Below are 224658 nucleotides of genomic sequence, written 5' to 3'. Positions count from 1 at the left end.
AACCCTGGCGTAGTTCCTCGGCCAGCTCGAGGTGGCCCTGCCGGGGTGGCAGCAGGCCGGCCAAGGTCAGCGCGAGGGTGGATTTTCCCGCCCCATTGGGCCCGGTGATCACCGTGGAGGCGCCACTGGGCACCCGCAGCGTACGTGGTGGGCCCCACTGGGTTAGCAGATCATGGGCTGAAATCAAGGCCGGGGCCTGGGCGCGCTCCGGGCGGGCCGGCTCCAACAGCGGAGCCCCGGGCAGCTCCGCGGCACTGATTTCCTGAATCTGGCCATCGGACAACCGGAGGATGGTGTCCACCACCGGCAGCCAGAGTTCATGGCGGTGTTCGATGACGATGAGGGTGGCACCGGTCTGGGCCACCACCTGTTCCACGGCAGCGACGACCTCCCGCTGCCCCTGGGGATCCAGGTTTGCGGTGGGCTCATCGAGCAGGATCAGGTTGGCCCCCATGGCCATCACCCCGGCCAGTGCCAGGCGTTGTTTCTGTCCACCGGAAAGATGCGCGGTGGGGTGGTTCAAGGGCAGCTCAAGTCCCACCAGCTCCAGGGCACGTTCCACCCGGGGCCAGATCTCCTCCCGCGGCGCCCGCAGGTTCTCACAGCCGAAAGCCACATCATCACCGATCCGGCTGGCGATGACCTGGGAGTCCGGGTCCTGGAGGACCATGCCGACGGTGGGGGTGTCCGCGGCGTCGATAAGCAGGGTGCCCCGGGACTCGCCTTCCTCGGAGTCACCGAGCACCCCGCCGAGAGCGCTGAGCAGGGTGGATTTACCCGAACCCGAATTGCCGGTGAGCAGGACACGCTGGCCCGGCGCGATGTCGAGGTTCACACCCTGCAGTGCCGGGTCGCGGCGTGAGGCGTGCCGCCAGCCGAAGTCGTGGGCGCGCACTGCGGCGCCGCCCAGGAGGTTGCGGGTCATACCTGGTGTCGCAGTTCCCGCCCGACGGCGAAGCGGTCCAGTGCGCCGGTGGCGGCCAGTGAGCGGACCAGGATGAAGCCGAGGATGCCGGCGAGGATCAGTCCGGAGAGTGCGGTGCAGGCCAGGTAGATGAGGTTGAAGCTCAGGGACATGGCGAGGTTTCCGCTGGTGAACAGTTCCAGGATCACCGCGGCCACGCCGGCTCCGACACCTGCCAGCGCGGCCACCGGCAGGGTGAAGCGGCGGTAGAGGAAGGCGGCGAAGATGAGCTCGGCGCCCAGGCCCTGGGCGATGCCGGAGTAGAGGGTGGTGATGCCCCACTGGTTGCCGAGGGTGGCGGAGACGATGGCGGCCAGCAGTTCCACGAAGATGGCGGCTCCGGGTTTCCGGATGACCAGGCCACCGATTACGCCGCCCAGCAGCCACACGCCGGAGGCCAGGCCACCGAAGCCCGGGGTCAGGGCATCGAAGGCGGTGAACCAGGCGTAGCCGATGGAGTTCCATATCCAGAAGATCAGTCCGCAGGCCACGCCGAGCACGGCGGCGATGATGATGTCGATGACCCGCCAGGTGGGTCGTTTCGTTATGGCTGTGTTAGTCATGCTGTTCTCCCTAGCGCCGGCATTATCCGGATCAGGTTCAACGGTCGCCGTGATATGGCATCTCAGCCCGGACTTTCACCGGGCACCCGTGGTTATCAAGTTTTCCCCGTCAAGTGTAGTTCATCAGTGTCACCCCAAGCCATTCGCCCTGCCGACCGCTCCGCCCGGTTCCACACCCCGGTGGCGGCAGTTGGGGCGGAAAATATCCCCGCCCCAGAACCCCACCTGAGCAGCAACTTCAGTGTCGCCGGTCACATTGCATGGTCGTCCTCGATCTCATGGGTGAAGGAAAACTGGCACAGTGGGGTCATAGATCGACCAGCCTGATCTCCCCCCGAACAGCTGGCAAACCCTGGTCTGCCAAGAGGAGAACATCATGCGAATAGTCGTCATCGGAGCTACCGGCAACGCTGGCACCGCAGTACTGCGCGCCCTGAAAAACACCCCCGAGGTCACCTCCATCACCGGGATCGCCCGGCGATTGCCTGACACCACCGCCGAACCCTATGTTGACTGTGAATGGGTCAGCGTGGATGTGGGCGCTGAGGAAGCCGTCACCCACCTGAGCCAGGCGTTGGCGGGGGCGGATGCGGTGATTCACCTGGCCTGGCTGATCCAGCCCAATGACCGTCGGGAGTTACTGCACCAGGTCAATGTCACCGGCACCCGGCATGTCGCCGAAGCTGTCGCCGCCGCCGGGGTGCCTCATCTTGTGGTGGCCTGCTCGGTGGGATCCTATGCACCCGATGAAACCCGGGATGGTCTGCGCGATGAAAGCTGGCCGGCCACCGGCATCACCTCCTCGCATTACAGCAGTGACAAGGCTGATCAGGAGCGGGTGCTCGATGAATTCAGTGCCCAGCATCCCGAGATCATCGTCACCCGCCTGCGCCCCGGCCTGATCTTCCAGGGGGATGCCGGCGCCGAAATCCAGCGCTACTTCCTGGGGCCCAAGGTTCCGGTCCAGTTGCTCAAGGCCGGAAAGTTACCCACCCTGCCGCTGCCGAAGGGTATCCAGGTGCAGGCGGTCCACTCCGATGATGTGGCCCGCGCCTATGCTGCGGCTGTCGTCAAGCGGGCCCCCGGGGCCTTCAATGTCTGTGCCGATGACATCCTCGGCCCGCAGGAACTGGCCGATATCGTGGACCACGGTCACTTCGTCGAACTGCCCCCGGCACTGGTGCGGGGGAGCGTGAAGGCAGCCCACAAGTCTGGTGCGCTCGCCGCGGATGAGGGCTGGATCGACATGGCCATGCAGGTGCCGCTGATGGACAACACCCGGGCACGTACCGAGCTGGGGTGGGAGCCCCGGCACACTGCCGCGGAAGCCCTCAAGGAACTTTTCGAGGGCCTGATCAGCGGCCGGGGTGCACCCTCGGTGCCGCTGCGACCCCGCTCCGCGGAGGTCACCTCCCAGGAGCGTCCCGAGGTGCCGGAGCGCATTGACCGCGAACTCCTCGAGCTCTACCTTTCCGACCATCTCAGCGGTGCCACTGCCGGCACCTCCCGGATGGCCCGGATGGCCGATGATTTCGTGGACACCCCGGTTTTCCCGCAACTTTCCGCCGTGGCGGAGGAACTGCGGTGGGAACGCTCCTTCCTCAAACAACTCATCCACGACCTTGGTCTCAAACAACTGCCCTACCGGCAGGTGGTTGCGGGGGCGGCGGAACGTGTCGGCCGGCTCAAGGGCAATGGCCGTGCGATCAGCCGCTCTCCGATGACCATGCTGCTGGAGACCGAACTGATGCGCAGCGCAGTGGTAGGAAAGAGAGGCGGCTGGCAGGTACTGCGGGAACATGCCGCAGACCTCAACCTGGACCCGGAGGTCTTCGATGAACTCCTGGCCCAGTTGGATCGCCAGCTCAACGCTCTCGATGAGGTCCACGCCTACGCCCGAGCCAGGGCGTTGCGCGCGGACCGCGAGATATACCCCGATTAATTCACCCCGAAAGGAAAAGAACATGACCGACCCGAAGAACAACCAGAACAAGCCCGAAGATCAGGATGAGAACCTGGACAACCCCTCCACCGATGAGGAGAAGGTCCGGGAGCAGGAGGCGGAGTCCTTCCCCGCCTCTGATGCCCCCGGTAACTACTGATAGCCATGTCCCCACTCCCTGAGCCCGAGGCCACCGCCGAGGAGATCTCTCTCCTCGCGCGGCGGCACGGGTTCATCGTGGCTGCTGCGGAATCCCTGACCGGCGGGAAAATCAGCAGCCGTCTCTGTGCCGCCGAATCCTCCTCGGAGTGGTTCGCGGGCGGAGTGGTCTCCTACTTCAGCCGGGTTAAACGCGAGGTGCTCGGAGTTCCGGAGAACACCCCGGTGATCTCTGAGGCTGCCGTGAGTGCCATGGCCACCGGCCTGGCCAACCTCATGAAGGCGGACTCCACCGTCGCAGTTTCCGGGGCCGGTGGTCCCGAGGGGCAGGAAGGCAACCCGCCGGGCACCACCTGGATCGCGGTTCAGGTTCGCGGTCAGATCCACACCGAACTGCACCACTTCCCCGGTGCCCCCGAGGATATTCTCGCCCAGACCGAGTCTCACGCACTCCACCTGTTGCACCAGACCATGGTGGAAAACTCTCATCCCGACAACGCCCCTCATTAAGGAGCCGAAGATGAAAGCACTGACCTGGCAAGGAAAGCGAAAAGTCAGCGTAGAAACCGTCCCCGACCCAGTCCTGCAGGCCGATAACGATGCCATCATCGAGGTCACCTCCACCGCCGTCTGTGGTTCTGACCTGCACCTCTATGAGGTACTCGGCCCCTTCATGGATCCCGGTGACATCATCGGCCATGAACCGATGGGAAGGGTGGTCGAGGCCGGGACTGGCAGCAACCTCAAGGAGGGTGACCGTGTCGTGGTGCCCTTCACCATCTCCTGCGGTTCCTGCTGGATGTGCGCCAAGGGACTCTACTCCCAATGTGAAATCACCCAGGTCAGGGAATACGGCTCCGGAGCCCGGCTCTTCGGCTACTCCCGGCTCTATGGCTCCGTGCCCGGTGCTCAGGCCCAGTACCTGCGGGTCCCCCACGCCGACTTCGGCCCCATCAAGGTCGGTGATGAACTACCCGACCACCGTTATCTCTTCCTCAGCGATGTGCTGCCCACTGCCTGGCAGGCCGTGCAATACGCCGATGTCGGGGAGGGTGACACCCTGGCGGTCTTCGGTCTCGGCCCCATCGGCCAGATGGCCGCACGTATCGGCCGTCATCTCGGGGCCCGGGTCTTCGGTATCGACCCGGTTCCGGAACGTCGCGACATGGCTGCCCGCCACGGCATCGAGGTCTTCGATTACGGGGAGGACACCAATGATGCGATCCGGGACACCACGGCAGGCCGTGGGCCTGATGCGGTGGTCGACGCCGTGGGCATGGAGGCGCACGGCTCCCCCGTCGGCAAGCTCGCCCACCAGGCTGTGGGACTGCTGCCGGATGCGATCGGCCGAAAAATGATGGAGCATGCCGGGGTTGACCGCCTGGCGGCCCTCCACTCCTCCATCGACCTGGTTCGGCGGGGCGGGACCCTCTCCCTCTCCGGGGTCTATGGCGGCGAAGCCAGCCCCATGCCGCTGCTCACCCTCTTCGACAAGCAGATCCAACTGCGCATGGGCCAGGCCAATGTCAAGAAGTGGATTGATGATCTCTTGCCCCTGGTCGAGGATGCGGCAGATCCGCTCGGGGTAGATGATCTGATCACGCACCGACTTCCCCTGGATCAGGCACCCGAGGCCTATGAAAAATTCCAGAAGAAACAGGACGGCTGCATCAAGGTCGTGCTGGATCCCACGGAAAGCTGAGAGGAACCACCATGGACAGGCAGAAAACCACTTCCGATCTGATCGTGGAGAGACTGGGCATCTGGCAGGTGGAAAGGATCTACGGCTACGCCGGTGACGGCAATAATCCCCTGCTGGGCGCGATCCGACGGGCCGACGGGCCGGAATTCATCGCCGCCCGCCATGAGGAATCTGCGGCCTTCATGGCCGTGGGTGAGGCTAAATACGGTGATCGGGTCGGGGTTGTCACTTCCACCCAGGGGCCAGGCGCGGTTCACCTCCTCAACGGCCTCTATGACGCCAAGCTCGACAGTGTCCCGGTGGTGGCGTTGGTGGCCCAGCAGCACCAGTCCGTCCTGGGTTCGGATTATCAGCAGGAGATTGACCTGGGGCATCTCTTCGCCGATGTCTCCTCCCCCTTCCTGCAGACCGTGACCACCCCGGAGCAGCTGCCCATGGTCATTGACCGGGCCTTCCGTTCCGCCCTGGCCAATCGTCAACCTTCGGTGGTGATCCTGCCCCATGATGTGCAGCAGGCACCGGCACCTGATCTGGGACAGTCCCATGGTGAGGTGGTCACCGCACCGCGGTGGACCCAGGGCAGGGTGCTGGCCCGGGAGGAGGATCTGGAGCAGGCGTTGCAGGTGCTCGCTGAGGGACAGAAGATAGCCCTGCTGGTCGGCCAGGGCTGTCGGGGCCAGTGGGAGCAGGTGGCACGACTTGCGGAGCGGTTGGGGGCCGGGATCGCCACCAGTCTGCTGGGCAAACCCCATGTGGATGAATCCCATCCCCTGGTCACCGGCACGATGGGGCATCTGGGCACCACCGCCTCCGCGGCGCTGCTCCAGGGCTGTGACACCCTCCTCATCTTGGGTTCCAATGATCCCTGGACGGAGTTCTACCCGCCGCCGGGGCAGGCCCGTGCCATCCAGGTGGATGTGGATCCGGCGGTCATCGGCAACCGTTACCCGGTGGAGGTTGGTCTGGTCGGGCACAGCAGCGAGGTCATCGGGCAGCTGCTGGAGAGGCTTCCCGAACGGGATGACCCGTGGCGGAGCACGGTGGAAGAGGCGGTGACCACCTGGCGGGAGATTTCCCGACTACGGGCGGAGGTACCCGCCGAGCCACTGAACCCGGAACTTGTGGTGCGGGAACTCAACCGGCGACTGCCCGAAGATGTGCAGTTGGCCATTGATGTGGGCAGTTCCGTCTACCACTATGTGCGGCAGATCGCGGTCCCGCCCGGCGGGAACGCACACCTGTCGAGCACCCTGGCGTCGATGGGCTGTGCCATCCCCTACGCCCTGGCCGCCAAGGAGGTTTCCCCGCAGCGCCCCGTGGTCGCCCTGGCCGGTGATGGGGCGATGGAGATGCTGGGCAATAATGAGCTGATCACCCTGGCCACACGTTGGCGGACCTGGGAGAATCCCCGCTTTGTGCTGGTGGCGCTCCACAACCAGGATCTGGCCGAGGTGTCCTGGGAGCAGCGGGAAACTGAATCGGAACCTCGTTTCGAGGAATCCCAGACGGTGCCCCGCTTCGACTTCGCCGGTTATGCCGAATTACTGGGGCTGCACGGAATGCGGATCCATGATGTCTCCGCCCTGGAACGGGTTCTGGATGAGGCCTTCAGTGTGGAACGCCCCGTGGTTGTGGAGGTGCTCACCGACCCGGATGTGCCGCTGATCCCACCTTTCCCCCATGGTCGGGAACTGCTGGACTCGATGCGCACCGGCCTTGCCGCCGAGGGCGAATCCGGCCACCACGGTCTGGAGCTGCTGGAACGCTATGCCGAGATCGAGGAGGAACGTCGCTAGTCTTCGGGGAGGTCGGCGCTGGTGTAGACGAGTCCGGCCACCCCACCTTCCCGACGCCAGCTGACCTTGAGTTCATCCCGGGCACCGAAGTGCACCAGGTGGCGGGCGATCACCAGCTCCAGCTGTTCCACATGCTCCGGGGCGGCCTCCAGGTACAGCAGCAGCACCGCATCCCCGGCGATCATGCTCACCTCGCCGGGCAGTTCCCCCTCGAAGGAGAGGTGCCCCCGGCCTTCGGCTTCATCCCAGTCCGTCTTGAGGTTGCGGGAGAAATGAGAGGCCAGTTGCCTGCCGTAGCGGGTGGGGCGTTGGGTGGCTACGCGGGCGGTGGAAGCTGAGGTCATGGCAAGCAGGTTACCTTCTCGTTCATCAGGAGTACATTATTCATCTGCTCACCCCGCGCGAGATCACAGATGCGGGTATCTTGTTTCACATTGCCCATTAGGAAGGTCAACAACATGGCAGGTGGACTAGCCGCCCTACTCGATGACATTGCCGCCATCGCCCGGACCGCGGCGGCGACCGTGGACGATGTGGCGGCCGCAGCAGGAAAGACCAGCGCCAAGGCGGCCGGCGTGGTCATTGATGATGCTGCGGTGACCCCGAAGTACGTGGCCGGGGCCTCCCCCGCCCGTGAACTACCGATGATCTGGCGGATCACCAAGGGTTCCTTCCGCAACAAGCTGATCATCATTCTGCCGATCATTCTGCTGCTGAACTGGCTCGCCCCCTGGGCGCTGACTCCGCTGCTGATGCTCGGCGGCACCTACCTCTGTTTCGAGGGTGCGGAGAAGATCTGGCATAAACTGACCGGCCATGGTGACCACGAGACCCCGGCCACCGATAAGGGGCCGGACTCAGAGGACAAGATGGTCAAGGGGGCGATCACCACCGACCTCATCCTCAGCGCCGAGATCATGGTCATCTCGCTCAATGAGGTGGCCGACGCATCCTTCTGGATGCAGCTGATGGTGCTGATCATGGTGGGCATCGGGGTGACCGTGCTGGTCTACGGTGCCGTGGCGATCCTGGTGAAGATGGATGACCTGGGGCTACGGATGGTGGAGCGGGACCCACACGGCCCCCGCGGGAAATTCGGCCATGGCCTGGTCAAGGCGATGCCGAAGGTGCTCACCGTCATCTCGATCATCGGCACCTTCGCCATGCTCTGGGTCGGTGGTCACATCCTCATCGTCGGTCTGGAGGAATTCGGACTGGGCTGGTTCTACCACCTCGCCCACGATGCCGCGGCGGCCGCGGGTGGAGGTTTCCTGGGGTGGACCGCCAACACCTTCATCTCCCTGATCTTCGGTTTCCTCTGGGGCAGCGTGATCTACGGGATTGTCACCGGGGTGCTCAAGGCCACCGGCCGCAGCCACTGAGACTGATCAGAGGAAGAGCACCAGGCTGACCGCCATGACCGCCATGCCGAGGATCAGCCCGTAGATGGCGTGGTGGTGACGGCCGGTGGCAACTGCGGTGGGCAGCAGTTCATCCATGGAGATGAACACCATGATTCCGGCGACCATGCCGAAGGCCACACCGAGGGTGGTGTCCCCCAGGAAGGGCAGCAGGATCAGATAGCCGATCACCGCACCCAGGGGCTCCGCCATGCCGGAGAGGGTGGACCAGTTGAAGGCCTTGAGCCGGGAACCGGTGGCCTCCCGGATCGGTACCGCCACCGCAATACCCTCCGGAATGTTATGGATCGCAATCGCCGCGACGATCGGGATGGCCAGGGTGGGGTCATCCAGGGCAGTGAGGAAGGTGGCGAAACCCTCCGGGAAGTTGTGGATCGCGATCGCCAAAGCGGTCAACGTACCCATCTTCATCAGCTTCTGGCGCCGGGCCTGCAGCTCCGGGGTGTCCTGGGTCATGGACTCATGGGGGTTGATGGCGGTGGGCACCAGGCGGTCAATGGCCGCGATGAGAACGATCCCGGCGAAGAAGGACAGGATGGCCCACCAGTTGCCGTTCTTCACCCCGTGATCCGTGGAAAGATGATCGATCGCCTTGGGCAGGATCTCCACCATCGAGACATAGAGCATCACACCCGCCGAAAAACCCAGGGCGCTGGCCATGAAACGATCATCGGGGTTCTTCTTCAGGATGGCGATCAGCCCGCCGATGCCGGTGGCCAGGCCGGCAAAGACCGTCATGCCGAAGGCGATCAGGATTGCACTCACTCCTCCACCTGCTTCCCCTCAACTTCTTCTTTGTGTAGCTTCACGGTCTGAATCCTATTCCCCTGGACCTGGGTCACCTCCAGTCGGTAGCGGATTCCGGAACTGTCATCATCCTCGGGATCCCTGGTCCAGGCGGCGGGCACCGGGAAGGTGTCCCCGGTCGCCGCCACCCGGCCCAGGCGGGAGAGGATCCAGCCGGCCACCGTCTCATAGGGACCCTCGGGGAGAAAGACACCTGTGGCATCGGCGAAGTCCTCCAGATTGGTGGAGCCATCAAGCTGGCGGGACTCATGGAGCTTCAGCAGAGCCTGTTTCTCATCCCGGTCGAACTCATCCCAGATCTCCCCGACCAGTTCCTCCAGCAGGTCCTCCAGGGTGAGCATGCCATCCGTGCCGCCATATTCGTCCATGACAATGGCGATGTGGTGGCCGTGTGCCCGCATCTGTGTCAGGGCCTGCGGCAGGTGCACCGTGCCGGGCAGGAAAGCGATCTCACGGACCAGTTCACGGACCTCTTTTTCCCCGTGCCCCCGGGCAGCTTCAACCAGGAGGTCCCGGACATGAATGAAGCCGATGATCTCATCGATGCCATCCTCGAACACCGGGTAACGGGAGTAGGAACCCTCCACCACTGCCGCGGTCACCTCGCGGACACTGACGCTGGCAGGGAAGGCGACCATGTCACTGCGATGCCGCATCACCTCAGCCGCCAGCCGGTCAGTGGCCTTGAATACATCAGTCAGCAAACCACGTTCAGATTCCGCAAAACCCTCATGGGAGGTGACGATGTCACGGACCTCTTCGGTGGACATCTGCTCATTGCGGGCAGCCGGGTCGAAACCAAGCAGACGCAGCAACAGGTTCGAGGAGGAGTTGACCACCCACACCACCGGGGTCATGGTCCTGGCGAAGGCCCCCAGGGGTGGGGCGACCAGCAGGCTGAAACGCTCCGCCTTCTGCATGGCGATCCGTTTGGGCACCACCTCACCCAGGACCAGGGAAAGGTAGGAGATCACCAGGGTCATGCCCACCAGGGCAAGGATTCCAGCCAGACTCTCCGGCACACCCCATCCTGTCAGGATGGGGTTCAGCTGCGGGGCGATGGTGGAGGCACCGAAAGCAGAGGAGAAGAAACCGGCGAAGGTCACCCCGATCTGCACCGCCGAGAGGAAATAACCGGAGTCACGGGCCAGGCTGGCAACCTTCCGGGCGGTCTGTCCCCCACCCTCAAGTTTCCGGACCTGTGATTCCCGGAGGCTCACCAAGGCCATCTCAGTGGCGGCGAAAACCCCTCCGATAAGCACGAAAATGAGCACCAGGACCGCGTTTAAGGCAATGCTCATGCCATCAGAGTCTACTCCTCAGGAGGGTCCTTTTCCGGGTTAACAGCAGCGGCGGGTAAGGCACAGCCCTCAGGTCCACACACCGCATCATCCATTGGGGTCAGGAAAGTCAGGCCGGAAAACTCAGGTTCAGTGTCCATGACCGGTACAACCATTCCTGCCGGAGCTTTGTTCCGGGGCAGGTAACCTCGGGAACATGAGCGAACACCACTTCGAAGTGAAGATCCCGGGCGGAAAACTCGTTGTCGCCGACCTCAGCACCGCCGAGGGGGAGATCACCAGGGCAAATATCTCCGGTGATTTCTTCCTCGAACCCGATGAGGCCTTCTTCGCCCTGGGGCCCGCACTGGTGGGGGCGTCGATAAGCGAGAGCACCGAGGAACTGCAGGCGCGTATCGACGCCGCGCTCCGCAGCTTCGAGGATCTCACCCTGCATGGCTTCAGCACCCGGGACATCGCCCTGTGTGTACGCCGCGCGCTTACCGACGCCCGGGACTTCAGCGACCTGGACTGGGAGATCATCCACTCCCCCGTGCTACCCACCCCGGTCAATGTCGCCCTGGATGAACTACTGCTCCAGCAGGTTGCCCAAGGCGAGCGGGGCCCGACGATGCGGATCTGGGAATGGGAGGACCGCGCCGTGGTGATCGGCTCCTACCAGTCCTATGTCAATGAGATCGACGCCGAAGGGGTCGCGGAACATGAGGTCACCGTGGTGCGTCGCATCTCCGGTGGCGGGGCCATGTTCATGGAGGGCGGCAACTGCATCACCTACTCCCTCTACGTCCCGGAATCCCTGGTCCGGGGGCTCAGCTATGAGGATTCCTATGAGTACCTCGACCGGTGGGTGCTGAGCGCGCTGCAGGAACACGGAGTCAAGGCCTGGTATGTGCCGATCAATGACATCACCTCCACCGGGGGGAAGATCGGCGGAGCAGCCCAGAAGAGGCGCAAGGGGGCGGTGCTGCACCATGTGACCATGTCCTATGACATTGATGCCGACATGATGAGTCAGGTGCTGCGGGTGGGCAAGGTCAAACTCGCCGACAAGGGCATACGCAGCGCCAAGAAGCGGGTGGATCCCCTGCGCCGCCAGACCGGCGCCACCCGGGAAGAGATCATCCAGACCATGATCCGGGTGTTCCGAAACCGTTATGGGGCGCAACTCACTGAGCTGCCGGCAGGGGACGTGGAGGCGGCAGCGAAACTGGTGGCCGCAAAATTCGGCAGCGCGGAATGGACGCGCCGGGTGCCCTGAGTCAGTAACAGGGTTCAATCAGGAGGCAGCTGGAGGCCACCCATAAGGTGGGTCCGCTGAGGATGGAACTGGCCACCAGGTCCAGACCGGAGATGCCGATGTACTCCGAACTGAGTGAGGACAGTGGGGTCTGGGAACCGAACAGCATGTCCCCGGTGGAGTAGGCCGCGGCGTTCGGTGCCAGGCTGAGGGAGAGGGCGGCGCTGAGGATCATCAGGGAGATCAGGACTCTCTTTCGCATAATCGAATCTTAACCCATTCTGGGGATATTTTATGGCGCAGATCACAACTAGACTGAAGGTCATGAGCATCCTCGAGATCGCCGCCACCTCCCCCACCCTTCCCATTGAGGACCTCCGCACCCGGGAGCCTGCCAGCGCAACGGAAATCCTGCAGCACGCCGCCAGATTCTTCCCCGCCGAGACCTGGGTGAAGACCCACCCCGGCCAGCACCTCGGCTCTCCGCTAGCTCTCCACAGCTCCCAGGTGGTGCTCGCCGCCTACGGCCCCACCACCATGGTGCGCAGCGCACACGCCAGGCTGCTGCCCGATGTCGGCGGCAGTTTCATCCACCTGGAATACAACACCACCTCGCAGGCGGTGAACCTGGAGATCAGCGGGGCCGCCGGCAATCGGAGGATCATCGGCAGTGATGCACACGGCCTGGGGGTGGACACCCACGGTGAGATCGGACAGGGCACCCCACTGCCCTTCGAGAACGAATTCCGCTCCCTGGTTGAACATCCCACCGCGGCGATGTGGTTCAGCGAGTTCTGCACCTGGGCCTTCGGCTTCCCGCTCCTGGGCACCCCACTGACCCAGACCCCCAGCATCGACCCCGCCACCCTGGCCTTTCATGTGATCACCCCGGTGCCGCAGGGCACCGCCGGAGCACACATCCTGGGGACCCCCGCCCTGCCCCGGCCGACCCTCAGCTGGTGGCAGAAACTACGGAACCGTTTCTAATCCTCACAGGAGCGGCACAAAAAGGTAGCCCCCGTGCTCGGTGACCTTTCCCTGGGCCACCCGCAGCAGGGTGTGCTGCACCGGGATGACCATGATCCCCTCCGGGGCAAGCTGTGCCAGCAGGGATTCCGGCAGGGCCTCAGCCGCCGCAGACACCAGGATCCGGTCGAAGGGAGCCAGCTCAGGCAACCCCAGCACCCCGGGTTCCGCCTGGTTGACATCCACCCAGGGCTGGGCATCACCCAGGGCGAGTCGGGAACTCTCCACCAGCTCGGGGATCAGTTCCACGGCATGGACCTGCCCCTCCGGACCCACCAGCTCACCGAGCAGGGCGCTACTCCAACCGGAACCTGAACCCACATCCAGCACCTTCTGACCGGGCTCGACATCAAGCAGGCGCAGCATGTCCGCCACGGTGCTGGGTTGGGAGTTCGTCTGGCCGTAACCGATCGGTAGGGCGCGATTTTCCGCGGCGAAGCGGCGCTGCCCGGCGGGCAGGAATCTGGTGCGGGGATGACGTTGGAAGGCGGCTTCGACGGCGGTGGACATCCGCTGGCTCCTTGCGGGTTGAGGGGATGTTGATTGGCGACATCACTGATGCTCCCCAGCCTAGCCCGATTCGCGGCTGACTTCCGCTGACCTGGGAATACCTCCCAATTAGGGGCTTGCCCTTGTAAACTCCGGACAACGCTGGAAATGTGGTCTACACCACGTGGTGACCTAAAAGTCGTAGCCGACATAACGGGTCGTCGCACCATCCGGCAACAAGGGAGTTAAACGTGAAATTACCTTGGCTCAAGTCCGCCATCGAACACGAGGGCCCCTTCCTTTCCCTCTACTTCGACACCACCCGAACCGATGAAACCGCCGCCGCGGACATCACCCACCGATGGCAGCAGCTGCGCAACCAGCTCGAATCAGAGGGAGCCCCCAAACAGCTGCTGGATCAGATTCAGGACACCATCCTCCTGCCCTCCAATATCGGGGGCCGCCACGGCCGGGCCATCATCGCCGCCAAGGAGGGAATCGTCCTCGACCGGGTGCTCCCCGCCCCGCCGCTGGCCGATGCCGTGCACTACGGGGAACATCCCCAACTACTGCCCCTGCTGCAGCTGACCCCCTACGTGATCCGCCAACTGTTGATCGAGGTGGACCGCGCCGGTGCCGACCTGCACCTGCGGACCTCCCGTGACCCGGTCGTCGAGAAGACCGCCAGTGTTGATGGCGGCCATGATGAGCTGCACAAGGCCAGCTCCGGTGGCGGTAACCAGCATGGCTGGCGCGCCGATAATTTCGAGGCCCGGGTCGAGGATTCCTGGGAACGCAATGCCGAGGCCGTGGCCGAGCAGGTCAATAAGCTGGTGCTGGAGCACAAACCCGATATGGTGCTGCTCACCGGCGACGTCCGTGCCCAGGGTCTGCTCAAGGCAGAACTTCAGAAGGAGGTGCTCGCCCGGTTGAAGGAGATCTCCGGTGGCACCCGTGGACAGAGCCTGCAGCGCCCCACCTTCCGCGCCGAACTGAGTCGCCTGACCCAGGAGTTCTCCGAGAACCGGCAGCAGGAACGCGCCACCGAGTTCCAGGAGAGCCAGGCCCGTGACGGGGCCTCGGTGGGTGGCGCCACTGCGGTGATTGACTCACTGGCGAGGGGCCAGGTCGATGAGCTGGTCTTCGTCACCGGCCGGGAACCCGACAATATCGAGGAGATTCTGCGCCAGGCGATCCTCACCGATGCCGGGGTCACCGCCCTCGATGACAGTCATATCGATGTCCTCGACGGGGTGGGTGCGCTGCTGCGTTGGAAGGACGGGGCGACCCCCTCCAACGCCATCGGCAGCATGAGTGGGGATCGCGCCCGCATTTCCGCCACGACCTCCTAAGGATGACGGCATGGGTGGTGTGCCCTGGGTACCCTGGGATCCGAGCTATTTCCCGGGACAACCAAGGAGCACACCACCTCATGAATGCCTATGACCCCCATGACCTCATCAGGGTGCACGGTGCGCGGGAGAATAATCTCCACGAGGTCAGCGTGGACATCCCCAAACGGAAGTTGACGGTGCTCACCGGGGTCTCCGGGTCCGGCAAGTCCTCCCTGGCCTTCGGCACCATCGCCGCCGAGTCCCAGCGGTTGATCAACGAAACCTACCCCACCTTCGTGCAGGGATTCATGGCCACCATGGCCAGGCCCGATGTAGATGCCCTCGAGGGCATCACCACCAGCATCATCGTCGATCAGGAACCCATGGGCGCGAATCCCCGTTCCACCGTGGGCACCGCCACCGACGCCACCGCCATGCTGCGGGTCCTCTACTCCCGGATCGCCGAACCCAATGCCGGGGGGCCGGGTGCCTACTCCTTCAACATCCCCTCCGTCACCGGAGCCGGCGCCACCACCGTGGGGCGGAACAAAAACGCCAAGCGGGAAAAAGTCACCTTCAAACGCACCGGCGGGATGTGCCCCAATTGTGAGGGCATGGGCCGGGTCTCCGATATCAAACTCGATGAACTCTACGATGAGCACCTCTCCCTCGCGGAAGGTTCCCTGAAGGTTCCCGGGTACAAGACCGGTGGCTGGAATTTCCGGCTCTACTCCGAATCCGGTCTCTACGACCCGGAGAAGCCGATCCGGGACTTCTCGGAAAGTGAAGTGCACGACTTCCTCTACAAGGAACCCACCCGGCTCAAGATCGCCGGCATCAACCAGACCTATGAGGGACTGGTGCCCCGGATCCAACGTTCCATGCTCAACAAGGACCGCGAGGCGATGCAGAAATCCGTCGGCGAGTTCGTCGACCGGGCTGTCACCTTCATCCCCTGCCCGGACTGTGGTGGCACCCGGCTGGCCCAGCATGCCCTGGATTCCCGGATCAACGGCAAAAATATCGCCGAACTCTGTGCCATGGAGGTCAGGGACCTTGCGGAATGGATCAGGGAGATCGAGGCACCCAATATCTCTCCCCTGCTCAGGGCACTGCGTGAAACCCTGGAGTCCTTCGTCGAGATCGGTCTGGGTTATCTCCGGCTTGACCGCCCCGCCGGTTCGCTCTCCGGTGGTGAGGCACAACGCACCAAGATGATCCGCCATCTGGGTTCCGCCCTCACCGATGTCACCTATGTCTTCGATGAGCCCACCGCCGGGTTGCACCCCCATGACATCGCCCGGATGAATCAGCTGCTGCAGGACCTGCGGGACAAGTCCAACACGGTGCTGGTGGTGGAACATAAGCCGGAGACCATCGCCATCGCCGACCATGTCATCGACCTGGGCCCCGGGGCGGGGCGGAATGGTGGCCGGATCCAATTCGAGGGAAGTCTGTCGGAGCTGCGCCGCTCCGACACCCTGACCGGTCGTCACTTCGATGACCGCGCCGAGCTCAAGGGCAGCATCCGGGAGCCGAAGGGGTTCCTGCAGATCCGCGGCGCCAACAGGAACAACCTTAAAGATGTGGATGTGGATATCCCGCTCGGCGTGCTCACCGCGGTCACCGGGGTGTCCGGTTCCGGCAAGTCCTCCCTGCTGCTTGAGATCCCTCGTAATGACACCACCGTCTTCGTCGACCAGTCCGTGATCAAGGGCTCCCGGCGTTCCAACCCCGCCACCTACACCGGGGCCCTGGAACCCATCCGTAAGGCCTTCGCCAAGGAGAACGGGGTCACCCCGGCACTGTTCTCCCCCAACTCCGAGGGGGCCTGCTCCACATGCAAGGGTGCCGGGGTCATTTACCTGGATCTGGGCATGTTCGCCGGGGTCTCCATCCCCTGCGAGGTCTGTGAGGGGCGCCGCTTTGAGGAGTCGGTGCTCGACTACCACTTCGGGGGCAAGGATATTTCCCAGGTGCTGCAGATGCCGGTCGCCGAGGCCGCGACCTTCTTCGCGGCAACCGGAACCAGGGTTCCGGCGGCGGCGAAGATCCTGCAACGCCTGGTGGATGTGGGTCTGGGTTATATCTCCCTGGGCCAGCCCCTGACCACCCTCTCCGGTGGTGAGCGGCAGCGCCTGAAGCTGGCCAGCCACCTGGCGGAGAAGGCGGAGCTCTTCATCCTCGATGAGCCGACCACCGGGCTGCACCTGGCGGACGTGGAGAATCTGCTCGCCCTGCTGGACCGCCTGGTGGATGCCGGGAAAACCGTCATCCTCATCGAACACCACCTGGGGGTGCTCGCCCATTCCGACCATGTCATCGATCTGGGTCCGGGGGCCGGTTCGGAGGGCGGCGAAATCATCTTCACCGGTTCCCCCACCGAGCTGCTCTCACGCCCCGGGAGCCTGACCGGGAAATACCTGGCTGAATACATTGCCTAGCCGCTTGCTAGAATTCCCAGCTAAATGCACTTTCTAAAGGAGTTGCAGCATGCCTTTCACCCCCTATCCGCTCCCCGCCCGGGGCGCCGGCAGCTCCCGCCGCAACCCGGTGGAGGGCACCAACCAGGCGATCCTCTTCTCCCATCTCCATGACCGTGCCCTCCATGATGATGGGGTGGAAGTGCCCGTCACCCTGCTTCCGGACCACCGGACCCAGGGTTTCAAGGTCAAGTGGGACTATGGGGTGATCGGCACCCTGCCGGCCTCCTTCAAGGAGGAGTATCCCCAGTTGGTTCGGGTCACCGGCAGCCAGCTGACCCCGGAGGTCAGGGCCTTGGTGGAGGTCAGCCCGGAACGTGGTGGCCTGAGTGTGGATGTGCTGTTGCCGGAACCTCAGTGGGTGGTCCCGGTCAATGATCCGCCGATCGGATTATGGACCCTGCTGCCCTCCGGTGCTCCCGCCCCGGTTGATCTGAGCGCCGGTGCCGATGTCCCGGCAGATGAACTCGCCTCCCTCTTCCAGGCACAACTGCTGGTGAAACTAAGCCTGGTCAATGAGCGGGTGGCCGTGGCCTACGGCAACCGGGTCCTCGGGGTGCTGGGAGAAGCAGATTCGGCGGTGCTGCGGGATGCGATCGAACATTTCGCGCAGCTCGGCCTCGACACGGTGGCCCGGGCCTTTCTCAACGGCGATGAGATCACCGTGGAATGTGCCCGCACCGAAGAGCTTGACGACGCCGCGCTGGAACCCGAGATCTCGCCGCTGCCCGCCCTGCAGCTCCCCGCCTTCGAAAAGCCCGGTGGCACCACTACTCAAGGCATTGTCGAAGACCCCGGTGGGGGCTGGTCCCTGCACATTCCCTCCAGCAACTTCGAGGCCATCACCCCGGCGAAGATCGAGGAGCACAAGCAGAAGAAGCGGATCAGCTCCCCGAAGCTACCCCCGGTCTCTGCCACCCAGGTCATCCCGGTGGTGGATATTCCGGAGGAACCCGTCCAGGGCATCGTCCCGGGTGGTCCCGCTCAGCAACGGGTCGAGATGGAACCGCTACCTGTCGCCGAGGAACCGTTGGAAAGCAGCAGCAAGTGGCTCTGGATCATCGGGGTGCTCTTCCTGATCATCTTCCTGCTGCTCTTCTGGGGACTCTTCGGCTGATCAGTTGATCTCCAGTCCCCGCCAACGGTTCAGTGCGGCCAGCACCTCCTGGGGTCGCGGCAAACTGTAGTGACCGGGGTGCCCAGGGTGTGGGGAAAGACCGTCCAATCCCTCCACATCCAGCTTCTGGTACAGCTGTGCCAGAAGCTCCCGGAGGCTGCGCCCATCGGCTTCCCCCGCCAGATACTCCAGGGCCAGGGCGATCGCCTGGGTCTGGCCCGGATCCACCAGCTGGGAAAGCACCCTGAGGTCGATGTCGTTTCGGCCGTATTGGATGGCACCTGCTCCCCTGGCCCGGGCAGGTTTATGTTTATCAGCAGGGTGCAGGCTGGCTGGGAGCGGAACGCGTTGGCGCCGCGTGAAGTCTGCGGGAGGGGCAACTGGGGGTGCACCCGGAAAACGTGCGAGGACATCTCCAGCCTCATCCGTGGCATCCCGGGGCACATAGGAATCCATGGCGATCACGTGATCAGCCACATCAAGGTAGTCCCCCGAACCACCGGCCACCAGCAGGGTGGAGATCCCCAGCTCATCCCGCAGGGCCACCACACGGTCGATGAAGGGGGTGATCGGTTCCTTCCCCGCCGGAATCAGGGCCCGCATTCGCTGATCCCGGATCATGAAGTTCGTGGCTGAGGTGTCCTCGTCAATCAGCAGCAGTGAGGTGCCGACTTCCAGCGCCTCCACCAGGTTCGCCGCCTGGGAGGTGGAGCCGCTGGCGTTGGTGGTGCTGAAGGAGGTGGTGTCCACCCCGCCGGGAAGATCAGCGAGGAAGGGGGAGATGTTGACCCCGCTGATCGAGCGGCCGTCCTCCGCCCGGATCGACACCGCATCCGCCCTGGTGAGCACCCACTCTCTGCCATCCCCGGCGATATGGGGATACACCCCTCGTGCCACCGCCCGCAGCAGGGTGGATTTGCCGTGGTAACCGCCCCCGACGATCAGGCTGATACCAGCCGGAATCCCCATCCCGGCAACTTGACGGCCGGAGGGAAGATCGAAACTATGTCGCAGGGAATCTGGGCCCTGGAAGACCTCCACACCCCGGGTCAGTGGTTCATCACTGTCCCCGGCGCGGCGTGGCAGGATCGACCCATTCCCGATGAAGGCCACGAGGTTGCGTTCTGAGAGCTGGGACTGGAGGTGCAGCTGGTCGAGGTAGAGCTCCACGTGTTGGCGCAGGGCTTTCAGGTCCAGGTTGTGGAGGAGCGCAGCTATCTGGGGGAGCCGTTCGCAGAGCAGGTGTTGCGCGGCCCGCCCTTTGATGCGTCGCCCGGCGGCGGGCAGGTTGAGGCTGAGTCTTAGTTCGAGGGGGTCGTCGATAAGCACTGCGGTGCGGGGCAGTATCTCCTGGCCGAGAGGACCGATGGAGAAGTCCTGGCCCAGTTCCCCTGCCACCCTGCGGGCGATGAAGTCCCCGGCGGCGACTCTTTTTGCCGGGGTGTCCATCAGTTCTGCGGGCAGCTGGTTGGCCAGCAGGAGCCGGATCAGGGAGGCCGGAGCGTAGGGGTCAGCCTGGATGTGGTCCACGCTGAGTTCGCACCCAGGCAGCTGGTGTCGGCCCCGGATCTGGCGGTAGTCACCGTAGCCGCGGCCGTCGATGGAGCGTAGCGTCGCCGCCAGGGAGGTCATGTTAGCCCAGTGCCTCCGCGATCGGGGTGGTGCCATCATAGAAGTTGATCTTCTGGCCCACCGCGGCATTTTCCTTGATCACCTGCACCATCACTGCGGCGACATTATCGCGGGAGGTATCACCCTCCTTCCCTTCTGGGTCCCTGCCGTCGATCCGGCCGGATTCATCGGCCAGGGTGATTTTTCCGCTGCCCGGTTCCAGGGTCAGCTTGCCCGGGCCCAGGATGGTGTAGTCCAGGGTGGTGCTGCGCAGATGCTGGTCCGCCTCATTCTTCGCCCGGACGTAGGGGAAGAAGGAGTGGGATTCCGGTACCCGCTCCGGGTCGATGTCGGAGGTGGAGTAGGAGACCATCACATAGCGCTTCACCCCGGCCTGTTCAGCCGCGGCCATGGAACGCACTGCGGCCTCATGGTCCACCGCATGGGTGCGCTCCGGGTTGCCGCCGCCGGCGCCGGCGGAGAACACCACTGCTGCCGCGTCCCGGAAGGCTTCCGCCATTTCCGCTTCTCCGGCTTGTTCGATATCGAGCAGCACCGGGTTACCACCCACCCGCTTGATCTCGGTGACCTGTTCCGGTTTGCGGATGATGTTGTCCACCTCGAAACCGGCTTCCTTGAACTTGGGGGTGGCCAGTAGTGCGACTTTGCCGTGGCCGCCAAGAATGACTATTCGATCCTTCATGTGTTTTCCTGTCTTTAGTGTGTTCGGGCTTACATTATGTTCAACGGTCGGGTGGCGCAGGTTGTTCCGGGGGTCTTGGATTCACCGGTGGCAGGGGTTGTGGTTGACTTGTGCCTTACACGCTGGGCATGAATGAAGTCGACCCGGTGGGCACCCATGATTTGTCCCCATCCCGAATCCCACCTGGAGGAAGTGTTTCCGATGGTTGAGAATGAGCTCGATTCCACCTCAGGGGTCCCCCTCTACCGGCAGATCAAGGAGATCCTGCGCGCCGAGATCTCCAGTGGCCAGGTGAATGTGACCCGCCCCATGACCGAGGCACAGTTGCTGGAGCGTTTCGGGGTGAGCCGGGCACCGATCCGTCAGGCATTGCGGGAGCTGACCGATGAGGGTTATGTCTACCGCAAGCAGGGGAAGGGGACTTTCCCGATCCCGGGCCACCGTTTTGACCGTTCCCCGAATGTCCCCCAGGGTGGTCTGCAGGCCTTCCTCTCCGACCGCGGGTTGGAGGCCAGCTCGAAGGTGTCCACTCCTTCCCGGGCTCCGGCACCGACCTGGTTGCGGCAGCGTCTGAAACTGAGCGGGCCGGATCCGCTGTTGCATTTCACCCGACTGATCCTGGTGGAGGGTGTTCCGCTCGCGGATGCCGAGATCTTCCTGCGTTGTCCGGAGGACTTCAATCCCACCGCCAAGGAACTGCGGGTCACCGGTTCCGCCTTCGCTCTGCTGGAGAAGACCTACGGGGTGACTCTGGAGCGGGCTGAGCATGAGGCCTGGGCCACTCCTGCCACCACGGCCTATGCGACCCGGCTGAATGTGGAGCCGGGGAGTCCCCTGCTGGCCATTGAGACCGTCTTCTACACCACCGGTGGTGTTCCTTCGGGGTGGCGGATCGCGATGCATAAGCCGGATGAGTTCAAGTACCGCTTTGACACCCTCATCCCGCCGCGCACCTGAGTTTTCCCGGCAAAGATAGTACCTCTAAAACCTTTTTGAGCAGCGCCTTCTCCCCTGGCGGGAGGGGGCGTTTTTCTTCGGGTGGAACGGGGGCAGTTCCGCCGAACCCCACCCCTTGACTTTGGCATAACAACATGCCAATCTAGTTCCAACGAAGTAAGAGAGGTCACACCCCAGCGATAGTGTGCTTCGGCCCGCATGGCGGATGCAGGGCTCCCCGGTTCACTATCCACTTACCGCCAGCCACCGTCCCGGCGGAACATATTCCCCCTCCGGAACCCACCGCGGCAAAAAATTTCCCAACGTGCCCCCCGTGCACCGACGAAAGGTAAGCCATGACAGCAAGTAACCCTGTCGGCGAAAACACCGTCAACACTGTTCTCGGCCCCATCGCAGCCTCCGATCTCGGAGTCACCGCAGTCCATGAGGCCCTGCTCTCCGTACTCCCCGGCGCACAATACGCCCCGGACATCTCCCTGGACCGCCCGGAAATCTTCGAGGCCCTCGCCACCAAGCTCCGCGCCTTCAAGGCGGCCGGTGGCTCCAGCATCGTCGACTCCACCGGTATGTTCCACGGCCGTGACCTCCCCCTCTACGAGGCTCTGGCCAAGGCCACCGGCGTGAACATCATCGCCTCCACCGGTCAGGGTCCGGAGGAGCTGCTCGGCGGCTACTTCCTCACCCCGCAGACCAACCCCCCGACCCCCTGGCCCGCGGAGAAGTTCGCCGATCTCTTCGCCCAGGAAGTCACCGGAGGCATGGTTCATCCCCGCCTTGAGCGCCGTGCCACCGCCGGCCTGATCACCACCACCGGTACCGCTGCGGGTCTGACCGATACCGATGAGTCCCTGTTCCGGGGTGCCGCCAAGGCCGCCGCCGAAACCGGGGCAGCAGTCTCCATCCGTTATGGCGCTGATGCCCTGGCGGAACTGGAGCTGGTGCTCGAAGAGGTCTCCGCGGACCGCGTTCTGGTCGGCGGGCTTGACCGCCGCGATGCCCCCGCCGTGGAGATCGCCCGTCGTGGCGCCTACGTCGGCATTGACCACGTGGGCATCAACGAAGATGAGGACCTGCTTGACGACGCCGCCCGCGCCGACCTGGTGCTCGAGCTCGTCGCCGCCGGACTCACCGAGCGGATCATCCTCTCCGCCAACGCCATCGGCGTGGCCAAGGCCGTCGCCCCGAACGAGGTCCCCTTCGCGCAGGTCATCAGCGAGTTCATCCCGGAACTGAAGCGTCGTGGTCTCTCCGGGGAAGATGCTCAGACCATCCTCGTGGACAACCCGCGCACCCTGCTCACCGTCCGCTGATAACCCACCACACCGAGGAAGAGACACATGTCAAAGATCAATACCGTGCTGGGTACGATTCCGGTCGAGGAACTGGGATTCGTCGCCATCCATGAGCACATCGGCTACGGAATGCCGGGCTCCGAGCTCGACACCAAGTGGTGGAAGAGCCCCGAGGTCCGCTACGAGGAAACCGTGCCGAAGCTGCGTAAGTTCCACGACTATGCCGGTGGGGCCTCCACCTTCGTCGACGCCACCGGCATCTGCAACGGCCGCGACATCCCCTACTACCAGTCCCTCTCCGAGAAGACCGGGGTCCACATCGTGGCCTCCACCGGCTTCGTCGGGGGCGACACCGCCCTGGCACACTTCGCCCGGGCCTCCGTGGAGTACCTCACCGAGGTCTTCATCCACGAGATCACCGTCGGCATCGTCGGCACCAACGCCAAGGCCGGTGTCATCAAGGTCGGTGTCTCCCGGGGTGGTCGGATGACCGAACTGGACAAACGCATCTACCGTGCCGCTGCCCGGGCCGCAGTGCAGACCGGGGTGCCGGTGATGACCCACCTGGCCATCGACGCGGAACCAGCCATCGCCATCTTCCAGGAAGAGGGCCTCGACCTGGACCGCGTGCTCTTCGGCCATGTCGATGACGGTGTGAACCACGCCCAGACCCCCACGGAGCGCATCCTCGAGGTCGGTGGTCGCCTCGGTTTCGACACCTTCGGCTACGAGACCGAACTGCCGGACCCGCCCTTCTGGGCCCGTCCCCGCAAGGACCGCATGGACCACTTTCTGCGCACCATCAACGCCGGCCACCTGGACAAGGTGCTGGCCTCGGCGGACGCGAACTGCTCCCCGCTGGGTTGGCCCGGTGTCAAGGGCCACACCATCAACTACATCTTCGAGGTGCTGATCCCGGACCTCGAGCGCAATGGTATCGATCAGTCCGCCATCGACCAGATCTTCCATGACAACGCCTACTCCTACCTGGCCCAGCAGTCCTGATCCATCAGTACACCTCCCCTCAGAAAGCGATAGAACAATGAAGACTGAAGACATCAAGAACCTGAAGATCGGCGTCATCGGCGGCGGTTACGCTGGCGCCACCGCTGGCCTGGCACTGTCCCAGATCGGCGCAAACGTCAAGGTCTACGAGCAGGCCCCCGCCTCCGGTGAGGTCGGGGCCGGCATCGGCTTGCGCCCCGCATCCGTCAAGCTCTTCAAGAAGCTCGGCATCTTCGAGGCCATCGAGAAGGTCACCTCCCCCTCCGACTTCTTCGAGATCCTGGACGCCAAGGGCAACCGCATCACCCTCGAGGAATGGCCGCACCTCTCCGAGGGCGAGGAGAAGCACAACACCCGCATGATCCACCGTCGTGACTTCATCGACGCCCTGACCAGCCAGCTGCCCGAAGGTGTCCTCCAATACGGCTACCGCGCCGAGGAGATCATCGACAACGGCGACTCCGCCACCGTGAAGTTCAGCAACGGTGAGGAAGAAACCTTCGACATCCTGGTCGGTGCCGACGGCATCAAGTCCAAGGTCCGCACCCTGTGGTCCGATTCCCAGCCGGTCATGCAGCACGCCCACGCCTACCGTGCGGTCATCGACGGTTCCATGGGCGAGGGGCTGCTGGTCGACGACAACCTGCGTCTCTACCTCGAGGCCGAGACCGGCCGGATGATCTATTTCCTGCCCCTGCGCCACCGCGGTGAGAACGGCCAGATCTCCTTCGACATCACCGTCCCCCACGAGGACACCTCCTGGAACCCGAATGTCTCCCGGGAAGAGGTGCTCGAGATGCTCAAGAACTTCGATGAGCGCCTGATCAAGATCGTCGAGAAGCTCGATTGGGAGCAGGTCAACCAGCGCGCCGCAGCCGACCTGGATCCCCAGGACAAGTGGAACTCCGACGCGGTCGTCCTCGTCGGCGACGCGGCCCACGCCATGCTGCACCACCAGGGTCAGGGCGCGAACTCCGCCGTCATCGACTCCGGTGTGCTGGCTGACTGCATCGTCGAGGCAGGTACCGTGGCTGAGGCACTGGCCCTCTACACCGCCAAGCGCAAGGAGCCGGTCCAGGAGCTGCAGCGCATCTCCCGCGAGTCCTGGAACGCCGAGTCCGCCGGCAAGACCGCCTTCCCCGAGAAGGAAAAGATCGACTACTAGTCGCCCAGTCACCTATCTGCCCTGATGGCGTCGTCCGCCGCTGCACCCCCTCGCGGTCAGTGCGGCGGCGCCATCCGTCACATCCGAAGAAAGAAGAACGCGAGAAGATGACCCTCCACCCCGAGATCCAGAAGATCGTCGCCCAGATCCCGCCTGCCTCCACCACCCCGCCGAACCCCGCCGAGATGCGGGCCTTCGAGGCCGGCAACGTCCCCCCGCTGGCGGATCGTACCCCGATCAACTCCGTGGCGGACAGCACTCTGGCGGAGGTACCGGTCCGGATCTACGCCGACACCGAGGCACCGAAGGGCACGATCGTCTACTTCCACGGCGGTGCCTTCTTCTCCGGCAGCCTGGACACCCACGACCACGTCGCCCGCTCCCTGGCCAAGGAGACCGGCTGGCAGATCATCTCCGTGGGCTATTCGCTCTCCCCCGAGGTGGCCTTCCCGGTCGCCCTCCAGGAGTGCTACACCGTGGTCCGCGAGGTCGCTGAATCGCTTGACGAAGCCCCGCTCGCCCTGGCCGGGGACTCCTCCGGCGCGAACTTCGTCGCCGCGGTCACCGCCATGGCCAAGGACGACAACTTCGACCGGATCACCCACCAGATCCTCTACTACCCCTCCGTCGACCTCGACTTCGACCAGGAGCGTTGGCCTTCGCTGAAGGAGAACGCCGAGGGCTACGGCCTGGAGTACAACGGCCTGGCCCCCTTCAACTCCTTCTACCTGGAAAACGGTGCCGACCCCGCTGACCCCCTGGTCTCCCCCATCAAGCGGGAGGACCTCTCAGGCCTGCCCAAGGCACTGATCATCACCGCCGGTTATGACCCCCTGCGTGATGAGGGCGAGGCCTACGCGGCGAAGCTGCGTGAGGGGGGCGTCGATACACAGCTCAAGCGTTATGACGCCGCCAACCATGGCTTCCTCGTCAACTTCTCGTGGATCCCCGAGTTCTACGAGGTCTTCCACGACACCGCACGTTTCCTGAACTAACCTCCCCGCTTTTCCCGCAGACGGCGCGCATCACCTTGCCGATGCGCGCCGTTCTGCATCCCCAAATCCCTTCATGTGACCCGGAAAGAGGCCACCATGAGCACCACATCCCCCACCAAGAAGTCCTTCTGGAGCTATGAGAACAAGCTCGTCACGGTGTTCTTCTTCGCTGTCGGCCTGGTCTTCTTCGACCGTCTGATCATCAACTTCCTCATGCCCTTCATCCAGGCGGATCTGGGCCTGAATAACGCACAGGTGGGCCAGCTCGCCGGTGCCGCCGCTCTGACCTGGTCGATCGCCTCCATCGTGGGTGGCCGGATCTCGGACAAGGTGCCCAGCAAGCGGCTCTACCTCGTCCTGCTCATGGTCGTCTTCTCCGCGGCCTCCTTCCTGCAGGGCTTCGTGGTCACCTTCGTCCACCTGATCATCCTGCGCCTGCTCATGGGCATGTTCGAGGGGCCGACCATCCCGGTCACCCAGTCGGTGCTGGCCATGGAATCCTCCCCGCACCGCCGCGGCTTCAACCTCGGCTTCACCATGAACACCGCCAACGGCCTCTTCGGCGGCGTCCTCGCCCCCATCGTGATCGTCGCCCTGGCCAATATCTTCGACTGGCGCACCGCCTTCTTCTTCACCATTCTCCCCGGCCTGATCATGGCCTTCGTCATCTGGAAAATGATGCGCGAACCCCAGGCCGTGACCCCGGAGGCCCTCGACTACGCCAACCCGGACCACAAGGGCGGAGTCAGGGAGGTGCTGGGCAATCGCAATGTGCTGCTGTCCATCATCATGTTCTCCGGCTTCATGGTCTACCTGATCTCCCTGCAGGTCTTCGGCCCGCTCTACCTCACCAATGTCCGCGGCTGGACCGCCAGCTCCATGAGCCTGATCCTCGCCGCTTTCGGCGTGGGCACCGCCATCTGGGGTTTTGTCGTCCCGCTGATCTCGGACCGCATCGGACGCAAGCCCACCGCGATCCTCTTCGGCCTGCTGTCGACCCTGGCTCCCCTCTCCTTCGTGTTCATTGAGAACCCGGGTCTGTTGGGCGCTGCGGTCTTCGTCTTCGCCGCCGGCATGGGTGTCGGTGGCCTGGCCATGTCCGTCATCCCGGCGGAATCCGTCCGGCCAGCCGTCGCCGGTCTGGCGGTCGGCCTGCCGGTGGGTATCGGCGAGTTCGTCGGCGGTTTCCTCAACCCGGTGATCACCGGTGCCATCGCCGACCAGTACGGCCTGGCCTCGGCGCTGTTCATCTCCTCCGGGGGAGCGCTCGTTGCCACCTTCTTCGCGCTCTTCCTCAGGGAGTCCGCACCGAAGATCCTGGACCGGAAGTCCCCCCTGGCCGCCGAGAACATTCCGGCGGTCTGACCCCGCAGCCTGGCTGCAGAAAAAAGGACCTTCCCCGTTGGGAAGGTCCTTTGTGGTTCCGCATCGACCTCAGTAAATGTGGATCAGATCGCCGACCTGCAGCTGATTGAAGTAGACCTCGGCATCCCCCGGTGCCAGGCGCACACAACCATGGGAATCACCTTCCGGATCGCCCTCATGGAAGGCGTGGCCCACACTGGTGAAGTACACGGCATAGGGCATCGGTGCCATGTCGAAGGCATAGGAGACATCATGGACGACCTTGCGGCTGACGTGGAAGGAAGACCGTGGGGTCTCATAACCCGGACCACCCTGACCGATGGGGACCGCCCCATAGGTGACTTCACCATTTTCCTGCAGCCAGGCACGCTCCCCAGCCAGATCCACGCAGGCCCGGGCAGCGGGCGGGCACTCCCCGTAGTCGAAGGGCCCCGCAACGACCTCCTCGACTACGACCTCCTCCTGCACCGGGGAGGGTGCTGCCAACTCCGTGGGGGCCTTCTCCTCAGCCGGCATCAGGGTGACTGCGGCCATGACCCCGAGCGCGGCCAGGAAGGCCCCACCGGCGATGAGTGGGACACGACGGCGGGTAAGGGGAGAACTCTGGGAGGGCATGCCCCTCACCCTATAAGGTCTCCCCTGCCCTGTCAGGCCAAGTAAAACAGCAGTTCAGGGATCAGCGCTTCAGGTAGCCATGGCAGGTGGTGAAGAAGGGTGAGGGCTCCAACCGGGGATCCTTCTCATAGCCCAGCTCCGCCGCGATGGCGGCAAAGGGCGAGTAGGGAGAATCACTCGCGGTGGCCCCATGCTTTGCGACGGCCCCGCGGACCCTGGCCTCAATGTCCAGGCTCTCCTGCAGGGCCCGCTGTGAGGTTTCGCGATCCAGCTCCATGCCGACCTCCTGCCCGGTGGCATCCCGATAGGGATGTCCCTGGAACATGCGGTTGGGCTTGACCACATCGCGGAGGTGCTCCAGGGAGCTGCGGTAGGCCTCGGGGTCCTCATAGCCGGGGAAACCGTTGGCGGCACCGTGGATCTGCACGGCATCACCGACGAAAACATCATTCTGGCCCTTGATCACATAGGCCACCGAGCCCTCGGTGTGGCCGGGGATATTGTGCACCTCCACCTCGGCGTTGCCCAGGTTCAGGGTCTCCCCGCCACGCAGGATCACATGGGGTTCCATCTCCCCGGAGATCGCCCCGGCCATCATCCTCGTCTGCTCGGCTTCGGCATCCGGGTGGTCAATGTAATCCGCCCGCAGGTTCAGGTAGTTCTCCACATGGGCGCGACGGGACCGCAGGTAGGGCAGATCCTTTTCATGGAGGGCCACCTTCGCCTTCCGTCCCGTTGCCTCCCAGAGGGCATGTGCCCCACCGAGGTGGTCGATGTGGCCGTGGGTCAGCAGGATCCAGCGGACATCCTCGATGCTGCGGCCGAGCTTGGCCAGTTCCGCGATGGTCGCCTCCACGGTGGCGGTGACCCCGGTGTCCACCAGGGCGGGCTCTTCGGCGTCGATGAAGAAGGAGTAGAGGCCGAATCGGCCCCAGGGGGAGAAGATGGTGTGAACATTCACGTCGTGAGTCATGGTTTTCCTCCTCGGTTCAGGATTACCGGACGGGAACCCTTGCTTGGACCACTTTATTATAATAATATGTTGTTTATCACGTTCGGGTGCTCCCCGTCAACGGATCACGTTGCGCCCAACCGTACCTTTAAGGAGCTGGACACCCATGACAGACTTCACCACGATCGAATCCGGTGGAACGCAGATCGCCGTCCGCAAGGACCTGCGGATTCCCATGCGGGATGGCGCGCTGATGGCCGCCGACGCCTACCACCGCCCGGATGAAAAACCCCGCCCCGCACTGATCGCACTGAGCCCCTACGGCAAGGAACTCCAGGCCTACTCCCTGAAGATGCCGGGCCAGTACCGCCCCTCCGTCCTCTGGGACGGCTGCATCGAGGCCGGTGACATCGCCCGCGTCGTGAACGAGGACTATGTCCACGTCATCGGGGATATCCGTGGCACCGGACACTCCGAGGGTGAGCACATCGGCAACTACAACGCCGGCGGAGTCTCCCTCGGCGAGGACGCTTATGACTTCATCCAGTGGGTCGCCGAGCAGCCCTGGTGTGACGGCAATGTCGGCATGATCGGCACCTCCTACTTCGGTTCCATGTCGGTGCTGGCCGCCGCCGAGAACCCCCCGGCCCTGAAGGCCATCTTCGTCAACGGCGGCCACTATGACTTCTACGAGACCACCTATCACGGTGGCGTGATGTGGCTGATGCCGCGCGCCGCCAGGGAAGGCCGGGGCGGCGACTCCGGCTGGGCCTTCACCGACGGGGTGAAGTCCCGCATGCTGGAGAAATACTCCAAGTCCGAGATCGCCGAGCTCGTGGCGGAACGCCTCAAGGACGCCGATGTCGCCGCCTGGCCGAATATGTTCCACACCCTGACCTACCCCAAGAACCATGAGGCCTGGTTCGACATCGTGATGAACGACCTCGACGGTGAGTGGTACGAGGAGCGCAACCCGATCACCCTGGCCGAGAACATCCAGATCCCCACCTACCTGCAGATCGCGCAGGGACGTGGCTGGACCATGGACGGCACCATCGAGCTCTACAACACCGTCCAGGGCCCGAAGAAACTGGATGTCCTGGCCTACCCGCCGATGAATTCCCGCCCCTTCGTCGACGCCCATGATGAGATGTTCCGCTGGTACGAGTACTGGATCAAGGGCATCGACAACGGTGTGATGGATGAGCCGGCCGTCAACATCCACATCGAGGGCTCCCACCAGGAGGCCACCGGCACCGAGTTCCCCCCGAAGCAGGTTGAACACCGCCCCCTCTACCTGCGGCCCCGTCATATCCTGGCCGAGATCCCGGAGCCGCTCGGTGAGGAGTGGGCTGCACCGGAGTCCTTCACCCAGCTGCCGATGACGCTGACCAATGACACCGCCATGATCTCCTGGTCCACCGCCCCCTTCAAGGAGCCGACCGAGATGATGGGCACCGGTGCCGCCCACATCTTCGCCGCCATTGACCAGGATGACACCAACTTCATCCTGCGGCTATGGGATGTCGCCCCGAACGGCAAGCGTCAGCTGATCACCACCGGCTACCTGAAGGCCTCCCAGAATGAACTGGATAAGGAGCGCTCCACCGAGGGCAGCCCGGTGCATCCCCACACCTCGAAGACCCCGGTCACCCCCGGTGAGATCAACGAGTACATCATCCGGATCTACCCCTTCGCCAACTCCTTCCAGCCGGGCCATAAGCTGCTGGCCGAGCTGTCGAATAATGAGCCGATGTCGGATGAGCACAACGCGCTGCTGCCCCCGGATGCCTTCCACCTGCCGATCGGCCGCAAGACCACCACCACGGTCTACCGGGACGCCAAGCACCAGTCCCGTCTGCTGCTGCCCTACACCCTGAAGTAGGCGGCACAGCGGACCACCCCGGTGCTCACGCCGGGAAATTATCCCGCAGGTCCTCACCGGGGCGGGGAATGGGTTGCCCCTGCCCATCCATGTACTCATGCAGCCTGCCGATGAGTTCGGCGAAGACACTGCGGTGCCGGAGCAGGAAACGGTAGACGGAATCCCCGCGGGCCGAGGTGCGGGTGAAGTCCAGCCCGGGGTAGGTGAAGAACACATCCCACAGGGGATTCATGTCCTGGCGCATCGATGCCCGCGCCAGGAGCAACAGGGGGCGATCCCCCCCCGCCGCTCCAGCACATTCGGGTCGCAGCCCCGTGCCAGGAGGCGGGCAACCAGTGGGGCCTCCACCTCCGGGTTCTCCATGCCGGACCCCAGGGTGTAGCCCGCTGCGGCCTGGGCCCGGGCCAACTCCCGGGAATGGGCCTCATCCACCTCCGCCCGGAACTCCGCCAGGCGGATGAGCAGTCAGTCCGGGACCAGCCGGGCATCCCGGGGAAAACTTTCGAAGTCCCTGGCATAGACCTCTGCCGGCAGGGGCGGGTCCCAGGCAGGTTCGTGGTCCCAGTTGAAACGGTCCCTGATGTCGAAATCCGCCCCGGCCTGGCTGCGCCGGTTGTGCATGATGCTGCTGACCCCGAACCAGGCGCCGATCCCCGAGGCAGCCGTTGCCTCCCGTGCCGCCTGAGCCCCGCGCAGCACACCCTCCGGCACCGGCAGCTCCCGAACCTCCACTCCCCCAAAGACCCGAAGCTCCGCCGGGTTCTGATCGGCGACCAACCGGATAAGCAGTTCGAAGCGCTCCCAGCCGCCCTGTTCCTGCAATTCGTCGATGATCTCCTGCCCGAACCAGCCTTCTGCTGCGACCGCGATGGGTCACTGATACGGGTAGCGGCGGGCGCGGGCATCGTGAAGCGCTGTCCTGGCCTCCTCCCGCAGGTGATCCACCTCAACCACACTGAGCCGGCAGGTATCCTCCCCATCACTGAGTTCCACCCCGTGCCCCGACGGAACCCTGGCGAGCATCTCTCTGCCACTCATCCGCTCATGCCAGCTGCCGATCCGGGGCGTGCTCCGCAGCTGCTCCTCCACGAGGAACACCCGCTGGTGGGGAACCTTCTTCACCGAGCGGGTCACCGGCTCACGGACACCGGCACCACATTCATTCAGACCCCGCCAGGGCACATAAAGCACACTGTGGAAAAGCGGCACTGCAACTGTTCGACAGGGGCCGAGAACAGTGGTCTCAGCCCGGGGGGAGCATGACGGAATCTCCTCTGCTTGACGACGGCCCCAGCCTACCGGGCGATACCCCCTGTTCTGCAGGCCCGGCGCAACCCCCACTGCCCGGCGGCCATCACCACCGCATGCGCCCCCACCGCCAGGGGACGAATCCAGGCGAGCCAGCGATGCCGGGTGACGACGCACCAGGTGATGTGCATCCTGGTCCCCTCCGCCACCGTCTCCGCCCGGAAACTTCCCGCCCCACGCAAATCACCGGAGGCGGCGAAACGGGCGCTGCGTGGGGAATGTTTTTCTACCAGGAGCAGATCCAGACACAACTGATAACCCAGGGGGCTCTGAACCACCAGGCCACCCCGACGCCCATCCCCACCCAGACTGGACCGCCGCACCCCCGGCCACCAGCTCGACCAGGAGGAAAGATCCGAGATCACCTCCCAGACGCAGTCAATGTCCGCCGGTACCAGCCAGGTGCTCTCGAAATGGAAGGGCGCGGATTCCCCCTCCCCGGCCGCGGTATGCCGGTGAGGGGAGCGCTGTGGTTCGGGTCGGAGCATCATGGGCCTTCCGGGATGGCGAACCTCAAGGGGGCTGTTTCCACGATCCTAGCGCCCCGGGGTTGCCCGCCCACATCCATTCCGTGGTTGTCGATAAGCGGGAGAGACCCGAACTGGGTCACAATGGAGGGCATGAAGATCACCCGTCACGTCCACGCCTGCGTCGAGATCGAACATGAGGGCTTCCGGATCGTCATCGACCCCGGCGGCTTCGGCGCCCCACATGATCTGGTCACCGCACAGGCGGTGCTGATCACCCACCGCCACCCCGACCACATCGACACCCCCGCCCTGCTCAAGGCGGTGAAGAAAAACCCTGATCTACAGGTCTACGCCCCGGTCGCGGTCGCTGAAGAACTACCTGTGGACATCCGGGTGGTGGCCCACGGCGACACCTTCGAGCTGGGTGGACTGAAGATCGAGGTGCTCGGTGCCAAACACGCCATCAACGTCCGGGTCCTGCCGGTGGAGGAGAATGTCGGCTACCTCATCGACGGTCGGATCCTCCACCCCGGTGATGCCTTCCACCCACGGGCCGACCTGGAACTGGTGCTGCTGCCCGTCAACGGCCCCTGGGTGAAGATGCTCGACATTGAGGAATGGCTGGTCGCCTTCCCACCGAAGCGTTTCATCGGCATCCATGATGGCATCGTCAACTCCCATGGCCTGGGCATCAACGAAAAGATCCTCAACCTGCTGGCCACCAAGGTCGGCGCCGAGTACCTGCCGCTGCGCCCCGGGGAAAGCCTCGATACCTAAGACACCCGCTGCCCCCGCGAAATCCAGACTCAACTCCAGGGCTTTCCGGGCTACCGGGGTGTGATCATCAGCACAGAAGAGCTCAATAAGCTCAACCCCCAGGGAATTAAGCTTCGCCGCCAGGGGCCGGGACTGGGAGGCGGTGAGAGGGTCAGCACTGCCACCACTGATGAAGGTGGCCGGGAAATCACGTTCCCCCGGTATAAGCCCACAACGCCTGCCGCACACCCCACCCCGGAGCCGCTCCGGATCGATGCCGTACCCGGAGGCATGCTCCACCAGATGAGAATGAGCCGCATTAAGCTGATGCAACGCAGTGGGATAACGCCGCCCCGGCGCGATGTCATAGCCCAGGGAAACCACGGTGAAACCGGCTGCTGTCAGCCGCGCATAATAACCGCCGTAGTCCTGCTGGGAACCGGAGAGCCAGGCCTCACCATGGGTCCAGATGATCGTCGGCAATGTCCCGGCGTACCTCAACGAGCGGCATCCCGGTTGAAGAAGAACCGCACCAGCAGCGCGCCGGGCCAGAGGTTGAGGATTATCATGGGCCTGATCTTTCCGTTCCTCGGATCAGAAGAGGCGGATCAGAATGACTCCGATGATGATCACCAGCAGACCGAGCAGCTGGGTGGGCCGGATCTTCACCTTCGCAGAGCCGAGCAGCCCGAAGACGTCGATCATGAGGCTGGCGGCCATCATGCCACTCAGGGTGAGCACCACGGTCAGCCCGGTACCCAGGGTGGGTGCGAGGAAGGCGTTGGCGAATACGAGGGTGGCTCCCAGCACACCGCCACTCCACATCCACCAGGGGTTATTTCCCTGGCTGGGTTTCGCCACGCCCCGCCAGGGGGTGCGGGTCAGCAGCACCAGCACCAGTAGGCAGAGCACGCCGATGCTGAAGGAGGTCAGTGCGGAACCCACGGCTGAGCCGAGGATGGTGCCCAGGTGTCCGTTGACCGCGGTCTGGGTGGCGCCGCAGGCACCCATCACCAGGCCGAAGGTTCGCCAGAGCCATTGTCCGCCGCCGTCGGCCGAGGTGGCGACCTCCCGCTTCCGCCCGATCATCCCGACCACCAGCAGTGCTCCCAGGAGTACTGCGAGGGCGCCTGCCACCCGGGTCGCGCTGAGGTTGAGTTGTGGGGCGTTGAAGAGGCCGAGGGCGTCGATAAGCAGGCCCATGAAGATCTGGCCGGCGACCGGCAGGATCACCGTCTGCACGCTTCCCACCCTGGGGAAGAGCAGGATATTGCCGGTGAGCACCACCACCCCCAGGGCACCGCCGCCGAAGATCCACCAGGGATGTCCGGCAGTGGTGGAAAAATTGGGCAGGGGGTGGCCACTGCTGATCCAGGAGGCCACGAAGAGGCTTAAGGTGCCTACCGCGAAGGAGATCAGGGAGGCGAGCAGGGGTGCGCCGACCGAGAGCCGCAGTCGGGTGTTCACCGAGGTCTGCACGGGCAGCAGGGCACCGGCGAAGATGCCGAAGAGGAATGCCAACACCGCAGGTCTCACCGCCTTCTTAAGTTGAGAACCTCTTCATGTTAGTGCTTCAGAGTTCGCGGACCTGCCCGGCTTCCACCTGCCAGTGCCGGTCGGTGCGCACCGTGGCCAGCATCCGCCGGTCATGGGTGACCAGCAGGAGGGTACCGGTGTAGGACTCCAGGGCTTCTTCGAGTTGCTCGATGGCAGGCAGGTCGAGATGGTTGGTCGGTTCATCGAGAACCAGCAGGTTGGTGCCCCTGGCCTGCAGGACCGCCATGCCGGCGCGGGTGCGTTCCCCGGGGGAGAGTTCCTCGATGGTCCGGTTGACATGATCGGAGTTGAGGCCGAATTTAGCCAGCAGGGTGCGGGTCTCCTCCCCGGTCAGCTCGGAGAGGAGTTCGCTGAAGGTCTGGATCAGTGGCCCCTCTCCGGCGAGGAGGGTGCGGGCCTGGTCGATCTCACCGATCTGCACGCTGGCTCCCAGGCTGGCGTTGCCCGCCACCGGTGTGAGCCTGCCCAGCAGGGCCCGTAGGAGGGTGGATTTTCCGGCTCCATTCGGGCCGGTGATGCTGATCCGCTCCCCCGCGTTGACCTGGAGGGAAACCGGGCCGAGGGTGAAGTTCCCCTGTTGGTAGCGGGCCTGGTTCAGGGTGGCCACCACGGTGCCGGATCGGGGTGCCGCACCGATGTGGAACTGCAGTTGCCATTCCTTCCGGGGTTCAGCCACCTCCTCCAGGCGGGCGATGCGGCTTTCCATCTGGCGGACCTTCTGTGCCTGCTTCTCGCTGGAGTCAGTGGCCGCCCGCTGGCGAAGCTTGTCATTGTCGGGTGCCTTCTTGATGGCGTTGCGCACCCCCTGACTCGACCATTCTCGCTGGGTGCGGGCCCTGCTGACCAGATCCGATTTCTTGGTGGCGAACTCCTCATAGCGGTCCCGCTGCTGGCGGCGCATCGTGGCGCGTTCCTCCAGGTAGGCCTCATAGCCACCGCCGTAGACATGGTTGCTGCCCTGGGCGAGGTCCAGTTCGACCACCTTGGTCACGGCGCGGGCCAGGAATTCGCGGTCATGGCTGACCAACACCACCCCGCCCCGCAGGCTGCGGACGAACTCCTCCAGGCGTTCGAGTCCGTCCATGTCGAGGTCATTGGTGGGCTCATCCAGCAGCACGATGTCGAAGCGGGAGAGCAGCAGGGCCGCCAGGCCGACCCGGGCGGCCTGCCCACCGGACAGGGAGGTCATCAGGATGTCTTCGGCGGCTTCCCCGAGCTCGAAACCGAGTTCGGCAAGCACGGCGGGGAGCCGCTCATCCAGGTCGGCTGCCCCACTGGCCAACCAGCGGTCCAATGCCACTGAGTAGGTGTCGGCGGCTGCGGTGCCCTCATCTTCACCCAGTCGCGCGGCGGCTTCCTCCATGGCCAGGGTGGCATCGGCGCAACCGGTGCGACGCGCGATGTATCCGGCGATGCTTTCCCCGGCGCGGCGTTCATGTTCCTGGGGCAGCCAACCGAGGAAGGCATCGGAGGGTGAGAGGGTGACGCTGCCCGCCTGGGGTGTGTCGACCCCGGCGAGTAGGCGAAGCAGGGTGGATTTACCGGCCCCGTTGGCACCGATGACACCGATGACGTCTCCGGTGGTGACGCTGAAATCGAGGGAGTGGAAGAGGGTGCGGTGGCCATGGCCACCGGCCAGGTTCTGGGCGACCAGAGTTGCAGTCATCCTCATATTCTCGCACTTTCCGGGGGATCAGCGGGCACACCCCCTCCTGTTCTTCTGGTCATGCTGACTGTAAGATCAAAATAGTTCATTGAGTCAAAGTGACTTTAAGGAGGTCTCGGTGGATCAGGAATCCATCCGGGTGGCGGTGTCGACGGTGATCTTCGCCCTGCGGACAGAAGGCACCGAGGGCAAGGAACTGCCCTCCCTGTGGACCCCCTTCGTCCCCCGACTGCACGAACCCCACCTCAACCAGTGGGCCCTGCCCGGTGGTTGGCTACCCGGGGAAGAGCAGCTGGAGGAGGCCGCCGCCCGCACCCTGGGGGAGACCACCGGCCTACACCCCAGTTACCTGGAACAGCTCTACACCTTCGGTCGAGTGGACCGCTCCCCCACCGGCAGGGTCATCTCGGTGGTCTACTGGGCCCTGGTACGTGGCGATGAGGTCGCCGAAGCGGCACCTGGTGAGAATGTCCGCTGGTTCCCCGCCGATGAGCTCCCCGAGCTCGCCTTCGACCACAACGAGATCGTCCGTTACGCCCTCCAACGGCTGCGCACCAAGGTCGAATACGCCCATATCGCCCACTCCTTCCTGGGCGAAACCTTCACCCTGGCGCAGCTGCGTTCCGTCCATGAAGCCGTCCTCGGCCAAAAACTCGATGCCGCGAACTTCCGAAGATCCATGGCCACCTCCACCGAGATCGTGGAAACCGGCGAGGTCCTCGCGGGCACCCCGCACCGACCCCCGAAGCTCTACCGCTACCGCCAGAGCAACCCCCTACCCGACCATTCCTGAGAAAAGGTTAGCCAGCCCATGACCACCCCACCCCTGATCGACGCCTCCGTTGACCGCACCCTGAAACTGATCGCCACCGGCGCAGCCTCCGGTTCCGCCTGTTCCCCCGGGCTGGAGTCCGGCCCCTGGCTCATCGACGCCGCACCCGGCTACGGCCCCGGTGCCTCCAACGCCGACCCCGTGCCGTTCGACACCCCGCGCCAGGGGGAACTCCCCGAGACCTACCGCACCGCCTCCGAGGCAGAGCTGGAGCAGCGGATCCGCGCCGCCAAGGAGAAACTCGGTGAGCGGGTGGTGATCCTCGGCCACTTCTACCAGCGTGATGAGGTCATCCAACACGCTGATTTCGTAGGGGACTCATTCCAGCTGGCCCGGGCCGCCAAGACCCGCCCCGAGGCAGAGGCCATCATCTTCTGCGGGGTGCATTTCATGGCCGAAACCGCGGACCTGCTATCCACCCCGAAGCAGTCCGTCATCCTCCCCAACCTCGCCGCCGGCTGCTCCATGGCAGACATGGCCGACCTGGAATCCGTGGAGGATTGCTGGGAACAGCTGGAAGAGATCTACGGCACCGAGCCCGACGCTGAGGGCCGGGCACCCCTGATCCCGGTGACCTACATGAACTCCTCCGCCGCCCTCAAGGGCTTCGTCGGCCGCCACGGCGGCATCGTCTGCACCTCCTCCAATGCCCCCGCCGTCCTGGAGTGGGCCTTTGAACGAGGCCAGCGGGTGCTTTTCTTCCCTGACCAGCACCTGGGCCGCAACACCGCCAAGGCCATGGGCATCCCCCTGGAACAGATGCCCCTGTGGAACCCGAATAAGCCCCTGGGCGGCAATGACGAAACCGAATTGGAACAGGCGAAGGTCCTGCTCTGGCATGGTTTCTGCTCCGTACACAAACGCTTCACCGTGGAACAGATCCAGAAGGCACGTGCCGACCACCCGGATGTTCATGTGGTGGTGCACCCCGAATCCCCGATGCCGGTGGTGGACGCCGCGGACTCCGCCGGTTCCACCGACTTCATCGTCAAGGCCATTCAGGCCGCCCCGGCCGGCTCCACCTTCGCCATCGGCACCGAGATCAACCTGGTCCAGCGACTGGCCGCGCAGTACCCGGAGCACACCATCTTCTGCCTGGACCCGGTGGTCTGCCCCTGCTCCACCATGTACCGCATCCACCCCGGATACCTGGCCTGGGTCCTCGAATCCCTCCTGGAAGGCAAAGTCCTCAACCAGATCACCGTCTCCGCCGAGGTCGCCGACCCCGCCCGGGTCGCCCTGGAAAGAATGCTCAGCGTCGTCCCGAAGGCGGTCACCAAATGATCCACCAGCGCACCATCGACCACCTGGTCCTCCACGCCCTGGAAGAGGACGCCCCCTGGGGAGACCTGACCTCGGAAACCCTGGTGCCGGCCGACGCCTGGCTCCATGCCGAATTAGTCGCCCGCGAACCCGGTGTCTTCAGCGGTGCGGAAATCTTCGCCGCCGCTTTCCGCCTCGTTGACCCGGACGTCAAGGTCCAGCTCCTGCTTGGCGACGGCCACCCCTTCCAGGCCGGCGAGGTCCTGGCAGAGGTATCCGGCCCGGCGCGCGCCGTGCTACGCGCGGAAAGAATCGGCCTGAACTTCGTGCAGCGCATGTCAGGCATCGCCACCCAGACCGCCCGCTATGTCGCGGCCGTCGCAGACACCCATGCCCGAATCGTGGACACCCGGAAAACCACCCCGGGACTGCGCCTCTTGGAACGACAGGCGGTGCGTGACGGCGGCGGACACAACCACCGCAGCTCCCTCTCCGATGCGGTCATGGTCAAGGACAACCACCTGGCCGCGGTGCTCTCCACGGGACTCAGCATCACCGCAGCCCTGCTCCAGATGCGGGAACGCCTGCCCCACACCACCCACATCGAGGTGGAGGTGGACCGCCTCGACCAGATCCCACCCGTGCTGGCCGCCGGGGTGGACACCATCATGCTCGACAACTTCAGCCCCGCACAGCTGCGCGAAGGTATCACCCTGATCAACGGTGCCGCCCTGGTTGAGGCCAGTGGCGGGGTCAACCTGGACACCGTCGCCGAGATCGCCGCCACCGGAGTGGACATCATCTCCGTCGGAGCCCTGACCCACTCCACCCCAGCCCTGGACCTGGGGCTGGATGTGGCCCCCGGACTCTAGGAGTTTCCCATGATCTACCTGGACCACGCCGCCACCTCCCCGGTACGCCGCGAGACACTCCAGGCTATGTGGCCTTATCTCACCGCACACTTCGGCAACCCCTCCAGCCACCACACCCTCGGCGAGGCGGCTGCCACGGGACTGGCGGACGCCCGCCGACGCATCGCCACCGTGCTGGGTGCCCGCGCCGGGGACCTGGTGTTCACTGCCGGCGGCACCGAGGCCGACAACCTGGCGATCAAGGGCATCTCGCTGGGTGATCCGCGGGGCAGGCACCTGATCACCACCCCCTTAGAGCACCCCGCGGTGCTGGAATCAGTGGAGTACCTGGCCAGGGTGCATGGTTTTGAGGTGGACTATCTTCACCCCGATGCCCAAGGCCTGGTCTCCCACTCTCAGCTTGCGCAGCTGCTGCGGGCAGACACCACCCTGGTGTCGGTGCACTACGCCAATAATGAGATCGGCACCATCCAGCCGATCCGGGAGCTGGCGGCGGTGGCACACCAGGCAGGGGTCCCCTTCCATAGTGATGCCGTGCAGGCCGCCGGGTGGCTGCCCCTTGACGTGAAAGAACTCGGGGTGGATGCACTCAGTATCTCCGGGCATAAATTCGGCACCCCCAAGGGCATCGGCCTGCTCTGGGTGCGGGGCCGGATCCCCCTGGAGCCACTGCTCCACGGTGGTGGTCAGGAACGGGGGCGGCGCAGCGGGACCGAGAATGTCGCCGGTGTGGTGGCGCTGGCCAGCGCCGTGGAACTCGCGGAGGCGGAACGTACCGGGCTGGTCCCCCGGATCGTCCAGCTCCGGGACCATTTCATCGCCCAAGTTCTGGCGAAGGTCCGGGGCGCCCAGCTGAGCGGGCATCCCAGTCTCAGACTGCCGGCCTCCGCATCCTTCGTCATCGAGGGAGTCTCCGGAGAGGGGGTGCTGCTGGAGTTGGAACGCCGCGGAGTGATCTGTTCCTCCGGCTCAGCCTGTGCCGCCGGGTCGGATGATCCCTCCCCGGTGCTGCTGACGATCGGGATTCCCGGGCCACTGGCCCAGAGTGCCCTGCGTTTCACGCTCGGGCCGACAACTACCCTGGCAGAAATCGATCAGGCGGCGGCTGCGGTGGTGGAATCGGTGGGCGTGCTCCGCCAGCTTCAGCCGCGCTGAGGGATCACGCTCCCCGGGGGTCCGGGTCAGAGCTTCTTCACCACGCTGGACTTCAGCTGCATCTGACCGAAGCCCGGCACCTTTGCGTCGATGTCATGGCCGTCGACACCATCCTCAATCAACCGGATGCCGGTGACCTTGGTGCCGATCTTTATCGCCTTGCCACCACCACCCTTGACCTTGAGGCTCTTGACAACGGAGACGCTGTCCCCGTCCCGGAGGACATTTCCGACAGAATCCTTGATGACATTTTCGGCCTCAACGGCTTCACCGGTCTCACCGGGCATCCACTCATGGGCGCACATGGGGCAGGCGAGCAAGGTGCCGGATTCATAGGTGAATTCGCTGTCGCACTCAGGGCAGGGGGGCAATTCAGTAGACATAGCCTCAGGATCCTACTAGGTTTTCCCGCCCAAAAGTTTTCAGGGGGTCCCCCCTGCCGTGCCATGGCGGCAGGTGGGGAGCCTAGGAGGTCAACATCACCTTCAGGGCCTTGGTCTCAGCCGCGCGACTGAATACGTCATAGGCCTCGAGAATGTCATCGAGCTTGAAGGTGTGGGAGACGAAGGGAGTCGCATCCAGCTTCTTCGATGCGACCATCTTCAGCAGGGTATCGGTGGTGTTGGTGTTGACCAGTCCCATGGTCATCTTGATGTTGGAGATCCACAGGGTGTCCAGGGGAAGGTTCACACCGGTGCCGTGCACCCCGACATTGGCGACCACACCAGCCGGGCGGGTGATCGCCAGGCAGTCGCTGAAGGTCTGCGGAATGCCCACCGCCTCGATGGCGACATCCACACCCAGGCCATCAGTCATGGCCAACACCTGTTCCTTCCAGTCCGGATCGGAGTTGACCACACCGTCGGTGGCGCCGAACTTCTTCGCCTCCTCCACCCGGTTGGCGTCCAGATCGATGGCGATGACCCGGGAGGGGCCGTAGAGGCCAGCCGTCAGGATCGCGGCCAGACCCACCGGACCGGCACCGATCACGGCCACCACATCCCCGGGTTTGACCTGGCCATACTGCACACCGATCTCATGGCCGGTGGGCAGGATGTCGGAGAGCAGGACACCCTCCGCATCACTGACCCCCTCCGGGATCTTGTGCACCGAAGTTTCAGCGAAGGGGACCCGGACGTATTCCGCCTGGGTGCCGTCGATGAGATGCCCGAAGATCCAGCCGATGCCGGGGGATCCCTCGTCTGCCCGGCAGTGGGAATAGACACCCTTCCGGCAGTAGTCACAACGGCCACAGGCACTCACGCAGGAGAGGATGACACGATCCCCCACCTTCAGGGTGCTGATTGCATCGCCGACCTCGGTGATGGTGCCCACTCCCTCATGTCCGAGAATGCGCCCCTCGGTGACCGCTGGAACATCACCCTTGAGAATATGGAGGTCGGTACCGCAGATCGTGGTGGTGTCGATCTTGACGATGATGTCGCTGGGCTTCTGGATGACCGGATCCGGTACCTCATCCCAGGACTTTCTACCGGGACCGTGATAAACGAGAGCCTTCATGGTTTTTCTCCTCATTCAAGGGGTCAGCCATTCCGACGAGTGGCCGACGCGGGAAAACTCGATGCTGGAACTATGTGTGGCCCACCCCGCCAGCGGAGAAGCCCACACCCCTGAGGCTACGCTCAGGAAAGGTTCTTTTCCGGTCTTTGACGGGTGAAGATTCAACCCGAAAACCCAGGTAGATAGCACCTTTTTCTGGTTCGCCCCAGCTTCACGACGCCGCGCCGGCACCGCCCGGTCAGCAGGTTTCAGAGTCCCCAGCCCTCCGCAGGTTCCCCAGGCAGCGTATGCCCCCATCTGCTGGTCTGGGTTTCATCCAGGCCCTCCTTCGCGAATGCCTTGCGTTCCGCGGTGCCGATCATCTGATCAAGCGTGGTTGCCATGATCCCGGCATGGCTCTCCAGATCCCAGTCCTCATTGGCACTTGCGGAAATGAACCAGCCGTCAGAGAAAGCGACGACGAACTGCGCCAACTTCGTCGGCAGCTCAGGGTCCGCCGTCAGAACATTGCCGGGGAGGTTATCCCGCCAGAATTCGGCGATGAACTGCAACCTGCTCCGGCGGATCTCCAGGAAAGTTTCCCGCGCCGCAGAACCCTCCAGGCGCCTCTCCAGGGCCATTGACAGGCCGATCCCCCAGGCACTTGAGGGATCAGTCGCCTCTTTTGCCCTGGTGGTCATGATCTCGGTCATCCGGTCCACGGGGCGCTCCCCCTCCCGAACCGTCCAGTCGTACTTGTTGAACCAGGCATCGACATAGCGGTTGATCAGGGCCGCAAAAAGCTTGTCCTTGTCACCGAAATGCCAGTAGATCGATCCGGTGGGCAAACCGGAGCGCTTACTGACCTTGGCGATGGTTGTTCCCTCATAACCCAGCTCCCTGGCCAGTTCCTGCGCCGCCTGCAGGATCTTGTCAACGGATTCTGCGCTGCGCTGGGAGCGTACCCCTTTTTTATCCATGTTCTCCCCCACGGTCTTTCCGACCCGAAATTGATTGTTTCATCTAAAAACCCAGTGTAGTTCCTGTTTTCCGGATCACTCAGCCAGGGGCCGCCCACCCCCTTTCCCGAGTCCTGGATCCCTTCCCAGCTACTTCAAACTGATCGATCTCAGTCCTAAAAAGGGGAGAAAAATCTGTGGACCCAGCACTTCCCAGGTTCCCGCCAGGACCCCGGGTGATTTATATTCAAAACTTTTTCGGGAAAATTCTACCTCCTCAAGGATCTCGAATTAACCCCCCTGAGCTGGACTTTCACCCTTTCCCCAACCCCTCTTCCAGGTAGCCGAAAGTGCCCTTGCCACACCCTTGAGGAAATTAGTTTCAGATCACCCATTGTGCTGGCATGTGACCTGAGTTATATTTCTAAGCAACCTAGAGCAGACATTCTAGATTGCGAGATCTAGTTCAGTATTTCTAGATCAGATGGTCTAGGTGGACACCGTGAACGCCCCCAGATTTTTCACTCTTCAAAGGAGACCCCGTCATGATCAACGCATTCGCCTACATGGGCATCAGCACCCCGAACCACGCCGACTGGAACGACTTCGGTACCCGCATCCTGGGCCTGGAGCGCGGCGCAGATTCCCCGGATGGTGGGGAGCGCTACCGCATGGACGACGCACTCTTCCGTCTGGCTGTCTACCCCGGCGACAAGGATGATGTCGCTTACCTCGGCTGGACCGTCAACTCCGCAGTTGAGGCCGCAGAGATGGAACAGCGCCTGACTTCCCACGGTGTCGAGGTCACCTACGCCAACGCCGTCGAGCGCGAGGACCGCGGTGTCGAAGGCTACTTCTGGTTCACCGACCCCTACGGCTTCCGTCACGAGATCGCCTGGGGCCAGTTCTTCTACCCCTCCACCTTCCATCCCGGCCGTTCCCACGCCGGCTTCCGGACCGGTGACCAGGGCCTGGGCCACGCCGTCCTCATTGTCCCGAACCTCAAGGAAGCCGAGGAGTTCTACCGCGGCGTCATGGGCTTCAAACTCTCCGACTACATCCGTGGCCCGTTCGATGTCCGCTTCTACCACGTCAACGGCCGCCACCACTCCTTCGCGCTGGCTGAAGGACCCTGCATCGGAGTCCACCACCTGATGTTCGAGACAAACTCCATCGACGACGTGGGCATCGCCCACGACCTGGTCACCGAAGCCGACCTCCCGATCACCATGGGTATGGGCCGCCACGTCAATGACCTGGTGACCTCCTTCTACGTGAAGTCCCCCTCTGGCTTCGCCATCGAGTACGGCTCCGGCGGACTCGAGGTCGACGACCTCTGGGTCGCCAAGACCTTCCACAGCTTCTCGATCTGGGGACACAAGCCGCACCCCAACCTCGCCGAGATGGGCCCGGGCATGGTCATCGAAGACCTCTCGAACGTCTCTGTCGAAGCCTAATCCCACCTGAGCCCAGCCAGCCCACCTCGAAAGGAATACCATGACCACCACACTTGACCTGCAGACCTTCGAACTTCCCTCGGTAGATATCGATCCGTTGCTTTTTCGCAGAACCCTGGGCGGCTACCCCACCGGTGTCTCCGTCATCACCGTCGCCGGCAACGGAGGCCCCTCGGGCATGGTGGTGGGAACCTTCACCTCGATCTCCCTCGATCCCCCGATCGTCGGATTCTTCCCGAAACGTGATTCCTCGACCCTGACGGACATCATCCAGGCCGGCCACTTCTGCGTCAATGTCCTCGGCACCGAGCACGAACACCTTTCCCGCAAGTTCTGCGGCCCCCGCGAAGAACGCTTCGAGGGAGTGCCCACGACCCGCGGTGCCACTGGTGCCCCGCGACTGGATGAAGCCCTCCTGTGGATCGACTGCACCCTGGAACGCGTCGTCCCGGTCGGCGACCATGTCCTGGTGACTGGCAGGGTCCATGACCTCAGCGAGAACAACGATCAGATGGACCCCCTGGTATTCCACCGCGGTGGTTACTTCGGTCTGAACCCCCAGTAAAACCACCTCCCCTCACCGATTCTTCAAAAACAGGAGACAGTACCGTGACTACCGCAACTCAGGTCATCACCCCCGTCAAGGACCGCATCGCCGCGGTCGCGCAAGAGCTGCGCGATCTGGCCCCGGCCACCGATGCCGCCGGTAAACTTCCCGACGAAGTCGTCGAACTCCTCCGCAGCACCGGCGTGACCCGCATGGCACTGGCCCGTGAACTCGGCGGTTACGAGTCCGGCCTGGACGAATTCTGCGAAGCAGTCATGGATATCGCAGCCCTCAACCCCTCCGCCGGTTGGGTGGCAGGCGTGGTCGGTGTCCACCCCTGGGAACTCAGCCAGGTGAACCCGAAGCTCCAGCAGGAGATCTGGGGTGAGGACCCGGATGTATGGACTGCCTCCCCCTACATGCCCTCAGGCCGAGCAACCCGAGTGGAGGGTGGATTCCGCTTCAGCGGCCGCTGGTCCTTCTCCTCCGGCACCGACGCCTGCGACTGGGTCACCATCGGCGGCATCATCGTCGACGAGGATGGCAAGCCGGAGCCGGGACCGAACTGGTACCACTTCGTTCTCCCCCGCAACGACTACGAGATCGTCGAAGGATCCTGGAATGTCGTCGGACTCAAGGGCACGGGCAGCAAGGACCTGATCGTCGAAGATGTCTTCGTCCCGGATTACCGTGTGATCAACAATGAAGACCTGGATGCCGGTCGACTGACCGAACAGTATGCGCCGGATAAGCCGATCTACAACCTCGTCTTCGGCACCGTGTTCTCCTACGCCATCGCTTCCGCGACGATCGGCATCTGCGACGGCGCCCTCAACGAGTTCGTTGAGTTCACCCGTGACAAGGTCGGTGGTTTCGGTGGTCGCGCTGCAGCGAACCCCTTCCAGCAGGCCGCCTATGCCGAAGGTGTCGCCGAAATCGAGGCCAGCAAGCTCCAGGTCCTCGATGGTGCACGCCGCATGATGGCCATCGTTGATTCCGGTCGCAAGCTGACCCGCTCCGAGCGTCTCTACTTCCGCACCATTCAGGTGCGCAGCTCCCGCCGAGCACTCAATGCGATCGAGAAGCTGTACACCTACGCCGGTGGCAGTGCCATCCGTCTGGAGCAGCCGATTCAGCGCTACTGGCGCGACGCGCACGCCGCAGCCAACCACATGTGCAACATCGCCGAGTCGATCTACACCAACTACTCGCTCGATGTCTACGGCCTGGAACACGACCAGAAGCTCTTCTACTAGATCAGCACCACCCCCGTGGCACCAGGGGGAGGCTTCCGCCCTCCGCCTGGTGTCACACCGATGAGCCCCACGCATAACACCCCCAAATAAAAAGGACGCATTGTCATGACCACCACCTTCATTCCCACCGAAATCACCCGCGAATCCACCTCCCGCACCGTTCAGACCAAGGACTGGAACATCCACTACCAGGAAGCGGGCACCGGATACCCGGTCATCCTGATTCACGGCAGTGGCCCCGGAGCCGGCGGCTGGAGCAACTTCTCCCCGAACATTGCGCCGCTGGCCGAAAAGTTCCGCGTCCTGGCAATCGACGTCCCGGGCTGGGGCAATTCCTCCGCAGTTCGGGCACAGGATTCCGATTCGGTGGAGGCACTCCGCCAATTCATGGATGAGCTGGGCATCGAGAAGGCGGCCCTGGTCGGCAACTCCATGGGCGGCATGATCAGCATCAACATGGCGATCGCACACCCGGAGCGTGTCTCCCACCTGATCTCCATGGGCGCACCGGGTCTGTCACGACCCCAGATCTTCTCCGCGGGTGGTCTCTCCGAGGGCATGAAGATCCTGGTCGAGGGTTACAAGAACCCGACCAAGGAGGTCATGCGCGAGCTGGCCAACATCATGACCTTCGACCCGGGTTTCGCTTCCGATGAAATGGTCACCCAGCGTGCCGAGGCTGCCGCCGAGCGCGATGACCACCGTGCGAACTTCCTCGAGGGATTCGGCAAGCCGGACGGCTTCCTGCGCTTCTCCGAGGCCAAGGACATCGCCACCATCACGGCACCGAGCCTGCTGATCCACGGCCGCGATGACCGGGTGGTCCACTTCGAACACTCCATGCAGCTGAACACCCTGATCCCAAACTCCCGCCTCTACCTGATCAACCAGTGCGGTCACTGGGCACAGCTGGAGCACAGTGAAGAATTCAACCGCATCGTCACGGACTTCATCGGCAGCTAACCCGACAGAGACTTAAGGGACGTGCTCGGAGAGCAGCTGGGCCACCGACACACAGGTCGGCCCGGCTGCTCATCTGATTCACGCCCAGAACTATCACACCTATATATAAGGAATAGATCCATGACGACTACCGCAACTGATGCCCTGCACGATGTGGCCCAGGACTTCCTGGCTGCCTACGAATCCAGCCAACCGATCCAGCCGCCGCGCGAGACCATACCCAACCTCGACGTCACCGGAGCCTACCGGATCCAGCAACTCCAGGAGCAGGCATTCATCGACCGCGGTGAGCAGGTCGTCGGCCGCAAGATCGGTCTGACCTCGTTGGCTATGCAGCGCCAGCTCGGTGTCGACAGCCCCGACTTCGGATTCTTCACCGATGCCATGATGTACCGGGATACCGATCCCATCCCCACCGCACTGTTCATCGCCCCGAAGGTCGAACCCGAACTCGCGTTCCGCCTCGGCCGTGATCTGCCCGCAGATCCCACGCTAGACGACGTCGCCGCAGCCGTCGATGCTGTCTATCTCGCGGTGGAGATCATCGACTCCCGTGTCGAAGACTGGAACATCGCCCTGGTGGACACCATCGCCGACAACGCCTCCTGCGGTGCGGTGATCCTCTCGGAACCCGTGGGCATCCCCCTTGATCAGCTCGCACAGGTCACCGCAGTGATGACCGTCAACGGGACCGAAACCGGCCGAGGTACTGGCTCAGAGGTCATGGGCCACCCCCTGGAACCCTTGAAGTGGCTGGCCGGCGTGCTGGCCGCCCAGTCCGTTCCACTCAAGGCTGGTGACATCATCCTCACCGGTAGCTTCTGCGGTGCCGCCCCCGTCACGCCGGGTGCGGACGTTGAGGTCGACTACGGCACATTCGGCAAGCTCAACATCACCTTCTTCTGACCCCCTTTTTCCCTTTTCTTCTATGCGATCTAAGGAACAGACATGTCCCAGAAATTGAAGGCGGCGATCGTTGGTCCGGGTAATATCGGCACCGATCTGCTGATCAAACTGCTCAACAACTCCCACCACATCGAACCGATCTACATGGTCGGTGTCGACCCCGCCTCGGACGGGCTGAAACGCGCCGCCGCGTTGGGACTGACCGTCTCCGCCGAAGGCGTGGACTGGCTGGTCGCCCAGGACCCGAAACCAGACCTGGTGTTCGAGGCGACCTCCGCCGCAGCGCATGCCTCCAACGCCCCGAAGTACCGGGCCGCCGGGATCCGCGCGATTGACCTGACCCCGGCAGCGGTGGGCCCTTACCTGTGCCCCGCGGTCAACCTCGATGCCCTCCAGGCGGTCGACAACGTCAACATGATCACCTGTGGTGGGCAGGCGACCACCCCGATCGTGCATGCCGTGTCCTCGGTCGTCGATGTGGAATACGCCGAGGTGATCTCCTCGATCTCCTCGAAATCCGCCGGCCCCGGTACCCGCGCCAACATCGACGAGTTCATCGACACCACCCAACATGCCCTGGTCGAGTTGGGAGGGGCGAAAAAAGGCAAGGTCGTGCTGGTCCTCAACCCGGTGGAACCCCCGATGCTGATGCGCAACACCGTCTACTGTGCCCTGCCCGCCGCCGCCGGGGAACCCGGTGCCCTCCAGGACCGGATCACCGCCGCCATCGAGGAACGCGTGGCAGAGGTCCAGGCCTATGTGCCCGGTTACCAGCTCACCGCACAGCCGCAGTTTGATCAGGCCCGTGAGGACTGGAACGGGTGGGCGAGGGTGACCATCCTGATTCAGGTTCGTGGGGCCGCGGATTACCTGCCGGAGTATGCCGGCAACCTTGACATCATCACCTCCGCGGCGGTGGCCACCGCCGACAAGTACGCCGAGCTCCTCGCACTCAGCGCTTCCTAGCAGCCGTTTTCAGAAGATAAGGGATACGACAATATTATGAGCACCACAATTCGTCTCAATGACTCCACCCTGCGTGATGGTTCCCATGCGGTGCGCCACCAGTACACCACCGACCAGGTCCGTCGGGTGGTCCGCGCCCTCGATGACGCCCACGTCGAGATGATCGAGGTCACCCACGGTGACGGGCTGGGGGGATCGACGTTTAACTACGGGTTCTCCCGCACCGATGAACTCGACCTGATCGAAGCAGCCGTCGATGAGGCCCGCCACGCCAAGATCGCCGCGCTGTTGCTGCCCGGGGTGGGGACGATCGCGGATCTCAAGGAAGCCGCCCTGCGGGGGGTGTCGGTGGTGCGGATCGCGACGCATTGTTCGGAGGCGGATGTTGCCATCCAGCATTTTCAGGCCGCCCGGGAGATGGGGTTGGAGACCGGTGGGTTTTTGATGCTCTCGCATCGCCTGGCCCCGGCCGAGTTGGCGGCCCAGGCCAGGATCATGGTGGATGCGGGGTGTGAGTGTGTGTTCGTGGTCGATTCCGCGGGGCATCTGATCATGGAGCAGGCCGCGGATCGGGTCCGTGCGGTCCTGGATGAGGTTGGTGGGGATGCGGAGGTCGGGTTCCATGGGCATCAGAATTTGAGCTTCGGGGTGGCTAATTCCCTGCTCGCGGTGCGGGAGGGTGCCACCCAGGTTGACGGGACCTTGTATGGGTTGGGTGCGGGTGCGGGTAATGCGCCGTTGGAGGTGTTGGCGACGGTGTTTGATCGGTTGGGGATGGATATCGGTGGGGTGGATGTCACCGGGTTGCAAAACGCTGCGGAGGAGGTGTTGCGTCCGATGGTGGAGCGGTTGCCGATGATGGATCGGGGGTCGATCGTGCAGGGACAGATGGGGGTGTACAACTCTTTCCTGTTCCATGCGGAACGGGCCTCGCAGCGGTATGGGGTACCCGCGCAGGATATCCTGCGCGAGATCGGGCGTCGGGGGTATGTCGGTGGGCAGGAAGACATGCTCATCGACGTCGCCGTCGAACTACAGAATAAGAGCCTCAGCCTCGCAGTGAGCTGAGGAACTCCCTAAGTCTGGGGGCGCAGCTCCAGCAGGCGCCCACCGGCACCATCCTCAAGCACCCAGATGGCCCCGTCGGGGGCTTCCGCCAGGGCGCGGACACGTGCCCCGGCATCCCATTCCGCGTCGATGGCAGCCTCGGGGGCGTCGATACGCAGATGCACCAGGTTCTGCCCGGAGAGCCCACCGACCAGAGCGGTGCCCTGCCAGTCAGGGAAGAGATCACCCTGGTAGATCAGCAGACTACCCGGGGAAATCGAGGGTGCCCAGTACTCGGAGGGCGCCTGGAAACCGTCCTCCTCTGAATGGTCCGGAATAGCGGAACCATCATAGTGAACTCCCATGGAGGCCTCCGGCCAGCCGTAATTACTTCCCTCAACCAGCAGATTCAACTCATCGCCCCCTCGGGGACCCATCTCTGAAACCCAGAGATTTCCCTCCCCATCCGCGGCGATACCCAAGGGGTTACGGTGGCCGATGGTCCACAACTCCGAATCCCAGGGATTGCCCGGCGCCGGCTCCCCATCCAGCGTCAGGCGGAGCGTGGCACCCAGGTTATTGTCCAGCTCCTGAGCGGGGCTCATCTTCTGGCGGTCCCCTGAGGTCAGATGGAGGAAGCCATCATAGACGAGCAGGCGTAGCGCGAAGTGACCCTCCCCGGAGGTCGGGGCCTGTTCCCAGATCACCTCCAGATCGTTGAGGGTGGCGTTTTCGGTGTCCAGGGTGCCGCGCCCCACCACGCCCTGAGCGCCTTCGGGGTGTTCCCTCGCCCAGCTGAGATAGACGGTGCCATCCTCCTCGAAGGTGGGGCCAGGGATGACATCATGCAGGCCACCCTGTCCCTCGTAGTACACCTCGGGAGTGCCGCTGACCTGGCGGACCCGGCCACTTTCCTGGCCACGCAGCTGCAGGGCACCACCGCGTTCACTGATCAGCAAGTAAGGGGTGCCCGGCAGGAAACTCATCGCCCAACCCTCATCGAAACTGCCATGCTCACTGAGGTTGAAATCATCGGCTAAAGCGGAACCCGAGGTTGAGGATCCTGGCGAAGAACCTTCCAGGGATGAACCCGGTGAGGAAGATGAGCTGGAGTCAAAGGGGGTGGCCTGGGCACAGGTGCTCACTCCCAAAGACATGGTCATGACTGTCGCAATGGCGAAGATCCGGCGCATATAGGTGAGTCTAACAGCGAAAAAGGACACCGTGTCCGGGATCACATTTGGTACAGGTGGCTGGGATTGGGTTCCGCTGTCAAGACGCGCCGAAACGCCTCCATAAGTTGGTTTTTCTCTCAGGTTGGGACAGTGCTGGAGGGATAAAATTTGAGACAACCTCTGGTCGGAGGGCTGTCACCCTGGTAGCTCAAGGAGGCCACCATGGAACTTCCCCTCAACCTCGTCTCCCAGATCGCGGCTCTCTTAGGGGCCATCACCCTGCTGCTGGTGGCACCGGTGGAGATGTTCTTTTATGAAAGACCTGCCGCCAGAAAGTTTCTTCGAGTTGAAAGCAAGAACCTGGAGGACGTGCAGATGTGGGCCTTTTTGATCGGATTCCGGAACCTGATCGCTGCTGGCGGTGTTCTCACCGGGCTGCTGTTGATCTGGAGTGGACATGGCCTGAGTGGTTCCATCATCGTGCTCACCGCCTCCTGCTACATGTTGCTCTCCGGGTTGGCGATGGGCCTTTCGGATCTTCTGGGTTTCTGGAAACCCCGGGGCGGTAGCATCCGGGGAATGATCGGCTCCAGCCTCCCACCCCTGATGGTGATCATCGCAGCCTTCTTCTGAGGTGTTTTTCGGATAACACACTATTTGAGCCATACTCCCCCCATAATTTCAGGGCTTTCCCGGCGTAATGATCAGGCAGTTGCTAGAGTCACCTCTCGGTCCTCTGGGACAAATCTAATACGCCATTTAACTCTGAAATGAACCCACCTTGAAAAAGCTTCTCCCCACTTTCACCCTGGCACTGGCAGGCGCCCTGAGCTGCACTCTTCTGGCACCGGTCGCCAATGCCCAGTCCTCCTCCGCCTTCGGATCTTCAGGTTCATCCCTGTCTTCGGGATCCTCGAGTTCCTCCCGGAAACCAAAGGAACCTGCCACCCCCTGGACGGAGGACATCTCTGAGGGGTTGATGGTTAACCTGATCGGTGACATCCTGGGCCCCGGCATTTCCGATCATGTCGGTTTCATGAGCGGTGACCTGGGCACCATGGCCTGGTTGGAGGAGGGGCAGGAATTCGCCATCATCTTCGGTGACTCCTTCCGCGGGGAACGCTTCGGCCAAGGTGAGTGGATCAGCCCGGTCGGTGTGGTCGCGGAGCTGGATGAAAACGGACGGATCAACATCAAGCGGCCCCTCAATGAGGGCGAGCAGGCTGAGCAGCTGGTCAACTACCGCCACAATGACCGCGGTCTGACGTTGCTGCCCTCCGACATCATCAATATTGACGGCACCCTCTACATGCAGGCCATGTGGAATGAGGGCGTGGGCAATGTGCTGCGCACCCAGATCTGGTCATCCAAGGATCAGGGTGAGTCCTGGCAGTCGGTGAGCATCACCCCGGCCAACTACCTGGGAGGCAAGGCCAACCTGATCACCTGGGACATGGGCCCGGACGGTTATGTCTACATGGCGTCCTCATCCTTCAAGCGTGCCGATGATGTCTACCTGACCCGTTTCCTCCCCGAGGACATCGGCAAGCGCAATGCCTGGCAGCACTACAATCTCAATGCCGATGGCAGCGGCACCTGGGGCCGGACCGCCACCCCGATCCTGGACAAGAAGGTCAAGGCCGGGGAGATGTCCCTGCGCTATATCCAGGGACACTGGGTGCTGGCCATGTTCAATGCCGAAACCATGGCGATCGAGGTGCGGATCTCGGAGACCATCGACCGGGACTGGGATGAGATCGAACCCGCCAATGTCATCGTCTCCGGTTATGGCGGCTGGCGGGTCGAGCAGAGCCCCACCAACTTCACCCAGCTCTATGGGGCCTACATCACTCCGACCTCAACCCTGGACAATCTGGATCTGGTGGTTTCCCAGTGGAACACCAGCAATAACAGCCGTTATATGTCCACCCAGTTCAATGTGAAGGGTCTGGACACCTTCTTCGGTATCGAGCTCGACGCCCCGAAGGCACGCACCTTCTCGCTGCAGCAGGAGAAGGAGACCGGTGATCAGAGTGTCATCGAGGTGGAGAAGCAGGAGGTCGACAACGCCACCCGGGAGGAACTGGCTGTCGAGCAGCTCATGGAGGAGTCCACCGAGCTGCTCATCCTCCCACTGGACTAGGCGCTTATCGACGCCGCGTTCAGGCCCACTTGGCCAGCTGTTCCGCCGATACCGCGGACAGCCACTTCTGCCACAGGGGGCCGAAGGTGATGCGGCGGACATCAAGCTGCTTGAGGTCCTCCAACCCGCCCGCCCCATGTCCCTCCACGGGGTGGGCGGTGACGTTCAGCGGCACCGAGACCGCCGCCACCAGGGTCTTTACCTCATCTGCGCTGCTCAGACCCACCGGATAGACGGCCCGGGCCCCCGCCTGCTCCATCAGCTTCACTCTTTCCACGGCTTCGGCGAGCGGGTCAGCAAATACCTCCTTGCCGAGCTTGACGGCATCGGTGCGGCCATTGATCACGAACTCCACCCCGGCCTGATCGGCGGCCTGGCGGGCAGCGGCGATATAGTCCGCATGCTCCTGGCGTTCACGCACCCGCTTGCCTTCGGAGTGCACCACATCCTCGATATTGGCTCCGACAGCACCGGCTTCGATCAGACGGTGGATCAGTTCCGCAGGTTCCAGCCCATAACCGGATTCCACATCAGCACTGACGGGGAGGTCAACCGCATCCACGATCCTCCGGATCTGCTGCAGGTAGTCGCCAAGATCCATGTTTTCGCCATCGGAACTTCCGATGGCATCGGCAACCGGATGGCTACCAATGGTCAGCCCCTTAAAACCTGCGTCAGCGGCGACCCCTGCGCTCCAGGTGTCCCAGACGGTGGGCAGTACCAGCATTTCACCGGAGGCGTGGGCCTGGGCGAATTGGCGGGCGAGTTCAGTTACATCGGACATGTGGATCCTCTCCTGAAATCTAGTGTGACCCCCACCATAGTGCCTAAATCAGCGGCCAGGGATAGTGGCGGCGTGACCTGGGATGGGGCAGAAAAGGCAGGCGCAGGATACGGGAGGCACGTTGCTTCAGGGCGTCGACCTCCTCCGCCGAGAGCAGTGCGGCGATCTGCCCCGGCACTTCCTCCGCCAGGGGCGCCACCGCGGTCAGCAGATTCTCCGGGATTTCCTCGCCAGCGAAATCCCAGATCACGGTGCGCAGTTTGGGGGCCGCATGGAAGCAGAGCCCGTGGTCGATGCCCCAGATGTGGCCCGCGGCGTCGATAAGCACATGGCCGGATTTTCGATCCGTGTTATTGCTGAGCAGGTCGAATACCGCCAGACGGAAGAGCTGATCATGCAGATCAGGGCGGGTCTCCAGGAGAGGGAAATAATGATCGCCCTCATTGTCGATGTACCACTGCAGGGAACCCGGACCGAAGAGAGCATTTTCCCGGGTGATGGTCGGCGGGACAATATGCCAGCCGAGGCTCTCGCTGAGCAGAAAAGCTGCTTCCTCCCGGGTATGCAGACCCGGCGCGAAATCATGCAGGGGCTGCTCCCCCATCAGTGGTTTATAGATCGCCCAGCCATAGTTCTCCCCCAGGGCGGCTGCGAGCACGAGGGCGAGGTTGCTGGATTCCGGGAGCTGGGCGATGATCTCCAGCTCCCCGTGCCGGAGTACTTCAAGTTCAGTGGTGAAGGGCGGATTCATCATTGCCTTCGCAGGGCACCGGCGTTGGAGTTGCGCAGCAGGATCTCGGTGCGGCCGTCACGGTGAAACTCTGCGAGGGAGATGCTGGCGGGGTCAATCTGGATTTTCTGGAAGGCATCGAGTTCAGTGCCCGAAAGCTCCGCCACCGCGCACTTGATGGGGTCGGCATGGCTGAAGCAGGCCACCACCTCCCCGGGGTGTCGGGCAGCGATGCGCCGTAGTGCGCTCACCATGCGTTTCTGCATCTCCACGAAGCTTTCGCCACCGGGGAAACGGAAGGTGGAGGGAGTTTCCTGCACGCTCTTCCACTCCGGCAGCGCGCTCAGTTCCTTAAGTTGCGCCCCGGTCCACTCCCCGAAATCACATTCCACCAGGCCCGAATCGATGAGCGGGTCCAGGTTGAAGAGCAGAGCCGCGGGCGCGGCGGTCTCCCGGGTGCGTTCCATGGGTGAGCTGTAGAGCGCCTTGAGCTCCAGGCCCCGGAGTCGTTGGGCCACCAGTTGTGCCTGCTCCTCCCCCTTTTCGCTCAGGTGTAGGCCGGGTGCGCGGCCGGGCAGCACCTGGCCGGTGGTGGGGGTGACACCATGGCGCACCAGGAGGATCATGGTGGAGTCCGGGGCGGGGCTGAAGTTGAAAGTGTCCATCGTCCCGGAGCCTACCCATGTGCCGCCGGGTGTGTCACGGATTACAGGGGGTGGTCGACGGCAGGGGGATTGCCCTATAGCCTGGGGCTTGTGAGCCAACCTCCCATGATGTCCACGATCGGTGAGCTGAGGGCCGCCGGTCATGTCCACCGTCCCCTGCGTGAGGAAATTCGCGGGAATCTGCTGGCCAAGCTGGCCTCCGGCGAAGATCCCTGGCCCGGCCTGCACGGCCTGGAACACACCGTGATCCCCCAGGTTGAGAGGGCGCTGATCGCCGGCCACGATATCGTGCTGCTCGGTGAACGTGGCCAGGGCAAGACCCGCCTGCTGCGTTCCCTGACCGGGCTGCTCGATGAGTGGACCCCCGCCGTTGCAGGCTCTGATCTGCGGGAACATCCCTTTGAACCCATCACCGAGGCCACCCGCCGCCGCATCGCTGAAGAGGGCGAGGGGCTGCCCATCACCTGGTTGAGCCGGGAGGAACGTTATTCGGAGAAGCTGGCCACCCCGGACACCTCGGTGGCGGACCTCATCGGTGACATTGACCCGATGAAGGTGGCGGAGGGTCGGCATCTGGGCGACCCCGAGACCATCCACTATGGTCTGATCCCGCGTTCCAACCGCGGCATCGTGGCCATCAATGAGCTGCCTGACCTGGCTGAGCGCATCCAGGTCTCCATGCTCAATGTGATGGAGGAAAGGGATGTGCAGATCCGTGGTTATGTGCTACGCCTGCCACTGGATGTGCTGGTCGTGGCCTCCGCCAACCCGGAGGACTACACCAACCGTGGGCGGATCATCACCCCGCTCAAGGATCGTTTTGGCGCGGAGATCCGCACCCACTACCCACTCGCCCTGGAAGATGAGATCGCGGTGATCCGGCAGGAGACCAACCTGGTTGCCGAGGTTCCGGAGGTGCTGGTGGAGATCCTGGCCCGCTACACCCGGGCGCTGCGTGAATCCCCGGCGGTGAACCAGCGGGCCGGTGTCTCCGCCCGTTTCGCCATTGCGGGTGCCGAAACTGTGGCAGCCGCCGCCCGACATCGTGCCACCATCCGCGGTGAGGAGGATGCGGTGGCCCGGTTGGTGGACCTGGAGGCCGCCGTGGATGTACTCGGCGGCAAGGTCGAGTTCGAGTCCGGTGAGGAGGGACGGGAATGGGAGGTGCTGGCCTACCTGCTGCGTACCGCCACCGCAGAAGCTGTGCGTGCCCGGCTACGCGGAGTGGACCTCACCCCACTGATCGGAGCCCTGGACGGATCCACCACCGTCTCCACCGGTGAGCAGGTCACCGCCACCGAATTCCTCGCCGGACTGCCGGAGCTCGGGGAATCCGACCTCTATGAGGAAATCGCCGCCAAGTTCGGTGCCACTGATGTGGGCAGCCGAGCCAGTGCCATCGAGCTCGCCCTGGAGGCCCTTTACCTGGCCCGGAAGATCACCAAGGACTCCGGCCAGGGTGAAACCATCTACGGCTGAGGAGGCCGCCATGTCCAACGCCCACACCGGTGGTCCCCGCCGTTCCCGTTATGGCCGCTACACCGGCGGGCCGGATCCACTCGCTCCCCCGGTCGATGTCTCCACCGCCCTGGATGCCATCGCCGAGGATGTCATGGCCGGTTACTCCCCCGAGCATGCCCTCCGCGAATACCTGCGCCGGGCCGGCTTCGATGATCTGGCCAGGAAGGCCATGGAGAGGCGGCGCGAACTACTGCAGCGTCATAACCTCGGCGGCACCCTCAAGGAAGTGAAAAAGCTTCTCGACGAGGCGGTACTCGCCGAACGCGGCCAGCTCGCCCGGGACATCACCATGGAGGACACCGACCGCGACTTCCGGGAGCTGCAGCTGAACAACCTGCCCACCTCCACTGCCGCAGCCGTCCGCGAATTATCCAACTATGACTGGCAGGCCACCGATGCCCGGGAAAAGTTCTCCCAGATCAAGGACCTGCTCGGCCGTGAGGTGCTTGATCAGCGCTTCGCCGGAATGAAACAGGCCCTGGAAGGGGCCACCGATGAGGACCGTGCAGCGATCAAGGAGATGCTGCAGGACCTGAATACCCTGCTGGCCAAGCACCGCAGTGGTGCGGACACCACTGCTGATTTTGCCGAGTTCATGGCCAGACACGGCCAGCATTTCCCGGAGAATCCCCAGAATGTGGATGAGCTGATCGATGCGATGGCCAAGCGCTCCGCCGCCGCCCAACGCATGCTGAACTCCATGAGTGAGGAGCAGCGCCAGGAACTGATGGAGCTCTCCGCCCAGGCTTTCGGCTCCCCGGAACTCATGGCGGAACTGGCCCAGCTCGACGGCAATCTGCAGTCCCTGCGCCCAGATCTGGGCTGGTCCGGTGCCGAGGATTTCTCCGGCGATCAGGGCCTGGGCCTGGGTGATGGCACCGGTGCGGTGCAGGATCTGGCGGAACTTGATTCCTTGAGTGATCAACTCAGCCAGGCCCACACCGATATCGACCTTGATGCCCTGACCCGCCAGCTCGGTGAGGAGGCGGGAGTCAACGCCAGAACTCTGGCTGAGATCGAACGTGCCATGAAGGAGGGCGGCTTGCTGCGAAATCGTGCGGATGGTTCGCTGCGGTTGTCCCCGCAGGCCATGCGACGTCTGGGGAAAACCCTGCTTCAGGACGCCGCCCAACAGTTGAGTTCCCGCACCGGGGCCCGGGATGCCCGACTTGCCGGGGCTTCCGGGGAACCCACCGGCTCTTCAAGAGCCTGGGAATTCGGGGACACCCAACCCTGGGATGTCACCACCACGGTGAAGAACGCCATCCAACGCACCGCCGCCTCGGGTCGTGTTTCCGATGAGGGAGTGCGGATTGAGGTGCGGGATGTTGAGGTCGTGGAAACCGAGACCCGCACCCAGTCAGCGGTGGTGCTGCTGGTGGACACCTCCTACTCCATGGCTGCCGAAGGCCGGTGGGTACCCATGAAGAAGACTGCCCTGGCACTGCACCACCTGATCTCCACCAGATTCCGGGGTGATCAACTGGCGCTGATCAGCTTCGGGCGGATGGCGGTGAACCTCGATATTGAGGAGCTCACCGCGATGCCACCGGTGCGGGAACAGGGCACCAACCTCCACCACGGCCTGCTGCTGGCGGAGAGATTCTTCGCTAAACACCCCACCATGGAGCCGACCCTGTTGATCGTGACTGATGGTGAGCCCACCGCCCACCTGGAATCCCAGGGTGATGCCTGGTTCAACTGGCCCACCGACCCGGAAACCCTGAACAAGACCGTGACCCAACTTGACCGGGTCACGCGGCGCGGGGCCCGCACCACCTTCTTCCGGCTGGGTGATGATCCCGGACTGGAGAGATTCCTGGGGCAACTCGCCGACCGGGTCGACGGGCGGGTCACCTCCCCGGATCTGGAGGACCTCGGGGCCGCGGTGGTGGGTGAATACCTGCGTTTCCGGGAATCCGGTTATGAGGAGATGGACTGGAGTTAGTCTGCTGCGGACAGTGGCCTGCCCCTGGTGTGGTGGAGCGTTTTCCTGGCAGAATCCTGGTCGAAATCTGCCAGGCGCCATCAGGATTAGTACTGCCCCAGTCAACGCACCGCCAGTGCCAACCACACCCCGGGGCATGTTCAGTGATCGAATCCGGTGCACAACGTAGGTTTTATTCCTATAGTGATACTCATGCGCGCGACCTATCATGAACAATTCGACGATTTCTCCCATGACCTGATCATCATGGGAGATGTGGTCCGCGACATCATGACCGCAGCCTGCGATGCACTGTTGCGGGGATCATTGGACTCCGCCGAAAATGCCCTGACGATAGCTGGAGATCTTCCCGCTATCCGCGCCAGGTCTACCCAACGGGCCGTGGATCTCCTTGCCCTGGGAAGCCCGATGGGCAGGGATCTGCGCCAGGTGGTCTCCTCGATCTACATCGTCGAACACCTCGACCGCATGGCGGCACTGGCCACCCACATCGCGGAATCTGCCCGCCGACGGTATCCGGAGCTGGTCATTCCGGCCGCCCTGAGCGGTTATTTCGAGGAGCTCACCCGCTTGACCCTGGACATGGTGGATAAGGCCCATGACCTTCTGGTCGCCCCGGATGCTGATGCTGCTCTTGCACTGGCGCGTGAGGATGATGCTGTCGATGACCTTGATCGTCATCTGCTGACCATGCTGACCCAACATGATTGGCCGCATACCTCCCGTGAGGCCGTGGACACTGCTCTGCTGGTCCGGTTCTATGAACGTTTCGCCGACCAGTGTGTCAGTGTCGGCACCCGGATTGTGTACCTGACCACGGGACTGCCCCCGGAGGACTACCTGGCGAAAAAGGAGCAGGACGCAGAAGACGCGGATGTTCAGGCCCGTTTCGAGGCATTGGAACGTCAGTTCCGCCGTAACTGACCCCCCTGGTAGATACCCCTCCTCCGAGCAGATGAGGTACCGGATAATCACATGCTCTCACTGTGCAAAGGAGCCTGGAGGGTGCCCGGTATGAGCTGGGCATGCGGGTTCCCGGGGGATTGGGGTGAGCGGATCCTGCAGGTCTACCAGGCAAGGAGTCGATCCGACGGGGTGGGGCGAGTCATTGCTTTCACCGCAATATGGGGACGGGCCCACCGCCGTTGCCCCCTCTCCAAGAATGAGAGACACCCCTATTCGGAGGGGATATTGTGGGAGATACCACCTTTTCCAGGTGGTTTAGTTCACATTTAAACCAACAGGTAATATGATCGGATTTTCCAATAACAATATCCCTGTTCCCGGCTTCCTGCGGAGGAAAACTTTAAAATGTCCACGTCGCTCTATCTCGACCCCCAGCGCGCGGCTCCCGTGTGGCAGGAACCGGCCAGAACAGGTGGCCCGGAGGGCTCCCCGGAATCGGAGGAGTGGATCGCCCAGGCCCGGTGCCGTCAAAATGATCCTGATGCGCTGTTCGTCCAGGGTGCGGAACAACGCAGGGCCGCCACATTGTGCCAGCCCTGCCCGGTACGCACCCAGTGCCTGGTGACCTCGCTGGATAACCGAGAGGAATTCGGGGTCTGGGGTGGGTTGACCGAACGTCAACGCCGTGCCCTGTTGCGAAAAAACCCCCACATCGATGACTGGGCAGACTACCTGGCCACCGGCGGGAAACTGATCGACATCTGACCCCCTGCCCCATGAACCCTGGTGGTCCTGCGTTTCCCGTGAACGTCGCACTCAAATTTCCTCATCTTGAAGAGTCCCTCCCCGGGGAAACTCTCACCGCACACCGTGGTGCAGGGACTTTGGAAACTGCCATCACCTGGAAAGAAACCAGATTGTGTACGACACCGAGACCGACCCCTTTGACTCACACATCGGCCAGGAGCTGCTGCGGCGCCTTCGAGCCCTCGCTCAAGAACACTTCCCCGACACCTGGGAGGAACCCTCCTATATCACCCAAACAGCTGGCGTGATGCTCGCTAATGGGTGGTTGACCCTCGATCACGGCCGCACCGATCATCCTGCCCTGCTGGGATATATCCTCACTCAGAACGGCATCACCCGAGGATGAGCTCCAGCTGGGGAGTACGGGTGTGTGGAGGAAAGCGTCCCGTCTGTGACCGTGGTGATTCCGGTGCGTTTGATCACCACGACACCTCACCTCCTGCTGGGGCCACGATCTGTCAGCACGCTCAGGCGCGGGATCTGTTGTCCATCCGCTGAGTGGGGGCAGCTGAGCTGGCTGATTCAGCGGCGCGGCGCAGTCCGCCAAGACAGGTGAGGATCACCCGGATGGACTCGGAGCGCTTCTCAGAGCCATCCCCCTCACCGAGGGTGGCGACCCGGGCCTCCACCAGGTCACATAACATCAGAAACCGCTCGTATTCCGCACCTTGGGTGGTGCTGGCGTGGGCCTGCTCGACCAGCCCCTGATATCCCGTGCTGGTGAGCATCTCCTCCAGCTCGCCCAGCAGGTGCGTCATATTCTGAATATTCATCCCCATCACTGTAGGTGATACCTTCCGCTATCACTTAATGCATCTCCCATCCATGACACCGCGGGATGCTCAGGTCCTTCTTCATGCTGCGGCCCTGCGCCACAACAGCCATAAAGATGGTGCACGCACCCCGCCGCAACCAATGTCGCAGAAGGCGCGTCAAGGCATCTGGCTCCACCCACAAAAGGTACTGCCAGCAAGATTTTCCCATGGGAATATCTGGGGATGTTCAGCGATGACACGAGAATATTCCATGAACATTCCGACGCGTTTCCACAACAGTTCTGGATTTATACTCCGACCCCATTGATGTGGAAGCACCCTGAACCTAGGCTCTCCCCCAGCACCTCAGCCCGGATGGCGGGAATCACACTCTTAAACCCTGAAAGAGAAGAGAGAAGAGATTGAAGAGGGAATTATGCCCCTGCGGAAAGCCGAATACTGGGAACTGATCCACGCTGAACGCAAACGACTGGAACTACTGCTCACTGATCTGAGCGAAGATGAGTGGAAAGCGGAGTCGCTGTGCCAGGACTGGAGTGTCGAGGAGGTCACCGCCCATCTCACCGCCGCCGCGAACACCGGCACCCGGGCATGGCTGGGCAGCATGATCGGGGCGCGATTCAACACCGACAAACACAATGAGCGCCTGCTCAAGCAATATCTTGGGCCTTCCCCTGACGACACGCTGGAGAACTTCCGCAACTCCATCACCAACACCACCGCGCCGACCAGAGATTATGGTGCCTGGCTCGGGGAGGTCATCGTCCACGGGCAGGATATCTCCCAGGCTCTCGGTACCGAACTGATCCCCGACCCGGTCTCGGCCCATGAGGTGGCGGACTACTTCACCCGGAAGAACTTCACGGTCAACAGTCGCAGCCTGGTCAAAGGGTTGCGGCTGGTGAGCACTGACACACAATTCCGGAGTGGCAGTGGCCCCCAGGTGAAGGGACAACTGCTGGAGCTGGTGATGGTGATGGCCGGGCGACCGGCTTATTGTGCACTGCTCGAAGGCGAGGGAGTCGCCGAGCTACGACGCCGGCTGGCGTGAAGCCCGGCAACCATATTCCCGCCGCGGGCAACGGCAAATTCTTATCGATACCCCCAGCGAACGCCCCCACCGCTTAAAGCTTGGAGCATCAAGGTGGTCACCGGCTGGGAGTGCACGATCGCAGTATTGCGGCCGGGAACTGTTGGCTGCCACCACATCTTCCTTCCGCCGCCAGGTAGAAGTCCAGGGCCTGACCACCAGCTTTGAGAATTACTGACCCTGGACTGGGGTAGGTATCGTGGGTACGATCGCTTTATGGCAGCTCACGCTAGTCAGGCCAAGCACGCGTCCTTGTGGCGGGAGGCTGTCCTGCTGCGGGAGTACCCGCAACTCGATGGTGACCGAGCCGTTGATGTCGTGGTGGTCGGTGGTGGGATCACCGGGTTGACCACCGCCTTATTGCTCGCCCGTCAGGGCCGGTCCGTATGCCTGCTCGAGCACAATCGGATCGGCACCGGAACCACGGGCCACACCACCGGCAAGGTGACCAGCCAGCACCATCTCACCTATGCCCGGATCAGTAAGACCCATGGCAGTGATGGTGCCCGAACCTACGCTATGGCCATGGAAGCGGCCAAGGAGCAGGTCGCCGGTTTTGTCGAGGAAGGGATCGACTGCGATTTTCGGCGTCGAGCAGCCTATATTTACGCCACGAGTGCCGCGGAACGAAAGCTACTCGACGCCGAGACCCGAGCCGCTCGTCAGGCGGGTTTGCCCGCCGTGTTCGACGAGGACGTGCCGCTGCCCTTTCCCACCCTCGGAGGGATGCGTTTTGATAACCAGGCTGAGTTCCACGCGGGACGCTATCTAGCTGGCCTCACCCGCCTGGCAACGGAGGCTGGGGTGGAGATCTTCGAGCACACCCGGGGCACAGACGTCGACGAGGATGACCATGGGTGCGTCGTTCACACCCCGCACGGACGCATACAGGCCAAACATGTCGTGGTGGCCACCTTGATGCCCTTCCTCGATCGCGGTGGATTATTCGCGCGAGCATTCGCCTCCCGCTCTTATGTGCTTACTGCGCGGGTGGACAGTGGTCTTCCCGGGGCTAGTCTGATGTCTGCTGGTTCACCCATGCACTCGATCCGGTCCGTGCCATATGACGGTGGTGAGCTGTTGATGGTAGTGGGGCAGGGCCACCATGCCGGATCGTCCAAGGCCCAACCCGCACGCTATGACCAGCTGGGAGAATTTATCCAGCAGCACTGGAACGTGACATCCTTCGAGCATCGATGGTCAGCCCAGGATTACAGTTCCGACGATGGTGTCCCCTACATCGGACGGGTTAACCTCCGATCGAAGCGGGTCTATGTGGCCACAGGTTTCAAAAAGTGGGGGTTAACCGCTGGCACACTGGCGGGGATGTTGATCACCGATGCAATTAGGGGGCGAGACAACCCCTGGGCCAGCTTATTTTCCACCACCCGAGTCAAACCACTGGCGGAGGCGCCGAAATTCCTGGCAGAGAACGGGCGCGTCGCAGCGCGGATGCTCGGCGACCGAGTGCTCAGTCTGCGGCAACCAGAAATCAGCGATCTCTTGCCCGGTGAGGGTGGGATCGTTAACTCCTGCGGGCAGAAGGTCGCCGGCTACCGGGACGATGATGGCACGCTGTACGCGGTGTCGAGCCGCTGCACCCATCTGGGCTGTCAGGTCGCGTGGAACGCGGCCGAACGTAGCTGGGATTGTCCCTGTCATGCCTCCCGCTTCACCGTTGATGGGGAAATCCTGAACGGACCGGCAACTCGCCCCCTGCCGCCACGTCCCACCCCTTAACCACCGCTCTGAGATAAGAGCTGGTTCCGCACCAATATTCCAAGGTGTTGCTGCAAAGTTGGGTGTCATCTCAAAAGGGAGACTCCCCGTTACTTTGATGGTGTCTGATTTTTCAGCCCAACTTCGGAGAAACAGTTCATGAACCAGGGGTTTGAGGAGCTTCAGCGCCGGGCATTAAATTTGACGCCCACCACATCTTCTCCCGGCTTCTGCCATTCTTCATCAGCGAATACTTCAGCCTTTTCTGTTGACGCGCTCTCATGCTCTCTACCCAGCGGAGCGGACTGCGGGTCGCGGAGAAGCGGGAGATAGGCGACGGCGAAACCAAGGCACAGGGCCCCTAATCCGCCCGCCACCATGTCACTGATCGTGTCATCGTAGGTGACGTAGATGTCAGTGGTGAGGTAGTTGAAACCGACCCATTCGATGCCCTCCCAGAGAACACCCAGCGCCAACCCGAAGGTCGTGGTGAGGATGATGCCGGCGGCAGGAATGGCCTGGGTGTTTAAGGGGTCGGGGACCATGCCGAAACGGGCGAGGAAGAGATAGCTCACCACTGCCAGTCCCCCGGCGGAGCAGAAGTGCACGGCCAGATCCCACCAGCTGATCGTGCCGTAGAGATCGAAGACATTGCTCCAGGCTGCGATCAGCAGACTGAGCGATATGAAGATATCCGGCCAGGGCATCATCCCCAGGAATCGCGCCAGCATGAGGCCGGGGAGGGTGAAGGCGACGATGCCAGCCTCGGTGAGTTCGAAGAATATCAGGGCGAGCAGGAAGCTGATCACCCCGAATCCCCGGAGGATATCCGCCAATATCTCACTCGCCCCTTTCGGCGGACGGAGAAAATTATCGATCATGTGCGTGCACCATTCTCGGGAGGGAGTATCAGAGCATGGACAGGCAGGTGATCTGATGCCCAGCCGCCATGATACTGACGGGAATTAATGGCGGTGCTCTGCACCTTGAAGGCCGGGGACGCCAGGATCCCGTCAATTCGGCGGCCCCCGCGGCGGGGAGCGCGATAATTGGGGAAGGTCCCCCACTCTTCGCTGGCATGAGACTGCGCCACCTGCCAGGTGTCCGCCAAGAGGCCTGTCGAATACAAACCACGTAGTGAGGCACTGTGCAGGCTGTCATTGAAATCACCGCTGAGCACTGACGGAACCCCATGTGTGCTGATGATCTGGTGAATGGCCAGGGCGGAATGCGCCCGTGAGCGTCGGGAAAGATGGTCCAGATGGGTGTTGAGCATCAGAAAGCGGCTTGAAGTGGCACGCTCCCGGAAGCTGGCCCACACGAGAATGCGGGGGAATACACTTCCCCAGGAGACGGAACCCGGAGTGTCCGGTTGTTTCGAAAGAGCCTGCTGAGCCCAGTCAAGAAGCTCCAGACGCCGGGTGTCATAGAAGATGGGGCAGGCCTCATCCCCACCATTTCTGTCTCTCCCCTTCCCCACGGAGCGGTAATTCTCCCCCAGGCTTTCACGTATATATCGGAGTTGATCCGGAAGGACCTCCTGCGCACCCAGCAGCGTCGGTTTCTCCTCCTGCAGTAGCATCCGGAGTCGGGGTGCACGCCGATTCCAACGATCAGCCGGACGGGACAAGAGATGCGGCATGCGGCGGCGGATATTCCAGCTCATCACGTGGATGGCGGGTTCGGACACTGGGCCGATGAGCATCTTCCGGGCATCTGCGGGGAGATTATTACTGTCGATCTCCGAGACCTCCTCCTGCGGGGACTCGCGTTGAAAACGAGGGTACCTCCTGGAGGAAAAATCACTCTGATGTCCCGCCACAGCAGCAGGTGTGGCCCAGGACACAGTATGTCCGTAGCATTGAGGTCATGAAGATCCTCGAGTTCGGAGCGGCGGTCCCTGACCCGCTCGCGCCCTACCTGGAAGTCGACCGTTCCCGCCCGCAACATGAATGCTGGGTGGTCGGGCACATGGTTGCGGGGCTTGATGGCACAGCCGCAATCGATGGTCGGGTGGGGTCGCTGTCAACCAGGCCTGACCAGGAGCTTTTCCGCCGGATGCGTCAGATCGCAGATATCGTGATGGTGGGTGCGGAAACGGTGCGCCGCGAAGGTTATGGGCTGGTGAAACTCTCGACCGAGGCGCAGGAGAAGCGGGTCAGTCTCGGTCAGCCACCCACTCCCCCGGTTGCCGTGGTCAGCCGGAGCCTGGACCTGGATTGGACAGGGAGTCTTTTCGCGGAGGCTCCCGAACATGCCCCGACGCACATCATCACCTGCGCGGCAGCGGACCCGGCACGGTTGGCAGAAGCGAAGAAATTCGCCACGGTCATCATCGCCGGCGAGGAAAGCGTCGAACCGGAGGCGGCGCTTAGCGCCCTGGCGGCTCGCGGTCACCGGGTGGTTCTCTGTGAGGGTGGGCCAAGGTGGTTGGGTGAGCTGGTTGCCGCGGATCGTCTCGATGAACTCTGTCTTTCCGTGGCACCGCTCATGGGTGGTGATCTGCTACCGGTGTCCGTCACCCCTGAAGGTGCGGGGATCGCGCGATTCGGGTTGAAGGGGATCATGGCGGAGGATTCCACCCTCTTCCTCCGCTATGAGGTGGAGGGTTAGTCATGAGCGGCGGTTCCCTGAAGAAGCTGATGACTGCTGTTGATCCCGCCATGATCGTGGTGACCACCATCGCTGAAGGTGAACGGGCCGGCTGTCTGCTCGGGTTCCACTCCCAGTCAGGCATCTCACCGCAGCACTACTGCTTCTGGTTGTCCAAGGCCAACCACACCTACCGGGTGAGTCTGCGTGCCAGATATTTCGCGCTCCACTTCCTCACCTCGCAGGATCTTGCCCTGGCCGAACACTTTGGCACGCAGTCCGGGGAAGACACCGATAAATTCTCCGGTGTCGATCTGGATCCTGGCGAGAAGGGCCTGCCGTTGCTGCGGGCCTGTCCCCACCGCCTGGTGCTTGAGCGTCTCACCCTGCTTGATGATGGAAGCGACCACGTCTGTCTGAGCACCAGGGTGCTTTCCGCGCATGGCAGCGGGATCTTTGAACCCCTGCGATTTTCCGAGACCGTCCATCTGGATCCCGGCCATGCCAGCGAGGAAAGGGCGATCCAGCCATGATATTGCTGCAAAAATACCGCTCTACCGGCGCAGACCTCCCTTTCGGCGATCCCCTCCGGGCACACCCTGGTGTGGCGATGGAAGGTTATTTCTGGCGGATCACTGACCCCGACACCGGGCGGGTCATCATTGCACTCTGCGGCGCCAATCAAGGTCCCCGTCGGTCCTGGGCGACGATCGGGCTCGCCAGTTGGCCCAATGGTTTCCTCCGCACCGAGGCCATGGCAGGAGCCTGGACCGATCCGAAGGGCCTCGGGGTGGAAGGCGGACTTGGCGATTCACCGGGAGTCCCGGCTGCTTTCGAAGGCAATGAGCGCCGTCTCCGCGTCAACCTGGGGGCTGATGCCAAACTCGACCTCGAGTTCCATGATCTGAACCCCTGGCCGCACCGCGCGCTGGGCGGATCCAGTGTGTTCCAGATGGTGCCGGGTCTCAACCAGTACTGGCATCCCTGGTTACTGGGTGGAAAGGCCTCGGGCACCGCAACGGTGGGTGAAGAGACCTGGGATTTCGAGAATGCGCAGGTGTACGGGGAGAAGAACTGGGGACGCGAAGGTTTCCCTGAGTCCTGGTGGTGGGGGCAGGCACAGGGTTTCGCGGAACCCGGGGCCTGCGTCGCTTTTGCCGGCGGTGTGGTGACCAGCGGCCGGATGCGGGTGGAGGTCACCGGGCTCGTCGTCAAGCTTCCCGACGGCCGCGTCCTCCGCCTCGGCAACCCGGTGATCAGCCCGGTGCGAACCTGCACCAGCGATGAGAAGTGGCAGCTGTCGGGGCGCGGCTATGGCTGGCAGGTGGAGATCATCGGCACCGCCCCACTCGATGAGGCATTCGTGCTACCTGTCCCCCTGCCTGGTGAACACCGCAATATCCCGGGCGACCTCGAACATCTCGCCGGCGAGCTGGAGGTGAGCGTGCGTCGTTTTGGCCGACATGTGTGGACTGGACGGACTTCGCTGGCCGCTCTGGAGCATGGCAGTCTAACCAGGGCCGAGAGCGAGCTGCGCCGTCGTGGTCTTGATCCGACACTTCCCTCGGCACCCCCGGTGGGGTTTTGAGTCATGACACCGAGATAGGCCCCCACATCAGGGTCTGTACCTGCCTGGTTTCTGCCAGCTAATCTGAGCACATGCGAACCATTGTGGCCTACACCTCAGGAACTGGTTTCACCAAGACCTATGCCGAGTGGATCGCCGAAGAACTCGGTGCCGAACTCATCAGGACCGAGGAGCTCACACCGGAGCAGATCACAGCTGCTGACGTGATCATCCATGGTGGTGGAATTCGTGCCTCCCGGATTGGAGGCCTTCGAAAGTTCCTGCGCAACTGGCCGGAGCTGGAAAGCAAGCATATTGTCCTGTGGCACACCGGTGCGAACCCCGGCCATCCCGAAACGGTGGAGAAGGTGTGGAAACAGAACCTCACCCCGGAGCAACTGGAGGCCACGACCCGTTTCTATCTTCGGGGTGGTTTTGACTTCAGCAGGCTGCGGGGCACGGACAAACTCATCATGGGTGTCATGCGGGTTGTCCTCAAACGCAGGAAGCATCCGAGCGAAAGTGACAAGGGCATGCTCGCGATGTTCGACGAACCCAGGACTGAGCTTGACCGCACCAATATCACGCCCCTGGTCGAGCACGTCAGAAGTCTGCAGTCCTGAGCACTGTCAAGCTTGACGCTACATAAGGGATCCGTCTCCTTCCGGGACAGGGATGCGGCTCAGGGATCAATAACCTCCCGGGGAACTCCCTCGGGCCATTCCCCGTACCTGGCGTGATAGCGCCTCGAATACTCCCGCACAGCCGTCGGGAGGGTAGCAAAAATATTCTCGGCGCTCACACGTTCAATGAATCCGGTGGGTTCGAGACGCCGGTACAGGTCCTGTTTGACGCGTGCCATGGCAAAACTGACACCCCGCTGTTCCAGGCGGGTGCGCAGTTCCTCCAGCGCATCCACCGCTGTCAGGTCAATCTCGGTGTTCGCCTCCGCGTTGAGGAGGAACCACTTCACCGGCCGCTCCGCATCATCAACCGCCTGAATGGCACGTTCCAGGAAATTCTCCGCATTCGCGAAGAAAAGCGGTGAATCATAGCGGAACACAACCAACCCACGGACGGAGTCCGCCTCCGGGTAATCCTCCAGACTGTGCATGCCAGGCACTCCTGGCGCATAACCGAGGACATCCGCGTGCGGCCGGGTGATGCGGCGGATCAGATCCAGGATCGACAGCACCACGGCAAGACCGATGCCTGCCAGCACACCGAAGATGAGGACGGCAGCGGCAGTAGCTGCCGTGATGGCCAGCTCGCTTCCCCGGAAACGGCCGATGCGGCGGATCTCCGCGATGTCGATAAGCCTGGTGGCGGCGAAGATGACCAGCGCACCCAGCGCCGCATCCGGGAAGGACTCCAGTACAGGGCCGGCGAAGAGAAGCACCATGACCACCGCGAGGATGGTGACGAGGGAGTGCACCTGTGTCCTGGCCCCGGCCGCATCACCAAGCACGGTTCGTGATCCACTGGAGGATACGGGGAAACCCTGGAGGAAACCGTTGGCAAGGTTTGCCGTGCCCAGGGCAAGCAGTTCCTGGTTCGAATCGATGACCTCTCCCCTACCGGACGCGAATGCCCGACCGGTGAGGATATTGTCTGAAAAACCAACGATGGCGATGCCCAGTGCGTAGGGCAACAGCTCCCAGACCTCAAGATCACCCAGATCAGGAACCCGGGGTTCGGGTAGTCCCTGCGGTACCTCCCCGATGACCTCCAGCCCATAACGCTCCAACCCGAAGACTGCGACCACCGCCCCCGCAAGCAGCAGCACCAGCAAAGATGAGGGCGTCTTGGGAACCAGCCAACGAGCAAGATACAGCAGTGCCAGAACAACCAGACCCAACAGCACCGTCGGCAGGTGAGACTGGTTCAGCTGACTGAGGAAGGAAAGCACCTCCCCCCAGGTGTTCTCCCCCTCGATGTCAAGCTTGGTGACCTTGCCCAACTGACTGACGATCATGAGCAGAGCGATGCCGATGAGGTAACCGATCAGGACCGGGCGGGACAACAGGGAGGTGAGAAATCCCAGCCGCGCAAGGAACCCCACTATGCAGACGATGCCAACCGCGATCCCCATGATGGCGGCGACTTCGGCATACCGTTCGGGACCACCCGCGACCCCCACCAGTGCACCGACACCTGCGGCCGTCATCAGCGCCGTCGTCGACTCCGGGCCGATCGAAAGCTTCCGCGAGGTGCCCAGGACGAAGTAGATGAGCATGGGAGCGAGAGTCGCCCAGAGACCAACCACAGCGGGCAAACCAGCAATGACCGCGTAGGCCATCACTTGAGGGACCAGATAGGCGGCGACAGTGACACCTGCGAGGACATCCCCACGCAGCCAGGAGCGCTCATAATGCCGGAGCGCTGCAATCCCGGGGAGAAAACGCTCCCACCACAGCCTGTCGCTGACCATATATAGAAATTACCCCGGCCAATCGGACCGGACCAGCAGTTCCGAAGGTTCAGGGAATGGTAGCCCCCCCCCCGTTGGAGTGCTCAAGGTTTTTGATGAGGCCATGGGAAAGGCCTGAGGGGACACAAGACCAGGGCGAATGCGGCAACGGTGGGACACCATCACCACCAGAAAGATACCCCGGGAGGGCGAGCCGTGGTGGTGATGGGCACGGTGCCCGCTTTCCCATCATCCCTTCTCCAATAACGCGGCTGGGGGGATCCCGACGAATATACCTAATCCGGCGATCACCACAAAGAGCGAGAACTTAATCTATTTTTAGGATACCGTCAGCATTAACACTTCCTAAGAATATCTGCATTTAAGGAGTCCTCCATGGAGCGTTCGGATCATTTTCAGGATATGGAACCGCCCACACCCGCTTGGGTGGTCGACGTCCCCCTCCTCGATAAATTCCTCAAACGTTTTCAGGCTGCCCTGGAAACTCACTGGTCAAATTCGATCCTGAGCTACTCTTTCAAGACCAACTCCCTGCCCTGGCTGGTGTCTTTCATGCGCGATCACGGAGCCTGGGCCGAGGTCGTGTCGGACACAGAGTACGAGCTGGCCCTCGCCCTGGGATACACCCCGGACCGCATCGTCTACAACGGTCCCATTAAGAGCCGTGAGCGCCTGCGCTCCGCACTTCAGGAGGGGTCAATCATCAACCTCGACTCCAAGCGCGAGGTCACCTGGACTGCAGAACTCGCCCGCGAGATGCCCGAGACCAACTTCCCGGTTGGCCTGCGCGTCAACTGGGATCTCGAATCCCGTTGCCCCGGGGAAAGCGTCACGGGAGAGGACGAAGACGGCCGTTTCGGATTCAACGTCGACAACGGTGAGCTCGACCAGGCGATCTCCGAGCTGAGAACCGCGGGCGTCCGGATCGCGGGATTACACATGCACCGCAACTCCCTCACCCAGAGCCTGGGGGTCTACCGGGCCGCGGCATCAGTGGCCGCGGAGATCATCACCTCCCGCAACCTCGATCTGGACTGGGTCGACATCGGCGGCGGTTTCTTCGCAAGCGAAGACGGCAGCCCAACCTTCGACGACTACGTGTCTGTCATCCGGGAAACATTGGATCCGGTGGTGGATGTGGATCGGACCCGTCTGATCGTTGAGCCGGGCGGCTCCCTGGTGGCTGTCCCGATTGAGTTTCATGCCGGTGTCCTCGACGTCAAGGAGGCAGGCTCGAGCACGTTCGTGTTGACCGATGCCAGCCGGACCGACATTGACCCGCTTTTCCGTCGCAAACGCCCCTTTGAGGTGCGTCTCGACACGGATTCCACCACCTCCCATCCGGAGCAGATCATCGGTGGATTCACCTGCATGGAAGATGATCGTCTGACCAAATTGCAGGACGCTCCCACACTGAAGACAGGTGACCGAGTCATCTTCCACAAGGTCGGGGGGTACACGATGTGCTATCAGTCGATGTTCATCGAGTACCTGCCGGCAGTCTACGCCCGGACCGAGGATTCCCTGACGCTGGTCCGTCGCAAGTGGGGTGTAAGTGATTTCCTGCGGGGGAATCTCTGGGTCGAGAACGGTGAACTCATCGATGACACCACCAGTACGGCCCTGGCAGAGCACGAACTGCAGTCCGTTGAACCCTCCGATCTCATTCAGTATTCCAACCTGACATCGGAATACTCCGGCTCAGCCCACGCCATTCGCTGACGGGCATAACCCCGCGGGGGATATTCCAACCCCTTAGAGGATTCCCTGCCAGATCAGCCCGCCTGATGTCCGGGGTGTCACCTTGGGGTGCTGCGGTGCTGACGGGGTCATTGTCATCGACGGGAGTGGCAACCCACCGTTCACGGCAGAGGGTCGGCGGGTTCGTCCTTCGGCCCAGGACCTGCCTCATCAGCCAAACTCGCCTTGGCCAGGACAGTGAGCCCCTGGGTCCTCGGCCTCCAGAACACCGCCCGGACCGCGGTGAGTTCCTTGAGGTGCGGAGATGTCACCTCATCCAGAGCCCGGATGTAGTCCGGGACGATTTCACGTGGTAGCCGCAGTCCCATCGTCAGGTGGGGAGTCCAGCGGGGGCCACGCCCAGCGGGGTTGAGGGCACTGATGTGGCGAGCAGCGATTTCCATTTCATCAGAGGTTTCGAGTAACCAGGCGACAGTCTGTTTGCGTTTCGTACCGAACACGACGGTGCCTACCCTCTGAAAACTGGCAGGAATCACCGGAGGGAGCAGTTCGGTGGCACGTTTCACGACGTCGCCAGCCATACTCGGCGAAAACGTGATGGTGATGTGCGGCGTCTGCTGCTGCGCAGGAAATCCCTGCTGCTCGAGGAGCGCAAATATCTCGCGCACCTGCTGCTCTTCATCTTTCTCAAGATGGAGCAGAATATTATCGGGTGAGGTCATCTGCTGTGGCTCCTCGCTCTGAGCCCGGCGCGATCCCTACTGGTATAACTCGACACCTCAATAACGCTAGACGCTAATGTTGAAGTCCACCATATCCGGCAGGTTAGTGATCTTCCCGACAACTCACTGTTCCGGTGCGGCATCGAGTTGAGGGGCCGCTGCCAGAAAAGGATCAGCCCACTGTCAGGGCTCGAGGTGACCAGCGCGGCTAAGGTTGGGTCATTGATTGTCGGTTACCGGGAAGGACGTTGTGGTGCAGGTTTCGCTGGTTGAACTGGCCCCGGTGCGCGCCAGCGGCACCAAACACGAAGCCCTGGCTGCCGCGGTGTCGGCCGCCACGGAGGCAGAGGGGTTCGGCTACCACCGGATCTGGTACGCCGAGCACAATCACACCCCCGCCTTTGCCTCCCAGGATCCGGCCACGTTGATCGCGCTCGCGGCAGCCCGGACCAACCGGATCCGGGTCGGTTCCGGCGCGGTACTGCTCAACCATTACCGCCCGTTTCACGTTGCCGAACGCTTCCAACAACTGGAGGCGCTGACACCCGGGCGGATCGATCTCGGCCTGGGCAGGGCCACCGCCGGGCCGCTGGTCCACCCCGGACACAGTTCCGTCTCCTTCGCAGACCAGCTCCGCGAGTTGCTCGCCCACCAGCACCGCGGCTTTCCCGGGAACCATCCTTTCGCCACCGTGGACATCACCGCCGGGATCGGTGGGGTGCCCCAGGTCTGGGTGTTGGGTTCCTCCGGGAAAAGTGCCGGCCTGGCCGGTGAGCTCAGACTGGGTTATGTTTTCGCCGGGTTCATCAATCCCACCGCAGCCGTAGACAGTCTACGTGCCTACCGGGAGAGCTTCGCTGGGGCAGGTCAGCACCGCGGGATGTTGGCGTTGAATATTGTGGCGGCCGATGACATGGTAAGCGCGCACCGGTTGACCTGGCCAGCCCGGGCACTCAAACAGTTGCGGCTGACAGGTGATGAGATATTCGTGCCCACCCTGGCGCAGGCGGCAAAACTACTCTCCCCGGTGGCTAAACAACAACCCAGCCACTTCGACGGCAGCACCATCCCGGCCCAGTTATCCGGCACCGTTGAATCGCTCCGGGAGCAGCTGTCCCGGATTGTGGAGTTGACCGGAGCCACCGAGATCATGGTGCAGGACATGCTGGTGGATGGAGCGGAACGTAGCCGGTCGCGGGAATTGATCGCTGCTGCGGTCACAGGGATCTGACAGAAAGTAGGACCATGACCATCTTCACCATCGGGCACTCCACCCGGACACTCGCGGAGTTCACGGAACTGCTTGCCGCGGCAGCGGTTCGAGAGCTGGTGGATGTCCGTAAGCTCCCCGGTTCCCGGAGATACCCCCACTTCAACGATGATGTTCTGGCCCGGGAACTGCCGGAATCCGGAATTTCATACCGTCGGGTGGAGGCCTTGACCGGGCGTAGGCCGGTGAGCCGGACAGTAGATTTCAAGGTCAACGGGTTCTGGGAGAACCGGAGCTTTCACAACTACGCTGATCACGCGCTCTCCGAGGAATTCAAAACAGCTCTTCGCCAGCTTATCGACGCCGCGCAGGGCTCCCCGACCGCAATCATGTGCTCCGAGGCGGTCTGGTGGCGCTGCCACCGGCGCATCATCGTCGATCATCTCCTGGCCGCCGGCCAGGATGTCCGTCACATCATGGGCCCGGGAAATACCACCGCAGCCACACTCACCGCAGGTGCCGTGATCGATGACCAGGGGCAGGTCACCTACCCAGGCGTGTAGAAAGTGGAACCCACCGGGCAAGGGTACCGTCAGCGGACATTTTCAGTGGCAGTCGGATTAGGCGGTGATGCGGAGCTGTTTGAGCACTCAGCTCCAACGCCCCCCTAATGAATCGACTCAGAAGTTAAATTTGAAGTCCGCCATGTTTCGTCGATAGGCGAGGTCACCGGGAAGGTTCTTTCAAGTCGCAGGGAAATATTCTGGGTTAACCCAGGCAGCCATTCCCAGGTCCACCGAACGCAGATCCTCCACACTCGTCGGAAGATACTTATCGGGAACTGGAGCCTGCCAGCGAATCTCTTCCGGGTCTGCCCCCTCGATCTTAGGTACCAGGTTCTCGCCGTAGAACCACAGGTCGCTGAGTACACTCACTTCCTGCATCTCGATATCAGCCACCCGCCAAGACCACCGGGAAGGGTCGTCCTCATAGCAATAACCCAGGTATCCATCCTGGGCTCCCGCCACAACGTGAAGCACGAAGTGGATGAACGAACCATCATCCCAGGCAGCGACAACACTGTAGGTAGGAAGCTTTCGAATGCCGTCTTCGATAAATGAGCTCTCATCTCGACGCCAACCAAGTCCCTGGTCCAGGGCACGCACGAAATTGTCCATATCCAGCCGGGGACCATCTGGATCAGCTGAGGCCCGGGCCCGCTGGAGTCGTTCCTCGATCTGGCGCACCGTGATTGCTGCAGCCTGCTCAGAAATATCTTTCTTAAGATCCCGGACCTGTTCAATCGCCGTGTCTATTTCGGCCAACTCTTTAGCGGAAGCTGAACGACGGCGCACCAGAAGTTCATATAAGGAGCGTTCGACAGCGGTTGCCTCGGATGCGAGCATCGCGAGGATTTCGGAGTCACTCACGCTTTGAGTACGTACTTGAGGGTCTCCACCACCTGGTCGGTTGTCGTGCACCAGGCCTGAGCTTCGGCGTCAACTTCCTTGAGGGCATGGACGATTTCCGCATCATGCAGGGTCACATAGGATTTGCCCAGCGCGGCGCAGTAGCCAGCATCGAAGGCAGCGTTCCACTGCTTGTATTTGTCACCGAAACGCACCACCACCAGGTCACTCTGCTCGATCAGGGTGCGCGTGCGGATCGCGTTGACCTTGGCGGACTGGTGATCACGCCAGAACTGGCTATCGGTCTCGCCCAGATGGTCGCCGGCGGCGTCACTCGCAGGGTGGTCCGTTACTGGAGCGGTGAACACCACATCCAACCCGGCGGCCTCGGCGCCTCGCTGGATTTCATCCCGCCAATCGGTGTGGATTTCGCCGGAAAGATAAACTGAGAAACTCATGGCTCAAAACTCCTGTATCGGGGTGTAGACGAAATCGTTCTGCTTCCTCGTCTAGCCAGCCTAATCCTTTTAAAGATACTTTTTAAGGAATTGAACCAGGATCCGGCATCTGGAGCGGTACAACTGACCGGCACGACCCGTCAATCCAGCCACACCGCCAGGAGCGTTTCCTACGCGAAAGTCAGGACTTTCATCCCGTCATCGTGCCTGACACGGAGGCTGTGTCAAACCGGGTTTACACGTTGAACTCCACCGCGTGCCGACATACCGTCGCCGGCCCCGAGAATGATCTCACCGAGTCGCGCGCCGAAGCTGGCACACAGCACGTGAGCCTGCTCCAGCGGTATCTATTGACACGCCCACCGCTGCAGAGCCCCTCCGTCGGATGGCAGCTCCTCCCCTGCGCGCCACCGTACCGCCAGATTGTCACCACGTGGCGCGAGCTGAAAGAAGTGGCGCTCATGCAGTTCCGGCTTGAAAGGCCACATATCGTACTGCTCGACACCCAGTGCGCGGGACGATACGGACGTCGACCCCGGCCTCCTCCCACACCTCGCGGGACCACCGCAGCCGCGGGCTGCTCGTCTGGCTCGATGGTCTCTGCCGGAACCTGGACGCCGGTGACCTCGGGGGGGAAGTCGTCATGCGTGAACACCAACAACCGACCGTTGCTGACGACGTAGCCGACGACCTTCTGCACCCGCCGGCGCTCTGGACCGACGCTCAGGCGACCTTGAGCGGGGTGATTGCGGCGACCTTGTCACCCAGCGCCCGGCGTTCCAGCCGCAGTTCGTAGTTGGACTGGAGATTCATCCAGAGTTCCTCGGACGTCCCGAAGTACCGCGCCAGACGGATCGCCGTATCGGCAGTGATTCCGCGCTTGCCGTGCACGATCTCGTTGATCCGCCGCGGCGGTACACCGATCGACACTGCAAGCTTGTTCTGCGTGATCCCGAATCCCTCGATGAAGTCCTCCATCAGGATCTCTCCCGGGTGGACCGGCTCGATCAGGTCGACCTCAGTGGTAGTCGACGATTTCGACATCTTCCGCACCTCCATCTCTCCAGACGAAGCAGACACGCCACTGGGAGTTCACCCAGATGCTGCGCTGCCCACGACGGTCGCCGACGAGTTGCTCCAAACGGCTACCCGGCGGAATCCGGAGGTCCTCGACATCCTTCGCCGCATGGATCAGCTCGAGCTTCCGCAAGGCCGCCCGCTGCACCGTCCGATCGATGCGCTTGACGTACTGCTCATGCCAGATGCGCTCGGTGTCCTTGCTGCCGAACGATCTGATCACCGCAACAGCATATAACGGAATCCGTCATTAACGCTAGACGTTAAACTTAAACTCCACCACGTCACCGTCCACCATGACGTATTCCTTACCCTCCTGGCGGACCTTGCCCTTGGCGCGGGCCTCAGCGACGGAGCCGCACTCATCAAGATCCTCGAAGGAGATGATCTCGGCCTTGATGAAACCACGCTCGAAGTCGGTGTGAATCACGCCGGCAGCCTGCGGGGCGGTATCGCCCTTGTGGATGGTCCAGGCGCGGGTTTCCTTGGGACCAGCGGTGAGGTAGGTCTGCAGGCCGAGGGTCTCAAAACCGGCACGGGCCAGGGAGTGCAGTCCCGGTTCGGTCTGGCCGACGGATTCCAGCAGCTCGGCGGCTTCTTCATCCTCGAGTTCAAGCAACTCGGTCTCGGTCTGGGCATCGAGGAAAACGCAGTCCGCGGGAGCGACCAGCGCGCGGAGCTCATCCTTCTTCGCCTCGTCAGTCAGCACCTCTTCATCGGAGTTGAAGACATAGAGGAAGGGCTTGGCGGTCATCAGGTGCAGATCGCGCAGCAGTGCCAGGTCGATCTCGCCGTTCTTGGCCGCGGAGAAGAGGGTGCGGTCATCCTCGAGGATGCTCTGGGCCTTCTTGGTGGCCTCCACGGTCTCCGCCAGGGACTTGTCCTTGCGGGCTTCCTTCTCCAGGCGGGGCAGGGCCTTTTCCACGGTCTGCAGGTCAGCCAGGATCAGCTCAAGGTTGATCACGGCGATATCGGTGGTCGGGTCGACCTGTCCCTCAACGTGGATGACGTTTTCATCGGAGAAGGCGCGGACCACCTGGCAGATGGCATCGGCGTCGCGGATATTCGCGAGGAAGGCATTACCCATGCCCTCACCCTCGGAGGCACCCTTGACGATGCCGGCGATGTCGACGAAGGACACCGTGGCGGGCAGGATGCGCTCTGATCCGTAGATCTCAGCCAGACGCTTGAGTCGCTCATCAGGCAGCTCGACGAGGCCGATATTCGGTTCGATCGTCGCGAAGGGGTAGTTCGCGGCGAGAACGTCGTTCCGGGTCAGGGCATTGAACAGGGTGGACTTGCCCACATTGGGCAGACCGACGATTCCAAGAGTTAGGCTCACGAGACCTGATCCTATCAACATGATCAAATCACCGGTTCGCGGTGGTGCGGCAGTGCCCTGGGTCCGAGGTATCAGGCAATATAGAAGATGTGAGTGAACAGGATGATCAAGCAGCCGACGGCAACCCGGATGTCAGCGGCCCCGGCGGTGTCGACACCGCCGGAGATGCTTCGATGTCGGATGCCCAGCCAGATAAGCCCGCCGAGCCCCTGGAAAGGTCCGTCCCGCCGGATGAGCTGGATGAATCAGGTCAGTTCTCCGACCTGGATTCCGAGGATTCCGGTGGCTACCGGGACCAGATCGACCGCTCCCGGGTTTTCGATGAGGGACTGAAGATCCTCGCCGGCTGGTGCGTACGCCTGCTGGTCGTGGCGGTGGCAGGTTATGCCATCTGGTTCCTGCTCAAGCAGTTCTGGGCAGGTGTCCTGCCGATCGTGCTGGCGTTGCTGCTGTGCACCGTGCTGGCACCCCCGACCGCCTGGCTGCGTCGCCACCGCTGGCCCAGTTCCCTGGCCGCCCTGACCGTGATGCTCGGCACCCTGTCCGCGGTGGTGTGTCTGTTCATGGTGATCGCCCCGGACGTCGCAAGGCAGTCCACCACCCTTTATTACCAGGCTTTTGACGGTATCCAACGGCTCCGCCTCTGGCTGCAGGGACCACCGTTGAACCTGGACTCGGAGGATCTGGATGATGCGGTGAACCAGGCGGCGAGCTGGCTACAGGACCAGGCCGGCGCGATCGCCGGCGGCATCTTCAGTGGTTTCTCCGCCGCCACCTCGGTGATCGTCACCCTCGCCATCGTCATTGTCCTGGTGTTCTTCTTCCTCAAGGACGGCCACCGCTTCCTGCCCTGGTTACGCCGCGCCACCGGCCGTCGGGTGGGCCGCCACGGCACCGAGCTTCTCACCCGCGCCTGGAACACCCTGGGTGGGTTCATCCGCGCCCAGGCCGCGGTCTCGTTTGTCGACGCCGTGCTGATCGGCATCGGACTCACCCTGATCGGTGTGCCCATGGCACTGGCGCTGGCCGTGATCACCTTCATCGCTGGTTTCATCCCCTATATCGGTGCGATCACCGCGGGTGCCCTCTCGGTGCTGATCGCCCTGGTCTCCCTGGGTTTCACCGAGGCGATCCTGGCACTGGCATTGATCCTGGCGGTCCAGCAGATCGAGGGCAATATCCTCTCCCCCATCCTGCAGTCCAAGGCCATGGATCTGCACCCCGTGATCGTGCTGATCTCGGTGACCGTCGGCGGTGGCCTCTTCGGCATCATCGGTGCCTTCCTGGCGGTGCCTGTCGCCGCAATGATCGCGGTGGCGTTGCGCTATGTCCAGGACATGGCGATGCTTCGTTCCGGTGAGCGCAAGACCAGTGACATCAAGTTCGCCACTAATGCCGGTATCTGGACCGGCCGCTACACCGAGGAAGCCGGTAAACGGATGCGCGCAAAGCGGGAGGACCCACCGGTGGTGGTGCCCGATCAGCGGCTGGCTCCGGTCACCGTCACCGGGGAAGACACCACAACCCTGCTGACCCGACTCAATGAGGCAACCAGCACACTCACACGTTTGTTCGGACGCGAGCAGCACAAGTAGCAACACCCATGAGAAACTTGTCCCATGGGCATTGTCTATCTCACTCTGGGTCTGGTGGTCGGGGCCATCATCGGCTGGTTGGCCAGGGGAAACCTCGCCGCACAGGAGCAGTCCGCCGACCCGGTGAAACTGCAGCGTGCCAGCAACGAGCACATCCAACGCAGTCTGGAACGCAGCCTTGACCCCCTCAGTCAGAACGTGGCGGAGCTGAGCGAACAGGTTCGCGAATTGGAGCAGGAGCGCAATAACGCCTACACCTCCCTGGCCACCCAGATCCAGAGCATCACCCGCTCTTCCGCCCGACTCAATGAAAGATCTGAAGACCTGGTCAGCGCACTACGCTCCCCACAGATCCGGGGCCGTTGGGGAGTGGTTCAGCTGGAGCGGGTCGTCGAACTCGGCGGCATGGTCCGCCACTGTGACTTCTCCTCCCCCACCCAGGTCCGGTTGGACGGCCTGCTGCGGCACCCCGACCTGGTGGTCCATCTTGCCGGGCAACGCCAGATCATCGTCGACGCCCAGGCCCCCTTCGATTCCTATCTGGCGGCGATGGATGCCCTGGACCCGGAACAGCAGGCAGCACAGCTGCGTCGGCACGCCCACCGACTGCGTAACCACATCACGAAGCTGGCAGACCTGGAGCAGATTGATGCCGAAGAAAACACCCTTGAGTTCGTGGTGGCTTTCATCCCGGCGGACCCCTTCCTGGATGCCGCGCTCAGCGTGGATCCGGAAATACTGGAGTTCGCCTTCGAACGCAATATTGTCCTGGCAACCCCCAGCACCCTTTTTGCCCTGTTGCGCACGGTGGCCCTGGGCTGGCGACAGGAGGAGATCGGTGACCGCGCCAGGGAGGTCAACCGGCTCGGCACGAAGCTGCACTCCCGGCTGAATTCCCTGACCGACGACTTCAATGAGGTGGGAAGAACTCTGGAGCAGGCGGTTGAGGCCTATAACTCCACCCTCGATGCCCTGGACACCAAGGTGATGCCCACGGCCCGCCAGCTTTCGGAACTGCAGCTCCCGGCCCGCGCCAGAACTCATCTCACCCCGCTGCAACCCGCCCGGCCGCGACCCCGTCACTCCCGGGAAGATCCTGCCGGGGAGAACCCCACCTCCTAGTCCCCGGGGGTTGGGAGTATTCGTCCCTTAGCGGTGAGCGGCTAGAATGACTACCCGTGTCGAATCTGCCCCCCAAAACCAGGAAAACCCGCCGCCGGAACACCCGCCCCGCAGCGGCAAGTTTCACGGGTCTACCCACCTGGTCGGGCGTCGGAATCATCTTCGCCGCACTGGTCACCGGCCTCCTGGTCAGCGTCGCCATGGGAGGACTGGGGGTGACCTACCTGCTCTGTTTCACGGTGGCCGGCATCGCGGTGGCTCTCTTCGTGGAGTTGCGTGGCCTTTTCCTGAGTGTGGCGGTGCTCCCCCTCCTCTTCGGGATACTGACCCCGGTGGCGGCCTGGTTCGTCGCGCAGACGATGGCCACCGCTGCCACCGGTTTCTCCACCACCGCGATCGTCACCGCCATCTACCCGCTGGCTCAATTCTTCCCGGTACTGATTGTCATCACTGTGGGGGCGGCGGTGATTGCCCTGCTGCGACTGTGGTTGCACCAGCGGCGGGAACAGGAACGGGAGGTTGTCGCCCGGGAGGTGCGGCGTCGTGAAGCGGATGCAGACCGCGCCAACCGGGCCACCGCCTACCGGGCCCGGCAGACCAGTACCCGGACCCCACGTCGCTCCCGCACCGAGCGCGGTGAGGACCGGGTCACGGTGGAGGAGCTGCTTCGCCGCAACCAGCCCCGCGAGAACCGCTCCATCCGGGATGACCTCTACGAGAGCTGAGCCCAGCAGAAAACCCCGCCTCCATCTCGGAGGCGGGGTTTTTCAGCTACGCAGGCCGAACTGTATTAGAGCGTCTTGGTGGTGGAGCGCGCGGGGCGCAGCTCACGCGGGAGAGAGAACACAATCTTCTCGCTGGCCGTGGTCACTTCCTCGACCTTGCCGTAACCGCGCTCAGCCAGGAACTCCAGCACACCGCGGACCAGGATCTCCGGAACCGAGGCACCGGAGGAAAGTCCGACGGTCTCGACACCTTCCAGCCACTTCTCATCGATCTGATTGGCGAAGTCCACCAGATGGGAGGCCTTGGCACCGTATTGCAACGCCACCTCCACCATCCGCTTGGAGTTGGAGGAGTTCTGGGAACCGACCACGAGGAAGAGATCAGCATCCGGGGCGATCGCCTTAACCGCAACCTGACGGTTCTGGGTGGCGTAGCAGATGTCATCAGAGGGCGGATCCTGCAGGTGCGGGAAACGCTCCTTCAGCTTCACCACGATCTGCATGGTCTCATCCACGGAGAGGGTGGTCTGGGAAAGCCAGACCAGCTTCTCATTCTGGAGAAATTCGGGGAGCGTGTCCACACCCTCAAGCCCGTCCACCAGGTGGGTGACCTCAGGAGCCTCACCGGAGGTTCCCTCCACCTCCTCATGGCCCTCATGTCCGACCAGCAGAATGTGGTAGCCGTCCCGGTCAAAGCGCTTGGCCTCATTGTGGACCTTGGTCACCAGGGGGCAGGTGGCATCCAGGGTCTGCAGGTTCAGGGCCTTGGCCTGCTCACGGACCTCCGGGCTGATGCCGTGGGCGGAGAACACCAGATGGGAACCCTCCGGCACCTCATCGGTCTCCTCCACGAAGATGGCACCCCGTTCAGCGAGGGAATCCACGACATAACGGTTATGGACGATTTCCTTACGGACGTAGACCGGCGCCCCATAGGTCTCGAGCGCCTTTTCGACAGTTTCAACCGCACGGTCAACTCCGGCGCAATACCCACGAGGGGCCGCCAGGAGGACCTTCTTCTCAGCAGAGCTCATAATGCCAGAGTATCCAAGGTCTGATCAAAAGCCTAGAATGGGCGAGGCACATCTCCAGCAGCGAACATCGAGAGGTGGAACACCCTTGTCCGATTCCCCCAGCACCCCGGATGCCCCGTGGCCGGTCCGCGAGGTAAATTCTAAGGTCAAGGGGTGGATCGAAAGACTCGGCCACCTCTGGGTCGAAGGCCAGCTCACGCAGGTGAACATGAAGCCCAACTGGAAGCTGAGTTACCTCACACTCCGTGACACGGAGGCCGAGGCCAGCGTCCAGATCACCTGCCCCACCCAGCTGATCCGCAACTCCCCCACCCCCCTGCGCGATGGTGACCGCGTCGTCGTCTACGGCAAACCTGCCTTCTACGCAGGGCGTGGTTCCTTCTCCCTCTGGGTCACCGAGATCCGCCCGGTGGGCATCGGTGAACTGCTGGCCCGGATCGAGATGCTGCGTAAATCCCTGGCGGCGGAAGGTCTCTTCGATCCCTCCCGCAAGAAGAAGCTGCCCTACCTGCCGCAGCGCGTCGGTCTGATCACCGGCCGTGGTTCCGCCGCGGAACGCGATGTCATCGAGGTGGCCAAGGACCGCTGGCCGGAGGTGCAGTTCGAGGTCCGCAACACCGCGGTACAGGGCGCCACGGCCGTCCCGCAGATCCTCCAGGCGCTACAGGAGCTGGACGACGACCCACGCGTTGATGTCATCATCATCGCCCGCGGTGGTGGCTCAGTCGAAGATCTGCTGCCTTTCTCGGAGGAGGCGCTGCAGCGTGCCGTCGCCGCCGCACGGACCCCGGTGGTCTCCGCCATCGGTCATGAGCCGGACACCCCGATCCTGGACAATGTGGCGGACCTCCGGGCCGCCACCCCCACCGATGCCGCCAAACGGGTGGTGCCGGATGTGGCGGAGGAACGTGCCCTGATCGCGGAGGCCCGTTCCCGGGCGGCTGCGGCGCTACGCGGTTGGGTGCAACGCGAGCAGCAGGGTCTGGCCTCGGTCCGCTCCCGTCCGGTCATGGCTGATCCGATGACCCCGATCCACCGCCGCCGCGAGGAACTGGGACAGGTACTTGCCATGGTCCGACGCGATATGACCCACCTGCTTTCCCGGGAGCAGGCTCAGGTGGCCGCACTACGTGCCCAGGTGTCCTCCCTGGGGCCGGCTGCCACCCTGTCCCGGGGTTATTCCGTGGTGCAGGTGCTTCCCCGTAATGGTTCGGAGCCGGAGGTGGTGACCACCATCGAGCAGTCCCCGCCCGGCAGCCAGCTGCGGATCCGGGTGGCCGATGGTTCGATCACCGCAGCCGCCATGTCCACCACCCCGGCCAATTGATTCACCTCCACCAACTTCTTCCTTTTTGAAAGCGAGCATCCTCAAGATGACCCAGCCCAATTCCTTCGGTACCGGTCAGGCCGGCGAGAATATCTTCACCCCGGTCGAGCAGTTGAATTATGAACAGGCCCGGGATGAGCTGATCGAGATCGTCAAGATCCTCGAACTCGGCCAGATGGGCCTGGATGAGTCCCTGAAATACTGGGAGCGGGGCGAGTCCCTGGCCCGGCGTTGTGAGGAACACCTGGCCAACGCCTCCAAGCGGGTGGAGGAAGCACTCGGCACGGACAACTCAAACCCGGAATAGGGCGCTTCCCCGGCTGGCCGGGCGGGGGCTGGCTAGCATGGGGCAGTGAACCTTTTCCTTGCCCTGCTGCCCCTGCTCCTGGTGATCGGGGTGCTCCTGGCACGCCAATCCACCTTGCGTTCAGCGCTCCTGGGTCTGGGTTCGGCCGTGTTGATCGGGGTCCTGTGGTTTGGCCTGGGTTGGCGGGAAAGCCTCTCCGCCACCGGACAATGGTGGCCCTTGGTGCTGGAGGTGATGCTGATCGTCGGTGGTGGCATCGCCTTCGCGGAGGCGGGGCGACGCACCGGCGATCAGGCTGAGCTCTCCGGTTGGTTGCGCGCCCGGTTAGGTACCGGCGTGACCCCCGCGCTGGCCGTGGTGCACGGGGTGACGCCACTGGCGGAATCGCTGACCGGTTTCGGAGTGGGTGTGGCCATTGCGGTACCCCTGCTGCTCGGTCTGGGTTATAGCGGACGCCAGGCTGCACCCCTGGGGTTGCTGGGGTTGTGCGCGATTCCCTGGGGAGCCATGGGCCCCGGCACCCTGATCGCCGCCCAGATGGCTGAGGTCGGTTTTGATGACTTCGGCGTGATGTGCGCGGTGTTGAGCCTGCCGGTGTTCATCGGGGCCGGTATCGCCGCGGTGTTCCTCATCGCCGAACCCGGACAGCGTGCCCGGGGCATGGGGCTGGCGATCGCCTCCGGGCTGCTGCTCTGGGTCGGGGTGCTGGGGGCCAACCTGCTCTTCGGCACCGCCACCGCCGGTGCGCTCGGTGCCGCCTTCACCCTCGCGGTGCATCTGCTGCTGCACCGCTTCCGGGGGATGTCGATGCAGGCCCCGGCCCGTGTCTGGCAGGCACTGGCACCCTATGGGGTGTTGCTCGGCGGAGTGTTGTTGCTCAAGGTCCTGCTGCGCCTGAGCTCCCTGGAGGACACCCCCTGGAAATACCTGGGTTCCCCGGCTTTCTGGCTGGCAGTGGCGGTGTTGTTCACCCTGCGTACCACCCGGAATGAGCTGCGCCCCACCCTCAGACATGCCACCCGGACCTGGTCCCATGTGGGGCCTGCCACCGGGCTCTTCATTGTGCTGGGGGTGGTGATGAGTGTTTCCGGGATGTCCGGTCAGATCGCCAACGGACTCGCCGAACTCGGGGGCCTCTACCTGTTCCTGGTTCCGGTGATCGGCGGGGCCGGTGGTTTCCTCACCGGATCCAATAGTGGTGCCAACGCCATGTTTGCCGGGCCACAGGCCCAGGCCGCGAATGTGCTGGGTGTCTCCGCATTGCCGGTGGTCGCAGCCCAGAATGTCTCCGCTTCCCTGCTGACCCTGGCGTCCCCGTCCCGCATCGAACTGGCGGTCCGGCTCTGCCCGGATCAACCGGAACGGCAGCCGGTTTTCCGGCTGGCGCTTCAGGTGTGTGTCGCGCTGATCGTGATCTTGTCCCTGCTGACCGTACTGCTGGCCACCTGAATCGCAGTCGTGAATCCGCTTATTCGCTGGGCAGCGGTTCGGCCTCGATGGCCACATCCAGGAGGGTGCTGAACTCTTCATCAGTGCCGGCACCGGTCAGCAGGATGCGGACCTCATCCAGGTCCACCACCCAGAGGTCACGGACATCACTTTCCTCGGAGGAGTAACGCTGGACCTCCTCGCCGGCGATCTCCCGAGTTTCTTCCAGGGTGCGGGGATCAGGGTCGATGCCGCGGACGGCATCATCAAGTTCTTCCCCGGTCTGCGTCAACTGCAGGTAGCCACCTTCGGTGGTCACCCAGCCGATGGTGACGGCCGGGGTGTCATCGACCATGCTGCGACGGGCTGAGTTGGTGACCCAACCTTCCGGGGTCTCCGGCATCCGCACCGGGAAGTTCATTGTCCGGGCCTCCAGGGAGGCGAAGGTCACCGCATCGACCTCCTGCACGGGGCCCTGCTTCGGGGCTCCCGGGTTCCAGCTGCACATGCCGGTGAAACCGACCATGAGAAACATCACGAGGACAATCACACCGACGGAAAGGACCATGTCCTTGCCGCCCTGGAAAATCTTGGGTTTTTCATCAGCCACGCCAAACAGTATGTCATGCCCCAGCTAGCGGGAAGAATCCCCGCTCTGGGCGGGCCCCGGAACGTGATGCGTCCGACATGTCCCCTCTTTCGGGTGGAGAACACCCCAAAAACGGAAGCAGAAGATGGAAGAATGAAGCAACGTAGGTGCAGACAGGTTGGCTGAGCCCAACCCTTCCCACCCTCTTTATATCGCCTAGGCGAACCCATCTTCTTCAGGAGGCCGTACACACATGAACGCACAACCCACCGAAAGCCTGGACCGTAACCTCGCAATGGAGCTGGTCCGAGTGACCGAGGCCGCAGCCCTGGCTTCCGGACGTTGGGTCGGCCGCGGCATGAAGAACGAGGGCGACGGTGCCGCCGTCGACGCCATGCGTCAGCTGATCAACTCCGTGAACATGCGCGGCGTGGTCGTCATCGGTGAAGGCGAGAAGGACGAGGCCCCGATGCTGTACAACGGTGAAGAGGTCGGCACCGGCAACGGCCCCGAGGTCGATATCGCCGTGGACCCGGTTGATGGCACCACCCTGATGGCGGAGGGTCGCCCCAACGCCATCTCCGTGATCGCCGCCGCCGAGCGTGGCTCCATGTACGACCCCTCCGCCGTCTTCTACATGAAGAAGTTGGCCGTCGGCCCCGAGGCTGCCGGCAAGGTCGACATCGCCGCCCCGGTGGACCACAACATCAACGCCGTGGCCAAGGCCAAGGGTGTCGCCGCCTCGGATGTGACCGTGGTGGTTCTGGACCGTCCCCGTCACAAGGATCTGATCGCCGATATCCGTCGCGCCGGTGCCAAGGTCCGTCTGATCTCCGATGGAGACGTCGCCGGTGCCATCGCCGCCGCGCAGGACTCCAACTCCATCGACATCATGCTGGGCACCGGTGGCACCCCGGAGGGCATCATCACCGCCTGCGCCATGAAGGCCATGGGCGGCGAGATCCAGGGCATCCTGGCACCGCGTGATGAGGCGGAAGCCCGCCAGGCGGTGGAGGCAGGTCACGAACTCAACCGCGTGCTGCACACCAATGACCTGGTCAGGTCCGACAACTGCTTCTTCGCCGCCACCGGCGTCACCAACGGTGACATGCTCCGTGGTGTGAGCTACCGCGCCAACGGTGCGACCACCCGCTCCTTGGTCATGCGTTCGAAGTCCGGCACCGTCCGCCACGTCGAGTCCGTTCACAAGCTGGCCAAGCTGCAGGAGTACTCCGTCATCGACTACTCCGCGGCACCGGGCATCTAAGCCACATCCCGGCACCCCTTAAACCAGGCAGGTCCTTGACCTGCCTGGTTTTTTGCTGCCGAACCCCCGGGGGCCTGGGAGGGAGTGGAGGGGGCGTCGATAAGCACATTTTTCTGCGGGATAATCCCTGCGGGACACGTCGATGACGATGAGGTGGTCCCCGGCGACTCTGGAGAAAGGCCGGGCGTACAATCCTGGGTGTCCGGCACACCCCTCAGGCGGGGTTTTCCACCCACCGGGCCAAAATATTAGGCATACTTGCAAGTATGCGGTGCGCGGGGGCTGGAAGCGCCCCGCACCGAGTCATCATCTAACAGACAGAGAGTGATTTCATGACCGAGCAGGAATTCCGCATCGAACACGACACCATGGGCGAGGTCAAGGTTCCCGCCCAGGCACTGTGGCGGGCCCAGACCCAGCGTGCGGTGGAAAACTTCCCGATTTCCGATCGCCCGCTGGAGTCCGCCCAGATCCGTGCCATGGGTCTGCTGAAGGCGGCCTGCGCCACCGTCAACATGGAGCGTGGACTGCTGCCCGAGGAGCAGGGGCAGGCCATCATCGCCGCTGCGAAGGAGATCGCGGAGGGCACCCACGACGCTGAGTTCCCGATCGACGTGTTCCAGACCGGTTCCGGCACTTCCTCCAACATGAACACCAACGAGGTCATCGCCTCCATCGCCAAGCGCAATGGCGTTGAGGTTCACCCCAACGACCACGTCAACATGGGTCAGTCCTCCAATGACACCTTCCCGACCGCCACCCACGTGGCCACCACCGAGGCAGCCGTCAAGGATCTGATCCCGGCACTGAAGCAGCTGCACACCTCCCTGGACAACAAGTCCAAGGAGTGGAAGTCCGTGGTCAAGTCCGGCCGCACCCACCTGATGGATGCTGTCCCGGTCACCCTGGGCCAGGAGTTCTCCGGTTACGCCCGCCAGATCGAGCTGGGCATCCATCGCGTCGAGGCCACCCTGTCCCGCGTCGGTGAGCTGCCGATCGGTGGCACCGCGGTGGGCACCGGCCTGAACACCCCGGCTGACTTTGGTGCGAAGGTCACCGAAGAGCTGAAGAAGCTGACCGGTCTCGAGCAGCTTTCCGAGGCTGGCAACCACTTCGAGGCACAGGCCAACCGCGATGCCCTGGTCGAGATCTCCGGCGCACTGCGCACCATCGCAGTCTCCTTCTACAAGATCGCCAACGACATCCGCCTGATGGGCTCCGGCCCGCTGACCGGCCTGGGCGAGCTGCGTCTTCCGGATCTGCAGCCGGGTTCCTCCATCATGCCGGGCAAGGTCAACCCGGTGCTGTGTGAGACCGCCACCCAGGTCTCCGCCCAGGTCATCGGCAATGACGCCGCCGTCGCCTTCGGTGGTTCCCAGGGCCAGTTCGAGCTCAACGTGTTCATCCCCGTGATGGCCCGCAACGTACTCGAGTCCATCAAGCTGCTGGCCAACACCTCCCGCGTCTTCGCTGAGCGTCTGGTCGACGGGCTGGAGGCCAACGAAGAGCACATGAAGCTGCAGGCTGAGTCCTCCCCCTCCATCGTGACCCCGCTGAACTCCGCGATCGGCTACGAGAACGCCGCCAAAGTCGCCAAGACCGCGCTGGCTGAGGGCAAGACCATCCGTCAGACCGTGATCGACCTCGGCTTCGTCGATGGCGAGAAGCTGACCGAGGAAGAGCTGGACAAGCGTCTGGACGTCCTCGCGATGGCCAACACGGACCGCGACAAGTAAAAAACCGCGCCTCTTAAACCCGGTCTCCCTACGAGGGAGGCCGGGTTTTTCTCTGCTTATCGACGGGCCGCGGTTAAAGATCCCCGCTCTCATCACTTAACCCCAGCTGGTGGGTCAGGTGTGGGTTCGGCATGATCTTCAGCTCCCGGGCCTGCTGATCTATCTCGGAGATGGTCTCCAGTCCCCCGGCATAGGTGAGATGGAGCGAAGGTGAGATGGGATGAGCCCGCTCCAGGGCGAAACGGGCGGCGACCATGGCCAGACGATGCAGTCCCTCCAGCAGATCCGTGCCGGTGGACACCTCGCGGGCCAACAGCAGGTGTCGGTTGGGGACCGCGAAGATCACCCCGTTGGACTGGTCCAGGCCGGGGGCCCGCTGCCGGAGGAAATCCTCCAGATAGATCGCGGCACTGCCCAGATAGAAGCTGTCCGACTCGAAGGACCAGAAGTGTGCACCCGGCGCGTTCTCGGTGCCGGGGTGATGCACCACCTCCACTGCCGCGTGCTGTAGTTCACTGCGCAGATTGGCTCCGGCGGCGCGTTGCAGGCTGGGGATGTCGTCGAAGTCTTCGGCCCGGCCCAGGGCGACGGTCTGGATGGTGTGTTCGGTGTCCAGCACCAGGGTGATCGCGATGTCCCGGGCGAAGGGGGCGATGGTGGCGGAGTCGATGATGTCTTTTTCCGACTCGCTCAGTCCGGCGGTGGCGGTGAGTTTGAGTCGCAGGCCGGCGTAGATCTCCGGGTCCCGCATGGTGTCGGTGCCGTCTTCGGTCATGATGGCCTGGACAAAGGCTTCAGCGTGCCGGGAGACTGAGTAGGGGTTTTCATTTCCGGCCAGCGCCCGCACCAGGTTCTCGAAGTTGACCCTGATCCGCCCCTTGGTTGGGTGGGTGATCACTCCGGAGGTGCCTTCGAAGTGGATGGCGGCGCCATGCCCGGCGAAGTGCTGTCGCAGTTCCTTGCGCAGTTCCAATCCCTTTTCCGGGCTGAGTCCGGGCACCAGTGTCTTCGCTGCTGGCTCCGGGGGCGTCGGATTCGGCTTCCTGGCGCGGAACTTCCTGAAGAACATCTCTGCCTCCCTGTCGTACCTCCCGGGAAATGATGGTCCCGGGGTTGAGGTGGGCGGCGTGCGCCCTCTCTGGTGACGTTAGCACCGCTGGGTGCCCATCGACACTGAAGTACCCCAAAATCTATGAGCCACTTCACAAACTATCAGGACCCAGACTTATTGCACGCTGTGTAAAATTGCACCGAGTGCAAAACGTAGGTAGAGTGTCGCAGGTGAACGAGACCGAAGAACTTCCACTCCGTGAGGCCAAGCGCCGGGCGACCCGCGCCGCCATCGAAGAACACGCCACCACCATGGTGGCTGAGCGCGGCTTCGACCATGTCACCGTGGAGGATATCTGCGCTCAGGTCGGGATCTCCAAAAGAACCTTCTTCAACTATGTTGATTCCAAGGAAACCGCCGTCTTCGGCGATCCGCCCCGCCTCCCCACCGCGGAGGAAAAAGCGAGTTTCCTCGGTAGCCGACAGCCCCACCTCTTGAATGCGGTCCTGGAACTCTGCTCCGCAACGGCGCTTTCCACTCAACTCCTGGAAAGCCCCCGGGCAACAGAGATCCTGCGTCGCCGTAAAGAGATCCGGCACCGCAACCCGGAGCTGATTCTCCAGCGCCACTCCAGTTTCCATGAGATCCACCTGGCGCTCAAGGCTCTGCTGCAGGAGTACTACGAGATCCACCCGGATGCCCTGATCACCGGTTCCAGCCTGGAACAGGAGGCCAACACCCTGGTCTCGATCGCCTCATCTTCCCTGCAACTGGGCTACATGAGCTGGCTCAACGGCAATGACAACTCCCCCATCGCCCTCAACCTGGCTTGCACCCAGGCCCTGAGTGACATCACCACCCTGATCGAAGGACAACCCAAAGAATGAGCACAACCTCTGTTCCCGCCGCTGGCGAGGTGGAACGTGACCCGAAGTCCAAACGGACACTGCACCTGATCATCGCCGCCCTGATGCTCACCATGCTGATGAGCTCCCTGGGCCAGATGATCTTCTCCACCGCACTGCCGACCATCGTCGGTGAGCTCGGTGGTGTCAACCACATGTCCTGGGTCATCACCGCCTTCCTGCTCGGCATGACCATCGCCCTGCCGATCTTCGGCAAGCTCGGCGACCAGATCGGCCGCAAAGAGCTCTTCATCGCTGCCATCATCATGTTCATCGTGGGTTCCGTACTCGGTGCCCTCGCCCCGAACATGGGTATGCTGATCGCCGCCCGCGCCATCCAGGGTGTGGCCGGCGGTGCCATCCAGATCACCTCACAGGCCATCACCGCTGAGGTGACCACCCCGCGGGAGCGCGGCAAATACATGGGCATCATGGGCTCCGTCTTCGGTGTCTCCTCGGTGGCTGGCCCCGTCCTGGGAGGTTGGTTCACCGATGGCCCCGGTTGGCGCTGGGGTCTGTGGTTCAACGTCCCGCTGGGCCTGATCGCCATCATCGCCATCGCCCTGCTGCTGAAGCTGCCGCAGCGGGAACGCAAGTTCCAGGCTGACTGGATGGGCACCATGACCATGGCACTGTCCACCGCCTCCCTCGTGCTCTTTGTCACCTGGGGTGGCAATGAGTACGAATGGGGCGACCCGTTGATCCTCGGTCTGATTGCCGCTTTCGTGGTCTTCGCGGTGCTCTTCGTCCTGATCGAACTCAAGGCCAAGGACCCGATCATCCCGATGACCCTGTTCAAGAACCGCAACTTCGTGCTCACCACCCTGGTGGGCCTGGGCATCGGCGTGTTCATGTTCGGCGCGCTGGCCTACCTGCCGACCTACCTGCAGATGGTTTATGGGATGAGCCCGACCGCTGCCGGCCTGATGATGATCCCGATGATGATCGGCCTGATGGGCACCTCCATCGCGGTCGGTAACCTGATCTCCCGCTCCGGCAAGTACAAGTGGTACCCGATGGTGGGCATGGTCATCACCGGCATCGGCCTGATCCTGCTGAGCCTGCAGACCACCGAAACCTCCCTGGTCACCGTCGGACTCTACTTCTTCATCTTCGGTTTCGGCCTGGGCTGTGCCATGCAGGTCATCGTCCTCATCGTGCAGACCTCCTTCCCGCTGTCCATGGTCGGCACCGCAACCGGTGCCAACAACTTCTTCCGGCAGGTGGGTGGCACCCTCGGCTCCGCCCTCGTCGGTGGCATGTTCATCAGTAACCTGAGCAGCAAGTTGCCGGAGAACCTGGAGCCCGCACTGGCCTCCATGGGTCCCGATGCCGCCCCCTATGTGGAGCAGTTCTCCTCCGCCGAAGGTTCCAACAGCCTCACCCCGGCACTGATCGAGACTCTCCCGGAGGTGCTGCAGAACGCCATCCAGGTCGCCTACAACGACTCGCTGACCCCGGTGTTCCTGCTGCTGTGCCCGCTGGCCTTCATCGCCGCCGCTCTGCTGCTGGGCATCAAGGAAGGCAAGCTGAGCGACAAGATCGAATCCCTCAGCTCACCTGAGCCGGAAGTGGCCAAGTAAGTATCCCGCCTCTGGCATTCCAAAAGCTCCGGCCCCACACCGATATCGGTGTGGGGCCGGAGCTTTTCTCTGATGGTGTTGTTTCTGGCTAGACCTCGACATCTGGCTTGGGCAGGAGCTTCTCCCAGATGGCGGTGTCCCGCCACTGTCCCTTCAGCTCGCCGTAGGGCATCTTCGCCAGGTGGCGCAAGGTGCCCACCTTCTCGAAGCCACGGGACTCGTGCAGTTTCACCGAGCCCTCATTCTCCGGGAAGATCCAGGAGTGGATGCCCCACTTACCCAGCTGCTGGCACTCCTCGATCAGACGGTCCAGGAGAGCTCCGGCGATACCACGGCCGGAGGCACCCTTACGGATATAGATGGAATCCTCGACCACACCGTAGAACACCTCCCGGTGGGAAATAGGCGCAGCCGAGACCCAGCCGAGCACCTTCTCCTCATCATCAGCCTCGACAGCGACGAATACCGTTCCCTCGATCTTGCGACCATTGAACTCATCCCAGGTCGGGGCATGACGTTCATAGGTCGCGTGTCCGGTTTCCAGTCCCTGCACATAGATTTCCTGCACCTGAAGATAATCTTCGGGGCGGATCGGGCGGATCTTGAAAGTTGCTTCTGCCATGAGTTCCATTGTCCCTTCGATACCGCAGTCTCGCCATTGCTGGGGGGAAAATGTGATCAGCGCGATTCCAGCAGATCGGTCACCAGCTCCGCAATCGCGGAACGTTCTGAACGCTGCAGTGTGATGTGCGCGAAGAGTTCATGACCCTTCAGCGTCTCAATGACCGCCTGGACCCCATCGTGGCGCCCCACCCGGAGGTTATCGCGCTGGGCGACATCATGGGTGAGCACCACCCGGCTGCCTCGCCCCAACCGGGAAAGCACGGTCAGCAGCACATTCCGTTCCAGGGACTGAGCCTCATCGACGATGACGAAGGAGTCGTGCAGGCTGCGGCCACGGATATGGGTCAACGGGAGAACCTCGATCAGATCCCGGGCCTGGATCTCCTCCATGACGTTATCGGAGACCAACCCATCCAGGGTGTCGAAGACCGCCTGCGCCCAGGGGTTCATCTTCTCCAGCTCATTACCGGGCAGGTAACCCAGGTTCTGGCCACCGACCGCATAGAGGGGGCGGAAAACCACGATCCGCTTATGCTCCTGACGCTCCAACACCGCCTCCAGACCGGCACACAGTGCCAGGGCGGATTTGCCGGTACCTGCCCGACCACCGATGGAGACAATGCCCACCGACTCATCCAGCAGCAGATCCAGGGCGATGCGCTGCTCCGCGGAACGACCCTGCAGACCGAAGGCCTGCTGATCACCGCGCACCAGCTGCAGCGTGCCCCGGGCGCTCACCCGTGCCAGGGCGGACTGGGTGCCGGTGAGCAGGGTGACCCCACAGTGCACCGGCAGGTCCTCCACCGCCTCCCCCTCCGGTGTCCGGATGTCATCAATCTCAACCTCCCCATCCTTGAAGAGGGTGTCCACGGTGACAGAGTCGGTGTGTGCGGTGACCATGCCGCTATAACCGGTCAGGACCACATCCTCAGCGTGGTATTCATCGGCGGCCAGCCCCACGGCACCGGCCTTGACACGCAACGGGATGTCCTTGGTCACCAGAACCACATCATTGCCCTCAGCCTGCAGGTTCAGGGCACAGGTCAGGATGCGGACATCTCCCTCAGTGCCGCGGAAAGCAGCTGGCAGCAGGGACTGGTCCTGATGGTTGAGCTCGACCCGCAGATAGCCGCCCTCCGGTGAGACCGGGACGGGGATGTCGAGCCGTTTGTGGGTGGCACGTAGTTCCTCAAGCAGGCGCAGCGCCTGTCGGGCGAACCAGCCGAGCTCCGGGTGATGGCGCTTGCCCTCCAGCTCAGTCACCACCACCAGCGGCAGCACCACATTGTGCTCCGCAAACTTGCGCAACGACCAGGGGTCGGAGAGCAGGACTGAGGTGTCGACGACATAGGTGCGGATCGTGGTGTCCGGGGAGGTGTACTCTCCACGATGATCGAGCGCAGCGGTATCGGTGCTTCGGTTGAACATTCGGTTCAGCTCCCTCCGCGGTCTGTCGGGTACCCGACAGACCGCGGCATGCAACGGCTGGAATCGGAGCCACGCCTGCCCGGGGCCGGTACCGACGCCCGGCGGACGCCACCGGGTGGGTAGCTCCAGGATTCAGGGAGATACTGCACTTTCATGGGGTCCACCCGATTGCCCACAGGCTAGCCACCACAGATGTAGCTGAGGTTAACCCTGGATGAATGCCCTTTAATTACTCTGGATATCGGCGACGAACTCACCGGAACCATCATCGGCCCAGGAGATGGTGCCGTTATTGAACTCCTGTGTCCAACCGTTGCCCTCGGCATTCGCCTCCTCGGGGGCAACGGGCACCCCCACATCGGAGTCCAGGCCACCCTCATCAATCCAGGTTTCGGCGATCATGCCGACCAGCGACTGGGCCCCACCTTCCACGGAATTAACCACATAACCCTCCTCGAAGCTCACCAGGGTCTGGCCCTCGGCCCCCTCCTCAACCTCGGTGGGCGCACCGAACCCAGCCTGCTCCGCCACGGGGAGCACCGCGGCGGGCACCTCGAGGGGCTCACCATCGGCGGACTCCACCTCCGTGGTCTCCCCCGGGGAGCCCTCTTCCCCTGGCTCGGTGGTCTCATCCGGGGAATCAGCCCCACCGGTGGCCTCGTCGATGGCGGAACCGGCCGCATCGGTGGCGGAGGAGAGAGCGTCACCGGCGGTCCCAGTGGCCTCCTCCGCATCCGAACAGGCCACCACGCTGAGGGAAAGGGTAAGTGCGGCCGCTCCAGCGAGGATGCGCCGACGCAGGGTTTTTCTTTCCAGAGACATTAGGGATGTCCTTCCATCAGGGGGTGTTGGAAAAGCTTTTCCCCATTGTCATGAGGAAAGACCCTTCCCGCCATGAGAAGACCTCATCGTTAAAGTTCCGGAATGAATCTGCAACCCATCTGTCACCTACCGCGTTTACGCCGGGAGCCCCCGAATCCTTTCCCGCCCCGGTTTCCGCCCCTCCCATCCGAGCTCTTCTTGGCGGGCTTTTCCGCAGTTCGGCGGGCCTGTTTGGTCAGGGTTTTTTCCCGTGCGCTGCGTTTGGGGGCAACCTGCCGGGAAGAGTTCACCGTCCTTCCCTTGGCGATCCCCACGAAATCCTGGATCGCATCAGAATCCGCATCCTGGTGCCACACCAGGGCGATCCTGGTCGCCGGCACAGACTCATCCTTCAGCTGGCGGGGCACCACCAGTTTCCGGCTCAGTACCTTCAGCAGGGGCTTGGGGGCGATGACCACACCGACATTGGCGGCCACGATCTGCAGTGCCTCACGCACCGCAGCCACATCCACCTCCCCATGATCGGGGATGCGGTAGTTCATGATCTGGCCCGCCAGGTCCGCCAGCTTCACCTCGCCCTCGATCAGGGTCAGTTCACTGTCCTTGGGCAGGGCGACACCTTTATCCTCCTGGTAGAGCTCCACCACATGGAATTTCTCCGCATCCAGCTGCTGGCTCGGCAGGCGCACCAGGGCGAGCTGGGCGCGGCCGTCGATAAGCGCGGCCAGGGAGTCCTCGGACTCAAAGGCCTCCAGACGGCCGTGGCGGGTGCGGTCCCGGAAGCGATCGAACCATTTTCCGGGTTCGGTGCCGGTGACGAAACTTAAGGTCAGCATGCTCTGAATGCTACCGTTGAGGGCGTGAACGAAGAATCTGCCCGCATCCCGTCCGGAACTGCGATGAAGCCGCAGACCGCGGCGAAGAAACTCGGCATCTACCTGCCGGCCACCCCAGAGGAGTTCCGCGATAACGCCGTAACCCACTCTGAGCTCAAGCAGCTCATCGAAAACCCGCCGGAATGGCTGGTCGAGCTGCGCCTCAATGGACCCCACCCCCGCCCCGTCGTGGCCCAGAAGCTCGGCATCACCATTGCCGCCCTCAAGCGCAATGAGATGGACCAGCCCCTGACCACCGCCGACATCAAGGAACTGCTGGAGAACCAGCCGGAGTGGCTGCGTGCCGCCCGCACCGCACTGGCCGAAGGTCGCGCCGAGCAGTCCGAGGAACAATCCGCAGAAACAGAGGAGACCACGGAGTAACCTCCCGCTCTCTTCTCACTTCCCCCGGGTTTCCACCAGGAACCGGGGGATTTTCCATTCCGGTACCCTGAGACATGGGTGGTCAAGACCCCCGGGGAGTCCCTGGCGCGATGATTGTGACCATTTCGAGTCCATTAGCCCGAACTAATCCCTGATGCTGCCTGGACATTGGAAAATCCTCACCGCATTTTCCCATCCGCGCAGTTCAACACCCTTAATTAAAGCTCTCTTCACAGTCAGGAAAGACAAAGGTTTACTCCAATCAGTCGGGGCGTACAAGAACCCCCTAGAAGTATTTAGGGGGTACCCTAGTGTTATCTTTCATGAAGCGGGTCTTAACTGTGTGACAGCTCTCAAATGCAGGGAGCTTCGTTAAAAAGTGCACCAAGGAGCAGACCCGTGAACAAATCGCAGACCCGATCGGCCCGGCCGGTCAACAACACAGACACCTGGCAATCGCCGAAGCATAAGCGCACGGTGTACCTGGTCCTGGCCATCGTCGGCCTCTCCATCCTCTTCGATGGTTATGACCTTGTCATCTATGGCGCTGTGCTTCCGACCCTGATCGCAGATTCCTCCCAGATCGGTGAGCTCAGCCCGGCCATCGCCGGCACCCTGGGCTCCTACGCCATGATCGGCGTGATGATCGGTGCCCTTTCCGCTGGAGCGGTCGGTGACCGCCTGGGTCGCCGCAAGGTGATGATCACCGCGATCGTCTGGTTCTCCCTCGGCATGGCGTTGACCTCCATGGCCAGTTCCATCGCGATGTTCGGTTTCCTCCGCTTCCTCACCGGACTGGGCGTCGGCATGATCGTCGCCACCGGTGGCGCCGTGGTCGCCGAGTTCGCTCCGCGTAACCGCCGTAACCTTTTCAACGCGATCGTCTACTCCGGTGTTCCCGCCGGTGGTGTCATGGCTTCCATCCTCGCCATCCTGCTCGAGGACGTCATCAGCTGGCGCGGTCTCTTCCTGATCGGCGCTTCCCCGCTGCTCTTCCTGCTGCCCCTGGCACTCTTCGCCCTGCCGGAGTCCCCGCGCTGGCTGGTCTCCCGTGGCCGTACCGAAAAGGCCGCTGAGCTCGTCAAGAAGCACGATCTGCCGGCCAAGCAGTTCTTGGCCATCGAGACCGTCGCACCCCAGTCCGAGGACAAGATCGCGGTCGACGAGAAGCAGAAGGCACTGCAGCGCACCGGTTTCGCTGCCCTCTTCTCCCGTGCTTACCTGCCGGGCACCGTCCTGATCGGTGCCATGAGCTTCATCGGTCTGCTCTCCACCTACGGCCTGAACACCTGGCTGCCGCAGATCATGCAGTCCAACGGCACCAGCTCCGAGAACTCCCTGTACTCCCTGCTCGCCCTCAACGGCGGCGCCGTCCTCGGTGGCCTCTTCGCCTCCTGGTTGGCTGACCGCATCGGTGCCAAGAAGATCATCACCAGCACCTTCCTGATCGCCGCAGTCTGCCTCTTCATCCTGCCGATCCAGCTGCCGATCGTCCTGGTCTACCTGCTCATCGGTTTCGCCGGCATCGGCGTCCTGGGCACCCAGGTTCTGACCTACGGCCTGGCCTCCAACTACTACGGCACCTCCGCCCGTGCGGCTGGCGTCTCCTGGGTCGCCGGCTTCGGTCGACTCGGTGGTATCTTCGGCCCGCTGATCGGTGGTCTGATCATCTCCGCCGGCTTCGGCCCGGCCACCGCCTTCTACCTCTTCGCCGGTGTCGCCGTGATCGGCTCCATCTGCACCGCCCTCATCCCCCGCTCCCCGGCTGCCGCCGAGGTCAGCATCGAAGAGGTCCCGGCCCTGGCCAACGGCCCCATCGAACCCGCCATGAACCGCCCCTCCCCGGAGGCTGCACCCCGCTAAACCTGTTCCGGCACTTTGGCCCCCGGTCCCACACCCCTGGTGTGGGGCCGGGGGTTTGCCCTTTGGCTTATCGACGCCCCTGGCATGGCGAAGGGCCCCGTCACCTTGAAGGTGACGGGGCCCTTTAGTGCGTGGGGATCAGGGGGAAGCTTAGAGCAGCTTCCACTCCTCCATGCCCTCGTAGAGCGGGAACTGCGCAGCAACCTTGGTTGCCCGGGCAAAGAGCGCCTCGGTGTCAGCGGACTGGCCCTGGGTCAGAGCGGTGGCGATGATATCAGCGACCTCGGTGAAGGCTGCGGTATCCAGGCCACGGGAGGCCAGTGCGGAGGTGCCGATGCGTAGGCCGGAACCGATCATCGGCGGACGCGGGTCGAAGGGGATGGCATTGCGGTTGACGGTGATGCCGACCTCATGGAGGAGGTCCTCACCCTGCTGGCCGTCGAGTGCGGAGTTGCGGAGGTCGACCATGACCAGGTGAACATCGGTGCCACCGGTCAGGACGGTGATGCCGGCATCGGCGACGTCCTTGGCGGTCAGGCGCTCCGCGAGGATGCGGGCGCCCTCGAGGGTGCGCTCCTGGCGCAGCTTGAACTCCTCGGTGGCGGCGATCTTGAAGGCGATGGCCTTGGCGGCAACCGCATGCATCAGGGGACCACCCTGCTGGCCCGGGAAGACGGAGGAGTTCAGCTTCTTGGCGTACTCCTGCTTGGCGAGGATCAGGCCGGAACGCGGGCCACCCAGGGTCTTGTGGACGGTGGAGGACACGACATCAGCATGCGGTACCGGGCTGGGGTGCAGACCGGCGGCGACCAGGCCGGCGAAGTGGGCCATGTCGACCCACAGCTTTGCGCCAACCTCATCAGCGATGGAACGGAATGCCTCAAAATCCTGGTGACGCGGGTAGGCGGACCAGCCGGCGATCAGAACCTGCGGCTTCGCGGCGATGGCCTGTTCCCGAACCTTGTCCATGTCCAGACGCATGGTGTCCTTGTCGACACCGTAGGCGCTGACCTCATAGAGCTTGCCGGAGAAGTTCAGCTTCATGCCGTGGGTCAGGTGACCACCATGATCCAGGGAGAGGCCCATGATCTTGTCACCCGGGTTGGCCAGGGTCATCAGGACCGCAGCGTTGGCCTGGGCACCGGAGTGCGGTTGAACGTTGGAGAATTCGGCACCGAAGAGGGACTTCGCGCGATCCCGGGCCAGGTTCTCGACGATGTCGACGTTCTCGCAACCACCGTAGTAACGGCGGCCCGGGTAACCCTCGGCGTACTTGTTGGTCAGGACCGATCCCTGTGCCTGCAGTACGGCACGGGGAACAAAGTTCTCGGAGGCGATCATCTCGAGGGTGTCGCGCTGGCGGGCGAGCTCACCCAGGATGGCGCCGTACACGTCCGGATCAAGCTGATCCAGGGGAAGGTTGTGTAGGCCGTCATTGTGCTGTGCGTCTGTCATGTCAGATGCTGTGCCTTTCGCATTTGGTGGACCACGTCCGGTGGGGGTCCCCGGGCAGAGGCTTCCGGCGGGGACGACATACAGAGAGATAGTTTAGCGGCGCACAGTACACTCCTCTGTATTTCAGAGCTTTTTAGCTCCTCCACCACCCCCGAATACCAGCAACCCGATCGGCATGGTCTTTGGGTGAGCCACCCCCCGAATCATCAGGAGGAAAGCCTGAGGGTGCACAATGGAATCCATGGCGCGTCCCCAAGACAGCAGTCCCTATCTCGACTTCGACCGCACCTCCTGGCATGAACTCCGTAAATCCATGCCCCAGGTGCTCACCGAGGCCGAGCTCTTCGAGCTTCGCGCCTTGGGCGACAACATCAACCTGGATGAGGTCGCCGAGGTTTATCTCCCCCTGAGCCGACTCATCCACCTCCAGGTGCGGGCCCGGCAGCGCCTGACCCAGGCCACCGAAACCTTCCTCGGTGGGCCCACCGGACCAGTCCCCTTCATCATCGGGGTCGCCGGATCCGTCGCGGTGGGCAAATCCACCACCTCCCGACTGCTCCAGGTGCTGCTGCAACGCTGGGACTCCCACCCCAGGGTGGACCTGGTCACCACGGATGGTTTCCTCTACCCTGCCGCCGAACTGCGCGAACGCCGTCTCATGCAGCGCAAGGGATTCCCCGAATCCTATGACCAGCGCGCCCTGCTGCGCTTTGTCACCGATGTGAAATCCGGAAAGGCCGAGGTCGGGGCCCCCGTCTACTCCCACATCCGCTATGACCGCACCGAGGAGGTGCAGGTCATCCGCCAACCCGACATCCTCATCGTCGAGGGGTTGAATGTGCTGCAGACCGGCCCCACCCTCATGGTCAGCGATCTCTTCGACTTCAGTGTCTACGTGGATGCCCGCACCGAGGTCATCGAACACTGGTACATCGAAAGATTCCTGCACCTGCGGCGTACCGCATTCAAGGAACCCGGTGCCCACTTCTCCCATTTCGCCGACCTCAGTGAGGTCCGGGCCCGGACGGAGGCCCGCGAGATCTGGCAGTCCATCAACCTGCCCAACCTGGTGGAGAATATTCTGCCCACCAGGGTGCGTGCTTCCCTGGTCCTGACCAAGGGTGCCGATCATCTGGTGCAGCGCGTGCGGATGCGCAAGATCTGAGCCCTCCCCCGGGCATCAAGGGGGGCGTCGTGAAGCAGGGCGGGGGGCGCTATTTACCGAAACGGCGGGAGCGCTGGGAGAATTCCCGCAGCGCGCGGAGGAAATCAATGCGCCGGAAAGCCGGCCAGTAGGTGTCGGTGAACCAGATCTCCGAGTAGGCGGACTGCCAGAGCAGGAAACCCGAGAGACGCTGCTCCCCTGAGGTTCGGATCACCAGATCCGGGTCCGGCTGCCCTGAGGTGTAGAGATGCCTGGAGAGGGAGTCAATGCTCACCTTCTCTTTCAGCTCCGCGATGCTGGTGTCGGCCGCAGCCTCATCATCGATGAGGGCATGCACGGCGTCGACAATCTCCTGCCGGCCGCCATAGCCCACCGCAATATTGACCGCGATATTTGAGGTCTCATCGGTTCCCGCAGCCGCCTCCCGCAGCCGTTTGGCCACCTCATCAGGCAGCAGATCCAGATGGCCGACCAGCCGCACTCTACAGTCATTGGGGCCGTGGGCCAGCTCCGCCACGACATCGATGATGATGTCATAGAGCAACTCCAGCTCGGAGCTTTCCCGGGACAGGTTCTCGGTGGAGAGCAGGTAAACCGTGACCAGCTCCACCCCGGCCTCCCGGGCCCAGCCGACGACCTCGCCGATCTTCCTGGCCCCCACACGGTGGCCATGGCTGATATCGGCGAAACCGGCTTCCCGCGCCCAGCGGCGGTTCCCATCACACATGATCGCAATGTGCTTCGGCTGCGCACAACCCTTTAGCTCACGGCGCAGGCGAGCTTCATATAACGGGTAGAGCAGACGCGGAAGGAGATTCACAGGTCACAGTCTAGCGCCCCCCTAAAAGCCGGGGGAAGCAAGTCCCCTTCTGTCGCAGCGCCGATTCAGACCTGGGCAGCTGCTTCACGACGGGCGCGTACCGCCGAGGCCAGCTCGCCGAGCAGGTCAACGGTGGTGTCGATGTCGATGCACTTGTCGGTGACGGACTGGCCGTAGACCAGACCCTCCCCGCCGTTGATCTTCAGCTTCGCCGGATCCAGCTTCTGGGCGCCGCCGACCAGGAAGGACTCGATCATGACACCTGCGATACCCGCATCACCGGCAGTGATCTGCTCAGCGATCTCCCGGACAACACCGGCCTGGCGGACATGATCCTTATCGGAGTTGGCGTGGGAGGCGTCGATCATCAGCCGTGATCCCTCACCTGCGGCCGCCTTCGCAGCCGCCACGGACTCCGCATCATGGTTCGGGCCGCTGGTACCACCACGGAGGATGATGTGGCAGTTCTCATTGCCGGCGGTCTCGACCACGGAGGGGTTGCCCTCATCGGAGGTGCCGAAGAAGAAGTGCGGGCTCTGCGCCGCCTGCACCGCATCCACCGCAACCTGGACATTGCCGTCGGTGCCGTTCTTGAAGCCGATGGGCATGGACATGCCGGAGGCCAGCTGACGGTGGACCTGGGACTCGGTGGTGCGGGCGCCGATGGCACCCCAGGCAACGGTGTCCGCGTAGTACTGCGGGCTATTGGGCTCGAGGAACTCGCAACCGACCGGCAGGTCCAGGTTGACCACGTCGGTGAGCACCTTGCGCGCCAGCTCCAGGCCGTGAGCGACATCGTAGGTCTCGTTCAAATGCGGGTCATTGATCAGACCCTTCCATCCGACGGTGGTGCGCGGCTTCTCAAAGTAGACACGCATGACGACCTTCAGGTCACTGTCGAGACGCTTGGCCAGCGGGGCCAGACGGTTGGCATAGTCCAGGGCGGCCGCCGGGTCATGGATGGAGCAGGGGCCGACCACGACGACGAGGCGATCATCCTCACCGGCGAAGATATCGGCGATGTCCTGGCGGTCACGCTCAACCTTGGTGGCCTGATCCTCACTCAGCGGCATCTCGGCCAGCAGCTGGGCCGGGCTGGGCAGGGCATGGAAGGCACGTACCCGCTTATTGGAGGTGGATGCAGCGTTCTGGAGGGAAACCGGGGAACTCATGTCGCAGATGAGCCTTTCTGGGAAATACTTCTTGGGAAGTAACTGTTGGTGGAAGCAGTCTGGGATCGGATATCGCGGGGTTGTTGCAATCCTGGGGGAAACAAAAAAGCAGCCCTCCCACCGTTTCGGTGGAGTGCTGCTTGAGGCTCCGGGGGTGTTCGCTTTAGCGCTGCTATCTATGGGCGCGCAGGCGAGATGGTGAGGCATGCTCCCGGAGCCTCACCAAAATAAAATCGCCATACGAACATGACATGCATGATAACAGGAAAAAATGATTCTGGCTAGAGCCAGGACTTCTTGCGACGGTCCAGTACCCCCGCCTCAGCCATCGCCTGATCCACGGCCGCCTCATCAAAGACATCCAGACCATGCTCCTGAGCAAAGAGCAGGCGGCGGTTATAACGACTGAAACGGCGATGGAAACGCCAGCCCAGGAAGAGGATCGCAGCCATACTGGCGACGATGACCAGCCAACCGATCGGGGATGCCTTACCGAACTCCGGACCCAGCGGTCCGCCCTGCTGCTGTTGCGCGAGAACCACCGTGGTGGCCGCGTAGTTGAGGGTGTTGAGACTCTCGAGAATCACTGCTTGCACTTCCTAAATCATCGGGCTGCGGTGGGATCCACACCGCCGACCAGGTTCGGAGCTTAACCGGGCTCCTCTACTCCGGGCTGATCCCGGCGAAGAGGTCATCCTCGGGGAGGGAGGTGGTCACCCTGGTCTTGGCGAGCTCGAATTCCTCCGTCGGCCACAGTTTACGCTGCACCTCCACCGGAGTTCCAAAAAACGCACCCGCCGGGTCAATCTGCGTGGCATGTGCCCGGAGTGCTCCCTCACGGTTCTCGAAGTACTGCGCACACTCCACCTGGGTGGTCACCCGGGCCATGATGTCCGCCCGGTTGCGCTCCCAACGCTCCAGCATCGGCGAATAGGGGCTGGTCCTGCCCTCTCGGATCAGCAGATCGTGGAAGAGCTGCATGCGCTGCTTGATGAACCCGTGGGTGTAGTAGAGCTTCAGCGGGGTCCAGGGCTCGCCACGGTCAGGGGCGAAACCCTCCTCCCCTGCCTTTTCCCAGGCGATCATGGATGCCTCATGCACCATGAGGTGATCCGGGTGCGGATAACCACCGTTCTCGTCATAGGTGATGATCACATGCGGCTTGAAGTCACGGATCACCTGGACCATGTCGCGGGCGATGTCACGGGGATCCTGAACCGCGAAGCAGCCTTCCGGCAACGGCGGCAGGGGATCTCCCTGGGGCAGACCGGAGTCCTCATACCCCAACCAGACATGCTCAACGCCCAGGGCATCGGCGGCCTGGGCCATTTCCTCCCGACGCACCGCGGGCAGATTCTCCAGCACCCCGGGCTTCTCCATCGCCGGGTTGAGAATGTCACCACGCTCACCGCCGGTACAGGTCAACACCATGACCTGATTGCCCTCCGCAGAGTAGCGGGCCATGGTGGCCGCCCCCTTCGAAGATTCATCATCAGGGTGTGCGTGAATCGCCAATAGGCGCAGTCCGCTCAAGGTTTCTTGTCCTTCCGTCCACTGGGTCGATCCTCTCCCCACGATCCTAGCCCTCCCGGGAAGTTGGGCGGAAAGGGGTCAGCTAGGATGTGGCAGTAGACCACGGGAAAAACACCCCCTTAACGCGCTTTGAGAAGGACCAGCATGAGCAGCCCGGACATTCATCGCCCCACATCTCGATATGGGACGGACCGGACCCCGGCCAAGCCCTCCGGTATCGGTGGGAAAGTCATCGCAGTGCTGCTCGTGGCTGGCCTGATCGCCGCGGTGATCCTCATCGCCCAGTACATAAACAACCGTCAGTCGGTGGAGGTCACGGCCTCCATGACGAGTTTCGAGCGGGTGGACGACAACACCATGAGGCTCTGGGTCGATATTGTCCGCGAGGATCCCGCCGAACCCGCCTACTGCATCGTCACCGCCATCAACTACGCCATGGCCGAGGTCGGGCGTCGTGAAATCCTGCTGCCCGCCGGCGGGGAGGACATGGAACGCAGGGAGGTTCTCATTCCCACCTGGGATGTCCCGGTCTCGGGCAGCGTCTACGGCTGCTCCACCTCCGTCCCCTCCTTCCTTAATCTATAGGGAAGGGACTACGGAGGGCGCCTGGCCGGGAATCCGGGAAGGATGAGGGCCGATCCCGGCGGCCCCCCTATGAGTGAGATGCCGCTGTGTTAGAATTCCCCTTAAAACACACGTCGATCATAAGACATCCAGGCAATTACCCGCCCCGCCGAGGAAACCGCACCAGCGGTAGCACCGAATCGGGGCGATAGCCTTGTTAACGGTCGGCGTGGCCAATAAACGTGGTGGCAGTGGTCCCTACCTGGGGTCCACGCCGAAACCAGGGAAGGTTTATCGCATGGCAGATGCGCAAAAGCAGTACATCACCCCGGAGACCAAGGCCAAGCTGGAGGCCGAGCTCAACGAGCTGATCGCCCGCCGCCCGATCGTCGCCGCCGAGATCAACGAGCGTCGTGAGGAAGGTGACCTCAAGGAAAACGCCGGCTATGACGCCGCCCGCGAGATGCAGGACCAGGAAGAAGCCCGCATCAAGCAGATCTCCGAGGTGCTGGCGAATGCCACCACCGAGCGCACCAGTGTGGTCGAGGGTGTCGCCGTGGTCGGTTCCGTGGTGCATGTGTACTACAACGGCAACCAGGACGAGAAGGAAACCTTCCTGATCGGTACCCGTGCCGCCGCCTCGGAGAACAAGGACCTCGAGACCTACTCCGAGCAGTCCCCGCTGGGTGCCGCCGTCCTGGGCGCTCAGGAGGGTGAGACCCGCGAGTACGCCGCCCCCAACGGCAAGACCATCAGCGTGACCATCGTCTCCGCGGAGCCCTATGACTCCGCAAAGGCTGCCACTCCCCGATCCGCTAACTAAGGAAAACTAGGAATCATGAAGTCCTCCTTCATCCGCACCTCCGCTGCCGCCGGTATCGTCGCCCTCGCGGGCCTGGCCATCACCGCCTGTAGCCCCTCGCTGGAGAACCCCTCCGACCTGAAGGTCGAGACCGCCACCGAGTTCCAGGCTCAGGCAGCCACCGGCACCACCACTGCCGCCGCTACCGGCACCGCCACCACCGCCGCGGCCACCACCGCAGTTGAGGCTGCCGCGGACGCCCCCTCCTTCATCGACTGTGTCGCCGCCCCGGCACAGACCCCGGAGACCGTGACCCTGAACTGTGCGGACTCCTCCGACCTGCTGGTCGAGATCGAGTGGGACAAGTGGGAGGCCGATGAGGCCACCGGCACCGGCACCCGTGAGACCGTGGATGCCGCCACCGGCGAGACCACCACCGAGGAAGAGATCGACATCGTTCTCACCGCCCCGATCTCCGGTGTCCAGGGACTGGTTTTCTCCGCGATCTCCGTCGACGGTCAGGTCGTCAACCCTTAAGGTTTCCCTCTTGCGGGGTCCCCATGCTCCGCGGGAATGAAACTTCCCACCGCGTTCACCCCCTCCTCGAGAGGGGTGAACGCGGTTTTCTTTTCCCCGCAACTTCCTGCGCCCCCTTGCCGACCACTCGAATCCAAGACCAGGGAGCCGAACCAGGAGCCGAAACATAAAACCCCCGCTGCGCTTTGGCAACGGGGGTTTGAAGGAGCTGGGCTAGCGGTTCTGGAAGTAGCTCAGCAGACGCAGGATCTCAGTGTAGAGCCAGACCAGGGTGACGGCCAGGCCGAGGGCGATACCCCAGGCAGCCTTGGCCGGGGCGCCAGCGCGGATCATACGGTCCGCCACATCGAAGTCCTGGAGGAAGCTCATCGCCGCCAGGCCGATGCAGACCAGGGAGAAGACGATGGCCAGGGGGCCACCATCACGCAGCGGGCTCATCCCGGTAAACAGGGAGAGCAGCAGGTTACCGACGACCAGCACCAAGACACCGACCATGCAGGCGGTGAGGATGCGGGTGAACTTCGGGGTGACCTTGACAGCACCGGTCTTGTAGACGAAGAGCATGCCCAGGAACACACCCAGGGTGCCCATGATCGCCTGAATGATCATCACACCGGCATCGGAGTTACCAATGGACCAGCCGGTGAAGAGGATGGAGATGGCACCGACGAAAAGACCTTCAAAGCCGGCGTAGATAAGGGTGACCGGGGCGGAATCCATCTTCTTGCCGAAGGTGGCCACCAGAACGGTGATCAGACCACCGATGGCACCGACAGCACCGAGCAGGAGAGCCGCGCCCGGGTTGATGATGGAGATGCCGAAGGTGACCACAGCGAAAGCGACGATGACAGCCAAGGTGATGCCGGTCTTGGTGACCACATCATCCACGGTCATGGGGCGTTCATTGGAGACGGCCGGGGCGCCATAACCTGCATAGGGGTCCTGGTAACCCTGCTGCATGGCACCGCGCCGGGCCTTGCCCCCGGAGTTGGTGAGTGAATTCAGTACAGGGTTGCTGCTTCGCACGTCTAACCCCGGTCCTTTCTCATCGAGTGAAGTTCTTACATTCTTCTAACGTTTCAATGGTGCACTAAGTTCCCGTCTTCCGCGACTTTATGAAATCTGCCTATCCTGGTGGCATGTCGGCCTCTGAAACGCGGAACAAGACGCGGGAAAAATCCTTGCCCACCTTCCACAATGATCCCGAGGACTTCCTTCCTGAAGCTCTCGGTGGCCTGATCGCCGCCCATCCGGACGCTGTGTGGAATGAGGCCGGATTCATTTCCCGCCGCTCCCCCACCAACGAAAGGGTGGCGGTGATCTCAGGTGGTGGTTCCGGCCATGAGCCCCTGCACGCCGGTTTCATCGGTGCCGGCATGCTCGACGCCGCCGTCCCAGGCCATATGTTCACCTCCCCCAACGCCATCCAGATCACCGAGGCTACCCGGTATGCCAACGGCGGTGCCGGGGTGGTGCAGGTGGTGAAGAACTACACCGGTGATGTGCTGAACTTCCGGGTATCCCGGCAGGCTCTGACCGGGGAGGTTGAGACCCGGCAGGTGCTTGTCGACGACGACGTGGCCACCGAGGATGAGGATGGCCCGGGCCGACGTGGCACCGGTGCCACCATTCTGGTGGAGAAGATCTGCGGGGCCGCGGCTGCCCGCGGTCACTCCCTCGAGCGGGTCACCGACATGGGTAATTGGGTGGCCCACCATTCCCGCAGCATGGCGGTCGCCTTAGCCCCGGGGCACCTCCCCACCGCGGCACGCCCCACCTTCGATCTCCCTGAGGGTGAGATGGAGATCGGCGTGGGCATCCACGGCGAACGTGGCACAGGGCGCAGTGAAGCGGGCAGTGCCCGGGAGATGGTCGAGGAAATGCTTGACCGCATCCTTCCTTCCCTGGAGCTGAACACCGGGGAGGAGGTGGTCTGCGTGGTCAACGGGCTCGGGGGAACCACCCTGCTGGAACTCAACCTGATCTTCCGGGAGCTGCTCGAGCAATTGGAGGGACGCAAGGTGAAGGTGATGCGCAGCCTGGTCGGTAATTTCGTCACCGCGGTGAATATGAGCGGTGTCAGCATCACCATTTCCCGGACCACCCCGGAACTCACCGAACTTTATGATGATCCCACCGAAGCCCCCGCCTGGCCGAAACTGGGACGACCCCAAAGCCACGCCCCAGCCCGGATCCGTCATGAGGAGACTCTTCCTGAGGGGGAGGAGAACAACTGGCTCAGCGGCTTCCTCAGCCGGGTCCAGGGGGCCATCGACGATCTCTCGGAGCTGGACCGCAAGGCCGGTGACGGTGACTTCGGTGCCAATATGTCGGCCGCCCTGGGTGATCTCGAACTCCCGCTGCGGGGCAGCAACGCAGAGGTCCTTGAGTTCCTCTCCCAACGTTTCCTGATCCGCGCCGGCGGCACCTCCGGCGCCATCCTCGGCACCATCTTCCGGGAACTCGCCGCCGCTGAGGACCTGGCTGAAGGTCTGTCCCAGGCACTGGAGGCCGTCACCGAGCTGGGTGGTGCGCAGGTGGGTGATCGCACGCTTGTCGACGCCCTCTCCCCCGCAGCCGAGCGGGCCGCCGAGGTCGGCGGCGGGGACGTCGAAAAGCTGCTTTCGTCGTGCTTCGAAGCTGCCGCTGAGGGGGCGCGTGGTACCGCGGAGCTGGATGCCAAGCGGGGGCGGGCCGCCTATGTGGGTGAGGCCGCCAAGGGCGTGGTGGATCCCGGTTCCATCGTGATCGCCTGGCTCTTCGGTGGCAGCGGGGAGCTCAGCGAGTTCAACGCATGAAAGAACCCCCGCACCCATGCTGGTGCGGGGGTTGAGGGACTCAGAGGCTAGTTGCCGCCGAGCTTGTCCTTGGCGTCTTCGACGCCCTCCTTGATCTTCGCCTTGGCCTGGTCACCCTTGCCGTCAGCCTCAAGGCGCTCATTGTCAGTCGCCTTACCGGTGGTTTCCTTGGCCTTACCACTTACGTTTTCAGCAGCATTCTTCATCTTGTCGCCGAGTCCCATTATTGTGTTCCTCTCGATTGATTGAATGTACGCCTCCACGCTAACGCCACCGCTGAGGGAATTGTGCTGGCCGACGGTAATCTTCACCCGTTCGTTATAGAGCCGGGAGGGTCAGGTCCCCTTCACATTCAGCACCTGACGCAGCTCATGAAGCACTTCCACCAGCTCAGCGGCATCTGCCATCACCTGGTCAATCGGTTTATAGGCGTCGGGAATCTCATCCACCCAGGCGGCCCCGGGGCGATAAACAATACCACCCATGCGCTTCTCCAGGTCAGCTGCGGTGAACTGCTTCTTGGCCTGGGTACGCGACATGACCCGTCCCGCACCATGCGGTGCGGAGTGCAGAGCCGCCGGGTTTCCCCTACCGCGCACAACATAGGAACGGGTTCCCATGCTGCCGGGAATCAACCCGAGCTTGCCTTCCTCCGCATTGATCGCGCCCTTCCTGGTCAACCACACCTGCTGCTGCCCGATATTCACCTGCTCGGTGTAGTTGTGGTGGGTGTTCACCCGCTCCATCTCCACCTCTTCAACCTCATCCCCCAGGAGTCTGGCAAGTTGAGCGATGAAACGGTCCATCATCTCATCACGGTTGAGTTTGGCGAAGAGCTGGGCCCAGTGCAGCTCCGCCAGATATTGAGAGAACTCAGGGGTGCCCTCACCCAGGTAGGCATGATCCCGATCCCGGAGCTGGATATTGCGCTCCTGGCAGTACTTCTGGGCGATCTTGATGTGCTTCTGGGCGATCTTATTGCCCACTCCCCGGCTTCCGGAGTGCAGGAAACACCAGACCCGCTCCTGTTCATCCAGGCAAAGCTCAATGAAATGGTTGCCACCGCCGAGACTACCGAGCTGCTCCCGCCATTTCGGGGAATGCGAGAGATCAACACTGTCCTGAGCGGCCAACCCCTCAAGTTCAGCCACCCGGGCAGCGGTGTGATCATGGTGAATCCTGCGATTGTAATTGCCCGGGGAGAGTGGGATGGAACGCTCAATCTGATCCCGCAGCTCAATTAGGTCAATGCGACTGAGATCGGCTACCCGGTAGCGGGTCAGTGCCGCGATCATGCCGCAGCCGATGTCCACACCCACGGCGGCCGGGATGACCGCCCCTTGAGTGGGTATCACCGTGCCAACCGCACTGCCCTTACCTGCATGGGCATCAGGCATAAGGGCGATATGTGGGCTTATGAAAGGCAGCTCGGCCAAGGCGAGAGCCTGCTCCCTGGTGGTGTCGTCCAGGATGGACGCCCATGACAGGACATTGGGGGCAATCTGTTCAGGCATGATCATTCCCTTCCAAAGGTGATCCGCTCAAGCAGTGAAATGGGGAGACCTCGGTCATCCTCTAACCCATGCTAGATAAGGTCTGGAAGGAAGGGGCACTCCGACTATTGGGCCCCGTGATATCCCTGATTTATGCCAAGATCCGCCAGTCCCACAAAAGGGGCCGTCTAACCCTGGAGTCGCAGACTTTATCCGGAGTCACGCCCACCGGTATTCCTGCTGCTCACTTGTGCCCCCAGTGGGACTCGAACCCACACTGTGCTGATTTTAAGTCAGCTGCCTCTGCCAATTGGGCTATAGGGGCCTGCACAGAGCTGAGTTTGTCCGCAGCTCTGCCAGATATTCTAACTCCTCGGGGAGTCAGAGTTTTCAGCGGCCTGTACTTTATCCACCAGGCCCGCGATGATGCCGTCGAGAATGTCCTTCTCCGAGATGGTGAAGCATTCCACATTAGTGTTGCGCTCAATCATCTCCACGATGCCACGGACGATGGTGGCGCCACCGCCGAGCACATCGGCGCGGCCCTGATGGATCACCGGATGCTGAGCACGCTGTGTGGCGGGCTCCGCGACGACCTCCCGGGCCAGGACCTTCAAGGCGTCGAAACGCAGCTCAGAGCCGTGGATAGCCGCCGCATCATAAACCTCCAGCCCCTGTGCCAGGGCAGAGAGCGTGGTGAAGGTGCCGGCGCAACCGACAAAGGTTCGGGCATCCGCGATCGGGACTATGACCTCCACGCGGGAGAGCTGCTCGGCGATATAATCCTCGGCGATCTCGATCTCGGTCTCGGTCGGCGGATCCGAACGCATGATGCGCTCAGTGACACGCACGCAGCCGAGCTGTGCCGAATGCGAACCAAGGATGGTGCCGTCGCTCTTACCGACGATGAACTCAGTCGAACCACCGCCCAGGTCAATGACGCAGAAAGGGCCCTCCTCAGGGTCAAGGTCGGCGACCGCACCCCGGAAAGAGAGCATCGCTTCCTCTTCACCACTGATGACCTCGGCAATCGCGCCGAGGCGGATCCGTCCCAGCAGCTCCGCGGTCATGGAGAAGAAATCATCCCGGTTAGAGGCATCACGGGTGGCCGAGGTCGCTACCATGCGAACATCGACGACCTCCTCGAACTCCATGATCTCCACGAAACGGGTGAGGGCCGCGCGGGTCCGCTCCAAAGCGGCAGGGTCGAGCTCACCGGTGGCGTCCACCCCTTTGCCCAGGCGGACGATCTCCATGGTGCGGTGGAGTTCAACGATGTCCTCCCCGGCGATCTCACAGATCAACAGGCGGATGGAGTTGGTGCCGCAGTCGACCGCTGCGACCCGGGTCATCGGGGGACCTCCGCGTTGGAGAAATCGAACTGGTCCAGGTCGATGCCCAGTTCCTCGGTGGTCGGCCAATCCGTGGGAATCGCGGTGCCCCGCAGCTTGCCGTGGTCGGCGGCCATGGCCACCGCTTCCTTGCCCAACTGGAAATGATCCGGCCCCTCAGCCAGGGCGTAGGCGATCAGCACGTGCAGACACTTGACACGGTCCGGCATACCACCACCGGAGAAATCGGTGCCCAGATCCTCGATCTTGTTGCGCTCGGCGAGGTAGTGCTCATGGGCCCGACGGTAGTCGGCCTGCAGCTCCTCATCATTGCTGAGGCGTTCGCTCATCCACTTCATGACGTGGGCGACCTCAAGACGGGAAGCCTCAGAGGTCAGACGCGGATCGGTCAGGTAGTACAAAGTGGGGAAAGGCGTGCCATCAGGCAACTTCGGGGCAGTTTTGACCACGCCGGGTGCGCCATCAGGCGAACGGTAGGAAACCTCCAGCACACCACGGGGCTCGCGACCCAGCTGATCGGCTACGGCTGCGAGATCTGCATCAGAAACACTCATGGGCCCCATTATCTCACGAGTGCCCCAAAGGTGTTACTGGACGGGTGCCTCCGGCACATTCTCCGGCAGAGTTTCAGTCCCCGGCTCGATCGGCATACGGGTGTCGATCTCGTTTTCCGCATCTTCCTCGATGAGCATCTCCGGCTCCGAGATCGAGGTCCACAGGATCTCGTACCAGGTGCGTTCCAGATCTTCCGCATCTGAATCACTGGTGACCGAGGAATCCTGGTCCATCCGCGGATCAATGATGCGATAAGCAGTCTCCCCCTGCGCGATCACCCCGAGCCGTTGACGGGCCTGCTCACGTACATAAGCATCGGAGCGGTAGTCCTCGATCTCGCTCTGCAGACGTTCCTTCTCCAGCTGCTTCATCGCGATCGACTCCGTCAGACGGGCGATCTCGGAACGCTGCTGGAAATAGTTGCGCAGCGGCACCGCGATGATCAGCAGCACCACCAGGGCCACGGAAACGAGAATGCCGATCTCGAAGGCGCCGAGCTTCGCCTTCTGCTTCCTGAGCTTCTGCCGGGGAGCCCCAGCTGCCTTACGGCTCGAAACCGGCACTGACCGTTTTTTCGAGCTCCGTGAATCCTTCGCCATAGATTATCGAGTTTAGCCTGAAAGCACTCCACCCCACCCGAGGACTCTCAGGGTGGGGTGGAATTCACAAGGTGGCTTCAGAGACAATTAAGCCTTGAAACGCGGGAAAGCGGAACGACCAGCGTAAACAGCGCCAGTGCCGAGCTCCTGCTCGATGCGCAGCAGCTGGTTGTACTTGGCCACACGCTCGGAACGGGCCGGGGCACCAGTCTTGATCTGGCCACAGTTCAGAGCGACAGCCAGATCGGCGATGATGGTGTCCTCAGTCTCACCGGAACGGTGGGACATCATGGAGGTGTAGCCTGCGCGGTGAGCCATCTCGACAGCGTCGAAGGTCTCGGTCAGGGTACCGATCTGGTTGACCTTGACCAGGATGGAGTTACCGGCCTTCTTCTCGATGCCCTCAGCCAGACGCTTCGGGTTGGTGACGAAGAGGTCATCGCCGACCAGCTGAACCTTGTCGCCGATGGAGGCGGTCAGGGCGACATAACCCTCCCAGTCATCCTCCTGCAGAGGATCCTCGATGGAGACGATCGGGTACTCGCTGACGAGCTCCTCGTAAACCTTGGACATCTCCTCGGCGGTGTGCTCGCCACCCTCGAAGTGGTACTTGCCGTCCTTGAAGAACTCGGAGGAAGCGACGTCCAGGGCTAGGGCGATGTCTTCGCCCGCCTTGTAGCCGGCCTTCTCGATGGCTTCGAGGATCAGGTCCAGGGCTGCGCGGGTGGAATCGACGGAGGGAGCGAAGCCGCCCTCATCGCCCAGACCGGTGGACAGCCCCTTCTCCTTCAGAACCGCCTTCAGGGAGTGGTAGACCTCGGCACCCTGCTGCAGTGCCTCAGCGAAGGTCTCGGCACCGATCGGGGCGATCATGAACTCCTGGACATCCACCCCGGAGTCAGCGTGCGCACCACCGTTGAGGATGTTCATCATCGGAACCGGCAGGGTGTGGGCGTTCGGGCCACCGATGTAGCGGTAGAGCGGCAGGCCGGCGGAATCGGCGGCAGCCTTGGCCACGGCCATGGAGACACCCAGGATGGCGTTGGCACCCAGGCGGGACTTGTTGTCGGTGCCGTCCAGAGCGATCATGGCCTGGTCGATCAGGCGCTGATCATCAGCCTCGAAGCCGGCGAGATCATCAGAGATCTCCTCGTTGACGTTCTCGACAGCCTTCAGGACACCCTTGCCCAGGTAGCGATCCCCACCGTCACGCAGCTCATGAGCCTCGTGGACACCGGTCGACGCGCCGGAGGGCACGCCAGCGGCGCCGTGGGAGCCGTCGTCCAGGAAGACCTCAGCCTCGACGGTCGGGTTGCCACGGGAATCCATGATCTCGCGAGCAAAAACGTGAATGATGTCAGCCACAGTGTTTCTCCTATGCCACTTCAAAATATTGAGCAGGGTGATGAGTCACGCGGAGATACTCCACTTTTGGGTAGCACCTCACGCAGTCACAGCCATTGTGGCATGAAACAGTCCGGATTGTCGGCCATAATGCCCCCATCCGAATGGATCTTCCTCCGATAACTGCCCCCGAGTGTGAGCTAGAACGCTCAGCTCAGACCGCTGGCTGACGCAGCGCATAGGAATTGGCGGCATCCCGGACATTTATCAGGTATTCATCGCTCATATTGTAGGAACGCACCGCCTCGGCCCACCCCTCCGGAGTGGCCAGGTCACGCCCCTCGCAGAGCAGGTTCGCCGCCGAGAGTGCGGCATCATCAATCTGATTGGGGTCCGTGACCCCGTCACCATTGGCATCTCGGCCGTAGCGGGCGAATGACTCCGGGATGAACTGCATCGGGCCGACGGCACGGTCAAATTCGGTGTCCCCGTCCAGCTCGCCCTTATCGGTGTCCCGGATCTCCGCCACACCCGGAGAACCATCAAGCGGAATGCCGATGATCGGCGGATCAACCATGCCCTGCTCATTGAGCTGACTGCCGCCGAAGATCTTGCCGGAGTAGGTGCCGTGACGCGTCTCGACGTAGCCGATACCAGCCAGGGTGGTCCAGTTCAGGTTGCACTCCGGCCAGGAATCCGCCGCAATCAGCGTGGCATTGCCATAAGCGCGCAGTGCCTGCGCCGGAATGCCAGTGTCCGCTGCGATCGGTTCCGACCAGAAGGCCAATTTGTCCGAGGTACGTCCGGGAGTCTGGACGTCGATAATCGGAACCGCCTCCCCTGCCAGCGGTGGCACATCAGCCGGAATGGGGGCGAGCTGGCGAACCGGACGGGCCCCTTCAACGAAGGAAAGTGCCCACCCGACGAAGGCGATGACCATGATGACGGCGAGAACCGAACCGCAACCGCAGCCCATTGCCTTTCTAAACCCAGAACCCATGGGCACCGATCTTAGCGGCACCCCCGCCAGTACCCGCATCCGGAGAGAAGGCTCTCAGGCTCTCAAAAGGCAGGCGCTAAACACCAGCCCTGAGAGCAAGAAAAGGCTGAGAGACTCTTATTTCCCCCCCACTGGCCCACATCCGACACAGAAGTATCCTAAAGTTTTATCCTGTATTCCAGATCACCATTGATTCTTTAAGGGAGAACATCATGAAGCTTCGTCGCATTGGCATCACCGCTGCCGCATCCGCCATCGCCCTCGGCGCCATTGTTGCCCCGAATGCAGCCGCACAGGATGGCAACGTCCTAGACAACATCCTGGCCAACCTGTCCTGCGAGCAGGTCGACACCGGCATTAAGACGGTCGGGGCCTACGAGTCTGACCACGCCACCGCCACCACCACCCGCAACGAACTGGCCACCAACATCCGCGAACTCAACCAGGACGCGCTGGGCACCCTCCTCGGCGGCGTCCCCTTCGTCGGCCTGTTCCAGGCTCAGATCGCAAACTCCGTCGCCGATAAGGCACTGGGCTGCGATCTGGTCATCCAGGACCCGGCTCTGGGATCCTCCGATTTCGCAGGCATCCTTGACAGCCTGTCCTCCCGCGCACTCTAAATAGAGTCTGCCCGAAGCCCGATCCGCTACTGCGGGTCGGGTTTTTCGCTTATCCCCGCCTGCGGCAACTCCATTTCGCGACGCTTCCCTGCCGCCCAGGCCTCATCCTGCTCTTCCCGGGACACCGGCCCTACGCTCCCGTCGAAGAAATAGGGCGATCGGGAGCGCATCTTGGTCACGAAACTGGCGGCCACATCACTGAAGTTGAAGGCACCGCGGCGGGCGGCTATCTCAGCGTGGAAGAGGACCTGGAGAAGGACATCTCCAAGCTCACGGAGCAGTTCTTCCTCCCCCACCTGGCCGGCCTCCCACTGCCCGATGGCCTCCACGAACTCATCACTCTCCTCCCGGAGGTAGGGAATCAGAGAGCGATGCGTCTGGGAGGACTCCCATTCTCCTCTGGAACAGGCCTGCTCCATCACCGAGACAGCCTCCCCCACCGGGTCCGCCAGGCTGGGGGCACGAAAACATAGTTCCCCCCTCTCCAAACGGGCCTGAACCTCCGCAGAGCGTGGGTTGGTGCTGACCAGCACATCCTGGCCCTCCCCCTCACGCACCAGATCCCCGAGGTGCCAGCGCACCGGAATTGGGACCTCCTCGGTGTAGCTGAGCAGGCCGGAAAGCGCGGCAAGGGCATCGACCGGGATCATCGTTGGCCAGCGGGCGTCGAGAAGCAGAACAGTCATGTCCTACATCTTAGAGCGCTTAGGCCCGATAATTTCATGGGTGAGCACCCATCGTTTATTATTGCAACGGTGAATAGCACATCCTCCTCCACCAAGGTCTCGATGTGGACCCTGGTCGCCCTGATCCTGGGTTCGACCATCGGCGCCGGAATTTTCGCGCTCCCCCAGAACATGGGTTCCGTCTCCGCGCCCGGCGCCATGCTGATCGGCTGGGTCATCGCCGGCATCGGCATGCTTTCCGTGGCCTTCGTCTTCCAGATACTCGCCCAAAGAAAACCGCACCTGGATTCAGGTGTCTACTCCTACGTCCGCGCCGGTCTCGGTGATTACATCGGCTTCACCTCAGCCTGGGGGTACTGGCTCGGCTCAGTGATCGCCCAGGTCGGTTACGCCACCCTCTTCTTCTCCACCCTCGGCTACTACATCCCCTTCTTCTCCGCCGAGAACCGGCTGGTGTCAGCAGTCGCGGTTTCCCTGTTGACCTGGCTGATTTTTGCCGTGCTGGCCCGGGGCGTGAAGCAGGCGGCCTTCCTGACCACGATTACGACCATCGCTAAGCTCCTGCCGCTCCTGGCCTTTATTGTGCTGGTGGCTTTCCTGGGCTTTTCCTGGGATAAATTCACCTTCGACTTCTGGGGTTCTTCTGGTTCCGTCGGATCTGTTTTTGAGCAGCTCAAGGGCACCATGCTCTTCACCGTCTGGGTGTTCATCGGAATTGAGGGTGCCAGCGTCTACTCCAAGCAGGCCCGCACCCGTCGTGATGTCGGTCGGGCCACCGTGATTGGTTTTCTGACGGTGCTGGTGCTCCTGGTGACCATCGCAACCCTGTCTTATGGTGTGCTCACCCAGTCAGAATTGGCTGCGCTGGGAGATAACTCCATGGCTGCAGTACTGGAAGCAGTGGTTGGCCCCTGGGGTGGCGCGCTGATCTCGCTGGGACTGTGTCTCTCCGTGTTGGGCGCCTACGTTTCCTGGCAGATGCTGTGTGCTGAGCCGATCGCCCTGATGGCTTTTGATGGGCTGCTGCCACGCAAGGTCGGTGCTGTGAATGCAGCTGGCGCCCCCTGGATGGCACAGCTGATCTCCACCATCGTCATCCAGGCCACGGTCATCCTCTTCTTCCTCAATGAAACGGCCTACACCTCCATGGTGCAGCTGGCCACCGTGCTCTACCTGGTCCCCTACTTCTTCTCCGCCCTCTATCTGGTGCTGCTGGCAGTCCGGGGCCGTGGGGTGAGCCACCCGCATGCTGGCAAACGTTTTGATGACTCCGGGCCGGAAGTTGCGCCCCGGGACAATCGGAAACACCTGCTTGTGGGCCTGGTGGCCGTGGTGTATTCACTCTGGCTCTTCTACGCTGCGGAACCCCAATACGTGCTCTTCGGAGCGATGGCCGTGGTGCCGGGTCTGATTCCCTATGTGCTGACCCGGGTTCAGGCTAATGAGCGGGTATTCAACGCCTTTGAATGGTGTGTTGTCGTAGTGATCGTGGTTGCTGCGGCTGCTGGCACGTGGGGGCTACTGAGTGGGGCGCTATCGCTCTAGCTCGGTCCGGGGTTCGGGGTGGGTGCTGTTTGAGTTCTTCGGTTTGGTAGCTAGTTGGACCACGCTTGTACGGCCAACACAATTTCTCCCCGGAGTGATTACTCGCATTAGCGTGGTCCAATTAGCTACACCTCCACGAAAACCCCCTCACTCCCCCCAATCCCCCAAAAACCACGATTTTCCGCCCACCCTGTGGATAAGTCCCCAGATCAGCCACTTATCCACAGCACCTGGATCAAGGCCCGGCGCCGGAATTCCGGGTTCGCCACACTGCTGAGATATGTATCGGGGAAATACTATTCAGGTGGATGGATCAGAGTTCATCAACCTTCGGTCAATGAATGTGGCGGAGCATGCTGACTGGGTGAGGAATCATTCTCGGTTCCATCTTCAACTGACTTCAGCCCTGGCGATCAACGCGGCAACCTGGAATGCACTGCCAGCGTGGGAACAAGCCAGGGTGCAGGCCCTGGCAGTCGGAAGAAGTGTTCATCGGGCAGTGGTCGTGGGGCACGCTGCCGCAAGAATCCGGCGGTTACCTCTCCTGCCTTCATCAGGGCCGGTCGAGCTGTGCGCAATCGGAAAAACACTTCCCCCGAGTAAATCCCAGTGGCCCACCAATGTGATCTACCGAAATTGGCATCTCCCACCAAAGAATGTGGTGACCTGGCAGGGGCTGCGCCTGACCACCAAGGAACGCACCCTCTTCGATGTGGTGCGGACCAGCGACCTCGCTCAGGGGCTCACCACCCTGGATGCGGAACTACGCACAAACCGGGAATCAAAATCGAGCCTGGAGCGCAAATTCAGGGCATTTGGCCGCGCCCACGGCACTAGCCGGGTCTGGCGGGCCCTTCAGCATTCTAATCCGCTCGCTGAAAGTCCCCTGGAGTCCAGGGCACGAGCTCAACTCATTGAATCCGGTCTCGCTAATACGCACCAGATGGAGTTACAGGCGCCGGTGGAGACGACCTACAAGACTTACCGCCTAGACATGCTCATCGATGAGTGGCTGGGGATCGAAATTGATGGTTCAGTCAAGTATCAGAATAAGACTGAGCAGGTAATCAGAGCCGAGCGCCTCCGTGAGAAACAGATCCAGAACACCGGTATCAGGCTGCTTCGCTTCTCCGCTGCGGATCTGAACGGTGAATCCTTCATCGCGACAATCAGAAGAACTCTGGCCCAGCCAACCCAGCCAACCCAGCCACCAGATTCCCGGGCAGCCTGAGGGTCACTGGCGCCAGAATCCTCGCCTTATCAGTCCCGGATGGAAACTCTCTGAACTGTTTCGGGCTTCCCGTCTTCCGCAGGAGTCACAGTCTGAACCACCTGCTCGGGTGAGGCTTCTGCTTCGGCTGCCGGATCTGTCTTGATCTTCGTCTTCGGACTCCCCTCCAGCAGCCAGACAACCGAAGATGATGCCCCAGAAAGGTGCATGGCAGCAAGTGTGGCAGAGGACACTCCCCGGCGCACCCTTTCCTCCGTCACTCCCCTGCCAAGCGGATTTCCGCAGTTCAAACCCACCCCCTGGAGTTCGCATTACGTACACCGGTACCCCCGCCGAATAGCTGAACCCCAGGAAAGCAGCCCACTATTCCGAGGCGGACACCACGCTCGACTTCTTCTTCCCCGAAGCACCCACTCCCACATTGATGTCAACCTCATCCAGGTCGAACATCCGGGAGAGGAAGTCCGCCATCCACTGCAGCAGTTCCACATCGCGCAGCTTCGGGTCGGTGATGTTGCGGCCCGACTTCGGGAAGGGCAGCTGGATTGCCTTGGCGGCGGCCCGGTAGTTGGAGCCAGGGAAAAGACGGCGCAAGCGGACCTGCTTGGAGTCCGGCAGATCCACGGGGTGCACCTTGATGCGGGTGCCCTGGACTCCGATATCAGTGATCCCGGCGCGTCGAGCCTGGTGTCTCAACCTCGCCACCGCCAATAGTCGGGAAACTTCCTCGGGGATGGGTCCGTAGCGGTCCTCCATTTCCTCGATGATCAACTGGAGGTCAGTGCTGGAGGCGGAAGCTGCCAGTTTGCGGTAGACCTCCAGGCGTAGTCTTTCGGAGTTGATGTAGGACTCGGGGATGTGGGCGTCGACGGGGAGGTCGATGCGGATTTCCTTCGGCCCCTGGTCGGTGGCGTCCATGACCTGGCCGGTGGCCAGTGCGCGGTAGGTGTCCACGGCTTCGCCGACGAGCCGGATGTAGAGGTCGAAGCCGACGCCGGCGATGTGGCCGGATTGTTCAGCACCGAGAACATTGCCGGCGCCGCGCATTTCGAGGTCCTTCATTGCCACGGCCATGCCGGCACCGAGGTCGTTGTTCTGCGCGATCGTCGCCAAGCGGTCGTAGGAGGACTCGGTCAGGATCGCACCCTTGGGGTAGAGGAAGTAGGCGTAACCGCGTTCCCGGGATCGGCCGACGCGCCCCCGCAGCTGGTGCAGCTGGGACAGGCCCATGTGGTGGGCGTTTTCCACGATGAGGGTGTTCGCGTTGGCGATGTCCAGACCGGTTTCCACGATGGTGGTGCAGACGAGGACATCATATTCGCGGTCCCAGAAACCCTGGACGGTCTGTTCCAACAGTTCCTCGCTCATCTGGCCGTGGGCGACGACGATGCGTGCCTCGGGCACGAGTTCGCGTAGCTCGCGGGCCTTCTTCTCGATGTCGGAGACCTTGTTGTGGACGAAGAAAACCTGGCCGTCGCGAAGCAGTTCTCGGCGGATGGCGGCAGCGACCTGCTTCTCCTCCTGGGTGCCGACATAGGTCAGCACGGGGTGACGGTCCTCCGGCGGGGTGAGGATGGTGGTCATCTCCCGGATGCCGGCCATCGACATCTCCAGGGTGCGGGGGATCGGGGTGGCGGACATGGTGAGCACGTCGACGTGGCTGCGCAGCGCCTTGATGTGTTCCTTGTGCTCCACGCCGAAACGCTGCTCCTCATCCACGACGATCAGGCCGAGGTTCTTCCAGTGCACACCGGTGGCCAGCAGACGGTGGGTTCCCACCACGATGTCGACGGCACCATCGGCCAATCCCTTGAGAACCTCCTTGGAGTCCGCGGCAGAGGTGAAGCGGGAAAGCCCCCGGATGGTGACCGGAAAACCCTCCATACGCTGTTCAAAGGTGGACAGGTGTTGCTGGGCGAGGAGCGTGGTGGGCACCAGCACGGCGACCTGCCTGCCATCCTGCACCGCCTTGAAGGCCGCACGCACCGCCACCTCGGTCTTGCCGTAACCCACATCGCCGACAATGACGCGGTCCATGGGAACTGCTTTCTCCATGTCCTCCTTGACCGCCTCGATGGCGTTCATCTGGTCCTCGGTTTCGACGAAGGGGAAGTTGTCCTCCATCTCCCGCTGCCAGGGGGTGTCCGGGGCGAAGGGGTGCCCCGGTGAGGCCTGGCGTTTAGCGTAGAGCTGCACCAGTTCCCCGGCGATCTCGCGGACCGCGGCCCGGGCCTTCTTCTTGGTGTTCTTCCAGTCCGAGCCACCCATCTTGGACAGGGTCGGTGATTCCCCACCGGAGTACTTGGACAACAGGTCCAGGGATTCCATGGGAACCCAGAGCTGGTCGGCGGGCTGTCCGCGTTTGGCGGGGGCGTATTCCAGGACGATGTATTCGCGCCGGGATTTATCGTCGCCGGTGGTGATGGTTCTTTCTGCCATCTTGAGGAAGCGGCCGATGCCGTGGGTTTCGTGCACCACGAAGTCGCCGGTTTTCAGGGCGAGGGGGTCGACCTTGTTGCGGCGGCGGGCGGGGCGTCGTTTAGCACCGGCGATGTCCCCGACGCGGTTGCCGGTGAGGTCGGTTTCGGTGATCACGACCAGGGGCAGGGCGTCGGCGTCGCGGTGCTTGCGGACCTTGGGGAAAACCAGTCCGGCGTGGCTGAGCGCCCGGTAGAGGGTGACTTCACCGGGGGTGGGTTCCCAGCCGGGGGTTGCCACCTTGGTGGGGATGCCCTTCTCGGCGAAGCGTTCCACCATGCGCTTAATGGCGCCTTCGGCGGGTGCGATGAAGGCGGCGCGGCCCCCGATCCTGGTGTGGGCGAGCAGGAGTGCCATCATTTCCTCGATGGCGGTGGCGTCGCCACGCGGGGTGGGGCCGGGTTCATATTCCAGGGGCAGGGTGTCTGCCTCATCGGCCTGGAACATGCCGGGCGGGGCGAAGGTCCACCACGCGATCTTGTTCTTCTCCGCGGTGACCTGCAGGGATTCATAGGAGCGGTAGGAGGAGGCGGAAAGGTCCAGGCCCTCGGCGGCCACCGGTCCGCTGGCTCCCATCGCGGCGGCCTCCCATCCGGCGGCGAGGAACTCCGCGTCGGTGGCCGCCAGGTCGGTGATGCGGGTGCGGATCTTCTCCGGTGCGACCAACAGCACATGGGTGCCCTGGGGCATCAGCTCAGACAAGGTCACCATGGGGGTGTCGACGAGTGCGGGGATCAGTGCCTCCATCCCCTCCGCCGGAGTCTGCTCGGAGATGCGGGTCAGCAGCTCCACGAGGGTGGGGTTGCCGGGATGGGCCACCAGCAGCTCGGCGGCGCGCTTTGCGACGCCCTCGGTGATGGGTAGTTCGCGTGCCGGATAGATCTCCACCTCCCCGACCGCCACATCGGGCAGGGTGCGCTGGTCGGCGACGGAGAACTGCCGGATCTCGGTGATCTCATCACCCCAGAACTCCACCCGCACGGGATAGTTGTAGGTGGTGGGGAAGATATCGAGGATGCCACCACGGGTGGCGAACTCCCCACGCTTGGCCACCATGTCCACCGGGCTGTAGGCCCGGAACACCAGCTGACGGACCAGCTCCTCAAAGTCATGCTCCGTCTCTTCGCGGAGCACGACAGGTGCCCGGCCGGGGGTGTCCCCAAGGAGCGGCTGGCAGAAGCCACGCGCCGCGGTGACCACCACCTTCAGTTCAGCCAGATGGTGCAGGACGTGGGCGCGCTGGCCGACACTGTCCACACCGGGGCTCATCCGCTCATGGGGCAGGGTCTCCCAGGAGGGGAACCAGGCGACCTTGTCCCCCAGGATCGCCTTGAGCTCGGCGGTCAGATCCTCGGCTTCACGACCGGTGGCGGTGACCAGCAGCACCGGGGCACGCTGTGCCAGGGCGGCGATGGCCCAGGGGCGTGCCTGGTCGATGCCGGTCAGGTGCAGTGACTTCTCACCGACATGGTTGAGCATGCCCCTGATCTTGGGATCGGTGGCCGCAACCTTGGCCAGACCGGCGAGCATGGGTGTTTCGGTGCTGCCCTGGGGGCTCACGCGTTCTCCTCGATATTTTCTGCAGACATGTTTTCAGCTTCGGCACGTTCCGCTTCCGCGAGTTCCGCCAGGACCTCATCGGAGAGGGTCGGCTGGCCCAGCATCCCCGCCAGGCCGTTCCAGCAGAGGTTGACGATATGCGCCGCAACCTCCTCCTTCGGGGGTTGACGCTCATCAAGCCACCACTGGGCGGTGGTGGAGACCATGCCCACCAGGGCCTGGCCGTAGAGCACCGCAACCTCCTCCTGCAGTCCCTGCCGCTGGAAGGAATGGCCCAGTATATGGGAGACCTGCCCGACTGCGGTGTTGAGCAGTGTGGAGTAACTGCGGTCCTTGCCGGGGGTCATATCACGCACCAGGATCTGGAAACCATCGGTCTCTTTCTCCACATAGGTCAGCAGGGCCAGCACGGCACGTTCGATCCGCACCTTGGAGCGACCCTTTTGCAGAGCTTCGGTGATCAGATTCTCAAGGCGGATCATCTCCCGGTCGACCACCACCGCATAGAGCCCCTCCTTGCCACCGAAGTGTTCATAGAGCACCGGTTTGGAGACATTTGCCCGGGCCGCAACCTCCTCAACACTGGTGCCTTCAAAGCCACGTTCGGCGAAGACACTTCTGCCGATCGAAATGAGCTGTTCCCGGCGTTCCTTGCCGGTCATCCGCTGACGAACCATGACTGCCAGCCTATCGCTTCCTCAATTGACTGACACACCAGGTGATCGGGTAAGGTGTGTTCTTGTCGTTCCCCATGGTGTAATGGCAACACTACGGTTTTTGGTACCGTCATTCCAGGTTCGAGTCCTGGTGGGGAAGCACAGCAGAATGAAAAGACCGCACCACCCTCCTTAATTGAGGGTGGTGCGGTCTTTTGTTCCTGAGTAGAAGCCGGCTCTAGCGGGGATCCCGCTCGCAGCCCACACCATCACCGTCACGGTCATGGGCGGAGCGGTAACCCGGGTCATTCTTGCGGATGGGCCCCCCGATCGCATTCCAAACTGCCGCGCAGTTCTGGTAGTACACCTGAGTGGAAGGCTTCGGCGCAGGAGCAGGCGCAGGCGCAGGCGCCGGAGCAGGCGCAGGCGCAGGAGCAGGCGCAGGCGCCGGAGCAGACTTCGGTGCGGGTCCGGGAATGATGCCCGGCAGCGGGTTGGGAATCAGGCGCTGCTGCACCGCCCAGGTGACACCGGCTCCAGCCAGTCCGACCACAGCTGCCAGCACGACCGCGCCACCGATAAGCTCCCCGGCCTCGCCCTCGGAGGAACCTCCGGAAGACAGGGAGCTGAACAGCTGCGTCTCAGAATCTTCTGACTCAGTGGATTCGGATTCGCTGGAGAGCTCCGCACTGAGGGAGGTCTCTGCGGTGTTCTCCGGCTCCAACTCAGTGGTCTGAGCTGCAGCGGGAACAATGGTGGAGAAGGTGACGGAAGCGGCCACACCAAGGGCCAACAAGGTTTTACGCATGAGGAAATATTAATCATTTGCTGATAAATATCCATTTCTCTCACATGGGACCCACCCCCTGGGGTATCAGTGCGCGGTGTGCCCGTAGACCTCCCCCAGGTCGACTTCCTGCCCCGGTTCGAGCATGACGAATTGGCCCATCATCCCCTGATCCTCATGGAAGAGCATGTGGCAGTGGTACATGTAGGCCCAGCCAGGGTCCGGATAGGGGCCGAAACTGACAGCCAGGCGCACGCTCGCCCCAGGCGGCAGAGCGACGGTGTCTTTCGGCCCCTGGGTCCAGATCGGGGCCTGGGTTCCCTCCACTGAAAGCACGTGGAAGAAAGCGTTGTGGATATGGAAGTTGTGGATCCAGTCCGAGTTCTCATTGCTCACGGTCCAGATCTCGGGGCGGTCATGATCAATGATGAGATCCACCCTGGTCATGTCCATGGTTTCACCGTTGATTTCAAAGGTGTTGAGACGAAACTCCCGCTCCACTGCACCTTCCGTATCAAGGTCAATCGCCGGGATCAGGGTGGCCGGAAGGGCCGCCGGAGCTGGTGATGACTCGGCGGGTCCGCGAAGCTGGAGCAGTTCGAAGTGGTCCCCCAGGCCGAAGTCAAGGGAGAACTCATCCTCCGGGACCTCCAGGTTCTCGGGAAATTCCGCTGCTTCCAGCATCACCTCCTCCCCCACGTCCAGATCAACCAGGATCTCGGCGCGTTCACCGGGACTGAGGTAGATATTCTCCACCTCCACCGGTTCCGGCAGGAGCCCGGAGTCGGCGGCGATGACCTGGAAGGGGCGGCCATCGGAGAAACGCAGGTTGAAAAAGCGCATGGTGGAGGCATCGAGAAGGCGAAGCCGCAGCCTGGGGGTGCTGGCGGTGAAGGTGGCGTTGGTGATGCCGTTGACGGTGGGCACCTCTCCCCTGAGTCCGAGGTCCGGATCCTCGATCTCATTGAGACTGCCGTCCTCGTTGAAATTGTGGTCCATCAGGACCACCGGGATGTCATCCACCCCGTAATCCTGGGGGATCTTCAGGGCCGTCGACTCCGGGTCAGTGATGTAGAGCAGTCCGGCCAGTCCCCGGTAGGCGTGCAATCCGGTCAGGCCATGGGGGTGTGGGTGGTACCAGAGGGTGGCGGCGGGTTGATCCACCGTCCAGGTGGGGGTCCAGGTTTCCCCGGGCTCGATGGGCTGGTGTGGGCCGCCATCCATTTCGGCGGGCAGTTTCATGCCGTGCCAGTGGATGGTGGTCATCTCCCCGAGTCCGTTGTGAACCTCCATCTGTACTTCTTCCCCGCGCGGCAGCAGCAGGGTGGGCCCCAGGTGGTTGCCGTTGAAGCCCCAGGCGGGGGTGTCCTCATCCGGAAGGATGCGGGCGTTGATCTCCCCGGCATCGAGCCGGAAGGTACGGCGGCCGTCGATAAGCTCCCCTTCGGCCAGGGGTGGAACGGGAAGTGGGCGGCGCTCCCCGGAGTAGCCCCGCGGGGTGGGTGCGCAGGCCGCCAGCACTGCCCCGGAGAGCAGGACCACGACACCACGGAAGAAGGCTCGACGACTGAACTGGGGGCTCATGCCCCTGAGTTTAAGCCGGGATGAGAGCCGCGTGATAGCGCGCCGTGATCTCCGGGTGGGCACGTAGGCGGGACTTGAGGACATTGATCCCGGTGATGCCGCTGATCTCCTGGCCCGCCATATCTCGCCCCACCCCGGTAGCGGCAGCGGCCAGCTCCGCCGGCAGTTTCACCCTGGGGAAGACCCCATCCAGGCTGCTGGTGAAGAAATAGGGCAGGGAATAACGTTCGGTTCCCGGTTCCGGGGGCAGCACGCGGTGCGGGGTGGCCACCAGATAACCATCCGTCGCGACCTCCAGCAGCTCCCCGATATTGACCACGAAGAGACCGGGGATTGCCGCCACGTCGATCCACTCCCCTGCACGCTCGACCTGAAGGCCTACGGAACCAGGTTCGGGCAGCAGCAGGGTGAGCACCCCGGAGTCCTTGTGAGCTCCCACACCCTGGTCGGAACCGGAACCGTCATGGCCGGGGTAGCGGGCGATTTTCATCAGCGGAAAAGGTTCCTGGGAGACCTGCTCGAAGAAGTCCGCCGACTGTCCCAGAGACTGGGCCCAGGCGGCTAGCAACTGACGGGACACCTGAGTGTTCAACTCCAGCCACTTCTCCACCAGACCGCGTAGTTCCGGGACGGATTCCGGCCAGAGATTCGGGCCCTCCAGCACCTGCCAGGGGCGGTTTTGGAGGTCATCAGCACGGGCGGGAAGCTCCAGGGCGAAGTCGATCTGCTCCCGCCAGTCCACCTTGCCCTGGGTCAGTTCATCGCCGATGTGGGCGTAACCGCGGTAGTGCGGGGAGTGGATATTCGAGATCTCCCGTTTCACTTCATCCGGTTGAGCGAAGAAGCGGCGGGTGGCGGCGAAGAGGTCGGTGGCGAGGCCCTCGGGGATGCCGTGGTCGGCGAGGTAGAAGAATCCCACCTCGTGAGTCACCTGGCGCAAGCGGGCGATCTCGGACTCGCGTCCGGGGCCGTCGATAAGCTTCTGCAGGGAGATGACAGGTAGTGCTGCATCGCTCATGGGGAGCCTCCTTAAACTGGTTCGCCCACATAATTTAGACCAAGTGGTCTAGAATTTCGCTGTATAAATTCATCGAGGAGCAAAGGCGCGAAGTTGGAGACGACGGAGAAATATCCGGATGAGGATCACAATGCGCGCCGATTCATCTGGTCCAATGGGCTGCAGAATATCGGTGATCAGATCGTGGCCGCCAAAACTGTGCTGCCCTGGCTACTGCAGTCGGCCGGCGCCCCGGGTTTCTTCATCGCCCTGCTGGTGCCGATCCGTGAAGCTGGTTCCATGCTCCCCCAGGCGGCCCTGACCCCCTGGGTGACCGGCAATGCGGACCGCCGCGCACTCTGGATGTGGGGTTCGGTGGGTCAGGGGGTGGCAGCAGCCTTGATCGGGGTGGTGGCACTGACCATGGAGGGCTGGCCCCTCGGTCTGGCGGTGATCCTGCTGTTGGCGGTCCTCGCGGTGTTCCGCGCGCTCTGTTCGATCACCTCCAAGGATGTGCAGGGCCGGACCATCCACAAGGGTGGGCGTGGTGAGATCACCGGGCGCGCCACCGCCCTAGGTGGTGCGGTGACCCTGGCGGTGGGACTGGGACTGCTGGTGTTGCCTGGTGCGGTCCCCACCGGTCTGATCGCCGCACTGATCTTCGCCTCCGCTCTGGCCTGGATCATTGCGGCCCTGGTGTTCCGGGGCATCCTCGAACCGGAGCACGACGCAGACAAAGCCGGGGAGCGGGACCGGAACTGGTTGTGGGACTGCATTGAGCTGCTGCGCGGCGACCGTGTTTTCCGGAGTTTCGTCATCGTGCGCTCCCTGATGTTGGTCAGCGCCCTGTCCACCACCTTCATCGTCACCCTCTCCCAGGAAGTGGGTGAGAACCTCAGCGGCCTGGGCGCCTTCCTCATCGCCTCCGGGTTGGCCGCCCTGCTCGGCGGCCGGATCTCCGGGATCTGGTCGGATGTCTCCGCCAAGAAGGTGATGAGCTTCGGTTCCGCGGCCGCCGCCCTGGTGCTGCTGGCACTGGTGGCCGGGGCCCGCTGGCTTCCGGTGGGGGTCAACGCCTGGTTACTGCCTCTGGGATTCTTCGCGGTGAATCTGGCCCACACCGCCATTCGGGTGGCCCGGAAAACCTATGTGGTGGACCTGGCGGAGGGTGATCAACGTACCCGTTATGTCAGTGCCGCGAACTCCCTGATGGGCCTGATCCTGCTCGGGGTGGGAGCTGTCTCCGGGGTGGTCGCCCAGGCCGGATCTTCCGCTGCCCTGCTCTTCCTCGCGGCGGTGGGACTGGTGGGAACCCTGGCCGCGGGCCGGATGAAGGATGTCTCGGTGGGCTGAGACCGCTTATCGACGCCCCTCCTCCCCCACCGTGTCTACACCTGGGGCACCACGCCGCAGGTGGAAGCAAAGCAGCCCACGGAATCCGCCCTGACAGTTATGCTGTATCGGTACCTGTCCGGGGTGGCTTAGTCCCTTGTGCACTTGAGCCCCCAATGTCCCGGCATGCGTCCCCTAGCACCAAAGGAACAACCTGAACGTGAGCACTTCCCCGAATCCCTGCGCCCTTGTCGTACTGGCTGCCGGTGCAGGCACCCGCATGAAATCTGAGACCCAGAAGACCCTGCATGAGATCGGCGGCCGCAGCCTGCTCTCCCACAGCCTGCATGCCGCTGCCGGGGTCTCCCCGGAACATATCGTCGCGGTGATCGGGCATAAGCGCGAGCAGGTCGGCCCGGCGGTCGAGGCCGTCGCCGAGCAGCTGAACCGTGAGGTGCTCACCGCCATCCAGGAGGAGCAGAACGGTACCGGCCATGCCGTGCAGTGTGGTCTGGCACCGCTGCCCGATTTCGAGGGCACCATCATCGTCACCAATGCTGATGTCCCCCTGCTGCGCCCGGAAACCCTGGGCCAGCTGCTGGAGGCGCACACCGCCGTTCCCACCGCGGTGACCGTACTGACCATGCGGCTTGAGGACCCCACCGGCTATGGCCGGATCATCCGCAACGCGGAGGGTGAGGTCACCGCCATCGTGGAGCAGAAGGACGCCACCGAGGAGCAGCGCAACGTGGATGAGGTGAACTCCGGTGTCTTCGCCTTCGATGCCGCAGTGCTTCGCGACGCTCTCGGCAAACTCGACTCCGACAATGCCCAGGGCGAGCTTTACCTGACCGACGTGCTCGGCATCGCCCGTGAGGCCGGCCACCCGGTGCGGGCCTTCCTGGCTGCGGACCCCGCCGAACTGGCCGGGGTGAACAACCGCGTGCAGCTGGCGGAGGCCGGCCGTGAGCTCAACCGCCGCACCGTTGAAACCGCAATGCTCGGCGGGGCCACCATCATCGATCCGGAGAGCACCTGGATCGGCGTGGATGTGCAGGTGGGCAGGGATGTGGTGATTCATCCGGGCACCCAGCTGTGGGGTACCACCAGCATCGCCGATAATGCGGAGATCGGGCCGGACACCACCCTGCGTGACATGACCATCGGCACCGGCGCCACGGTGATCCGCACCCACGGCGAGAGTTCCGTCATCGGCGCCCACGCCAGTGTCGGCCCCTTCACCTACATCCGCCCGAACACCGTTCTCGGTGAGGACGGCAAGTTGGGTGGCTTCGTGGAGGCCAAGAACGCCCAGATCGGGCGGGGCTCCAAGGTGCCCCACCTGACCTATGTCGGTGACGCCACCATCGGCGAGGAATCCAATATCGGGGCTTCCTCCGTCTTCGTGAACTATGATGGTGTTACCAAACATCACACCACGATCGGCAGTCATGTCCGCACCGGCTCAGACACCATGTTCATCGCTCCGGTGACCGTGGGCGATGGCGCATATTCCGGGGCAGGTACAGTAATCAAGGAGGATGTCCCCCCGGGCGCCCTCGCCGTATCCGGTGGTAGCCAGCGCAACCTTGAAGGATGGGTCCAGAAGAAGCGTCCGGGAACCCCCGCCGCCGAGGCCGCTGAACGCGCCCTGGCAGATTTTTCTGAACTCAACCAGGAAGGTTAAGCTGACGATCATGACAGCTCACTGGAAGCAAAACCACAAGAACATGATGTTTTTCTCTGGTCGGGCGCACCCCGAACTGGGAGAGGCTGTGGCACGGGAACTGGGGATCGAAGTAACTCCCACCACCGCCCGGGATTTTGCGAATGGCGAGATCTTCGTCCGTTTTGAGGAGTCTGTCCGTGGCTCCGACTGCTTCGTCCTGCAGTCCCACACTCAGCCGCTGAACAAGTGGCTGATGGAACAGCTGATCATGATCGATGCTCTCAAGCGCGGTTCCGCCAAGCGCATCACCGCGATCCTGCCTTTCTACCCCTATGCCCGCCAGGACAAGAAGCACCGCGGCCGCGAGCCGATCTCCGCTCGCCTGGTCGCTGACCTGCTGCTGACCGCCGGTGCAGACCGCATCGTCTCCGTGGATCTGCACACCGACCAGATCCAGGGCTTCTTCGACGGCCCGGTCGATCACATGCACGCCATGCCGATCCTGACCGACTACATCACCTCGAAGTACGACATGAGCAATATCTGTGTCGTCTCCCCCGATGCCGGTCGCGTCAAGGTCGCCGAGAAGTGGGCCAACACCCTGGGGGATGCCCCGTTGGCCTTCATCCACAAGTCCCGCAGCGTGGACGTGGCCAATGAGGTCACCGCAAACCGCGTCGTCGGTGAGGTCGAGGGTAAGGACTGTGTCCTGCTCGATGACATGATCGACACCGGTGGCACCATCGCCGGCGCCTGCCGCGTGCTCAAGGAGGCCGGTGCCCGTTCCGTGGTCATCGCCTGCACCCATGGCGTCTTCTCCGACCCGGCCCGGGAACGCCTCAGTGCCTGCGGTGCCGAGGAGATCATCACCACCGACACCCTGCCGCAGAACACCGAGGGCTGGAAGAACCTGACCGTCCTCAGCATCGCCCCGCTGCTGGCCCAAACCATCAGTGAGATCTTCGAGAACGGTTCCGTGACCACCCTCTTCGAGGGACAGGCCTAGATTTCCGGCTGGCCCAGAACCACTGATTCAAGACCCCCTGTCATGTGACAGGGGGTCTTAGTCATTCCGCCGGTTTCCCGGGTTGAGCTGTTGGAGCACCGCCACCACCAGCAGGGCTGCGGCAGGCACCCAGAAAACAGGCCCGCCGATGCCGGTGTAGATCGGCAGGAACACAACTGGGGCGGCGGCGGTGCCGAAGAAACGGAAAGCCTGCACCGTGGAGATCAGGGAGGAGCCACCCGGACCTCCGATCACCGCCAGGTTCACCGTCGCCTGGATTCCCTGCCCCGCCATGATGGTCAGCGCCCATGCCAGAATCAGCAGCCACACCCAGGTTGCCAGGGGAAACAGGAAGAGGGCGACCGCGGCCACCAGCGCAGCGGACACCAGGATGGCCCGTGTTCCGTAGCGGTCAGCCAGCCCGCCGATCGGTCGGGCGGTGAGGAATGCTGCGGTGCCACCGCACATGATGACCAGACCACGCCCCACCGGCCCCAGTCCGAATTCATCCCCGACGTAGAGGGCTGCCAGGAAACCCAGCCCCATGACACCGATCCCCACCACGAAGCTGCTGAACATCTGCACCCCCACGGGTCCCCACTGGATCTGACCCGTCACCCGCTGTGGGGAGGAATCCGGGGAAGGCACCACAGGTACCCGGACCAGCAGAATAAAGGCCGAGGTCAGGATGGTGGCCAGGAAAGCCAGCCGCCAGCTCACCAGGGTGGACAACCCTGAGATCAGGGGCGCGGAGAGCATACCCAGGGACTGCATCGCCGCATAGGTTCCCAGGGCCGAACCCAATGACTCCGGTGGGGTGAGCTCCCGCAGCATCATCTGGAACACCGGGGTGGTGAAGGCGTTGGCGATGCCGATGACCGCGAAACAGAGCAGGAAAAAGAACCAGGAAGGCGTGATGAGGAGAGCCAGCGCGAACGGCAGGGTCACCGCGTAGGCCGTCAGAATCACCTTGTGCGGCGGTATCTTCCGGACCAGCCGACCGGAGAAAAGCATCATCGTGGCGAAGGGGAAGAGATAGGCCGAGATCGTCAGTGCGGCCTGCGCCACGGTGATGTCGAAGGTCTCGGCGAACTCCGGGAGCACCACCGCCAGTGCCTGCCCGGTGAAGGGTCCCACGAAACCTCCGACATAGATGGCCCCGATCTGAAGTTTCTTCATGGTCTTCCCTTTCGACGGTCATAGGATACCCATTGGATTGCCCCGCCGAGGGCGTTCCCTCAGATTGCCCAGCCTGAGGGTATGTGTGTCACCCCTGGGAAGTGCTTAAACTCACCCCACAACTCCCCTGGGCTCACGCGTACCATGGGTGGTGACGGCCGGAACATTCCGGCAGGTCAGCAGAGATTTGAAGGCAGCATCCCGGCGTGCTGAGCGGGGATGTGACAACACCCACGGCAACGTGGTGGAAGGAACGTTTTCATGAGCTCATTCACCGGCAAGGTTGCACTGGTCACCGGCGCCGCTTCCGGCCTCGGCGAGGCCATCGCCAAGGATCTGGCCGCCCGCGGGGCCAAGGTCATCGCCACCGACATCAACTTCGAGGGCACCGAACGCGTCGTCGCGGAAATTCAGGAGACCAGTGGCGAGGCAGCCCCCTTCAAGATGGACTCCGCCTCCCGCGAGGACAATAAGGCCGCCGTGAAGTTCGCCGTGGAACGTTTCGGTGCCCTGCACCTGGCGGTCAACAACGCCGGCATCGGCGGCAAGTCCAACAAGGTCGGCGAGATGGACCTCGATGACTGGGACCGTGTCATCGCCATCAACCTCAGCGGTGTGGCCTATGGCAACCGCTACCAGATCGAGCAGTTCCTCAAGCAGGATGATGCCGGCAAGTGTGCGATCGTGAACATGGCATCCATCCACGGGACCGTCGCTGCACCGGGTAACTCCGCCTACACCGCGGCGAAGCACGGCGTGGTCGGCCTGACCAAGAATGCCGCCGCCGAGTACGGCGACAAGGGCATCCGGGTCAACGCCGTCGGACCGGCCTACATCAACACCCCGTTGTTGGAGAACCTGCCCAAGGAACACTACGACGCACTGGCCGCCAAGCATGCCTTCGGCCGTCTGGGTGAGTCCCAGGAGGTGGCCTCCCTGGTGCGCTTCCTGCTCTCCGAGGAAGCATCCTTCATCACCGGTTCCTACCATCTGGTCGACGGTGGTTACACCGCCGTCTAAGGCCCCGAACCAGATAAGGAGGGGTTACGCTCAAGGGCATGACCCCCTCCTCCCCTTTTGACCTGCTGCTTCGCGCGCTTGTCGATGTCGCGGACCCAGAGCGCGCCCCAGGCATGAAGGCCTATATGCGGGATCAATTTTCCTTCCTCGGGGTGAGCACCCCGGATCGACGGAAAGCCAGCCGGGAGCTGCTGCGGGGGCGTCGTCAAGCACCTGACTGGAGATTCATCGCGGCCTGCTGGGCCGCCGAGGAACGGGAGTTCCAATACGTCGCCTGCGATCATCTCTCCCAGGTTCCGGTGACCTGGGAGGATCTGCCACAGCTGAAATTCCTGGTGGAGAACAAATCCTGGTGGGACACCGTTGATGCCCTGGTCAAGACCATCGGGCGGGCCGCCACCGCGGCGGACATGGAGGAGTGGGCCCAGGACCCTAACTTCTGGGTGCGCCGCGTGGCGATCCTGCATCAGCTGGGATTCAAGGCGGACACCGACCCCGCCCTGCTGAGTGAGATCATCCTCCGCAACACCGGATCGAAGGAATTCTTCATCAACAAGGCCATCGGCTGGGCACTCAGGGAGTACGCCCGAAGTAATCCGGAATGGGTGCGTACCTTCCTCCTTGAGCAGGAGGAGAAACTTTCGGCGCTGAGCCGCCGGGAGGCTGCAAAGCACCTCTGAACGGGCCGTCGAAAAGCTCAGTCCGGGGCGAGTGCCGAACGATAGGGAGCCGGGTCGACCTCGACCGTCCGGGCCGGGGAAAACCTCGGGGTATCCCCCTTGTCGATGAGCACGGTGCGGATGCCCTCGAAGAAGTTGGGGTCCTGCCGCAGCAGCTTGCCGACGGCCGCCTCATTGTCCAGCGCCTCACGAGCTGAGCTCGGCTGCGCCCGGTAGAGTTCCACCGCTGCCACGATCGACGCCGGATTGGCCCGCTCCTGTTGGGCAAGCACCAGCTGCTGCAGCTCCGTGTCCGGGGAGGCCGCCAGGCGATCAGCGATCTCCGCCCACTCTCCGCCGCTGAAGCATTCCTCAATCCCAGTTTCAAAACCTGCGATCCGGGAAGGCTGGTCCAGGGTGCCGGAGAACCGCTCCAGGGCTTCCTCGATGGATCCCGTAATGACCGCAGCCTCGAAGTCCGCCAGTTCCGCTGAGGGCACGAAGTGGGTGCCCACCCCGGACCAGAGCATGTCCGCGGCACTCAGGCGTAGCGCGGTGGTGCCGATGAAGGTGGCCAGGCTCGCCGAGGCATAACCCTTGGTGCCCTCCATCCGTTGCATCTCATAGGACATTCCCACATCCGGCACGAAAGCGATGTAGATCTCCGGCATGGAGGCACTGGCCCGCTCCGTGACCACTCGGAAAGAACCGTGGGCAGAGATCCCGAGCCCACCTCCCATGGCGATGCCGTCAATGGTCGCCACATAGGGCTTGGGGAAAGCCGCCACCTGTGCGTGCAGATCATAGGAGGAGGCGAAGAAGTGCTCTGCCTGTTCCGTGTTCCCCGCCGCCATGTGGCTGTAGCCGTAGCGGATGTCCCCGCCGGCGCAGAAGGCCTTGGAGCTGGTGGAACGGATCAGCACCTGTTCCACCGCTGGATCACTCTCCCAGGCGCGCAACACCGGGCCGATCTCATCGACCATCTCTTGATCGATCGCATTGAGTGCCTTCGGCCGATCCAGGGTGATCACACCGGTGCCATTCCGCACTTCCAGGGATAACTTCTCTGTCATGATTTTCTGCTGCAGCTCCGTCACGGGGGACACCTCTCTTGAAAATGTGTTCTGCACCACTCACACTGCCCTTTTCTGACAGGGAAAGAGCGGAGCGTTCCGGCATGTGGAACACGAGAGGACTTTCAGGGGCTTCGCTGGTTAAGTCCCAACCAGACACAAACTGTGAGTGGCGGCACATTCCGGGTGGCCCGACAAGGTGACCCACATACCCCACTCCAATGTCATGGACATGCTTACCCATCACCAACAAACTGGAGAACAACGTGTGTAGTCCCAACGTCCAGCTTCCCAAGGATGGTCTCAATCGGCCGGAAGGCCTTGACACCAACCTGGATGTCAGCGGCATGGTCGATTCGGACGGCGGCCAGATTGATCGGCGAATCTTCTCTGACCAGCAGATCTACCAGCAGGAGATGAGACGCATCTTCGCCCGCAGCTGGCTGTTCATCGCCCACGAATCCCAGTTCGAGAAGCCCGGTGACTTCTTCCAGACCTACATGGGTGAAGACCCGGTTATCGCCACCATGAACAAGCAGAAGGAAGTCCGCGTTCTGCTCAACAACTGCCGCCACCGTGGTGCGCGAGTCTGCCGTGCAGACCTGGGCCGCACCAAGAATTTCACCTGCACCTACCACGGGTGGGCCTATGATCTTGACGGCAAGCTGATCAGTCTTCCAGGTGCGGACAACTACACGGAGGACTTCAAGACCGAGGACTGGAGCCTGATCGCCGTCCCCCGCGTCGAATCCTACAAGGGTCTCATCTTCGCGAACTGGGATGAGAACGCTGAGCCGCTCACCGATGCCCTGGGCGAGATGAAGTGGTACATGGATGCCTTCCTCGACCGCGATCCCGAAGGCACCTACACCGTCGGCGGTGTCACCAAGTGGGTGCTGGAGGGAAATTGGAAACTCGCCGCCGAGCAGTTCGCCACCGACTGGTACCACGTCAACATGTCCCACGCCTCCGCACTGATGGTCATGTCCCCCACCGGCAAGGGCCCGAAGAAGGATATCGCGGAGCGCACCGGTAAGCAGTACACCGATGATCATGGCAATGGTGCCGGCTTCCCGGTTCACATCAAGAACCGTTTCGATGCTCAGCCGGTCCATGAGTACTACGACTATGACTTCCTGCGTGAACGACTCTCCCCGGAGCAGGTCATGGGCCCCATGACCAACGGACACGCCACCATCTTCCCCAACTTCTCCTACCTCCCGGTCAACGGCTCCATCCGAATCTGGCACCCCAAGGGCCCAGACAAGATGGAGGTCTGGGCCTGGACTGTCCTGGATCGCGGTATGCCCGAGGACGTCGCCCGCGCCCAGCGTCTCTACAACCTCCGCACCTTCGGCCCCTCCGGCATCTTCGAGCAGGATGACGGCGAGAACTGGTCCGAGGCGCAGGCAAACGCCGGTGCCTTCATGGTGTCCAACACCCCGTTGAACTACCAGATGGGCATCGGCGCCGAAACCCAGGATCCGGACTTCCCCGGCACCACCTCCGGTCTCTACTCCGATGCCGCCGGACGCAGCCTCTACCGCCGTTGGGCGGAACTGATGAGCACCCCGGCCTGGCACGAAAAGTAATTCCCCCCCCCACCCAGCCCCCGAAAGGACCACCCCCATGTCTGAAGCCACCGCAGTCAAGGTTGCCGACCTCGATGACATCGAACAGGAGGAGGCCATCGTCATCGAATCCGATGTCAGTGGATTCGCTGAGCCGATCGCCCTCTTCCGCACCGAGGATGATGAGGTCTACGCACTCAACGACACCTGCACCCATGAAACCGCATCCCTGGCTGATGGCTGGATCGAGGGAACCGAGGTGGAGTGTCCGATCCACTCCGCAAAATTCTGCCTCAAGACCGGTTCCGTGCTCTGTATGCCGGCCACCGTCGATGCCCCCACCCACAAGGTTGAGCTCCGGGGCGAAGAAATCTGGCTCTACCCGGGCACCCCGGCGCAGGAAGCCGACGCATGAGTTCCTCCACCACCATCCTCGGTGGCGGCATCGGTGGTTTCACCCTGGCCCAGGAACTGAGGAAACTCGGTTACGAAGGTGCCGTGACCATCATTGACGAGCACGGTCTTCCCTATGACCGCCCACCACTGTCCAAGGAGATTCTGAGCGGCACCAAAGCCCCGGAAGAAATCCAGTTCGTACCGGAAAGCTGGTATTCGGAAAATCAGGTGAAGGTGCTGCAGGCCAAGGTTGAACGCATCGATGCAGCAGCCCGTACCTTGCTGCTCGACAACGGTGAAGAACACACCTATGACAACCTGGTGCTGGCCACCGGCGGCCACGCCCGGCGCGGTGACACCCCCGGTTTCAATGATGACTCGGTGATCGTGTTGCGCACCCTGGCGGATGCCCAGCGGTTGAGTGAAAACCTCGTGGCTGGCAGAACCCTGGGCATCATCGGTGCTGGTCTGATCGGTGCTGAGGTGGCCTCGGTGGCCCGGGAACGCGGGGCTGAGGTCATCCTGGTGGATCCTGCCCCGGTGTCCCTGATCCCGGCGGTGGGTGAGGAGATCGCGCAGCGTCTGCACGATCTGCATGATGCCCATGGGGTGCACTTCATCAACGGTCTGACCTCTGCCATCCGCCGTGAGGGAGAGAAATATCTCCTGGAGATTGACGGGCAGGACGAGACTGTCGAGGTGGATGCTGTGCTGCTGTGCATCGGTCTCGTTCCCGAGGAATCGCTGGCAGCTTCCGCCGGTCTGGAACGCGATGGTGGGGTGCTTGTCGACGCCGAACAGCGCACCAGCGCCCCGGGTATCTGGGCGGTGGGTGACTGCGCGCGACGTCGCAACGCGGATGGTTCTCTGGAGCGTCGCCATGAGCACTGGGAATCCGCGATGCAGGAGGCTAAGACCGCCGCGGCTTCCATCACAGGTTCCCCGGCGCCGGTGGGGGGTGCTTCCTGGTTCTGGTCCGACCGTTATGGCGTCCACCTCGAGGGCATCGGTTCAATGACCGCAGTGGGGAGCACCGTCATCCGACCTGATGAGGCCGGCCATCCCGCCGTGGCTTTCCGGGTCACCCCGGAAGGAAAACTCGCCGGTGCCGCCTCCTACAACGATTCCATGGCGGTGCGCGCTGCCCGCAGGATCATCGACCGCGAACTTGATGTCGATCCCGCGAAGCTTGCTGATCCCACCATCCCGCTTAAAAAGCTGACCCGCTGATTCCCCTGAATTGAGTTGCCATGTCTGATTACCTTCGCCGCGAAGATATCACGCTCGGTGAGAGAGTCAATGCCGAGCTCTACTATGAACTGCTGAACTTCTACCACGATGAAGCCGCTCTGCTCGATGACAGCCGCTACGTCGACTGGCTCGAGTGTTTCGATGAGGATCTCTCCTACTGGGCCCCGATCCGCACCAACCGGCTGCGTCGCCAGCAGGCGCTGTCCATCGCCGACCGGGAGGAACTCGCCTACTATGACGAGACCCACGAGTCCCTGGCCTGGCGGATCCGCCGTTTCGATTCCGGCATGGCCTGGGCTGAGGATCCGCCCTCACGTACCCGTCACCTGATCACCAACATCACTGCTCGGCATGGTGAGGATCAGGAGGGCAACCAGGTGCTGGAGGTGCGCTCCAACTTCCTGGTGTGGCGTACCCGTCTCGAGCATGAGCAGGACACCTTCGTGGGCACCCGTACTGATCTCCTGCGGCAGAACGAGGGTGGCTTCAAGGTCTTCGACCGCCGGATCCTCCTGGACTTCAATGTCCTCCCCTCAAAGAACATCTCCACCTTTTTCTAGGAGACATGATGCTCAAGAACACCACCACTCTGATCACCGGTGCCGGCTCTGGGTTGGGTGCTGCACTGGCAGAGCGATTCATCGCGGAAGGTTCCAGGGTCGCGATCGTCGACATCGACCTGGACCGGGCCCGTGAAATCGCCGCCTCCCTCGACTCCGAGCTGGTGCTTCCCCTGGCTGCCGATGTCCGGGACACCCATTCCCTGCACACTGCGGTTGATGCCACCATCTCATCCTTCGGCACCCTGGACACCGTGATCCCCAATGCGGGCATCTGGGATTACAACCGCTCGGTGACCCGCCTGAACGGTGAAGAACTCTCCGACATGTTCGATGAGGTCATGGCCGTCAACACCAAGGGTTATCTGCTGACGGTGGAGGCCACCTGGCGTCACCTGGTGGCTTCCCATGGTTCGATCATCATGACCTTGTCCAATTCCTCTTTCTACGCCGCTGGCGGCGGCCCCATATACACCGCCAGCAAGTTCGCTGACCGAGGACTCATGCTGCAGTTCGCCCATGAACTGGCCCCGAAGGTACGGGTCAACGCGGTTGCTGTGGGTGGCATGAAAACCAATCTCAGCGGCCCTTCCTCCGCTGGTCTCGACTCCCGGAAGATCGCAGATTCCTTCGCCCGGAGAGCAGTGGAGGGCAACCCTTATATCCCCCTGCATGACATTTCCATGGATCCGGCGTCCTTCACCGGCCCTTATGTCATGTTGGCCTCATCATCTGAAGCCGGGAACATCACCGGCACCATCATCAACGCAGACGGCGGGATTTCTGCCCGCGGTTTCGCCACAGCTGCAGGAGGTGACGATCTATGATCGTCCTCGGAGTTGAACATAACGCCAGCGAATTCAATATCAGCCCATGCAGTCAGATCCAGAATCATGCGTGCTATCAGCCCGATCTGACCGCCATGATCTATGAGGATCGGAGCTACACCTACCGCGAGTTCCATGACCGGGTCCGACTCTGGGCCAGCCACCTCGATGAGGTCGGGGTTCAGCCAGGTGACCGGGTGGCTTACCTCGGCATGAACTCGGAGTCCTTCCTCTTCGCCATGTTCGCTTCCTGGTGGATCGGCGCGACCTTCATGCCCTTCAATTTCCGGCTCTCCGCGCCGGAAGTTTCCCAGCTCTTCCTGCAGGGCACGCCGCACACCGTGTTCGTGGAGGGCTCCCACCTGGAGACGGCCAAGACCATCTACGGTATTGAGCGCCACCACGTCATCGTCATCGACGATGATCCTTATGCCCTGCCGAACGGGGACATCCCCATGTACTGGGCGAAGACCTCCAACCTGGAGGGGCGGGACACCGCCGGAGTCCGCAAGCCCCGCCCAGTGGTGATGCGCGATCTCGCTCTGCTGCTCTTCACCTCCGGCACCACCGGACTGCCCAAGGGAGTTCAGCTCACCTTCGGCAACCTGTGGTGGAACTCAATGAACGTGGACACCATGGTGGACACCCGCCCGGGTGACATCACTCTGGCGGCGGCACCCCTCTTCCACGTCGGTGCCCTCAACTCCTTCGTGATCCGCTCCTTCTACCGGGGGAATACCGCGGTTGTCCACCGCAATTTCGATCCCGCCAAGATTTTCACGGACATTGAGCAGTACGGCATCGGTTCCGCCTTCCTGGTTCCGGCGCAGTTGCAGGCCATGTACAACCACGATGATTTCCAGGATGCGAAACTGGAGACCCTGCGTGCCATCATCTGCGCCGGCGCTCCCGTCCCACCTGTGCTGATCCGCCGCTATCTGGAGAAGGGGCTTGTGGTGCAGCAGGCCTGGGGGCTGACCGAAACCTCCCCCTTCGCCACCTACCTCCCGTCCCGGATGACGGAGGAAAAGCTGGGGTCCTGCGGTATCCCGATGCCATACACCCAGATCAAGCTGGTCAACCTGGACACGGGCGAAGACATCCGGGAGCCCAACCAGTCCGGTGAAATGTGGGTCAAGGGACCGAATGTGGCCACTGGCTACTGGAATAATCCGGAAGCCACGCAGACTGCCTACACCGCCGGGTGGTTCCACTCCGGGGACATCGGTTATATCGATGAGGACGGCTACTACTTTGTGGTGGATCGCCTCAAGGACATGATCATCTCCGGTGGGGAGAATGTGTACCCGGCGGAGGTGGAACGCGTCCTCGCCGGCCATGACCATATCCTCAGCAGTGCGGTGGTGGGCACCCCCAATGAGCAGTGGGGGGAATGTGTGGTCGCGGTGGTGCAGCCCTCCCCCGGTGTCACGCTCACCCTGGAAGAGATCCGGGAGCACTGTGATAACCATCTCGCCCGTTACAAGCTGCCGCGCAAGCTGATCCTCACCGAGGAAATTCCGCGGAACACCGCCGGCAAGATCGACAAGATCCGAACCCGGGCACTGGTCCGGGAAACCCTGGAACGCGAGGCCGCTGAAGAAAAGGTGGGATCCTGATGAGCTATACCTACATCTCCAAGACACCGGTACGCCACACCTACCCCTATGGTCGCCATGACCTCGAGGTTCCCTTCGCCCCGGTGGCGGAACTCCGGGAATCCCTGGCTCAGGCCTTCCGTGAGGTGGAGGAATGCCGCCGGGTGGTGGTCGTCATCGGCGAGGGCGATCTGGATGCCATCCGCACCTGTGAGGATGCCGGAATGAGCTATTCCCTCGACGTCCAGCTGCCCGACGGCCGTGAGGTTTCCCTCATGGTTCAAGAACCGGACTGGGTCACCTCCCAGTCCACCGACATCACCGACCTGGAGTTGACATGACCTTTCTCGCTGACTGGGACGAGATGTACGCATCCGTAAGCGATATCAAGGAGACCCTGCAGCTGTACCCCATCAGCGGCTCTGAGGAGGAGGTCCGCCTGGGTATGCCACTGGCGCAGGCCATCTCCCAACCGGCCGGCATGTTCTCCGCCCCAGCATTGTTCGGACTTGCGGATCTTTCCGCCACCTGGCTGGCCATGCAGAACGTACCCAAGGGGGTGTTCCCGCTGGCGGTGGCCTCCTCCATCAATGTGCTGACCAACCGGAATGAAGGCGACGCCATCGCGGTCTCCCGTATCGTCCGCGCCGGACGCTCCATCATCGTCACCGACACCGAGATTTTCTCCTCGGTTGATGATGCCCTGCTGGCGAAGGTGGGATGCACCTACTCGGTGCAGCTGCCGAAGAAATAGCCGCCTCGAACCACTGAAGACCACACCTCCCCCGGTGTGACATTCCAGTAGATGGGATGTCACACCGGGGGAGGTGGCTTTTCAATGTTCTTTCTGTCCCGGCAGTTCCGCTACTTCCCCCGAAAGGTGTCTCAAACCCGCCAAAATTGGTGTCGCGTGCCACACAGCGGAACAAAGTCTGCGCCGACTCACTCGGGTGGATGATACTTATGCCCATCACACCGGCAATCGACCCGTAGAGGAAGAAATACATGTCCGCTGTCATTGAAACTGATGTCCTGATCGCCGGCACCGGCCCCACCGGCCTGGTTCTGGCTAACCTCCTTGGCGCCCGAGGCGTCAACGTCACTCTTGTGGAGAAGCGTGCCGAGCTGATCGACTATCCGCGTGGGGTGGGTCTGGATGATGAGTCCTACCGCACCATTCAGGCGATGGATCTGATCGAGGAGATCAGCCCCTACACCCTCCCCCACCACGTGATGCGTGTGGTCAACGGAAAGGGCGAGGTCATCATGACCAATGACCCGCAGGGCGAGCCGTTCGGCTTCCCCCGCAAGTTCGGCTTCCTCCAGCCACTGGTGGACCGGACCATGTTCGAGGGCCTGGCCCGTTACCCCAACGTCCGGACCATCTTCGGGGCCGAATTGAGCGGCCTGGAGGACACCGGTGAAGGTGTCACCGCCCAGATCAACCACTGCACCGGCGAAGAGGGCGAGAACCCCACCGGTGAGAGCACCACCATCAACGCCCGTTTCCATGTCGGCTGCGAGGGAGGCCGTTCCTTCACCCGCAAGTGGATGGGTGTGGACTTCGAAGGTGTCTCCCCATCCACCCGCTGGGTGGTCATCGATGTCCGCAATGATCCGCTGGGTATCCCCAATGTCTACCTCGGTGCTGACCCCAACCGCCCCTATGTTTCCATCGGCCTGCCGCACGGCGTGCGCCGCTTCGAGTTCCTCCTCTTCGATGATGAGCCGAATGAACGCGTCGAGGACAACGCCTTCGTCACCTCCCTGCTGCATGAGCATCTGCCGGAGGGCATCGAGCTGGACATCATCCGCCGCCGGGTGTTCACCCACCACGGCCGGGTGGCCTCTGACTTCCGCAAGGGCAATGTGATGATCGCCGGTGACGCCGCACACCTGATGCCGGTGTGGATGGGCCAGGGCTTCAACTCCGGTGTCCGTGATGCCACCAACCTGGCCTGGAAACTGGATACCGTGCTCAAGGGTCTGGCCGATGACACCCTGCTGGACACCTACAGCCAGGAGCGCCGGGACCACGCCAAGGCGATGGTCGATCTCTCTCTGGCGATGGGCAACATGATCAAGCCCACCGACAAGAGGATCGCTTTCGGACGCGATGTGATCGCTCGCGCCGCCAACCTTTCCCCGCAGGTCAAGAGCTACTTCTCAGACATGAAGTTCAAGCCTATGCCGCGTTATGGTCGGGGTGTCGTCGTCGATCAGGAAACCCTGGCGGCCGGCACCGCCAAGCGCAAGATCTGCACGGATCGCATTCCGAAGCTGATCCCGCTGCGCAATGCCCTACGCAAGGATTCCGCCGTGGGCACCCAGTTCATTCAGCCGCGGGTCACCTTCGAAGGTGAGGAAAAGCTGCTTGACGACGCCATCGGCACCGGCTTCACGATCCTGTCCTGGGGCATGGATCCGGCCAACCTGCTCAGCGAGGAATCCCGCAGGGACATCAACGCCAAGGGGGTGCAGCTGGTTTGCGCTGTTTCCCCGAACCAGGTCGAATGGGCGCGGGAGCAGTGCGCTGCCACCGGCACCCTTGTGGTTCTCGATGACTCCGGTGCCCTGAAGAAGTGGTTCGACAACGCCAGCGTCGGTTCCGTGGTGATCCGTCCGGACCGTTTCATCGCCGCCGCCTGCCTCAACGGTGATCTGCCCCGTGCCATCAAGGCCGTGAGCCATGCAGCCAGCCTGAAGAACAAGGCTCCGGTCACCCCAGCTGAGAACAAGACCCTCAAGGCCGTCGGCTGACCGACTGCCGCACGCCACTCCCCCGCCGGGATGCTTTTCGGCGGGGGAGTTTCGCTTCCCGGTTGGTGGGCGCCAGCTGTCGACCCCCCTCCATAAGCTCTCCCCTTGGCCGACCACCACTCATCCGGGAAAGCCGGTGATCCCACTATTTCATAGCGGTAGGACGGCACCGGGCATGATATTTTCCGGGCAGACGGATGAGAATTGATTCACGCCACTTCAACGAAAAACACCCCCCTCTCACCTGCAGAAAGTCTGGTTTCCCAGGATACTTTTCCGCAGCGGAGGGCGGGGTGCTTTCAATTTATTTTCGGTGGTTTCCCACCCCCGTCATAGGCCACGGGGGCGCCAGCTGTTCAGATCCGGGTGGACAGCCAGGACTTGATCACCTGGTTGAATTCCTCGGCACGCTCCACCTGGGACCAGTGGCCACACTGGCTGAAGATGTGGGCATCAGCGTGGGGGATGATGTTGAGGATGTCCCAGGTGCGCTGCACCGGGATGACCACATCCTGCACACCGTGGATCAGCAGCACCGGCAGGTCAAGCTTGGCCAGCACATCGAAATCCAAGGGCAGTTCCGTGCGATCCCGGTCCCGGGCTGTCACAACCTCCTTGAGTCGGTCGGAGGCCGTGTCATTCAGGGCGGACTGGTAGCGCAGGCTGACCAGTTCATCGGTGACCAGCGACTTGTCCACCACGAACTTCTCGAGGGTCTCGCGGATGCCTTCCTCGGTCAGAGTGGGGTTGGAGTGACCCTGGAGCGCACCGGTGAGCTTGGCTCCACCGGTTCCCATCGACACCACGCCCAGCAGGCGCTCCGGATAATCGATGGCGAACTGGAAGGCCAACCAACCGCCGAGAGAGTTGCCCACGATCCAGGTCTTCTCGATGCCCAGGGCATCCAGGACACGCACGGCGTGGCGGACCCACTCACGGATGCCGTACTCGGTGCCCTCCGGGACCACGGTCTGTCCGTAGCCGATGGAGTCGATCGCGATGCAGCGGCCAACTTCCGAAAGCTCCGGGAGGTTCAGCCACCAGTTGGCGGCAGCGGTGACACCGGTACCCGAGCCGTGGAGGAACAGGATCGGGGCACCCTCGCCCAGGTCGTGATAGTGGGTGATTTCACCGGGAGCGGTCTCGAGCCACTGGTCCTCGAGGCCGAAGAAGGAATCTGTCTTGTAATCAGGAATCTGCGCGGTAGTCATGTTCTCGACTGTATTTCACCTCATGGCTGCGATGTGATTGTGTTCCACACAACGGCACGGTTTAGACTGGGAAACATTTAACCGTTTCCGTGAAAGGTTGTGGCAGTCGTGACAGCGGTTGATACCCGCAGTTCCGTGGACAAGGCCTTCAGTATTCTCCGTGCCTTCACCACCGAAGACACCGCCGGCGTCGGTGTAAGTGAGCTGGCCCGCCGAGCAAGCCTCTCCAAGTCGACGGCACACCGCCTGCTCAGTGCCCTGGTTCAGAATGGTGCGGTGCAGCGTTCCGGGGAGGTCTACCGCCTGGGGTCTCTCTTCACCGAGTTGAACAAGGAAGAGACCACCCGCCAGGCCGACATGGTCTCGGAGGTTCTCACCCCCTTCCTGGCCGCGCTCTTTGAGCGCACCCGCCACACGGTTCATCTGGGTTATCTCATTGGCACGGATGTCTCCTACGCCAATAAGCTCTTCTCCACCCGGGGAGTCACCACTCCCTCGAGGATCGGGGGCCTGGTACCCGGTTACGCCACCGGTGTGGGCAAGGCGATCATGGCCTATGACGAGAACCTGATTAAGGCGGCCATCAATAAAGGGCTGACCAAGTGGACGCCGAACACCATTGATGATCCCGATGAGTTCCATCGGGTTCTGACGCAGGTGCGTCAGGAGGGCATCGCCTATGACCGGGAGGAGATCTCCCTCGGCCTGAGTTGTGTGGCTGCACCGGTTTTCGGTCGGGGTCCGGTGCCGGTGGCAGCGATGTCACTGTCCAGCTCCACCGCAGACTTCCACCCCGAGGATCACATCCCCACCCTGAAGCGGATCACCGCGGCTGCCTCCAAGGCTTTCGCGATCGCTGCCCGTGATCTGGAGGAGGAATAGAAAAAGCACCGGAGACTGGAAACTCCGGTGCTTTCCACTTCAGAAAGACTGTCAGCTGACCATGTTGAGGGAACGCTGCTGTAGTTCGACGGCGACGTCGATGAGCATGTCTTCCTGCCCACCGACATACCCCCGACGCCCGATCTCGCGCAGGATATCCTGCGCGGGTACCCCATACCGCTGCGAGGCCCGTTCCGCATGGAACAGGAAAGAGTTGTACACCCCCATCTGTCCCTGCACGATCGACCCCCGATCCATCATCGGCAACCGCTCCACCATCGGACGCAACACCTCCTCCGCAGCGTTTTGCAACCCGGTGACATCCACCCCACCGATATCCATCCCCAACCGATCAAACACCGTCGCCAACACCTCCAACGGCGCATTACCCGCACCCGCACCCAACCCATACAAGGTCCCGTCAACCTGGGTGGCACCCTCCCGCACCGCGAGCAGGGAATTAGCCACCCCGAAGCTCAAATTCTGATGCCCATGGAACCCGACCTCCGCATCCCCACCAACCTCATCCAGGACCGCACGGACCCGATCCGCGGCCTGCTCCATGATCAGATGCCCCGCGGAATCGACCACGAACACACACTCACACCCCGCATCCACCATGATCCTGGCCTGGGCCGCCAACTCGGCCGGGGCCAGGCGATGCGAGAGCATCAAAAACCCACCGGTCTCCAACCCCATCTCCCGGGCGGCCTGAAAATGCTGGATGGCAACATCCGCCTCCGAACAATGCGTCGCGATCCGCACCACCGACACCCCCCGCAGGGCGGCTTCCTTGAGATCCGCGATCGTCCCCACCCCGGGCAGCAACAGCGCGGCGATCTTGGCGTGGCGGGCCTCATCGACGGCTGCTTCGATCAGGTCGAGTTCATCGGTGCGGGAGAACCCGTAGTTAAACGTCGATCCCCCCAGCCCGTCACCGTGGGTGACCTCGATCATCTCGACGTGGGCGTCATCGAGGGCGCGGACCACCCGACGGACCTGGTCGGTGGTGTACTGGTGGCGCACCGCATGGGAACCATCACGCAGGGTGGAGTCATTGAGACGAATTGTGGTGCTCATAATATTGTCGTATCCCTTATCTTCTGAAAACGGCTGCTAGGAAGCGCTGAGTGCGAGGAGCTCGGCGTACTTGTCGGCGGTGGCCACCGCCGCGGAGGTGATGATGTCAAGGTTGCCGGCATACTCCGGCAGGTAATCCGCGGCCCCACGAACCTGAATCAGGATGGTCACCCTCGCCCACCCGTTCCAGTCCTCACGGGCCTGATCAAACTGCGGCTGTGCGGTGAGCTGGTAACCGGGCACATAGGCCTGGACCTCTGCCACGCGTTCCTCGATGGCGGCGGTGATCCGGTCCTGGAGGGCACCGGGTTCCCCGGCGGCGGCGGGCAGGGCACAGTAGACGGTGTTGCGCATCAGCATCGGGGGTTCCACCGGGTTGAGGACCAGCACGACCTTGCCTTTTTTCGCCCCTCCCAACTCGACCAGGGCGTGTTGGGTGGTGTCGATGAACTCGTCGATGTTGGCGCGGGTACCGGGGCCGGCGGATTTCGAGGAGATCGAGGAGATCACCTCGGCGTATTCCACATCGACGACCGAGGACACGGCATGCACGATCGGGGTGGTCGCCTGCCCACCACAGGTGATCATGTTGACGTTGTCGACCGCCTGGAGGGCATCGAGGTTGACCGCGGGGCACAGGTAAGGGCCCACCGCTGCCGGGGTCAGGTCAATCGCGCGGATCCCGGCGGCCCGGTACTTCGGGGCGTTGGAGGCATGCGCTGCGGCGGAGGTCGCCTCGAACACCAGGTCTGGTTTCGGGTCCTGGGCGACCAGCCAGTCCACGCCTTCGGCGGAGACGGTCAGTCCCAACGCGGCGGCGCGTTTCAGCCCGTCCGAGGCGGGGTCGACACCGACCATGTAGATCGGTTCGATGTGGTGGGAGTTGTTGAGCAGTTTGATCAGCAGATCGGTGCCGATATTACCCGGACCAACGATCGCCGCCTTCAATTTCTGGGACATATTGAGGGATCCTTTACGCAGTGGAATGGAGTGGAAAAAAGGGCAGGTGGGTTTAGCTGAAGGAGGCGCTGAGGGTGCCGTGGGGGCCGTAGTCGATCTCGACGTGCTGGCCGGCGATGACGGGGGCGGCACCGCAGAAACTACCGGTGAGGATGATGTCCCCGGCATGCAGGCCGACACCTTGTTCCCCGAGGGTGGTGGCCAGCCACTGCAGCGGTGCCAGGGGATGGCCCATGACATCCGCACCGCTGCCCTGACCGGCGAGTTCACCGTCGATCAGCATCCGGGCGGTGACACCCGGCAGGTCCGCGGTGGGCACGTCGATGGGGTTGGGGTCGATGATGACCGCGCCGCAGGAGGCGTTGTCGGCGACGGTGTCCACCAGGGCGATGTTCCAGTCTTCGACACGGGAGTCGATGATCTCGATCGCGAGGTGGGTGCTTCCGATCGCGGCGGCGACCTGTTCGAAGGAGGCGTCCGCGGGCAGGTCGTGGGCGAGGATGAACGCGAGTTCGGGTTCGACCTTCGGGGCGATGAACTGGTCCACCTTGATGTTCGCACCCTGGTGGTAGACGAGGTCATCAGTGAAGAATCCGAAGTCGGGGCTGTCGACACCGAGCTGGCGCTGCATAGCCAACGAGGTCAGACCAATCTTGCGTCCGACAACGGTACGGCCCTGGGTGGTGAAGGCTTCTTCCTGGAGTTGCTGGATCCGGTAGGCACCGGCCAGGTCCAGGCCCGGGATGGTTTCCCTGGGAGGGGTGATCGGTTCACCGGTGGTGTACGCGGCCAGGAAATCCTCGGCCACGGACTGCAGAACAGCACTAGTAACAGTTGTCATGGAGTTTCTCCTTCTGAAGAGACGGGTGTTGGTTACTTCGCGTACATCAGGCCGAAGCCGGCGACGAACTCAGGGATCGGACGGTAGAACTCGTAGTCGACCTGGAAGTTTCCGTTGGCCTTGGCCAGTGCCGAGAACCCGGCAACCCAGGTGCGGACCTCGTGGGAGGAATGGCCGGCATCCTCATCCATCTGATCAGCGGTGTAGGAATCGAAGAGGGTGGTGTCCTGGGCGGCCGCAGTGCAGTCCGCCATGAACTTCCGGTCCCACTCCGGGTTGATGTCGATGATGCCGGTGGCGGTGGTGGCCTTCTGACCGGCGGATACCACCCGTGCCTCGCGGGCGTCGCGGTCAGCCTGGTCGGGGTGGCCGTGGAGCAGGAAGTCCTTCTGCTGCTCAGTGGCGATCTCCCAACGCGGCAGCGGCGGGTCATGGGAGAGGCCACCGGAGGCGATCATGAGGATTCGTTCATCGCGTCCCTGTGCCCACTCCCCCACTAGCTCACCGAGCTGACGGATGCGCTCCATCGGGGCGAAGGGACGGGCGACTCCGTTGACGAAGATCGGGATGACCGGCTTGGTGTCGAGGCCGCCGAGCAGGATCTCCAGAGGCTGAGCACCACCGTGGTCGATGACCATCTCGCGGGAGATGGCGACGTCGACACCGTGGTCGATGACGAACTGACCCAATTCCTCAGCCAGTTCCACCGGGACGTTCAGCGGGCCAGCGGTGGTCTTGTAGTCACCCATGGATTCAGCGGTGTAACCGATGCAGTACTGGGGAAGCAGATCATAGAAGAAACCATTGAAGTGATCAGGGGTGAAGACGATCACCAGGTCCGGGTTGAATTCCGCGACCTTCTTACGCGCTTCATCGAAGGCGACGTTGAGCGCAGCGTCGACCTCCGGCTGGGGGTCGTTGATTCCCAGCAGCGGACTGTGGGACATGGCGATTAGGGAAACGCTCATTGACGGGGCTCCTCTGGTTCGAAATCTCTTTATCAACCCCGGAACACATCCAGTGATCCGGTGCACATGAGGGAGTCTATGGAACACCGGTCACTGAACCCAGCACTGTTCCGTGGACTGGAACGGCAAAAACCCACCCCACAGAGGGGATGGGCTTATCATTGCCACACGTGCCGGAAAGCTCAGGCCCTAGAGGGCCGTCGGATCCATCCAGAAGAGCTCCCAGCCATGTCCTTCCAGGTCATCGAAGGCGGCACCATACATCGGCCCCTGTTCCTCCGGCTCCCGGGTGACCTTGCCCCCAGCCTGACGCACCCGACGGATCAGTTCATTGACATCCTTCCGGCTTCCCACATCAAGCGCGTTGAGCACCTCACGCGGTCCCTGGGCCGGAACGCTCTCCCTATCGTGGAAGGAGTTGAACTTCTCCCGCTCCAGGAGCATGAGCACAATATGCTCAGTGACCTCGAAGGAGACGGTGTTTTCATCGCTGAACTGGAGATTCTGCCGAAAACCCAGGGCCAGGTAAAACTCCCGTTGGGCGAAAAGATCATCGACCGGCAGGTTGACGTAGATGCGGTCGTGTTTGAGTTGGATGGGTTGCGGGACGCTCATGACGGCTCCTCTTTCACTGCCCCTCTCAGAGGCAGTTGACGGTGATTTCACCGAGGCTCTTGAAGCGGGCGGTGTACTTCGACCCGGGATTGAGGAACACCGCGTCCGTCAGCGCCCCAGTGAGCACGATGGTACCCGCGGGCAGGGACTGGCCACGGGTGGCGATCTCATTGACCGCATCAACCACTGCCTGTGCCGGGTCGCCGAGGACGGCGGCACCGGTGGCGGTGGCCTGCACCTCGCCGTCGACAAGCAATTCCACCGGCTCATTGATCAGGTCAAACTCGCCGACCTTGATGTGGGTTTTGCCGAGGATGAACCCTGCGGAGGAGGCATTGTCCGCGATAACATCCGGGAGTGCGAAGTTGAAGTCACGGTAGCGGGAGTCGATGATCTCGAAGGCGGCGGTGATGTGGGAGGTGGCTTCCTTGACATCGTCACGGGTGCAGTTCGGCCCCTTGAGTTCCCGGCCGAGAATGAAAGCGATCTCGGGTTCGATGCGCGGGTGGATGTAGTTGGCGACCTTGACGGGTTCACCATTGCAGCACTGATGGGCGTCGGTGAGCCAGCCGCTCAGCGGCGCATCGACATTCATCTGCTCCTGCTTGGCTTTGCTGGTCAAGCCGAGTTTGAAACCCACGATCTCTTCTCCGGCGGCAATCTTTGCCTCGATCAATGTGCGCTGCACCTCATAGGCGGTCCCCGCATCCAGGCCCGGCCACTCCGTGGTGACCCGACCGCGCTCTTCGCGGCGGTTTTCAGCCTGAAGCAGTGCGTCCACTGCGGATTCAACATCATTGATCGGCATGTGCGCCACCTTTCTCTTTGCCCCGGGAAGTGGGCTATGTCATGTCCTATATTATCGAGGTTAACGCTCCCCACCACAATCGGGGGAATCGACCCACCAGGACGGAGATCTTCTCCCTCATGAATGCCCGAAAATTTCCCCCTCCCCCACCAGAACATCTTGTCGATGATTCCAGCCACCCCCGGATCCTGAGCCCCATCGACATCTACCTCGACACCGAATCCGCCCGTAGCGGTCTGTTCACCATGGCTTTTGTGTTTAGCTTCTCCAAAACCCAGAGCCCCAGGTCACTGCTGCTCTCCCACGGCCAGGAGGAGAAACCTGGCGAGGTGTGGGTGGAGGCGGATGATCCGGAGCATGGTTTCCACGCCACCGGGGTGCACTGGGAGATCAACGGATTACTGCTCCGGATAGAACTGACGGACGGCCACACCTTCCACTGGAATGGGCAGACCTCGGTGACGGTGGAGCTGATGGAGTCCCGCGCCCTCGGGGTCAACACCTGCCTGGAACAGATTTTCGCCGAACCCGATGAGGAGATCAGTGACCTGGTGCGGCGGCAGCGCTCCAGTCATCCCGAGGACAGCAGCAACTTGGAGCAGTAGATTGCGTCGTGTTAGCCTTGATCCCGTCTCGGCGAGGGCACCTTCCGGTGCCGTTATCGACGCGATTGTGTTTCTCATGCTTGTCCTGCGGAACTTCACCCTGGCGTGGAGTCGCGGATATTTTTCAAGCCTGCGAAGACTCGACGAGAACATTGTTTTCGACAGTCGGTCGCAGGCTTTTGTCGTTCCTCACCAGGGGATCAGACTGATGCGGCCGAAGAACTTCATTCATCTTTAAGGATCCTTATATGTCTACACAGTACCCCACCGTCCCGGCCGCTATCCGTACCGAGTTCGGCAAGGGCTTCGCCCGTCGCCTGCGCGTCGCCGGCCAGGTCCCCGGCGTCGTCTACGGCCCGACCACCGAACCGATCCACTTCTCCGTGGATCGCATCGCCCTGACCGCCGTCGTCCGTAACGACGGCGTCAACGCTGTCATCGAGCTGGATGTTGAGGGCGAGAAGCACCTCACCATGATCAAGCACATCGATCAGAACGTCCTGACCTTCGACATCGACCACATCGACCTGCTCGCCATCAAGCGTGGCGAGAAGGTTGAGGTTGAGGTTCCGCTGCTGCTCGAGGGCGAGTCGACCCCGGGCACCCTGGCCGTCCAGGAGACCGACACCATCCGCATTGAGGCTGACGTCCTCAACATTCCGGAAGAGCTCACCTTCTCCGTGGAGGGCCTGGATGTCGGCGAGCGCATCACCGCCGTCGACATCGCCATCGGCGATGCCACCCTGATTGATGAGGCTGATCTGCTGATCGCCACCATCGTCTACCCGGAGGTCGAGGAAGAGGAGACCGCTGAGGGCGAAGAAGAGGCAGCTGCCGATAAGGAGTAATCCTTTTCCGCATAGCGCCACTGCGCTGAGCTGAAAAAGACCCGGGCTGACAGGAACTTTCCTGTCAGCCCGGGGTTCTTTTCTCCCCTGGGGGCGTAGCGATCAGCGGCTGATGATCTCCTGCATGTAGGGGGCGATGACATTCGGGGAGATGCGGCAGTCCAGAACATAGGTGCCTGGCTCCCCGCGCTCCAGCCACTCCCGGAAATCCCGGAGATCGCCCAGTTCCCGCACCACCTTCGTTTCCGCCCCGAGCGCCCCCAGGACAGCAGCGAAGTTGATCTCCGGGATCAGCATCGCAGTTTCTCGCAGGCCTCTGCTGCCGTACTGGTGAATCTCGGCACCATAGGCGGCATCATTGAGGACGATGACCAGGCCGCGGTGGGCGGTGCGGATGAAGGTTTCGGCATCGGCCAATGCCATCACTCCCCCACCGTCACCGGTGACCAGCACCGCCAGCTTCTCCTCACCGGCTGCGGCGGCGACACCCACGGCCGTCGGAAAACCCAGCCCAATGGACTGGAAGGCAGTGCCGAGCAGGACAATATTGTCCGGGCCCGCCAGGTCCAGATAGGTGTTCGGCCAACCGATGAAGTGCCCACCATCGGTGGCGATGAGTTTCTCGGCGGGCAGGATCTGGTTGAGTTCCCGCATCAGGCTGCGCGGATCCAGGCGACCATCCGGGGCCAGTTCATCCCCCGCGGGACGGGCCTGCGGATCAGCCACCAGGTGGAACCGCTCCCCCGCCTCATATCCCCGCGCATGCAGTTGCGCCAGCACCTCCGCGCTCACCGCGGCCGCATCCCCCTGCTGGAAATCATCCACCCTGGGATGGGTGGCTGCCGCGGCCAGATCCACCTGAAACACCCTGGCGCTTTCCCCGAAGGCCTCCCCGAAGGCCATGGTGAACTGGTTGAGACCGGCACCGAGCACCAGCACCACATCAGCACGACGAATCTCTGCAGCGGAGCCTTCCGCCGCAAAACCACCGCAGACACCGAGGTCCCGAAAGTTTCCGGAGGCATTGAAAAGGCCTCGGGCCGGGGCGCTGGTGGCCACATCGGCGTGCAGCAGATCCGCCAGGTCCCGGATGCTTTGCGACGCCCCACGGGCACCGCGGCCCGCCAGGAGGAGGGGATGTTTCGCCCCGGACAGTGCTTTCACCAGCTCGCTGACATCAGGGGTGTCGACCACTTTCCCGGGTGCCGGTTCATAGCTGTAGGCAGCTTCCAGCTGCGGATCAATGGCGGGAGCCGCAGCCAGGTCATAGGGGATCTCCAGCACCACGGGAATTCGGTGTTCCAGGGCATGACGCCAGGCCCGCAGGGTCACCTCCCCGACATCCCCGGGGTGGACGGTGAAGGTGTCCACACCCACGGCGCGGGCGAGCGCCTGCTGGTCGACGTCGAAGTCCCGGGGGCCGGTGCTGGGCTCCGTGCCGACGACGAGGATGAGTGGGGTCCGGGAAAGCGCGGCGTCGGCAAGCGCGGTGAGGGTGTTGGTGAAACCCGCACCATAGGTGGTGGTGGCCACCGCCAGTCGGCGGCTCACCCGATGGTAGGCGTCAGCGGCGGCGACGCTGGCCACCTCATGACGAACGGGGATGATGCCGTGCCCCAGCCGATCCAGGGCATCCACGAACCAGGCGTTGCCATTTCCCATGAGGCCGAAGAAATGATCCACCCGGGGAATGAGGATGCGGGCGATGCCTTCTGAGATTGAGTACACAACGGTCTCCCTTTGATGTGCCCGCGAATCCTGGGGGACGGAGATTTCCACCGGGCCATAGGTGTTAGTGCCCCTTTTCCAGATACCCCCATGGTAGTGCAGTCTGAAACTTCCTCACCCCACCTGCGGCCCCCGGCCGTTCCCGGGCTGTGTCACAATGACTGCCGTGACTGACAACTCCATGTTCCTCATCGTCGGCCTGGGAAACCCCGGTCCGAAATACGCCGACACCCGGCACAACATAGGTTTCGGGGTGGTGGATGAACTAGCCGGCCGTGCCACCCCCATGCCCGCCAGTTTCAGCGTGCACAAGCGCTCCAACGCCGAGATCGCTGAAACCCGACTAGGCCCCGCGAAAGTGGTCCTGGCCAAGCCGCGGACCTTCATGAATCTCTCCGGCGGGCCGGTCAAGGCCCTGGCTGACTTCTTCAAGATCCCCCCGGCGCAGATCATCGTCATCCACGATGACCTGGATCTGGATTTCACGGCGGTGAAGCTGCGTCCCGGCGGTGGGGACCGTGGCCATAACGGGCTGCGCTCCACCACCAAGTCATTGGGAACGAAGGACTACCAGCGGCTCTCGGTCGGGATCGGTCGCCCACCCGGTCGAATGGATCCGGCTGACTTCGTGTTGCGACCCTTCGCCCGCAGTGAGCAGGCTGATCTGCCGATCATCTACGCCGATGCCGCGGATCTGATCGACACCGTGATCGGGTCGGGGCGTCGATAAGCGAAAAAGGGCGGACCACCCTCTCGGTGGTCCGCCCTTTTGGCGCTCAGTGGTGTTGAGCAGAAACTACACGGTCAGCTCATCAGTCTCCTTGCTGTCACGCTGGCGGGAGATCTTGTGGATGTTGTACTCCCACTCCTGCAGCTCGGCCGGCAGATCACCCTTGGAGGGATCCTTCAGGTACTCGCGACGGTCAGCGTCGTAGTCCCACAGCCAATCGGCGTATTTGAACCAGCCGGTGCCCTCAGCAGCACGGAAGGTCTCGTTACGGATCAGGCGGGAAATGCCGTCAACGTGCCAGAGCTCGCCCCAGAAACGGCCGGTGGTCTGGATCCGGGCACAGCGCGGTGCTCGCTCAGCGGAGACATCACGCAGGACCTCGCCCCAGTTCAGCTCGCCCTGGGCAGCAGCCTGGGAAGCGTAGAGCGCCAGGCACTCGGAGTCCTCCATGGCCATGACGGCACCGGAAGCCAGGTACTGCAGCGGGGGGTGGGCAGCATCGCCCATGACGATGATGCGGTCGTTGACCACCCAGTCCTGCAGCGGCTCACGGTCCGCCATCTGCCACCAGGTGTTCAGCCACATGCGGCCCAGCCGGGACTGGATGAACTCATTGGTGTGGTCGAAGGCGTTCTTGAACTCCTCGTTGTTGCCCCAGTCCTCCGGCACCTCGTCACCGCTGACCAGGGAATCGAGGTAGCGCGGGGACTGGAAGACAGCCACCTGGTTGAGCAGCTCGCCGCCACGCAGCGGGTACTGGATGAAGTGGCAACGCGGGCCGATGTAACCGACCACCGCGTTCAGGTCCTTCATGGCCTCGTCCTCGGCCAGCGGGGAGGTACCGCGGTAGGCGACGTAGGCGGAAGGTACCGGCTCATCCTGGGCGATCTTCTTGCGGAATGCGGAGTGGGTGCCATCGAAGGCGACCAGCAGGTCGGCGCGGACGAACTCACGCTTGCCCTTACCGCTGTTGTCCTCACCCTCACGGTGCTCGATCTCGACGGTGACACCCTCATCATCCTTGACCGCATCGTGGACGTGGATGCCGTTGACCAGGGTGGCGCCAGCTTCCTGAGCTGCCTCGACCAGGATGGCCAGCAGATCGGAACGGTGGATGACCAGGTAAGGGGCACCGTAGTGCTCCTTGAATTCCTCACCGAAGTCCATGGTCAGGATGGTTTCGGTGGTGATGGCATCGCGGAACTGCATTTCCTTGGGCAGGTAACCCGCCGCAAAGACCCGTTCCTTCAGTCCCCACTTCTCCAGCATCTTGACGCCGTGAGGGCCGATCTGCAGGCCTGCACCGACCTCCTTGAACTCAGGTGCCCGCTCGTAAAGGGTCACCTCGGCACCACGCTGGGCGAGCGCCAGGGCGCCAGAGGCACCGCCGATGCCGCCGCCGGAGATGATGATCTTCTGGCCCTTCAGGTCCTCAGAATTGGGAAGAGAGGTCAAAGACATTATGTGGATTTCCTTTCCAAGGGATGATCAAAGACAAGCTACGTGAACTGAGAATTACTTGATTGATTCAGTAACAGTGTATCGAGAAGAGGCCTTGTTGCTGATGCTGAGGAGGATGACCAACGCCACCGAGGAGAGCAGCGCCGAACCACCGAAGAGCAGGTAGCTCGACCCGACGCCCAGGCCCCAGCCCAAGAGCAGACCGGCCAGCTGGGGTGCCAGCACAGCTCCCAGACGGCCCACGCCCAGTGCCCAACCCAGGGCGGTACCCCGCAGGTTGTGCGGGTAGAACTGGGCGACGGCCGAGATAATCAGGATCTGGGTGCCGTGGGTGCCCACGCCAGCCAGGATCAGGATCACGTACACCATGGCGACCGAGGGTTCGGTCAACAGCAGGAGCAGGGCAATACCTGCGACACCGGCAGCCACCGCACCAGAACGCAGCGGACCGAACTTATCACCCGCCCATGCGGTGACGATGGAGCCGATGACTGCACCGAGGTTAAGTGCCAGGGTGAAGTTCAGGGCGGCACCGAAGTTATAACCGGCCTCCTGCATCAACTTCGGCAGCCAGGTGCCGAGACCGTACCAGGCCAGCAGGGTGACGAAGGTTGCGACCGCGAACCAGATGGAGATCGTGCGGTAGCGATCACCCAGTAGATCCTTGAAACCAACCTCGCCACCGGTTTCCCCGGCTGCAGCGGCCCGGGCGGCATCTCCCTCCCCCTCACGCGCCGCATAATCGGCCTCGATATCGCGATCATTCGGGATCACCTTCATGGCGAGCGGCAGACCGATGACGATCGGAACCAGAGCCAGCAGGAACATGAAGCGCCAGCCCCACTCATCATGAGAGGGAACGATGAACTGGGCGAGGACGGCTGCGATGGAGCCACCGATCGGCACACCGGACATCATCACGGTGGACCACTTGGACATGGTGTTACGGGGAACAAGGTCTGAAACCATGGCGTTTACCGAGGGAACCAGTCCACCCAGACCGATGCCCGCCAGCAGGCGGAGCGCACCGAAGACCCAGGGGTTGGGTGCGAAGGCGCAGAGCAGAGTAAAGATGGAGAGCACGATCACCGAACCGATGACGGCGGCCTTGCGCCCCACCCGGTCAGAGAGCCTTCCGATCCAGACCGCGCCGATGACCATGCCGACGAAGGCGGTGGAGCCGATGGTGCCGGCGGTGCCGGCAGAAAGATTCCACGTCTCCATGAGGGATGCCTGCACAGTGCCGTAGACGATGAGGTCATAGCCATCGAAGACGACGAAGAACCAACCGAGGAGCACGGCGGCCAGTCGCTTGCCACCGATGCCGAGGATCTGGAAGCGGTTTTCTGATGCACCGATTCCATGAGGAGCGGGCACTGTGACGTTATCACTGCCCGTCCGCTGTGAGTTTGAGGGAGATGCCATATGAACATGATCGGGGTGACAGCGGTTACAATCAAAGTCATTCCACATAGCGGAAGGATTGAATATTTATCATCTAGGATCCACCCACGGCCCACCCCCGAAGGAGTATCTCCAATCGGTGGACCTCGCTCTCCTGCTGATCCTGGCACTGCGGGATGCCGGGACCCTGACGGTCTCCGGCGCTGCTGAAGAGCTCGGCATCAGTCAGTCCACAGCCCACCGTTCCCTCGCCATGCTGGTCTACCGCGGTTTCGCCATCCGGAGCGAATCCCGCACCTACCTGCCCGGTCCGGTACTCTCCGCCACACTGCTGGAACCCGGTGTCGGTGGCGAACTAATCGAAGTGTGCCGAAGGTACATGGAGGCCATCACGAAGGACACCCAGGAGACCTGCCACTTGATGGTGATGTCGGGCAATAAGGTCCATTTCCTACACACCACCGAAAGCCCCCTCCCGGTTCGGGTGGGCAACCGACGCGGCCAAGTGATGCCGGCCGAGCAGAACTCCGGCGGACTGGCCATGCTCGCCGAATTTTCCTCATCTGAGCTGCGGGTTCTCTACTCCAAGCTCAGCGAGGAGGAGTTTCTGGCGTTCCGCAGGCGCCTGCACCGCACCCGCACCCGTGGTTTCGCACTCAACAACGGACTGTTCGAGCATGATGTTTCCGCCGTCGGGACCTGTCTACGCAATGACGTCGGGGATGTCGTGGGCGCTCTGACCGTGGCCACCCCAACCTCCAGGTTCCGTTCCGTGCATGTCAAATGTGCCGAATCCCTCCTGAAGCACACCCGAGACCTGAACCGCCAATTGGAGAGCCTGAACGTGTCCCCCACTAACCTCCAGGGGTAAAAAATCCCACCCCCGCCGAAACCAGGAAGCATATATTCCGCTCTCCGGAATTACTTTGAGTCACTCCATATAAGACCTTATGTTCGGAGTCACAACCTCTCATGCCTGCAGCGTTTCACCTGCAGCACCCGGAAAGGAGACATCCCGTCATGGGTAATGTCGATAAGAGCGACTACTCCAACGAGCACGTTGCATACACTCCGCCGCCGCTGACTCCCGAAGAGGAGAAGGAGCTGGAGAAGATGTACGCCGAGATGGATGCGCTTCACATGAAGCCGCTCTGGAACCAGATCGGTGGCCTCATGCCGAACGCCCCCACCCCGCAGGCAGTGGCCCACAAGTGGGAGTGGGAGAAGATCCACGCACTGGCAGCCCGCTCCGGCGATCTGGTTCCGGTCGGCCGTGGCGGCGAGCGCCGCGCCATCGGTCTGGCCAACCCGGGTCTGGGTGGCCCGACCTACATCGCCCCCACTCTCTGGGCTGCGATTCAGTACCTGGCACCGGGCGAGAACGCCCCGGAGCACCGCCACTCCCAGAACGCCTTCCGCTTCGTCATCGAGGGTGAGGGTGTCTGGACCGTGGTCAACGGTGACGCTGTCCCGATGAAGCGCGGCGATTTTCTGATCACCCCGGGTTGGGCTTTCCACGGCCACCACAACATCGCCACCAAGCCCATGGCTTGGCTGGACGGCCTGGACATCCCCTTCGCCTACCAGATGGACACCGGCTTCTTTGAGTACGGCTCTGAGAAGCTGACCGATGAGTCCACCCCGGAGCACTCCCGCTCCGAGCGGCTCTGGGCACACCCCGGCCTGCGTCCCCTGGCCTTCCCCGGCGCCCACAGCAGCTCCCCCATCGGCCGCTACGCCTGGGAGCACACCGACGCCGCGCTGAACGATCAGCTCTCCCTCGAGGACGCCGGCTTCCCGGGCGTCGTCGCCCCTGGTCACGCCGCAGTCCGCTTCACCAACCCGAGCACCGGCAACGATGTCATGACCACCATCCGGGCTGAATTCCACCGTCTGCGCCCGGGTGCCGAGACCACCCCGATCCACGAAGTCGGCAACCGCGTTTTCCAGGTTTTCGAAGGATCTGCCACCATTAACATCGGTGATGAAACCTTTGAGGTCAAGCACGGCGACGTCGTCAATGTACCGTCGTGGCAGAAGTGGTCCGTTGGCGCCGGTTCTGAGGGCGTCGACCTGTTCTGCTTCTCCGATCACCCGATCTTTGAGGCCCTGGGCCTCAACCGCACCTTTACTCCGGAAGGAATCTAAAACTAATGCGTCTTGCAACCATTCGCTCCGCCGAGGGCACTTTCGCCGCTCGCGTCGAGACCGACACCACCGCCACCCCGATCGAGGGCTATGCCAACGTCGGCGACCTGCTGCAGATTGAGAACTGGCGCGAGATCGCCGAGAAGGCTGCCGGCGAAGCAGTCGAGTTCGGCGAGAAGGATCTCGAGGCTGTTGTCCCGGCCCCGAAGAAGATCGTCTGTGTCGGCCTGAACTACGCCAACCACATCAAGGAGATGGGCCGCGAACTGCCGGAGAACCCCACCCTCTTCGTGAAGTACCCGGACGCCCTGACCGGCCCGTTCGACGATGTTCTGGTCCCGGATTACGCCAACGGCAAGCTGGACTGGGAAGGCGAGCTGGCTGTCATCATCGGCAAGCGTGCCCGCCGCGTCAAGGCTGAGGATGCCCAGAACTACATCGCCGGCTACGCCGTGATGAACGACTACACCATGCGCGACTACCAGTACCGCACCCTGCAGTGGCACCAGGGCAAGTCCTTCGAGAAGACCTCCGGCTTCGGCCCGTGGATGACCACCTCCGACTCTTTCGAGTTCGGCGGCGAGCTGGCCACCTTCCTGGGTGAGCAGAAGGTGCAGACCACCCCGACCAATGACCTGGTCTTCGGCCCGGAGGCACTGGTCGAGTACATCTCCCACATCTACCCGCTGGATGCCGGTGACGTGATCGTCACCGGTACCCCCGGTGGCGTGGGCCATGCCCGCAAGCCCGGCATGTACATCGGCGACGGCGACGTCGTCAAGGTCACCATCGAGGGTCTGGGCCACGTGGCCAACAAGACGGTGTTCGAGTAATGACCGGCTCCTTCCACGATCTCCCGATTGAGGAGCGCCTCTCCCTGACCCGCCGTGGCACCGCCCACTACTCCGGTCAGCTGGCGCTGCTCGACAATGACGAGTTCGCTGAGCCCACCGCGCTGGAGGGTTGGAACCGCACCCATCTGATCGCCCACGTCGGCTACAACGCCGCCGCGGTCTCGAATCTGATGCACTGGGCCACCACCGGCGAGGAGACTCCGATGTATGAGTCCCCGCAGGCCCGTAACGAGGAAATCAAGTACGGTGCCACCCTCAATCCGGGTGCCCTGCGCAACCTCCACGACCACACGGTCGCCCGTCTGGACGTCGCTTGGCGCGACGCCCCGGAGACTGCCTGGACCGCTGAGGTCGTCACCGCCCAGGGACGCACCGTCCCGGCTTCCGAGACACTGTGGATGCGTTCCCGCGAGGTCTGGATCCACGCTGTGGACCTGGGTGTCAAGGCAACCTTCAGTGATATCCCCGAGGTCGTCCTCAGCACCCTGCTGCAGGAGATCCCGACCAAGTGGCGCAACACCGGTGTCGGTGCTGGCCTGGTGCTGGTCAACAGCAACAACGGTGAGCGCATCGAGGTCAACCCGGCTGATGATGAGAACCCGCTGACCGAGATCCACGGCGAACTGCCGGGTCTGGTTCGTTGGGCCGCTGGCCGTGATTCCCGTGGCGTGACCTCCCCGCAGGGTGAGGTCCCGGAGCCGCCGCGTTGGCTCTGAGCTGACCCGGAACTCCCCCCAGAGAAAACAAAGATCCCGTCCCTCCCTTCATCAGGGGAGTGGCGGGATCTTTGCCTGCTGACCCTTTCGCGGCACGCCAGGGCCGGCAGGAGAGCCTCGCCGGGCGAACTTGAGCCTCCCCCGGCACCCCAGCTCCACAGGGCTTCCAGGGGCGATTACCAGCGCCGGGCGAACTTGAGCTCCTTGGGCAGGTTCACATCATCGCGTTCGAAGGCTCCGGATTTGAGCAGGCGGCTGTAGACCACCGGGCAGCTCTTGCACCGTGGATTCTTCCGGCAACAGGTGGACTTGACCTTCATTCCCAGCGGATTGTGGGTCACCTTAGGTCCCCGCTTCGCGGGGCCTTTCTTGGAGCCGTCCTTTTTCTTTCCCATGACCTGAGCTTATGGGATTGGTTTTCCCGGGAACAGACCCTGGGGCACACTTCCCCCGCTTAGGGTTACCACCCCTAAGTAATCTCGGGGATTCCACTGGGATAAACGCAGAAGACCCGGGCCGGAAATGATTCCGGCCCGAGTCTCGGGAAGCTCTCAGAGCTGGCGATTCAGCAGAATTTAGATCTCGGCGGGGGCAACACGCCGCGGGAAGACCCGGGGGCGGGAATCCGCGAGGTGTTCCACAACCCGGATGACCTGGTTGGAGTAGCCGAACTCATTGTCGTACCAGACGTAGAGCACCAGGTGCCTGCCGTTGGCGATGGTCGCCAGTCCATCAACGACACCCGCATGGGTGGACCCGACGAAGTCAGAGGAGACCACGTCCGGGGAATCGATGTAGTCGATCTGCTGGCGCAGGGTGGAGGTCAGGGAAACCTGGCGCAGGAAGCTGTTGACATCCTCACGCTCCGCCTCCTTCTCCAGGGTCAGGTTCAGCACCGCCATGGAGACATCCGGGGTGGGGACGCGGATGGCATTGCCGGTCAGCTTGCCCTCGAACTCCGGCAGGGCCTTGGCGACGGCCTTGGCGGCACCGGTCTCGGTGAGCACCATGTTCAGGCCGGCGGCGCGGCCACGGCGCGGACCCTTGTGGAAGTTGTCGATGAGGTTCTGGTCATTGGTGAAGGAGTGGACGGTCTCGACATGACCGTGCTCGACACCGTAGCGGTCATTGATGACCTTGAGGACCGGGGTGATGCCGTTGGTGGTGCAGGAGGCGGCGGTGACGATCTGATCATCGGCGGTGATGTCGTTGTGGTTGATGCCGTAGACGACGTTCTTCAGATCCCCCTTGCCCGGCGCGGTCAGGACGACGCGGGAGACACCCTTGGCCTTGAGGTGCTGGCCCAGGCCCTCGCGGTCCCGCCAGCGGCCGGTGTTGTCGACGACGATGGCTTCGTCGATGCCGTATGCGGTGTAGTCGACGGTGGCGGGGTCATCGGAGTAGATGACCTGGATCTTGGTGCCGTTGGCCCAGATGATGTTGTTTTCCTCATCGACGGTGATCATGCCGTCGAAGGCGCCGTGGACGGAATCGCGGCGCAGGAGGGAGGCGCGTTTGATCAGATCGCCTTCGCCCTTGCTGCGGACGACGACGGCGCGCAGGCGGATGCCGCCGTAGGTGGCTTCACGGGCGATGAGGATGCGGGCCAGGAGGCGTCCGATGCGGCCGAAACCGTAGAGCACCACATCGGTGTGCTTCTGCTCGGAGTGGTCGCCGATCAGTTCGGCGAGCTCCTGCTCCAGGTAGGTGCGTAGGGCTGCGTCATCGCCGCCGCCCTGCTCTTCGAAGCCGACGGCCAGGCGGCCCACGTCGATGGAGCCGGAGCCCAGTTCCAGTTCCAGCAGCTGCTGCAGAACGGGGAGGGTCAGTGCGGGGTCGAGTTCCCGCTCGGTGATGCGGCGGGCGTAACGGTGAGACTTGAGAATCTCGACTGCGGTTTCCTTGACCAGCAGGCGGCCGAAGATGGTGGTGACCGCGTTGTGTTCGCGGTGCAGGCGACTGATCAGCGGAAGCATCTGCTCCGCGATGGTGATCCGCTTGTTCCAGTCGTTGACATGTGCAGCCATTGGTGTGGGCTCCTCCAGGGACACAAGAAAGTGCTGTTGACAATGATCCAGCCTATCGGAAGCTGCGGTTGCCCCCTGTCTTTGGGTGGTCCCGGGAGTTCACCCCCGAGGCACCCCTGAAGTTCCCGATCGGAAATTATGTCGGCGGCAGGGGCGGGATGTCCCCCACCAGATGGGCGAGGATCTCGGCTGCGGATCCGGGCTGGGAATGTGCTGCCCCGATCCCGGCCAGGCAGTAGGCGAAGTCTTGCTTTCCGCGGAGTGGCTTGAGCAGTGGGTTGAGGTAGGGGTAGATCGCCGGGGTGTCCGGATGAGCTTGGGTGTATGTGTTGAGCACTCCTCGGGCCACCCGGCCGGAGAAAGCCCGGGTGGACACGGTGTCCGGTGTGTGCGCCAGGATTTCCCGGTTGAAGTCACTGGTTCCGGCTTCTTCCGCGAGCAGGAAGGCGGTGCCGCAGGAGACCGCCACCACCCCGGGAAGCGTCAGGGTCTCAGCCACCTGGCCCGGGGTGCTGATTCCCCCGGCGGCGATGAGGGGGATGCCGAGGTTGAGCTTTGCGACGTCGTGAAGCAACCGCGGCAGGGATCGGCTGTCCGGGATATCTGCTACGGCCCAGGTGGAGCGGTGCCCGCCTGCTTCTGGTCCCTGCACCACCAGGGCGTCGGCACCTGCCCGCGCGGCCGCAGCGGCATCCTCCGGATTGGTGATGGTCACCCAAGCCTCAATCCCGGCTTCATGCAGCGTTTCGATCTCCTCCGGCGCGAAGGTACCGAAGGTGGCGCTGAGCACCGCAGGCCGGTGCTCCGCATTCAGTGCCGCGGTAAATTTTTCCTCCCACCCATTGGAGTAGTCCACCTGGGGAAGCTGGGGCTCTCCCAGGTCTGCCGCCCGGTAAACGGGGATCAGCTGCTGTCGGACCTCTTCCACCTCAGTCAGATCCGGCAGGGGTTTCTGCGGGGCGAAGAGGTTGAGGGCGTAGATCCCCTCCATCTGGTCCAGTTCCTCCTGCAGCTGTGTCACGCTCATGGTGCCGGCGGTGAGGAAACCCAGGCCACCGCCCGCCGTGACGGCCTTCGCCAGTGCCGGGGTGGAGGGTCCACCGGCCATTGGAGCAGCGATCACGGGATGTCGGAGGCCAGCGAGAATGCTCATGGGCGAAGGGTATATGGGAAACTAAGCGCCGTGTTCAGTTTCGCAGACCTCATTTCCCGCTTCTTCGGCCGTTCCCCCGACCCCGCCGAGGGTTCCTCCGGCACAGCCCCGGAGCCCGTTTTTGATCCGGAGTGGCTGGTGCTCGGCCTGGGCAACCCCGGTTCGAAATATGCCGCCACCCGCCACAATGTGGGGTACATGGCCATGGATGATCTGCTCGCCGCCGAGGGTGCGGTTCTCAGCCCCCTGAAGGGCACCAAGGCTGAGGTCACCCAGGTGGAGTGGGAGGGGAAGAAGGTACTGCTGGTTCGTTCCACCACCTACATGAACCACTCCGGACAGGCCGTGGCACCGCTCTGCGAGAAATTCGGGATCAGCCCGGATCGGGTGGTGTTGATCCATGATGAGCTTGATCTTCCCGACGGCAAGGTGCGGGTGAAACTGGGTGGTAATGAGAATGGCCACAATGGTCTGAAGTCCACCAGCAGTGAGCTGGGAACCCGGGATTATCTGCGGGTGCGGATCGGCATCTCCCGGCCGCCGAAGGGCACCCCGGTGCCGGATTATGTGCTCGCCCCGGTGGATCCAGGCCCGGGTCTCGACGCCGCGATCGCCACTGCCGCCGATGCCGCCCGCCTGCTGGTGACCCAGGGGTTGCAGCGCGCCCAGAATCTCATCCACGCCCGCTGATTCCGGCTGTTGGATGAGAGTTCCTTCATCCGTCTTTCATTTTCAACTCATAGCCGCTGACCAGGGAGTTCTTTCTTATTCGGGGGATTTTTCAACGCTGGCCAAGCCCGGTTCAGGCTGCTTTAATCCAGGTTGTGGCCACCACCGGCGGCCCCAGATGCACTCCCCCCACTATTTGAGAATCTAGGATCACCACATGGATATCGCAGTAATCATCGCCAGTATCCTGGCCCTGCTTTCCCCGCTGCTCGGCGGTGGCAACGCCATCCCCGTCCTGCCGGCACTTTCCTCCCAGGTCGCAGACTTCGATGACGATTGGGATGATCGTTGGGACGATGACGACGACTGGGACGATCGCTGGGACGACTAATCAGTTGTCTTAAATGTGCAGTGGCCCCGCACCTGGTCTCAGGATGCGGGGCCACTGCCGTTTTTTCAGTTGTGTCACCCTCACCAGGCGACCGGAACAATTACCTGTTCATGATGGTGACGGCTTCTTCCAGGGAGTTGAGCATGCCCTCGAGCTCGCCGGCGCGACGCTCCCCCGGGGCGAAGCCTTCTTCATCGGCGTCGGCGAAGATGGAGAGCTCCACCTGGTTACGGACATCGATCTGGGCGAAGTTGGACACGATCTGACGCCACTGCTCGATGGCGCGGATGGCGTTGGAGGCACCGTAGCCGACAAAACCGACCGGCTTGCGGAACCACTCAGACCCCAGGGAGTCATAGGCATTCTTCATCGGGCCGGGGACACCGTGGTTATATTCCGGGGTGACGAAGACGAAACCGTCGACACCGTCGATGGCCTTCGACCAGGCTTGGACGTTCGGGTCATCGTACTGCTTGTTGGCGGCACCCGGCACCACGCCGGAGGTGAGCAGCGGGACATTGAACTCGAGCAGGTCGATGATCTCGTAGTCGAAGTTCTCGCTGCCGCGGGCCTGAGCACCCTCCAGGACCCACTTGCCCACGGCTTCGCCGAAACGGCCCTCGCGCACACTACCGATGATGATGCCGATTTTCATGTCTGTACTCCTCAAATCAATGAATCAATTTGTTGACCTGTTACATAAATGACAGCGTGGGGTTTCCCGAGGCATGAACGCATGTCTTCCCCGACACTACGCTGGAGGAACAGGTTTTTCAGACCTGATATCAAGGCCCCGCCAACCCCTCCGAAGACAGGTGCCGCCATGGATATCCACCTCGGCCACGTGATCACCCCCTTGAGCGGATCCCGGGAGCTGCTGGATCTGCCCCGCGGCGCCGTCACGGTGGAGCAGGGTCGAATCATGTCTATAACCCCCTGGGACGGGACACCCCACCCCGATGCCACCATCCATGACCACGGTGAATGCCTCATCATTCCGGGTTTTGTCGACACCCATGTCCACTATCCACAGATCGGGGCCATCGCAGCACCAGGCCCGGATCTGGCGGGCTGGCTGAAGCACCACATCTACCCCGCCGAGGCCCGCTTCGCCGATGAGTCCCTGGCCGATGCCACCGCCGAGTTCTTCACCAGTCAGCTGATCGCCAACGGGGTGACCACAGCGGCGGTCTTCGCCACCGTCCATCCGGGCAGCGTCGAAGCCCTGTTCCGTCATGCCCAGAGGCATAACCTGCGGATTCTCAGTGGCAAGACCTGCATGGATCGTAATGCCCCGGAAGAGTTGCTGGACACCCCGGAAAGCGCCCTCGCAGAGTCCGCCCTGCTGCTCGATCGTTGGCACGGTCAGGGCAGGTTGGAGTACGCCATCACCCCACGTTTCGCCCTTTCATCCTCGCCGGAGCAGCTCCGGAACCTGGGGGAGCTGGCTGCCGCACATCCGGAGGTGCTGGTGCAGACCCATCTTGCGGAGAACCGGGAGGAGTGCGAGCAGGTGGCGAAATTATTCCCGGATGCACTGGACTACACCGATGTTTATGAGCAGGCGGGGCTGGTCCACAACCGCAGCATCTTCGCCCATGCCCTTCATCTCTCCGGGCGGGAAGTGGGTGCCCTCCGTAACAGAGGGGCTGCCGTCGCCCACTGCCCCAGCTCGAATTTCTTCCTGGGTTCAGGGGTCTTTGAGCGGAACCGATTCCAGGGCATCCCGATCGGCCTGGGTTCAGATATCGGGGCGGGCACCAGCCTGTGTCCGCTGGCCACCCTGCGTGCCGCCCATAGTGCCGCTCGCCTGCAGGGTGACACCCTGGATGCCGCGGAACTGCTGCACCTGGCCACGCTCGGCGGCGCTGAGGCACTGGGCGTCGATAAGCGGGTCGGCTCACTGGAGGCGGGCAAGGATGCGGATCTGGTGGTTCTGGATCCGGAGAGCTCCCCGATTCTGCGACATCGGGCGGACCAGACCACAAATACCGCGGAACTGCTCTTCGCGGTGATCATGCTGGGCGATGAACGCGCCGTGGCACAGACCTTCATCGCCGATGCCACTCCCCTGCGCTAATTGGCTGCCCACCGCATCTGCGAAGTACTCTGAATAACCATGAGTTCTCCGACTGCCGCCGCCGAGGCATCCCGCCGCCGCACATTCGCCGTCATCGCCCACCCCGACGCCGGTAAGTCCACGTTGACCGAGGCCCTGGCGCTGCACGCCCACATCATCTCCGAAGCCGGTGCCACCCACGGCAAGGCCGGCCGCAAGGCCACCGTCTCCGACTGGATGGACATGGAGAAGGACCGTGGCATCTCCATCGCATCCTCGGCCCTGCAGTTCGAGTACGCCCCCGAGAACCACGAGGGCGAGCCCTACATGATCAACCTGGTGGACACCCCCGGTCACGCCGACTTCTCCGAGGACACCTATCGTGTCCTCACCGCAGTCGATGCCGCGGTCATGCTTATCGACGCCGCGAAGGGCCTGGAACCCCAGACCCTCAAGCTCTTCCGGGTCTGCAAGGCCCGCGGCCTGCCCATCATCACCGTGATCAACAAGTGGGACCGCGTCGGCCGCGAGCCGCTGGAACTGGTCGATGAGATCGTCACCGAAATCGGTCTGCAGCCCACCCCGCTGTACTGGCCGGTCGGTGAGGCCGGCGATTTCCGCGGCCTGGCCAAGGTCGGCGAGGAAGGTGAGACCGAGGAGTATGTCCACTTCACCCGCACCGCCGGCGGTTCCACCATCGCCCCGGAAGAGTTCTACACCCCCGATGAGGCCCTGGAGCGTGAGGGCGATGCCTGGGAAACCGCCGCTGAAGAGGCCGAGCTCTTGGCCGCCGATGGTGCCCTGCACGACCAGGAGCTCTTCGAAAACTGTGAGACCTCCCCGCTGATCTTCGCCTCCGCGATGCTGAACTTCGGTGTCCACCAGATCCTGGACACCCTCTGTGCCCTGGCTCCGTCCCCGCGTGGCCGAGCAGCCGACCCCAAGGCTCTGGCCGTTGCCACCAGCGCCATGGATGAAAAGCGGGAGCCCTCCGATGACTTCTCCGGTGTGGTCTTCAAGGTGCAGGCCGGTATGGACCGCAACCACCGCGACACCCTCGCATTCATGCGTGTGGTCTCCGGCGAGTTTGATCGCGGCATGCAGGTCACCCATGCCCAGTCCGGCCGCAGCTTCTCCACCAAGTACGCCCTGACCGTCTTCGGTCGCACCCGCTCCACCGTGGAAGCCGCCTACCCGGGCGATATCGTGGGCCTGGTCAACGCCGGCTCCCTGGCACCCGGCGACACCATCTTCGATGGCCGTAAGGTCCAGTTCCCGCCGATGCCGCAGTTCGCCCCCGAGCACTTCCGCACCCTGCGTGCGAAGTCCCTGGGCAAGTACAAGCAGTTCCGCAAGGCCCTGGAGCAGTTGGATTCCGAGGGCGTGGTGCAGATCCTGCGCAACGAAGCCCGCGGCGATGCCGCCCCGGTGATGGCAGCTGTCGGCCCGATGCAGTTCGAGGTCATGCAGGCCCGCATGGAGGTCGAGTACAACGTCGAGACCGTCGCTGACCCGATTCCCTACACCGTGGCCCGCCGCACCGACGCTGAAACCGCCCCGAAGCTGGCCCGCCAGCGCGGCGTGGAGATCTTCACCCGCACCGATGGCGAACTGATCGCCCTCTTCGGTGATAAGTGGCGCCTGCAGTTCATCCAGAAGGAGAACCCGGACTTCACCCTGGAAAGCCTGGTCGCCGACTAGAGTCCCCCGACCGAAAATTCAACCGCCAGTCCCTCCAATGCGAGAGGCTGGCGGTTTTATTCTGGGCCGAGAATCTGGCGGGGATTTTCACCTGTACCGAGCACTCATCCCGAGGGATCCGCTCTCCATTTTCGAACATGTATGCGTGTAGGATTTCCCGAACGGGTGCCCCCACTGTTTCATGGCATGAGCTGGGTAGATAGATTCAGGATACCCCCAGGGTGGCGGGCATGTCCGGGCCCTGTCCCAGCTTCGATATCGAACACGCATTCCATGCACGAGCCTGCCCAGGAACACCTATGCACACCACCCCACACCCCTACTACCGCCACACCGACCCCGCCGCCTGTTGGACCACCCACCGCAACCGCCAGGACCTCACCTTCTGGACAAGTGTCACCCCAGACGACGACGCCGATATCGACACCACCACCTCCCACCTCGCCGCCCGCACCTCCTTGAGCACAACCACCACACTGACCTGGCTGTCGATCGTCCAACTCCTGCGCCACTACCCGGTGCTGGCTGCCCACAACCACGACCTCGGCCTGCTCGACCACCCCAGGCTGCGCGCCATCGAACACGCCCTGATCGCCGTGGACGACCCCGACATCATCACCGAGGTCGATAAGCACCTCACCACCTTCCTCACCCCCACCAAAGCCGCGGAAGCCCTCCCGGGGCCGACAACCATCCGCCGGTTCCTTACGCCACCTCCTCGGAAAACTCGACCCCCGGTCGCCGAACACGACACCCACCCAAGAGCCCTGGGCATCCACTTCCGCACCACCGGCACCGCCGAGGACACCACCCTGCATGACGCCCTGCTGGGGCTGCTCCGCGGGACGATGCACAGCCCGAAGGTGGTGTACAACCTCTACGGACCAGACGGTGACACCCCGACCTATCTGGCAGGAGCCGGCTACCTCGATGACCGCCAGGCCCGACGTTGGGCCGAACGGATCACCCACACCCGCACCATGGACACCCCCCGCCCACGCCACCACCCTGGCCTACCGGCCCACCGAGGAAATCATCCGGGCCGTGAAAGGGTCGGGACGGGACCTGTCGGGGGCCGGAGGACTGCGGGATCGATGCCGAGGCCTGCGATGTTGATCATGTGCTCAACCACACCGCAGGGGGTCCCACCACGCCCAGTAACCTGCAGTGTCTGTGTCGTAGGCATCACCTGAGGAAAACCCGTGGGGATCTGAACCTGGTGATGGATCCGCAGGGGGTGTGTAGCTGGGTGTATCCGGATGGTGATGTGGTGGTCACCCACCCGCGGGGGCCCTTGTCTCGGCCGAGCAAACTGTTTGCGCAGTCGTTTATGTAGCGTCGTGCCCAACGGGTCAACAAACGCCGTACCGCCCCGACCCCGGAGGGACACACCCGGGAGGAGGAACCACCCTTCTAGGCAGTCCCCCATCCCGGGCGTTCCACTTTCATTCTCCTTGATCCAGGTCAAGGAACCAGGGGGCAATCGCCCATAAATTAAAGGTCAGAGAGGAAATCGAGAGAAAGGAATCCTCATGAACCATTCTGAAAAGACCGCCCAGCTGGTTAACCTGGTGGCCCGGGTGCACGGCCCCAGGCATCCCCAACTTGCCGAGGTAAAGAGTCTCTTCCACGAGGTTAACCAGCACTATCCGGAGTTGAATGACATCCACACCCCAAGCCTTGAGGAACTCAAGAGCAAACTGGCCCGAATCCGGGAGCTCTCCAATGATTTCCACACCCCGGCTGATGGTTGCGAGGGTTATCAGATGATGGATGCCAGCCTCGCCAAATATGAGGAGGTCGTGCTGTCCAAACTGGGGGGCTAGGCTTGGGACATGGGTTTCTTAGACCGGATCCTTGGCCGTAACCAGGGTCCTCTGCACATTGTCCCGCCTGCGGACCTCCCCGTCACTGAGGTTGAGCTCCTACAGGTCCACACCGCTGAGCAGTTGGTGATCCTCACCACCAGCATCAATGGTGCCCGGGCGATTATCGACGCTGCGCGTAATGCGGTGCCGAAGCAGTTGCGTTGCAAGGAAGCCCGCCCTGTCTCCTTGATTCCCCAGAATCACAGCAGGTCATCGCCCACCTTGGACCCCAAGTTGGGTTGGCTGATTCCGATCTCACCGGGCACTGCAGCGGAACTACTCAAAATCGACCGCCCGGGCGAGTATGAACTGGAGCATCTGAATCTGGCTCTGGTGGTGCAGAAAATGCCGGAGGATCAGGACTGAAGCCGCGCTTTCAGTTCTCGGAGCTCACGACGCATCTCCTGGGTCTGCTCCCACTTCACGCCGACATCACGCATGATTGCGGCGATTGATCTGATGCTTCCCTCCGAATCCTTGAACATGGTGATGGAGAATTCCAGGGCGACCCGGGAACCATCGGCCCGCATACCCGGGACGGAAAGCGGCTCGGAGCCATAGCGGGTCTCCCCGGATTCTATGACGCGCTCCCAGCCGGTCCAGTGGGCACGGCGGTGTTTCTGCGGGATGATGATGTCCAGAGACTGTCCCCTGGCGTCCTCCGCCTTATGGCCGAACATCTTCTCCGCCCCGGAATTCCAGAGCAGGATCCGGCCCTCACGGTCAGCCAGGACGACGGCATCACTGGTTTCCTCGACGATGCGGGCGGCAAGCTCATTGAAACGCTCTGTACTCATCTGGGTTTTCCTCACTTTTAAGCCCATTTAAATCGTGTTAAAGACCTTGCCCATCAAGTCTTACCCCAGAAAAATGAGCACCGACACAAAGTCGACACAAAAATGCCCGCGGGCGTCGATAAGCGCGGGTTTAAAGCAGGGAAAACACGCCGAAGAGGATCAGTGCCACTGCCACCACATAGCTGGCCAACTTGACCATCAGATCTCGGCGGGTGCGCAGCGCCTCGAAGGCACGTCCCATCGGACTATAGGGGTAGGCGCGGACCATCCCGATGAACACCGCCGAAATTGCAGGCAGGCTCAGCGCCAGGCTGGCGTAGATAACCATGCCCGCATAACGGATCCACACGTTGTAATCCCCTGCTGAGAGCACCGCCAGACCCGCGAAGAAGGGGACGGAGGTGAGCGACTGCACGATACCCAGACCCAGACCCATCAACACGGTCTTATAGGAGGGGGTCTGCAGAGGGCCGATGATCTTGGCGATCATCTTCTCATCCCCATCCCCGGAACCTCGCAAGGCCAGCAGCAGGGAGAGCAGACCGGCGCCGATCAGCAGGATGCCGAAGAAGGGGGATTCCAGGGCCTGCTCGACCACATCCCCCAGGCCGTCGAAAAGTGCCATGGTGAGCAGCGCCAGGAGGAAGACACCCAACCAGTCACCGGCGACCAGGAGGGTGGCCACCTTCCGATAGGGCCCGGTGCGGGGAAGCATGATGCCGAGGGCGACGATGACGCCGATCAGGAGCACGTTGAGGGAGTCCAGCAACGCGAATGACACGGCGTGAAACAAGGGGCACCTTCTTGGATTTCGGTATCAGGTGGAACTTAATGCAGGATACGTGGCTCTGGCCCCAGCCCCACAATGCAGGGGTTAAGGGCCCAAAGGGGTGTAGCGCAACCCCCTTTGCCCGGTGAATTTATCAAGACCCCCGATCATGCCCTTTGCCTGCACATTTACTCCGGAATTCACCTTTCAGCCACCCACGATCCAGTCAATCCCACCCCGAAATAAGTAAAAACTTCACCCGTGTTAGTCCACTTAGCCTGCCGGATGCCGTTCGGCTGCCTACATTAGGGGGAAGGCCACCGGCATGTTTACCCGGTGTCGTTTCCACCTGCCCTCTACCCATGGGAGACATAGTGAAGATCGCGATTCTCGGCGGTGACGGATTCTGCGGCTGGCCCGCAGCTCTGCATCTTTCCGATCAGGGACATGATGTCGTCATCCTCGACAATCTTTCCCGACGTCGAATCGATGAGGAACTCGGCACTTCCTCCCTCACCCCGATCCGTGGCATCGAGGAGCGTCTCAGTGCCTGGCGTGAGGTCTCGGGCAAGGAGATCGGTTTCGAGCATCTCGACATCGCCCGTGACTACGAGGGGCTGTTGAGCTTCCTGCAACGCTTCCAGCCTGAGGCGGTGGTTCATTTCGCAGAGCAGCGGGCCGCCCCCTACTCCATGAAATCCGCCGGCCATAAGCGCTACACCGTGGAGAACAACACCAGCGCCACCCATAACCTGCTGGCCGCCATCGTGGAGAGCGAACTCGATATCCACGTGGTGCACCTGGGCACCATGGGTGTCTACGGTTACGGCACCGCAGGCATGAAGATCCCGGAGGGATACCTCAATGTGGAGGTGCCCACCGAGGATGAGGGGGATAATATTTCCCAGCAGATCCTCTATCCCTCCAACCCTGGTTCGATCTATCACATGACCAAGGTGCTCGATCAGCACCTCTTCGCCTTCTACGCCAAGAATGACTCCCTGCGGATCACCGATCTCCACCAGGGAATCATCTGGGGAACCCACACCCCGCAGACCGAGCGGGATGAGCGTCTGATCAACCGCTTCGACTATGACGGTGACTACGGCACCGTGCTCAATCGTTTCCTGATGCAGGCCGCGGTCGGCTATCCACTGACCGTGCACGGCACCGGCGGGCAGACCCGCGCTTTCATCCACTTGCGGGACATGGTCCGCTGCGTCGAGATCGCCCTCGAAAACCCACCGGCCGCCGGGGAGCGGGTCAAGATCTTCAACCAGATGACCGAGACCCACCGCGTCCGTGACCTGGCGAACCTGATCGCCGAAATCTCCGGTGCAAGCGTGGAGATGGTGCCCAACCCGCGCAAGGAATCTGCCGAGAATGATCTCCACGTGGTCAATGAGACCTTCCTCAAGTTGGGGCTGAAGCCCACCACCCTTTCTGAGGGCCTGCTGGTTGAGGTGGAGGAAACCGCCCGCCGCTACGCTGAGCGGGCTGATCTCTCCAAGATCCCGGCGCGTTCCCTGTGGACCGCCGAGCAGATTGCCGGTGAGCCGGAGTCCCTGGCCGTGGAGTCCCTGATCGCCGAGCAGAGTGTTGACGCCCTGCAGCGTTAGATAATCCTGACCCAGCACCTTCTCCCCCTTGGAAGTAGTTTCAGCCACAGATGCGTATCGCCATGTTCACCGAGGTTTTCCTGCCGAAGATCGATGGGGTGGTCACCAGGGTGACCCGGACTCTGGATCAGCTCGCCGAACTCGGACATGAGGTGCTGATCTTCGCACCCGGTGATCCTCCGGAGGTCTATGCCGGTTTCGAGGTGGTCAAGGTTCGTTCCATGTCGTTCTGGCCGGTTTATCCGGAGTTGAAATATGGGTTGCCGACTCCGGCGATCGCGAAGCGGATGGCGGAGTTCAAGCCGGATGTGGTGCATGCGGTCAACCCGGTGTGTTTGGCTGCCTACGGGGTGCTTTCCGCCACGCGGCGGGATCTTCCCCTGGTGGCCAGTTTCCACACCAATATCCCCGAGTATGTCGATGAGCTGCGGATCGGTTGGTTGCGGCGTCCCGCCGAGAGCTGGATCCGGACCTTGCACAATAAGGCGGAGCTGAATCTGTGCACCTCTGATCCGATGGTGGAGAAGGCTGCTTCGGTGGGGATCAATGATGTTGAGCTCTGGCCGAAGGGGGTGGACACCGTCGGTTACACCCCGCAGCGTCGTTCCCGGGAGATTCGGGAGAAGCTGAGTGGTGGTCACCCGGATTCCCCGATCGTGATTTATGTGGGCCGGATGAGCCGGGAGAAGAACCTGAATCTGCTGGCCCGGATCATGCCGGCGCTGCGAGAGAAGGTGCCCGGCGCCCGTTTGGCGATGGTCGGTTCTGGCCCGCATCTTTCTGAGTTGCAGAAGGTGCTGGACCCGGCCTGGGCCACGTTCACCGGCTATATGTCGGGGGCGGACCTGGCGGGGGCTTTCGCCTCGGGGGATGTCTTCATCTTCCCCTCCTTGACCGAGACGCTGGGGTTGGTCGCCCTGGAGTCCATGGCTTCCGGTATTCCGGTGGTGGGTGCCCGCGCGGGGGGTATCCCGGATGTGATCGATGAGGGAAAGACCGGTTTCCTGGTTGATCCTTCGGCACCGGCCGAAGAATGGGCGGCTCCCCTGGCCCGGCTGCTCAGTGATGATCAGCTGGCGGCCCGGATGGGTGCGGCGGCCCGGGCGGAGGCGCAGCGGCACTCCTGGCGTAGTTCCACTGAGGTGCTGGTGGACAAGTATGAGGCGGCGATCGCAAAGCATCAGCGGGGCTGAGTTCGTTCCTTCGACCGGTGTCTGCATTCCTTGCTGAGGGTGGTGCCGGAATCTGGAGCCCGGGGGACCTCCCTGGCGCATTGGGAATTGGTGTCACTTCAAGTTAAACTTGCACGATGTGTGCAAGTTTGCCCGGATCATGCAAAATTCTGGTCCGGCAGCCGGGCACGTCCTTCCACGTCGAGAGAGAATTCAAGGTTTTCTGATGGCAAAACTGCTCTACCGGTTAGGCTCCTCCGCCTACCGTAAAAAATGGATCTTCCTGGCTTTTTGGCTGGTGCTCCTGATCGCGATCACCACCTTCGCCGGGTTGTTCTCCAAACCCACCTCCTCCTCTTTCTCCATCCCCGGACTGGATTCCGTGGTCACCATGGAGAAGATGCAGGAACGTTTCCCCGACGCCGAGGACGCCACCAGCGCCCCTTCGGGTTCCGTCGTGGTCCAGGCCCCGGAGGGCAGGACTCTCACTGACCCGGAGATCATGGCTGAGGTCAACGCCATGCTCGATGAGGTCCGTGCGACCGGGGTGATCCAGGATCCGGAGACCGTGGTCGACCCGGTCACCGCCGCCCAGGGCCTGGCCGCCCAGATGACTCCCGCGTTGGAGGCACAGGGAACCCCGGCGGAGAAGATTGCCGCGGACATCGCCGCCCTCAGCCCGCTGAGCCCGGATGAGGCTACCGGCATCATCTCCTTCACCTTCGATGCGGAGTCCGCCATGGACATCGCCACCGAGGACATGGAAGCCGTCACCGCCATCTTGGATGAATACGATGAGGGTGAACTGACGGTGGTGTACAACGGCAACGCTTTCGGTGCCGCCGCCACTTCCCTGAACATGACCTCCGAGCTCATCGGTCTCCTGGTCGCCGCAGTGGTGCTGATCATCACCTTCGGTTCCTTCATCGCCGCGGGCATGCCGCTGATCTCCGCGATCATCGGTGTCGGCATCGGTATCATGGGTATTCAGCTGGCCACCGCCTTCACTGACTCCGTCAACGACATGACCCCGGCTCTGGCCTCCATGATCGGCTTGGCGGTGGGCATCGACTATGCGCTGTTCATCGTCTCCCGTTTCCGTAATGAGCTGATCCGCCAGTCCGGTTCCAATGACCTGGAACCGAAGGAACTCGCCCAGCGGATCCGGGACATGGATGTGTCCACCCGCGCCCATGCCATGGGTATGGCTGTGGGCACCGCCGGTTCGGCGGTCGTCTTCGCAGGTATGACCGTACTCATCGCCCTGGTCGCGCTCTCGATCATCAACATCCCCTTCCTCACCGTCATGGCCCTGGCCGCAGCGGTCACCGTTGCGGTGGCTGTGCTGGTGGCCCTGACCTTCCTGCCGGCTCTGCTGGGGCTGCTGGGCACCAAGATCTTCGCCGCCCGGGTTCCCGGACCGCGGGTCCCGGACCCGGAGGACGAGAAGCCCACCATGGGTCTGCTCTGGGTCCGACGCATCCGCAAGCGCCCCATCGCCCATCTGGCGGTCGGTGTCATCCTGCTGGGTCTGATCGCCATCCCGGCCGCCAGCATGCGCCTGGCTATGCCCACCGACGGCACCGCCACCCCGGGCACCGCGCCGCGGATCGCCTATGACATGACCGCCGATGCTTTCGGCCCGGGTCGCAACGCCCCGATGATCGCACTGGTTGACACCACCGAGGTCCCGGAGCAGGAACGACCCCTCGTCTTCGGCCAGGCGGTGGAACAGTTCCTGAACACCGATGGTGTGCTGAACGCCCAGGTCGCCCAGACCACCGAGAATTTTGACACCGCCCAGATCCTGATCACCCCGGAGTTCGACGCCATTGATGAGCAGACCTCCGAGACGCTGAGCATCCTGCGGGCCGAGGCCGCCGACTTCGAGGCTGAGACCGGCGCGAACTACGGCATCACCGGTGTCACCCCGATCTACGATGACATCTCCGACCGTCTCGGTGAGGTGCTGGTCCCCTACATCCTCATTGTCCTGGTGCTCGCCTTCCTGGTGCTGCTGCTGGTGTTCCGTTCCATCTGGGTGCCGCTGATCGCCGCCCTGGGCTTCGGGCTCTCCGTGGCCGCCACCTTCGGTGCGACCGTGGCCATCTTCCAGGAGGGGTGGTTCGGCATCATCGATGACCCGCAGCCGCTGCTCTCCTTCCTCCCGATCATGCTCATCGGCCTGGTCTTCGGTCTGGCCATGGACTACCAGATCTTCCTGGTCACCCGTATGCGGGAAGGCTTCACCAAGGGCAAGACCGCCGGCAACGCCACCTCGAATGGTTTCAAGCATGGGGCCCGTGTGGTCACCGCCGCAGCCCTGATCATGATCTCGGTTTTCGCCGCGTTCATGGCCCAGGACATGTCCTTCATCAAGACCATGGGCTTTGCCCTGGCCGTCGCCGTGTTCTTCGACGCCTTCATCGTCCGGATGATGATCATTCCGGCCACCATGTACCTACTCGGCGACAAGGCCTGGTGGCTGCCGAAGTGGCTGGACCGGATCCTGCCCAATGTCGATGTCGAGGGTGAAGGTCTCCATGAGCTCAATGAGGAGCGCACCCGGGAACTGAAGGAACACGCAGGTGTCGGGGCTTCGTAACACCAAGAAGGCCGCCACCCGTTCCGCCCTGGCCCGTTCCGCGGCCGAAATCGCGCTGCGGGAAGGCGCGGAAGGGTTGACGGTTGCGGCGGTCGCCGCTGCAGCCGGGGTTTCCCCACGCACCTTCCACAACTACTTCACCTCCCGTGAGGAAGCCCTGATGAGCTTCATCGGGGAGCAGATCGAGCACCTGCTGGTCCGCCTCAACGCGGTGCCCGCAGAACTGGATCTGCTGGCGGCGGTGGAACACCTGGTGGCGGAGAACCTCCGGACCGGGGACGCGGAGACCGAGTCCTTCGGTTCGCTCTTTCGGCTCAATGAGATCCTGGAGATCCTCTCCCCCGCCCCGGGTAGGCCGGAGCTGAATGCGCTGCTGGATCCGCTGCTGCCACTGATGCGCCCCCGTTTCCCTGAACTGGGGGATTTTGAGGCGAGGGTGGCGATGCAGGTCATCGGCACCACGATCCGCACCGCCCTGGAGTGGTACTACCACCTGCCTGAGCCCCGGGACCCCGAGCAGGGCATCGAGCTGGTGCACCGCGCCTGCCGGATGATCCGACAGGGTTTCTACCCCGGCTAGAGGAAGGCCAGCGCCAGGCTACCCAGCAGGATCAGGGCCACCATCATCATGAAGGCCTTGGCCTGCCAGGTGGCGTAGTTGAAGTCCATGCCCAGACCGTGGCGCTTCTCCACCATCACCCGCGGATCCTCAGAATTGTGGTAGAAGACCCCCCAACGGAAATTCTTCTCATCCTCCTGGGGATCCGGCGCCGAGCCCTCCGGAATTTCCAACTTCCGGAGGGTTTCCTGTACCTTGCTGCTGGCCCCGACCAGGTAGGTCACCAGGAGCAGGGAGCCACCGATCACGCCGAGCGTGCCCAGGATGGTCACCACCCCCAGGTGTTCATTCCATCCGGGCAGTGTCATCGTGAACTGGATACCCAGGAAGAAAAGCAGCAGCACCGCCGCCAACCAGCGCAGTCCCTGCACCGTGGCCGCCAGGTTCACCTGATGTGCCAGGCCGCCCCGGGTCACTCCCTCCGGGTCCTCGACATTCCGGATGGTGGCCACCAGGGTCACCTCGATCAGCAGGAAAAGCAGCGCGATTCCCCCCGCCACCAGGGGCATCATCAGCACGGTGAACAGGGATTTCTCCGACCAGGCATCAGCTTCCAAACCGGAACCGAAATGGGTGGCGAAGCGTTGCGGGATCTCCTCCCACCGGGCCAGCAGATAGACGGAGCCCCCAAGGAAGAGCGCCAGGATCCGCAACCAGCCGGACCAGGCGAGCTTCGCTTCCGTGGCCTCCCAGTAACCCTCCCCATGTCGCCAGACCCGCACCCCGGCGAAAACCGGGACCTCCCCACGCCCGGTGAAAGGCTGATGGGTCCGGGCCCAGGCATCATTACCCCAGGAACCCAGGGCGAGCAGGGCGGCGGCGAACAGCAGCATGTCTGGCCACAGCACCCCGGTCAGGGCGAGCAGGGCGGCCAGCACCCCGAGGCCCACCGCCCGGCCGCGGTGGCCGGGGGCGTCGAAAAGCGGGGTGAGGCTCTGGAACACCGCAATCACCAGGAGCAGAACCGCGGTGCCGGCGGCCAGGATCATCAAGGGATCTCCTTCCCGGGAGTCAGGGGGCTGGAACTCCAAGGCTATCCTGGGAGTGGTTCTTCCCCCTCAAAACGAAGGTCGTCATGCAACTCCCCCACCCCAGCACCCTTTCCGAGGTCATCGCCGATGGTGCGATCGTCCAGGCCGATATCAGCGCCCGGATCGGCCACGTCGACCAGGTGAAACTGGTTCGGGGAACGGAGCAGGAGGTGCAGGTTGCGCTGCTGTGCCAGGGCCGGAACCCCAGCTACCACCAGGGCAGGATCGTAGCCGAGATCAGGGAAGATCGCTGGCAGTGGCGGGAAAGCACGACGGATTTCGACCTCCCCGAACTGCAGGGGGAGCAGGAAGCCTCGGAACATCTGATCGCGGCCGCCCGCACCCTCCACGGGAATGCGCCGGTGCTGCTGGCCCCGGACCGCAACGGGGTGACCTGGGTGGTGGCGTTGCAGGGAGAATTCCGGCAACAGGCCCCACGGGAAGCCCTGATCACCGGCCTGGCCGCACTGCCGGCAGAGATTGACCTTCAGCGTGCGCTGCTCGGTTTCGCCGCGGCCCGCGGACTGGGGGTACGCATCCGGGAGGAGCAGGTCAGCTTCAGCGACGGCACCACCCTGCTGCTTGCCGACGGCCGCGTCACCCGCATCCTCGGTGGTCTCAGCCTCGCCGAAATTCGGGCCGACGCCCACTACCTCTCCATCGAACATCAGCTGCTCCTGGAGGGCACCCTCCCCCAGGCGAACAGCACCTTCAACGATTCAGGGGTGATGCTCCACAGCGCCACCGGAGCCAGCATCCAGACGCAGGCTGATGTCATCGCCACCGTCGAAGGAAACACCTGGACCTGGGCCTGGGCAGATCCCTCCCTCCCCTCACCACGGGCAATGGAACTACATCGCTTCGGGATCGACAACGGCATCCCCGAACTCTTCACCCCTTCCCTGCCCCTGGAGATGGCACGCGAAAGCCAACTCTGGGTGGTGGCCAAACCGGTGCTGCACCGCTGGGTTCACACCACCATCCCCCAGGGCCGGGGATACGCGGTGCTGCTTATCGACGCCCCCGAACTCCGCCTGCCCGACGCCAGCTTCAACGCCGCGCAAGCCACCCTGGCCCATGAACTGCCCACCGGCCTCGACCCGCAGCGGGCCCGCCGCGCCTATGCCCAGGCCCGGGGGCTTTCCCTGCAGGGGGAATGGATCGAAGTGGCGGGGCAGCTGCTCTGAGTCCTAGGTGAGGAGGCTGCGGTACTTCTCCACATCCACCTCGGCGGTGCTGGCCGGGCTGAAGGAAGGGCTGCGGTCCTTGTCCACCAGGACCGCGCGCACCCCCTCCACGAAGTCCGGCTCACGGCGCAGCATCTCACCCAGGATGATCTCCAGGCCCAGCGCCTCCCGCAGGGTCGCGGCGGAACGGCAGGCCCGGAAGAATTCAGCGGTGGCCACCACTGAGGTCGGACTCGACACCGCCATCAACTCACGGACCTTGGAACGGAACTCTGTGTCAGGGTGTGCCTGCAGTGCGGTCTCAATCTCCGCCCAGGAATCCTGGGCGAAGCACTCCTCGATGGCATCCTCATGGGATGACCACTCCGAATCCCGCGGCGGTGTCGTCGCATTCTCCGTCAGGGCGGCAGCAATGCCACGGTCGATCATCGCATCCATGAAATTCTGCAGGTTCTTCGAGAAAATGACATGGGTGGCCACCCCGCTCCAGATCAGGTCCGCCGGGTTGAGCCGGGCTCCGCTGAGACCGATGAAGGCAGCGAGTGCCGGGCTGGCCTTCCCCTTCTCCCCCACCATGCGTTGTGAAGCGTAGGCAACCCCCACATCGGTGAAATAACCGATCGCCATCTCCGGCATCGCGGCGAAAGCCCGTTCGGTGATTATGCGGTGCGAACCATGCAGGGAGATGCCCCAGCCACCACCCATGACCACACCGTCGATGAGGGAGACATAGGGCTTTGGGTAGTTGGCGATGAAATGATTGAGCTCATATTCCGCACGGAAGAACTCATCCACCACCCCCTCATTGCCGGCGAGAATCTCCGAACGGGCGAAACGGACATCACCGCCGGCACAGAAACCACGCTCGCTATTGGAGTAGAGGAGAACCTGAGTGACCGCCTCATCGGTCTCCCAGAACTTCAGCGCCCGGGAGATCTCGGCAATCATCTCCGGGTTCAGGCTGTTGATGGCCCGGGGGCGGTTCAGCTCCAGAACTCCGGTGTTACCGCGGATATAGGAGCGGACCTCTGGATCTACTTCAGTGGCTGGTTTGGCTACATTCTCAGTCATGCCGACAGTGTCTCACAGCACACTTAGCCGTGTTGAGTTTATTCCCCCACATTTTTCATTAGCTGATATACAGAGCTGCTACTTCTTCTTCGTCCGGTTGCGCTTAAGCTCCAGCTTCGCCGCCACATCCGGAACATAACGGAACTCCTCCCGCGGCGGACGTTGATATTCGCGCTCACTCTTCGGACGCTTCGGAATATCCGGCAGGGGGCGGTCGATCTTCTCATAGGGGATCGTCGACAGCAGATGGCTGATCACATTGATCCGCGAACGCTTCTTATCCTCACTCTCCACCGTGTACCAGGGCGCGGAGGGAATATCCGTGTGGATGAACATCTCATCCTTGGCCCGGGAGTAATCCTCCCAGCGGGTGATCGACTGCAGATCCATCGGCGAGAGCTTCCAACGACGCAGCGGATCCTCCAGCCGGGACTGGAAACGGGCGATCTGCTCCTCATCAGAAACAGAGAACCAGTACTTACGCAGCATGATCCCGTCCTCCACCAGCAGCCGCTCGAAGATCGGGGCCTGGTGGAGGAAACGGCGATACTCCTGGGAGGTGCAGAAACCCATGACCCGCTCCACCCCGGCACGGTTGTACCAGGAACGGTCGAAGATCACGATTTCACCGGCGGTGGGAAGGCGTTCGACATAACGCTGGAAATACCACTGCCCCTTCTCCCGGGAGTTGGGGGCGGGGAGCGCCTCAATGCGGGTGGTGCGGGGGTTGAGGTACTGGGTGATCCGTTTGATTGCGGATCCCTTCCCTGCGGCATCCCGGCCCTCCATGACGATGACCACCCTGGCACCGGTTTCCACCACCCACTGCTGCATGTCCACCAGCTCCGCCTGGAGCCGCTTGAGTTCATGCTCATACTCCCGCTTGGACAGCTTGGAAGGTGAGTTTTGTTGCTCGCTCGTGTCCTTTTTTCCCATGCCCTTAAGATTACCCCGTGAATTTCCCCATGGCCCTGCGAAGGGCTGGCGGGGATATCCGGGGGTTAGTCGACCTGGAACTCGGCCATCCGGTCCCACTCGCTCTTGCCCTCGATGAGGGTGTTGATGATCTGCGGGGTTTCCAGCAGGATCTCCGGGAAGAGGTTGGCGGCGTCCTGGAAGTGCTGGGACTTCACATGGGCCTCGGCGGCATCATCCTGGAAGGCCTCGATGAGGATGTACTCATTGGGGTCATCGGTGTTGCGGGACCAGTCGAAGAAGATGCAGCCCTCCTCGGCGCGGGTGGCCTCGGTGAAGGCGGCGACCTTCTCCCGGAAGTTCTCGACATACTCGGGACGGGGACGGAAACGGACGTTAATGAGAATCATGAGCCCGAGGATACGCGGTGTCAGTGGAAAGATCCCGCCGACCCGGCTTAAACTGAGAGCCAGATCACAATATCCCAGGAGGCCTGTCATGCCCACCACCGATGATGATGCCACGCTGCTGCAGCTCCAGGTCTCCGAATGGGTGAATGGGCCTGAACTTAACCTTGAGGAACTCAGGGGCCGGGTGCTGCTCATCGAGACCTTCCAGATGCTCTGCCCGGGATGTGTCACCGCTGGGATCCCCCAGGCACAACGGGTGCACCAGACCTTCGCTGCTGATCAGGTACAGGTCATCGGCCTGCACACCGTCTTTGAACACCATGAGGTGATGGGGCCGGAGGCGCTGAAGGTGTTCCTCGCGGAATTCGGGGTCCGTTTCCCGGTGGCGGTGGATCTCCCGGTTGAGGGTCATGTTGTTCCGGCGACGATGCGCCACTACCGGCTGCAGGGAACTCCCTCCACCCTGCTGGTGGATCGGAAAGGCAGGGTCCGCAACATCCACTTCGGCACGATGGAGGATCTCGCTCTCGGGGCCTGGCTGGGTACCCTGCTCACAGAGTCGGAATAGCCGCCAGAGGTTGATATTCTCAACCTCATGAAGCTGCCCTCTTTCCTCACCGTCGGTGTTCTCGCACTCCTCGCCCTCAGTGGCTGTGCCGCTGCCGACACGAACCCGGAGGCCACCCACTCTGCCCTGGCTGATTTCGAGGGCCAGGATGCCCGCACCCTCATCGAGGAACTTGATGCCACCCCGGTGGCGGAGCGCCGCAGCGACATCATGGCCTCCATCCGTGCCGATGAGCTGCTGATCAGCGATGCCAGCGGTGCAGAGATGGCACTCCCCCTGCCCGCGGATGAGTTCTATGTTTCGGTGGCACCCTACGCCACCCAGACCCATGACTGCTTCTATCACAGCCTGACCACCTGTCTCGGGGAGTTGGACAACCAGGCGGTCCAGGTCAAGGTGGTGGCGGCGGATGGCGGCATCCTGGTGGATCAGGAGATGAGCACCTTCGACAATGGTTTCCTGGGACTGTGGCTGCCCCGGGACATCAACGCCACCCTCAGCATTGAGCATGAGAGGAAGAGCAGCACCCAGGAGATCAGCACCGGTGCGGAGGCCGCCACCTGCCTGACCACTCTGCAGCTGACCTAACCGACCACGTCTTCGCGGTCACCACTGATGTCGAGGGCCTGCTCCAGCAGTGGTTTCAGCTCCTGGATCTGGGGCACCGAGAAACCGCTGTCCTCGCCGGCGATCGCCGCCCACCCATCCAGCATCGCATCCCCGTAGTTGTGGCCGTGCCCGTCGGGCACCGCCTGTGCCATCGGTAGATCCGCCGAGACCTGCAGGAAGGTGATCAACGGCATCCAGGTCATGGCCGGAAGCCGGTCGAAGCCGGGTTGTTCATCCAGCCAGTCCGGCTCCCGCAAGATCAGCTTCGGTGACCACCACACCACCGGGTCGGAGGGGTGCTGAATGTAGAGCACCCTGGTCGGGCCCCAGGCATAGTCGCCATAGGCGTAATTTCTGATCTGTTCCTCATTCTCAGCGAAGCGCACCACCGTTCCACCCCCATATTCCGGCAGGACCTCGCTGCTGCCGGGATCACGGCGGTCCACGAAGGCGCGCCACAGGGAGTTGAAGTTCGGCGGACCAGTCAGCAGGATGCCATCCACCGAGTTGGCGATGTCACGGATCCCGGAGAAGGCTGCCTCCACCCCGGTGGAGCCCAGCGATTCGCCATAGAGATAGAGCTTCGGGCGGGTGTCCGCCGGGAGGGTGTTCCACCAGTCGATGACCGGGGTGATCAGTTCCCGGCCAGCCTGGTTCACCTCATCCCCGCCCGCCAGAAAATGCACCGGGGAAGGCAGGTAGGAGTACTGCACCGCGGCATAGGCGGTGTCCCCGCCGTACATCAGCTCGAAGGCCTGCGCGGCCTGGGGGTTCACCCAACCGGTGCCGGTGGTGAAGTGCATGACGATGGCTTCCCGCTCGGTGGCTCCGGTTCGAAGGAACTCATCGATGATCAATTGGGCACGCTCGGCGTTGGTGGGCGCATTATCCAGCCCGGCGTACACCCTGATCGGTTCCTCCGCGGGTTCACCCGTCAGCTCCGCCAATTCCTCCCGGTGGAGTCCCTGGTTGAGAAAACGCATGCCATAACGTCCGAGCCCCTCCCACTCAGCGAGGGACTCCGGGCTGCCGGAACGTTCCGGCACGGTGGGTGGCACATCCCCTGGTTCTGCGTTTTGATAACCATTGGCCAGCAGTGTTTCCGCACCCCGGACAATGGTGCCGGGGATGACCTGCTCCACCAGGAACACCCCGATGATTGCGGTGAGCAGCCAGGATGCCACCACCCGGTAACTGGGCAACCAGCCCAGCAGCATCCCGCCGCCTTTACGGGTCAGCCAGCGGATCCCCCGGGAGAGGAGGACCAGCAGCAGCCACAGCCCCAATCCGATCGGCAGCACCAGGAGGAACTCCCAGAGGGAATAGGCCTGCGAGCCGGTCAGCTCCGCAATGCCACGTTGCCAGCGCAGCGAGAATAACACCATGCCCAGCAGTGCCAGGAGGGAGAGAACATTCAGCGTGACTTCCCCGATATCGCGCCATTTCGCCGGGACCTGATGCAGCCGAGGTTCCAGATGGGGACGCAGCCTCTCCCGCAGCCAGAGATCCCAGAGGAGGTGGAGAAACACCCCGATCCCGTACCCGAGGGCGGCAGCCATCCCGGAGATCAGGCCCTGATAGAAGAAGGTGCGGGGCAGGAGCGAAGGGGTCAGTCCGAGGGCGAATCCGATGGTGCCGCAGATCAGCCCCCAGGGGTGCAGGTTCCACTGACGCCACCGCTGCCAGGTCATTGATCGAGCTGCTCCGCCAATTCCATCCACTCCATCTCCAGGCCCTCCCGTTCATCCCGGATCTGGTGCAGTTCGGTGTCCAGATCCGCCAAGGTGGCGGTGTCCATCTTCTCCGCCGCAGTCGCCATCCCCGCGTTGAGCTTCGTGATCTTCTGATCCAGCTTGACGATCTTGCGCTCCAGGGCATTGAGCTGCTTCTGCATCTCCCGCTCCTCCTGGGAGCTCAGGCCAGGCTGCTTCCCCGGGGCCACCTCGCTTTTCGCCGCCGTGTTCTCCCCGAGGTTGATCACCCCGGTGTTGGACGCCTCCATCACGGCCCGGCGGCGCAGGTATTCCTCGATGCCGCCGGGCAGGTTGGTCAGCTTGCCATCCCCGAAGAGCGCCCAGGTGGTGTCCGCGACACGTTCAATCAGGTAGCGGTCATGAGAGATGACCACGAGGGTGCCGGGCCAGCCGTCGAGCAGGGATTCCAGCTCCTGGAGGGTGTCGATGTCCAGGTCGTTGGTGGGCTCATCGAGTAGCAGCACATTCGGCTCCGCCATCAGCACGCGGGTCAGCTGCAGTCGGCGGCGCTCACCACCGGAGAGGTCACCGACCGGGGTGCGTTGCCGTTTCGCGGAGAAGCCCAGACGTTCCGCCAGCTGGGAGGCGGACATCTCCTTCTTGCCCAGCTGGACATAACTGGCCACATCCTCCACCGCCTCCAGGAGGCGCAGTTTCGGGTCGAGGTCATCGAGCTCCTGGCGCAGCCAGCCGAGTTTCACGGTCTTGCCTTCGATCCGCTTTCCGGCGCTCAGGGGATGTTCCCCCGCGAGGGTGCGCAGCAGGGTGGTCTTACCGGAACCGTTGACACCGACCAGGCCGATGCGCTCACCCGGGGCCAGGCGCCAGGTGAGGTCCTCCACCAGGACCCGGCCATCCGGGGTGGCGACGGTCGCGTCCTCCAGCTCAATGACGACCTTGCCCTGCCGAGAACGGGAGAAGGCCATGAGCTCAACGCTGTCGCGTGGGGAGGGCACATCCGAGATCAGTGCTTCGGCCGCCTCGATGCGGTAGCGGGGTTTGGAGGTACGGGCCGGGGCGCCCCGGCGCAGCCAGGCCAGTTCCTTACGCGCCAGGTTCTGGCGTCGCTGCTCAATGGCATCCGACTGGCGGGCCCGCTCAGCGCGGGCGAAGGTCCAGTCGTTGTAGCCACCCTCATAGGAGTCGATCTGGCCGTCATGGACCTCCCAGGTCTGGGTGGCCACGGTGTCCAGGAACCAACGGTCGTGGGTGACCACCACCAGGGCGCTGCGCCGCGAGAGCAGGTGCTGGGCCAACCACTGGACACCTTCCACGTCCAGGTGGTTGGTGGGCTCATCAAGGATGATCAGGTCCAGATCCTGGACCAGTGCCACCGCCAGGTTCACGCGTCGACGTTCACCACCGGAAAGCCCACCGACCTTGGTGTCCAGGCCGAGATCGACGATCCCCAGACCACCGAGCACCTCCCGCACCTTGGCGTTGGAGGCCCATTCGAAGGTCTGCAGGCCCAGCGGGGCGAGCACCACCTCAGCGATGGTGTCCTCGGGGTTCAGTTCAGCACGTTGGGTGACCACCGCGAGGGCGAGATCACTGTTGTGGGAGACTCTGCCGGAATCCGGTTCCTCGACCCCGGAAAGCACCTCCAGCAGGGTGGTTTTGCCACCGCCGTTCAGTCCGACGACACCAATGCGGTCACCGGTCTGCACGCCGAGGCTCACGCCGTCAAGCAGCGTCTTCAAGCCAAAGGACTTGGATACATTTTCAAGGTTGATCAAATTCGCCATGTCGGACTCATCCTAGTTCACGACACCAACCCAGGCATGCACTACGCCAGTGGCAATCCCGTCCCCTGAGAATTTTTCCCCTCAGGCAGAGCTCGCAGTGACTTCCTATAGTGGTGATATGCGCACCTCATATCAGGAAAAGCTCAACCAGCTCTCCCATGACCTGCTGGTCATGGGGGATGCGGTCCGGGACATCATGGCCGATGCTTCCACGGCTCTGCTGCAGGGGTCCTTATCCGCTGCGGAGGAGGCGCTTTCCCGCGCCGGGCAACTACCTGAACTGCAGAGCCGTTGTGAGAGGAAGGCGGTGGAGATCCTGGCCCTGGAAAGCCCCAAAGCGCGGGATCTGCGCCAGGTTCTCTCCTCGATCCACATCGCCTACCACCTCCACCGCATGGGGGAACTGGCCACCCACATCGCCCAGTCCGCCCGCCGCCGGCACCCCGCCAGAGCAATCCCGGCGGAGATGGTTGAGGAGTTCGGGCAGCTGGCGCAGGCCGCCCAGAACATGACGCTTAAAACCCGGAACCTGCTGGTGTCACCGGACACCGACACTGCCCTGGAGTTGGAGCAGGATGATCAGTTCATCGATGAGCTGAGCACTTCCCTGCTGAGCCGGATGACCCAGTCAGAGTGGCCGCATTCCGCCCGAGAGTCGGTGGACACCGCCCTGCTGATCCGTTTCTATGAGCGCTACGCCGATCACTGCGTGAATGTGGCGGGGCGGGTGGTGTACCTGGTCTCGGGGTTGAAGCTGGAGGATTATCTCGCGCAGCAGGAATGAAACCTAGAAAGTTTCCGGCACCACGTGTGCGCCCTCGGCCGGGCCCTGGGCGGGGTGTGCCGCAATGACCAGGCCACTGTCGATCAGTTCTCCGGCCACCTCGGCGGCATGCGCGGCATCCCGGCAGAGGAAGGCGCAGGTGGGTCCGGAACCGGAGACGATGCCACGCAGGGCTCCCGCTTCCTCACCGGCGGCCAGGATCTGACGCAGACCGGGGCGCAGACTGATCGCCGGGGCCTGGAGATCATTGACCAGGTTGGCGGCCACCGCTGCAACATCACCATTGAGCAGGGAGCGGCTCAGCACGGTGGTGTCGGTGTGGGCGGGCAGTTCCCTGCCGGATTCGCGGAGCTGATCAAGTTTGTGGAAGACCTCCGGGGTGGAAAGCCCGGCGGCAGAAACCGCCAGTACCCAGTGGTAGTGGCCTCGGGACATCACCGGGATGAGGTTCTCCCCCCGCCCGGTACCCAGCATGGTGCCGCCGTGCAGGGTGAAGGGGACATCGGAGCCGAGTTCGGCGGCGATGGATTCCAGCACGGACTCGGGCAGAGGGTCGGCATGTTCACTCAACCAGGCCTGGGTCACGCGCAGTGCGGCGGCGGCGTCAGCGGAGCCCCCTGCCATTCCACCAGCCACCGGAATGCCCTTGCGCAGGTGCAGTTCCACCATCGGCAGCTGGCCGATGCCCTCGGCGCGGTAGGCGGCGACCAGCTTATCGACGGCCTGCCAGACCAGATTGTCCTCATCATCGGGCACGCCCTTTGCCTGGCCACTCAGGGTCAGGGTGTCGATCACGCTGCCATGCTTCGGGGCGCGTTTCGACAGCACCTTCAGTTCCAGCTCATCGTGCAGGCTCAGGGACTGGAAGATGGTGACCAGCTCGTGATAGCCGTCCGCCCGGGCCTGCCCCACTCCCAGGTGGAGGTTGACCTTGGCGTGGGCGCGGGCCCGGATCTGTTCCACTCCCATTTAGATACCCGCCAGACGGACGAAATCGGCGACGCCCAGCTTCTCCCCACGCAGGGTGGGGTCAATGTCAGCGGCCTTGAGTGCTTCCTCGGCGGCGGCACCCCCGCCGAAGTGGCCGGAAAGTGCGGCCCGGAGGGTCTTGCGGCGTTGGGCGAAGGCGGCGTCGATAAGCGGCCACACGGTCTTGCGGGCTTCCTCGTTCAGCGGCCAAGGTTCGGTGCCGGGTTCGAAACGGTCGATACGTACCAGGCCGGACTCGATCTTCGGGGCCGGCCAGAAGACATTGCGGCCGATATGGCCGGCGCGGCGGACATCACCATAGAAGGCGGCCTTGACGCTGGGGACCCCGTAGATCTTGGAACCGGGGTCAGCGGCCAGGCGGTCAGCGACTTCAGCCTGGACCATGACCAACACGCGACGGATGCTGGGGAAGGTGGCCAGCAGGTGGAGCAGGACCGGGACGGAGACGTTATAGGGCAGGTTGGCCACCAGGGCGGTGGGCTGCTCAATGTCCCCGGCTGTGATTTTGAGGGCATCCTTGTTGAGGATGCTCAGCCGATCCGCGAACTGCGGGGCACGCCAGGCCATGGTGGCGGGGAGTTCCGCGGCCAGCCGGTTATCGATCTCCACCGCGGTGACCTTGGCCACGCTGTCAGCCAGGGCCAGGGTCAGCGAACCCAGGCCCGGACCGACCTCAACCACATGGTCGGACTGGTCGAGCTCGGCGGCGGCGACGATGCGACGCACCGTGTTCGGGTCGTGCACGAAGTTCTGGCCGAGCTTCTTGGTCGGGGTGACATCGAGCTTCTCGGCGAGCTGCCGGATCTCCACCGGACCGAGCAGCTGGGCGGACTCATCGCGTTGTTCCATGGTGTACCAATCTACCTGGAAAAACAGGAAATCCCCGCACCGGGTGGCGCGGGGATTTCTGGGCAGCCCTCTTTTTAGCGGATACCGAGCTTGGAGGTGCAGGCCGGCCAGGCTCCCCAGCCCTGTCCTGCCCGGACCTTCTCCGCGACGGCGATCTGCTGCTCGCGGGAGGCCTGGTTGGCGGCTGCCGCGAACTGGGTGCCCCCGTAGGCGGCCCAGGTGGAGGGAGAGAACTGCAGGCCACCCTGGTAGCCGTTGCCGGTGTTGATGGCCCAGTTACCGCCGGACTCACACTGGGCGAGGCTGTCCCAGACGCTGCCCCCACCCACGGAGGGTGCGGAGGAGGATGCGGCGGGGGCGGCCGGGGCCGCCACCTTGGTGCCACGCGCGATGACGGCCGGGATCGCCTCGCTGGTGACCTGCTCGTTGAGGATGATCTCCTCGGCGACCTGGCCGTTGACGGTGGTGATCTTACGGGTGACATCCTTGACGCCGGACTTGCCCCACTCCCGGATGTTCTCCTCCCCCACCGGAGCCTCCGGGTCCTCCACATAGCGGGTGGGAACATCGAAGGTCTCCTCAGCGGTGACCTCCTCGATGCTGACCCGGTCCACGCTGATGGTGGTGTTGTGGTCGATCTTGGCGTCCAGCGCCGGAGTAACGCGGTCATGCTCACCCAGGGTGATGCCACGGTCCTCGAGCACCTCAGCCACGGTGGTAGCCGGGATGGAGGTGTAGACGGTCTCCACCCCATCCTTGAGGGCGATGATCTTCGGCTTGGTGATCTCGACGGTCATCCCCTCAGCCGGGATGGTGTCCCCCGTGGCGGCGGAGACCTTGGCTGCGGGATGCAGACCCGGGACCTCTGCCAGCAGTTCCTCAACGGTCAGGGCATTGGAGGTCAGGTCCAGCTCTTCGCCGTCGATGATCAACGCCACCGGCTTGGCGGTGCGGACATTGATGGTGGTGGCGTCGGACAGCTGCTCGCTGGGGGCCGGGTAGATCAGATCCTGATCACCGACCTGGATGCCGGCGGCTTCCAGGGCTCCCTGGACATCACCGGCGAAGGTGGACACCGGGATCTGCTCACCGTTGACGTCTACGATGACGTCCTTCTGGGCGGCCGCTGCGACGGAGACCCCACCGACCAGGACGGCCGCTGCGACACCGCCGCCGGCGATGCGCATCGATACCGACTTGCCGCCGCGGTTGATCTTGGTCTTCTGCTGCATACCCATGAGGCTTAAGTTCTTCTCGCTCTACTCGTGGTCCGGCAGGCTCACCCAGCCGGCTCTCCGTGTCGGCTTGTGGAAAAGCCCTGTCCCCTGGGGGCGCGAAAGGTCAGCACGCCAGGGACACAATGAATAACGGCACGATAACAAATAAGAGACATCCAGGGAAGAAAAGGGGCAGCCCGGAGTCCAGATCCGCCCAACCACCACCCCCACGGCACGCTGTTCCCGCTGGCCTTTTCAAACTAGGCCGAAACGTTATGATCTTGCTCACACCCCCCGGGTGGGGGTCTCAGCCCGGCAGATTCAGACCAAAAACCTCATCGAAGGTGGCACTGAGCTCCTCCACCAGATCGGCCACATCCACCCCCCGGGCCTGCGCCACACAGAGCGCGGTATGCCCCACCAGGGCAGGCTCATTGCGTGCCCCCCGGTAAGGCTCCGGGGTCATGTAGGGCGCATCCGTCTCAATCAACAGCTGGCCCCGGGGCACCATGGCCGCGATCTCCCGCAGCTCGTCATTGCGCTTGAAGGTGACGTTCCCGGCAAAACTGAGGATATAACCACGGTCCACGGCTTGCCGGGCCATCTCCATCGGGGAACTGAAACAATGCAGCATCACATGCCGGGGGCGGGGACTGTCCGCCAACACCCGCATCAACTGCTCATCGGCCTCCCGGTTGTGCACCATCAGCGTCCGCCCGGTTTCCACCGCCAGGTCGATATGCCAGCGCAGCGCCTCCTCCTGCACCTCCAACGGGGCAGTCCGCTCCGGATCATGCTTGATCCAGTAGGTGTCCAATCCAGTCTCCCCCACCGCCACGCAGCGCGGATCCCGCGCCATCTCCGAAAGCCGGGCGCGGGCGACCTCATCAAGCTCATGGGCGCGGGTCGGGTGGATCGCACAGGCCGCGTAGACCCGCTGATTGTGCTGGGCGGCAGCCAGGGCAGCCTCCGCCTCCGCCAGACCATCCCCGACGGTGCACAGCTTCTCGACACCCCCGGCCAACGCACGGTCCACCACCGCCGCCACCTCCTCCGGGGTGCGTGCCCCCGTGGAAGCCAGATGGGTGTGGGCGTCAATGAGCCCTGGGATGGGTTCTGCGGGCTCAGGTTTCGGACGGGCTTTCTTCTTCGACATGGGCGTCATTCTAGACTCCCCCGCCCCAGGCACCACCCTGGCCCTTGGAGCGTCGGCCACACGGTTCCCTTCACCCACCTGCGGGCAGGACTCCGGGAGGGGCCGTAGAATGGCCAACCATGCAGGTTGAACAGCTGGACACAGACACCCGCCAATGGCTCGATGAGCACCTCCAGGTGGCGGAGGAGGCCGGTTTCGGCAGCACCCCACCCCGCCTCTTCGAGGCCTTCGAACAGACCCGTGCCGATTTTTTCATCGCCAGGGAGGAGGACGAGGAACTCGACCCCACGCCTTTCATGGCAAGCTTCGGCATCGCCGTAGGCGAATACCTGCGCCGCGAATTAGGGATGGACTGGGTGATCATCAACGATGACTACGGCACAGACCTGGCCATCCTGCGGGAAACCCCGGATGGCGGCCAGGTCTACTCCTGCCCGATCGTGGTGGTGGGCAAACGCTTCGACGAGGACTATGAGGAAGGCCAGCTGGAGCAGTTCTGCAACCATTTCCTACAGGTCAGCGGGGGTCAGTTGGGGCTGAACTAACCCCTGCTGGCCAACGCCAGGGGCAACACCTCAACTCCACAGCGCTCCGCCAGGGTGGACCCTGCCACCGTCACCGACCAACCGGTGTCGATCAGATCGGTGAGCAACAGGATCGGGCCGGGCACCAGCTGCAGCTGGTCAATCCCCGCCCAGTCCCAGTGCTCCAACAATGCTTCCACCCGATAAGCGGAGTTCTGGGCAACCACCTCACCCACCCCGGGGCGTACCGCCAACAGGCCAGCGAAATTCATCCGGCCCACCCCGGCGATGGCGGTGGCGGTGCGCCCGATCAGGGCGGTGGTTTCCGGATCCGCCGCCCCCAGGGCCACCACATTGGTGGGACGCTGCGCCCAATCCCAGTCGGCGAGCACCGCCACAATCCGGCTCAACCACTCATCCTGACGCCACTGCGGGGAAGGCACCCAGGTCTTCTCCGTCAGCATCTGCTTCAGCGCGGGGCCACGGGCCACATCATTGAGCCGCCCCAGGGCACGGCCCGCACCCACTCCCTTGATCTTCCCCTTGATGCTGATGCCGCTGGGCCACTGACGACGCTGCGCCACCCTGACACCGGGGGCGCGCAGTCGCTCCGTGACGGCCTGCTCAGCCGCCGGATCGATACTGCTCTCCCAGTTCTGCCCCCGGCAATTGGCACAACGACCACAGGGCTTCGTGGCGGTACTGTCATCGAGCTGGTGACGCAGGAAGAGCATCAGGCAGTCCGTGGTGTTCTCATAGTCCAGCATCGCCTGCTGCTCCACCTCGCGGGCCTTCTCCAGCCCCGCATAACGCTCCGCGTCATAATGCCAGGGCCGCCCCGTGGACAACCAGCCGCCCTTGACCCGACGCACCGCCCCATCCACATCCAGGACCTTGAGCACCTGCTCCAGCCGGGAGCGGGAGAGATCCACCTGGGACTCCAGGCGCATCGTGGACTGCACCTGTTCCGGGTCCAGCACCTGCAGCAGCTGGCGCACCCGCTGCTCATCAGGGAAAGAGACGGAGGCGAAATACTCCCAGATCTCGCGGTCCTCCGCGCCGGGCAGGAGGATGACATCGGCGCGTTCGGTGCCACGGCCGGCTCGGCCCACCTGCTGGTAATAGGACACCGGTGAGGCGGGTGCACCCAGGTGGACCACGAAACCCAGGTCGGGTTTATCAAAACCCATGCCCAGGGCAGAGGTGGCCACCAGTGCCTTGAGTTCATTGTTGAGCAGGGCCTGCTCGAGCCTTTCGCGTTCCCCCGCCTCGGTGCGGCCGGTGTAGGCGGCGACATTCCAACCGGCGGCCTCGAGGGCCTGGGCGAGGTCCTCGGCGGCGGCCACGGTCAGGCAGTAGATGATGCCGGAACCCTCCAGCTGGCTCAGGTGGGTGGCCAACCAGGCGGGGCGTCGCGTGGTGTCGGGCAGTTTCACCACCGAAAGGTGCAGGGCCTCGCGGTCCAGTCCACCGCGGAGCAACCCGGTGTGCTCCCCCAGCTGGGCCTGCACATCAGCGACCACGCGGTCATTGGCGGTGGCGGTGGTGGCCAGCACGGGGGTCCCCTCCCCCAGTCCGGCCAGGAGATCCCGGATGCGGCGGTAATCGGGGCGGAAATCATGGCCCCAGTCGGAGATGCAGTGTGCTTCATCGATGACGACCATGCCGACCGCCCGGGCCAGGTTGGGGAGCACCTCATCCCGGAAGCCGGGATTATTCAGCCGTTCCGGGGACACCAGGAGGACATCGATCTCCCCGCGGGAGACCTGCCCCTGGATCTCCTCCCACTCGGTCATGTTGGCGCTGTTGAGGGTGGCGGCCCGGATCCCGGCGCGCTGGGCGGCGACCACCTGGTTGCGCATCAGCGCCAGCAGCGGGGAGATGATCAGGGAGGCCCCGGCCCCGCGTTCGCGCAGCAGTTTGGCGGCGATGAAGTAGACGGCTGATTTACCCCAGCCGGTGCGCTGGACGACGAGCATCCGGCGGTGCTGGTTGACCAGGGCGTCGATGGCGGTCCACTGGTCATCGCGGAGGGTGGCGTTGGGGCCGGCGATCCCGGTGAGCAGGACATCGGCCTCGGAGCGGAGGGCTGGTGTGGTTGTCATCGAAGTCATGACCCCCAGCTAACACCATGCCCCGGACATCGACTGATGTCCGGGGCATAGGCTGGTCTTATTTCTGGACCGGGGCCCATTCGGGACCGGTCTCGCCCAGCTCCGGCTCGAGCTTGGCGATCAGCGGTGCCGGCTTGGCCAGGGTGGTGCCGGCCACGATGTCGATGCGCTTCCAGACGGCCTGCTGGGCCTTGTAGTCACCCATGATCACCGGGTACGTCTGGCCAGGCTCGGGCACACCCACGCCGACCGGTTCGACCGGCATGTTGTCGGTGACCTCGACGACCTTGGGGGTGGCGGCCCAGATGCCTTCACGTCCGAGGGTCTCGTGGACCTTCTGGGAGGTATGCGGGATGAAGGGGGTCAGCATGACATTGCAGTCCGAAACCACCTGCAGGGCGGTCCATAGGACGGTTGCCAGGCGTTCGCGCTGGGTCTCATCCTTGGCCAGCTTCCAGGGCTCCTGCTCGGCGATGTAGGCGTTGGCCTCACCGACGATGTGCATGACCTCGCCGATGGCGGCCTTGAACTTGGATTCCTCCAGGTTGGCGCCGACGGTGTCGAAGGCGGCTGCGGCCAGATCCAGGATCTTGCGGTCCGAGTCGTTCAGGGCCCCTGGGGCGGGGATCTCCCCGAAGTTCTTGTGCGCCATGGAGACGGTGCGGTTGACCAGGTTGCCCCAGCCGTTGGCCAGCTCATTGTTCACCCGACGGACGAACTCATCCCAGGTGAAGTCGGTGTCATTGTTCTCCGGGCCGGCCACGGCGATGAAGTAGCGCAGGGGGTCTGGGCCGAACTCCTTGAGGAAGTCCTTGACGTAGATGACCACTCCCTTGGAGGAGGAGAACTTTGAACCGGACATGGTCAGGAACTCGGAGGAGACGACCTCGGTGGGCAGGTTGAGTACCCCGAGCTCACCGGTTTCCCCACCCTTGGCACCCTGGCCGGCGTAGCCGAGAAGTTCGGCGGGCCAGATCTGGGAGTGGAAGGTGATGTTGTCCTTGCCCATGAAGTAGTAGGAGGAGGTTTCCGGATCATTCCAGAACTTCCGCCAGGCCTCCGGCTCACCGCTGCGCCAGGCCCACTCGATGGAGGCGGAGAGGTAGCCGACGACGGCGTCGAACCAGACGTAGAGCTTCTTGGCGTTATTGTCCTGCCAGCCCTCCACCGGGATCGGGATGCCCCAGTCGATGTCACGGGACATGGCGCGGGGGCGCAGGTCATCGAGCAGATTGAGGGAGAACTTCAGGACATTGGGGCGCCAGGATTCCCGGCCGCGCAGCCACTGGCCGAGGGCCTCCGCCAGGGAGGGCAGGTCGAGCAGGAAGTGCTCGGTTTCGCGGAACTCCGGGGTTTCACCGTTGATCTTGGAGACCGGGTTGATCAGGTCTGCCGGGTCGAGCTGGTTGCCGCAGTTATCGCACTGGTCACCGCGGGCACCATCGGCCTGGCAGATCGGGCAGGTGCCCTCGATGTAGCGGTCCGGCAGGGTCCGGCCGGTCGTCGGGGAGACCGCACCCATGGTGGTCTCCTTGATCATGTAGCCGTTGTCGTGAAGACCACGGAAGAGTTCCTGCACCACGGCGTAGTGGTTGCGGGTGGTGGTGCGGGTGAAGAGGTCATAGGACAGGCCCAGGCCTGCCAGGTCCTCCACGATCTGGCGGTTGTAGCGGTCCGCCAGCTCCTTGACCGTCACACCTTCCTTATCCGCCTGGACCAGGAGGGGGGTGCCGTGTTCATCGGTGCCGGAGATCATCAGGACATCGGCGCCCGACATTCGCTGATAACGGGCGAAGACATCGGAGGGAACACCGAACCCCGCCACATGACCGATGTGGCGGGGACCGTTGGCATAAGGCCAGGCAACTGAAACGAGCACAGACTTAGACATGTGCTCCACTCTAATTTATCGGGGCGCGTTCCTCGAAAGGGCGGGCCGGGATAATCAGTTGCGGTTTGTCTTCTGGCGCTGTTTGCGGCGCTCACGGAGTGCTTCACGACGCTGATGATCGGCGTGGATGCGGCGTTCCCGGGCGAGTTTGGTGGCAAATTTCTGCTGTTCGCGGTAATCCCGGTAGATCACATCGTTGCTCAGATCCTTCACGATGGAGAACATCAGTCCGATGATCACGAAGAGGAAGGGAACTGCGGCGACGATGGTGACGTTCTGCAGGTTGCTCAGTGCCTCATCACCCCCGGAGATCAGCAGGGTCATTCCGATCAGGGCGGTCAGCAGACCCCAGGTGGCGGAGATCCACGGGTTGGCGTCGGATTTACCGTTCTGGGAGATGGTGCCCATCACGGTGGAGGCGGAGTCGGCGGAGGTGATGAAGAAGGTGCCCAGCAGGAGCACGGCGACCACACCCACGACGGTGCCACCCGGCAGTTGTTGCAGCAGGTTGAAGAGCTGGGATTCGGCGGAGCCGTCACCCCAGATGGAGTTTCCCTCCCGTTCGAAGGTGATGGCGGTGCCCCCGAAGATGGAGAACCACACCACGGAGACACCGGAGGGGATCAGCAGCACCCCGAGCATGAACTCCTTGATGGAGCGGCCCCGGGAGATCCGGGCCAGGAACATGCCGACGAAGGGACTCCAGGAGATCCACCAGGCCCAGTAGAAGATGGTCCAGCTGCTCAACCACTCACCGGCGGTGCCGTCAGCGGATTCCGCGGTGCGGCCTGCCATGGCGAAGAAGTCGGAGAGGTAGGCGCCGATGGAACCGGGGATCAGGTTGAGGGTGGCTACCGTCGGACCCATCAGGAAGACGAAGATCGCCAGGATCGCCGCCAGGATGATGTTGAAGTTGGAGAGGTACTGGATACCTTTGCCCACTCCGGAGATGGCGGAGACCATGAAGGCCAGGGTCAGGACTGCGACGATCCCGATGATCAGGTTGGCGCCCGGGTTCTCCACGAAACCGGCGGCTTCCAGGCCCGCCCGGATCTGCAGGGCACCGAGCCCCAGGGAGCAGGCGGTGCCGAAGACGGTGGCGAAGATCGCCAGGATGTCAATGACCTTGCCGAAGAGACCGTTGGCGTGCTTCTCCCCCACCAGTGGGGTGAAGGCGGAACTGATCAGCTGTTTACGGCCCATCCGGAAGGTGGAGTAGGCGATGGCCAGTCCGACGATGGCGTACAGGGCCCAGGGATGCAGGGTCCAGTGGAACATCGCTGAAGCCATCGCGGGGCCGACCGTGTTCGGTTCCCCACCCGGGAGACCGTCCCGGTAGAAGGTCAGGGGCTCGGAAGCGCCATAAAACATCAGGCCGATGCCCATGCCGGCGGCGAACATCATGGCCACCCAGGAGATGGTCCGGAATTCCGGCACCTCATCGACCTTGCCCAGCCGGATCGTGCCGAAGCGGCTGAACGCGATCACCAGGACGAAGGCCACGAAAATGGTGCCGAAGAGGATGAAGGCCCAACCGAGGTTATCCACCACCCAGGCCAGACTGTTGGAGGCGGCGTTCGTGAAGGAATCCCCACCGACCAGACCCCAGACCACGGTGGCGAGGATGATGATGGCCGCGGGGATGACCACCGTCCAGTTGATCGACTGGTCCTTGCGTTCCGCCGCCAACTCGATCTCGGCTTCGCCCCGCTCCAATTCCTCTTCAATGGCGGCGGCATCGGAGATCATTCCGGCGAGCTGCTCGGTGGCACTTGCCGCCTGCAGTTCTTCATCAACCGTACTTCCCTCAGATGGGGATGCTTTGGCTGGGAAATCAGCATTGTGCCCAGTATTTGTCATAACGTACAGAATCAATCAGGGCGGTAGATATATCAACTGAAAATTCCGGTTCTTTGAGCGGAAAACCCGGGAAAAGGGAGGAAGTTATCATTCCTTGATTTACATGTCTGCAGCGCACCCGGGGAAGTTCCCGAAACCTACAACAAAAACATAACAATTAGCCACGGGCGCTGAGAACCGCGTCATAGAGCTCCCTGGCGGACACCCCCCGGGTTGCCGCGATGTCCTTGCACACCGCCTTCAGGCGCTCACCTTCCGCCACCCGCTCCTCCACCGCCGGAACCAGGGCGTGAACATCGACGTCCTCCTCCCCGGCGCCTTCGAGCACCACGGTGATCTCCCCGCGCACCCCCTGCCGGGCCCACTCCGCCAGCTCGGCGAGGGAGCCACGGCGCACCTCCTCATAGGTCTTGCTCAATTCGCGGCAGACGGCGGCACGCCGGGTCTCGCCGAGGACCTCCACGGCGTCGGCAAGCGTGTCTGCGATGCGATGCGGAGATTCGAAGAAGCAGACCGCCCGGGCCTCATTCTTCAGCGACTTCAACCATTCCCGGCGCTGGCCGGACTTGCGTGGGGCAAAACCGTCGAAAGCGAATTTTCCCACGTTCAACCCGGAAAGAGCCAGGGCGGTGGGCACGGCGGAAGGCCCGGGGAAACAGGTCACCGGGACGCCTGCCTCATGGGCCGCATTGACCAGGGAGAGACCCGGATCCGAAACCACCGGCATCCCGGCATCCGAGACCACCACCACCGAACCGTGCTGGGCGGCCTCCAGCAGCTGCGCGACCCGGCCCTCCTCATTGTGGTCGAAATTGGAGATCACCCGACCCCGGATCTGCACGTCCAGGGCCGCCGCCAGAGCGCGGGTGCGGCGGGTGTCCTCCGCGGCCACCACATCAGCCTGCGCCAGGGCCTGCCTTAACCGCGGGGAAGCATCGTGGACATTGCCCAGGGGGGTGGCCGCGATGATCACTCCCCGGGGCAGCGTCTGCCCCTGGGTCTCCAACCCGATATCCGTTTCCAGGTCGGGTGCCACTGCTTCGGGGGTGTGTTCGGTGTTGTTCATGCCTCCAGCTTCCCACACCTTCAGGCCCGGACCTCTAGACTCTCTCAGGTGAGTACCTCCCTAGCCTCCCCGATCCCGGCTGGGCGGGCAGCCCAGGTTTCCCCGCCGAACCCCCGCACCCACCAGTGGTCCCGGGCAGACACCATCAGCACTGCGCTGATTGGCCTGCTGGCTGTGATCACCCGTTTCTTCTGGCTCGGCAGAGCGGAATCCGGGGGCACCCCGGTCTTCGATGAGAAGCACTACGTGCCCCAGGCCTGGGACATGGTGGAATCCTGGGTCAACCCGCTGATCGGCGGCATCGAATCCAACCCGGGCTACGGCCTGGTGGTGCACCCCCCGTTGGCGAAGCAGCTGATCGCCCTGGGTGAGATGATCTTCGGGTACTCCCCCTGGGGATGGCGCCTGATGACCGCACTCTTCGGTGTCGCCACCGTGCTGATGATCATGGCACTGACCCGTCGGCTGAGTAACTCCTGGCAGGTGGCCAGCATCGCCGGACTGCTGGCGGTCTTCGACGGGGTGCTGCTGATCACCTCCCGTTTCGGCATGCTCGACATCTTCCAGGTGTTCTTCATCGTCGCGGCCGCCTGGGCCCTGATCCGCGACCACCAGCAGGTGCGGCAGCGCTTTCACGATGCCTGGCTGCAGGGGATGATGGGCGAGAGCCGCTATGGGCCGCGGCTGGGTTTTCGCTGGTGGCGTTTCACCACCGGAATCTTCCTCGGTCTGGCGCTCGGGGTGAAATGGTCGGGACTGTATTACATCGCTTTCTTCGGTCTGCTCAGCGTCTTCACCGACCTGGCGCTCCGACGCCGCTACGGGGTTCCCCACCCGGTGCTCGGCGCTCTCTTCCGGGACACCATTCCCGCCCTGGGATCCCTGGTGCTGCTGCCCGCCCTGCTCTACCTGTGGAGTTGGCGGGCCTGGTTCGCCTCCGAGACCAGTGTCTACCGTCATGCCAAGACTGATGGCACCATCCCGGAGGATTCCTGGCTGCAGGCCCTGCCGGAGGCTGCTGCCGGTTGGTTGCACTACCACCTCTCGGTTCTGGAGTTCCACGGTTCCCTGACCACTTCCGGGGGACACAGCCATCCCTGGGACTCCAAACCCTGGTCCTGGCTGGTGGCGGGTCGACCCATCCTCTACTCCTCTGACACCGACATGGAATGCGCGGCAGGAACCTGCCGGGAGATGATCTTCCTCTTCGGCACTCCGGCGATCTGGTGGCTGACCATCCCGGCTCTGCTCTGGGGACTGTGGTCCCTGGTGATCCGCCGACAGCGTGCTTTCCTGCTGCCCCTGGTGGCCTTCGCCGCTGGGTTCCTGCCCTGGCTGGCCGGATATGACCGCCAGATGTACTTCTTCTACGCCGCGGCCCTGGTGCCCTTCACCATCGTCCTGATCGCCCTGGCCTGTGGGCAGCTCTGGGGTGAGGGGAAGAAGCTGAAGAGTCAGCAGCTGGCACACATGACCTGGGGTTCGGTGGCGGTGTGCGCATATCTGGCATTGGTGGTGGCGATGTTCTTCTACTGGCTGCCGATCTTCTACGGGATCCAGATCTCCGATGCCCACTACTTCGACATCATGTGGCTGCCAAGCTGGATCTGAGCCCCACGCTCAGGCGGGTTTTGCGTTCAGGGAATCCCAGGTGGCGCGGAAGGCACTGCGTCCATAGTTGTTGAACCAGGACCATCCCAACACCACCCCGGTGATCAGCAGCAGACCGAGGAAACCCAGTTGTTCCGGGGATGCCAGCCCCAGCAGCACATCCCGGGCTGCGAAACCGGCGCTGAAGGTCCACAGGGCACCCACCAGGGGCAGCATTCCCACCACCAGGCGGGGCTGCCAGGCAGCGAAGAACAGGGCGAAGCCCAGGGCCAGGCGCATGGCCGCAGCCTCGGCCATCAGGTTGGAGTAACCATCATCAATGAGCTCACCAGGGGTGTTGGCCAGCAGACTGACCGACCAGATCACGTAGATGATGCCGAGCACCACCAGCGCGATCCGGCTCAGCGCCAGACCCAGGGCGCGGGAATGGGCCCGGCGGCGCCACTCCGGCTCCACCCCGGCCAGAATCACCTCAGAAAGGTCCGGCACCCCGGCGGGGACGGCGTCGGCGCTGAGCTGTTCCTTGAGGGCGATGGCCTGCCGGTAGAAAGCCTGACATTCCGCACAGCCGGCCAGGTGGGCGTCAATGACATCATCGGGGTAGCCGGTGGCCTCCCCATCCAGCCGGGCGGAGAGGGCGGACTGGACATGTTCGCACTCAAGCACGGGCCAGCACCCCATCCACACTTGCCCGCCCGGAACCGAAGACCACGATCATCAACAGGCCGGCGATCAGCACGATGGGGTATTCCAGACCCCCTCCGGAAACCAGACCACTATCGCTGAAGAAACCCTGGTCCAGGTGAACGAAATAGGCGGCGGCCACCATCAGCAACGCCAGCGCACCAGCGACGATGGTGGTGAGCAGGCCGACCGTCAGAAGTGCCCCACCGAGCAATTCCGCGATTCCGGCGACATAGGCAGAGAGCTTCGGTTGGGGGACCTGCCAGGCACTGAACTGGCCGGTCGTCTCGGTGATCCCGGTCCGGAAGAGTTTGTCCCACCCGTGTGCCACGAACACCAGGCCCAGTACACCACGGAAAATGAGCAGCGCTGCATCTCTCACCACCGGCTTATCCATGAGGAATAGACTACCTTCTAGGCCGGTGTCCGGCCGAGACAACCCAGAATCCGCCCAGGGAGAAACCCATGAAAACCACCCTCCGACACCGCTATCTCGACTCCCCCATCGGTACCCTGCTCCTGATCGCCGGGGAACAGGGACTGCGTTATATCGCTTTCCCCGGGGAGGACACCACCCACCTGGACATCGGCACGGGGGTCACAACCGACCCGCTTCTCGACGTCGCGGCCACCCAGCTCGGCGAATATTTCGCCGGTTCGCGGCGTTCCTTCTCGCTGCCCCTGGAACATCCCGGGGACGCGGGTTTCCGACACCGGGCCCAGGAACACCTGGCCAGCATCCCTTATGGCCAGACCCGCACTTACCTTCAGCTGGCCCGGGAACTGGATAACCCCGGAGCGGTCCGGGCGGTGGGCTCGGCCTGCGCCACCAATCCCCTGCCGATCGTCCTACCCTGCCACCGCGTCCTACGCAGCGATGGGGGCCTTGGCGGCTACCGGGGTGGTGTGGCCGCCAAACAGGCTCTGCTGGCCCTGGAGGCGGCTTAAATGGGTGGGCTGATCATCGGGGCCGATGGGTTGTCCCGGACTCCCTGGGCGACCCGGGATCCCCTCCTGCAGGAATACTATGACAAAGAATGGGGCATGCCTGTCCGGGATGAGCGGGGACTCTTCGAGCGTCTCAGCCTGGAGGCCTTCCAATCCGGTTTATCCTGGCTGACCATCCTGCGCAAACGCCCCGCCTTCCGGCAGGCCTTCGCCGATTTTGACCCGGATCAGGTGGCGGCCTTCACCGAGACAGATGTGGCCCGTCTGATGGCTGATGCCGGCATCGTGCGTAACCGCCGCAAGATCGAGGCCACCATCAACAATGCCGCTGCGGTACTGCGCCTGCGACGGAAGATGGGGCTGGTGAAGTTGATCTACTCCTTCACGCCACCGCGAACCCCGGCACCGGAGAGCATGGCAGAGGTGCCCAGCATGTCTGAGGAGTCCCGGGAAATGGCGAAAGCCCTCAAGAACGAGGGCTTTTCCTTCGTGGGTCCCACCACCTGCTTCGCGCTGATGGAGGCAATCGGGATGGTGGACACCCACCTGGTGGGATCCCACCGCCGGGGGGCTTCCGGGGTCTGGCCTAGCTGACCCGACGGTCGCGGTAGCGTTGGAACTCGGTGACCTCAGCCACCGGTGCCTGCTGGAGGTAACGGGTGTACAGATGCTCGAAATCCGGGCTCTCATCATCGAGTTCCAGGACCACAGCACCGGGGCGGCGCAGCTTACGTGGCAGTTGCGGGGAGGAGGCCTCGTCGGAATGCACCACACCCAACCGGGCGCGGCGCAGCTGCCGGATGCGGCGCATCCGCAGTGCCTGCTCCGCCCGGACCTGACCGCGTAGCGCCACCAGGTAGAAAGCGGTTGCTCCCAGTGCCAGCACCGGCAGGGCCCAGGCCCAGCCGCCGAAGACAATGGCCAGCACCGCGGTCAGCACCACTGCCACACCCAGTCCGATGAGGGTGCGCTGGCGACGCTGATAACGGTTCAGGGAGTGGTGCTCATCAGCTTCCGGGTCCCAGCCGCCACGGCCCCGGCGACGCTGGGCGAAGGCCAGCTCCTCAGGGGAGAGTTCCGCATCGCGTAGCTTCTCCCCTTCCCGGTAATCCTCATACTCAAGTTCCGCCTCCGGCTGCTCCTCGGTGCCGACCTCTGCGGGGGCACCATCCAGGGCGGCGCGGGGATCCAGGAAATCGGCTGCGGAGGTGTAGGCGTTGGAGAGCTCATAGTGCTCCGCATCCTCATCCCAGAAGTCATCCTCCTCATTGAGGATCTCGTTGCTCACCGGGGCTTCCTCGGGAACCTTCACGCTGGCCTCAGTGGTGGATCCGGCCTCAAGTTCGTGGACGATGGTGCCCTCCACAACCGGCTCGACCACAGCGGCGGTGCTGTCCTCGGTGGTTTCCTCCCCGACGCCAGCATCCGCCCGCTGGCGCTGGAATTTCGCCGAAGCGGAGGCGAAGACACCGCCGAGGGCACCCGGTGAGGTGGTCTCGCGGTCGTCGATAAGCACATCATCAGCGTCGACGAGTTCGTAATCCTCATCATCACGTTGGGGGTGCAGGCGGACATCAGCGGGGGTCACCCGGGGTCGACGGCGGCTACGCAACTCGCCGCTGCCACCCTCGTGGATGACGCGGGTCTCATCAAATGCCTCGCCCGCCTTGCGAATCGGCTTCTGGCCGCGCAACAGCAGTGGTGCAAGCACAAAAAGCCATACCACGATGATCAGGACAATGATCAATCCTCCGGGCATGTGTGAGTGCCGCCTTCCCCTTGACAATGTGTTTCAAATTCCAGACAGCCTATCCAGCGGCCGGGATATCCGCGGACTGCCACGCCGAAAAAGTGGCCAATCAGCGGCTCTACTACCGATACTAGCCTTAATGACGTAATGGAAGTAGCTTTCCCTCCCGACGCAGGCGTTCCACACAGCTCCCCGGTTTCTCATCCCGGGTCTGAGCCACGAAAACATGGTCCCGCCACTGCCCGTCGATGTGGAGATTCCGCCGCAGCAGCCCCTCTTCCCGGTAGCCGTTATTAGCCAGCACCCGGCCCGAGGCCGGATTGGAGGGCAGGTAGGTGGCGGTCACCCGGTGCAGGCCAACCCGTCGGAAAGCATGATCGGTGCCCAGGGCACAGGCTGCCGTGGCGGCCCCCAAACCCTGGTAGCCGCTGAACACCCAATAACCGATCCAACAGGAGGAGACCCCACCATGCTGGATATTTCCCAGGGTCAGCTGGCCGGCGAAAGCACCATCGAGCTCAATGACCAGGGGGATCACCGTGCCCTGGGTCGCCAGATCCCGCAACGCCATGAAATTGGCGTGCCAGGCCGGTTGGGTGTGGGCGGCATCCCAACCACGATGTGCGGTGGGTTCCACCGGACGCAGGTGCGCCTCATCCAGCAGCCTCATCTGCCGCCACTCCCGGCCGTCCTTACGCAGCAGGGGGCGTAGGCGAAGCTGCGGACCACGGGCCAACCGAACCATCGGGGTGACCTCAGGCCAACCGGGGTGCATCGGATGCGGGGCGGCCGCCACCGCCGCCCGCCAACGGGATTCAGCGAGGCCGAAGGGGTCAAGCATGAAGATCAGGCATTCGCGGCCAGGAAGAGCACCTCGACGATATCGCCGGGGCGGACCTCAGTGACTTCCTCGGGGATCCGGATCATTGCGTTGGCCTCACTCAGGCCTGCCAGCAGATGCGCCGGGGCGCCGGTGGCACCCCCCAGGCCCTCCACCAGATAGTCCTGGGTCTCGGAGTCACGCATCAGACGGGCCCGGATATAACCACGCCGTCCCTGGCGGGAAAGCACATGGTTGACCGCCCTGGCCCGGACCACACGGCGCCTGACGTTGCGCTTACCCAGCGAAATGCGGATCAGGGGGCGGACGAAAATCTCGAAGGCCACCAGCGCCGACACCGGGTTGGCGGGCAGCAGAAAGACCGGGATCTGATCAGGGCCCAAGCGGCCGAACCCCTGGACCGAACCGGGATGCATCGCCACCCGGGTGGTGTCGATCTCACCGATCTCGGCAAGCACCCGGCGGATGCTCTCCGAACCGGCACCACCGACCGCACCGGAGATGACCATCACCTCAGAACGCAGCAGCTGCCCCTCGATGATGTCACGCAGACGGCGGGGTTCCCCCTCGATGATGCCTACCCGGTGGACATCGGCACCGGCCTCTTTGCCGGCGGCGGCCAAGGCATAGGAATTGACGTCATAGACCTGGCCGAGACCGGGTTCCCGCTCAATGTCGACCAGTTCATGGCCGATCGAGAGCACGGAAAGCCGGGGACGGGGATAGACCAGCACCTTGGAACGGCCCACCGCCGCCAACAGGCCGATCTGGGAGGGGCCGAGCACCGAACCCGGACTGACCGCCACATCACCGGGTTGAATGTCATCGCCGACGCGTCGGACGAAATCGCCGGAACGCACCGGCTTTTCCGCAACCACCCGCTTCCGGCCCCGATCCGACCACTCCAGGGGCAGGACGGCGTCGGCAAGCGCAGGCAGGGGGGCGCCGGTGTGAACCCGCACCGCCTGCTTGGGCTGTAGCCGCAGGGGGCGTTGGGAACCGGCGTTCACCTCACCGACCACCGGCAGTGAACGTTCCGGGGCACTCCGGGGGCGCCCCACCGGCTCCTCCGGTGGGGTGCGACCCAGGCCCCGCTCCCCACCCACATCAACCGCCCGAACGGCATAACCGTCAATGGCGGCCTGCGGGAAACCCGGTAGGGGGCGGACAGCCTGGACCTCCTCGGCGCACATCAGGCCCAGTGCGTCGGCGATCGCGGTACGAACTGGCTCCGGGGTCACCGCAGAATCTGTGACCAGTGCCAACTGTTGTTCAACCGAACGCACTCAGGCTCTCCTTCCGAGGATGAAACGACTAACCGGAGAGTCTACCGGGGTCGAGCAGGACAGAGCCACTGGCACCGCCGCAGCAGCACAACTATTCAGCTGCCCGGGCGGCCTTCTCCGCATCAAAGTTGACCAGGATCTCCTCAATGGCGCCACGCAGGCTGGGGCCGTACTTCGGATCCCGCAGACCGAAGTCCACACAGGCCTTGATGTAACCGCCCGGGTTACCCAGGTCATGACGGCCACCGTGGTGCACCAGAACATGCACCGGGTGCCCCTCCTCGATGAGCAGGGCGATGGCGTCAGTCAACTGCAGTTCGCCACCCTTGCCCGGCTTGATGCGACGCAGGGCATCGAAGATGGCGCGGTCGAGCAGATAACGGCCGGTGGCCACATAGTTGGAGGGGGCATCCTCCGGATCCGGCTTCTCCACCATGCCGCGGACCCGCTTGACATCATCGCGATCCAAGCCGGAGACCTCCTCGATCTCGAAGACCCCGTAGTTGTAGGTTTCCTCGCGGGGGACCTCGATGGCACAGAGCACGGTACCGCCCAGCTCGGCACGAACCTTGGCCATCTCCTCGACGGCACCCATGGGCAGCACCAGGTCATCCGGCAACATGACGGCGAAAGCATCTTCGTCCTCATCCAGGACGCTCTCCGCCAGACCGACGGCGTGGCCGAGCCCCAGGGGACGTTCCTGCTCCACCGCGATCGGCTGGATCAGCTCCCCGGCGCGCTTGACCTTCGCGACCTGTTCATCCTTGCCGCGCTCCGTCAGGGTTTCCACCAGCAGCGGGAACTCGCCGAAGTGGGCGAGCACCTCCTGCTTATTCGGGGCGGTGATGACAGCCAGGCGAGTGGCTCCTAATTGTGCAGCCTCTTCAGCGATCAGCTCGATGCCCGGGGTGTCTACGACCGGTAACAGCTCCTTGGGAACTGTTTTGGTCGCGGGCAGGAATCTGGTTCCCATACCTGCGGCCGGGACCACCACCGTCTTCACCCCATGGGTGTGCTGTCTATTCGGGGAAATCATGGAGATAACCATACCCGTTGCCCCCTGGCCCGGTGGGCAGGGGATGAGGGGGTGTCTCCCACAGCCCCCCCCACCGACCGCCACCCCCAGGCAGCCCCGGAGCAGGCATTTGCCTGGCCTGATGACCCCCGGGTGGTGGTCATCACAGGTTCCGGCACCTATCGTTGAGCCATGGACAATAAGGCTGACATCCGTGAGGCCAAGAAGAAGATGCGTGCCCTGCTCACCCAGTCACGCAAAGATATGAGTGACGGAGATCTCCACCGTGAGGACTCCGCCGTGGCCTCCTACACCGCATCCCTGCTCCGGGCCCGTTCCGGCACCCCCGCGACCATCGCCGCCTATATACCCCGGCGGGGAGAGCCCGGTGGCGGCATATTGCTCAATGCCCTCCACACCCAGGCCCCGACCATCCTGCTGCCCATCTCCGGCCCTGGGGGCATCCTGGAGTGGTCCAGCTACAAGGGTGATTCCCAGCTGCGTCCCGGTCGTCTCTCCATCTCTGAGCCCACCGGGGAGCGCTTCCCCACCGCCGAGCTGCTCAACTGCGACATGATTTTCGTCCCGGCTCTGGCGGTCACCCCGGAGGGGGTGCGGCTGGGTAAGGGCGGTGGTTACTATGACCGCGCCCTGGCCGAACTGGAGGAGATCAGTGGCGGCAATCCCCCGATCACCGCGGTCCTGCTCTACAACGGGGAGATCCGTGATGATCTGCCGGTGGAGGAGCATGATAAGCCGGTGGACATCATCATCACCCCCACCGGGATCCGCTATCTGAACGACCGGGCACGTTTGGGAACCACCTACTGATTTGGGCAGTCAGATCATCATGTGAAGCTTTCCACCTCCCCCACTGTCCTGAATACGCTGCGCACCCCGGGGTGGCACCGCACTCTCCTGCTGCGCAGGGCGGCGGCTGTCGTCCTGGTGCTGCTGGCGGTCTGGTCAATGCTGCACAATGCCCGGGATTCCGGCCCCCGCGCCCTGGTGGTTGCCCGGGATATCGCACCCGGCTCCGCGGTCAGCGCCAGCGACTTCGAAATGGCTGCGGTGCCGCCGCACCTGCTGCCGGAGGACGCGCTGCAGGACCCGGAGGTGATGGCGGGAAAGGTGGCTGCCACCACCCTGAAGGTGGGTCAGGTTCCCAGCGAGGCCAGTTTCATCGGTTCCGCACTGCTGGCGGAACTCATCCCGGAGAGTCAGGGGGAGGCGGTGAACCTGGTGCCGCTGCGATTGGCGGAACCGGAGGTCATTACCCTGCTGCAGCACGGCGACACCGTGACGGTGCTCAGCCAGCCCACTGATGCGGAGGCTCCGGAGGTGGTGGCCAGCGGTGCTCGGGTGGTGCTGGCCGAATCCGGGGAGGGGAATGATCCGGCCACGGTTCTGGTGGCTTTGCCGGAGACTGAGGCGCAGCAGGTCGCAGTCACCGCACTGTATTCTCCGTTGGCTGTGGTGCTCACAGGTGATCGGGCGAACAAATTTCCCTGAACTTACGGAGTTTCACCTCTCATAAGAGAGAGCTTCCGTGAAAATTTCGTTATTGTTTCATTATTCGACCCGATTACTGTCGCCACATGCGACCTATCTATCTCAAGGAGGACCAGGATGCTCAAGGGCTTTAGGGACTTTATTCTTCGTGGCAATGTCGTTGAACTCGCGGTTGCCGTCGTCATCGGTACCGCTTTCACCGCAATCGTCAGTGCTTTCTCAGACAACATCATCAATCCGTTGATCGCATCCGTCGGTGGTGCTGATGTCTCCGGTCTCGGGTTCCACGTCTTCCAGGACAACCCCTCGACCTTCATTGACTTCGGCGCCGTGATCACCGCCGCCATCAACTTCCTGATCATCGCGGCCATCGTCTACTTTGTGCTGGTCATGCCGATGAACAAGCTCAATGAGGCAATTCAGAAGCGTAAGGGCATTGAGGAAGTGGAGGATGAGCCGGCATCCCTGGAGGCCAACCTTCTCGAGGAGATCCGCGACCTGCTCCAGGCAGAGCGCAACGGCCGTCACCAGGCCTAAAACTCCAGTTTTAAAAGTCTGAAACCACGGTCCCAACAGGGAGCCGTGGTTTCTTTCTGCTTATCGACGCCCCGGGAGGATCGCATCGACGCCCCGCGGGGAGGGTTCAGCCGTGGTGCGGGGGCTGCTGTTCTTTCCAGAATTCCTCTGCCTGGAGTTCTTCCTCGGCATCCGGGTCCAATAAAACGGTGCGTTCCTCATCCCCTCCCGGGATGTTGAAACGCCCGTCCGGAAAATCTACGCTGCGGTCAATGTTCTCAGCCGGGGAGGGGCGATCCACACGCCGGCGGGGTCTGCGGGGGCTGGTCAAGGGATTACTCGACGCTGTACTGGTTGATGACGAAATGCGCCAGCGGGGCCAGGACCGCCACCCCATCCCGGACAGCCTCCGGGGAGGACGCCAGATTGACCACCACGGTGGAACCAGACACCCCGGAGATACCGCGTGAGGTGCAGGCGTCAAGGACACCACCGGCCAGGCCCGAAGCCCGCATCGCCTGGGCGATACCCGGAACCACCTGATCCAGAACCGCCCGGGTGGCCTCCGGGGTTTTATCCCGGGGGCCAACCCCGGTGCCGCCGACAGTCAACACCAGATCCACCCCGCCGATCACCGCGGTTTCAATCGCCTGGCGGATCTGAGACCTCTTGGAACGCACGGTGACCACGGCATCGATATGAAAGCCCGCCTCATTCAGCAGCTCCGGGAGCAACTGATCGATGCCCTCCGCATGCTCATCCTCACGATCCCGCACCAGGGCCACCAGGGCTCGGCGGTGGGGGCGGATAGGTTCCTCCCGCTCCGTGGCGAGAAGATACTCGGCATCGGGCTCAGCCACGTCGAGCAGCGCGGGGTCAGCTTCCTGCTCCGCCAATGTGTTCAGCGCGTTATCCATCGATTTCCTTCACTGCAGTTTCAGGGCCGGAGCCCAGGCACGGTATGGCTGTTAACTTACTCGGTGGTCAGCGTTACATCTACCTCTCGAGGTTCATTGCCACCCTCCGAGTACACCGTCAGTGTCACGTTCGCCCCGAAGTCCTCCGAACGCACCGCCGCGATCAACTCATCGGAGTTGTCGATGGCGCGATCATTCATCCGGGTGATCACATCCCCCTCCTGCAGCCCCGCGGCAGCCGCGGGGCCACCATCCTGGACACTGGCCACCAGAGCACCATCAGCAGCGGCGGTCGCGGCGATCTGCACGCCGATCATCGGGTGGGAGGCCACCCCGCTTTCCACCAGCTGATCCGCGACCCGCTTGGCGAAGTTCGAGGGAATGGCGAAGCCCAGACCGATGGAACCAGCCGAATCCGCACCTGAGGTCAGGGAGGCGATAACCGAGTTCATGCCGATCAGGTTGCCCTCCATGTCCACCAGGGGACCGCCGGAGTTTCCGGGGTTGATGGCGGCATCGGTTTGCACGGCATCGATGAGGGAAGACTCACCCCCGTCACCACCGGAGGCCCGTACCGGGCGGTTCAGTGCCGAGACAATGCCGGTGGTCACCGTAGAAGACAGTCCCAGTGGACTACCGATGGCCACCACCTGTTGGCCGACGAGCAGCTGATCCGAATCCCCAAACTGCATCACCGGCAGGTCCTGCACATCTCGGATCTTGATCACCGCGATATCGGTGGAGGGATCGGAGGCCACGAAATCAGCCTCCAGGGTGCGCTCATCATTGAGCGTGACCTGGATGGCCGCATTCCCGCTCGCTGCCTCGGCCACCACATGGTGGTTGCTCAGGACCAGACCATCGGAGGAGATGATCGAACCCGAACCCTCCCCCACCGAGGTCCGTGAGCTCACCTGGATCGACACCACCGAAGGCAGGGTGGCCATGGCCACCTCCTCCACGCTGCCCACCGCAGCACTCTCCGCCCGGTCAACACTGGGGGAATCCAAGGCGGAGAAGGCATTGCCAGAGCTGCTGGAGCCACTGTTACCGAGGACGACACCGGTGATCGCACCGGCAGCCACCGCCGCCGCCACAATCAGGGCGATGGCGGGGGCCAACCCGATCGTGCGACGTTCCTTCCGCACCGGGGCCTGCCCCTCGGCGAACACCGGGGAATCCTGGCCCCCCGGTGGGGAGAAAGCGGGTTGTGGGTTGGTGGCCCGGTCAGCGCCGTTCCCCTGGTTCGCGGAATTCCAGCCGTAGGGGGAATTCACTGCTTCAAAACCATCCCGGGGAGGGTACTGACCCCCACCCCACTCGGGCTGCCGGGGATCCTCAGGGCGTTGTTCATTCATGACACTAATCCTCTCCTACCGAACTGGATTCCCACTGGAGGCACTCTGGGAGAAAAACCAGCGCTTTCTGTGAGTTTCCTGTCAGCATTGTTCCCCGGGGTGAAACTCACTGGTAGTCCTTCTTGTTCCGATCCATCCACCGCTGGGCAAATACCTGGCCGCGGCCCTTGGCACCGGGCACCGCGGTGTCCTTGGCGGTGGTCTGCCGATCCCCGTTCTCGGGGGCACCCGGCAGGGTCACCCGCATCAGGGCACCCCCATCATCAGATTCATCGACGGAGATGGAACCGCCGTGGCGTTCCACCACCTTCTTCACGATGGACAGTCCCAGCCCGGAACCCGGCATCGAGCGAGATGAGATGGAACGGTAGAACCGTTCGAACACCCGCTCCCTGTCCTCTGGGGCGATGCCCGGACCGGAATCCGCGATGGTCAGTCCGAAGGTGTGCTCATCAACCTCGGAGAGCCGGATCCGGACCGTGCCCTCCGGTGGGGACCACTTGGCGGCATTGTCCATCAGGTTCAGCACCGCACGCCCCAGGGCGAAGGGGTCACCGAGAACCTGTCCCGGCATGGTCTTCAGCTCGAAGCTGACATCCGGACGGCGTCGCTTCACCCGCTCGAGGGAAGTCTCCAGCACCTCCTGGAGCTCGACCTCCTCCAGTTCCCGCCGGGGCGCATCCTCTCGTGCCAGGTCCACCAGATCCCCGATCAAGGTGGACAGTTCCTCCATCTGAGCCAGCACATCCCGTTCCAGGTCCTTGCGGTCTTCCTCGCTGATGACGCCGGTGGCACCCTGCCGGTTGAGCATCATCAGCAGTTCGATATTGGTGCGCATCGAGGTGAGCGGGGTCTTCAGCTCATGACCGGCATCCGCAACCAGCTGGGTCTGCCTGGTCCGGGATTCCTGCAGGGCCTCCAACATGGCATTGAAGCTGCGGGTGAGGTTGGCCACCTCATCATTGCCCTCCACCTCGATGGGTTTCAGCTCATCGGTCCGGGTGACATGGTCGACCGCACGTTGCAGCCGGGAGATGGGTTTGAGCCCCGCAGAGGCGGTGACCATTCCAGCTGCGATGGCGATGAACACACCTGCCGCGGAAATGGCCATGAGCACCACACCCAGAGCTGAGATCAGCTGGTGGGTCTCGGAGAGATCCTGGGCCAGCACCACGATGGCACCGTACTCATTACCTGCGGCCAACAGCCGCTCCCCGCCCAGTGACTGGATGGAGACCTTCACCCCACTGGTGACACTCTGCAGTTCCAGGGGAACCGGGAGAACATCGCCATGCGTGCCCTGCCAGCCAGGTGGTGAAATGGAGATCCTGGTGTCCGGGTTATAGGCCTTGAACAGGGATATCTCATCATTGAGCTTGCTGACGAAGAGCGGGTCGATGGTGCGCGCCAGCAGGGAGTTCGCCTTCTCCTCCATGCTCCGGTCCATGGAGGCCGTCAGGGATGCCGAAACCGTCATGTAGGCGACGATGGTCATCGCACCCATGGAGAACAGCACCATGGCAGCCGTCAGCAGGGACAGGTGCCAGCGCAGCGGCATCCGCCGACCCCGGTGGCGGCGGGAAGCTGAACTGGGATCATGCGATTCAGCTTCCGGCACAACCACCGGGGTAATTTTTTCATCCACTTCAGAGTCAGATGAAACGGGAAGATCCCGACTCTCCACGCTAAGTGGAGGTCGGGAAATCTTCCTCAGGATCACGGAGCGGTCTCCCGCAGGACGTAACCGACGCCACGGACAGTGTGGATCAGTCGACTCTCACCCTCGGCCTCGGTCTTACGGCGCAGGTAACCGATGTAGACCTCGAGGGCGTTGCCGGAGGTCGGGAAATCATAGCCCCATACCTCCTCCAGGATGGTGGTGCGTGAAAGCACCCTGCGGGGGTTGGACATCAGCAGCTGCAGCAAGGCGAACTCGGTGCGGGTCAGGCTGATGAAACGCTCACCGCGGGTGACGTCACGGGTCTCCGGGTCCAGACGCAGGTCCTCGAAGACCAGCTCCTGGGCATCGGAGCCACCGATGGACTCGGCTGCGGCACGGCGCATCAGGGAACGCACGCGGGCCAGCAGCTCCTCCAGGGCGAAAGGCTTGGGCAGGTAATCATCGGCACCGGCATCGAGGCCGGCGACACGGTCAGAGACACCGTCACGGGCGGTGAGCACCAGAATGGGGCGATCATAGCCGGAGCTGCGCAGTGTACGGCACACTTCCAGGCCATCCATCCGCGGCATCATCACGTCAAGGATGACCAGGTCGGGCTGTTCCCGTTCGATGCTCTCGACCGCCTCAATACCGTCCTCCGCCAGCGAGACGTCATATCCGTTGAAGCTCAGGGAGCGGCGCAGCGAATCGCGTACGGCCTGCTCATCATCCACTACTAAGATCTTCATAACATCCATTATGCGCTATCAGAATAAAACAGTGCTGGCGGTTAGCTGTCTGTCACCTGTGAAAGTGACTCCGGGGCGAAAAAGGAACCGGAACGGGGGTGGGCGTATGGCATTCCGGCTGCTGAGCGTGCCGCTAGTTCAGAGGGCTACCCCCACCCCCGGAATTCCGCCCTTTTTCAGGAAACTAAAAAGCACCCTCCCCCACCCCGGTTGATCCGGAGTGTTGGAGGGTGCTTATGCTCTTTTACCTCTGCCTCACAAGCCAGCGGCAAAAGTGCGCTGTTGCGTTGCGTCCCGTTGCCGGTTTAGCGGCTGGTGAACGGCAGGAGAGCCATTTCGCGGGCATTCTTCACAGCGGTAGCGACCTGGCGCTGCTGCTGCGGGGTCAGGCCCGTGACGCGACGAGAACGGATCTTGTGGCGATCAGAGATGAACAGACGAAGGGTCTTGATGTCCTTGTAGTCCACCTTCTCAATGCCTTCAGCCTTGAGCGGGTTCTTCTTGGGGCGGCGGGACTGTTCCATCCGCGCCTTCTTCATGTTGGTGCGCTGCTTCATTTAAGAAACTCCCTTACCAGCTGGACTTACGAACGCCAGGCAGCTCACCGCGGTGAGCCATCTCGCGCATACGGACACGGGACAGGCCGAACTTGCGGAGGAAACCGCGGGGACGACCGTCGTGGGAGTCACGGTTACGGACGCGGACAGCAGCAGCATCGCGCGGCTGACGGTTCAGCTCGAACTGAGCTTCGAGGCGATCCTCGTCATTGGTGTTCGGGTTCTTGATGATTGCCTTGAGTTCAGCGCGACGCTCCGCATAGCGGGCGACGATTTCCTTGCGCTGCTCGTTCTTGGCGATCTTTGACTTCTTAGCCATTGATTATCGCTCCTCGCGGAATTCGACGTGCTTGCGGGCTACCGGATCAAACTTCATCAGAGTGATGCGATCCGGGTTGTTGCGCTTGTTCTTACGGGTGACATAGGTGTAACCGGTGCCAGCAGTAGACTTCAGCTTGATGATCGGACGGATGTCATTACGTGCCATCTTTAGATCTTCTCCCCACGTGCGCGGATCTGGGCGATGACGGCTTCAATGCCGTCACGATCAATGACCTTGAGGCCCTTGGTGGAAACGTTCAGAGTGATGGTACGGCCCTCAGAGGGGACGAAGAACCGACGACGCTGCACGTTGGGGTTCCAACGGCGCGAAGTGCGGCGGTGCGAGTGCGAGACAGACTTACCGAAGCTCGGCTTGCGTCCCGTGACCTGGCAAATAGCCGACATGGACTTTCCTTCTCCTAGCCGCCCACATCGACTGATGATGCGCCGCACCGGGAAGTGATCCGGGGCGCGAACATGCCAGCTGACGGGGCGTTACGAATAATTACGACAACAGCAAGGGGACAGCCTACCCGCTGCCCCGCCGATTTCATAATCCCGATTTCAGCTGGCCCGGCCGACCCGGACAACCTTGACGCTGATCATAAACCGGGAAGGCACAAAGCGCGCGTCGGAACCTACACCTCAGGGTGGGAGGGGCGCCGACCCGCTCTGCCCCAATCTTCACGAGGCGACCCGGTCGGTGTGGGAACGGGCGTGGGCGACCGCCTCCCCCAGATCCTCGAACAGGTGGTTGGGGTGGCGTAGCGAACGGATTGCCCCGAGCACACCGAGCACGTGAATATGCTCCTTGCGCACCCCCTTGATCAGCACGGTGACCCCACGACGTTCCAGGGTGGTCACCACCTCCGCCAGCTGGTGGGCACCCGTGGTGTCGATCAGCTGCACCTCGGAGAGCCGGATGATCACGACCTCCAGATCGCGGTAGTCCAGGATCTGGTCCAGGATTCTTTCGGCGGCCCCGAAGAAGAGCGCACCCTCCAGACGGAAGAGCCCGATCCGGCTGTCGCCAGCTTCCTCGCCGCCGGGGAGCACCTCGCGGTAGACACCGCTTTCCAGGCTCATCTTCCGGAGGATGAAGAAGGCGGCGGCGATGATGCCGATGATCACCGCGACAACCAGGTCCACGCTGACCGTGATGATGGCGGTGAGGAAGAACACCAGCGCATCCGTCCAGGAGGAGCGGGTCACCCGTCGAATGACCTCCGGGGAGATCATCCGCACCGCGGTGACCATGAGCACGCCGGACAGAGCGGCCAGGGGGATCACCGAGACCACCGTGGAAGCCACGTAGACCACCGCCAGCAGCACCAGGGCGTGCACGATGGCGGACATACGGGTGCGGGCCCCGGAGCGGACGTTGACGGCGGTACGGGCGATCGCACCGGTGGCCGGCATGCCGCCGAAAAGGCCCGCTCCCACGGAGGCCAGACCCTGGCCGACCAGTTCGCGGTCAGCGTTATAGGGGCCGGTGTCCGCCATGGAGGCAGCCACCCTGGCAGAGAGCAGGGACTCGATGGCCGCCAGCGCAGCCACCGCCACCGCCGGGCCCGCCAATGCCTGGATCATCGCCGGATCCATCTCCGGCCAGGCCGGTGCCGGGAGGGACTGCGGCAGGGTGCCGATGGTCTCCAGTGGCAGGGAGAACAGCGTGGCCACGACGGTCACCACCACGATGGCGATGAAGGAACCGGGGATCTTCGGAGCGACCTTCCCCAGAATCAGCATGATGGCGGCCACCGCCACCACCACGGCCACCGGCAGCAGCGCCCCCGGCCAACCGGCACTGACCACCGCGTGGCAGGCGGCGAGCACGGCATTGGAGTTTCCCCCACCGTCGGAGGCCACCGCCGCAGGAACCTGCTGCATGAAGATGATCACGCCGATGCCGGCGGTGAATCCCTCGATCACCGGCCAGGGGATATAACTGACCATCCGGCCCATTTTCAGGAATCCGGCGAGCAGCACCAGCACCCCGGCCATGATCGAGACCACCGCGACGGCGGGGATCCCGTACTGCATGACGATCGGGGCGAGCACCACAACCATCGCACCGGTGGGACCGGAAACCTGGACATTGGAACCGCCGAAGATGGCGGCGATCAGACCGGCGACGATGGCGGTGATCAGACCGGCCTCGGCACCGACCCCGGAACTGACGCCGAAGGCCAGGGCCAACGGCAGGGCGACGATGCCGACGGTGATGCCGGCGGTGACATCCGCACGCCAGGAGTAGCGGAGGTATTCATAGTCGCGGGAGCTGGGCAGCAGTTCCCGGAAAGATTTCCACACCTTAGTCATTGCATCCTCCTGTCCTGATCAATCTGCGGCAACCCCCGGAGGGAGTCGAGCTGCTCCCGGGAGGCGTCGAGCATCTCCCCGAGCAATTCCCGGGAAACCCGGAGCAGGTCCGCGACCTGCGGGTAGGCGAGCTGATAAAAAACCACATTGGCCTGCCGTTCAGAGACCACCAGCCGGTTGCGTCGCAGCACCGCCAGATGCTGGGAAAGGTGGGAGGCCTCCAGTCCCGTCGCCGCCAGCATTTCGGACACCGAGACCCTGGGGTGGGCGGAGAGAATCTCCAGCACCTTGATCCGGTAGGGATGCGCCAATCCCTTGAAGAGGTTGGCCTTGACCTCATAGAGCGGGCGCTGTTCATCCTCGAACAAACCTCAGACCCCCTTCGACCAGTTCGCTCCAGCTCCCCAGAAAAGCAACCCAGGGCAGGGCAAATGAATTAATGACTTGATAAATCCATCATATGCCGAGTTCGGGAAGTTGGCCACCCCCTCAAAACCGGGCCCTGCATGGCCCTCAGGCAGGCACGGGAGATCCCATTACCAGAAACTCCCCTCCCCCTCATCCGCAGGATTTCAAGTTTCACCCCCGCGACGTGTAATATCTTTGAGGTTCACCGCCACCCTGGCAGTGCATACTTAACGAACCCAACTCAGACACGATTCGTGACCACCTTGAGACACGGAACCGATCTGAAGTGCAATCCTGAGGGAATCGAGAGTAAATGAAGAAGGATATCCACCCGGACTACCACCCGGTAGTCTTCCAGGACGCGGGAACTGGTTTCCAGTTCATGACCAAGTCCACCGTCAACAGCTCCCGCACCGTGGAGTGGGAGGACGGCAATGAGTACCCCCTCATCGTCGTCGACGTCACCAGCGAATCCCACCCGTTCTGGACCGGCGCACAGCGTGTCATGGACACCGCTGGCCGCGTTGAGAAGTTCCAGAAGCGTTTCGGTGGCATGGCCCGCCGCAAGAAGAAGGCTTAAGGAGGAAAACCATGGCAGTTCCGAAGCGTAAGTTGTCCCGCGCTAACACCCGCATGCGTCGCTCCCAGTGGAAGGCCGACAATGTCGCCCTCCAGGACGTCAAGATCGACGGTCAGACCGTTCGCATCCCGCGTCGTCTGGTCAAGGCCGCCCAGCTCGGCCTGGTCGAGGTTGAGCAGTTCTAATCGAACTTCTCTGATCTGACCGATCATCTCATCGACCGTCCCGAATTTTTCGGGGCGGTCGATTTTTTATCCCCTGCCCCTCACCGTGGGGTTCTCCGAGGGGTGGCCCCGCTGGTAGATTGGGCGACATAAATCTGTCGGATGATTGAAAGGATGGCCGGAGCGTGCTGCACGAGTCCCTGCTGGATCTAGCGGAACAGTCCCCCCGTTGTGAACAGGTGGCCACGGTCCGGGGCGTATTGGCGGAGTCCCATGAACTGCTGCGCAATGCACTCGCCCACGACACCCCGGCAGTGGAGCTGACCCACTGGTACTCCACCCTGGTCTCCGATGCGCTGCACTCCCCCGCCATCACCGAACTCCTCGGAAAGAACCAACTGGTGCTCACCGGGGCGATCGGACGGGGTGATGGTTTCCCCACCTCCAAGGTGGAGTGGCTGCTGGTAACCGCTGATCCGACGGAAACCGGCGCGGAGGCCAATGGCGAGATCAGCACCATCCTGCGCAGCGTCGGCCTGATCCCGGCCCCGCTGACAGCCGAGTTCTCCCCCACCACCCATGCGGAGTGGCTCTACCGCATCGAGCAGGCCACCGCCCAAGGGGACCCCACCGCCATCGGGGTCTTCGCCGATGCCGGCACCTGGTTCCGGGAGCACCTGCTCAGCCACCTGGGTTCCGTGCTGCCCCTGCTGCATGAGGCCATAGATCACCGCCCACCTGCCCTGCGCAGTGCGAATGGTCTGCCGGACCGGGAATCCGTGGTGGACATCCGCCGGGAGCTGCTGGCCCCGGTCACTGATCTGGCCCGCTGGGCAGGACTGAGCAGCCGTACTCACTGCCTGGCCACCCAGGAGTACATCCAGGCCGGGCAGTCCGCCGGCGTGCTCAATGAAGATGAGGCCGATCTGCTCCGCCAGGGCTGGTCCACCGGCGCGTCCCTGCAGTTCCGCCGTTGGGTGGATCATGTGGTGGATCGCGAGATCACCGCCGAGGATCTCCCCGCACTGCAGCGTTCCTCCTTCGGGGCCGCCAGCCGCGGGGTTGCACTGGTGGTTCGTTCCCTGGCCGCACGCCACGACATCAACATCCCCGACAACGGGTCCTAGTGGTATTCCCATGATCATGCTCGCTACAATGCGAATATGATTCTTTTGGTCAACAGATAAGGAGTGGAATCTCAGTGGCCGGAGCAGTGGGTCGTCCCCGCAAGAACAGTCCTCGCCGCCGTGGTAGCACCGCACGCGAGGAGATTCTCGATGCTTCGGCAGAGCTGTTCACCACCCAGGGTTTCGCCACCACCTCCACCCACCAGATCGCTGATGCGGTGGGCATCCGGCAGGCCTCCCTCTACTACCACTTCCCCTCCAAGACCGAGATCTTCCTGACCCTGCTGACCTCCACCATCGAGCCCTCGATGCAGCTCGCAGAGCAGCTCAACAACTCTGAGGCAGCGCCCGCGATGCGGCTCTGGGCCCTGGTGGCGGCTGAAACCCGGCTGCTGCTCTCCACCCGCTGGAATGTAGGCAAGCTCTACCAGCTTCCCGTCGCCGCATCGGAAGAATTCACCACCTACCACCAGCAGCGAACCGATCTGCGGGAAATCTTCCGTTCCCTGGCCGCTGAGATCGTCGGAGCAGAGGATAAGCGCTGCGACCTGCCCTTCCACATCGCCCTCTCGGTGACCGAGATGCGCGACAACGACGGTGTGGTCCCGGCCCCCCTCAGTGAGGAGCAGCTACCCGAAACCACCATCATGCTTGCCGACGCCGCGCTCACCGTCCTGGGCGCGGAACTCCCCGCTGACCGGGAAACCACCGCCCTGCGACTCCTGCAGGAAGTACAGCAGGGCTGAGGCAGTGAGTCCAGGGTCTAGGCAGTGTTACGAAAATCCGGTGAGTGACACCGGCGTGCCCTAAACTGCAACGAGGGTTTCACAGCGCACGGTGTTGGTGTCTAATCATCAACGCGTACCAGGAAAACCTCGTTGCCTACTTTACCGCCGCCCGCCCGCCACGACCTCACCGACGCCGAATGGGCACTGCTTGCCCCACTCCTGCCCGCCCCACCACGGCGGGGACGCCCCCGCACCTGGGGCATTAGATCCCTGCTCAACGGCATCTTCTTCCGCATCCGTACCGGCTGCCCATGGCCCGATGTCCATGAACGCCACGGCCCCTGGTGGCGGGTCTACGCCCTGTTTGTCCATCTCCGGGCCGACGGGGTGTGGACAAACGTGCACACCCGGCTGCTCACTCACGCCCAAGAGCAGGGAAAACTTTCCTGGAGGTCAGTGCCGACTCCACGACCACTCGCCGGCACGTCCACGCCGCCGGCGCCAGGAAAGACAGTGT

Annotated in this window: 225 protein-coding genes, 1 tRNA gene, 1 pseudogene and 1 riboswitch (2 of these 228 running past the window's edge); of the genes and pseudogenes, 116 read left to right on the top strand and 111 right to left on the bottom strand. The window is 63.0% G+C overall.

Annotated features, from left to right (window positions below; translation table 11 throughout):
• Both COCCU_RS05120 and COCCU_RS14635 read right to left on the bottom strand, forming a co-directional pair.
• A protein-coding gene (locus COCCU_RS05120) for an ABC transporter ATP-binding protein (RefSeq protein WP_231598872.1) crosses the window boundary here: on the bottom strand, window positions 1-925 show its 5' portion. 440 nt of this gene lie to the left of the window's left edge; 925 of the gene's 1365 nt are visible here — the first part of the coding sequence; the start codon lies at window positions 923-925; its stop codon lies off the left edge, out of view.
• Window positions 922-1527, bottom strand: a complete 606-nt coding sequence (locus COCCU_RS14635) for an ECF transporter S component (RefSeq protein ID WP_231598871.1) — start codon at window positions 1525-1527, stop codon at window positions 922-924. The genes COCCU_RS05120 and COCCU_RS14635 overlap by 4 nt, the downstream gene beginning before the upstream one ends.
• A riboswitch (TPP riboswitch) is annotated at window positions 1518-1627 on the bottom strand. Its footprint overlaps the gene before it by 10 nt.
• A 276-nt stretch (window positions 1628-1903) precedes the next feature.
• Between COCCU_RS14635 and COCCU_RS05115 the strand changes: the two genes are divergently transcribed.
• From COCCU_RS05115 to COCCU_RS05095, 5 genes are read left to right on the top strand one after another with little or no spacing between them, the layout of a single operon-like run.
• Window positions 1904-3469: an NAD-dependent epimerase/dehydratase family protein gene (locus tag COCCU_RS05115; RefSeq protein ID WP_156230528.1), complete on the top strand. Its 1566-nt coding sequence runs from the start codon at window positions 1904-1906 to the stop codon at window positions 3467-3469.
• 22 nt (window positions 3470-3491) lie between these two features.
• Window positions 3492-3629 (top strand): hypothetical protein, encoded by a 138-nt coding sequence (locus tag COCCU_RS05110; RefSeq protein ID WP_156230527.1) that lies wholly within the window; start codon window positions 3492-3494, stop codon window positions 3627-3629.
• A 5-nt stretch (window positions 3630-3634) separates the two neighbouring features.
• Window positions 3635-4138, top strand: coding sequence for a CinA family protein (locus tag COCCU_RS05105; RefSeq protein WP_156230526.1), 504 nt, complete (start codon window positions 3635-3637; stop codon window positions 4136-4138).
• 10 nt (window positions 4139-4148) lie between these two features.
• Window positions 4149-5330: a zinc-dependent alcohol dehydrogenase gene (locus COCCU_RS05100; RefSeq protein WP_156230525.1), complete on the top strand. Its 1182-nt coding sequence runs from the start codon at window positions 4149-4151 to the stop codon at window positions 5328-5330.
• 11 nt (window positions 5331-5341) lie between these two features.
• Window positions 5342-7126: a thiamine pyrophosphate-requiring protein gene (locus tag COCCU_RS05095; protein ID WP_156230524.1), complete on the top strand. Its 1785-nt coding sequence runs from the start codon at window positions 5342-5344 to the stop codon at window positions 7124-7126.
• Here COCCU_RS05095 and COCCU_RS05090 read toward each other — a convergent pair.
• A complete protein-coding gene (locus COCCU_RS05090; RefSeq protein ID WP_156230523.1) occupies window positions 7123-7470 on the bottom strand; it encodes a DUF2218 domain-containing protein in 348 nt (115 codons plus the stop codon). The two genes, COCCU_RS05095 and COCCU_RS05090, sit on opposite strands and share 4 nt — an antisense overlap.
• Before the next feature lie 114 nt (window positions 7471-7584).
• On the opposite strand from COCCU_RS05090, the gene COCCU_RS05085 reads away from it, so the two are divergent.
• Entirely contained in the window at window positions 7585-8508 is a 924-nt protein-coding gene (locus tag COCCU_RS05085; protein ID WP_156230522.1) for a DUF808 domain-containing protein, read from the top strand.
• Between the two features lie 6 nt (window positions 8509-8514).
• Here COCCU_RS05085 and zupT read toward each other — a convergent pair whose 3' ends face one another.
• Together zupT and COCCU_RS05075 are read right to left on the bottom strand one after the other, a co-directional pair.
• On the bottom strand, window positions 8515-9312 hold the full coding sequence (gene zupT / locus COCCU_RS05080) for a zinc transporter ZupT (protein WP_156230521.1): 798 nt from the start codon (window positions 9310-9312) through the stop codon (window positions 8515-8517).
• Entirely contained in the window at window positions 9309-10655 is a 1347-nt protein-coding gene (locus COCCU_RS05075) for a hemolysin family protein (protein WP_156230520.1), read from the bottom strand. Before COCCU_RS05075 ends, zupT begins: the two co-directional genes overlap by 4 nt.
• Before the next feature lie 196 nt (window positions 10656-10851).
• On the opposite strand from COCCU_RS05075, the gene COCCU_RS05070 reads away from it, so the two are divergent.
• Complete coding sequence (locus tag COCCU_RS05070) at window positions 10852-11913, top strand: lipoate--protein ligase family protein (protein ID WP_156230519.1); 1062 nt, start codon at window positions 10852-10854, stop codon at window positions 11911-11913.
• A gap of 1 nt (window position 11914) precedes the next feature.
• Here COCCU_RS05070 and COCCU_RS05065 read toward each other — a convergent pair whose 3' ends face one another.
• Window positions 11915-12154, bottom strand: coding sequence for a hypothetical protein (locus tag COCCU_RS05065; RefSeq protein ID WP_156230518.1), 240 nt, complete (start codon window positions 12152-12154; stop codon window positions 11915-11917).
• A 62-nt stretch (window positions 12155-12216) separates the two neighbouring features.
• On the opposite strand from COCCU_RS05065, the gene COCCU_RS05060 reads away from it, so the two are divergent.
• Window positions 12217-12879, top strand: coding sequence for a hypothetical protein (locus COCCU_RS05060; RefSeq protein WP_156230517.1), 663 nt, complete (start codon window positions 12217-12219; stop codon window positions 12877-12879).
• Window positions 12880-12882: 3 nt separating this feature from the next.
• Here the strand turns inward: COCCU_RS05060 and COCCU_RS05055 are convergent, their stop codons facing one another.
• The gene (locus COCCU_RS05055; RefSeq protein ID WP_156230516.1) at window positions 12883-13428 is read right to left on the bottom strand and encodes a protein-L-isoaspartate O-methyltransferase family protein; all 546 of its coding nucleotides are present in this window, start codon (window positions 13426-13428) and stop codon (window positions 12883-12885) included.
• A gap of 230 nt (window positions 13429-13658) precedes the next feature.
• Between COCCU_RS05055 and COCCU_RS05050 the strand changes: the two genes are divergently transcribed.
• The 3 genes from COCCU_RS05050 to COCCU_RS05040 all read left to right on the top strand — a co-directional run bounded on the left by COCCU_RS05050 (window position 13659) and on the right by COCCU_RS05040 (window position 18341).
• On the top strand, window positions 13659-14759 hold the full coding sequence (locus COCCU_RS05050; RefSeq protein WP_156230515.1) for a baeRF2 domain-containing protein: 1101 nt from the start codon (window positions 13659-13661) through the stop codon (window positions 14757-14759).
• Between the two features lie 80 nt (window positions 14760-14839).
• Window positions 14840-17185 carry an ATP-binding cassette domain-containing protein gene (locus COCCU_RS05045; RefSeq protein WP_156230514.1) on the top strand — a complete coding sequence of 782 codons (2346 nt, stop codon included), beginning with the start codon at window positions 14840-14842 and terminating at the stop codon, window positions 17183-17185.
• A 49-nt stretch (window positions 17186-17234) separates the two neighbouring features.
• The gene (locus tag COCCU_RS05040) at window positions 17235-18341 is read left to right on the top strand and encodes a hypothetical protein (RefSeq protein ID WP_156230513.1); all 1107 of its coding nucleotides are present in this window, start codon (window positions 17235-17237) and stop codon (window positions 18339-18341) included.
• On the opposite strand, the gene COCCU_RS05035 is transcribed toward COCCU_RS05040, so the two are convergent.
• Both COCCU_RS05035 and COCCU_RS05030 read right to left on the bottom strand, forming a co-directional pair.
• The gene (locus COCCU_RS05035; RefSeq protein WP_156230512.1) at window positions 18342-19973 is read right to left on the bottom strand and encodes an ABC-ATPase domain-containing protein; all 1632 of its coding nucleotides are present in this window, start codon (window positions 19971-19973) and stop codon (window positions 18342-18344) included.
• Between the two features lies 1 nt (window position 19974).
• A complete protein-coding gene (locus tag COCCU_RS05030) occupies window positions 19975-20655 on the bottom strand; it encodes an SDR family oxidoreductase (RefSeq protein ID WP_156230511.1) in 681 nt (226 codons plus the stop codon).
• 201 nt (window positions 20656-20856) lie between these two features.
• Here COCCU_RS05030 and COCCU_RS05025 point away from each other — a divergent pair, with 201 nt between their 5' ends.
• The 6 genes from COCCU_RS05025 (at window position 20857) to COCCU_RS05000 (ending at window position 27434) form a co-directional block, all read left to right on the top strand.
• Window positions 20857-21612, top strand: coding sequence for a GntR family transcriptional regulator (locus COCCU_RS05025; protein ID WP_156230510.1), 756 nt, complete (start codon window positions 20857-20859; stop codon window positions 21610-21612).
• Window positions 21613-21947: 335 nt separating this feature from the next.
• Window positions 21948-22922: a phosphotriesterase family protein gene (locus COCCU_RS05020; RefSeq protein WP_156230509.1), complete on the top strand. Its 975-nt coding sequence runs from the start codon at window positions 21948-21950 to the stop codon at window positions 22920-22922.
• Window positions 22923-22949: 27 nt separating this feature from the next.
• A complete protein-coding gene (locus tag COCCU_RS05015; protein WP_156230508.1) occupies window positions 22950-23909 on the top strand; it encodes a phosphotriesterase family protein in 960 nt (319 codons plus the stop codon).
• Between the two features lie 37 nt (window positions 23910-23946).
• Window positions 23947-25074, top strand: coding sequence for an FAD-dependent monooxygenase (locus tag COCCU_RS05010; RefSeq protein WP_156230507.1), 1128 nt, complete (start codon window positions 23947-23949; stop codon window positions 25072-25074).
• Between the two features lie 107 nt (window positions 25075-25181).
• Window positions 25182-26069: an alpha/beta hydrolase gene (locus COCCU_RS05005; protein WP_156230506.1), complete on the top strand. Its 888-nt coding sequence runs from the start codon at window positions 25182-25184 to the stop codon at window positions 26067-26069.
• Window positions 26070-26165: 96 nt separating this feature from the next.
• On the top strand, window positions 26166-27434 hold the full coding sequence (locus tag COCCU_RS05000) for an MFS transporter (protein ID WP_156230505.1): 1269 nt from the start codon (window positions 26166-26168) through the stop codon (window positions 27432-27434).
• Between the two features lie 69 nt (window positions 27435-27503).
• Here the strand turns inward: COCCU_RS05000 and COCCU_RS04995 are convergent, their stop codons facing one another.
• Both COCCU_RS04995 and COCCU_RS04990 read right to left on the bottom strand, forming a co-directional pair.
• Window positions 27504-28049, bottom strand: a complete 546-nt coding sequence (locus COCCU_RS04995) for a L,D-transpeptidase (protein ID WP_231598870.1) — start codon at window positions 28047-28049, stop codon at window positions 27504-27506.
• Between the two features lie 61 nt (window positions 28050-28110).
• On the bottom strand, window positions 28111-29022 hold the full coding sequence (locus tag COCCU_RS04990; protein WP_156230504.1) for an MBL fold metallo-hydrolase: 912 nt from the start codon (window positions 29020-29022) through the stop codon (window positions 28111-28113).
• Window positions 29023-29167: 145 nt separating this feature from the next.
• On the opposite strand from COCCU_RS04990, the gene COCCU_RS04985 reads away from it, so the two are divergent.
• Window positions 29168-30886: a CocE/NonD family hydrolase gene (locus COCCU_RS04985; protein WP_156230503.1), complete on the top strand. Its 1719-nt coding sequence runs from the start codon at window positions 29168-29170 to the stop codon at window positions 30884-30886.
• A 25-nt stretch (window positions 30887-30911) separates the two neighbouring features.
• Here the strand turns inward: COCCU_RS04985 and COCCU_RS04980 are convergent, their stop codons facing one another.
• The 4 genes from COCCU_RS04980 to COCCU_RS04965 all read right to left on the bottom strand — a co-directional run bounded on the left by COCCU_RS04980 (window position 30912) and on the right by COCCU_RS04965 (window position 32685).
• Entirely contained in the window at window positions 30912-31118 is a 207-nt protein-coding gene (locus COCCU_RS04980) for a hypothetical protein (protein WP_156230502.1), read from the bottom strand.
• A 233-nt stretch (window positions 31119-31351) separates the two neighbouring features.
• Complete coding sequence (locus COCCU_RS04975) at window positions 31352-31708, bottom strand: hypothetical protein (protein ID WP_156230501.1); 357 nt, start codon at window positions 31706-31708, stop codon at window positions 31352-31354.
• Window positions 31709-31759: 51 nt separating this feature from the next.
• Window positions 31760-32095: a hypothetical protein gene (locus COCCU_RS04970; protein ID WP_156230500.1), complete on the bottom strand. Its 336-nt coding sequence runs from the start codon at window positions 32093-32095 to the stop codon at window positions 31760-31762.
• A gap of 86 nt (window positions 32096-32181) precedes the next feature.
• The gene (locus tag COCCU_RS04965) at window positions 32182-32685 is read right to left on the bottom strand and encodes an SRPBCC family protein (protein WP_156230499.1); all 504 of its coding nucleotides are present in this window, start codon (window positions 32683-32685) and stop codon (window positions 32182-32184) included.
• A gap of 129 nt (window positions 32686-32814) precedes the next feature.
• Between COCCU_RS04965 and COCCU_RS04960 the strand changes: the two genes are divergently transcribed.
• On the top strand, window positions 32815-33441 hold the full coding sequence (locus COCCU_RS04960) for an MBL fold metallo-hydrolase (protein ID WP_197088442.1): 627 nt from the start codon (window positions 32815-32817) through the stop codon (window positions 33439-33441).
• 249 nt (window positions 33442-33690) lie between these two features.
• Here the strand turns inward: COCCU_RS04960 and COCCU_RS14630 are convergent.
• From COCCU_RS14630 to abc-f, 3 genes and pseudogenes are all read right to left on the bottom strand, one after another.
• Window positions 33691-33903 (bottom strand): annotated as a pseudogene (locus tag COCCU_RS14630) (alpha/beta hydrolase); the annotation flags it as partial.
• Between the two features lie 111 nt (window positions 33904-34014).
• Window positions 34015-34944 carry a DMT family transporter gene (locus COCCU_RS04950; protein WP_156230497.1) on the bottom strand — a complete coding sequence of 310 codons (930 nt, stop codon included), beginning with the start codon at window positions 34942-34944 and terminating at the stop codon, window positions 34015-34017.
• Between the two features lie 49 nt (window positions 34945-34993).
• Complete coding sequence (abc-f, locus tag COCCU_RS04945) at window positions 34994-36643, bottom strand: ribosomal protection-like ABC-F family protein (RefSeq protein WP_156230496.1); 1650 nt, start codon at window positions 36641-36643, stop codon at window positions 34994-34996.
• A 118-nt stretch (window positions 36644-36761) separates the two neighbouring features.
• On the opposite strand from abc-f, the gene COCCU_RS04940 reads away from it, so the two are divergent.
• The 4 genes from COCCU_RS04940 to COCCU_RS04925 are packed head-to-tail and all read left to right on the top strand — an operon-like array spanning window position 36762 to window position 40765.
• Window positions 36762-37436: an NUDIX hydrolase gene (locus tag COCCU_RS04940; protein WP_156230495.1), complete on the top strand. Its 675-nt coding sequence runs from the start codon at window positions 36762-36764 to the stop codon at window positions 37434-37436.
• An 18-nt stretch (window positions 37437-37454) separates the two neighbouring features.
• Window positions 37455-38759: a quinolinate synthase NadA gene (nadA, locus tag COCCU_RS04935; RefSeq protein WP_156230494.1), complete on the top strand. Its 1305-nt coding sequence runs from the start codon at window positions 37455-37457 to the stop codon at window positions 38757-38759.
• Window positions 38756-39610 (top strand): carboxylating nicotinate-nucleotide diphosphorylase, encoded by an 855-nt coding sequence (gene nadC / locus COCCU_RS04930; protein WP_156230493.1) that lies wholly within the window; start codon window positions 38756-38758, stop codon window positions 39608-39610. The genes nadA and nadC overlap by 4 nt, the downstream gene beginning before the upstream one ends.
• Window positions 39611-39619: 9 nt before the next feature.
• Window positions 39620-40765 (top strand): cysteine desulfurase family protein, encoded by a 1146-nt coding sequence (locus COCCU_RS04925; RefSeq protein WP_156230492.1) that lies wholly within the window; start codon window positions 39620-39622, stop codon window positions 40763-40765.
• A gap of 26 nt (window positions 40766-40791) precedes the next feature.
• Here COCCU_RS04925 and COCCU_RS04920 read toward each other — a convergent pair whose 3' ends face one another.
• The 3 genes from COCCU_RS04920 to COCCU_RS04910 form a co-directional block, all read right to left on the bottom strand.
• Complete coding sequence (locus COCCU_RS04920) at window positions 40792-41148, bottom strand: zinc ribbon domain-containing protein YjdM (protein WP_156230491.1); 357 nt, start codon at window positions 41146-41148, stop codon at window positions 40792-40794.
• A gap of 82 nt (window positions 41149-41230) precedes the next feature.
• A complete protein-coding gene (locus COCCU_RS04915; protein ID WP_156230490.1) occupies window positions 41231-42286 on the bottom strand; it encodes a zinc-dependent alcohol dehydrogenase family protein in 1056 nt (351 codons plus the stop codon).
• Between the two features lie 248 nt (window positions 42287-42534).
• Window positions 42535-43245, bottom strand: a complete 711-nt coding sequence (locus tag COCCU_RS04910; RefSeq protein ID WP_156230489.1) for a TetR/AcrR family transcriptional regulator — start codon at window positions 43243-43245, stop codon at window positions 42535-42537.
• Between the two features lie 524 nt (window positions 43246-43769).
• Here COCCU_RS04910 and COCCU_RS04905 point away from each other — a divergent pair.
• From COCCU_RS04905 to dmpG (COCCU_RS04875), 7 genes are all read left to right on the top strand, one after another.
• A complete protein-coding gene (locus COCCU_RS04905; RefSeq protein ID WP_197088441.1) occupies window positions 43770-44681 on the top strand; it encodes a VOC family protein in 912 nt (303 codons plus the stop codon).
• Between the two features lie 40 nt (window positions 44682-44721).
• Window positions 44722-45246, top strand: coding sequence for a flavin reductase family protein (locus COCCU_RS04900; protein ID WP_156230488.1), 525 nt, complete (start codon window positions 44722-44724; stop codon window positions 45244-45246).
• 44 nt (window positions 45247-45290) lie between these two features.
• A complete protein-coding gene (locus COCCU_RS04895) occupies window positions 45291-46484 on the top strand; it encodes an acyl-CoA dehydrogenase family protein (RefSeq protein WP_156230487.1) in 1194 nt (397 codons plus the stop codon).
• A gap of 105 nt (window positions 46485-46589) precedes the next feature.
• Window positions 46590-47447, top strand: a complete 858-nt coding sequence (locus COCCU_RS04890) for an alpha/beta fold hydrolase (RefSeq protein ID WP_156230486.1) — start codon at window positions 46590-46592, stop codon at window positions 47445-47447.
• 120 nt (window positions 47448-47567) lie between these two features.
• Window positions 47568-48353 (top strand): 2-keto-4-pentenoate hydratase, encoded by a 786-nt coding sequence (locus COCCU_RS04885; RefSeq protein ID WP_156230485.1) that lies wholly within the window; start codon window positions 47568-47570, stop codon window positions 48351-48353.
• Window positions 48354-48395: 42 nt separating this feature from the next.
• The gene (locus COCCU_RS04880) at window positions 48396-49319 is read left to right on the top strand and encodes an acetaldehyde dehydrogenase (acetylating) (RefSeq protein ID WP_156230403.1); all 924 of its coding nucleotides are present in this window, start codon (window positions 48396-48398) and stop codon (window positions 49317-49319) included.
• Between the two features lie 36 nt (window positions 49320-49355).
• Window positions 49356-50387 carry a 4-hydroxy-2-oxovalerate aldolase gene (gene dmpG, locus COCCU_RS04875; RefSeq protein WP_156230484.1) on the top strand — a complete coding sequence of 344 codons (1032 nt, stop codon included), beginning with the start codon at window positions 49356-49358 and terminating at the stop codon, window positions 50385-50387.
• A gap of 8 nt (window positions 50388-50395) precedes the next feature.
• Here dmpG (COCCU_RS04875) and COCCU_RS04870 read toward each other — a convergent pair whose 3' ends face one another.
• Window positions 50396-51559 carry a PQQ-dependent sugar dehydrogenase gene (locus COCCU_RS04870; protein ID WP_156230483.1) on the bottom strand — a complete coding sequence of 388 codons (1164 nt, stop codon included), beginning with the start codon at window positions 51557-51559 and terminating at the stop codon, window positions 50396-50398.
• 204 nt (window positions 51560-51763) lie between these two features.
• Here COCCU_RS04870 and COCCU_RS04865 point away from each other — a divergent pair, with 204 nt between their 5' ends.
• The gene (locus tag COCCU_RS04865; protein ID WP_156230482.1) at window positions 51764-52174 is read left to right on the top strand and encodes a DUF1304 family protein; all 411 of its coding nucleotides are present in this window, start codon (window positions 51764-51766) and stop codon (window positions 52172-52174) included.
• 355 nt (window positions 52175-52529) lie between these two features.
• Window positions 52530-53684, top strand: coding sequence for a DUF4185 domain-containing protein (locus COCCU_RS04860; protein ID WP_197088479.1), 1155 nt, complete (start codon window positions 52530-52532; stop codon window positions 53682-53684).
• A gap of 19 nt (window positions 53685-53703) precedes the next feature.
• On the opposite strand, the gene COCCU_RS04855 is transcribed toward COCCU_RS04860, so the two are convergent.
• The 3 genes from COCCU_RS04855 to COCCU_RS04845 are packed head-to-tail and all read right to left on the bottom strand — an operon-like array spanning window position 53704 to window position 55863.
• Window positions 53704-54468 (bottom strand): isocitrate lyase/PEP mutase family protein, encoded by a 765-nt coding sequence (locus COCCU_RS04855; RefSeq protein WP_156230480.1) that lies wholly within the window; start codon window positions 54466-54468, stop codon window positions 53704-53706.
• A 43-nt stretch (window positions 54469-54511) separates the two neighbouring features.
• The gene (locus COCCU_RS04850; RefSeq protein WP_156230479.1) at window positions 54512-55222 is read right to left on the bottom strand and encodes an SCO1664 family protein; all 711 of its coding nucleotides are present in this window, start codon (window positions 55220-55222) and stop codon (window positions 54512-54514) included.
• Complete coding sequence (locus COCCU_RS04845; RefSeq protein ID WP_156230478.1) at window positions 55219-55863, bottom strand: histidine phosphatase family protein; 645 nt, start codon at window positions 55861-55863, stop codon at window positions 55219-55221. Before COCCU_RS04845 ends, COCCU_RS04850 begins: the two co-directional genes overlap by 4 nt.
• Window positions 55864-55971: 108 nt before the next feature.
• On the opposite strand from COCCU_RS04845, the gene COCCU_RS04840 reads away from it, so the two are divergent.
• The 5 genes from COCCU_RS04840 to COCCU_RS04820 all read left to right on the top strand — a co-directional run bounded on the left by COCCU_RS04840 (window position 55972) and on the right by COCCU_RS04820 (window position 61391).
• Complete coding sequence (locus COCCU_RS04840) at window positions 55972-57342, top strand: sigma 54-interacting transcriptional regulator (protein ID WP_231598919.1); 1371 nt, start codon at window positions 55972-55974, stop codon at window positions 57340-57342.
• A gap of 10 nt (window positions 57343-57352) precedes the next feature.
• The gene (locus COCCU_RS04835; RefSeq protein ID WP_156232592.1) at window positions 57353-59332 is read left to right on the top strand and encodes a vWA domain-containing protein; all 1980 of its coding nucleotides are present in this window, start codon (window positions 57353-57355) and stop codon (window positions 59330-59332) included.
• Between the two features lie 192 nt (window positions 59333-59524).
• Entirely contained in the window at window positions 59525-60256 is a 732-nt protein-coding gene (locus COCCU_RS04830; RefSeq protein WP_156230477.1) for a phosphate signaling complex PhoU family protein, read from the top strand.
• A gap of 387 nt (window positions 60257-60643) precedes the next feature.
• Complete coding sequence (locus COCCU_RS04825; protein ID WP_156230476.1) at window positions 60644-61003, top strand: WhiB family transcriptional regulator; 360 nt, start codon at window positions 60644-60646, stop codon at window positions 61001-61003.
• 154 nt (window positions 61004-61157) lie between these two features.
• Window positions 61158-61391: a hypothetical protein gene (locus tag COCCU_RS04820; protein ID WP_156230475.1), complete on the top strand. Its 234-nt coding sequence runs from the start codon at window positions 61158-61160 to the stop codon at window positions 61389-61391.
• Between the two features lie 121 nt (window positions 61392-61512).
• On the opposite strand, the gene COCCU_RS04815 is transcribed toward COCCU_RS04820, so the two are convergent.
• Complete coding sequence (locus COCCU_RS04815) at window positions 61513-61818, bottom strand: hypothetical protein (protein ID WP_156230474.1); 306 nt, start codon at window positions 61816-61818, stop codon at window positions 61513-61515.
• Window positions 61819-62236: 418 nt separating this feature from the next.
• Here COCCU_RS04815 and COCCU_RS04810 point away from each other — a divergent pair, with 418 nt between their 5' ends.
• Together COCCU_RS04810 and COCCU_RS04805 are read left to right on the top strand one after the other, a co-directional pair.
• Window positions 62237-62872 (top strand): maleylpyruvate isomerase family mycothiol-dependent enzyme, encoded by a 636-nt coding sequence (locus COCCU_RS04810; RefSeq protein WP_156230473.1) that lies wholly within the window; start codon window positions 62237-62239, stop codon window positions 62870-62872.
• A gap of 255 nt (window positions 62873-63127) precedes the next feature.
• A complete protein-coding gene (locus tag COCCU_RS04805; protein ID WP_156230472.1) occupies window positions 63128-64651 on the top strand; it encodes an FAD-dependent oxidoreductase in 1524 nt (507 codons plus the stop codon).
• A 161-nt stretch (window positions 64652-64812) separates the two neighbouring features.
• Here COCCU_RS04805 and COCCU_RS04800 read toward each other — a convergent pair whose 3' ends face one another.
• Together COCCU_RS04800 and COCCU_RS04795 are read right to left on the bottom strand one after the other, a co-directional pair.
• A complete protein-coding gene (locus tag COCCU_RS04800; protein ID WP_197088439.1) occupies window positions 64813-65511 on the bottom strand; it encodes a hypothetical protein in 699 nt (232 codons plus the stop codon).
• On the bottom strand, window positions 65508-66335 hold the full coding sequence (locus COCCU_RS04795; RefSeq protein ID WP_156230471.1) for an endonuclease/exonuclease/phosphatase family protein: 828 nt from the start codon (window positions 66333-66335) through the stop codon (window positions 65508-65510). Before COCCU_RS04795 ends, COCCU_RS04800 begins: the two co-directional genes overlap by 4 nt.
• 164 nt (window positions 66336-66499) lie before the next feature.
• On the opposite strand from COCCU_RS04795, the gene COCCU_RS04790 reads away from it, so the two are divergent.
• The 4 genes from COCCU_RS04790 to COCCU_RS04775 all read left to right on the top strand — a co-directional run bounded on the left by COCCU_RS04790 (window position 66500) and on the right by COCCU_RS04775 (window position 69412).
• Window positions 66500-67243 (top strand): dihydrofolate reductase family protein, encoded by a 744-nt coding sequence (locus COCCU_RS04790; protein WP_231598869.1) that lies wholly within the window; start codon window positions 66500-66502, stop codon window positions 67241-67243.
• Between the two features lie 2 nt (window positions 67244-67245).
• Complete coding sequence (locus tag COCCU_RS04785) at window positions 67246-67755, top strand: flavin reductase family protein (protein ID WP_156230470.1); 510 nt, start codon at window positions 67246-67248, stop codon at window positions 67753-67755.
• Window positions 67752-68810 (top strand): tocopherol cyclase family protein, encoded by a 1059-nt coding sequence (locus COCCU_RS04780; RefSeq protein ID WP_156230469.1) that lies wholly within the window; start codon window positions 67752-67754, stop codon window positions 68808-68810. Before COCCU_RS04785 ends, COCCU_RS04780 begins: the two co-directional genes overlap by 4 nt.
• A 71-nt stretch (window positions 68811-68881) precedes the next feature.
• Window positions 68882-69412, top strand: coding sequence for a flavodoxin domain-containing protein (locus tag COCCU_RS04775; protein WP_156230468.1), 531 nt, complete (start codon window positions 68882-68884; stop codon window positions 69410-69412).
• 59 nt (window positions 69413-69471) lie between these two features.
• Here COCCU_RS04775 and COCCU_RS04770 read toward each other — a convergent pair whose 3' ends face one another.
• Window positions 69472-71220: a SulP family inorganic anion transporter gene (locus tag COCCU_RS04770; protein WP_156230467.1), complete on the bottom strand. Its 1749-nt coding sequence runs from the start codon at window positions 71218-71220 to the stop codon at window positions 69472-69474.
• Window positions 71221-71622: 402 nt separating this feature from the next.
• Here COCCU_RS04770 and COCCU_RS04765 point away from each other — a divergent pair, with 402 nt between their 5' ends.
• Window positions 71623-72942: a type III PLP-dependent enzyme domain-containing protein gene (locus tag COCCU_RS04765; protein WP_197088438.1), complete on the top strand. Its 1320-nt coding sequence runs from the start codon at window positions 71623-71625 to the stop codon at window positions 72940-72942.
• 140 nt (window positions 72943-73082) lie between these two features.
• On the opposite strand, the gene COCCU_RS04760 is transcribed toward COCCU_RS04765, so the two are convergent.
• A complete protein-coding gene (locus COCCU_RS04760; protein WP_156230465.1) occupies window positions 73083-73643 on the bottom strand; it encodes a 2'-5' RNA ligase family protein in 561 nt (186 codons plus the stop codon).
• A 226-nt stretch (window positions 73644-73869) separates the two neighbouring features.
• Between COCCU_RS04760 and COCCU_RS04755 the strand changes: the two genes are divergently transcribed.
• Both COCCU_RS04755 and COCCU_RS04750 read left to right on the top strand, forming a co-directional pair.
• A complete protein-coding gene (locus COCCU_RS04755) occupies window positions 73870-74874 on the top strand; it encodes an MsnO8 family LLM class oxidoreductase (protein ID WP_231598868.1) in 1005 nt (334 codons plus the stop codon).
• A 14-nt stretch (window positions 74875-74888) separates the two neighbouring features.
• Window positions 74889-75416 carry a DUF488 domain-containing protein gene (locus COCCU_RS04750; protein ID WP_156230464.1) on the top strand — a complete coding sequence of 176 codons (528 nt, stop codon included), beginning with the start codon at window positions 74889-74891 and terminating at the stop codon, window positions 75414-75416.
• 180 nt (window positions 75417-75596) lie between these two features.
• Here the strand turns inward: COCCU_RS04750 and COCCU_RS04745 are convergent, their stop codons facing one another.
• The 5 genes from COCCU_RS04745 to ychF form a co-directional block, all read right to left on the bottom strand.
• A complete protein-coding gene (locus tag COCCU_RS04745) occupies window positions 75597-76283 on the bottom strand; it encodes a hypothetical protein (RefSeq protein WP_156230463.1) in 687 nt (228 codons plus the stop codon).
• Window positions 76280-76720: a YtoQ family protein gene (locus COCCU_RS04740; protein WP_156230462.1), complete on the bottom strand. Its 441-nt coding sequence runs from the start codon at window positions 76718-76720 to the stop codon at window positions 76280-76282. The genes COCCU_RS04745 and COCCU_RS04740 overlap by 4 nt, the downstream gene beginning before the upstream one ends.
• A gap of 723 nt (window positions 76721-77443) precedes the next feature.
• Window positions 77444-77764, bottom strand: coding sequence for a HigA family addiction module antitoxin (locus COCCU_RS04735; protein ID WP_156230461.1), 321 nt, complete (start codon window positions 77762-77764; stop codon window positions 77444-77446).
• Window positions 77739-78020, bottom strand: coding sequence for a type II toxin-antitoxin system RelE/ParE family toxin (locus tag COCCU_RS04730; RefSeq protein WP_156230460.1), 282 nt, complete (start codon window positions 78018-78020; stop codon window positions 77739-77741). Before COCCU_RS04730 ends, COCCU_RS04735 begins: the two co-directional genes overlap by 26 nt.
• 33 nt (window positions 78021-78053) lie before the next feature.
• Window positions 78054-79139 carry a redox-regulated ATPase YchF gene (ychF, locus tag COCCU_RS04725; RefSeq protein ID WP_156230459.1) on the bottom strand — a complete coding sequence of 362 codons (1086 nt, stop codon included), beginning with the start codon at window positions 79137-79139 and terminating at the stop codon, window positions 78054-78056.
• A gap of 173 nt (window positions 79140-79312) precedes the next feature.
• Here ychF and COCCU_RS04720 point away from each other — a divergent pair, with 173 nt between their 5' ends.
• From COCCU_RS04720 to COCCU_RS04710, 3 genes are read left to right on the top strand one after another with little or no spacing between them, the layout of a single operon-like run.
• Window positions 79313-80734 carry an AI-2E family transporter gene (locus tag COCCU_RS04720; RefSeq protein WP_156232586.1) on the top strand — a complete coding sequence of 474 codons (1422 nt, stop codon included), beginning with the start codon at window positions 79313-79315 and terminating at the stop codon, window positions 80732-80734.
• A gap of 24 nt (window positions 80735-80758) precedes the next feature.
• Window positions 80759-81856 carry a DNA recombination protein RmuC gene (locus COCCU_RS04715; RefSeq protein WP_156230458.1) on the top strand — a complete coding sequence of 366 codons (1098 nt, stop codon included), beginning with the start codon at window positions 80759-80761 and terminating at the stop codon, window positions 81854-81856.
• 56 nt (window positions 81857-81912) lie between these two features.
• On the top strand, window positions 81913-82581 hold the full coding sequence (locus COCCU_RS04710) for a DUF6542 domain-containing protein (RefSeq protein WP_156230457.1): 669 nt from the start codon (window positions 81913-81915) through the stop codon (window positions 82579-82581).
• A gap of 65 nt (window positions 82582-82646) precedes the next feature.
• Here COCCU_RS04710 and COCCU_RS04705 read toward each other — a convergent pair whose 3' ends face one another.
• A complete protein-coding gene (locus COCCU_RS04705) occupies window positions 82647-83615 on the bottom strand; it encodes a 4-hydroxy-3-methylbut-2-enyl diphosphate reductase (RefSeq protein WP_156230456.1) in 969 nt (322 codons plus the stop codon).
• A gap of 85 nt (window positions 83616-83700) precedes the next feature.
• Here COCCU_RS04705 and xseA point away from each other — a divergent pair, with 85 nt between their 5' ends.
• From xseA to COCCU_RS04690, 3 genes are read left to right on the top strand one after another with little or no spacing between them, the layout of a single operon-like run.
• Window positions 83701-84942, top strand: coding sequence for an exodeoxyribonuclease VII large subunit (gene xseA, locus COCCU_RS04700; protein ID WP_231598867.1), 1242 nt, complete (start codon window positions 83701-83703; stop codon window positions 84940-84942).
• A gap of 46 nt (window positions 84943-84988) precedes the next feature.
• Window positions 84989-85249 (top strand): exodeoxyribonuclease VII small subunit, encoded by a 261-nt coding sequence (locus tag COCCU_RS04695; protein WP_156230454.1) that lies wholly within the window; start codon window positions 84989-84991, stop codon window positions 85247-85249.
• Window positions 85250-85294: 45 nt separating this feature from the next.
• A complete protein-coding gene (locus COCCU_RS04690; RefSeq protein ID WP_156230453.1) occupies window positions 85295-86698 on the top strand; it encodes an L-lactate permease in 1404 nt (467 codons plus the stop codon).
• Window positions 86699-86717: 19 nt separating this feature from the next.
• Here COCCU_RS04690 and COCCU_RS04685 read toward each other — a convergent pair whose 3' ends face one another.
• A complete protein-coding gene (locus COCCU_RS04685; protein ID WP_156230452.1) occupies window positions 86718-87287 on the bottom strand; it encodes a DUF4245 domain-containing protein in 570 nt (189 codons plus the stop codon).
• 232 nt (window positions 87288-87519) lie between these two features.
• Here COCCU_RS04685 and glpX point away from each other — a divergent pair, with 232 nt between their 5' ends.
• Window positions 87520-88533: a class II fructose-bisphosphatase gene (glpX, locus tag COCCU_RS04680; RefSeq protein ID WP_156230451.1), complete on the top strand. Its 1014-nt coding sequence runs from the start codon at window positions 87520-87522 to the stop codon at window positions 88531-88533.
• 332 nt (window positions 88534-88865) lie between these two features.
• Complete coding sequence (locus tag COCCU_RS04675; protein WP_156230450.1) at window positions 88866-90269, top strand: class II fumarate hydratase; 1404 nt, start codon at window positions 88866-88868, stop codon at window positions 90267-90269.
• 73 nt (window positions 90270-90342) lie between these two features.
• Here the strand turns inward: COCCU_RS04675 and COCCU_RS04670 are convergent, their stop codons facing one another.
• Complete coding sequence (locus COCCU_RS04670) at window positions 90343-91338, bottom strand: hypothetical protein (protein WP_156230449.1); 996 nt, start codon at window positions 91336-91338, stop codon at window positions 90343-90345.
• Between the two features lie 212 nt (window positions 91339-91550).
• On the opposite strand from COCCU_RS04670, the gene COCCU_RS04665 reads away from it, so the two are divergent.
• Window positions 91551-92207, top strand: coding sequence for a TetR family transcriptional regulator (locus tag COCCU_RS04665; protein ID WP_197088437.1), 657 nt, complete (start codon window positions 91551-91553; stop codon window positions 92205-92207).
• Complete coding sequence (locus tag COCCU_RS04660; protein ID WP_231598866.1) at window positions 92204-93808, top strand: MDR family MFS transporter; 1605 nt, start codon at window positions 92204-92206, stop codon at window positions 93806-93808. Before COCCU_RS04665 ends, COCCU_RS04660 begins: the two co-directional genes overlap by 4 nt.
• Window positions 93809-93896: 88 nt before the next feature.
• Here the strand turns inward: COCCU_RS04660 and COCCU_RS04655 are convergent, their stop codons facing one another.
• From COCCU_RS04655 to COCCU_RS04640, 4 genes are all read right to left on the bottom strand, one after another.
• Window positions 93897-94430, bottom strand: coding sequence for a GNAT family N-acetyltransferase (locus COCCU_RS04655; protein WP_407924154.1), 534 nt, complete (start codon window positions 94428-94430; stop codon window positions 93897-93899).
• 56 nt (window positions 94431-94486) lie between these two features.
• Entirely contained in the window at window positions 94487-95860 is a 1374-nt protein-coding gene (locus tag COCCU_RS04650) for a PhoH family protein (protein WP_156230446.1), read from the bottom strand.
• A 225-nt stretch (window positions 95861-96085) separates the two neighbouring features.
• Window positions 96086-96682: an LGFP repeat-containing protein gene (locus COCCU_RS04645; protein ID WP_156230445.1), complete on the bottom strand. Its 597-nt coding sequence runs from the start codon at window positions 96680-96682 to the stop codon at window positions 96086-96088.
• A 122-nt stretch (window positions 96683-96804) separates the two neighbouring features.
• On the bottom strand, window positions 96805-97518 hold the full coding sequence (locus tag COCCU_RS04640) for a LysR substrate-binding domain-containing protein (RefSeq protein ID WP_231598865.1): 714 nt from the start codon (window positions 97516-97518) through the stop codon (window positions 96805-96807).
• 63 nt (window positions 97519-97581) lie between these two features.
• On the opposite strand from COCCU_RS04640, the gene COCCU_RS04635 reads away from it, so the two are divergent.
• Both COCCU_RS04635 and COCCU_RS04630 read left to right on the top strand, forming a co-directional pair.
• Window positions 97582-97941 (top strand): DUF5997 family protein, encoded by a 360-nt coding sequence (locus tag COCCU_RS04635; protein ID WP_156232582.1) that lies wholly within the window; start codon window positions 97582-97584, stop codon window positions 97939-97941.
• 399 nt (window positions 97942-98340) lie between these two features.
• Window positions 98341-99804 (top strand): MFS transporter, encoded by a 1464-nt coding sequence (locus COCCU_RS04630; RefSeq protein WP_231598864.1) that lies wholly within the window; start codon window positions 98341-98343, stop codon window positions 99802-99804.
• 150 nt (window positions 99805-99954) lie between these two features.
• Here COCCU_RS04630 and glyA read toward each other — a convergent pair whose 3' ends face one another.
• On the bottom strand, window positions 99955-101259 hold the full coding sequence (gene glyA / locus COCCU_RS04625; protein ID WP_156230443.1) for a serine hydroxymethyltransferase: 1305 nt from the start codon (window positions 101257-101259) through the stop codon (window positions 99955-99957).
• A 241-nt stretch (window positions 101260-101500) separates the two neighbouring features.
• Here glyA and coaA point away from each other — a divergent pair, with 241 nt between their 5' ends.
• The gene (gene coaA, locus COCCU_RS04620) at window positions 101501-102424 is read left to right on the top strand and encodes a type I pantothenate kinase (protein ID WP_197088436.1); all 924 of its coding nucleotides are present in this window, start codon (window positions 101501-101503) and stop codon (window positions 102422-102424) included.
• Between the two features lie 49 nt (window positions 102425-102473).
• On the opposite strand, the gene COCCU_RS04615 is transcribed toward coaA, so the two are convergent.
• From COCCU_RS04615 to mca, 4 genes are all read right to left on the bottom strand, one after another.
• On the bottom strand, window positions 102474-103244 hold the full coding sequence (locus COCCU_RS04615; protein WP_156230441.1) for an isoprenyl transferase: 771 nt from the start codon (window positions 103242-103244) through the stop codon (window positions 102474-102476).
• Window positions 103245-103309: 65 nt separating this feature from the next.
• A complete protein-coding gene (locus COCCU_RS04610) occupies window positions 103310-104416 on the bottom strand; it encodes a 3-deoxy-7-phosphoheptulonate synthase (RefSeq protein WP_156230440.1) in 1107 nt (368 codons plus the stop codon).
• Between the two features lie 281 nt (window positions 104417-104697).
• A complete protein-coding gene (locus COCCU_RS04605) occupies window positions 104698-105003 on the bottom strand; it encodes a hypothetical protein (protein ID WP_231598863.1) in 306 nt (101 codons plus the stop codon).
• 76 nt (window positions 105004-105079) lie between these two features.
• Complete coding sequence (gene mca, locus COCCU_RS04600) at window positions 105080-105949, bottom strand: mycothiol conjugate amidase Mca (RefSeq protein ID WP_156230439.1); 870 nt, start codon at window positions 105947-105949, stop codon at window positions 105080-105082.
• Between the two features lie 144 nt (window positions 105950-106093).
• Here mca and COCCU_RS04595 point away from each other — a divergent pair, with 144 nt between their 5' ends.
• The 3 genes from COCCU_RS04595 (at window position 106094) to COCCU_RS04585 (ending at window position 107852) form a co-directional block, all read left to right on the top strand.
• Complete coding sequence (locus tag COCCU_RS04595) at window positions 106094-106534, top strand: DUF4307 domain-containing protein (RefSeq protein WP_156230438.1); 441 nt, start codon at window positions 106094-106096, stop codon at window positions 106532-106534.
• 277 nt (window positions 106535-106811) lie between these two features.
• Window positions 106812-107336, top strand: a complete 525-nt coding sequence (greA, locus tag COCCU_RS04590) for a transcription elongation factor GreA (protein WP_156230437.1) — start codon at window positions 106812-106814, stop codon at window positions 107334-107336.
• Between the two features lie 15 nt (window positions 107337-107351).
• Window positions 107352-107852 (top strand): hypothetical protein, encoded by a 501-nt coding sequence (locus tag COCCU_RS04585; protein WP_156230436.1) that lies wholly within the window; start codon window positions 107352-107354, stop codon window positions 107850-107852.
• 213 nt (window positions 107853-108065) lie between these two features.
• On the opposite strand, the gene COCCU_RS04580 is transcribed toward COCCU_RS04585, so the two are convergent.
• The gene (locus COCCU_RS04580) at window positions 108066-108878 is read right to left on the bottom strand and encodes a Bax inhibitor-1/YccA family protein (RefSeq protein WP_197088435.1); all 813 of its coding nucleotides are present in this window, start codon (window positions 108876-108878) and stop codon (window positions 108066-108068) included.
• A gap of 113 nt (window positions 108879-108991) precedes the next feature.
• Between COCCU_RS04580 and COCCU_RS04575 the strand changes: the two genes are divergently transcribed.
• Window positions 108992-110650, top strand: a complete 1659-nt coding sequence (locus COCCU_RS04575) for a dihydroxyacetone kinase family protein (RefSeq protein WP_156230435.1) — start codon at window positions 108992-108994, stop codon at window positions 110648-110650.
• Window positions 110651-110697: 47 nt separating this feature from the next.
• On the opposite strand, the gene COCCU_RS04570 is transcribed toward COCCU_RS04575, so the two are convergent.
• The 8 genes from COCCU_RS04570 to COCCU_RS04535 all read right to left on the bottom strand — a co-directional run bounded on the left by COCCU_RS04570 (window position 110698) and on the right by COCCU_RS04535 (window position 116993).
• Window positions 110698-110874 carry a CsbD family protein gene (locus tag COCCU_RS04570; RefSeq protein ID WP_156230434.1) on the bottom strand — a complete coding sequence of 59 codons (177 nt, stop codon included), beginning with the start codon at window positions 110872-110874 and terminating at the stop codon, window positions 110698-110700.
• A gap of 111 nt (window positions 110875-110985) precedes the next feature.
• Window positions 110986-112164 carry an RtcB family protein gene (locus COCCU_RS04565; RefSeq protein WP_156230433.1) on the bottom strand — a complete coding sequence of 393 codons (1179 nt, stop codon included), beginning with the start codon at window positions 112162-112164 and terminating at the stop codon, window positions 110986-110988.
• Window positions 112165-112394: 230 nt separating this feature from the next.
• A tRNA-Leu gene (locus COCCU_RS04560) sits at window positions 112395-112468 on the bottom strand.
• Between the two features lie 40 nt (window positions 112469-112508).
• Window positions 112509-113495, bottom strand: a complete 987-nt coding sequence (locus COCCU_RS04555) for a Ppx/GppA phosphatase family protein (RefSeq protein ID WP_156230432.1) — start codon at window positions 113493-113495, stop codon at window positions 112509-112511.
• Entirely contained in the window at window positions 113492-114049 is a 558-nt protein-coding gene (locus tag COCCU_RS04550) for a DUF501 domain-containing protein (RefSeq protein ID WP_156230431.1), read from the bottom strand. Before COCCU_RS04550 ends, COCCU_RS04555 begins: the two co-directional genes overlap by 4 nt.
• Before the next feature lie 33 nt (window positions 114050-114082).
• Window positions 114083-114613 carry a septum formation initiator family protein gene (locus COCCU_RS04545; protein WP_231598862.1) on the bottom strand — a complete coding sequence of 177 codons (531 nt, stop codon included), beginning with the start codon at window positions 114611-114613 and terminating at the stop codon, window positions 114083-114085.
• A gap of 123 nt (window positions 114614-114736) precedes the next feature.
• Window positions 114737-116014: a phosphopyruvate hydratase gene (eno, locus tag COCCU_RS04540; protein ID WP_156230429.1), complete on the bottom strand. Its 1278-nt coding sequence runs from the start codon at window positions 116012-116014 to the stop codon at window positions 114737-114739.
• Between the two features lie 193 nt (window positions 116015-116207).
• Complete coding sequence (locus COCCU_RS04535) at window positions 116208-116993, bottom strand: lytic transglycosylase domain-containing protein (protein ID WP_231598861.1); 786 nt, start codon at window positions 116991-116993, stop codon at window positions 116208-116210.
• A gap of 212 nt (window positions 116994-117205) precedes the next feature.
• Between COCCU_RS04535 and COCCU_RS04530 the strand changes: the two genes are divergently transcribed.
• On the top strand, window positions 117206-117613 hold the full coding sequence (locus COCCU_RS04530) for a hypothetical protein (RefSeq protein WP_156230428.1): 408 nt from the start codon (window positions 117206-117208) through the stop codon (window positions 117611-117613).
• Between the two features lie 26 nt (window positions 117614-117639).
• Here COCCU_RS04530 and COCCU_RS04525 read toward each other — a convergent pair whose 3' ends face one another.
• On the bottom strand, window positions 117640-118299 hold the full coding sequence (locus tag COCCU_RS04525) for a MazG nucleotide pyrophosphohydrolase domain-containing protein (RefSeq protein ID WP_156230427.1): 660 nt from the start codon (window positions 118297-118299) through the stop codon (window positions 117640-117642).
• A 36-nt stretch (window positions 118300-118335) separates the two neighbouring features.
• Between COCCU_RS04525 and COCCU_RS04520 the strand changes: the two genes are divergently transcribed.
• Window positions 118336-119844, top strand: a complete 1509-nt coding sequence (locus COCCU_RS04520) for an amino acid permease (protein ID WP_156230426.1) — start codon at window positions 118336-118338, stop codon at window positions 119842-119844.
• A 337-nt stretch (window positions 119845-120181) separates the two neighbouring features.
• Window positions 120182-121075 (top strand): hypothetical protein, encoded by an 894-nt coding sequence (locus COCCU_RS04515; RefSeq protein WP_156230425.1) that lies wholly within the window; start codon window positions 120182-120184, stop codon window positions 121073-121075.
• 363 nt (window positions 121076-121438) lie between these two features.
• Here COCCU_RS04515 and mfd read toward each other — a convergent pair whose 3' ends face one another.
• The 5 genes from mfd to COCCU_RS04490 all read right to left on the bottom strand — a co-directional run bounded on the left by mfd (window position 121439) and on the right by COCCU_RS04490 (window position 129158).
• Window positions 121439-125083, bottom strand: coding sequence for a transcription-repair coupling factor (gene mfd, locus COCCU_RS04510; protein WP_156232574.1), 3645 nt, complete (start codon window positions 125081-125083; stop codon window positions 121439-121441).
• A 26-nt stretch (window positions 125084-125109) separates the two neighbouring features.
• Window positions 125110-125790 (bottom strand): TetR/AcrR family transcriptional regulator, encoded by a 681-nt coding sequence (locus COCCU_RS04505; protein ID WP_156230424.1) that lies wholly within the window; start codon window positions 125788-125790, stop codon window positions 125110-125112.
• 217 nt (window positions 125791-126007) lie between these two features.
• Entirely contained in the window at window positions 126008-126577 is a 570-nt protein-coding gene (locus COCCU_RS04500; RefSeq protein WP_156230423.1) for an excalibur calcium-binding domain-containing protein, read from the bottom strand.
• Between the two features lie 66 nt (window positions 126578-126643).
• Window positions 126644-128140 carry a multicopper oxidase family protein gene (locus COCCU_RS04495; RefSeq protein ID WP_156230422.1) on the bottom strand — a complete coding sequence of 499 codons (1497 nt, stop codon included), beginning with the start codon at window positions 128138-128140 and terminating at the stop codon, window positions 126644-126646.
• Between the two features lie 10 nt (window positions 128141-128150).
• Window positions 128151-129158: an isopenicillin N synthase family dioxygenase gene (locus COCCU_RS04490; RefSeq protein WP_156230421.1), complete on the bottom strand. Its 1008-nt coding sequence runs from the start codon at window positions 129156-129158 to the stop codon at window positions 128151-128153.
• Between the two features lie 93 nt (window positions 129159-129251).
• Between COCCU_RS04490 and COCCU_RS04485 the strand changes: the two genes are divergently transcribed.
• The 3 genes from COCCU_RS04485 (at window position 129252) to COCCU_RS04475 (ending at window position 133144) form a co-directional block, all read left to right on the top strand.
• The gene (locus COCCU_RS04485) at window positions 129252-130490 is read left to right on the top strand and encodes an MFS transporter (RefSeq protein ID WP_156230420.1); all 1239 of its coding nucleotides are present in this window, start codon (window positions 129252-129254) and stop codon (window positions 130488-130490) included.
• A gap of 199 nt (window positions 130491-130689) precedes the next feature.
• The gene (gene glmU, locus COCCU_RS04480) at window positions 130690-132156 is read left to right on the top strand and encodes a bifunctional UDP-N-acetylglucosamine diphosphorylase/glucosamine-1-phosphate N-acetyltransferase GlmU (protein WP_156230419.1); all 1467 of its coding nucleotides are present in this window, start codon (window positions 130690-130692) and stop codon (window positions 132154-132156) included.
• A 10-nt stretch (window positions 132157-132166) separates the two neighbouring features.
• Window positions 132167-133144 carry a ribose-phosphate diphosphokinase gene (locus COCCU_RS04475; protein WP_156230418.1) on the top strand — a complete coding sequence of 326 codons (978 nt, stop codon included), beginning with the start codon at window positions 132167-132169 and terminating at the stop codon, window positions 133142-133144.
• A gap of 57 nt (window positions 133145-133201) precedes the next feature.
• Here COCCU_RS04475 and COCCU_RS04470 read toward each other — a convergent pair whose 3' ends face one another.
• Window positions 133202-134323 (bottom strand): MFS transporter, encoded by a 1122-nt coding sequence (locus COCCU_RS04470; RefSeq protein WP_156230417.1) that lies wholly within the window; start codon window positions 134321-134323, stop codon window positions 133202-133204.
• Window positions 134324-134584: 261 nt separating this feature from the next.
• Here COCCU_RS04470 and COCCU_RS04465 point away from each other — a divergent pair, with 261 nt between their 5' ends.
• Both COCCU_RS04465 and COCCU_RS04460 read left to right on the top strand, forming a co-directional pair.
• Entirely contained in the window at window positions 134585-135343 is a 759-nt protein-coding gene (locus COCCU_RS04465; RefSeq protein ID WP_156230416.1) for an SDR family NAD(P)-dependent oxidoreductase, read from the top strand.
• Between the two features lie 38 nt (window positions 135344-135381).
• The gene (locus COCCU_RS04460; protein ID WP_156230415.1) at window positions 135382-136023 is read left to right on the top strand and encodes a DNA alkylation repair protein; all 642 of its coding nucleotides are present in this window, start codon (window positions 135382-135384) and stop codon (window positions 136021-136023) included.
• Between the two features lie 17 nt (window positions 136024-136040).
• Here the strand turns inward: COCCU_RS04460 and COCCU_RS04455 are convergent, their stop codons facing one another.
• A complete protein-coding gene (locus COCCU_RS04455) occupies window positions 136041-137075 on the bottom strand; it encodes a 3-hydroxyisobutyryl-CoA hydrolase (protein ID WP_156230414.1) in 1035 nt (344 codons plus the stop codon).
• A gap of 266 nt (window positions 137076-137341) precedes the next feature.
• Between COCCU_RS04455 and COCCU_RS04450 the strand changes: the two genes are divergently transcribed.
• From COCCU_RS04450 to mhpA, 9 genes are all read left to right on the top strand, one after another.
• Window positions 137342-138667, top strand: coding sequence for an aromatic ring-hydroxylating oxygenase subunit alpha (locus tag COCCU_RS04450; RefSeq protein ID WP_231598860.1), 1326 nt, complete (start codon window positions 137342-137344; stop codon window positions 138665-138667).
• Between the two features lie 37 nt (window positions 138668-138704).
• A complete protein-coding gene (locus COCCU_RS04445; protein ID WP_156230412.1) occupies window positions 138705-139061 on the top strand; it encodes a non-heme iron oxygenase ferredoxin subunit in 357 nt (118 codons plus the stop codon).
• Window positions 139058-140272 carry an NAD(P)/FAD-dependent oxidoreductase gene (locus COCCU_RS04440; RefSeq protein ID WP_156230411.1) on the top strand — a complete coding sequence of 405 codons (1215 nt, stop codon included), beginning with the start codon at window positions 139058-139060 and terminating at the stop codon, window positions 140270-140272. The genes COCCU_RS04445 and COCCU_RS04440 overlap by 4 nt, the downstream gene beginning before the upstream one ends.
• A 20-nt stretch (window positions 140273-140292) precedes the next feature.
• On the top strand, window positions 140293-140853 hold the full coding sequence (locus COCCU_RS04435) for an aromatic-ring-hydroxylating dioxygenase subunit beta (RefSeq protein ID WP_156230410.1): 561 nt from the start codon (window positions 140293-140295) through the stop codon (window positions 140851-140853).
• An 8-nt stretch (window positions 140854-140861) separates the two neighbouring features.
• Window positions 140862-141680, top strand: a complete 819-nt coding sequence (locus COCCU_RS04430) for an SDR family NAD(P)-dependent oxidoreductase (RefSeq protein WP_156232572.1) — start codon at window positions 140862-140864, stop codon at window positions 141678-141680.
• A complete protein-coding gene (locus COCCU_RS04425) occupies window positions 141677-143299 on the top strand; it encodes an acyl-CoA synthetase (RefSeq protein ID WP_156230409.1) in 1623 nt (540 codons plus the stop codon). Before COCCU_RS04430 ends, COCCU_RS04425 begins: the two co-directional genes overlap by 4 nt.
• Entirely contained in the window at window positions 143299-143619 is a 321-nt protein-coding gene (locus COCCU_RS04420) for a hypothetical protein (protein ID WP_156230408.1), read from the top strand. Before COCCU_RS04425 ends, COCCU_RS04420 begins: the two co-directional genes overlap by 1 nt.
• Entirely contained in the window at window positions 143616-144032 is a 417-nt protein-coding gene (locus COCCU_RS04415) for a PaaI family thioesterase (protein ID WP_156230407.1), read from the top strand. Before COCCU_RS04420 ends, COCCU_RS04415 begins: the two co-directional genes overlap by 4 nt.
• A gap of 251 nt (window positions 144033-144283) precedes the next feature.
• Window positions 144284-146038: a bifunctional 3-(3-hydroxy-phenyl)propionate/3-hydroxycinnamic acid hydroxylase MhpA gene (gene mhpA, locus COCCU_RS04410; RefSeq protein WP_156230406.1), complete on the top strand. Its 1755-nt coding sequence runs from the start codon at window positions 144284-144286 to the stop codon at window positions 146036-146038.
• Window positions 146039-146394: 356 nt separating this feature from the next.
• On the opposite strand, the gene COCCU_RS04405 is transcribed toward mhpA, so the two are convergent.
• On the bottom strand, window positions 146395-147249 hold the full coding sequence (locus tag COCCU_RS04405; protein WP_156230405.1) for an alpha/beta fold hydrolase: 855 nt from the start codon (window positions 147247-147249) through the stop codon (window positions 146395-146397).
• Window positions 147250-147357: 108 nt separating this feature from the next.
• Between COCCU_RS04405 and COCCU_RS04400 the strand changes: the two genes are divergently transcribed.
• Window positions 147358-148131, top strand: a complete 774-nt coding sequence (locus COCCU_RS04400; RefSeq protein WP_231598859.1) for an IclR family transcriptional regulator — start codon at window positions 147358-147360, stop codon at window positions 148129-148131.
• A 51-nt stretch (window positions 148132-148182) separates the two neighbouring features.
• Here the strand turns inward: COCCU_RS04400 and dmpG (COCCU_RS04395) are convergent, their stop codons facing one another.
• From dmpG (COCCU_RS04395) to COCCU_RS04370, 6 genes are all read right to left on the bottom strand, one after another.
• On the bottom strand, window positions 148183-149211 hold the full coding sequence (gene dmpG / locus COCCU_RS04395) for a 4-hydroxy-2-oxovalerate aldolase (protein WP_156230404.1): 1029 nt from the start codon (window positions 149209-149211) through the stop codon (window positions 148183-148185).
• Window positions 149212-149247: 36 nt separating this feature from the next.
• Window positions 149248-150171 (bottom strand): acetaldehyde dehydrogenase (acetylating), encoded by a 924-nt coding sequence (locus COCCU_RS04390; protein WP_156230403.1) that lies wholly within the window; start codon window positions 150169-150171, stop codon window positions 149248-149250.
• Between the two features lie 52 nt (window positions 150172-150223).
• Complete coding sequence (locus tag COCCU_RS04385; protein WP_156230402.1) at window positions 150224-151012, bottom strand: 2-keto-4-pentenoate hydratase; 789 nt, start codon at window positions 151010-151012, stop codon at window positions 150224-150226.
• Window positions 151013-151044: 32 nt separating this feature from the next.
• Window positions 151045-151980, bottom strand: a complete 936-nt coding sequence (locus tag COCCU_RS04380) for a 3-carboxyethylcatechol 2,3-dioxygenase (RefSeq protein ID WP_156230401.1) — start codon at window positions 151978-151980, stop codon at window positions 151045-151047.
• 189 nt (window positions 151981-152169) lie between these two features.
• Window positions 152170-152595 (bottom strand): VOC family protein, encoded by a 426-nt coding sequence (locus COCCU_RS04375; RefSeq protein ID WP_156230400.1) that lies wholly within the window; start codon window positions 152593-152595, stop codon window positions 152170-152172.
• 25 nt (window positions 152596-152620) lie between these two features.
• Entirely contained in the window at window positions 152621-153403 is a 783-nt protein-coding gene (locus COCCU_RS04370) for a 2-keto-4-pentenoate hydratase (protein ID WP_156230399.1), read from the bottom strand.
• 41 nt (window positions 153404-153444) lie between these two features.
• Between COCCU_RS04370 and COCCU_RS04365 the strand changes: the two genes are divergently transcribed.
• Complete coding sequence (locus COCCU_RS04365; RefSeq protein ID WP_156230398.1) at window positions 153445-154008, top strand: hypothetical protein; 564 nt, start codon at window positions 153445-153447, stop codon at window positions 154006-154008.
• A gap of 248 nt (window positions 154009-154256) precedes the next feature.
• On the top strand, window positions 154257-154856 hold the full coding sequence (locus tag COCCU_RS04360) for a 50S ribosomal protein L25/general stress protein Ctc (RefSeq protein WP_156230397.1): 600 nt from the start codon (window positions 154257-154259) through the stop codon (window positions 154854-154856).
• A gap of 102 nt (window positions 154857-154958) precedes the next feature.
• Here COCCU_RS04360 and COCCU_RS04355 read toward each other — a convergent pair whose 3' ends face one another.
• Complete coding sequence (locus COCCU_RS04355) at window positions 154959-156584, bottom strand: thiamine pyrophosphate-binding protein (RefSeq protein ID WP_156230396.1); 1626 nt, start codon at window positions 156582-156584, stop codon at window positions 154959-154961.
• Window positions 156585-156741: 157 nt separating this feature from the next.
• On the opposite strand from COCCU_RS04355, the gene pth (COCCU_RS04350) reads away from it, so the two are divergent.
• Window positions 156742-157314 carry an aminoacyl-tRNA hydrolase gene (gene pth / locus COCCU_RS04350; protein ID WP_156230395.1) on the top strand — a complete coding sequence of 191 codons (573 nt, stop codon included), beginning with the start codon at window positions 156742-156744 and terminating at the stop codon, window positions 157312-157314.
• Between the two features lie 66 nt (window positions 157315-157380).
• Here the strand turns inward: pth (COCCU_RS04350) and COCCU_RS04345 are convergent, their stop codons facing one another.
• Window positions 157381-158775, bottom strand: a complete 1395-nt coding sequence (locus tag COCCU_RS04345) for an FAD-dependent monooxygenase (RefSeq protein ID WP_156230394.1) — start codon at window positions 158773-158775, stop codon at window positions 157381-157383.
• 54 nt (window positions 158776-158829) lie between these two features.
• A complete protein-coding gene (locus tag COCCU_RS04340) occupies window positions 158830-160200 on the bottom strand; it encodes an MFS transporter (protein ID WP_156230393.1) in 1371 nt (456 codons plus the stop codon).
• A gap of 64 nt (window positions 160201-160264) precedes the next feature.
• On the opposite strand from COCCU_RS04340, the gene COCCU_RS04335 reads away from it, so the two are divergent.
• The 4 genes from COCCU_RS04335 to COCCU_RS04320 all read left to right on the top strand — a co-directional run bounded on the left by COCCU_RS04335 (window position 160265) and on the right by COCCU_RS04320 (window position 163897).
• Entirely contained in the window at window positions 160265-161050 is a 786-nt protein-coding gene (locus COCCU_RS04335) for an IclR family transcriptional regulator (RefSeq protein WP_156232568.1), read from the top strand.
• Window positions 161051-161199: 149 nt separating this feature from the next.
• Window positions 161200-162327, top strand: coding sequence for a cupin domain-containing protein (locus COCCU_RS04330; protein ID WP_156230392.1), 1128 nt, complete (start codon window positions 161200-161202; stop codon window positions 162325-162327).
• A gap of 5 nt (window positions 162328-162332) precedes the next feature.
• Window positions 162333-163160 carry a fumarylacetoacetate hydrolase family protein gene (locus COCCU_RS04325; RefSeq protein ID WP_156230391.1) on the top strand — a complete coding sequence of 276 codons (828 nt, stop codon included), beginning with the start codon at window positions 162333-162335 and terminating at the stop codon, window positions 163158-163160.
• On the top strand, window positions 163160-163897 hold the full coding sequence (locus COCCU_RS04320; RefSeq protein WP_156230390.1) for a maleylpyruvate isomerase family mycothiol-dependent enzyme: 738 nt from the start codon (window positions 163160-163162) through the stop codon (window positions 163895-163897). The genes COCCU_RS04325 and COCCU_RS04320 overlap by 1 nt, the downstream gene beginning before the upstream one ends.
• A gap of 176 nt (window positions 163898-164073) precedes the next feature.
• Here COCCU_RS04320 and COCCU_RS04315 read toward each other — a convergent pair whose 3' ends face one another.
• From COCCU_RS04315 to COCCU_RS04305, 3 genes are all read right to left on the bottom strand, one after another.
• Window positions 164074-164292, bottom strand: a complete 219-nt coding sequence (locus COCCU_RS04315) for a hypothetical protein (protein ID WP_156230389.1) — start codon at window positions 164290-164292, stop codon at window positions 164074-164076.
• Between the two features lie 180 nt (window positions 164293-164472).
• Window positions 164473-165924, bottom strand: a complete 1452-nt coding sequence (locus tag COCCU_RS04310) for a glyceraldehyde-3-phosphate dehydrogenase (protein ID WP_156230388.1) — start codon at window positions 165922-165924, stop codon at window positions 164473-164475.
• A 136-nt stretch (window positions 165925-166060) separates the two neighbouring features.
• Window positions 166061-167077, bottom strand: a complete 1017-nt coding sequence (locus tag COCCU_RS04305; RefSeq protein ID WP_156230387.1) for a nitronate monooxygenase — start codon at window positions 167075-167077, stop codon at window positions 166061-166063.
• Between the two features lie 30 nt (window positions 167078-167107).
• Here COCCU_RS04305 and pth (COCCU_RS04300) point away from each other — a divergent pair, with 30 nt between their 5' ends.
• Window positions 167108-167767, top strand: coding sequence for an aminoacyl-tRNA hydrolase (gene pth / locus COCCU_RS04300; protein ID WP_407924153.1), 660 nt, complete (start codon window positions 167108-167110; stop codon window positions 167765-167767).
• Between the two features lie 196 nt (window positions 167768-167963).
• Window positions 167964-168137: a hypothetical protein gene (locus tag COCCU_RS14525; protein WP_197088434.1), complete on the top strand. Its 174-nt coding sequence runs from the start codon at window positions 167964-167966 to the stop codon at window positions 168135-168137.
• Between the two features lie 100 nt (window positions 168138-168237).
• On the opposite strand, the gene COCCU_RS04295 is transcribed toward COCCU_RS14525, so the two are convergent.
• On the bottom strand, window positions 168238-168792 hold the full coding sequence (locus COCCU_RS04295) for an NADPH-dependent FMN reductase (RefSeq protein ID WP_156230385.1): 555 nt from the start codon (window positions 168790-168792) through the stop codon (window positions 168238-168240).
• A 168-nt stretch (window positions 168793-168960) separates the two neighbouring features.
• Between COCCU_RS04295 and guaD the strand changes: the two genes are divergently transcribed.
• The 6 genes from guaD (at window position 168961) to COCCU_RS04265 (ending at window position 174131) form a co-directional block, all read left to right on the top strand.
• The gene (gene guaD / locus COCCU_RS04290; RefSeq protein ID WP_156230384.1) at window positions 168961-170217 is read left to right on the top strand and encodes a guanine deaminase; all 1257 of its coding nucleotides are present in this window, start codon (window positions 168961-168963) and stop codon (window positions 170215-170217) included.
• A gap of 39 nt (window positions 170218-170256) precedes the next feature.
• Entirely contained in the window at window positions 170257-171897 is a 1641-nt protein-coding gene (locus COCCU_RS04285; protein ID WP_197088433.1) for a peptide chain release factor 3, read from the top strand.
• A gap of 299 nt (window positions 171898-172196) precedes the next feature.
• Complete coding sequence (locus COCCU_RS04280; protein ID WP_156230382.1) at window positions 172197-173090, top strand: hypothetical protein; 894 nt, start codon at window positions 172197-172199, stop codon at window positions 173088-173090.
• Window positions 173018-173233 (top strand): HNH endonuclease, encoded by a 216-nt coding sequence (locus COCCU_RS14930; protein WP_197088432.1) that lies wholly within the window; start codon window positions 173018-173020, stop codon window positions 173231-173233. Before COCCU_RS04280 ends, COCCU_RS14930 begins: the two co-directional genes overlap by 73 nt.
• Window positions 173234-173429: 196 nt before the next feature.
• Entirely contained in the window at window positions 173430-173723 is a 294-nt protein-coding gene (locus COCCU_RS04270) for a hypothetical protein (protein WP_156230381.1), read from the top strand.
• Window positions 173724-173732: 9 nt separating this feature from the next.
• On the top strand, window positions 173733-174131 hold the full coding sequence (locus tag COCCU_RS04265; RefSeq protein WP_156230380.1) for a hypothetical protein: 399 nt from the start codon (window positions 173733-173735) through the stop codon (window positions 174129-174131).
• Here the strand turns inward: COCCU_RS04265 and COCCU_RS04260 are convergent.
• Both COCCU_RS04260 and COCCU_RS04255 read right to left on the bottom strand, forming a co-directional pair.
• Window positions 174122-174562, bottom strand: coding sequence for a PAS domain S-box protein (locus COCCU_RS04260; protein WP_156230379.1), 441 nt, complete (start codon window positions 174560-174562; stop codon window positions 174122-174124). The genes COCCU_RS04265 and COCCU_RS04260 overlap by 10 nt on opposite strands.
• Window positions 174563-174692: 130 nt before the next feature.
• The gene (locus COCCU_RS04255; RefSeq protein ID WP_156230378.1) at window positions 174693-175355 is read right to left on the bottom strand and encodes a hypothetical protein; all 663 of its coding nucleotides are present in this window, start codon (window positions 175353-175355) and stop codon (window positions 174693-174695) included.
• Window positions 175356-175705: 350 nt separating this feature from the next.
• On the opposite strand from COCCU_RS04255, the gene COCCU_RS04250 reads away from it, so the two are divergent.
• From COCCU_RS04250 to COCCU_RS04235, 4 genes are all read left to right on the top strand, one after another.
• Window positions 175706-176950 (top strand): NAD-dependent epimerase/dehydratase family protein, encoded by a 1245-nt coding sequence (locus COCCU_RS04250; protein WP_156230377.1) that lies wholly within the window; start codon window positions 175706-175708, stop codon window positions 176948-176950.
• Between the two features lie 50 nt (window positions 176951-177000).
• Window positions 177001-178143: a glycosyltransferase family 4 protein gene (locus COCCU_RS04245; RefSeq protein ID WP_156230376.1), complete on the top strand. Its 1143-nt coding sequence runs from the start codon at window positions 177001-177003 to the stop codon at window positions 178141-178143.
• Window positions 178144-178348: 205 nt separating this feature from the next.
• Entirely contained in the window at window positions 178349-180727 is a 2379-nt protein-coding gene (locus COCCU_RS04240) for an MMPL family transporter (RefSeq protein ID WP_156230375.1), read from the top strand.
• A complete protein-coding gene (locus COCCU_RS04235) occupies window positions 180711-181307 on the top strand; it encodes a TetR/AcrR family transcriptional regulator (protein WP_156230374.1) in 597 nt (198 codons plus the stop codon). The genes COCCU_RS04240 and COCCU_RS04235 overlap by 17 nt, the downstream gene beginning before the upstream one ends.
• On the opposite strand, the gene COCCU_RS04230 is transcribed toward COCCU_RS04235, so the two are convergent.
• Window positions 181304-182335, bottom strand: coding sequence for a DUF1648 domain-containing protein (locus COCCU_RS04230; protein ID WP_231598916.1), 1032 nt, complete (start codon window positions 182333-182335; stop codon window positions 181304-181306). The genes COCCU_RS04235 and COCCU_RS04230 overlap by 4 nt on opposite strands.
• Window positions 182336-182421: 86 nt before the next feature.
• Here COCCU_RS04230 and COCCU_RS04225 point away from each other — a divergent pair, with 86 nt between their 5' ends.
• Entirely contained in the window at window positions 182422-183564 is a 1143-nt protein-coding gene (locus COCCU_RS04225) for a DUF6882 domain-containing protein (protein ID WP_156230372.1), read from the top strand.
• Window positions 183565-183567: 3 nt separating this feature from the next.
• On the opposite strand, the gene COCCU_RS04220 is transcribed toward COCCU_RS04225, so the two are convergent.
• From COCCU_RS04220 to COCCU_RS04210, 3 genes are all read right to left on the bottom strand, one after another.
• A complete protein-coding gene (locus tag COCCU_RS04220; protein ID WP_156230371.1) occupies window positions 183568-184635 on the bottom strand; it encodes an enoyl-CoA hydratase/isomerase family protein in 1068 nt (355 codons plus the stop codon).
• 78 nt (window positions 184636-184713) lie between these two features.
• On the bottom strand, window positions 184714-185571 hold the full coding sequence (gene ppk2, locus COCCU_RS04215; protein ID WP_156230370.1) for a polyphosphate kinase 2: 858 nt from the start codon (window positions 185569-185571) through the stop codon (window positions 184714-184716).
• 65 nt (window positions 185572-185636) lie between these two features.
• On the bottom strand, window positions 185637-185960 hold the full coding sequence (locus COCCU_RS04210) for a putative quinol monooxygenase (RefSeq protein ID WP_156230369.1): 324 nt from the start codon (window positions 185958-185960) through the stop codon (window positions 185637-185639).
• An 88-nt stretch (window positions 185961-186048) separates the two neighbouring features.
• On the opposite strand from COCCU_RS04210, the gene COCCU_RS04205 reads away from it, so the two are divergent.
• Complete coding sequence (locus COCCU_RS04205) at window positions 186049-186528, top strand: peroxiredoxin family protein (RefSeq protein ID WP_156230368.1); 480 nt, start codon at window positions 186049-186051, stop codon at window positions 186526-186528.
• Window positions 186529-186555: 27 nt separating this feature from the next.
• Window positions 186556-187116: a CueP family metal-binding protein gene (locus COCCU_RS04200; RefSeq protein ID WP_156230367.1), complete on the top strand. Its 561-nt coding sequence runs from the start codon at window positions 186556-186558 to the stop codon at window positions 187114-187116.
• On the opposite strand, the gene COCCU_RS04195 is transcribed toward COCCU_RS04200, so the two are convergent.
• Window positions 187113-188828 carry an alpha/beta hydrolase gene (locus tag COCCU_RS04195; protein WP_156230366.1) on the bottom strand — a complete coding sequence of 572 codons (1716 nt, stop codon included), beginning with the start codon at window positions 188826-188828 and terminating at the stop codon, window positions 187113-187115. The two genes, COCCU_RS04200 and COCCU_RS04195, sit on opposite strands and share 4 nt — an antisense overlap.
• On the bottom strand, window positions 188825-190636 hold the full coding sequence (locus COCCU_RS04190; RefSeq protein ID WP_156230365.1) for an ABC-F family ATP-binding cassette domain-containing protein: 1812 nt from the start codon (window positions 190634-190636) through the stop codon (window positions 188825-188827). The genes COCCU_RS04195 and COCCU_RS04190 overlap by 4 nt, the downstream gene beginning before the upstream one ends.
• Before the next feature lie 118 nt (window positions 190637-190754).
• Here COCCU_RS04190 and phoU point away from each other — a divergent pair, with 118 nt between their 5' ends.
• Window positions 190755-191420: a phosphate signaling complex protein PhoU gene (phoU, locus tag COCCU_RS04185; RefSeq protein WP_156230364.1), complete on the top strand. Its 666-nt coding sequence runs from the start codon at window positions 190755-190757 to the stop codon at window positions 191418-191420.
• Window positions 191421-191423: 3 nt separating this feature from the next.
• Here phoU and COCCU_RS04180 read toward each other — a convergent pair whose 3' ends face one another.
• The 4 genes from COCCU_RS04180 to COCCU_RS04165 form a co-directional block, all read right to left on the bottom strand.
• Window positions 191424-192389, bottom strand: a complete 966-nt coding sequence (locus COCCU_RS04180; protein ID WP_156230363.1) for a 4-(cytidine 5'-diphospho)-2-C-methyl-D-erythritol kinase — start codon at window positions 192387-192389, stop codon at window positions 191424-191426.
• A complete protein-coding gene (rsmA, locus tag COCCU_RS04175) occupies window positions 192390-193259 on the bottom strand; it encodes a 16S rRNA (adenine(1518)-N(6)/adenine(1519)-N(6))-dimethyltransferase RsmA (protein ID WP_156230362.1) in 870 nt (289 codons plus the stop codon). It lies immediately after the preceding gene.
• A 74-nt stretch (window positions 193260-193333) separates the two neighbouring features.
• A complete protein-coding gene (locus tag COCCU_RS04170; RefSeq protein ID WP_156230361.1) occupies window positions 193334-194497 on the bottom strand; it encodes a resuscitation-promoting factor in 1164 nt (387 codons plus the stop codon).
• A 286-nt stretch (window positions 194498-194783) separates the two neighbouring features.
• Window positions 194784-195632: a TatD family hydrolase gene (locus COCCU_RS04165; protein WP_156230360.1), complete on the bottom strand. Its 849-nt coding sequence runs from the start codon at window positions 195630-195632 to the stop codon at window positions 194784-194786.
• Window positions 195633-195751: 119 nt separating this feature from the next.
• Here COCCU_RS04165 and COCCU_RS04160 point away from each other — a divergent pair, with 119 nt between their 5' ends.
• The gene (locus COCCU_RS04160) at window positions 195752-196177 is read left to right on the top strand and encodes a DUF3806 domain-containing protein (RefSeq protein WP_156230359.1); all 426 of its coding nucleotides are present in this window, start codon (window positions 195752-195754) and stop codon (window positions 196175-196177) included.
• Here COCCU_RS04160 and COCCU_RS04155 read toward each other — a convergent pair.
• The 4 genes from COCCU_RS04155 to rsmI all read right to left on the bottom strand — a co-directional run bounded on the left by COCCU_RS04155 (window position 196174) and on the right by rsmI (window position 203027).
• Window positions 196174-198261 carry a RecQ family ATP-dependent DNA helicase gene (locus COCCU_RS04155; RefSeq protein WP_156230358.1) on the bottom strand — a complete coding sequence of 696 codons (2088 nt, stop codon included), beginning with the start codon at window positions 198259-198261 and terminating at the stop codon, window positions 196174-196176. The genes COCCU_RS04160 and COCCU_RS04155 overlap by 4 nt on opposite strands.
• Before the next feature lie 67 nt (window positions 198262-198328).
• Window positions 198329-200161 (bottom strand): methionine--tRNA ligase, encoded by a 1833-nt coding sequence (gene metG / locus COCCU_RS04150; protein WP_156230357.1) that lies wholly within the window; start codon window positions 200159-200161, stop codon window positions 198329-198331.
• Window positions 200162-200215: 54 nt separating this feature from the next.
• Entirely contained in the window at window positions 200216-202021 is a 1806-nt protein-coding gene (locus COCCU_RS04145) for a BCCT family transporter (RefSeq protein WP_156230356.1), read from the bottom strand.
• 157 nt (window positions 202022-202178) lie between these two features.
• Entirely contained in the window at window positions 202179-203027 is an 849-nt protein-coding gene (gene rsmI, locus COCCU_RS04140; protein ID WP_407924162.1) for a 16S rRNA (cytidine(1402)-2'-O)-methyltransferase, read from the bottom strand.
• 108 nt (window positions 203028-203135) lie between these two features.
• On the opposite strand from rsmI, the gene COCCU_RS04135 reads away from it, so the two are divergent.
• Entirely contained in the window at window positions 203136-204698 is a 1563-nt protein-coding gene (locus COCCU_RS04135) for a dolichyl-phosphate-mannose--protein mannosyltransferase (protein ID WP_156230354.1), read from the top strand.
• Between the two features lie 9 nt (window positions 204699-204707).
• Here COCCU_RS04135 and COCCU_RS04130 read toward each other — a convergent pair whose 3' ends face one another.
• Together COCCU_RS04130 and COCCU_RS04125 are read right to left on the bottom strand one after the other, a co-directional pair.
• Window positions 204708-205364 carry a zf-HC2 domain-containing protein gene (locus tag COCCU_RS04130; RefSeq protein ID WP_156230353.1) on the bottom strand — a complete coding sequence of 219 codons (657 nt, stop codon included), beginning with the start codon at window positions 205362-205364 and terminating at the stop codon, window positions 204708-204710.
• Window positions 205357-205779 carry a DoxX family protein gene (locus COCCU_RS04125; RefSeq protein ID WP_156230352.1) on the bottom strand — a complete coding sequence of 141 codons (423 nt, stop codon included), beginning with the start codon at window positions 205777-205779 and terminating at the stop codon, window positions 205357-205359. Before COCCU_RS04125 ends, COCCU_RS04130 begins: the two co-directional genes overlap by 8 nt.
• Window positions 205780-205847: 68 nt before the next feature.
• Between COCCU_RS04125 and COCCU_RS04120 the strand changes: the two genes are divergently transcribed.
• Both COCCU_RS04120 and COCCU_RS04115 read left to right on the top strand, forming a co-directional pair.
• Entirely contained in the window at window positions 205848-206330 is a 483-nt protein-coding gene (locus tag COCCU_RS04120) for a methylated-DNA--[protein]-cysteine S-methyltransferase (RefSeq protein WP_156230351.1), read from the top strand.
• On the top strand, window positions 206331-206924 hold the full coding sequence (locus COCCU_RS04115; protein WP_156230350.1) for a DNA-3-methyladenine glycosylase I: 594 nt from the start codon (window positions 206331-206333) through the stop codon (window positions 206922-206924).
• Here the strand turns inward: COCCU_RS04115 and sepX are convergent.
• From sepX to COCCU_RS04095, 4 genes are all read right to left on the bottom strand, one after another.
• Complete coding sequence (gene sepX / locus COCCU_RS04110; RefSeq protein WP_156230349.1) at window positions 206917-208089, bottom strand: divisome protein SepX/GlpR; 1173 nt, start codon at window positions 208087-208089, stop codon at window positions 206917-206919. The genes COCCU_RS04115 and sepX overlap by 8 nt on opposite strands.
• A gap of 127 nt (window positions 208090-208216) precedes the next feature.
• The gene (locus tag COCCU_RS04105; RefSeq protein WP_156230348.1) at window positions 208217-208921 is read right to left on the bottom strand and encodes a GNAT family N-acetyltransferase; all 705 of its coding nucleotides are present in this window, start codon (window positions 208919-208921) and stop codon (window positions 208217-208219) included.
• 5 nt (window positions 208922-208926) lie between these two features.
• Window positions 208927-210207, bottom strand: coding sequence for a molybdotransferase-like divisome protein Glp (gene glp, locus COCCU_RS04100; RefSeq protein ID WP_156230347.1), 1281 nt, complete (start codon window positions 210205-210207; stop codon window positions 208927-208929).
• Window positions 210208-210298: 91 nt separating this feature from the next.
• Window positions 210299-211243 (bottom strand): UTP--glucose-1-phosphate uridylyltransferase, encoded by a 945-nt coding sequence (locus tag COCCU_RS04095; RefSeq protein WP_156230346.1) that lies wholly within the window; start codon window positions 211241-211243, stop codon window positions 210299-210301.
• A 171-nt stretch (window positions 211244-211414) separates the two neighbouring features.
• Between COCCU_RS04095 and COCCU_RS04090 the strand changes: the two genes are divergently transcribed.
• The 3 genes from COCCU_RS04090 to mscL all read left to right on the top strand — a co-directional run bounded on the left by COCCU_RS04090 (window position 211415) and on the right by mscL (window position 213271).
• Window positions 211415-212053: a 5-formyltetrahydrofolate cyclo-ligase gene (locus COCCU_RS04090; RefSeq protein WP_231598857.1), complete on the top strand. Its 639-nt coding sequence runs from the start codon at window positions 211415-211417 to the stop codon at window positions 212051-212053.
• A 21-nt stretch (window positions 212054-212074) separates the two neighbouring features.
• Window positions 212075-212734: an SAF domain-containing protein gene (locus COCCU_RS04085; RefSeq protein ID WP_156230345.1), complete on the top strand. Its 660-nt coding sequence runs from the start codon at window positions 212075-212077 to the stop codon at window positions 212732-212734.
• A gap of 117 nt (window positions 212735-212851) precedes the next feature.
• Window positions 212852-213271, top strand: coding sequence for a large conductance mechanosensitive channel protein MscL (mscL, locus tag COCCU_RS04080; protein ID WP_156230344.1), 420 nt, complete (start codon window positions 212852-212854; stop codon window positions 213269-213271).
• Between the two features lie 106 nt (window positions 213272-213377).
• On the opposite strand, the gene COCCU_RS04075 is transcribed toward mscL, so the two are convergent.
• From COCCU_RS04075 to COCCU_RS04025, 11 genes are all read right to left on the bottom strand, one after another.
• Window positions 213378-213581, bottom strand: coding sequence for a hypothetical protein (locus COCCU_RS04075; protein WP_156230343.1), 204 nt, complete (start codon window positions 213579-213581; stop codon window positions 213378-213380).
• 4 nt (window positions 213582-213585) lie between these two features.
• A complete protein-coding gene (locus COCCU_RS04070) occupies window positions 213586-214167 on the bottom strand; it encodes a MogA/MoaB family molybdenum cofactor biosynthesis protein (RefSeq protein WP_156230342.1) in 582 nt (193 codons plus the stop codon).
• A 56-nt stretch (window positions 214168-214223) separates the two neighbouring features.
• Entirely contained in the window at window positions 214224-215525 is a 1302-nt protein-coding gene (locus COCCU_RS04065; RefSeq protein WP_156230341.1) for a S1C family serine protease, read from the bottom strand.
• Between the two features lie 106 nt (window positions 215526-215631).
• Window positions 215632-217143, bottom strand: coding sequence for a HAMP domain-containing sensor histidine kinase (locus COCCU_RS04060; RefSeq protein ID WP_231598856.1), 1512 nt, complete (start codon window positions 217141-217143; stop codon window positions 215632-215634).
• Window positions 217144-217241: 98 nt separating this feature from the next.
• Window positions 217242-217934, bottom strand: a complete 693-nt coding sequence (locus COCCU_RS04055) for a response regulator transcription factor (RefSeq protein ID WP_156230340.1) — start codon at window positions 217932-217934, stop codon at window positions 217242-217244.
• Between the two features lie 305 nt (window positions 217935-218239).
• Complete coding sequence (gene rpsR / locus COCCU_RS04050; protein WP_156230339.1) at window positions 218240-218491, bottom strand: 30S ribosomal protein S18; 252 nt, start codon at window positions 218489-218491, stop codon at window positions 218240-218242.
• A gap of 13 nt (window positions 218492-218504) precedes the next feature.
• Window positions 218505-218810, bottom strand: coding sequence for a 30S ribosomal protein S14 (gene rpsN / locus COCCU_RS04045; protein WP_156230338.1), 306 nt, complete (start codon window positions 218808-218810; stop codon window positions 218505-218507).
• A gap of 3 nt (window positions 218811-218813) precedes the next feature.
• Complete coding sequence (rpmG, locus tag COCCU_RS04040; RefSeq protein WP_156230337.1) at window positions 218814-218978, bottom strand: 50S ribosomal protein L33; 165 nt, start codon at window positions 218976-218978, stop codon at window positions 218814-218816.
• Window positions 218979-218980: 2 nt separating this feature from the next.
• Window positions 218981-219217, bottom strand: a complete 237-nt coding sequence (rpmB, locus tag COCCU_RS04035; protein ID WP_156230336.1) for a 50S ribosomal protein L28 — start codon at window positions 219215-219217, stop codon at window positions 218981-218983.
• A 279-nt stretch (window positions 219218-219496) separates the two neighbouring features.
• Window positions 219497-221134: a SulP family inorganic anion transporter gene (locus COCCU_RS04030; protein ID WP_156230335.1), complete on the bottom strand. Its 1638-nt coding sequence runs from the start codon at window positions 221132-221134 to the stop codon at window positions 219497-219499.
• On the bottom strand, window positions 221131-221502 hold the full coding sequence (locus COCCU_RS04025; protein ID WP_156230334.1) for an ArsR/SmtB family transcription factor: 372 nt from the start codon (window positions 221500-221502) through the stop codon (window positions 221131-221133). The genes COCCU_RS04030 and COCCU_RS04025 overlap by 4 nt, the downstream gene beginning before the upstream one ends.
• A gap of 353 nt (window positions 221503-221855) precedes the next feature.
• Between COCCU_RS04025 and COCCU_RS04020 the strand changes: the two genes are divergently transcribed.
• The 5 genes from COCCU_RS04020 to COCCU_RS14625 form a co-directional block, all read left to right on the top strand.
• Window positions 221856-222122 (top strand): type B 50S ribosomal protein L31, encoded by a 267-nt coding sequence (locus COCCU_RS04020; protein ID WP_156230333.1) that lies wholly within the window; start codon window positions 221856-221858, stop codon window positions 222120-222122.
• 11 nt (window positions 222123-222133) lie between these two features.
• Window positions 222134-222307: a 50S ribosomal protein L32 gene (rpmF, locus tag COCCU_RS04015; protein WP_156230332.1), complete on the top strand. Its 174-nt coding sequence runs from the start codon at window positions 222134-222136 to the stop codon at window positions 222305-222307.
• A gap of 164 nt (window positions 222308-222471) precedes the next feature.
• Complete coding sequence (locus COCCU_RS04010) at window positions 222472-223413, top strand: putative nucleotidyltransferase substrate binding domain-containing protein (RefSeq protein WP_156230331.1); 942 nt, start codon at window positions 222472-222474, stop codon at window positions 223411-223413.
• Window positions 223414-223487: 74 nt separating this feature from the next.
• A complete protein-coding gene (locus tag COCCU_RS04005) occupies window positions 223488-224159 on the top strand; it encodes a TetR/AcrR family transcriptional regulator (RefSeq protein WP_156230330.1) in 672 nt (223 codons plus the stop codon).
• Window positions 224160-224291: 132 nt separating this feature from the next.
• A protein-coding gene (locus COCCU_RS14625) for a transposase (RefSeq protein ID WP_231598855.1) crosses the window boundary here: on the top strand, window positions 224292-224658 show its 5' portion. Its footprint extends 101 nt past the window's final position; the window shows 367 of its 468 coding nt (coding positions 1-367); its start codon is at window positions 224292-224294; its stop codon lies beyond the right edge, outside the window.

The organism is Corynebacterium occultum (assembly GCF_009734425.1).
GTDB classification, from domain to species: Bacteria; Actinomycetota; Actinomycetes; order Mycobacteriales; family Mycobacteriaceae; genus Corynebacterium; species Corynebacterium occultum.
Note: the sequence above shows the minus strand (reverse complement) of the source record. Positions and strands in the feature narration are given on the sequence as shown.

What these genes read in the sequence shown, in the direction of transcription:
- COCCU_RS04070 (WP_156230342.1), bottom strand. Translation starts at nt 214,167, where the DNA reads ATGGATAACGCGCTGAACACATTGGCGGAGCAGGAAGCTGACCCCGCG.
- COCCU_RS04985 (WP_156230503.1), top strand. Translation starts at nt 29,168, where the DNA reads ATGACAGACTTCACCACGATCGAATCCGGTGGAACGCAGATCGCCGTC.
- COCCU_RS04230 (WP_231598916.1), bottom strand. Translation starts at nt 182,335, where the DNA reads ATGATCCTGGCCGCCGGCACCGCGGTTCTGCTCCTGGTGATTGCGGTG.
- COCCU_RS04405 (WP_156230405.1), bottom strand. Translation starts at nt 147,249, where the DNA reads ATGACTACCGCGCAGATTCCTGATTACAAGACAGATTCCTTCTTCGGC.
- COCCU_RS04420 (WP_156230408.1), top strand. Translation starts at nt 143,299, where the DNA reads ATGAGCTATACCTACATCTCCAAGACACCGGTACGCCACACCTACCCC.
- COCCU_RS04920 (WP_156230491.1), bottom strand. Translation starts at nt 41,148, where the DNA reads ATGTCTACTGAATTGCCCCCCTGCCCTGAGTGCGACAGCGAATTCACC.
- COCCU_RS04385 (WP_156230402.1), bottom strand. Translation starts at nt 151,012, where the DNA reads ATGACAACTGTTACTAGTGCTGTTCTGCAGTCCGTGGCCGAGGATTTC.
- COCCU_RS04990 (WP_156230504.1), bottom strand. Translation starts at nt 29,022, where the DNA reads ATGACTCACGACGTGAATGTTCACACCATCTTCTCCCCCTGGGGCCGA.
- COCCU_RS04715 (WP_156230458.1), top strand. Translation starts at nt 80,759, where the DNA reads ATGGGCATTGTCTATCTCACTCTGGGTCTGGTGGTCGGGGCCATCATC.
- COCCU_RS05075 (WP_156230520.1), bottom strand. Translation starts at nt 10,655, where the DNA reads ATGAGCATTGCCTTAAACGCGGTCCTGGTGCTCATTTTCGTGCTTATC.
- COCCU_RS04790 (WP_231598869.1), top strand. Translation starts at nt 66,500, where the DNA reads ATGAAGATCCTCGAGTTCGGAGCGGCGGTCCCTGACCCGCTCGCGCCC.
- rpsR (WP_156230339.1), bottom strand. Translation starts at nt 218,491, where the DNA reads ATGAAGCAGCGCACCAACATGAAGAAGGCGCGGATGGAACAGTCCCGC.
- COCCU_RS04750 (WP_156230464.1), top strand. Translation starts at nt 74,889, where the DNA reads ATGACCATCTTCACCATCGGGCACTCCACCCGGACACTCGCGGAGTTC.
- rpmB (WP_156230336.1), bottom strand. Translation starts at nt 219,217, where the DNA reads ATGTCGGCTATTTGCCAGGTCACGGGACGCAAGCCGAGCTTCGGTAAG.
- COCCU_RS04470 (WP_156230417.1), bottom strand. Translation starts at nt 134,323, where the DNA reads ATGAAGAAACTTCAGATCGGGGCCATCTATGTCGGAGGTTTCGTGGGA.
- COCCU_RS04825 (WP_156230476.1), top strand. Translation starts at nt 60,644, where the DNA reads ATGTCCACGTCGCTCTATCTCGACCCCCAGCGCGCGGCTCCCGTGTGG.
- COCCU_RS14635 (WP_231598871.1), bottom strand. Translation starts at nt 1,527, where the DNA reads ATGACTAACACAGCCATAACGAAACGACCCACCTGGCGGGTCATCGAC.
- COCCU_RS04810 (WP_156230473.1), top strand. Translation starts at nt 62,237, where the DNA reads ATGCCCCTGCGGAAAGCCGAATACTGGGAACTGATCCACGCTGAACGC.
- COCCU_RS04415 (WP_156230407.1), top strand. Translation starts at nt 143,616, where the DNA reads ATGACCTTTCTCGCTGACTGGGACGAGATGTACGCATCCGTAAGCGAT.
- COCCU_RS04205 (WP_156230368.1), top strand. Translation starts at nt 186,049, where the DNA reads ATGCCCACCACCGATGATGATGCCACGCTGCTGCAGCTCCAGGTCTCC.
- COCCU_RS04270 (WP_156230381.1), top strand. Translation starts at nt 173,430, where the DNA reads ATGAACCATTCTGAAAAGACCGCCCAGCTGGTTAACCTGGTGGCCCGG.
- COCCU_RS04375 (WP_156230400.1), bottom strand. Translation starts at nt 152,595, where the DNA reads ATGAGCGTCCCGCAACCCATCCAACTCAAACACGACCGCATCTACGTC.
- COCCU_RS04530 (WP_156230428.1), top strand. Translation starts at nt 117,206, where the DNA reads ATGAAGCTTCGTCGCATTGGCATCACCGCTGCCGCATCCGCCATCGCC.
- COCCU_RS04785 (WP_156230470.1), top strand. Translation starts at nt 67,246, where the DNA reads ATGAGCGGCGGTTCCCTGAAGAAGCTGATGACTGCTGTTGATCCCGCC.
- COCCU_RS04740 (WP_156230462.1), bottom strand. Translation starts at nt 76,720, where the DNA reads ATGAGTTTCTCAGTTTATCTTTCCGGCGAAATCCACACCGATTGGCGG.
- COCCU_RS04365 (WP_156230398.1), top strand. Translation starts at nt 153,445, where the DNA reads ATGTCCTATATTATCGAGGTTAACGCTCCCCACCACAATCGGGGGAAT.
- ppk2 (WP_156230370.1), bottom strand. Translation starts at nt 185,571, where the DNA reads ATGGGAAAAAAGGACACGAGCGAGCAACAAAACTCACCTTCCAAGCTG.
- COCCU_RS04490 (WP_156230421.1), bottom strand. Translation starts at nt 129,158, where the DNA reads ATGAGCGATGCAGCACTACCTGTCATCTCCCTGCAGAAGCTTATCGAC.
- COCCU_RS04995 (WP_231598870.1), bottom strand. Translation starts at nt 28,049, where the DNA reads ATGCCCTCCCAGAGTTCTCCCCTTACCCGCCGTCGTGTCCCACTCATC.
- COCCU_RS05060 (WP_156230517.1), top strand. Translation starts at nt 12,217, where the DNA reads ATGAGCATCCTCGAGATCGCCGCCACCTCCCCCACCCTTCCCATTGAG.
- COCCU_RS04155 (WP_156230358.1), bottom strand. Translation starts at nt 198,261, where the DNA reads ATGACAACCACACCAGCCCTCCGCTCCGAGGCCGATGTCCTGCTCACC.
- COCCU_RS04720 (WP_156232586.1), top strand. Translation starts at nt 79,313, where the DNA reads ATGTCGGATGCCCAGCCAGATAAGCCCGCCGAGCCCCTGGAAAGGTCC.
- COCCU_RS04195 (WP_156230366.1), bottom strand. Translation starts at nt 188,828, where the DNA reads ATGACCTGGCAGCGGTGGCGTCAGTGGAACCTGCACCCCTGGGGGCTG.
- COCCU_RS04735 (WP_156230461.1), bottom strand. Translation starts at nt 77,764, where the DNA reads ATGTCGAAATCGTCGACTACCACTGAGGTCGACCTGATCGAGCCGGTC.
- COCCU_RS04260 (WP_156230379.1), bottom strand. Translation starts at nt 174,562, where the DNA reads ATGAGTACAGAGCGTTTCAATGAGCTTGCCGCCCGCATCGTCGAGGAA.
- COCCU_RS04865 (WP_156230482.1), top strand. Translation starts at nt 51,764, where the DNA reads ATGGAACTTCCCCTCAACCTCGTCTCCCAGATCGCGGCTCTCTTAGGG.
- COCCU_RS04200 (WP_156230367.1), top strand. Translation starts at nt 186,556, where the DNA reads ATGAAGCTGCCCTCTTTCCTCACCGTCGGTGTTCTCGCACTCCTCGCC.
- COCCU_RS04160 (WP_156230359.1), top strand. Translation starts at nt 195,752, where the DNA reads ATGCAGGTTGAACAGCTGGACACAGACACCCGCCAATGGCTCGATGAG.
- COCCU_RS04675 (WP_156230450.1), top strand. Translation starts at nt 88,866, where the DNA reads ATGACCGAGCAGGAATTCCGCATCGAACACGACACCATGGGCGAGGTC.
- COCCU_RS04850 (WP_156230479.1), bottom strand. Translation starts at nt 55,222, where the DNA reads ATGATGAATCCGCCCTTCACCACTGAACTTGAAGTACTCCGGCACGGG.
- COCCU_RS04640 (WP_231598865.1), bottom strand. Translation starts at nt 97,518, where the DNA reads ATGCTGACCTTAAGTTTCGTCACCGGCACCGAACCCGGAAAATGGTTC.
- COCCU_RS04795 (WP_156230471.1), bottom strand. Translation starts at nt 66,335, where the DNA reads ATGCTCATCGGCCCAGTGTCCGAACCCGCCATCCACGTGATGAGCTGG.
- COCCU_RS04285 (WP_197088433.1), top strand. Translation starts at nt 170,257, where the DNA reads ATGAGTTCTCCGACTGCCGCCGCCGAGGCATCCCGCCGCCGCACATTC.
- COCCU_RS04455 (WP_156230414.1), bottom strand. Translation starts at nt 137,075, where the DNA reads ATGACAGAGAAGTTATCCCTGGAAGTGCGGAATGGCACCGGTGTGATC.
- dmpG (WP_156230484.1), top strand. Translation starts at nt 49,356, where the DNA reads ATGAGCACCACAATTCGTCTCAATGACTCCACCCTGCGTGATGGTTCC.
- COCCU_RS04220 (WP_156230371.1), bottom strand. Translation starts at nt 184,635, where the DNA reads ATGACTGAGAATGTAGCCAAACCAGCCACTGAAGTAGATCCAGAGGTC.
- COCCU_RS05035 (WP_156230512.1), bottom strand. Translation starts at nt 19,973, where the DNA reads ATGACCTCCCTGGCGGCGACGCTACGCTCCATCGACGGCCGCGGCTAC.
- abc-f (WP_156230496.1), bottom strand. Translation starts at nt 36,643, where the DNA reads ATGACTGCAACTCTGGTCGCCCAGAACCTGGCCGGTGGCCATGGCCAC.
- COCCU_RS04460 (WP_156230415.1), top strand. Translation starts at nt 135,382, where the DNA reads ATGACCCCCTCCTCCCCTTTTGACCTGCTGCTTCGCGCGCTTGTCGAT.
- COCCU_RS04265 (WP_156230380.1), top strand. Translation starts at nt 173,733, where the DNA reads ATGGGTTTCTTAGACCGGATCCTTGGCCGTAACCAGGGTCCTCTGCAC.
- COCCU_RS04835 (WP_156232592.1), top strand. Translation starts at nt 57,353, where the DNA reads ATGTCCAACGCCCACACCGGTGGTCCCCGCCGTTCCCGTTATGGCCGC.
- COCCU_RS05065 (WP_156230518.1), bottom strand. Translation starts at nt 12,154, where the DNA reads ATGCGAAAGAGAGTCCTGATCTCCCTGATGATCCTCAGCGCCGCCCTC.
- COCCU_RS04960 (WP_197088442.1), top strand. Translation starts at nt 32,815, where the DNA reads ATGAAGATCACCCGTCACGTCCACGCCTGCGTCGAGATCGAACATGAG.
- COCCU_RS05000 (WP_156230505.1), top strand. Translation starts at nt 26,166, where the DNA reads ATGAGCACCACATCCCCCACCAAGAAGTCCTTCTGGAGCTATGAGAAC.
- COCCU_RS04800 (WP_197088439.1), bottom strand. Translation starts at nt 65,511, where the DNA reads ATGATCGATAATTTTCTCCGTCCGCCGAAAGGGGCGAGTGAGATATTG.
- COCCU_RS04180 (WP_156230363.1), bottom strand. Translation starts at nt 192,389, where the DNA reads ATGGGAGTGGAACAGATCCGGGCCCGCGCCCACGCCAAGGTCAACCTC.
- COCCU_RS05045 (WP_156230514.1), top strand. Translation starts at nt 14,840, where the DNA reads ATGAATGCCTATGACCCCCATGACCTCATCAGGGTGCACGGTGCGCGG.
- COCCU_RS04305 (WP_156230387.1), bottom strand. Translation starts at nt 167,077, where the DNA reads ATGAGCATTCTCGCTGGCCTCCGACATCCCGTGATCGCTGCTCCAATG.
- COCCU_RS04535 (WP_231598861.1), bottom strand. Translation starts at nt 116,993, where the DNA reads ATGGGTTCTGGGTTTAGAAAGGCAATGGGCTGCGGTTGCGGTTCGGTT.
- COCCU_RS04500 (WP_156230423.1), bottom strand. Translation starts at nt 126,577, where the DNA reads ATGCGTAAAACCTTGTTGGCCCTTGGTGTGGCCGCTTCCGTCACCTTC.
- greA (WP_156230437.1), top strand. Translation starts at nt 106,812, where the DNA reads ATGGCAGATGCGCAAAAGCAGTACATCACCCCGGAGACCAAGGCCAAG.
- COCCU_RS04870 (WP_156230483.1), bottom strand. Translation starts at nt 51,559, where the DNA reads ATGCGCCGGATCTTCGCCATTGCGACAGTCATGACCATGTCTTTGGGA.
- COCCU_RS04320 (WP_156230390.1), top strand. Translation starts at nt 163,160, where the DNA reads ATGACCGGCTCCTTCCACGATCTCCCGATTGAGGAGCGCCTCTCCCTG.
- COCCU_RS04090 (WP_231598857.1), top strand. Translation starts at nt 211,415, where the DNA reads ATGGACAATAAGGCTGACATCCGTGAGGCCAAGAAGAAGATGCGTGCC.
- COCCU_RS04330 (WP_156230392.1), top strand. Translation starts at nt 161,200, where the DNA reads ATGGGTAATGTCGATAAGAGCGACTACTCCAACGAGCACGTTGCATAC.
- COCCU_RS04505 (WP_156230424.1), bottom strand. Translation starts at nt 125,790, where the DNA reads ATGGTTCGTCAGCGGATGACCGGCAAGGAACGCCGGGAACAGCTCATT.
- COCCU_RS04430 (WP_156232572.1), top strand. Translation starts at nt 140,862, where the DNA reads ATGCTCAAGAACACCACCACTCTGATCACCGGTGCCGGCTCTGGGTTG.
- COCCU_RS04360 (WP_156230397.1), top strand. Translation starts at nt 154,257, where the DNA reads ATGTCTACACAGTACCCCACCGTCCCGGCCGCTATCCGTACCGAGTTC.
- COCCU_RS05110 (WP_156230527.1), top strand. Translation starts at nt 3,492, where the DNA reads ATGACCGACCCGAAGAACAACCAGAACAAGCCCGAAGATCAGGATGAG.
- COCCU_RS04910 (WP_156230489.1), bottom strand. Translation starts at nt 43,245, where the DNA reads ATGGATAAAAAAGGGGTACGCTCCCAGCGCAGCGCAGAATCCGTTGAC.
- COCCU_RS04495 (WP_156230422.1), bottom strand. Translation starts at nt 128,140, where the DNA reads ATGAGCCCCCAGTTCAGTCGTCGAGCCTTCTTCCGTGGTGTCGTGGTC.
- COCCU_RS04440 (WP_156230411.1), top strand. Translation starts at nt 139,058, where the DNA reads ATGAGTTCCTCCACCACCATCCTCGGTGGCGGCATCGGTGGTTTCACC.
- COCCU_RS04475 (WP_156230418.1), top strand. Translation starts at nt 132,167, where the DNA reads ATGACAGCTCACTGGAAGCAAAACCACAAGAACATGATGTTTTTCTCT.
- COCCU_RS04890 (WP_156230486.1), top strand. Translation starts at nt 46,590, where the DNA reads ATGACCACCACCTTCATTCCCACCGAAATCACCCGCGAATCCACCTCC.
- COCCU_RS04805 (WP_156230472.1), top strand. Translation starts at nt 63,128, where the DNA reads ATGGCAGCTCACGCTAGTCAGGCCAAGCACGCGTCCTTGTGGCGGGAG.
- COCCU_RS04190 (WP_156230365.1), bottom strand. Translation starts at nt 190,636, where the DNA reads ATGGCGAATTTGATCAACCTTGAAAATGTATCCAAGTCCTTTGGCTTG.
- coaA (WP_197088436.1), top strand. Translation starts at nt 101,501, where the DNA reads ATGGCGCGTCCCCAAGACAGCAGTCCCTATCTCGACTTCGACCGCACC.
- COCCU_RS04925 (WP_156230492.1), top strand. Translation starts at nt 39,620, where the DNA reads ATGATCTACCTGGACCACGCCGCCACCTCCCCGGTACGCCGCGAGACA.
- COCCU_RS05015 (WP_156230508.1), top strand. Translation starts at nt 22,950, where the DNA reads ATGTCAAAGATCAATACCGTGCTGGGTACGATTCCGGTCGAGGAACTG.
- metG (WP_156230357.1), bottom strand. Translation starts at nt 200,161, where the DNA reads ATGTCTAAGTCTGTGCTCGTTTCAGTTGCCTGGCCTTATGCCAACGGT.
- COCCU_RS04520 (WP_156230426.1), top strand. Translation starts at nt 118,336, where the DNA reads ATGGGTGAGCACCCATCGTTTATTATTGCAACGGTGAATAGCACATCC.
- COCCU_RS04830 (WP_156230477.1), top strand. Translation starts at nt 59,525, where the DNA reads ATGCGCGCGACCTATCATGAACAATTCGACGATTTCTCCCATGACCTG.
- phoU (WP_156230364.1), top strand. Translation starts at nt 190,755, where the DNA reads ATGCGCACCTCATATCAGGAAAAGCTCAACCAGCTCTCCCATGACCTG.
- COCCU_RS04655 (WP_407924154.1), bottom strand. Translation starts at nt 94,430, where the DNA reads ATGGCAGAAGCAACTTTCAAGATCCGCCCGATCCGCCCCGAAGATTAT.
- COCCU_RS04550 (WP_156230431.1), bottom strand. Translation starts at nt 114,049, where the DNA reads ATGAGTGTTTCTGATGCAGATCTCGCAGCCGTAGCCGATCAGCTGGGT.
- COCCU_RS04165 (WP_156230360.1), bottom strand. Translation starts at nt 195,632, where the DNA reads ATGTCGAAGAAGAAAGCCCGTCCGAAACCTGAGCCCGCAGAACCCATC.
- COCCU_RS04775 (WP_156230468.1), top strand. Translation starts at nt 68,882, where the DNA reads ATGCGAACCATTGTGGCCTACACCTCAGGAACTGGTTTCACCAAGACC.
- COCCU_RS04840 (WP_231598919.1), top strand. Translation starts at nt 55,972, where the DNA reads ATGTCCACGATCGGTGAGCTGAGGGCCGCCGGTCATGTCCACCGTCCC.
- COCCU_RS04435 (WP_156230410.1), top strand. Translation starts at nt 140,293, where the DNA reads ATGTCTGATTACCTTCGCCGCGAAGATATCACGCTCGGTGAGAGAGTC.
- glyA (WP_156230443.1), bottom strand. Translation starts at nt 101,259, where the DNA reads ATGACAGACGCACAGCACAATGACGGCCTACACAACCTTCCCCTGGAT.
- COCCU_RS04030 (WP_156230335.1), bottom strand. Translation starts at nt 221,134, where the DNA reads ATGACTAAGGTGTGGAAATCTTTCCGGGAACTGCTGCCCAGCTCCCGC.
- COCCU_RS04225 (WP_156230372.1), top strand. Translation starts at nt 182,422, where the DNA reads ATGCAACTCCCCCACCCCAGCACCCTTTCCGAGGTCATCGCCGATGGT.
- COCCU_RS05020 (WP_156230509.1), top strand. Translation starts at nt 21,948, where the DNA reads ATGACAGCAAGTAACCCTGTCGGCGAAAACACCGTCAACACTGTTCTC.
- COCCU_RS04245 (WP_156230376.1), top strand. Translation starts at nt 177,001, where the DNA reads ATGCGTATCGCCATGTTCACCGAGGTTTTCCTGCCGAAGATCGATGGG.
- mfd (WP_156232574.1), bottom strand. Translation starts at nt 125,083, where the DNA reads ATGCTCGCCGGTCTGGCCAAGGTTGCGGCCACCGATCCCAAGATCAGG.
- COCCU_RS04325 (WP_156230391.1), top strand. Translation starts at nt 162,333, where the DNA reads ATGCGTCTTGCAACCATTCGCTCCGCCGAGGGCACTTTCGCCGCTCGC.
- COCCU_RS04980 (WP_156230502.1), bottom strand. Translation starts at nt 31,118, where the DNA reads ATGAATCCCCTGTGGGATGTGTTCTTCACCTACCCCGGGCTGGACTTC.
- COCCU_RS04705 (WP_156230456.1), bottom strand. Translation starts at nt 83,615, where the DNA reads ATGAGCTCTGCTGAGAAGAAGGTCCTCCTGGCGGCCCCTCGTGGGTAT.
- COCCU_RS05010 (WP_156230507.1), top strand. Translation starts at nt 23,947, where the DNA reads ATGAAGACTGAAGACATCAAGAACCTGAAGATCGGCGTCATCGGCGGC.
- COCCU_RS04020 (WP_156230333.1), top strand. Translation starts at nt 221,856, where the DNA reads ATGAAGAAGGATATCCACCCGGACTACCACCCGGTAGTCTTCCAGGAC.
- COCCU_RS05095 (WP_156230524.1), top strand. Translation starts at nt 5,342, where the DNA reads ATGGACAGGCAGAAAACCACTTCCGATCTGATCGTGGAGAGACTGGGC.
- mscL (WP_156230344.1), top strand. Translation starts at nt 212,852, where the DNA reads ATGCTCAAGGGCTTTAGGGACTTTATTCTTCGTGGCAATGTCGTTGAA.
- COCCU_RS04065 (WP_156230341.1), bottom strand. Translation starts at nt 215,525, where the DNA reads ATGAATGAACAACGCCCTGAGGATCCCCGGCAGCCCGAGTGGGGTGGG.
- nadC (WP_156230493.1), top strand. Translation starts at nt 38,756, where the DNA reads ATGATCCACCAGCGCACCATCGACCACCTGGTCCTCCACGCCCTGGAA.
- COCCU_RS04125 (WP_156230352.1), bottom strand. Translation starts at nt 205,779, where the DNA reads ATGGATAAGCCGGTGGTGAGAGATGCAGCGCTGCTCATTTTCCGTGGT.
- COCCU_RS14525 (WP_197088434.1), top strand. Translation starts at nt 167,964, where the DNA reads ATGGATATCGCAGTAATCATCGCCAGTATCCTGGCCCTGCTTTCCCCG.
- COCCU_RS04610 (WP_156230440.1), bottom strand. Translation starts at nt 104,416, where the DNA reads ATGAGTTCCCCGGTTTCCCTCCAGAACGCTGCATCCACCTCCAATAAG.
- rpmF (WP_156230332.1), top strand. Translation starts at nt 222,134, where the DNA reads ATGGCAGTTCCGAAGCGTAAGTTGTCCCGCGCTAACACCCGCATGCGT.
- COCCU_RS05105 (WP_156230526.1), top strand. Translation starts at nt 3,635, where the DNA reads ATGTCCCCACTCCCTGAGCCCGAGGCCACCGCCGAGGAGATCTCTCTC.
- nadA (WP_156230494.1), top strand. Translation starts at nt 37,455, where the DNA reads ATGACCACCCCACCCCTGATCGACGCCTCCGTTGACCGCACCCTGAAA.
- guaD (WP_156230384.1), top strand. Translation starts at nt 168,961, where the DNA reads ATGGATATCCACCTCGGCCACGTGATCACCCCCTTGAGCGGATCCCGG.
- rpsN (WP_156230338.1), bottom strand. Translation starts at nt 218,810, where the DNA reads ATGGCTAAGAAGTCAAAGATCGCCAAGAACGAGCAGCGCAAGGAAATC.
- COCCU_RS04815 (WP_156230474.1), bottom strand. Translation starts at nt 61,818, where the DNA reads ATGAATATTCAGAATATGACGCACCTGCTGGGCGAGCTGGAGGAGATG.
- COCCU_RS04380 (WP_156230401.1), bottom strand. Translation starts at nt 151,980, where the DNA reads ATGAGCGTTTCCCTAATCGCCATGTCCCACAGTCCGCTGCTGGGAATC.
- COCCU_RS05040 (WP_156230513.1), top strand. Translation starts at nt 17,235, where the DNA reads ATGCCTTTCACCCCCTATCCGCTCCCCGCCCGGGGCGCCGGCAGCTCC.
- COCCU_RS04465 (WP_156230416.1), top strand. Translation starts at nt 134,585, where the DNA reads ATGAGCTCATTCACCGGCAAGGTTGCACTGGTCACCGGCGCCGCTTCC.
- sepX (WP_156230349.1), bottom strand. Translation starts at nt 208,089, where the DNA reads ATGCCCGGAGGATTGATCATTGTCCTGATCATCGTGGTATGGCTTTTT.
- dmpG (WP_156230404.1), bottom strand. Translation starts at nt 149,211, where the DNA reads ATGAGCACCACAATTCGTCTCAATGACTCCACCCTGCGTGATGGTTCC.
- COCCU_RS04765 (WP_197088438.1), top strand. Translation starts at nt 71,623, where the DNA reads ATGGAACCGCCCACACCCGCTTGGGTGGTCGACGTCCCCCTCCTCGAT.
- COCCU_RS04240 (WP_156230375.1), top strand. Translation starts at nt 178,349, where the DNA reads ATGGCAAAACTGCTCTACCGGTTAGGCTCCTCCGCCTACCGTAAAAAA.
- COCCU_RS04845 (WP_156230478.1), bottom strand. Translation starts at nt 55,863, where the DNA reads ATGGACACTTTCAACTTCAGCCCCGCCCCGGACTCCACCATGATCCTC.
- COCCU_RS04965 (WP_156230499.1), bottom strand. Translation starts at nt 32,685, where the DNA reads ATGATGCTCCGACCCGAACCACAGCGCTCCCCTCACCGGCATACCGCG.
- COCCU_RS04315 (WP_156230389.1), bottom strand. Translation starts at nt 164,292, where the DNA reads ATGGGAAAGAAAAAGGACGGCTCCAAGAAAGGCCCCGCGAAGCGGGGA.
- COCCU_RS04515 (WP_156230425.1), top strand. Translation starts at nt 120,182, where the DNA reads ATGAATGTGGCGGAGCATGCTGACTGGGTGAGGAATCATTCTCGGTTC.
- COCCU_RS04095 (WP_156230346.1), bottom strand. Translation starts at nt 211,243, where the DNA reads ATGATTTCCCCGAATAGACAGCACACCCATGGGGTGAAGACGGTGGTG.
- COCCU_RS04760 (WP_156230465.1), bottom strand. Translation starts at nt 73,643, where the DNA reads ATGACCTCACCCGATAATATTCTGCTCCATCTTGAGAAAGATGAAGAG.
- COCCU_RS04115 (WP_156230350.1), top strand. Translation starts at nt 206,331, where the DNA reads ATGGGTGGGCTGATCATCGGGGCCGATGGGTTGTCCCGGACTCCCTGG.
- COCCU_RS04170 (WP_156230361.1), bottom strand. Translation starts at nt 194,497, where the DNA reads ATGGGTATGCAGCAGAAGACCAAGATCAACCGCGGCGGCAAGTCGGTA.
- COCCU_RS04645 (WP_156230445.1), bottom strand. Translation starts at nt 96,682, where the DNA reads ATGTCTCTGGAAAGAAAAACCCTGCGTCGGCGCATCCTCGCTGGAGCG.
- COCCU_RS05005 (WP_156230506.1), top strand. Translation starts at nt 25,182, where the DNA reads ATGACCCTCCACCCCGAGATCCAGAAGATCGTCGCCCAGATCCCGCCT.
- COCCU_RS05055 (WP_156230516.1), bottom strand. Translation starts at nt 13,428, where the DNA reads ATGTCCACCGCCGTCGAAGCCGCCTTCCAACGTCATCCCCGCACCAGA.
- COCCU_RS05030 (WP_156230511.1), bottom strand. Translation starts at nt 20,655, where the DNA reads ATGAAGGATCGAATAGTCATTCTTGGCGGCCACGGCAAAGTCGCACTA.
- COCCU_RS04370 (WP_156230399.1), bottom strand. Translation starts at nt 153,403, where the DNA reads ATGCCGATCAATGATGTTGAATCCGCAGTGGACGCACTGCTTCAGGCT.
- COCCU_RS04445 (WP_156230412.1), top strand. Translation starts at nt 138,705, where the DNA reads ATGTCTGAAGCCACCGCAGTCAAGGTTGCCGACCTCGATGACATCGAA.
- COCCU_RS05085 (WP_156230522.1), top strand. Translation starts at nt 7,585, where the DNA reads ATGGCAGGTGGACTAGCCGCCCTACTCGATGACATTGCCGCCATCGCC.
- COCCU_RS05070 (WP_156230519.1), top strand. Translation starts at nt 10,852, where the DNA reads ATGAGCGAACACCACTTCGAAGTGAAGATCCCGGGCGGAAAACTCGTT.
- COCCU_RS04635 (WP_156232582.1), top strand. Translation starts at nt 97,582, where the DNA reads ATGAAGCCGCAGACCGCGGCGAAGAAACTCGGCATCTACCTGCCGGCC.
- COCCU_RS04570 (WP_156230434.1), bottom strand. Translation starts at nt 110,874, where the DNA reads ATGGGACTCGGCGACAAGATGAAGAATGCTGCTGAAAACGTAAGTGGT.
- pth (WP_156230395.1), top strand. Translation starts at nt 156,742, where the DNA reads ATGACTGCCGTGACTGACAACTCCATGTTCCTCATCGTCGGCCTGGGA.
- COCCU_RS04905 (WP_197088441.1), top strand. Translation starts at nt 43,770, where the DNA reads ATGATCAACGCATTCGCCTACATGGGCATCAGCACCCCGAACCACGCC.
- COCCU_RS04770 (WP_156230467.1), bottom strand. Translation starts at nt 71,220, where the DNA reads ATGGTCAGCGACAGGCTGTGGTGGGAGCGTTTTCTCCCCGGGATTGCA.
- COCCU_RS04280 (WP_156230382.1), top strand. Translation starts at nt 172,197, where the DNA reads ATGCACACCACCCCACACCCCTACTACCGCCACACCGACCCCGCCGCC.
- COCCU_RS04345 (WP_156230394.1), bottom strand. Translation starts at nt 158,775, where the DNA reads ATGTCTTTGACCTCTCTTCCCAATTCTGAGGACCTGAAGGGCCAGAAG.
- COCCU_RS05115 (WP_156230528.1), top strand. Translation starts at nt 1,904, where the DNA reads ATGCGAATAGTCGTCATCGGAGCTACCGGCAACGCTGGCACCGCAGTA.
- COCCU_RS04900 (WP_156230488.1), top strand. Translation starts at nt 44,722, where the DNA reads ATGACCACCACACTTGACCTGCAGACCTTCGAACTTCCCTCGGTAGAT.
- COCCU_RS04390 (WP_156230403.1), bottom strand. Translation starts at nt 150,171, where the DNA reads ATGTCCCAGAAATTGAAGGCGGCGATCGTTGGTCCGGGTAATATCGGC.
- COCCU_RS04145 (WP_156230356.1), bottom strand. Translation starts at nt 202,021, where the DNA reads ATGACAAATACTGGGCACAATGCTGATTTCCCAGCCAAAGCATCCCCA.
- COCCU_RS04575 (WP_156230435.1), top strand. Translation starts at nt 108,992, where the DNA reads ATGTCGGCCTCTGAAACGCGGAACAAGACGCGGGAAAAATCCTTGCCC.
- glpX (WP_156230451.1), top strand. Translation starts at nt 87,520, where the DNA reads ATGAACGCACAACCCACCGAAAGCCTGGACCGTAACCTCGCAATGGAG.
- COCCU_RS04525 (WP_156230427.1), bottom strand. Translation starts at nt 118,299, where the DNA reads ATGACTGTTCTGCTTCTCGACGCCCGCTGGCCAACGATGATCCCGGTC.
- COCCU_RS04210 (WP_156230369.1), bottom strand. Translation starts at nt 185,960, where the DNA reads ATGATTCTCATTAACGTCCGTTTCCGTCCCCGTCCCGAGTATGTCGAG.
- COCCU_RS04565 (WP_156230433.1), bottom strand. Translation starts at nt 112,164, where the DNA reads ATGCCTGAACAGATTGCCCCCAATGTCCTGTCATGGGCGTCCATCCTG.
- COCCU_RS04295 (WP_156230385.1), bottom strand. Translation starts at nt 168,792, where the DNA reads ATGAAAATCGGCATCATCATCGGTAGTGTGCGCGAGGGCCGTTTCGGC.
- COCCU_RS04105 (WP_156230348.1), bottom strand. Translation starts at nt 208,921, where the DNA reads ATGCTTGACCCCTTCGGCCTCGCTGAATCCCGTTGGCGGGCGGCGGTG.
- mhpA (WP_156230406.1), top strand. Translation starts at nt 144,284, where the DNA reads ATGTCCGCTGTCATTGAAACTGATGTCCTGATCGCCGGCACCGGCCCC.
- COCCU_RS04650 (WP_156230446.1), bottom strand. Translation starts at nt 95,860, where the DNA reads ATGTTCAACCGAAGCACCGATACCGCTGCGCTCGATCATCGTGGAGAG.
- COCCU_RS04780 (WP_156230469.1), top strand. Translation starts at nt 67,752, where the DNA reads ATGATATTGCTGCAAAAATACCGCTCTACCGGCGCAGACCTCCCTTTC.
- COCCU_RS04855 (WP_156230480.1), bottom strand. Translation starts at nt 54,468, where the DNA reads ATGTCCGATGTAACTGAACTCGCCCGCCAATTCGCCCAGGCCCACGCC.
- COCCU_RS04310 (WP_156230388.1), bottom strand. Translation starts at nt 165,924, where the DNA reads ATGGCTGCACATGTCAACGACTGGAACAAGCGGATCACCATCGCGGAG.
- rpmG (WP_156230337.1), bottom strand. Translation starts at nt 218,978, where the DNA reads ATGGCACGTAATGACATCCGTCCGATCATCAAGCTGAAGTCTACTGCT.
- COCCU_RS04555 (WP_156230432.1), bottom strand. Translation starts at nt 113,495, where the DNA reads ATGACCCGGGTCGCAGCGGTCGACTGCGGCACCAACTCCATCCGCCTG.
- COCCU_RS05090 (WP_156230523.1), bottom strand. Translation starts at nt 7,470, where the DNA reads ATGACCTCAGCTTCCACCGCCCGCGTAGCCACCCAACGCCCCACCCGC.
- COCCU_RS04425 (WP_156230409.1), top strand. Translation starts at nt 141,677, where the DNA reads ATGATCGTCCTCGGAGTTGAACATAACGCCAGCGAATTCAATATCAGC.
- COCCU_RS04340 (WP_156230393.1), bottom strand. Translation starts at nt 160,200, where the DNA reads ATGGCATCTCCCTCAAACTCACAGCGGACGGGCAGTGATAACGTCACA.
- COCCU_RS05100 (WP_156230525.1), top strand. Translation starts at nt 4,149, where the DNA reads ATGAAAGCACTGACCTGGCAAGGAAAGCGAAAAGTCAGCGTAGAAACC.
- COCCU_RS04055 (WP_156230340.1), bottom strand. Translation starts at nt 217,934, where the DNA reads ATGAAGATCTTAGTAGTGGATGATGAGCAGGCCGTACGCGATTCGCTG.
- COCCU_RS04695 (WP_156230454.1), top strand. Translation starts at nt 84,989, where the DNA reads ATGACCCAGCCCAATTCCTTCGGTACCGGTCAGGCCGGCGAGAATATC.
- COCCU_RS04670 (WP_156230449.1), bottom strand. Translation starts at nt 91,338, where the DNA reads ATGTTCTTCAGGAAGTTCCGCGCCAGGAAGCCGAATCCGACGCCCCCG.
- COCCU_RS04885 (WP_156230485.1), top strand. Translation starts at nt 47,568, where the DNA reads ATGACGACTACCGCAACTGATGCCCTGCACGATGTGGCCCAGGACTTC.
- COCCU_RS04880 (WP_156230403.1), top strand. Translation starts at nt 48,396, where the DNA reads ATGTCCCAGAAATTGAAGGCGGCGATCGTTGGTCCGGGTAATATCGGC.
- COCCU_RS04915 (WP_156230490.1), bottom strand. Translation starts at nt 42,286, where the DNA reads ATGAAGGCTCTCGTTTATCACGGTCCCGGTAGAAAGTCCTGGGATGAG.
- COCCU_RS04585 (WP_156230436.1), top strand. Translation starts at nt 107,352, where the DNA reads ATGAAGTCCTCCTTCATCCGCACCTCCGCTGCCGCCGGTATCGTCGCC.
- COCCU_RS04595 (WP_156230438.1), top strand. Translation starts at nt 106,094, where the DNA reads ATGAGCAGCCCGGACATTCATCGCCCCACATCTCGATATGGGACGGAC.
- COCCU_RS04120 (WP_156230351.1), top strand. Translation starts at nt 205,848, where the DNA reads ATGAAAACCACCCTCCGACACCGCTATCTCGACTCCCCCATCGGTACC.
- rsmA (WP_156230362.1), bottom strand. Translation starts at nt 193,259, where the DNA reads ATGGAACAACGCGATGAGTCCGCCCAGCTGCTCGGTCCGGTGGAGATC.
- COCCU_RS04660 (WP_231598866.1), top strand. Translation starts at nt 92,204, where the DNA reads ATGAGCACAACCTCTGTTCCCGCCGCTGGCGAGGTGGAACGTGACCCG.
- COCCU_RS05025 (WP_156230510.1), top strand. Translation starts at nt 20,857, where the DNA reads ATGGTTGAGAATGAGCTCGATTCCACCTCAGGGGTCCCCCTCTACCGG.